This is a genomic window from Neptunomonas japonica JAMM 1380 (assembly GCF_016592555.1).
Classification (GTDB): domain Bacteria; phylum Pseudomonadota; class Gammaproteobacteria; order Pseudomonadales; family Balneatricaceae; genus Neptunomonas; species Neptunomonas japonica_A.
The window spans coordinates 1-230,686 of the sequence record NZ_AP014546.1; the positions used below are offsets into that span (position 1 = coordinate 1).

The 230,686-nt window shown below is 44.8% G+C and carries 204 protein-coding genes, 3 tRNA genes and 1 pseudogene (1 of these 208 cut by a window edge); 109 read left to right on the top strand and 99 right to left on the bottom strand.

All coding sequences use genetic code 11. The annotated features are described in order from the left end of the window. Positions 1 to 300 precede the first annotated feature (300 nt). The 4 genes from dnaA to gyrB are packed head-to-tail and all read left to right on the top strand — an operon-like array spanning position 301 to position 6,518. A complete protein-coding gene (gene dnaA / locus NEJAP_RS00005; RefSeq protein ID WP_201348705.1) occupies positions 301 to 1,812 on the top strand; it encodes a chromosomal replication initiator protein DnaA in 1,512 nt (503 codons plus the stop codon). Between the two features lie 28 nt (positions 1,813 to 1,840). Further along, positions 1,841 to 2,944: a DNA polymerase III subunit beta gene (dnaN, locus tag NEJAP_RS00010; protein WP_028468232.1), complete on the top strand. Its 1,104-nt coding sequence runs from the start codon at positions 1,841 to 1,843 to the stop codon at positions 2,942 to 2,944. Positions 2,945 to 2,991: 47 nt separating this feature from the next. Then, a complete protein-coding gene (gene recF, locus NEJAP_RS00015) occupies positions 2,992 to 4,083 on the top strand; it encodes a DNA replication/repair protein RecF (protein WP_201348706.1) in 1,092 nt (363 codons plus the stop codon). Positions 4,084 to 4,097: 14 nt separating this feature from the next. Beyond that, positions 4,098 to 6,518, top strand: coding sequence for a DNA topoisomerase (ATP-hydrolyzing) subunit B (gyrB, locus tag NEJAP_RS00020; RefSeq protein WP_201348707.1), 2,421 nt, complete (start codon positions 4,098 to 4,100; stop codon positions 6,516 to 6,518). 139 nt (positions 6,519 to 6,657) lie between these two features. Here the strand turns inward: gyrB and NEJAP_RS00025 are convergent, their stop codons facing one another. Further along, on the bottom strand, positions 6,658 to 7,668 hold the full coding sequence (locus tag NEJAP_RS00025; protein WP_236591004.1) for a GlxA family transcriptional regulator: 1,011 nt from the start codon (positions 7,666 to 7,668) through the stop codon (positions 6,658 to 6,660). Positions 7,669 to 7,751: 83 nt separating this feature from the next. Here NEJAP_RS00025 and NEJAP_RS00030 point away from each other — a divergent pair, with 83 nt between their 5' ends. Continuing rightward, positions 7,752 to 8,000, top strand: coding sequence for a DUF1272 domain-containing protein (locus NEJAP_RS00030; RefSeq protein ID WP_201348709.1), 249 nt, complete (start codon positions 7,752 to 7,754; stop codon positions 7,998 to 8,000). A gap of 62 nt (positions 8,001 to 8,062) precedes the next feature. Here NEJAP_RS00030 and nhaA read toward each other — a convergent pair whose 3' ends face one another. Beyond that, a complete protein-coding gene (gene nhaA / locus NEJAP_RS00035; protein WP_201348710.1) occupies positions 8,063 to 9,472 on the bottom strand; it encodes a Na+/H+ antiporter NhaA in 1,410 nt (469 codons plus the stop codon). A gap of 103 nt (positions 9,473 to 9,575) precedes the next feature. Beyond that, a complete protein-coding gene (locus NEJAP_RS00040; RefSeq protein ID WP_201348711.1) occupies positions 9,576 to 9,983 on the bottom strand; it encodes a Rap1a/Tai family immunity protein in 408 nt (135 codons plus the stop codon). 184 nt (positions 9,984 to 10,167) lie between these two features. Here NEJAP_RS00040 and NEJAP_RS00045 point away from each other — a divergent pair, with 184 nt between their 5' ends. Then, entirely contained in the window at positions 10,168 to 11,106 is a 939-nt protein-coding gene (locus NEJAP_RS00045) for a LysR family transcriptional regulator (RefSeq protein WP_201348712.1), read from the top strand. A gap of 42 nt (positions 11,107 to 11,148) precedes the next feature. Here the strand turns inward: NEJAP_RS00045 and lysA are convergent, their stop codons facing one another. Further along, positions 11,149 to 12,408 (bottom strand): diaminopimelate decarboxylase, encoded by a 1,260-nt coding sequence (lysA, locus tag NEJAP_RS00050; RefSeq protein WP_201348713.1) that lies wholly within the window; start codon positions 12,406 to 12,408, stop codon positions 11,149 to 11,151. Between the two features lie 207 nt (positions 12,409 to 12,615). Between lysA and NEJAP_RS00055 the strand changes: the two genes are divergently transcribed. Then, positions 12,616 to 13,035 carry an Lrp/AsnC family transcriptional regulator gene (locus tag NEJAP_RS00055; protein WP_201348714.1) on the top strand — a complete coding sequence of 140 codons (420 nt, stop codon included), beginning with the start codon at positions 12,616 to 12,618 and terminating at the stop codon, positions 13,033 to 13,035. Positions 13,036 to 13,539: 504 nt separating this feature from the next. On the opposite strand, the gene NEJAP_RS00060 is transcribed toward NEJAP_RS00055, so the two are convergent. Next, positions 13,540 to 14,469, bottom strand: coding sequence for an AraC family transcriptional regulator (locus NEJAP_RS00060; RefSeq protein ID WP_201348715.1), 930 nt, complete (start codon positions 14,467 to 14,469; stop codon positions 13,540 to 13,542). Positions 14,470 to 14,615: 146 nt separating this feature from the next. Between NEJAP_RS00060 and NEJAP_RS00065 the strand changes: the two genes are divergently transcribed. Next, on the top strand, positions 14,616 to 15,515 hold the full coding sequence (locus tag NEJAP_RS00065; protein WP_201348716.1) for a DMT family transporter: 900 nt from the start codon (positions 14,616 to 14,618) through the stop codon (positions 15,513 to 15,515). Positions 15,516 to 15,604: 89 nt separating this feature from the next. Here NEJAP_RS00065 and glyS read toward each other — a convergent pair whose 3' ends face one another. Both glyS and glyQ read right to left on the bottom strand, forming a co-directional pair. Then, complete coding sequence (glyS, locus tag NEJAP_RS00070; RefSeq protein ID WP_201348717.1) at positions 15,605 to 17,656, bottom strand: glycine--tRNA ligase subunit beta; 2,052 nt, start codon at positions 17,654 to 17,656, stop codon at positions 15,605 to 15,607. After that, the gene (gene glyQ, locus NEJAP_RS00075; protein ID WP_201350397.1) at positions 17,656 to 18,621 is read right to left on the bottom strand and encodes a glycine--tRNA ligase subunit alpha; all 966 of its coding nucleotides are present in this window, start codon (positions 18,619 to 18,621) and stop codon (positions 17,656 to 17,658) included. The genes glyS and glyQ overlap by 1 nt, the downstream gene beginning before the upstream one ends. A gap of 224 nt (positions 18,622 to 18,845) precedes the next feature. Here glyQ and NEJAP_RS00080 point away from each other — a divergent pair, with 224 nt between their 5' ends. Further along, positions 18,846 to 19,742 (top strand): lysophospholipid acyltransferase family protein, encoded by an 897-nt coding sequence (locus tag NEJAP_RS00080; RefSeq protein ID WP_201348718.1) that lies wholly within the window; start codon positions 18,846 to 18,848, stop codon positions 19,740 to 19,742. Between the two features lie 2 nt (positions 19,743 to 19,744). Here NEJAP_RS00080 and NEJAP_RS00085 read toward each other — a convergent pair whose 3' ends face one another. The 5 genes from NEJAP_RS00085 to def form a co-directional block, all read right to left on the bottom strand. Further along, complete coding sequence (locus NEJAP_RS00085; protein WP_201348719.1) at positions 19,745 to 21,193, bottom strand: TrkH family potassium uptake protein; 1,449 nt, start codon at positions 21,191 to 21,193, stop codon at positions 19,745 to 19,747. Positions 21,194 to 21,208: 15 nt separating this feature from the next. Further along, on the bottom strand, positions 21,209 to 22,585 hold the full coding sequence (trkA, locus tag NEJAP_RS00090) for a Trk system potassium transporter TrkA (protein ID WP_201348720.1): 1,377 nt from the start codon (positions 22,583 to 22,585) through the stop codon (positions 21,209 to 21,211). Between the two features lie 17 nt (positions 22,586 to 22,602). Continuing rightward, positions 22,603 to 23,901, bottom strand: a complete 1,299-nt coding sequence (rsmB, locus tag NEJAP_RS00095; RefSeq protein WP_201348721.1) for a 16S rRNA (cytosine(967)-C(5))-methyltransferase RsmB — start codon at positions 23,899 to 23,901, stop codon at positions 22,603 to 22,605. Beyond that, positions 23,898 to 24,857, bottom strand: a complete 960-nt coding sequence (gene fmt / locus NEJAP_RS00100) for a methionyl-tRNA formyltransferase (RefSeq protein ID WP_201348722.1) — start codon at positions 24,855 to 24,857, stop codon at positions 23,898 to 23,900. Before fmt ends, rsmB begins: the two co-directional genes overlap by 4 nt. Before the next feature lie 66 nt (positions 24,858 to 24,923). Next, entirely contained in the window at positions 24,924 to 25,436 is a 513-nt protein-coding gene (gene def, locus NEJAP_RS00105; protein WP_201348723.1) for a peptide deformylase, read from the bottom strand. Between the two features lie 159 nt (positions 25,437 to 25,595). Here def and NEJAP_RS00110 point away from each other — a divergent pair, with 159 nt between their 5' ends. From NEJAP_RS00110 to NEJAP_RS00135, 6 genes are all read left to right on the top strand, one after another. Next, the gene (locus NEJAP_RS00110; protein WP_201348724.1) at positions 25,596 to 26,633 is read left to right on the top strand and encodes a LysM peptidoglycan-binding domain-containing protein; all 1,038 of its coding nucleotides are present in this window, start codon (positions 25,596 to 25,598) and stop codon (positions 26,631 to 26,633) included. A gap of 36 nt (positions 26,634 to 26,669) precedes the next feature. Continuing rightward, positions 26,670 to 27,812: a DNA-processing protein DprA gene (dprA, locus tag NEJAP_RS00115; protein ID WP_201348725.1), complete on the top strand. Its 1,143-nt coding sequence runs from the start codon at positions 26,670 to 26,672 to the stop codon at positions 27,810 to 27,812. A gap of 72 nt (positions 27,813 to 27,884) precedes the next feature. Beyond that, positions 27,885 to 28,442, top strand: a complete 558-nt coding sequence (locus NEJAP_RS00120; RefSeq protein ID WP_201348726.1) for an L-threonylcarbamoyladenylate synthase — start codon at positions 27,885 to 27,887, stop codon at positions 28,440 to 28,442. A 29-nt stretch (positions 28,443 to 28,471) separates the two neighbouring features. Further along, complete coding sequence (hemF, locus tag NEJAP_RS00125; protein ID WP_201348727.1) at positions 28,472 to 29,386, top strand: oxygen-dependent coproporphyrinogen oxidase; 915 nt, start codon at positions 28,472 to 28,474, stop codon at positions 29,384 to 29,386. A gap of 2 nt (positions 29,387 to 29,388) precedes the next feature. Then, the gene (gene aroE / locus NEJAP_RS00130) at positions 29,389 to 30,213 is read left to right on the top strand and encodes a shikimate dehydrogenase (protein WP_201348728.1); all 825 of its coding nucleotides are present in this window, start codon (positions 29,389 to 29,391) and stop codon (positions 30,211 to 30,213) included. Between the two features lie 99 nt (positions 30,214 to 30,312). After that, positions 30,313 to 32,691 (top strand): Lon protease family protein, encoded by a 2,379-nt coding sequence (locus NEJAP_RS00135; protein WP_201348729.1) that lies wholly within the window; start codon positions 30,313 to 30,315, stop codon positions 32,689 to 32,691. Positions 32,692 to 32,745: 54 nt separating this feature from the next. Here NEJAP_RS00135 and NEJAP_RS00140 read toward each other — a convergent pair whose 3' ends face one another. Then, positions 32,746 to 33,129 carry a c-type cytochrome gene (locus tag NEJAP_RS00140; RefSeq protein ID WP_201348730.1) on the bottom strand — a complete coding sequence of 128 codons (384 nt, stop codon included), beginning with the start codon at positions 33,127 to 33,129 and terminating at the stop codon, positions 32,746 to 32,748. A 396-nt stretch (positions 33,130 to 33,525) separates the two neighbouring features. On the opposite strand from NEJAP_RS00140, the gene NEJAP_RS00145 reads away from it, so the two are divergent. The 3 genes from NEJAP_RS00145 to NEJAP_RS00155 all read left to right on the top strand — a co-directional run bounded on the left by NEJAP_RS00145 (position 33,526) and on the right by NEJAP_RS00155 (position 39,801). Then, a complete protein-coding gene (locus tag NEJAP_RS00145) occupies positions 33,526 to 38,250 on the top strand; it encodes an NAD-glutamate dehydrogenase (RefSeq protein ID WP_201348731.1) in 4,725 nt (1,574 codons plus the stop codon). Positions 38,251 to 38,439: 189 nt separating this feature from the next. After that, a complete protein-coding gene (locus NEJAP_RS00150; protein WP_201348732.1) occupies positions 38,440 to 39,315 on the top strand; it encodes a DUF2971 domain-containing protein in 876 nt (291 codons plus the stop codon). A gap of 42 nt (positions 39,316 to 39,357) precedes the next feature. Then, entirely contained in the window at positions 39,358 to 39,801 is a 444-nt protein-coding gene (locus NEJAP_RS00155; protein WP_236591005.1) for an Lrp/AsnC family transcriptional regulator, read from the top strand. Between the two features lie 46 nt (positions 39,802 to 39,847). Here the strand turns inward: NEJAP_RS00155 and NEJAP_RS00160 are convergent, their stop codons facing one another. From NEJAP_RS00160 to NEJAP_RS00180, 5 genes are all read right to left on the bottom strand, one after another. Continuing rightward, a complete protein-coding gene (locus NEJAP_RS00160) occupies positions 39,848 to 40,738 on the bottom strand; it encodes a DMT family transporter (protein WP_201348733.1) in 891 nt (296 codons plus the stop codon). A gap of 242 nt (positions 40,739 to 40,980) precedes the next feature. Beyond that, complete coding sequence (locus NEJAP_RS00165; protein ID WP_201348734.1) at positions 40,981 to 42,096, bottom strand: DUF1513 domain-containing protein; 1,116 nt, start codon at positions 42,094 to 42,096, stop codon at positions 40,981 to 40,983. Further along, on the bottom strand, positions 42,083 to 43,210 hold the full coding sequence (locus NEJAP_RS00170; protein WP_201348735.1) for an imelysin family protein: 1,128 nt from the start codon (positions 43,208 to 43,210) through the stop codon (positions 42,083 to 42,085). Before NEJAP_RS00170 ends, NEJAP_RS00165 begins: the two co-directional genes overlap by 14 nt. Next, a complete protein-coding gene (locus tag NEJAP_RS00175) occupies positions 43,210 to 44,694 on the bottom strand; it encodes a di-heme oxidoredictase family protein (protein ID WP_236591006.1) in 1,485 nt (494 codons plus the stop codon). The genes NEJAP_RS00170 and NEJAP_RS00175 overlap by 1 nt, the downstream gene beginning before the upstream one ends. A gap of 9 nt (positions 44,695 to 44,703) precedes the next feature. Further along, positions 44,704 to 45,975, bottom strand: a complete 1,272-nt coding sequence (locus NEJAP_RS00180; RefSeq protein WP_201348736.1) for an imelysin family protein — start codon at positions 45,973 to 45,975, stop codon at positions 44,704 to 44,706. A gap of 105 nt (positions 45,976 to 46,080) precedes the next feature. On the opposite strand from NEJAP_RS00180, the gene NEJAP_RS00185 reads away from it, so the two are divergent. Beyond that, a complete protein-coding gene (locus tag NEJAP_RS00185) occupies positions 46,081 to 47,220 on the top strand; it encodes a cytochrome-c peroxidase (RefSeq protein WP_201348737.1) in 1,140 nt (379 codons plus the stop codon). 184 nt (positions 47,221 to 47,404) lie between these two features. Continuing rightward, positions 47,405 to 47,692, top strand: coding sequence for a hypothetical protein (locus tag NEJAP_RS00190; RefSeq protein ID WP_201348738.1), 288 nt, complete (start codon positions 47,405 to 47,407; stop codon positions 47,690 to 47,692). A 141-nt stretch (positions 47,693 to 47,833) separates the two neighbouring features. Here the strand turns inward: NEJAP_RS00190 and NEJAP_RS00195 are convergent, their stop codons facing one another. The 4 genes from NEJAP_RS00195 to NEJAP_RS00210 are packed head-to-tail and all read right to left on the bottom strand — an operon-like array spanning position 47,834 to position 50,683. Beyond that, positions 47,834 to 48,874 carry an NAD(P)H-dependent flavin oxidoreductase gene (locus NEJAP_RS00195; RefSeq protein WP_201348739.1) on the bottom strand — a complete coding sequence of 347 codons (1,041 nt, stop codon included), beginning with the start codon at positions 48,872 to 48,874 and terminating at the stop codon, positions 47,834 to 47,836. 47 nt (positions 48,875 to 48,921) lie between these two features. Continuing rightward, a complete protein-coding gene (locus NEJAP_RS00200) occupies positions 48,922 to 49,263 on the bottom strand; it encodes a 5-carboxymethyl-2-hydroxymuconate Delta-isomerase (protein WP_201348740.1) in 342 nt (113 codons plus the stop codon). 16 nt (positions 49,264 to 49,279) lie between these two features. After that, positions 49,280 to 49,753, bottom strand: coding sequence for an HAD family hydrolase (locus NEJAP_RS00205; RefSeq protein WP_201348741.1), 474 nt, complete (start codon positions 49,751 to 49,753; stop codon positions 49,280 to 49,282). Positions 49,754 to 49,786: 33 nt separating this feature from the next. After that, a complete protein-coding gene (locus NEJAP_RS00210; protein ID WP_201348742.1) occupies positions 49,787 to 50,683 on the bottom strand; it encodes a tetratricopeptide repeat protein in 897 nt (298 codons plus the stop codon). Between the two features lie 348 nt (positions 50,684 to 51,031). Here NEJAP_RS00210 and NEJAP_RS00215 point away from each other — a divergent pair, with 348 nt between their 5' ends. Next, positions 51,032 to 51,319 (top strand): hypothetical protein, encoded by a 288-nt coding sequence (locus tag NEJAP_RS00215; RefSeq protein ID WP_201348743.1) that lies wholly within the window; start codon positions 51,032 to 51,034, stop codon positions 51,317 to 51,319. A 122-nt stretch (positions 51,320 to 51,441) separates the two neighbouring features. On the opposite strand, the gene NEJAP_RS00220 is transcribed toward NEJAP_RS00215, so the two are convergent. After that, a complete protein-coding gene (locus NEJAP_RS00220; RefSeq protein ID WP_201348744.1) occupies positions 51,442 to 51,678 on the bottom strand; it encodes a DUF1127 domain-containing protein in 237 nt (78 codons plus the stop codon). A 156-nt stretch (positions 51,679 to 51,834) separates the two neighbouring features. Here NEJAP_RS00220 and NEJAP_RS00225 point away from each other — a divergent pair, with 156 nt between their 5' ends. Together NEJAP_RS00225 and NEJAP_RS00230 are read left to right on the top strand one after the other, a co-directional pair. After that, positions 51,835 to 52,773, top strand: a complete 939-nt coding sequence (locus NEJAP_RS00225; RefSeq protein ID WP_201348745.1) for a LysR substrate-binding domain-containing protein — start codon at positions 51,835 to 51,837, stop codon at positions 52,771 to 52,773. A gap of 118 nt (positions 52,774 to 52,891) precedes the next feature. Beyond that, on the top strand, positions 52,892 to 53,179 hold the full coding sequence (locus NEJAP_RS00230) for a hypothetical protein (RefSeq protein WP_201348746.1): 288 nt from the start codon (positions 52,892 to 52,894) through the stop codon (positions 53,177 to 53,179). A 90-nt stretch (positions 53,180 to 53,269) separates the two neighbouring features. Here the strand turns inward: NEJAP_RS00230 and NEJAP_RS00235 are convergent, their stop codons facing one another. The 3 genes from NEJAP_RS00235 to NEJAP_RS00245 are packed head-to-tail and all read right to left on the bottom strand — an operon-like array spanning position 53,270 to position 55,736. After that, positions 53,270 to 54,364, bottom strand: a complete 1,095-nt coding sequence (locus NEJAP_RS00235) for an agmatine deiminase family protein (RefSeq protein ID WP_201348747.1) — start codon at positions 54,362 to 54,364, stop codon at positions 53,270 to 53,272. Between the two features lie 14 nt (positions 54,365 to 54,378). Next, positions 54,379 to 55,161, bottom strand: a complete 783-nt coding sequence (locus NEJAP_RS00240; protein ID WP_201348748.1) for a DUF4344 domain-containing metallopeptidase — start codon at positions 55,159 to 55,161, stop codon at positions 54,379 to 54,381. Positions 55,162 to 55,196: 35 nt separating this feature from the next. Continuing rightward, the gene (locus tag NEJAP_RS00245; RefSeq protein WP_201348749.1) at positions 55,197 to 55,736 is read right to left on the bottom strand and encodes a gamma carbonic anhydrase family protein; all 540 of its coding nucleotides are present in this window, start codon (positions 55,734 to 55,736) and stop codon (positions 55,197 to 55,199) included. A gap of 190 nt (positions 55,737 to 55,926) precedes the next feature. Here NEJAP_RS00245 and prlC point away from each other — a divergent pair, with 190 nt between their 5' ends. The 3 genes from prlC (at position 55,927) to NEJAP_RS00260 (ending at position 58,920) form a co-directional block, all read left to right on the top strand. Then, the gene (gene prlC, locus NEJAP_RS00250; protein WP_201348750.1) at positions 55,927 to 57,957 is read left to right on the top strand and encodes an oligopeptidase A; all 2,031 of its coding nucleotides are present in this window, start codon (positions 55,927 to 55,929) and stop codon (positions 57,955 to 57,957) included. A 20-nt stretch (positions 57,958 to 57,977) separates the two neighbouring features. Next, the gene (locus NEJAP_RS00255) at positions 57,978 to 58,256 is read left to right on the top strand and encodes a YheV family putative zinc ribbon protein (RefSeq protein ID WP_201348751.1); all 279 of its coding nucleotides are present in this window, start codon (positions 57,978 to 57,980) and stop codon (positions 58,254 to 58,256) included. 70 nt (positions 58,257 to 58,326) lie between these two features. Next, the gene (locus NEJAP_RS00260) at positions 58,327 to 58,920 is read left to right on the top strand and encodes a DNA-3-methyladenine glycosylase I (protein ID WP_201348752.1); all 594 of its coding nucleotides are present in this window, start codon (positions 58,327 to 58,329) and stop codon (positions 58,918 to 58,920) included. 16 nt (positions 58,921 to 58,936) lie between these two features. Here the strand turns inward: NEJAP_RS00260 and NEJAP_RS00265 are convergent, their stop codons facing one another. The 4 genes from NEJAP_RS00265 to NEJAP_RS00280 are packed head-to-tail and all read right to left on the bottom strand — an operon-like array spanning position 58,937 to position 62,378. Continuing rightward, a complete protein-coding gene (locus tag NEJAP_RS00265; protein WP_201348753.1) occupies positions 58,937 to 60,289 on the bottom strand; it encodes an MATE family efflux transporter in 1,353 nt (450 codons plus the stop codon). Continuing rightward, entirely contained in the window at positions 60,289 to 61,089 is an 801-nt protein-coding gene (gene znuB, locus NEJAP_RS00270; protein WP_201348754.1) for a zinc ABC transporter permease subunit ZnuB, read from the bottom strand. Before znuB ends, NEJAP_RS00265 begins: the two co-directional genes overlap by 1 nt. Then, positions 61,090 to 61,887 (bottom strand): zinc ABC transporter ATP-binding protein ZnuC, encoded by a 798-nt coding sequence (gene znuC / locus NEJAP_RS00275; protein ID WP_201348755.1) that lies wholly within the window; start codon positions 61,885 to 61,887, stop codon positions 61,090 to 61,092. Then, on the bottom strand, positions 61,884 to 62,378 hold the full coding sequence (locus NEJAP_RS00280; RefSeq protein WP_201348756.1) for a Fur family transcriptional regulator: 495 nt from the start codon (positions 62,376 to 62,378) through the stop codon (positions 61,884 to 61,886). The genes znuC and NEJAP_RS00280 overlap by 4 nt, the downstream gene beginning before the upstream one ends. A 96-nt stretch (positions 62,379 to 62,474) precedes the next feature. On the opposite strand from NEJAP_RS00280, the gene znuA reads away from it, so the two are divergent. The 3 genes from znuA (at position 62,475) to NEJAP_RS00295 (ending at position 63,778) form a co-directional block, all read left to right on the top strand. Next, a complete protein-coding gene (gene znuA, locus NEJAP_RS00285; protein ID WP_201348757.1) occupies positions 62,475 to 63,422 on the top strand; it encodes a zinc ABC transporter substrate-binding protein ZnuA in 948 nt (315 codons plus the stop codon). 98 nt (positions 63,423 to 63,520) lie between these two features. Then, positions 63,521 to 63,607: transfer RNA gene (locus NEJAP_RS00290), tRNA-Leu, on the top strand. Between the two features lie 84 nt (positions 63,608 to 63,691). Beyond that, a tRNA-Leu gene (locus NEJAP_RS00295) sits at positions 63,692 to 63,778 on the top strand. A gap of 210 nt (positions 63,779 to 63,988) precedes the next feature. Here the strand turns inward: NEJAP_RS00295 and NEJAP_RS19410 are convergent. Both NEJAP_RS19410 and NEJAP_RS00300 read right to left on the bottom strand, forming a co-directional pair. Next, on the bottom strand, positions 63,989 to 64,114 hold the full coding sequence (locus tag NEJAP_RS19410; RefSeq protein WP_268927822.1) for a hypothetical protein: 126 nt from the start codon (positions 64,112 to 64,114) through the stop codon (positions 63,989 to 63,991). A 528-nt stretch (positions 64,115 to 64,642) separates the two neighbouring features. Continuing rightward, complete coding sequence (locus NEJAP_RS00300) at positions 64,643 to 65,386, bottom strand: HAD family hydrolase (protein WP_201348758.1); 744 nt, start codon at positions 65,384 to 65,386, stop codon at positions 64,643 to 64,645. 206 nt (positions 65,387 to 65,592) lie between these two features. Between NEJAP_RS00300 and NEJAP_RS00305 the strand changes: the two genes are divergently transcribed. The 7 genes from NEJAP_RS00305 (at position 65,593) to NEJAP_RS00335 (ending at position 71,712) form a co-directional block, all read left to right on the top strand. After that, positions 65,593 to 66,312 (top strand): hypothetical protein, encoded by a 720-nt coding sequence (locus NEJAP_RS00305; RefSeq protein WP_236591007.1) that lies wholly within the window; start codon positions 65,593 to 65,595, stop codon positions 66,310 to 66,312. A 192-nt stretch (positions 66,313 to 66,504) separates the two neighbouring features. Then, positions 66,505 to 66,576 (top strand): pyrroloquinoline quinone precursor peptide PqqA, encoded by a 72-nt coding sequence (pqqA, locus tag NEJAP_RS00310; RefSeq protein ID WP_084332595.1) that lies wholly within the window; start codon positions 66,505 to 66,507, stop codon positions 66,574 to 66,576. A gap of 134 nt (positions 66,577 to 66,710) precedes the next feature. Continuing rightward, positions 66,711 to 67,643 carry a pyrroloquinoline quinone biosynthesis protein PqqB gene (gene pqqB, locus NEJAP_RS00315; RefSeq protein WP_201348760.1) on the top strand — a complete coding sequence of 311 codons (933 nt, stop codon included), beginning with the start codon at positions 66,711 to 66,713 and terminating at the stop codon, positions 67,641 to 67,643. A gap of 8 nt (positions 67,644 to 67,651) precedes the next feature. Further along, positions 67,652 to 68,425, top strand: coding sequence for a pyrroloquinoline-quinone synthase PqqC (gene pqqC / locus NEJAP_RS00320; protein WP_201348761.1), 774 nt, complete (start codon positions 67,652 to 67,654; stop codon positions 68,423 to 68,425). Beyond that, positions 68,422 to 68,697: a pyrroloquinoline quinone biosynthesis peptide chaperone PqqD gene (gene pqqD / locus NEJAP_RS00325; RefSeq protein WP_329610924.1), complete on the top strand. Its 276-nt coding sequence runs from the start codon at positions 68,422 to 68,424 to the stop codon at positions 68,695 to 68,697. The genes pqqC and pqqD overlap by 4 nt, the downstream gene beginning before the upstream one ends. Then, positions 68,694 to 69,851 carry a pyrroloquinoline quinone biosynthesis protein PqqE gene (gene pqqE, locus NEJAP_RS00330; protein ID WP_201348762.1) on the top strand — a complete coding sequence of 386 codons (1,158 nt, stop codon included), beginning with the start codon at positions 68,694 to 68,696 and terminating at the stop codon, positions 69,849 to 69,851. Before pqqD ends, pqqE begins: the two co-directional genes overlap by 4 nt. Continuing rightward, entirely contained in the window at positions 69,832 to 71,712 is a 1,881-nt protein-coding gene (locus NEJAP_RS00335; protein WP_201348763.1) for an alpha/beta hydrolase family protein, read from the top strand. Before pqqE ends, NEJAP_RS00335 begins: the two co-directional genes overlap by 20 nt. A 16-nt stretch (positions 71,713 to 71,728) precedes the next feature. Here NEJAP_RS00335 and NEJAP_RS00340 read toward each other — a convergent pair whose 3' ends face one another. Continuing rightward, positions 71,729 to 72,988: a peptidoglycan DD-metalloendopeptidase family protein gene (locus tag NEJAP_RS00340; RefSeq protein WP_201348764.1), complete on the bottom strand. Its 1,260-nt coding sequence runs from the start codon at positions 72,986 to 72,988 to the stop codon at positions 71,729 to 71,731. A gap of 179 nt (positions 72,989 to 73,167) precedes the next feature. Here NEJAP_RS00340 and NEJAP_RS00345 point away from each other — a divergent pair, with 179 nt between their 5' ends. Both NEJAP_RS00345 and NEJAP_RS00350 read left to right on the top strand, forming a co-directional pair. Continuing rightward, a complete protein-coding gene (locus NEJAP_RS00345) occupies positions 73,168 to 73,785 on the top strand; it encodes a gamma-glutamylcyclotransferase family protein (protein ID WP_201348765.1) in 618 nt (205 codons plus the stop codon). 281 nt (positions 73,786 to 74,066) lie between these two features. Continuing rightward, positions 74,067 to 75,014 carry a DUF808 domain-containing protein gene (locus tag NEJAP_RS00350; RefSeq protein ID WP_201348766.1) on the top strand — a complete coding sequence of 316 codons (948 nt, stop codon included), beginning with the start codon at positions 74,067 to 74,069 and terminating at the stop codon, positions 75,012 to 75,014. Between the two features lie 53 nt (positions 75,015 to 75,067). Here NEJAP_RS00350 and NEJAP_RS00355 read toward each other — a convergent pair whose 3' ends face one another. After that, entirely contained in the window at positions 75,068 to 76,192 is a 1,125-nt protein-coding gene (locus NEJAP_RS00355) for a porin (protein WP_201348767.1), read from the bottom strand. Between the two features lie 341 nt (positions 76,193 to 76,533). Here NEJAP_RS00355 and ercA point away from each other — a divergent pair, with 341 nt between their 5' ends. From ercA to NEJAP_RS00375, 4 genes are all read left to right on the top strand, one after another. Beyond that, entirely contained in the window at positions 76,534 to 77,697 is a 1,164-nt protein-coding gene (gene ercA / locus NEJAP_RS00360) for an alcohol dehydrogenase-like regulatory protein ErcA (RefSeq protein ID WP_201348768.1), read from the top strand. Continuing rightward, positions 77,681 to 79,417, top strand: a complete 1,737-nt coding sequence (locus NEJAP_RS00365) for a NahK/ErcS family hybrid sensor histidine kinase/response regulator (protein ID WP_201348769.1) — start codon at positions 77,681 to 77,683, stop codon at positions 79,415 to 79,417. Before ercA ends, NEJAP_RS00365 begins: the two co-directional genes overlap by 17 nt. Positions 79,418 to 79,523: 106 nt before the next feature. Next, positions 79,524 to 80,666 (top strand): nitric oxide-sensing protein NosP, encoded by a 1,143-nt coding sequence (gene nosP / locus NEJAP_RS00370; protein ID WP_201348770.1) that lies wholly within the window; start codon positions 79,524 to 79,526, stop codon positions 80,664 to 80,666. Continuing rightward, positions 80,659 to 83,220, top strand: a complete 2,562-nt coding sequence (locus NEJAP_RS00375; RefSeq protein ID WP_201350401.1) for a PAS domain-containing hybrid sensor histidine kinase/response regulator — start codon at positions 80,659 to 80,661, stop codon at positions 83,218 to 83,220. The genes nosP and NEJAP_RS00375 overlap by 8 nt, the downstream gene beginning before the upstream one ends. Here NEJAP_RS00375 and NEJAP_RS00380 read toward each other — a convergent pair. The 3 genes from NEJAP_RS00380 to NEJAP_RS00390 all read right to left on the bottom strand — a co-directional run bounded on the left by NEJAP_RS00380 (position 83,217) and on the right by NEJAP_RS00390 (position 85,284). Next, positions 83,217 to 83,885: a response regulator gene (locus NEJAP_RS00380; RefSeq protein WP_201348771.1), complete on the bottom strand. Its 669-nt coding sequence runs from the start codon at positions 83,883 to 83,885 to the stop codon at positions 83,217 to 83,219. The genes NEJAP_RS00375 and NEJAP_RS00380 overlap by 4 nt on opposite strands. A gap of 59 nt (positions 83,886 to 83,944) precedes the next feature. Then, positions 83,945 to 84,541, bottom strand: coding sequence for a rhodanese-like domain-containing protein (locus NEJAP_RS00385; protein ID WP_201348772.1), 597 nt, complete (start codon positions 84,539 to 84,541; stop codon positions 83,945 to 83,947). Positions 84,542 to 84,666: 125 nt separating this feature from the next. Next, the gene (locus NEJAP_RS00390) at positions 84,667 to 85,284 is read right to left on the bottom strand and encodes a LysE family translocator (RefSeq protein WP_201348773.1); all 618 of its coding nucleotides are present in this window, start codon (positions 85,282 to 85,284) and stop codon (positions 84,667 to 84,669) included. A 143-nt stretch (positions 85,285 to 85,427) separates the two neighbouring features. On the opposite strand from NEJAP_RS00390, the gene NEJAP_RS00395 reads away from it, so the two are divergent. From NEJAP_RS00395 to NEJAP_RS00410, 4 genes are all read left to right on the top strand, one after another. Then, on the top strand, positions 85,428 to 85,748 hold the full coding sequence (locus NEJAP_RS00395) for an antibiotic biosynthesis monooxygenase family protein (RefSeq protein ID WP_201348774.1): 321 nt from the start codon (positions 85,428 to 85,430) through the stop codon (positions 85,746 to 85,748). 52 nt (positions 85,749 to 85,800) lie between these two features. After that, positions 85,801 to 86,490, top strand: coding sequence for a helix-turn-helix transcriptional regulator (locus tag NEJAP_RS00400; RefSeq protein WP_201348775.1), 690 nt, complete (start codon positions 85,801 to 85,803; stop codon positions 86,488 to 86,490). An 87-nt stretch (positions 86,491 to 86,577) separates the two neighbouring features. Continuing rightward, positions 86,578 to 86,745: an oxidoreductase-like domain-containing protein gene (locus tag NEJAP_RS00405; protein ID WP_201348776.1), complete on the top strand. Its 168-nt coding sequence runs from the start codon at positions 86,578 to 86,580 to the stop codon at positions 86,743 to 86,745. Between the two features lie 76 nt (positions 86,746 to 86,821). Further along, entirely contained in the window at positions 86,822 to 88,303 is a 1,482-nt protein-coding gene (locus tag NEJAP_RS00410; protein ID WP_201348777.1) for an ArnT family glycosyltransferase, read from the top strand. A gap of 20 nt (positions 88,304 to 88,323) precedes the next feature. On the opposite strand, the gene NEJAP_RS00415 is transcribed toward NEJAP_RS00410, so the two are convergent. The 4 genes from NEJAP_RS00415 to NEJAP_RS00430 are packed head-to-tail and all read right to left on the bottom strand — an operon-like array spanning position 88,324 to position 92,064. Then, the gene (locus NEJAP_RS00415) at positions 88,324 to 89,121 is read right to left on the bottom strand and encodes an ABC transporter permease (protein WP_329610925.1); all 798 of its coding nucleotides are present in this window, start codon (positions 89,119 to 89,121) and stop codon (positions 88,324 to 88,326) included. Then, the gene (locus NEJAP_RS00420) at positions 89,118 to 89,852 is read right to left on the bottom strand and encodes an ABC transporter ATP-binding protein (RefSeq protein ID WP_201348778.1); all 735 of its coding nucleotides are present in this window, start codon (positions 89,850 to 89,852) and stop codon (positions 89,118 to 89,120) included. Before NEJAP_RS00420 ends, NEJAP_RS00415 begins: the two co-directional genes overlap by 4 nt. Next, on the bottom strand, positions 89,849 to 90,829 hold the full coding sequence (locus tag NEJAP_RS00425; RefSeq protein WP_201348779.1) for a YVTN family beta-propeller repeat protein: 981 nt from the start codon (positions 90,827 to 90,829) through the stop codon (positions 89,849 to 89,851). The genes NEJAP_RS00420 and NEJAP_RS00425 overlap by 4 nt, the downstream gene beginning before the upstream one ends. A gap of 14 nt (positions 90,830 to 90,843) precedes the next feature. Continuing rightward, positions 90,844 to 92,064 carry an ABC transporter substrate-binding protein gene (locus NEJAP_RS00430; RefSeq protein WP_201348780.1) on the bottom strand — a complete coding sequence of 407 codons (1,221 nt, stop codon included), beginning with the start codon at positions 92,062 to 92,064 and terminating at the stop codon, positions 90,844 to 90,846. 176 nt (positions 92,065 to 92,240) lie between these two features. Between NEJAP_RS00430 and NEJAP_RS00435 the strand changes: the two genes are divergently transcribed. The 6 genes from NEJAP_RS00435 to NEJAP_RS00460 all read left to right on the top strand — a co-directional run bounded on the left by NEJAP_RS00435 (position 92,241) and on the right by NEJAP_RS00460 (position 98,142). After that, a complete protein-coding gene (locus tag NEJAP_RS00435; RefSeq protein WP_201348781.1) occupies positions 92,241 to 92,678 on the top strand; it encodes a copper-binding protein in 438 nt (145 codons plus the stop codon). 355 nt (positions 92,679 to 93,033) lie between these two features. Beyond that, positions 93,034 to 93,477, top strand: a complete 444-nt coding sequence (gene pedF, locus NEJAP_RS00440) for a cytochrome c-550 PedF (RefSeq protein ID WP_201348782.1) — start codon at positions 93,034 to 93,036, stop codon at positions 93,475 to 93,477. Next, a complete protein-coding gene (locus NEJAP_RS00445; RefSeq protein ID WP_201348783.1) occupies positions 93,470 to 94,378 on the top strand; it encodes a substrate-binding periplasmic protein in 909 nt (302 codons plus the stop codon). The genes pedF and NEJAP_RS00445 overlap by 8 nt, the downstream gene beginning before the upstream one ends. Before the next feature lie 49 nt (positions 94,379 to 94,427). After that, positions 94,428 to 95,192, top strand: coding sequence for a quinoprotein dehydrogenase-associated SoxYZ-like carrier (locus NEJAP_RS00450; RefSeq protein ID WP_236591008.1), 765 nt, complete (start codon positions 94,428 to 94,430; stop codon positions 95,190 to 95,192). 9 nt (positions 95,193 to 95,201) lie between these two features. Continuing rightward, a complete protein-coding gene (locus NEJAP_RS00455) occupies positions 95,202 to 96,137 on the top strand; it encodes a quinoprotein relay system zinc metallohydrolase 1 (RefSeq protein ID WP_201348784.1) in 936 nt (311 codons plus the stop codon). Positions 96,138 to 96,351: 214 nt separating this feature from the next. Continuing rightward, complete coding sequence (locus NEJAP_RS00460; RefSeq protein WP_201348785.1) at positions 96,352 to 98,142, top strand: PQQ-dependent methanol/ethanol family dehydrogenase; 1,791 nt, start codon at positions 96,352 to 96,354, stop codon at positions 98,140 to 98,142. A gap of 82 nt (positions 98,143 to 98,224) precedes the next feature. Here NEJAP_RS00460 and NEJAP_RS00465 read toward each other — a convergent pair whose 3' ends face one another. Next, on the bottom strand, positions 98,225 to 99,121 hold the full coding sequence (locus NEJAP_RS00465) for a LysR family transcriptional regulator (RefSeq protein ID WP_201348786.1): 897 nt from the start codon (positions 99,119 to 99,121) through the stop codon (positions 98,225 to 98,227). A 488-nt stretch (positions 99,122 to 99,609) separates the two neighbouring features. Between NEJAP_RS00465 and NEJAP_RS00470 the strand changes: the two genes are divergently transcribed. Further along, entirely contained in the window at positions 99,610 to 101,130 is a 1,521-nt protein-coding gene (locus NEJAP_RS00470; protein ID WP_201348787.1) for an aldehyde dehydrogenase family protein, read from the top strand. 57 nt (positions 101,131 to 101,187) lie between these two features. Here the strand turns inward: NEJAP_RS00470 and NEJAP_RS00475 are convergent, their stop codons facing one another. The 13 genes from NEJAP_RS00475 to cydD form a co-directional block, all read right to left on the bottom strand. Next, positions 101,188 to 103,506, bottom strand: a complete 2,319-nt coding sequence (locus tag NEJAP_RS00475; RefSeq protein WP_201348788.1) for an ABC transporter substrate-binding protein — start codon at positions 103,504 to 103,506, stop codon at positions 101,188 to 101,190. A gap of 140 nt (positions 103,507 to 103,646) precedes the next feature. Further along, positions 103,647 to 107,831 carry an EAL domain-containing protein gene (locus tag NEJAP_RS00480; RefSeq protein WP_201348789.1) on the bottom strand — a complete coding sequence of 1,395 codons (4,185 nt, stop codon included), beginning with the start codon at positions 107,829 to 107,831 and terminating at the stop codon, positions 103,647 to 103,649. 122 nt (positions 107,832 to 107,953) lie between these two features. Next, positions 107,954 to 108,976: a TIGR01620 family protein gene (locus tag NEJAP_RS00485; RefSeq protein WP_201348790.1), complete on the bottom strand. Its 1,023-nt coding sequence runs from the start codon at positions 108,974 to 108,976 to the stop codon at positions 107,954 to 107,956. Further along, the gene (locus NEJAP_RS00490; protein ID WP_201348791.1) at positions 108,976 to 110,412 is read right to left on the bottom strand and encodes a YcjX family protein; all 1,437 of its coding nucleotides are present in this window, start codon (positions 110,410 to 110,412) and stop codon (positions 108,976 to 108,978) included. Before NEJAP_RS00490 ends, NEJAP_RS00485 begins: the two co-directional genes overlap by 1 nt. 108 nt (positions 110,413 to 110,520) lie before the next feature. Then, positions 110,521 to 110,934: a hypothetical protein gene (locus NEJAP_RS00495; RefSeq protein WP_201348792.1), complete on the bottom strand. Its 414-nt coding sequence runs from the start codon at positions 110,932 to 110,934 to the stop codon at positions 110,521 to 110,523. A 47-nt stretch (positions 110,935 to 110,981) separates the two neighbouring features. Then, entirely contained in the window at positions 110,982 to 111,485 is a 504-nt protein-coding gene (locus NEJAP_RS00500) for a DUF3087 family protein (RefSeq protein WP_201348793.1), read from the bottom strand. 133 nt (positions 111,486 to 111,618) lie between these two features. Then, positions 111,619 to 112,578 carry a sensor domain-containing diguanylate cyclase gene (locus NEJAP_RS00505; protein WP_201348794.1) on the bottom strand — a complete coding sequence of 320 codons (960 nt, stop codon included), beginning with the start codon at positions 112,576 to 112,578 and terminating at the stop codon, positions 111,619 to 111,621. Positions 112,579 to 112,581: 3 nt separating this feature from the next. Then, entirely contained in the window at positions 112,582 to 113,193 is a 612-nt protein-coding gene (locus tag NEJAP_RS00510; RefSeq protein WP_201348795.1) for a hypothetical protein, read from the bottom strand. Next, positions 113,186 to 113,557 carry a response regulator transcription factor gene (locus NEJAP_RS00515; protein WP_201348796.1) on the bottom strand — a complete coding sequence of 124 codons (372 nt, stop codon included), beginning with the start codon at positions 113,555 to 113,557 and terminating at the stop codon, positions 113,186 to 113,188. The genes NEJAP_RS00510 and NEJAP_RS00515 overlap by 8 nt, the downstream gene beginning before the upstream one ends. Before the next feature lie 163 nt (positions 113,558 to 113,720). Beyond that, a complete protein-coding gene (locus NEJAP_RS00520) occupies positions 113,721 to 115,259 on the bottom strand; it encodes a PAS domain-containing methyl-accepting chemotaxis protein (RefSeq protein ID WP_201348797.1) in 1,539 nt (512 codons plus the stop codon). Between the two features lie 271 nt (positions 115,260 to 115,530). Next, on the bottom strand, positions 115,531 to 118,026 hold the full coding sequence (locus tag NEJAP_RS00525; RefSeq protein WP_201348798.1) for a cache domain-containing protein: 2,496 nt from the start codon (positions 118,024 to 118,026) through the stop codon (positions 115,531 to 115,533). Positions 118,027 to 118,253: 227 nt separating this feature from the next. Further along, complete coding sequence (locus tag NEJAP_RS00530; protein WP_201348799.1) at positions 118,254 to 119,879, bottom strand: amino acid ABC transporter ATP-binding/permease protein; 1,626 nt, start codon at positions 119,877 to 119,879, stop codon at positions 118,254 to 118,256. Beyond that, on the bottom strand, positions 119,872 to 121,608 hold the full coding sequence (gene cydD / locus NEJAP_RS00535; protein ID WP_201348800.1) for a thiol reductant ABC exporter subunit CydD: 1,737 nt from the start codon (positions 121,606 to 121,608) through the stop codon (positions 119,872 to 119,874). The genes NEJAP_RS00530 and cydD overlap by 8 nt, the downstream gene beginning before the upstream one ends. A 150-nt stretch (positions 121,609 to 121,758) precedes the next feature. On the opposite strand from cydD, the gene NEJAP_RS00540 reads away from it, so the two are divergent. After that, entirely contained in the window at positions 121,759 to 123,093 is a 1,335-nt protein-coding gene (locus tag NEJAP_RS00540) for a sigma-54 interaction domain-containing protein (RefSeq protein WP_201348801.1), read from the top strand. Positions 123,094 to 123,133: 40 nt separating this feature from the next. Here NEJAP_RS00540 and cydX read toward each other — a convergent pair whose 3' ends face one another. From cydX to NEJAP_RS00585, 9 genes are all read right to left on the bottom strand, one after another. Then, positions 123,134 to 123,232, bottom strand: coding sequence for a cytochrome bd-I oxidase subunit CydX (gene cydX, locus NEJAP_RS00545; RefSeq protein ID WP_201348802.1), 99 nt, complete (start codon positions 123,230 to 123,232; stop codon positions 123,134 to 123,136). A gap of 12 nt (positions 123,233 to 123,244) precedes the next feature. Then, positions 123,245 to 124,381: a cytochrome d ubiquinol oxidase subunit II gene (gene cydB / locus NEJAP_RS00550; protein WP_201348803.1), complete on the bottom strand. Its 1,137-nt coding sequence runs from the start codon at positions 124,379 to 124,381 to the stop codon at positions 123,245 to 123,247. Next, positions 124,374 to 125,942, bottom strand: a complete 1,569-nt coding sequence (locus tag NEJAP_RS00555; protein ID WP_201348804.1) for a cytochrome ubiquinol oxidase subunit I — start codon at positions 125,940 to 125,942, stop codon at positions 124,374 to 124,376. The genes cydB and NEJAP_RS00555 overlap by 8 nt, the downstream gene beginning before the upstream one ends. 263 nt (positions 125,943 to 126,205) lie before the next feature. Further along, positions 126,206 to 127,516 carry an NAD(P)/FAD-dependent oxidoreductase gene (locus tag NEJAP_RS00560; protein ID WP_201348805.1) on the bottom strand — a complete coding sequence of 437 codons (1,311 nt, stop codon included), beginning with the start codon at positions 127,514 to 127,516 and terminating at the stop codon, positions 126,206 to 126,208. A gap of 283 nt (positions 127,517 to 127,799) precedes the next feature. Beyond that, positions 127,800 to 128,354 carry a rhodanese-like domain-containing protein gene (locus NEJAP_RS00565; protein WP_201348806.1) on the bottom strand — a complete coding sequence of 185 codons (555 nt, stop codon included), beginning with the start codon at positions 128,352 to 128,354 and terminating at the stop codon, positions 127,800 to 127,802. Positions 128,355 to 128,379: 25 nt separating this feature from the next. Further along, the gene (locus tag NEJAP_RS00570; protein ID WP_236591010.1) at positions 128,380 to 128,826 is read right to left on the bottom strand and encodes a hypothetical protein; all 447 of its coding nucleotides are present in this window, start codon (positions 128,824 to 128,826) and stop codon (positions 128,380 to 128,382) included. 249 nt (positions 128,827 to 129,075) lie between these two features. Next, positions 129,076 to 130,530, bottom strand: a complete 1,455-nt coding sequence (locus NEJAP_RS00575) for a biotin carboxylase (protein WP_201348807.1) — start codon at positions 130,528 to 130,530, stop codon at positions 129,076 to 129,078. 181 nt (positions 130,531 to 130,711) lie between these two features. Next, positions 130,712 to 131,683 carry a C45 family autoproteolytic acyltransferase/hydolase gene (locus NEJAP_RS00580; RefSeq protein WP_201348808.1) on the bottom strand — a complete coding sequence of 324 codons (972 nt, stop codon included), beginning with the start codon at positions 131,681 to 131,683 and terminating at the stop codon, positions 130,712 to 130,714. 71 nt (positions 131,684 to 131,754) lie between these two features. Then, on the bottom strand, positions 131,755 to 133,290 hold the full coding sequence (locus NEJAP_RS00585) for an amidase (protein ID WP_201348809.1): 1,536 nt from the start codon (positions 133,288 to 133,290) through the stop codon (positions 131,755 to 131,757). Between the two features lie 40 nt (positions 133,291 to 133,330). Between NEJAP_RS00585 and NEJAP_RS00590 the strand changes: the two genes are divergently transcribed. The 4 genes from NEJAP_RS00590 (at position 133,331) to NEJAP_RS00605 (ending at position 137,191) form a co-directional block, all read left to right on the top strand. Next, positions 133,331 to 133,714, top strand: a complete 384-nt coding sequence (locus tag NEJAP_RS00590; RefSeq protein ID WP_201348810.1) for a hypothetical protein — start codon at positions 133,331 to 133,333, stop codon at positions 133,712 to 133,714. A 467-nt stretch (positions 133,715 to 134,181) separates the two neighbouring features. Next, on the top strand, positions 134,182 to 135,198 hold the full coding sequence (dctP, locus tag NEJAP_RS00595; protein WP_201348811.1) for a TRAP transporter substrate-binding protein DctP: 1,017 nt from the start codon (positions 134,182 to 134,184) through the stop codon (positions 135,196 to 135,198). Continuing rightward, the gene (locus NEJAP_RS00600; RefSeq protein ID WP_201348812.1) at positions 135,198 to 135,719 is read left to right on the top strand and encodes a TRAP transporter small permease subunit; all 522 of its coding nucleotides are present in this window, start codon (positions 135,198 to 135,200) and stop codon (positions 135,717 to 135,719) included. The genes dctP (NEJAP_RS00595) and NEJAP_RS00600 overlap by 1 nt, the downstream gene beginning before the upstream one ends. 149 nt (positions 135,720 to 135,868) lie before the next feature. Further along, positions 135,869 to 137,191, top strand: a complete 1,323-nt coding sequence (locus NEJAP_RS00605; RefSeq protein ID WP_236591011.1) for a TRAP transporter large permease — start codon at positions 135,869 to 135,871, stop codon at positions 137,189 to 137,191. Positions 137,192 to 137,316: 125 nt separating this feature from the next. Here NEJAP_RS00605 and NEJAP_RS00610 read toward each other — a convergent pair whose 3' ends face one another. After that, positions 137,317 to 137,754 carry a porin gene (locus tag NEJAP_RS00610; RefSeq protein WP_201348813.1) on the bottom strand — a complete coding sequence of 146 codons (438 nt, stop codon included), beginning with the start codon at positions 137,752 to 137,754 and terminating at the stop codon, positions 137,317 to 137,319. A 202-nt stretch (positions 137,755 to 137,956) separates the two neighbouring features. Here NEJAP_RS00610 and NEJAP_RS00615 point away from each other — a divergent pair, with 202 nt between their 5' ends. After that, complete coding sequence (locus tag NEJAP_RS00615; protein WP_201348814.1) at positions 137,957 to 139,006, top strand: ethylbenzene dehydrogenase-related protein; 1,050 nt, start codon at positions 137,957 to 137,959, stop codon at positions 139,004 to 139,006. A 150-nt stretch (positions 139,007 to 139,156) separates the two neighbouring features. After that, entirely contained in the window at positions 139,157 to 140,764 is a 1,608-nt protein-coding gene (locus NEJAP_RS00620; protein WP_201348815.1) for an NADPH oxidase family protein, read from the top strand. Between the two features lie 191 nt (positions 140,765 to 140,955). On the opposite strand, the gene NEJAP_RS00625 is transcribed toward NEJAP_RS00620, so the two are convergent. Continuing rightward, positions 140,956 to 142,455, bottom strand: a complete 1,500-nt coding sequence (locus NEJAP_RS00625) for a CoA-acylating methylmalonate-semialdehyde dehydrogenase (RefSeq protein ID WP_201348816.1) — start codon at positions 142,453 to 142,455, stop codon at positions 140,956 to 140,958. A gap of 185 nt (positions 142,456 to 142,640) precedes the next feature. Here NEJAP_RS00625 and NEJAP_RS00630 point away from each other — a divergent pair, with 185 nt between their 5' ends. Beyond that, positions 142,641 to 143,534, top strand: coding sequence for a LysR family transcriptional regulator (locus tag NEJAP_RS00630; protein WP_201348817.1), 894 nt, complete (start codon positions 142,641 to 142,643; stop codon positions 143,532 to 143,534). Positions 143,535 to 143,600: 66 nt separating this feature from the next. Here NEJAP_RS00630 and NEJAP_RS00635 read toward each other — a convergent pair whose 3' ends face one another. The 3 genes and pseudogenes from NEJAP_RS00635 to NEJAP_RS19510 form a co-directional block, all read right to left on the bottom strand. Next, positions 143,601 to 145,265 (bottom strand): formate--tetrahydrofolate ligase, encoded by a 1,665-nt coding sequence (locus NEJAP_RS00635; protein ID WP_201348818.1) that lies wholly within the window; start codon positions 145,263 to 145,265, stop codon positions 143,601 to 143,603. Positions 145,266 to 145,478: 213 nt separating this feature from the next. Then, positions 145,479 to 145,856 (bottom strand): CZB domain-containing protein, encoded by a 378-nt coding sequence (locus tag NEJAP_RS19505; protein ID WP_419197855.1) that lies wholly within the window; start codon positions 145,854 to 145,856, stop codon positions 145,479 to 145,481. A 30-nt stretch (positions 145,857 to 145,886) separates the two neighbouring features. Further along, positions 145,887 to 146,567, bottom strand: a pseudogene (locus NEJAP_RS19510) (methyl-accepting chemotaxis protein); the annotation flags it as partial. 322 nt (positions 146,568 to 146,889) lie between these two features. Between NEJAP_RS19510 and NEJAP_RS00645 the strand changes: the two are divergent. The 4 genes from NEJAP_RS00645 (at position 146,890) to folD (ending at position 152,598) form a co-directional block, all read left to right on the top strand. Then, on the top strand, positions 146,890 to 147,573 hold the full coding sequence (locus tag NEJAP_RS00645; RefSeq protein WP_201348820.1) for a haloacid dehalogenase type II: 684 nt from the start codon (positions 146,890 to 146,892) through the stop codon (positions 147,571 to 147,573). 653 nt (positions 147,574 to 148,226) lie between these two features. After that, the gene (gene purU, locus NEJAP_RS00650) at positions 148,227 to 149,081 is read left to right on the top strand and encodes a formyltetrahydrofolate deformylase (protein WP_201348821.1); all 855 of its coding nucleotides are present in this window, start codon (positions 148,227 to 148,229) and stop codon (positions 149,079 to 149,081) included. Between the two features lie 56 nt (positions 149,082 to 149,137). Next, positions 149,138 to 151,588 carry a GcvT family protein gene (locus NEJAP_RS00655; RefSeq protein ID WP_201348822.1) on the top strand — a complete coding sequence of 817 codons (2,451 nt, stop codon included), beginning with the start codon at positions 149,138 to 149,140 and terminating at the stop codon, positions 151,586 to 151,588. A gap of 164 nt (positions 151,589 to 151,752) precedes the next feature. Further along, positions 151,753 to 152,598: a bifunctional methylenetetrahydrofolate dehydrogenase/methenyltetrahydrofolate cyclohydrolase FolD gene (gene folD, locus NEJAP_RS00660; RefSeq protein WP_201348823.1), complete on the top strand. Its 846-nt coding sequence runs from the start codon at positions 151,753 to 151,755 to the stop codon at positions 152,596 to 152,598. Positions 152,599 to 152,732: 134 nt separating this feature from the next. Here the strand turns inward: folD and NEJAP_RS00665 are convergent, their stop codons facing one another. Next, positions 152,733 to 153,632, bottom strand: a complete 900-nt coding sequence (locus tag NEJAP_RS00665) for a LysR family transcriptional regulator (RefSeq protein WP_201348824.1) — start codon at positions 153,630 to 153,632, stop codon at positions 152,733 to 152,735. Positions 153,633 to 153,847: 215 nt separating this feature from the next. On the opposite strand from NEJAP_RS00665, the gene NEJAP_RS00670 reads away from it, so the two are divergent. After that, positions 153,848 to 154,960 carry an efflux RND transporter periplasmic adaptor subunit gene (locus NEJAP_RS00670; RefSeq protein WP_201348825.1) on the top strand — a complete coding sequence of 371 codons (1,113 nt, stop codon included), beginning with the start codon at positions 153,848 to 153,850 and terminating at the stop codon, positions 154,958 to 154,960. Beyond that, positions 154,961 to 158,032 carry an efflux RND transporter permease subunit gene (locus NEJAP_RS00675; RefSeq protein WP_201348826.1) on the top strand — a complete coding sequence of 1,024 codons (3,072 nt, stop codon included), beginning with the start codon at positions 154,961 to 154,963 and terminating at the stop codon, positions 158,030 to 158,032. It abuts the gene before it with no gap. Positions 158,033 to 158,178: 146 nt separating this feature from the next. On the opposite strand, the gene NEJAP_RS00680 is transcribed toward NEJAP_RS00675, so the two are convergent. The 4 genes from NEJAP_RS00680 to dctP (NEJAP_RS00695) are packed head-to-tail and all read right to left on the bottom strand — an operon-like array spanning position 158,179 to position 161,840. Next, positions 158,179 to 158,928, bottom strand: a complete 750-nt coding sequence (locus tag NEJAP_RS00680; protein WP_201348827.1) for an alpha/beta fold hydrolase — start codon at positions 158,926 to 158,928, stop codon at positions 158,179 to 158,181. Positions 158,929 to 158,938: 10 nt separating this feature from the next. Continuing rightward, entirely contained in the window at positions 158,939 to 160,240 is a 1,302-nt protein-coding gene (locus tag NEJAP_RS00685) for a TRAP transporter large permease (RefSeq protein WP_201348828.1), read from the bottom strand. Then, positions 160,240 to 160,752 carry a TRAP transporter small permease gene (locus NEJAP_RS00690; RefSeq protein ID WP_201348829.1) on the bottom strand — a complete coding sequence of 171 codons (513 nt, stop codon included), beginning with the start codon at positions 160,750 to 160,752 and terminating at the stop codon, positions 160,240 to 160,242. The genes NEJAP_RS00685 and NEJAP_RS00690 overlap by 1 nt, the downstream gene beginning before the upstream one ends. A 29-nt stretch (positions 160,753 to 160,781) precedes the next feature. Further along, positions 160,782 to 161,840 carry a TRAP transporter substrate-binding protein DctP gene (gene dctP, locus NEJAP_RS00695; protein WP_236591012.1) on the bottom strand — a complete coding sequence of 353 codons (1,059 nt, stop codon included), beginning with the start codon at positions 161,838 to 161,840 and terminating at the stop codon, positions 160,782 to 160,784. A gap of 341 nt (positions 161,841 to 162,181) precedes the next feature. On the opposite strand from dctP (NEJAP_RS00695), the gene NEJAP_RS00700 reads away from it, so the two are divergent. After that, the gene (locus tag NEJAP_RS00700) at positions 162,182 to 163,108 is read left to right on the top strand and encodes a LysR family transcriptional regulator (RefSeq protein WP_201348830.1); all 927 of its coding nucleotides are present in this window, start codon (positions 162,182 to 162,184) and stop codon (positions 163,106 to 163,108) included. Between the two features lie 72 nt (positions 163,109 to 163,180). Here NEJAP_RS00700 and NEJAP_RS00705 read toward each other — a convergent pair whose 3' ends face one another. Continuing rightward, positions 163,181 to 164,080: a LysR substrate-binding domain-containing protein gene (locus NEJAP_RS00705; RefSeq protein WP_201348831.1), complete on the bottom strand. Its 900-nt coding sequence runs from the start codon at positions 164,078 to 164,080 to the stop codon at positions 163,181 to 163,183. A 215-nt stretch (positions 164,081 to 164,295) separates the two neighbouring features. Here NEJAP_RS00705 and NEJAP_RS00710 point away from each other — a divergent pair, with 215 nt between their 5' ends. Next, positions 164,296 to 165,306 (top strand): D-cysteine desulfhydrase, encoded by a 1,011-nt coding sequence (locus tag NEJAP_RS00710; protein WP_201348832.1) that lies wholly within the window; start codon positions 164,296 to 164,298, stop codon positions 165,304 to 165,306. A gap of 214 nt (positions 165,307 to 165,520) precedes the next feature. Here the strand turns inward: NEJAP_RS00710 and hemH are convergent, their stop codons facing one another. The 4 genes from hemH to NEJAP_RS00730 form a co-directional block, all read right to left on the bottom strand. After that, positions 165,521 to 166,540 (bottom strand): ferrochelatase, encoded by a 1,020-nt coding sequence (hemH, locus tag NEJAP_RS00715; protein ID WP_201348833.1) that lies wholly within the window; start codon positions 166,538 to 166,540, stop codon positions 165,521 to 165,523. 66 nt (positions 166,541 to 166,606) lie between these two features. Beyond that, entirely contained in the window at positions 166,607 to 167,941 is a 1,335-nt protein-coding gene (locus NEJAP_RS00720; protein WP_201348834.1) for an ABC1 kinase family protein, read from the bottom strand. Further along, positions 167,934 to 168,434 (bottom strand): glutathione peroxidase, encoded by a 501-nt coding sequence (locus NEJAP_RS00725; protein WP_419197856.1) that lies wholly within the window; start codon positions 168,432 to 168,434, stop codon positions 167,934 to 167,936. Before NEJAP_RS00725 ends, NEJAP_RS00720 begins: the two co-directional genes overlap by 8 nt. 285 nt (positions 168,435 to 168,719) lie before the next feature. Then, positions 168,720 to 169,514 carry an AraC family transcriptional regulator gene (locus tag NEJAP_RS00730; RefSeq protein WP_201348836.1) on the bottom strand — a complete coding sequence of 265 codons (795 nt, stop codon included), beginning with the start codon at positions 169,512 to 169,514 and terminating at the stop codon, positions 168,720 to 168,722. Between the two features lie 128 nt (positions 169,515 to 169,642). Between NEJAP_RS00730 and NEJAP_RS00735 the strand changes: the two genes are divergently transcribed. The 4 genes from NEJAP_RS00735 (at position 169,643) to NEJAP_RS00750 (ending at position 173,605) form a co-directional block, all read left to right on the top strand. Next, a complete protein-coding gene (locus NEJAP_RS00735) occupies positions 169,643 to 170,596 on the top strand; it encodes an ornithine cyclodeaminase family protein (protein ID WP_201348837.1) in 954 nt (317 codons plus the stop codon). Between the two features lie 99 nt (positions 170,597 to 170,695). Next, on the top strand, positions 170,696 to 171,973 hold the full coding sequence (locus tag NEJAP_RS00740) for an NAD(P)/FAD-dependent oxidoreductase (RefSeq protein WP_201348838.1): 1,278 nt from the start codon (positions 170,696 to 170,698) through the stop codon (positions 171,971 to 171,973). Positions 171,974 to 172,024: 51 nt separating this feature from the next. Further along, a complete protein-coding gene (locus NEJAP_RS00745) occupies positions 172,025 to 172,210 on the top strand; it encodes a hypothetical protein (RefSeq protein ID WP_201348839.1) in 186 nt (61 codons plus the stop codon). 249 nt (positions 172,211 to 172,459) lie between these two features. Next, positions 172,460 to 173,605, top strand: a complete 1,146-nt coding sequence (locus NEJAP_RS00750; protein ID WP_201348840.1) for an alpha-hydroxy acid oxidase — start codon at positions 172,460 to 172,462, stop codon at positions 173,603 to 173,605. A 6-nt stretch (positions 173,606 to 173,611) separates the two neighbouring features. Here NEJAP_RS00750 and NEJAP_RS00755 read toward each other — a convergent pair whose 3' ends face one another. Then, complete coding sequence (locus NEJAP_RS00755; RefSeq protein ID WP_201348841.1) at positions 173,612 to 174,634, bottom strand: LacI family DNA-binding transcriptional regulator; 1,023 nt, start codon at positions 174,632 to 174,634, stop codon at positions 173,612 to 173,614. A 378-nt stretch (positions 174,635 to 175,012) separates the two neighbouring features. Here NEJAP_RS00755 and NEJAP_RS00760 point away from each other — a divergent pair, with 378 nt between their 5' ends. From NEJAP_RS00760 to NEJAP_RS00790, 7 genes are all read left to right on the top strand, one after another. Continuing rightward, positions 175,013 to 176,158: a TRAP transporter substrate-binding protein gene (locus NEJAP_RS00760; protein WP_201348842.1), complete on the top strand. Its 1,146-nt coding sequence runs from the start codon at positions 175,013 to 175,015 to the stop codon at positions 176,156 to 176,158. A gap of 96 nt (positions 176,159 to 176,254) precedes the next feature. Further along, a complete protein-coding gene (locus NEJAP_RS00765; RefSeq protein WP_236591013.1) occupies positions 176,255 to 176,782 on the top strand; it encodes a TRAP transporter small permease in 528 nt (175 codons plus the stop codon). Positions 176,783 to 176,797: 15 nt separating this feature from the next. Beyond that, the gene (locus NEJAP_RS00770; RefSeq protein ID WP_201348843.1) at positions 176,798 to 178,120 is read left to right on the top strand and encodes a TRAP transporter large permease; all 1,323 of its coding nucleotides are present in this window, start codon (positions 176,798 to 176,800) and stop codon (positions 178,118 to 178,120) included. A 37-nt stretch (positions 178,121 to 178,157) separates the two neighbouring features. Continuing rightward, positions 178,158 to 179,465, top strand: a complete 1,308-nt coding sequence (hisD, locus tag NEJAP_RS00775; protein WP_201348844.1) for a histidinol dehydrogenase — start codon at positions 178,158 to 178,160, stop codon at positions 179,463 to 179,465. Continuing rightward, on the top strand, positions 179,462 to 180,220 hold the full coding sequence (locus NEJAP_RS00780; protein WP_201348845.1) for an SDR family NAD(P)-dependent oxidoreductase: 759 nt from the start codon (positions 179,462 to 179,464) through the stop codon (positions 180,218 to 180,220). The genes hisD and NEJAP_RS00780 overlap by 4 nt, the downstream gene beginning before the upstream one ends. Before the next feature lie 8 nt (positions 180,221 to 180,228). After that, positions 180,229 to 181,248: an alcohol dehydrogenase catalytic domain-containing protein gene (locus NEJAP_RS00785; protein WP_201348846.1), complete on the top strand. Its 1,020-nt coding sequence runs from the start codon at positions 180,229 to 180,231 to the stop codon at positions 181,246 to 181,248. Positions 181,249 to 181,381: 133 nt separating this feature from the next. Beyond that, positions 181,382 to 182,500, top strand: a complete 1,119-nt coding sequence (locus tag NEJAP_RS00790; protein ID WP_201348847.1) for a thiamine pyrophosphate-dependent enzyme — start codon at positions 181,382 to 181,384, stop codon at positions 182,498 to 182,500. 136 nt (positions 182,501 to 182,636) lie between these two features. Here the strand turns inward: NEJAP_RS00790 and NEJAP_RS00795 are convergent, their stop codons facing one another. The 5 genes from NEJAP_RS00795 to NEJAP_RS00815 form a co-directional block, all read right to left on the bottom strand. After that, complete coding sequence (locus NEJAP_RS00795) at positions 182,637 to 183,212, bottom strand: YdeI/OmpD-associated family protein (protein WP_201348848.1); 576 nt, start codon at positions 183,210 to 183,212, stop codon at positions 182,637 to 182,639. A 651-nt stretch (positions 183,213 to 183,863) separates the two neighbouring features. Then, positions 183,864 to 183,939: transfer RNA gene (locus NEJAP_RS00800), tRNA-Phe, on the bottom strand. A gap of 60 nt (positions 183,940 to 183,999) precedes the next feature. After that, positions 184,000 to 184,272 (bottom strand): oxidative damage protection protein, encoded by a 273-nt coding sequence (locus tag NEJAP_RS00805; RefSeq protein ID WP_028468446.1) that lies wholly within the window; start codon positions 184,270 to 184,272, stop codon positions 184,000 to 184,002. 14 nt (positions 184,273 to 184,286) lie between these two features. Beyond that, positions 184,287 to 185,339: an A/G-specific adenine glycosylase gene (gene mutY, locus NEJAP_RS00810; RefSeq protein ID WP_201348849.1), complete on the bottom strand. Its 1,053-nt coding sequence runs from the start codon at positions 185,337 to 185,339 to the stop codon at positions 184,287 to 184,289. Between the two features lie 2 nt (positions 185,340 to 185,341). After that, positions 185,342 to 187,498: an AsmA family protein gene (locus tag NEJAP_RS00815; RefSeq protein WP_201348850.1), complete on the bottom strand. Its 2,157-nt coding sequence runs from the start codon at positions 187,496 to 187,498 to the stop codon at positions 185,342 to 185,344. Between the two features lie 203 nt (positions 187,499 to 187,701). Between NEJAP_RS00815 and hisB the strand changes: the two genes are divergently transcribed. From hisB to NEJAP_RS00840, 5 genes are all read left to right on the top strand, one after another. Beyond that, positions 187,702 to 188,295 carry an imidazoleglycerol-phosphate dehydratase HisB gene (hisB, locus tag NEJAP_RS00820; RefSeq protein WP_201348851.1) on the top strand — a complete coding sequence of 198 codons (594 nt, stop codon included), beginning with the start codon at positions 187,702 to 187,704 and terminating at the stop codon, positions 188,293 to 188,295. Beyond that, positions 188,296 to 188,943: an imidazole glycerol phosphate synthase subunit HisH gene (gene hisH / locus NEJAP_RS00825; RefSeq protein ID WP_201348852.1), complete on the top strand. Its 648-nt coding sequence runs from the start codon at positions 188,296 to 188,298 to the stop codon at positions 188,941 to 188,943. It abuts the gene before it with no gap. 60 nt (positions 188,944 to 189,003) lie between these two features. Beyond that, the gene (hisF, locus tag NEJAP_RS00830) at positions 189,004 to 189,777 is read left to right on the top strand and encodes an imidazole glycerol phosphate synthase subunit HisF (protein ID WP_201348853.1); all 774 of its coding nucleotides are present in this window, start codon (positions 189,004 to 189,006) and stop codon (positions 189,775 to 189,777) included. A gap of 97 nt (positions 189,778 to 189,874) precedes the next feature. Beyond that, on the top strand, positions 189,875 to 190,975 hold the full coding sequence (locus tag NEJAP_RS00835) for an efflux RND transporter periplasmic adaptor subunit (RefSeq protein ID WP_201348854.1): 1,101 nt from the start codon (positions 189,875 to 189,877) through the stop codon (positions 190,973 to 190,975). Continuing rightward, positions 190,953 to 194,063, top strand: coding sequence for an efflux RND transporter permease subunit (locus NEJAP_RS00840; RefSeq protein ID WP_201348855.1), 3,111 nt, complete (start codon positions 190,953 to 190,955; stop codon positions 194,061 to 194,063). Before NEJAP_RS00835 ends, NEJAP_RS00840 begins: the two co-directional genes overlap by 23 nt. 115 nt (positions 194,064 to 194,178) lie before the next feature. Here NEJAP_RS00840 and NEJAP_RS00845 read toward each other — a convergent pair whose 3' ends face one another. From NEJAP_RS00845 to NEJAP_RS00855, 3 genes are all read right to left on the bottom strand, one after another. Next, positions 194,179 to 195,801 carry an EAL domain-containing protein gene (locus NEJAP_RS00845; protein ID WP_201348856.1) on the bottom strand — a complete coding sequence of 541 codons (1,623 nt, stop codon included), beginning with the start codon at positions 195,799 to 195,801 and terminating at the stop codon, positions 194,179 to 194,181. A gap of 160 nt (positions 195,802 to 195,961) precedes the next feature. Next, on the bottom strand, positions 195,962 to 196,573 hold the full coding sequence (locus tag NEJAP_RS00850; protein ID WP_201348857.1) for an indolepyruvate oxidoreductase subunit beta: 612 nt from the start codon (positions 196,571 to 196,573) through the stop codon (positions 195,962 to 195,964). Further along, entirely contained in the window at positions 196,573 to 198,435 is a 1,863-nt protein-coding gene (locus tag NEJAP_RS00855; RefSeq protein ID WP_201348858.1) for a thiamine pyrophosphate-dependent enzyme, read from the bottom strand. The genes NEJAP_RS00850 and NEJAP_RS00855 overlap by 1 nt, the downstream gene beginning before the upstream one ends. Positions 198,436 to 198,789: 354 nt before the next feature. Here NEJAP_RS00855 and NEJAP_RS00860 point away from each other — a divergent pair, with 354 nt between their 5' ends. Then, a complete protein-coding gene (locus tag NEJAP_RS00860; protein ID WP_201348859.1) occupies positions 198,790 to 199,686 on the top strand; it encodes a transferrin-binding protein-like solute binding protein in 897 nt (298 codons plus the stop codon). Between the two features lie 139 nt (positions 199,687 to 199,825). Here NEJAP_RS00860 and NEJAP_RS00865 read toward each other — a convergent pair whose 3' ends face one another. The 3 genes from NEJAP_RS00865 to elbB all read right to left on the bottom strand — a co-directional run bounded on the left by NEJAP_RS00865 (position 199,826) and on the right by elbB (position 203,263). Continuing rightward, positions 199,826 to 200,527, bottom strand: coding sequence for a hypothetical protein (locus NEJAP_RS00865; protein WP_201348860.1), 702 nt, complete (start codon positions 200,525 to 200,527; stop codon positions 199,826 to 199,828). Between the two features lie 176 nt (positions 200,528 to 200,703). Continuing rightward, positions 200,704 to 202,362 carry a GGDEF domain-containing protein gene (locus tag NEJAP_RS00870; protein WP_201348861.1) on the bottom strand — a complete coding sequence of 553 codons (1,659 nt, stop codon included), beginning with the start codon at positions 202,360 to 202,362 and terminating at the stop codon, positions 200,704 to 200,706. Between the two features lie 193 nt (positions 202,363 to 202,555). Then, entirely contained in the window at positions 202,556 to 203,263 is a 708-nt protein-coding gene (elbB, locus tag NEJAP_RS00875; protein ID WP_201348862.1) for an isoprenoid biosynthesis glyoxalase ElbB, read from the bottom strand. A 109-nt stretch (positions 203,264 to 203,372) separates the two neighbouring features. Between elbB and NEJAP_RS00880 the strand changes: the two genes are divergently transcribed. The 9 genes from NEJAP_RS00880 (at position 203,373) to NEJAP_RS00920 (ending at position 212,126) form a co-directional block, all read left to right on the top strand. Next, positions 203,373 to 204,140, top strand: coding sequence for an energy-coupling factor ABC transporter ATP-binding protein (locus NEJAP_RS00880; protein WP_201348863.1), 768 nt, complete (start codon positions 203,373 to 203,375; stop codon positions 204,138 to 204,140). After that, on the top strand, positions 204,137 to 204,766 hold the full coding sequence (locus NEJAP_RS00885) for an energy-coupling factor transporter transmembrane component T family protein (RefSeq protein ID WP_201348864.1): 630 nt from the start codon (positions 204,137 to 204,139) through the stop codon (positions 204,764 to 204,766). Before NEJAP_RS00880 ends, NEJAP_RS00885 begins: the two co-directional genes overlap by 4 nt. A gap of 6 nt (positions 204,767 to 204,772) precedes the next feature. Next, the gene (locus NEJAP_RS00890) at positions 204,773 to 205,333 is read left to right on the top strand and encodes a biotin transporter BioY (RefSeq protein ID WP_201348865.1); all 561 of its coding nucleotides are present in this window, start codon (positions 204,773 to 204,775) and stop codon (positions 205,331 to 205,333) included. Between the two features lie 236 nt (positions 205,334 to 205,569). Next, the gene (hemB, locus tag NEJAP_RS00895) at positions 205,570 to 206,580 is read left to right on the top strand and encodes a porphobilinogen synthase (RefSeq protein ID WP_201348866.1); all 1,011 of its coding nucleotides are present in this window, start codon (positions 205,570 to 205,572) and stop codon (positions 206,578 to 206,580) included. Between the two features lie 28 nt (positions 206,581 to 206,608). After that, entirely contained in the window at positions 206,609 to 208,810 is a 2,202-nt protein-coding gene (ppk1, locus tag NEJAP_RS00900) for a polyphosphate kinase 1 (RefSeq protein WP_419197838.1), read from the top strand. A 224-nt stretch (positions 208,811 to 209,034) separates the two neighbouring features. Further along, positions 209,035 to 209,808, top strand: coding sequence for an ABC transporter ATP-binding protein (locus NEJAP_RS00905; protein WP_201348867.1), 774 nt, complete (start codon positions 209,035 to 209,037; stop codon positions 209,806 to 209,808). A gap of 60 nt (positions 209,809 to 209,868) precedes the next feature. After that, positions 209,869 to 210,633, top strand: coding sequence for an ABC transporter substrate-binding protein (locus NEJAP_RS00910; RefSeq protein ID WP_156905140.1), 765 nt, complete (start codon positions 209,869 to 209,871; stop codon positions 210,631 to 210,633). An 84-nt stretch (positions 210,634 to 210,717) separates the two neighbouring features. Beyond that, on the top strand, positions 210,718 to 211,410 hold the full coding sequence (locus tag NEJAP_RS00915) for an ABC transporter permease (protein ID WP_201348868.1): 693 nt from the start codon (positions 210,718 to 210,720) through the stop codon (positions 211,408 to 211,410). Continuing rightward, positions 211,407 to 212,126, top strand: coding sequence for an ABC transporter permease (locus NEJAP_RS00920; protein ID WP_201348869.1), 720 nt, complete (start codon positions 211,407 to 211,409; stop codon positions 212,124 to 212,126). Before NEJAP_RS00915 ends, NEJAP_RS00920 begins: the two co-directional genes overlap by 4 nt. 80 nt (positions 212,127 to 212,206) lie before the next feature. Here NEJAP_RS00920 and NEJAP_RS00925 read toward each other — a convergent pair whose 3' ends face one another. Next, positions 212,207 to 212,929, bottom strand: coding sequence for an SDR family oxidoreductase (locus NEJAP_RS00925; protein WP_201348870.1), 723 nt, complete (start codon positions 212,927 to 212,929; stop codon positions 212,207 to 212,209). A gap of 117 nt (positions 212,930 to 213,046) precedes the next feature. Here NEJAP_RS00925 and NEJAP_RS00930 point away from each other — a divergent pair, with 117 nt between their 5' ends. From NEJAP_RS00930 to NEJAP_RS00945, 4 genes are all read left to right on the top strand, one after another. Further along, entirely contained in the window at positions 213,047 to 213,988 is a 942-nt protein-coding gene (locus tag NEJAP_RS00930; RefSeq protein WP_201348871.1) for a LysR family transcriptional regulator, read from the top strand. 858 nt (positions 213,989 to 214,846) lie between these two features. Continuing rightward, positions 214,847 to 215,134: a cupin domain-containing protein gene (locus NEJAP_RS00935; RefSeq protein ID WP_201348872.1), complete on the top strand. Its 288-nt coding sequence runs from the start codon at positions 214,847 to 214,849 to the stop codon at positions 215,132 to 215,134. A gap of 30 nt (positions 215,135 to 215,164) precedes the next feature. Further along, positions 215,165 to 215,470, top strand: a complete 306-nt coding sequence (locus NEJAP_RS00940) for a DUF2007 domain-containing protein (protein WP_201348873.1) — start codon at positions 215,165 to 215,167, stop codon at positions 215,468 to 215,470. A gap of 179 nt (positions 215,471 to 215,649) precedes the next feature. Continuing rightward, positions 215,650 to 215,904 carry a ribosomal protein L7/L12 gene (locus NEJAP_RS00945; protein ID WP_201348874.1) on the top strand — a complete coding sequence of 85 codons (255 nt, stop codon included), beginning with the start codon at positions 215,650 to 215,652 and terminating at the stop codon, positions 215,902 to 215,904. A 113-nt stretch (positions 215,905 to 216,017) separates the two neighbouring features. Here NEJAP_RS00945 and NEJAP_RS00950 read toward each other — a convergent pair whose 3' ends face one another. After that, entirely contained in the window at positions 216,018 to 216,461 is a 444-nt protein-coding gene (locus NEJAP_RS00950) for a YtoQ family protein (RefSeq protein ID WP_201348875.1), read from the bottom strand. 387 nt (positions 216,462 to 216,848) lie between these two features. Between NEJAP_RS00950 and NEJAP_RS00955 the strand changes: the two genes are divergently transcribed. Then, complete coding sequence (locus NEJAP_RS00955) at positions 216,849 to 217,733, top strand: DMT family transporter (protein ID WP_201348876.1); 885 nt, start codon at positions 216,849 to 216,851, stop codon at positions 217,731 to 217,733. A gap of 5 nt (positions 217,734 to 217,738) precedes the next feature. Here NEJAP_RS00955 and NEJAP_RS00960 read toward each other — a convergent pair whose 3' ends face one another. Further along, positions 217,739 to 218,524: a tetratricopeptide repeat protein gene (locus NEJAP_RS00960; RefSeq protein WP_201348877.1), complete on the bottom strand. Its 786-nt coding sequence runs from the start codon at positions 218,522 to 218,524 to the stop codon at positions 217,739 to 217,741. A 276-nt stretch (positions 218,525 to 218,800) separates the two neighbouring features. Between NEJAP_RS00960 and NEJAP_RS00965 the strand changes: the two genes are divergently transcribed. Together NEJAP_RS00965 and NEJAP_RS00970 are read left to right on the top strand one after the other, a co-directional pair. After that, positions 218,801 to 219,142 carry a hypothetical protein gene (locus tag NEJAP_RS00965; RefSeq protein ID WP_236591014.1) on the top strand — a complete coding sequence of 114 codons (342 nt, stop codon included), beginning with the start codon at positions 218,801 to 218,803 and terminating at the stop codon, positions 219,140 to 219,142. 100 nt (positions 219,143 to 219,242) lie between these two features. After that, entirely contained in the window at positions 219,243 to 219,482 is a 240-nt protein-coding gene (locus NEJAP_RS00970) for a GlsB/YeaQ/YmgE family stress response membrane protein (RefSeq protein ID WP_201348879.1), read from the top strand. 84 nt (positions 219,483 to 219,566) lie between these two features. Here NEJAP_RS00970 and NEJAP_RS00975 read toward each other — a convergent pair whose 3' ends face one another. Beyond that, complete coding sequence (locus tag NEJAP_RS00975; RefSeq protein ID WP_201348880.1) at positions 219,567 to 220,463, bottom strand: LysR family transcriptional regulator; 897 nt, start codon at positions 220,461 to 220,463, stop codon at positions 219,567 to 219,569. 156 nt (positions 220,464 to 220,619) lie between these two features. On the opposite strand from NEJAP_RS00975, the gene NEJAP_RS00980 reads away from it, so the two are divergent. Together NEJAP_RS00980 and NEJAP_RS00985 are read left to right on the top strand one after the other, a co-directional pair. After that, positions 220,620 to 221,165 (top strand): carboxymuconolactone decarboxylase family protein, encoded by a 546-nt coding sequence (locus NEJAP_RS00980; protein ID WP_201348881.1) that lies wholly within the window; start codon positions 220,620 to 220,622, stop codon positions 221,163 to 221,165. A gap of 45 nt (positions 221,166 to 221,210) precedes the next feature. Continuing rightward, positions 221,211 to 222,809, top strand: a complete 1,599-nt coding sequence (locus NEJAP_RS00985) for a pyridoxamine 5'-phosphate oxidase family protein (RefSeq protein ID WP_201348882.1) — start codon at positions 221,211 to 221,213, stop codon at positions 222,807 to 222,809. A 106-nt stretch (positions 222,810 to 222,915) separates the two neighbouring features. Here the strand turns inward: NEJAP_RS00985 and NEJAP_RS00990 are convergent, their stop codons facing one another. Further along, complete coding sequence (locus NEJAP_RS00990) at positions 222,916 to 223,749, bottom strand: SDR family oxidoreductase (RefSeq protein WP_201348883.1); 834 nt, start codon at positions 223,747 to 223,749, stop codon at positions 222,916 to 222,918. A gap of 48 nt (positions 223,750 to 223,797) precedes the next feature. Between NEJAP_RS00990 and NEJAP_RS00995 the strand changes: the two genes are divergently transcribed. The 3 genes from NEJAP_RS00995 to NEJAP_RS01005 all read left to right on the top strand — a co-directional run bounded on the left by NEJAP_RS00995 (position 223,798) and on the right by NEJAP_RS01005 (position 227,382). After that, on the top strand, positions 223,798 to 224,715 hold the full coding sequence (locus NEJAP_RS00995) for a hydrogen peroxide-inducible genes activator (RefSeq protein ID WP_201348884.1): 918 nt from the start codon (positions 223,798 to 223,800) through the stop codon (positions 224,713 to 224,715). Position 224,716: 1 nt separating this feature from the next. Beyond that, the gene (gene recG / locus NEJAP_RS01000; protein WP_201348885.1) at positions 224,717 to 226,807 is read left to right on the top strand and encodes an ATP-dependent DNA helicase RecG; all 2,091 of its coding nucleotides are present in this window, start codon (positions 224,717 to 224,719) and stop codon (positions 226,805 to 226,807) included. Positions 226,808 to 226,872: 65 nt separating this feature from the next. Continuing rightward, the gene (locus NEJAP_RS01005; RefSeq protein ID WP_201348886.1) at positions 226,873 to 227,382 is read left to right on the top strand and encodes a DUF501 domain-containing protein; all 510 of its coding nucleotides are present in this window, start codon (positions 226,873 to 226,875) and stop codon (positions 227,380 to 227,382) included. 102 nt (positions 227,383 to 227,484) lie between these two features. Here NEJAP_RS01005 and NEJAP_RS01010 read toward each other — a convergent pair whose 3' ends face one another. Beyond that, positions 227,485 to 228,342 carry a PA4780 family RIO1-like protein kinase gene (locus tag NEJAP_RS01010; protein WP_201348887.1) on the bottom strand — a complete coding sequence of 286 codons (858 nt, stop codon included), beginning with the start codon at positions 228,340 to 228,342 and terminating at the stop codon, positions 227,485 to 227,487. Positions 228,343 to 228,494: 152 nt separating this feature from the next. Between NEJAP_RS01010 and rluF the strand changes: the two genes are divergently transcribed. Then, positions 228,495 to 229,328, top strand: a complete 834-nt coding sequence (rluF, locus tag NEJAP_RS01015; protein ID WP_201348888.1) for a 23S rRNA pseudouridine(2604) synthase RluF — start codon at positions 228,495 to 228,497, stop codon at positions 229,326 to 229,328. An 88-nt stretch (positions 229,329 to 229,416) separates the two neighbouring features. Here rluF and NEJAP_RS01020 read toward each other — a convergent pair whose 3' ends face one another. Further along, entirely contained in the window at positions 229,417 to 229,662 is a 246-nt protein-coding gene (locus NEJAP_RS01020) for a YfhL family 4Fe-4S dicluster ferredoxin (RefSeq protein ID WP_201348889.1), read from the bottom strand. 17 nt (positions 229,663 to 229,679) lie between these two features. Next, positions 229,680 to 230,183 (bottom strand): pantetheine-phosphate adenylyltransferase, encoded by a 504-nt coding sequence (gene coaD, locus NEJAP_RS01025; protein ID WP_201348890.1) that lies wholly within the window; start codon positions 230,181 to 230,183, stop codon positions 229,680 to 229,682. A 180-nt stretch (positions 230,184 to 230,363) separates the two neighbouring features. Between coaD and NEJAP_RS01030 the strand changes: the two genes are divergently transcribed. Then, positions 230,364 to 230,686, top strand: partial view of a M48 family metallopeptidase gene (locus NEJAP_RS01030; RefSeq protein ID WP_201348891.1) — the beginning only. 946 nt of this gene lie beyond the right edge of the window; 323 of the gene's 1,269 nt are visible here — the first part of the coding sequence; its start codon is at positions 230,364 to 230,366; the stop codon falls past the right edge of the window.

Here is a 230,686-nt window from a genome sequence, read left to right on the forward strand (position 1 = left end):
TAGTCAGGAAACAAATAAAATTGTATAAAAATGTTCATAAGCTATTATTTCATTATATAACAACAAGTTATCCTGTTAATAAGTTATTATATATCATGTTGATTTGCTGTTTGTAAGTCATAAATAGTATAAAAAACATACAATTATTTGTATGTTGGTGTTCATATTATAATATTTACTTAAGTTATGAATATTTAGCATTGCTGTGTGGATAAGTGCTGTGGATCACTGTAGAATAGCGGCTATATAACAGTAACTTATGCTGTTTTCAGTGCGAATCATTATTTTTGCGGAGAGTTTATGTCGGGAGATTTGTGGGAACGTTGTTTGCCTAGCTTGCAAAGTGAGTTCCCTGCCCAGCAGTATAATACTTGGATTCGCCCATTAAGTGCCGATGAAAGCCAAGATTCTGTTGTGGTTCTTCTTGCTCCCAATCGATTCGTTCGTGATTGGGTTAATGATAAATTCCTCTCTCGTATTCGCCAAGTTGTCAGTGATGTATCCGGCGATATTAGTATTGATGTACGTGTTGATATTGCAGCGATATCTGCCGGCGCTTCTCAAGGACGGCGGATGCCTCCAAGGCCTCGCCCTACTTCGCCGCCACCCGTGTCAGCTTATGTGGAGCCTGCGCAAACAGAATATGAGCAAGCACCACCAATACCTCGTAAAGAAGTAAGCACTCACTCTGCTCCTGTTGCAGTTATACCAGCTCCGCAGCTTGAGTTGGACGTGGGTGTTTCTGAGCCGGGAAGAACGATCGATGTAAATGTTGAGGGTGGCTTGCGTCACCAATCAAACTTGAATAGAGCATTTACGTTTGAGTCCTTCGTTCAGGGTAAATCTAACCAGTTGGCATTAGCCGCCGCACAACAAGTCGCAGACAACCCAGGTGGTGCTTATAACCCACTCTTTATATATGGTGGTGTTGGTTTAGGTAAAACCCATTTAATGCATGCTGTTGGTATGGAGATGCTGCGTCAGAACCCTAACGCTCATATTGTTTATCTGCATTCTGAGCGCTTTGTTGCTGATATGGTTAAAGCATTGCAGCTAAACGCCATTAATGACTTTAAACGTTACTACCGTTCTGTTGATGCCTTGTTGATAGATGATATTCAGTTTTTTGCAGGCAAAGAGCGCTCCCAAGAAGAATTTTTCCACACCTTCAATGCGTTGCTTGAAGGTGGCCAGCAGATGATTCTGACTAGTGATCGTTACCCTAAAGAGATTAACGGTGTTGAAGAACGTTTAAAATCACGTTTTGGCTGGGGCTTAACAGTGGCTGTTGAACCACCGGAATTAGAAACACGCGCCGCTATCGTCATGAAGAAAGCGGCTGAGGCAAAAATTGTATTGCCAGATGATGCTGCTTTCTTCCTTGCACAGAAGATTCGTTCTAATGTTCGTGAGCTTGAAGGAGCGCTTAAACGTGTCATAGCGAACGCTCATTTTACAGGTAATGCAATAACTACGCCTTTCATTAAAGAATCATTGAAAGACTTACTGGCATTACAGGATAAACAAGTTAGTATTGACAATATTCAGCGTGTGGTCGCGGAGTATTATAAAATTAAGATATCCGATTTGTTATCTAAGCGCAGAAGCCGCTCGGTAGCACGTCCACGTCAGGTTGCGATGAGCATCTCTAAAGAACTCACTAATCACAGTTTACCTGAGATTGGGAATGCTTTTGGTGGTCGCGATCATACGACAGTGTTACACGCTTGCCGTAAAATCAAAGAGTTGCGGGAAAGCGAACCGGATATTAGAGAAGATTATCAGAACCTGCTACGTCATCTGACGGCGTAGTACCGGAGCGGAATAAAGGTAGATTGCCATGAAATTCGTTATTTCACGTGAAGCACTAATTAAACCGCTGCAATTGGTAGCGGGTGTGGTGGAGCGTCGTCAGACACTTCCAGTGTTGTCCAATATTTTATTGGTTGCTGAAGATCATAAACTGTCGATGACAGGGACCGATCTTGAAGTTGAGCTGGTTGGTTGTGTGATGCTTGATGAACCCGCAGAGCCGGGTTCTATCACCGTGCCAGCGCGTAAGCTTATGGATATTTGTAAATCACTTTCTGATGATGCACAGATTGAAATGACGCTTACTGGCCAAAAAATGATTATTAAATCTGGTCGCAGTCGCTTTACGCTGTCTACCTTGCCAGCTGTTGAGTTTCCAAATGTTGAAGATAGCCCGCAAACATTTGACCTGACTTTGTCACAAGGACAATTGCGTTACCTGATTGAGCAAACGGGTTTCTCGATGGCTCAACAGGATGTTCGTTACTACCTAAATGGTATGCTCTTGGAGATTGCTGACGGCTCATTACGTACGGTAGCTACTGATGGGCACCGTTTGGCAACGAGCGTTGCTAGTGTTGAAACGGATCAACAAACGGCTCAACAGATTATTGTTCCTCGTAAAGGGATTCTAGAATTGGCGCGTTTGCTTCAACATGGCGATGAGCCGCTTAAGTTAGTCGTGGGTGCTAATCATATTCGTGCTCATGTAGGTGATTTTATCTTCACCTCTAAGTTAGTTGATGGGAAGTTCCCAGACTACCAGCGTGTTATTCCTCGTAACGGGGATAAATACGTATTGGGTGATCGCCAAGCCTTGCGTAAAGTGTTTAGTCGTATCGCGATTCTCTCAAACGAGAAGTACCGTGGTGTTCGTTTGACGTTGACCAGTGGCTTCTTGCAAGTAATGGCCAATAACCCAGAGCAAGAGGAAGCAGAAGAAACTATCGCTATCGATTATGAAGGTGACTCTCTTGAGATCGGCTTCAATGTTAATTACTTGCTTGACGCGCTATCTATCCTAAATTCTGATGTGGTTCGTTTTACCCTGTCTGATTCTAATAGCAGTGCATTAATCGAAGGCTATGATGAAGAGGGTAACCTCTACGTTGTCATGCCGATGAGAATGTAAGATAGGATGACTTGTGTGGAGTCGGTTTCGGCTTCACGCTACACTTTATGCCAATCAGATCCCTTTCTGTTAAGAAGATACGTAATATCGATGCCGTATCTTTTGAGCCTTCAGAGCGTATAAATATCATTTATGGTGCTAACGGCAGTGGTAAAACCACTCTGCTTGAATCTGTGCACTTTCTTGGTCTCACGCGCTCTTTTCGAACGAATCAGTTTCGTTATTTGGTCACTTCTTCAGAGAGAGAGTCGCTGGTCTTTTCGAAAATAGATGCCGCGGGGAATGGTCAGCTAAAACCATTGGGTGTTAGCCGTGGTTTAGATGGTGATGTTGCCATACGTTTTAACGGCAATAGCATTGATTTATCTGAGCTTGCCTCCCTTGTTCCGCTTCAATTGATTAATACCGATACCTTTGAGTTACTGGAAGGTAGTCCGGGAACAAGACGTCAGTTTATAGATTGGGGAGTGTTTCATTCAGAGCCCGTGTTTATTCAACTGTGGCGTGCTTTTAAACGTGTATTACAACAGCGTAATTCTTTGCTGAAGTGTGGTAAAATTGATCCTGTTTTGCGGCAAGTATGGGATCAGGAATTTATTCAGTATGCTGAGCAGTTAACTAGCATGCGTGAACACTATATTGAGCAGTTAAAACCAGATTTTGAAGAGATTTTATTAAAGTTGGTCGGTGACTTATCGATCACACTTAAGTTTTCTGCTGGATGGGATCAAAAAAGGCCTCTGGATGAACTGTTAGCAGAAAATTTATCCAGAGATCTTAAGCAAGGATTCACCAGTATCGGCCCCCAGCGGGCGGATTTAAAAGTTAAATCTGAAGGTATTAGTGCTGCGGAACGTTTATCCCGTGGACAGAAGAAGCTCGTTGTCAGTGCACTAAAACTAGCACAGGGAGCGCTGTTTCATCGTTTAAGTAATAGAGCCTGTGTTTATCTGATTGATGACTTGCCGTCTGAATTGGATAAACACCATAGCCGTTTATTTTGTGAATTTTTAGAACAAACTAATAATCAATGTTTCATCACCTGTGTTGACCCAGAATCCTTAAGTCGATTTTGGGAGCCCGATACAGCAGTGGCCTACTTCAATATTGAAGCAGGCCAATTGGTACAAACACACTGAGTCAGGAGAATACCATGAGTGGCGAAGAGCAAAATTACGATTCCAACAGTATTAAGGTCCTTAAAGGGCTGGATGCGGTTCGTAAACGCCCTGGGATGTACATAGGTGACACAGATGATGGAAGCGGTCTGCACCACATGGTTTTCGAGATTGTAGATAACTCAATCGATGAAGCCCTTGCAGGCCACTGTAGCGAGATTAGCGTCATCATCCATCCAGATGGAAGTGTTTCTGTTTCAGATAACGGCCGTGGTATTCCTACGGGCATACACGATGAAGAAGGTGTCTCTGCAGCAGAAGTCATCATGACGGTTCTGCATGCCGGCGGTAAGTTTGATGACAACAGCTATAAAGTATCCGGTGGTTTGCACGGTGTAGGTGTATCTGTTGTAAACGCCCTATCCTCTGAGTTGAAACTAACAGTACGCCGTGATGGTAAAGTACACGAGCAGGTTTATGTTCATGGTGTACCGCAGGCGCCGCTTACTATTGTGGGTGAAACTGAGCAATCCGGTACAGAAGTACGATTTAAGCCGTCAGAAGAAACATTCACGAATGTTGAGTACCAGTTTGATCTCTTGGCTAAACGTTTACGAGAGCTATCTTTCCTTAACTCAGGCGTACGTATTGTTCTGACGGATGAGCGCAGTGCTCGCCAGGATATCTTCGAATATACAGGCGGCTTAAGCTCGTTTGTAGAATTTCTTAACCAGAACAAAACCGCTGTCAATAAAGTGGTTCACCTCACCGGTATGCATGAAAATGGTGTCGGCGTTGAAGTGGCTTTGCAGTGGAACGATAGCTATCAAGAAAGCCTGCATTGTTTCACGAATAACATTCCACAACGTGATGGCGGAACGCATCTTTCAGGTTTTCGTGCGGCATTAACACGCTCGCTTAACTCTTATATTGAGAGCGAAGGTTTAAACAAGGGAAGTAAGGTTAGCACTTCGGGTGATGATAGCCGTGAAGGCTTATGCGCTATTATTTCGGTGAAAGTCCCTGATCCTAAATTTTCTTCACAGACCAAAGACAAACTGGTCTCTTCAGAAGTTAAAACCGCCGTAGAGCAAATGTTTGCTCTGCACTTCTCGGATTATTTACAAGAAAATCCACAAGAGTCTAAATCAATCGTTAATAAAATGATTGAAGCGGCACGAGCACGTGAAGCGGCACGTAAAGCGCGTGATATGACACGCCGTAAAGGTGCTCTAGACATCGCAGGTTTGCCAGGCAAGCTAGCAGACTGCCAAGAAAAAGATCCAGCCCTTTCAGAACTTTACCTAGTAGAGGGTGATTCAGCGGGTGGTTCGGCTAAGCAAGGTCGTGACCGCCGTACACAAGCTATTTTGCCGTTGAAAGGTAAAATTCTAAACGTTGAAAAAGCACGTTTTGACAAGATGCTCTCTTCAGTAGAAGTGGGCACGCTGATTACTGCATTGGGTTGTGGTATTGGCCGTGATGAATACAATCCAGATAAGTTGCGCTACCACAGTGTCATTATTATGACCGATGCCGACGTCGATGGATCACACATTCGTACCTTGTTGTTGACCTTTTTCTTCCGTCAAATGCCAGAATTAATCGAGCGTGGTTACATTTATATTGCTCAACCGCCTTTGTATAAGATCAAAAAAGGTAAGCAAGAGCAGTACCTAAAAGATGACGAAGCACTAGAAAGCTACTTACTCCAAGGTGCACTTGATAATGCCAGTTTCCATGTGCATGAAGGGGCTCCAGCGATTACTGGTGCCGCGCTTGAGGCGCTGATTAACCAATACCGTGGTGTAGAGAAGCACATTGATCGTCTGTGTAAACTTTACCCACCAGCAGCCCTTACGCAAATGATTTATCAATCAGTGCTAAGTGTTGATGACCTAACTAACTCTGAACTTGTTGAGAGCTGGTTAAAAACGCTGGTAGAAGCATTAGAGAAGCAAGCTAGCGTCAGTGAGCGTTATGAGTCTGAATTAGTGTACGATAAAGAGCATAGTGTTTACTTACCTAAGATTGTGCATATCAATCACGGTGTAGATACTAGTTTTGTTTTTCGTAGGGACTTCTTCTCATCACGTGAATACGCATCAATTGCAGCGCTAGCGACTGAGCTACATGACCTACTAGAGCCTGGCTCGTTTGTTAAACGAGGCGAGAGAACTTTCCCTGTTACTTTCTTTAAAGAGGGTATCAATTGGCTACTAGAGCAATCTAAGCGTGGTAACTCTATACAGCGATACAAAGGATTAGGTGAAATGAACCCAGATCAGCTGTGGGAAACGACAATGGACCCTGATGCTCGTCGCATGCTACAGGTAACCATTGAAGACGCTATTTCAGCTGATCAATTGTTTACGACACTGATGGGTGATGAAGTGGAACCTAGACGAAATTTTATAGAATCCAATGCGTTACATGCTACGAATGTGGATGTTTAGCTTTAAAAACCTCTAGAGTTTAAATATTAAAAGCAGCCGATTGGCTGCTTTTTTACTTTCAGTAGCATTAGGCATTCTTCTGTCATACTCGTTTTCTTTCTGCTTCATATAGAGCTGGTTGACAATATTTGTCAGTCGGCTAAGACTCAACGGCGTTAAAAGGAAGGTATCTTACCTTAAAGCGCTTTTCATAGTCACTGGGTGTTACTTTTATCAACCGGACAAAGGATCGTCTCATCCCCTCTTCGTTGCCAAAACCACACTGCTTGGCGATAACTTTTATTGATATCTTCCCATTTTCTAACATAGTACGTGCTGCTTCTACGCGCATCGCTTCAACTGCTTTAGCTGGGGTTTGCTTTGTTTCAGCAACATACAGCCGCGCAAAGTTTCGAGCACTCATTAACGCTTGATTTGCTAAGGTTGAAACACGAAGGTCTTGATCAAGATTACAGCGCATCCATTGATGAAGACTATCGAAACGCCCGTTACCATCCGCAGTCTGTACTTTTAAAGCTTCGCTGAATTGTGATTGCCCTCCGGGTCGAACAACGTAGGTCACTAATGATCGTGCTAAATAGAGTGCAGCTGACCTACCTAAATCATCGCAGACCATAGCTAATGCCATATCAAGCCCGGCAGTAACACCTGCAGAGGTCCATACATTACGATCGTTAATAAAGATGGGTTCCGGCTCTACTTTTATATCGGGGTACGATGCGCCAAGCTCCTCACAAGATTCCCAATGAGTAACCGCGCGATAGCCTTTGAGTAAGCCACATGCCGCTAATACAAAGGCGCCGCTGCATATTGAGCCTATTCTTTTTGATTTAGACGCTAGTTCAGTGATACTTGCTAAAAGGTCAGTGTTTTGGCTAGCTATTCTCGCGCCTAAGCCCCCGACAACGATTAGAGTATCAATATGTTGCTCTGTCCACTCCAATATAGGCTCAGTGGACAGTGAAACAGGGGTGTCAGAATTAATCGAGTTGCCGTCTAGAGATAAAATAACGGTTTTATATACCGCAACACCTCTCTCATCCAAGGCGTCTGTAAAGACCTGTAGAGGGCCTGCAAGGTCAAGTAGCTTGATATTTGGATACACTATAAAGGCAATGATAGGCCGTTGTTTATTGTATTGAGATAGCATGGCAGTAAATGAGGTTATTGTGGCATTTTTGCCAAAAATAAAATTGCTATTCTAAACATCAAGTCACTGAATAGGAAACAGGAATGCTTATTTTAAAACCAAACTGCGAATGCTGTGATGTTGATCTGCCTCCGGAAAGCCTCAACGCTAGAATATGCAGCTTTGAGTGCACTTTTTGTAATGATTGTGCTGATGTAAAGTTTGACGGAGTATGCCCAAACTGCGGTGGTGGGTTTGTACCGCGGCCAATACGGCCGATTAGACACCTAGAGAAGCACCCAGCATCAAGGGTGCGTTTCAATAAAATTCATGCGGAATGTTTTAGCAAATAACGTATAAAAAAACCGCTCTTATTGAGCGGTTTTTTGTTTATTCTTAGATGTTACTTCAAGGCCTAATGATGAAGCGTTTCAGGCTCTAATTCTTGACCCTCATCTTCGGTGTGCGTTTTTTTAGACGTTAGATAAAGCCACGTAAATCCGACTAAGCCTGCGGTGAGTGAAGCAAATAGAATCCCCGTTTTAGCCATCAGTAAGTCTTGAGGGTGGTTTACAAAGCCCAATTCGGCGATAAAAATAGACATGGTGAATCCTATTCCGCCCATAAATGAAACACCAATAATATGGTTCATATTGAGGCCTTTAGGAAGCTCGCTTACTCCCAATTTTACAGCAGCCCAGGTGAAGCCAGCGATCCCGATTAGCTTCCCGAATACTAAGCCTAAGCCTATACCCATAGCTACGGGGTGAGATAAAACGCCACCAATATTGCCAAAGTCTATAGGTACGCCTGCATTGGCAAGCGCAAAAATAGGGATGACGAGATAGGCTGATGAAAGATGTAGTTTGAGCTCAAGGGTTTGAGCTGGTGCTTGTACTAGATTAACACCATTACCAAGCGCTCGGACACGTGAGCGTAGAGCATCATTAACGAGTATATTTTCATTCTTTTTAAAGGCTGATTTTATTTTCTCTACACCTTCCTGAATTTGAGAAAGGAAGCGCTTTGGATCATATTTGGGCTTCATGGGAATAGTAAAGGCCAATATAACCCCTGCTAATGTGGCATGAATACCGCTCTTTAGCATGGCTATCCACAGGATGATGCCTATGAGTATATAAGGTAGTAAGGTGCGCACGCCTCCTAAGTTGAAGCAGACTAAAATGAAAATTGAGAACCCAGCCAACATTAGTGCTGTTATGTTGAGGCTTTCGGTATAAAAAAGCGCAATGACTATTACCGCACCCAAGTCATCAACAATAGCTAGAGCGACAAGAAACATCAGAAGACTTTGCGGAACTCTATTGCCTAATAACGCTAAGGCTCCTAACGCAAATGCTATATCCGTGGCCATTGGGATGCCCCATCCATCGAGGGTATGGCCGCTTGGGTTGATGGATATATAAATCAAAGCGGGAACTAGCATTCCGCCAACAGCAGCAATAATTGGTAGCAATGCCTGTTTCACATTGGCAAGCTCGCCCACTAGAAGCTCACGTTTTAACTCCAGTCCTACTACAAGAAAAAATATGGCCATGAGGCCGTCATTGATCCAGTGGTGCAGTGATTTTGATAGCTGGAAATTTTCTAGCCCAATAGTGAAATAGAGCATAAAAAAGTCATGATAGTGATGAGCCATCGAACTGTTGGCAATGAACAGAGCGATAACAGCACAAAGCATCAGCAAAACACCACTGGTCGTTTGTCTGTGAATAAATTCATCTATGGGTGAGAGCACCTTGTCAAATGCTCGCTCCCAAGGCGCTATGTATTCTTTCCCTAAAAGCCTGCGCTTGCGCTTCATTATGATCTCCCTCTGAGATTTAGCTCAAACTGTATAAAACTCACAAAAGACGTATGTTTAATTATTTCGCGCAAGATTTCACCTATTTATTGCCAATTAGCACTTATGACTGCTGGCAAGGATAAAGATTTCGTAAAGCCAGATAAACAGAGCTGGCTTTTTGTAAGTCTTTGCTACTATTCGCGCTTTTAACTTCTTTAATAATAGCGCTTATTACCGTTTTTTCTGAAGTTTCTTTTGGGATACAAAAACCGGCATAGTATGTGGCTGGTACAGCGGCTTGGCGCTCACCTACACGAGTTTTGAATGCCCTTTTGAAAAAGTCTGATGGCTCATCGTTTTTAATATAAGTATTAAACCGTTTAATAATTACACGGTCGGTCAACTGCGCCCCAGCTAAAAAACCGGCAACATAGCTACTATCTATATCATCATTTTGTATATTTTCTGCAAGTAAAGCTGGGGAAAACAAACAAGCCAATATTGTGAAGATGTGTGCAAATTTTTTCATTATTTCACCTCAGGTGTTAAATGACGAGATTACTGACATTATCGTTGACTGCTTTTCTCTCAACTTGAAAAACTGGAATGCTAGAAAGAGCGATAGAATTATTATGTGGTGCTTTTTATATAGATAGAAATTGATATTAACTATGTTATAAATAGATAATAATCTATGTTTTGGGTCGCTTTTTATGGCTAAGTTACACTCCCGGATTGGAACATTCCGGCAATTAGAGATTTTACTGGCTGTCTACCAGACGGGATCAATCACCGCTGCTTCGAAAAAGTTGTTCTTAACGCAACCGACAGTGTCTATGCAGCTTAAAAAACTGTCTGATGCGGTAGGAGTACCTATCTACAATCATGTAGGGCGTAAGCTAGTATTTACACAGGCTGGCTTAGAAGTTATCAACAGTGCTCGTGATGTTTTAAATGGGATCGAGCGGCTCGAAATGAAGCTATCCGATATTCAAGGGTTGAAGGCGGGCACATTGCGTTTGGCGGTTGTTACTACTGCAAAATATTTTATACCGCACCTATTGGGGGAGTTTTTAAAGCTCTATCCTGATATTGATATAAATTTTAAAGTTGGTAACCGTCAGCAGATCATGGATCGGTTAGCGACAGGTGAGGATGACTTCTATGTTTTCAATCACCCACCTGAAAGTTCTACGCTGCATTTGCATGAATTTTTACCGAACCCTTTGGTAGCGATTGCTCAAAAGAATCATCCGCTTGCTAATGAAAAAAGTATTCCGTTAGAAATTTTTGCTGATCAGCCGTTTTTGATCCGCGAGGCAGGGTCTGGAACTCGCCATGCAATAGAGCAGCACTTTTCACAGCATGGGATTATACCAAATGTGAGGATGACCATAGAAAGCAATGAAGCCATCAAGCATGCGGTGATGTCTGGCCTCGGTGTTTCTATTCTCTCCAGCCATACGCTTGCGTTTGGCGGTAGTGGCGGCTTGGTTGTGCTGGACGTACAGCAATTACCTATTACAACTAAGTGGTATCTTGCAAACTTACAGGTTAAAAAGCTGTCTGTCGTTGCACATACATTTTTTGAGTATATAACAGCTTATGAAAGAGAGAGCATGCTCTCGCAGATGCAGGAAAAGTATAAGTAAAAGCAGCCCGGCGGCTGCTTGTTTATTAAGAGTGATGTAACCTTACTGCTCATATTCTATGAGTTGGGCTTGCGTGATCTCTTTACGAATAACCTGCATTTCAGTACCGCTAACCAGTAGCTCCGGTAGAATACTTCGGCTGTTATAAGCCGAACTCATCACAGCCCCATAAGCACCCGTGCAGAGAAAAGCAACGAGCTCTCCTGCTTTCAGTGATTTACTTAGTGGGTAGTTTCGCGTAAAGGTATCAGTGCTTTCGCAAATAGGGCCGACAATGTCATAGTGACGCATTGCAGAGTCGTTATTAGTGTCGGTTGATACAATCGGATGCGATGCTTGGTAGAGTGCCGGCCGCATTAAATCGTTCATAGCTGCATCAAGAATTAGGAATGGGTTGGGCTGTGCTTCTTTGATGTAGGTTATACGTGAAACCAACACACCCGCATTGGCGACTAAAGAGCGCCCTGGTTCAACGATAATACGGCCTTTAAAGCCGGCTGTAGAGCGCGCTATATCTTGCGCAACTGATGATAAATCTAAGTGTGCTCCATCTCCATAATCGACGCCGAATCCCCCTCCTAGATCAAGGCTGTTAATAGAAAAGCCCGCTTCTTCAAGTTTTGCTGTCAGAGCCATCAACTTATCAATTGCTTGGGAGTAAGGAGCAACGCTTTGGATTTGTGAGCCTATATGCATTGCTAACCCATTTAACTTTATCCAAGGGTGGTCTGCATAGCGCTGATAGAGAGATAAGGCCTGTTCTATTGTGATGCCGAATTTATTCCCTTTGCTACCTGTGGTTATGTTTTTATGAGTATCGACTGCTACATCAGGATTAACCCGAAGTGCCGCGTTAATTGGTCTCGCATGTTGTGTTGCCAACGTAGCGAGCATTTCCAGCTCCTCTACTGACTCAACATTGAACTGACCAACACCTGCATGAATAGCCAACGTGAATTCGGCTGCCGTTTTACCTACCCCAGAAAATATCATTGATTTCTCAGGTATACCGGCAGCTTGAGCACGCAGTAGTTCTCCGCTAGATACGAGGTCAACGCCTAACCCTTGGTCGGCTATTAGCCTTAAAATACTTAGATTGCTGTTAGCTTTCATCGCATAGTGGATATCAATACTATGGGGCTGGAACGCTGTTTGGCAGCGATGGATATTGGATAAGAGTTGGGCTTTAGAGTAGCAATAAAAAGGTGTATTAACCTTTGCCGCAATCGACTCGATACTACATGCTTCGATGTGCAGCTGGCCTTTAGTATAGATAATATGTTCAGTGAGTGGCGGTGTCATTATGAAGACCTATATGATGGTAAAAGACGTTGTCGATGTATTTATAAGATTACGAAAATAGGCCTTTGAGTACTGCTGCCAAATACGCCGAATTTGCTGTTAAAGTGACGTTATTTCAGTAAAAATGCCGTGAATAGAAGCAATTTATCAGTCGAGATGATTTGTGCTGTTCGTTTGTGAAAACATGAAAGTAATGAGAGAGCTGTAATGGATAAATTTGACAGCGCCATCCTTGATCTTCTTGCAAAAAATGCTCGGCAGCCATTGGCTGCAATAGGTGAAGCTATTGGCCTATCACGTACAGCGGTTAATGACCGTATTCGTAAGCTTGAGAGCCAAGGAGTGATCTGTCGTTACACGATTGAGAGAGGAGATACGCAAGAGCAGCAAAGCGTATGTGCTTATTTTGAGCTGACGTTTAGGCCTTTTGATCTCCCGACAGTTAAGAAGGAGATAAAAGCGATTGTAGAAGTCCGCCAAGCACACGCGTTGAGCGGAACAACGGATGTATTGGTGTTTGTAGAGGCACGATCAATGGAGCGTTTGACTCAGGTCCGCCAACAGCTAGCAGAATTACCGCAATTAGAAAAAATTGTTACTTCCACAGCGCTAGAACAATTAGTTTGAAACATAAACACGGCTCCATGGTTTCGTATTCTACTTAACAATATTAAAGTTAGAACGAGACTATAGCCTGTTAGCTGTATCAATAAGTGAATTACCCTAATATCGTGGCGCGGAACGCTATTTGGCTAATAATACATGCCAGTAGAAATGTATTATTTTTTATGTGCTAAGGAGAATGTTTAAGGGAGGGCTTGCCTCTCTTATGCACTATCACAATATTATAGTTGAGCTTCAGTTGATTCAGCTGGAGCGACTAAACCTGCCAGTGCAACTGTTATGCTATAAGCACTAACTAAGTTGTTATTACCCTTTCCCAAATGTGCTTGTACAGAAGAGCCCAAATCCGATAGTGGGCTATTGCACACCTCTCTAACCGTAACCGAGCCTCATTACTAAAAGTGGTAAGCTCTCTTCTAAGTGACAGGCTTGCTCGGTGAATTCATAAAACCCTAAGATGGAGAGTTTCGCTTGTTAAGGTGTTTTTTCTACTGGTATTACTATGAGTCACTCGCGTACTAGTTTGCGATATTGAGCGGGGGTTATACCAACATACTGCTTGAAGGTACGACCAAAATGGCTTTGGTTACTGAAGCCACATTGTAGCCCTATACCGCTTAAGGATGTCAGCTCCTCTTCATGCTGCGAACGGATCAGTAGCTCTTTAGCATGCTCAACTCTTCGCTGGGTAAGGTACTGGTGGGGAGTGCATGCCATGCTCATTCGGAACATTCTATTAAAATGAAAGGGGCTGAGTTGTGCTACGCCAGCAAGTTCTTCTAATGATACAGCCTCTCCTAATCTGCTGTGAATATATTCAACGATACGATTACGCACAGCTGTTGTTAAGCCCCCACGAAATAACTTAGGCGCAGTGCCTAGGCGCATGTGTTGTTTGAGTAAGTGCAGCATTATTGCTTCGCTACCCTGCTGCAACGCTAGGAAGTCACTACTGTCTTTCCAGTGCAGTGACAGCACTTCGTTATGCAGTATTTGTACTAGCTGCGGATCATTTACATAGGTTAAATCGGGCAACTCTATACAGCGTGGATCTAAGTCGAAAGCAGTGATGGCGAGCTTGCGAAGAGCATCGTCGCTGAAGTACAGGTGTATGAACTCGAGATGACTTTCAATTTCCCATTTTGAGTCATGTCCAACCGGGAAAAGGCAAACACTACCTGGCTCTCCTCTAAGTTGTGGAAGGTCGCATCGGCGCACCTGCGAGCCACCACCTTGCAGGTAAATACTGAGTGTATGATGATTAAGGTTTTGGTAGGTCACACGATCCCAGTCGTTAGCCCAGTGAGCAAAACTAAGACCCCCAGGTAGGTTGCAGATATTACGCTGTATAGCATTCGAAGCTGCTAGTGTGTCATCCACCCTTCTGGATGGCTGCTTATAGGGGCTATGTTCTCGTGCGGTTATTATCTGCGTCATGGTTTTAGTCTATCACCAGTGTTTGTCAGAGTATTTGCTAATTGAGGCGTTCCTGTCAGCTAACCGCAAGATAAGAACAAAATAGCAAGATCGTGATATCTGCTCTTAGGTATAAGTTTTAGCATGCCAGGTCTTAGGAGAAAGCCATGAATGCATTTTTATATTTAAACACGGTACTAATTTGGGGTTCGACGTGGATAGCTATCCATTGGCAGGCAGGTGATGTGCCGGTACTCGCGTCAGTATTTTATCGCTTTGCTATTGCGGGTGTAGTGCTGCTGCCGTTGCTCTACTTGCTCCGACGTGTACAAACCACAACGCGAGCGGATCACGGCTTTATGCTGCTGCAAGGTGTATGTTTGTTCTCAATGAACTTCGTCTGTTTTTACATAGCAAGTCATACTATTGCGAGTGGGCTGTTGTCAGTTATTTTCTCTGCTGCCACCTTGTTTAATGCAATGAATAGTCGTTTTTTTTGGGGAGAACGCCCCTCTTCTGAAGTTTTTTTCGCAGGCATTTTAGGCGTGTTTGGACTTTGCTTAATGTTTTGGCCTGAGCTTAGCCATAGTGGTTTTGACGTATCTGATTTGAAAGGAATTGGTTTGGGGCTATTGGGTACCTACCTTTTCTCATTAGGAAATATGATTTCCTTGAGGCACAGCAAGCGAGGACTGAAGCCGTTAACAAGTAATGGTTATGCAATGATCTATGGTGCACTCTTTCTTGCCGGCTTGATATGGATTACTGGTACGCCTTTGATATGGGATTCGAGTTCTCGTTATGTCTGGAGTCTGCTGTATTTGGCTATGATTGGGACGGTTGTAGGCTTTACTGCTTACTTGTCTTTAGTTGGCCGTATAGGCGCTAACAAAGCAGCCTATGCGACTGTCATGTTTCCTGTTGTCGCGCTTAGTCTTTCGACCGTTTTTGAAGGCTATGTGTGGAGCCTTGGCAGCGTGGTTGGCTTATTATTGGTTTTGTTAGGCAATGGTTTAATACTGGGTGTTCGTTTACCTAGTCTTGGTTTTTTAAATAATAGTGCTTAAGCCTAATGTTTCACGTGAAACACTGTAATAGCAGACAATAAAAAACCGGCCTAAGCCGGTTTTTTTATATACAGTAAACTAGGTATTGTTTAGCTGTTCAGTAATGAAATATCTGCAGTACGTAAGAACAAAGCACGAAGCTTGGCAAGAATCGCTATGCGATTATTACGAACATTAATATCTTCATCCATAACCATTACAGCATCGAAGAACGCATCAACATCAGTCTGAAGTGTAGCTAGCTCAGCAAGTGCCTGAGTATAGTTACCCGCTTCAAATAGTGGCTGTATACGATTTTGCAATGCATCAACACTGTTGTTTAGCGAGACCTCTTCGGCTTGAGTAAGCAGAGACGATTCGACAGACGCAGATTCGCTGGCTTCATTTTTTGCAAGAATGTTAGAAACACGTTTATTCGCAGCAGCCAGTGATGCGGCTTGTGGCAATGCCTTAAAGCTATTTACAGCGTTAACACGCTTATCAAAGTCTAAAGGTTGTGTTGGACGAACAGCAACAACGGCAAGGTAGCTATCAATAGAAACCCCTTTGTCTTCATACCATGCGCGTAAGCGTTCTAGCATAAAGTCCGTTACCTGCTTCGTTGCAGTATCTGCAGCGGGTAAATCTTTATGTAAAGACACTGCCTTAGCCACCACATCTGTTAGGTCGAGGTTTAATTCACGTTCAATGATAATGCGAAGGATACCTAGTGATGCGCGACGCAGTGCGAATGGATCTTTAGAGCCTGTAGGTGGCTGCTTGATACCAAACAAACCAGTCAATGTATCTAAACGATCCGCCAAAGCAACAGCAATACCGGCATTGCTTGCAGGTAGTTCGTCCCCAGCAAATTTTGGAAGATATTGCTCGTTGATAGCTGTAGCCACTTCGTTAGCTTCACCATCATTCAATGCGTAGTGATAACCCATGAGGCCTTGGAGGTCTGTGAATTCAAATACCATATCACTAAGTAAGTCACCTTTTGAAAGGTACCCTGCTCTTTTAGCATTATCTACATCAGTGTTCAGAAGCTCTGCTATATAGCCTGCCAGCTCAGAAATGCGCTTTGCTTTATCAAGTACAGTGCCTAATTGGTTTTGAAAAACTACGCTAGATAGCTTTTCCACACGTGACTCAAGTGTAGTCTTCTTATCTGTTTCAAAGAAGAATGCAGCATCAGCTAAGCGAGGACGAATAACTTTTTCGTTACCTGCGATTACCTGTTGTGGGTCTTTAGACTCAATGTTAGCAATCGTAATGAAGTAAGGCATCAGGCTGCCTTCACTGTCTACTGCATGAAAGTACTTCTGGTTTTCTTTCATGGATAGAATGAGTGCTTCAGGAGGAACATCAAGAAAGCGCTCTTCAAAGCGGCCTGTGAGTGCGACTGGCCACTCGTTGAGGGCCGTAACTTCATCAAGCAGTTCAGGGTCGATTTCTGCTGTTCCACCAATATCACTGCCTGCTTTAATGATCTGCGCTTCAATTTTAGCGCGTCGTTTTGCAAAATCAGTAATGACATAGCCTGGTGATAGTAGTTTTTCTTCATACTCGGAGGCTGCCATCAACTCAATTTCTTGGTTGTAATGGAAGCGATGGCCGCGTGTTTTACGTCCTGAAGTCACACCCAGAATTTCAGCTGGAACTACTTCATCTCCAAATAGTATTACTAACCATTTAGATGGTCTTACGAACTCAATGCGGCTCGCACCCCAACGCATACGCTTTGGAATGGGTAGTGCATTAATTGAATCTTGTATAAAGCTAGGCAACAACGAAATGGTTTCGCTACCCTTTTCTGTTGCGCGAAATACAAAGTAATCACCTTTGTTAGTCTCAAGAACCTCAAGCTCGCTAGCCTCAATACCACAAGAGCGAGCAAAACCATCTATGGCTTGCTGAGGTGCTTTACAAGATGGGCCTCGTTTCTCAACAGCGGTATCTGGTTGTTGGCTGCTCAATGCAGAAATTTTAACGGCTAAGCGGCGCGGAGCAGCAAATGAACTGACTTCTCCAAAGCTAATGTTAGCTTTAGTCAGGGCATCAGTAATACCTTTGGTAAAGGCATTAGACAGGTTTTTGAGGGCCTTCGGTGGCAACTCTTCAGTACCGAGTTCTACCAGGAAATCACGAGCTGTCATTACTTATCCTCCTGATGAGCGGCTAATATTTCGTTGCGCAATGCTTCAGGCGCTAACGGGAAACCAAGTTCTTTACGCGTGTTATAGTAGCCTTGTGCAACTCCGCGGGCTAAAGTTCTAACGCGTAATATATAACGCTGTCGTTCTGTCACTGAAATGGCATGACGAGCATCAAGCAGGTTAAATGTATGAGAAGCTTTTAGAACTTGCTCGTAAGCTGGTAGTGGTAAATTGACTTCAAGAAGCTTGTTACATTCTGCTTCGTAGTGATCAAAATTCTCAAAAAGCTTTGGAACATCGGCGTGTTCAAAGTTGTAGGTAGATTGCTCTACTTCGTTTTGGTGGAAAACATCGCCATAGGTCACCACGCTGCCGTCTGGGCTTTTTGCCCAAATGAGATCATAAACGCTATCGACGTTTTGCAAATACATGGCAATACGTTCAAGGCCATAAGTGATTTCACCTGTAACGGGATAACACTCTAGTCCGCCGGCTTGTTGAAAGTATGTGAATTGCGATACTTCCATTCCGTTAAGCCAGATTTCCCAGCCTAAACCCCACGCACCTAATGTTGGTGATTCCCAGTTATCTTCCACAAAGCGCACATCGTGAATCAGTGGATCAACACCAACACGTTGCAGCGATTCCAAATACAGCTCTTGAATATTATCTGGTGAAGGTTTCAGTGCAACTTGGAATTGATAATAATGTTGCAGGCGGTTTGGGTTCTCACCATAGCGGCCGTCTGTTGGACGACGGCTTGGTTGAACGTACGCTGAGCGCCATGTCTCTGGCCCTATTGCACGCAAGAATGTAGCAGGATGAAATGTCCCCGCGCCCACTTCCATATCCAGAGGCTGGATGATAACGCAGCCCTGTTCAGCCCAATAGGTTTGGAGTGCCAGGATCAATCCCTGGAACGTACTTACATCCGGAGTCACATTGTCCGTCACGGAAACCACCATTTTGAAATAGAATGAAAAATTTAGCGCTAAATTATACACCATTGACTCTGTTTTTCCTTTTCAAAAGACAGGTCGTCGGGCTGAAATCATCTAAGTCAGTGGTTTCTTATTAAATGTAAGCGTAGGTCATGTAGTAATCAGGACTAATTAATTATGAATTCCTCTTTTATTAAATTTTTTGAATAGGATTATATATAATGTCATTTTTGTTTTGAGGGCGTGCAATGAAGCACTTAAAAGCGATTCTCGCTATTTTAGTATTAGGGTTGATGTCATTACTTCCATTAAAGTGGGCCCAGTCATTAGGTGCTTTTATTGGTAAGCGCTCATCAAAAAATCATGACTCAAACTTGTATCGTATTACTAAGATTAATGTTGATCTGTGCTTTCCTGAATTGTCTCCTGAACAAAAAGAGAAGCTTATTGCTACCAGCCTTATTGAAACTGGTAAGACATTTTCAGAGATGGGTATGTCTTGGTTATGGCCTCCCGCACGCTCTCTTAAAACTATTAAGCAAGTTAATAATGAGTCACTTGTTGAAGAGAGCTTGTCGCATGGTAAGGGCGTTATTCTAATTGCTCCTCATCTGGGTAACTGGGAAATTCTTAATTTATATTTGTCTGGTCGTTATACTTTTACGGCTATGTATCGTCCCCCCAAACTAAAATTGATGGACGATATGATTAAAAAGATGCGTGCACGCCTAGGTACAAAGCTTGCTGCAGCTGATGCTTCAGGTGTCAGGATTGTTATGAAGGCACTTAAGCGAGGCGAAATGGTTGGAATATTACCTGATCAAGAACCGGCTATCGGTGGTGAGTACGCTTCGTTTTTTGGGAATTCTGCATACACTATGAAGCTGCTACCGCAACTCGCTAAACAAACAGGGGCTAAAGTTATCTGTGGTTATGCCGAGCGTTTGGGAAATGGAGAAGGTTTTAATCTTCATTTCATAGAGGCAGACCCGTCTATCTATGAGAAAGATCTGTCTGTCGCAATTGAGGGGATGAATCGCTCAGTAGAGCGCTGCGTTAGAGCGCTTCCTGAGCAATATCAGTGGGAGTATAAACGCTTCGATCATCAGCCTGACGGCGTATTAAGGCCCTATCGGAAGCGCTAAGACTAGCGCTTCCAGAATGCTGGGGTAAAGAGAACCAGCAGTGTAAATACTTCTAAGCGTCCTAGCAGCATGGCAAAGCAAAGGATCCATTTTGCTGTTTCGTTTAGGTTGCCATAGTAAACAGCAACGTCACCCAGGCCTGGCCCTAAGTTGTTAAGTGCAGCACCAACAGCAGACCATGCTGTGACTTGATCAAGCCCTGTTCCTAGTAGTGCAATCAGCATGATGATGAATACGATCAGGTAGACTGAGAAAAAACCCCATACTGCCTCTAGTACGCGATCAGAGATGGGCTTATTGCCAAGCTTTACGGGTATTACTGCATTGGGGTGTACTAAGCGCATGATCTCTCGGTAGCCTTGCTTAAGGATAAGCAGTACGCGAATTACCTTCATCCCACCGCCGGTAGAGCCTGCACAGCCTCCAGCAAATGCTGCAACAAACAACATAAATGGCAACATGACAGGCCAGTGCGCAAAGTCTGCTGTTGCAAAGCCTGTTGTTGTAGCTATCGAAACAACCATGAAAATAGACTTTCGCATAGAATCAATGGGTGCGTATGTTTCTGTGCTAACCAGTACGAGCATTGTGATTAATGTTACGGCAGCCAATATGCTGACATAAAATTGAAACTCAGGATCTTGGAAGTAATGTAGTATGGTTTTTTGACGCCATGCAAAGAAGTGCAAACTGAAATTTACGGCAGAAATCACCATAAAGAAGATGCAAATTGCTTCGATAACTGAGCTGTCAAAGTAACCAATACTCGCATCATGAGTTGAAAAGCCACCTATTGCTACCGTTGAGAAGCTATGGCCTATGGCATCAAACGGTGTCATGCCTGCGGCCCAGTACCCTAGAGCGCAGGCAATAGTGAGCGATAGGTAGATATACCAGAGTGCTTTTGCTGTTTCGGTGATGCGTGGTGTTAGCTTGCTGTCTTTTACCGGCCCTGGTGTTTCTGCTCGATATAGCTGCATGCCACCGATCCCTAACATCGGAAGTATTGCAACGGCGAGTACGATGATACCCATGCCGCCTAGCCATTGAAGTTGCTGGCGGTAGTAAAGTATTGATTTTGGGAGGGCATCGATGCCGGTTATGACGGTTGCCCCGGTGGTAGTTAAGCCTGAAAGCGACTCAAAAACTGCGTCAACAACCGTTAGGTGTGGGCTTTGTGACAGTATTAATGGGACGGCCCCAAACATACCTAGTACTACCCAAAAGAGTACTGTTATGAGAAACCCATCTCGTGTTCTTAAGTCTTGGCGTACACGATAAACCGGAAGCCATATGAGAAACCCGGTGGTTATGGTAATCGCAAAGGCGCCCACAAAGGCATAGTCATGGCCATCATCATAGAATAATGAAACGGCGATTGGCGGCAGCATAGTTATGCTGAATACCATTAAAAGTATGCCTAAAATTCTTAGTATAACGCGATAGTGCATAACGAGTTCTCAGGGTTAGAAGAATGCGAGGCCGACTTGGAATAGCCGCTCTACTTCGCTAATGCGTCGTTTATCAACTAAAAATAAGATGACATGATCCCCATTTTCAACGATAACATCATCATGTGCGATTAATACTTCATCGTTTCGCACGATAGCCCCAATGGTAGTTCCAGGAGGAAGGTCAATATCTTCAATTGCACGCCCCACTACTTTTGAGCTGCGCTTGTCACCATGAGCAACTGCTTCTAAAGCCTCAGCTGCACCACGGCGTAAAGAATGAACTGCAGCTACATCACCACGCCTTACGTGAGTAAGTAGAGCGCCAATGGTGGTTTGCTGTGGTGATATAGCAATATCGATGACACCGCCTTGAACAAGGTCGACATAAGCAGGGTTGTTGATGAGCGTCATGACGGTTCTTGCACCAAGGCGTTTAGCAAGCATTGAAGCCATTATGTTGGCCTCATCATCATTCGTTAATGCGCAGAATACATCGGTGTCTTCGATGTTCTCTTCCAGCAATAACTCTTTATCTGAGGCGCTGCCATTCAAAACAATCGTGTTGTTCAGTGTGCGTGCCAGTTGGTTGCAACGTTGCATGCTGCGTTCAATAATTTTGACTCGAAAATCAGACTCTATATTACTGGCCAAACGCGCCCCAATATTACCTCCGCCGGCAATAATGATTCGCTTGTAAGGGTTGTCTAAACGGCGTAGCTCACTCATCACTGCTCTGATATCTTTCTTGGCAGCAATAAAAAACACTTCATCATCAGCTTCGATAACAGTGTCACCTTGAGGAATAATTGGTTTACCTTGTCGAAAAATTGCGGCGACTCGGGTGTCGACTGCTGGCATGTGGGTGCGCAAGTAAGCTATTTCTCTCCCTACGAGAGGGCCTCCATAGTAGGCCTTAACGGCAACGAGTTGGGCTTTGCCATCAGCAAAGTCGAGCACCTGTAGTGCGCCGGGTTGCTGGATCAGTCGCTTAATATGTTGAGTTACTAGTTGTTCTGGGCTGATGAGTACATCAATAGGCATAGCCTCTTTATTGAAAAGTAGCTTGTCTTGTTCTAGATAATCATGAGCTCGTACGCGTGCTATCTTGGTTGGGATATTAAATAGAGTTTGCCCTATTTGGCACGCTACCATGTTTACTTCATCACTGTTGGTTACCGCAATCAGCATATCTGCATCTTGAGCTCCCGCTTGTGCTAAAGGGCCTGGGTAGGATGCGTTACCTTCCACGGTGCGGATGTCCAATCGGTCTTGTAGCTCACGAATTCGATTGATATCAGTATCGACAATCGTAATGTCATTGGCTTCGTTTGCTAGGTTTTCTGCAAGTGTGCCGCCAACCTGGCCTGCTCCTAGAATAACTATTTTCATCCGCTTTTCCGCTAAAGTTAATCGTCAGCTTTTTTTAGACTTGCGTAGAAGAATCCATCATGGCCATTTGGCTGAGGGAAAAGTTGTCTTCCGTATGGTCTTTCTACACCCCAGCTTGCATCAATAGGGAGGTGGCTAGCATCTTCGTGTTGTTTTAAGAAACGTTCGATGAGACGTTCGTTTTCTTGAGGGAAAATTGAACAGGTCGCATAAACTAACGTTCCGCCACTCTTTAGCATGTCCCATAAATTATTAAGAATTTTCAGCTGAAGGTTTGATATAGCTAAAATTTCTTCTGCTTTACGCAAGACTTTAATGTCGGGGTTTCTACGAATAACACCCGTTGCGCTGCATGGAGCGTCTACTAGAATCTTGTCGTACTGAGTAGCATCCCACCATTCATTCGTTGATGCGTCACCGATAATGAGTCTTGCATTAAGCCTAAGTCTTTCAAGGTTTTCATTAATTCTTTGGGCACGTTTTTCAGATATTTCTAACGCATCAACAGTAATGCCTTTTACTGACTCTAATAAATGGCATAATTTTCCGCCGGGAGCTGCACAGGCATCGAGGATATGTTCGCCCTCTTTTGCTGCTAATAACGATGTACTCAGCTGAGCAGCTTCGTCTTGTACGCTAACATTGCCCTCATCAAATCCTGGTAAATTTGACACATCGATGGGTACGGCAAGCGTGATACCGTGTTCAGAATAAATACATGGGCTTGCACTAATATCCATATCAGCCAAAATGGATAAGTATGTTTCACGTGAAACATGCTGCTGATTTACACGAATGGTCATTGGCGCTTGCTGATTATTTTGCGCCAGAATCTCTTGCCAAAAATGTGGCCAATTATGTTTAAGTTTTTCTATAAACCAACTCGGGTGATTAAATAAGAAAACTGGCTCGTCATATAAGGTCTCAATGATCTGATCTTTTTCTCTGTCAAAGCGTCTAAGTACGGCATTAAGAAGCCCTGTAACTCTCATTGCATCAAGCTGGTGCGCCGCTTCAACTGTTTCGCTAATGGCTGCATGTGCAGGGATTCGCATCTCTAGCAACTGATAAAGGCCCACGAGTAGTAATGCGCGAATGTGAGTGTCAGATTTACGAATCGGCCTTTCAAGCAACGCGTCAGCTATGAGCTGTAGTTTTGGGTAGTTTCTAGTGGTACCAAAGCATATTTGCCTAAGTAGTGACTTATCTTTTTCATCACACTGTTGCAGTGAATCAGCTAAGGACTGCTTTAATGAACCTCTTTCTTCAAGCAGAGGAGCTATGGCGAGAGCGGCTAAGCCACGAACGTTAATCATATGCCTAATTGTGCTCCTATAGAGAAGAGCTCTTTACGAGAGTTAAGTACATCTCTGGTCGCTAGAGGCTTGCCTCCCGGTAGTTGAAGGCGAGTTATACCTAGTGCAGTAGCGTTGCCACAAGCAATAATGATGCGGTCTTTGTGTGTTTCTATGATAGTGCCGGGTTGTGCGCTAACATTCTCTATTTCTGGTTGAGGAGTAGCGCTTAATATCCGCAAGTTGCCGTCACCTAGAGAAGTGTAAGCAATGGGCCAGGGTGAAAGCCCCCTCACCTGCTTATCGATTACCTTTGCAGAGTTTGACCAGTCGATCAGCCCTTCTTCTTTTGTTAGCTTGTGCGCATAACATGCATCAGCGTCATCTTGCTTAAGAGGCTTGAGTTGGTTTGCTTGAATCAACTGCAGTGTTTCAATTAAGGCGTTAGCGCCAAAGGTAGCTAAGCGGTCATGTAAGCTGCCACTGGTGTCATCTGCTAAGATGGGACAAGTGTTTTTGAATAACATGTCTCCGGTATCCAAACCTTCATCCATCTGCATAATTGTTATGCCGGTCTCTGTATCGCCTGCCAGAAGTGAGCGGTGAATAGGAGCTGCGCCGCGCCATCTTGGTAATAATGATGCATGCACATTAATGCACCCATGCTTGGGCGCTTCTAAGACAGCTAAAGGCAACAATAACCCATAAGCAACGACAACCATGAGGTCAGCATTAAGTGATGCTAGCTCCGCCTGTTCTATCTCCCCTTTAAGGCGTTGAGGCTGGTACACCGGAATATCATGCTCAAGCGCAAGTGATTTAACGGGACTGGCTTTAAGCTTACGGCCTCTACCTGCTGGGCGGTCGGGCTGAGTGTAAACGCCAATAACATCATGTTCGCTGTTAATCAGAGCCGCTAGGCTACTCGCTGCAAAGTCGGGTGTGCCAGCAAAGATTATTCTTAAAGGTGTTGTCATTAGGTGTCCATAAACAAAAACAGGCTTGCGTCTGGCAAACCTGTTGGTAATCAAAATCGAACAGCTTTAGTTAGTCTGTTCAAGTTTATGTATTTTTTCTAGCTTAGAGCGAATACGGCTTCGCTTTAAGTTAGATAGGTAGTCAACGAACAACTTACCATTAAGGTGATCTATCTCATGCTGTATGCAAACAGCCAGTAGATCGTGAGCTTCCATTTCAAATGATTCGCCATTGCGATCTAATGCTTTTACACGGATATGGTTGGGGCGTTTAATTTCTTCATAAAAGCCTGGGACAGATAAGCAGCCTTCTTGCATCTGCTCAAGTTCATCCGAGATAGTTTCAAATGAAGGGTTTATCAAAACCAAAGGCTCATCACTCTCTTCTGATATATCAATAGTGATGATTTGACGATGAATATTGACTTGTGTTGCCGCAAGACCAATACCAGGAGCGTCGTACATGGTTTCAAACATATCGTCGATCACTTGGCGTAATGCATCATCGACATGTTCAACGGGCTCTGCGATGGTGCGCAGTCGTGGATCAGGAAATTCTAGAACGGTTAACAGGGCCATAAATTCACATATTCTTCACAAAATTATTATAAGAGCCATATTCGGCACAAAATATCATTTAACCTATTATACTGATATGACGCTACGATGCATTTGTCGTTTACCATTGTTTATTATAGGTGCAATGGATCATTCCGGGCACTCAGCAAGGGAACTGAGATGAAAAGACTGTTTGGTATATGTTTGGCTTCATGGCTTGCTTTGTCAACGCCAATTCAAGTGCAAGCAAGAGCTGATCAAATACAGCTGCAAGAGAACCACCCTCAAGAGTATGTGGTTGTTAAAGGCGACACTCTGTGGGATATCTCTGGACACTTTTTGAAAAAACCTTGGCGCTGGCCTGAGCTGTGGGATGTGAATCCGCAGATTGATGACCCACATTGGATCTACCCTGGAGACATTCTTTATCTGACATGGGTTAATGGTCAGCCGAAATTGCGTTTGAAAAATGATCGGATGCAACCGCGAGCACGTGTTTCTAAACTGGATAGTGCTATTCCCGCTATTCCATTAAAAGACTTATTTGCCTTCCTCAGTGATAACGTTGTATTAGATGAAGAGTTACTGAAGAAAACACCTTATGTACTGGGGGGGCGTAACGAGCGAATTATTGCGGGTGCAGGTGACCGAATTTATGCGCGTGGTGAAATTGATCAAGGGCATATAGCACAAAATGTTTATCGTCCTGCCAAAAAGTACATCGATCCTAGCACTAAAGAGTTGCTAGGTTATGAGTTGCTAAAAGTAGCGGAAGCGAGAATTAGTGCTTTAAATGGTGATATTACGAGCTTGGAAATTATCAAATCTCGTGAAGAGGTTCGGGTGTTAGATAGGGTTATTCCCGCGCCTGAAGCACGTATACAGTCAGTCTTTTACCCCGTGGCGGCGCCGCTTGAATCTAGAGGTCAGATTCTGGCTGTTCTACGTGGTGTAACCAAAATTGGTCGTTATGATGCAGTGACTATTAACTTGGGTAAACGTGAAGGCTTAAAATCGGGGCATGTTTTTAAGGTATTCACACGGGGTGAAACGATTAAAGATCCGCTCACTAAAGAGAAAGTCACACTTCCCGCTGAAGAAGCCGGCACATTAATGGTTTTTAAAACCTATGACAAAGTCAGTTACGGTTTAATCATGACAGCAACAAATGTGTTGTCTATTGGAGATACGATTCGCTCCCCTGACGCGGATAATTAAGAAATAATATCAATGATATAAAAATGAGAGAGCAATATGCCAAGCGATCCAAAGGACTGGATCGCTATCAGCCAGTTGCCGGGTATAGGCCCTGCAACATTAGGTAAGTTATTCCGCGGTAAATGGACGCCTAAGAAGCTGATAGCAGATCAAGATAGCCAGTCGGCCACCTCAAGTAATACTCCTCGGTTAAACAAGCTACAAAAAGCTCAGCTGTACAATTATGTTATGCAAAGAGGGTCTTTGTGGGATTCAACACAGCAGTGTGTTGAGCAGCTACAGCGTATAAACGTTCAATGCTTGTTGGCAGATGACGATGCTTATCCTGCCCTTCTTCGAGAAGCACCCGATCATCCTGTGATGTTGTTCTTACAGGGCTCTATTGATGCCTTACACATGCCGATGGTCTCCGTTGTGGGTAGCCGTAATGCCAGCGCTGCGGGGTTGCGTCACGCTTACCAGTTCTCAAAAGCACTTTCGGCGGGAGGCTTTGTGGTTACCAGTGGTATGGCATTGGGTATTGATGGTGCTGCACATCAGGCTGCTGTAGATTTAGGTTTGCCTACGGTTGCTGTGATGGGCACAGGAAGTGACCAGGTTTATCCACGTCGTCACCAAAAATTATCAGAAAAAATCTTGGAAACAGGAGGGGCGCTGATGACTGAGCTACTACCTGGCGCAGGACCATTGGCTGCACATTTTCCTAGGCGCAATAGAATTATCAGTGGGCTTTCGACTGGGGTTCTGGTGGTCGAGGCGGCCGTGAAAAGTGGCTCTCTAATTACGGCACGAATGGCGCTTAATCAAGGACGAGAAGTGTTTGCATTACCCGGTTCTATTGATCACCCAGGAAGTCGAGGTTGCCATGCGCTTATTAGGGAAGGCGCAGTACTAGTTGAGTCTGTAGACCATATGTTGGATGAGCTATCGGCCATGCTGGGTTTGTTGCGGCGTGTGTCAGAAGATACAGAGGCAACGGGCAATCAGAATGAGCTTCAAAAAGGCTTATCGGATATTCAAAATATGGTATTGAATTCAGTCGATTTCTCGCAAACATTATTGGAAGAGATTATCATACGAACGGATAGTCTCGACTGCCAGTTGCAATCACACTTAGTAGAATTGGAGTTACTCGGCTGGATTGAAGCCACGGCAGGTGGCTATCAAAGGATACGTTGATGCACTCATGTAGAGTTGCAAGTAGGATGTGAAACAGGTAGTTTCCCGGCTTTAATACAAAGAGTTTTTGGTATGAATCAGTGGCATTTTTCTCAGGCCGCCAGAATATTGCACGGTGGTGGAGTTATCGCCTACCCCACAGAAGCAGTATGGGGTTTGGGATGCGATCCGTACAATGAAAAAGCAGTGCAAAGGTTATTAGTGCTGAAGAAACGCCCGGTGAATAAAGGGGTGATTCTGGTTGCCGCGAGTATGTTGCAGATACAGCCTTTGTTAAACCATCTAGATAACGAAAGTTTAGCTCGTCTCAAGAGTAGTTGGCCTGGTCCAAATACCTGGTTGATTCCTGACCCTACTAACATTATACCGTCTTGGATTAAAGGGCAGCACACATCCGTTGCCATTAGAGTGAGTGCTCATCCAGGTATTGTTGCAATGTGTAACGCATTTAATGGGCCTGTGGTGTCGACGTCAGCAAATCTTTCCGGAACAGATCCAGCAAAGACCTTATTGAGAGTGAGTACTTACTTCGGTCATGGTCTAGATTATTACCTTCCAGGGTCGCTGGGTGATTCAGCCCAACCAACCCGCATACAAGACCTGCGTGATAGTCGCGTAGTTCGTTCTTAATATTTGACAACATTGGAGAGTGGCTGATTATGTCTGCACCCGATATTGACGCAGTAAAAAGTTATTTATTAGACCTTCAAGATCGTATTTGCCAAGCGCTAGAAGAAGCCGATGGCCAGCAGAAATTTGTTGAAGATAGCTGGGAAAGGCCACAAGGTGGCGGCGGACGTACGCGTGTCATTGCTGATGGTGCTATCTTTGAAAAAGGTGGTGTTAACTTTTCGCATGTCTTTGGTGATGCCCTTCCCGCTTCGGCGTCTGCGCATCGGCCAGAACTTGCTGGGCGTAGTTTTGAAGCGATGGGCGTGTCATTAGTGATGCACCCTAAAAACCCCTACATTCCAACCTCACACGCCAATGTACGTTTCTTTGTTGCTGAGAAAGAAGGTGAAGAGCCTGTATGGTGGTTTGGTGGTGGCTTTGATATGACCCCTTATTATGGCAATGATCATGACTGTCGACATTGGCATATGACTGCTAAAGCTGCCTGTGATCCTTTTGGTGATGAGGTCTACCCTCGCTTTAAAACCTGGTGTGATGATTACTTTTATCTGAAGCATCGTGATGAGCCTCGTGGAATTGGTGGTTTATTCTTTGATGATTTGAATGAATTCGGATTTGAGAAGAGTTTTGCTTTGATGCAGTCTATTGGGGACGCGTATGTGCCTGCTTATGTACCCATTATTCAGCGTAGAAATGGTACGCCTTATGGTGAAAAGCAGCGTGATTTCCAGCTACATCGTCGTGGTCGCTATGTTGAATTCAACCTGGTCTATGATCGTGGCACTTTATTTGGTTTACAGTCAGGTGGGCGTACCGAATCAATTTTAATGTCGTTACCGCCTGAAGTACGCTGGGGCTACGACTGGAAGCCGGAAGAAGGTAGCGAAGAGGCTGAGTTGTATGAGCGTTATTTGCAGCCGCAAAACTGGTTGGAGGCGTAGTTGTGGATAAGTATGCCGTTTTTGGTAACCCAATATCACACTCAAAGTCTCCTGTTATACATGCGCAGTTTGCTCAACAAACCTCTCAGCTGCTGAGCTATGAAGCTATTTGTGCGCCTGTGGGTAAGTTTGAAGAAACGGTCCGGAGCTTTTTGGCTGAAGGAGGCAAAGGGCTTAATGTGACCGTTCCTTTTAAAGAAGAGGCATGGCAAGTAGCGAAAGTGCGTTCAGAACGCGCTGAGCTTGCGGGTGCCGTTAATACCTTGTATTTCAACGATGAAGGCTTATTGTGCGGCGAAAATACTGATGGTGTGGGTATGGTAAGAGATATCCAAGAAAACCACGGTTATTCGATAACGGGAAAAAAGGTCTTAGTGCTGGGTGCGGGGGGCGCTGTTCGTGGTGTTATGAAGCCTATATTGGAACAAAATCCGGGCGAAGTCGTGATTGCTAACCGGACCGTTTCAAAAGCACAAACCTTGGCCGAGCTATTTTCGCCGTTCGGACATGTTAGCGCTTCATCTTTGGATACACTGCGCGGCCCATTTGATCTTATTATCAATGGTACTGCTGCAAGCCTTCAAGGAGAGATGCCGGTATTGCCACAAGGGATGGTGCACTCCCAGTCATGGTGTTATGACATGATGTATAGTACTGAGCCTACCCCATTTAACCGGTGGGCGAGTAATGAAGGAGCCTGTCGGCAACTCGATGGTCTTGGCATGCTCGTTGAGCAGGCTGCCGAATCTTTCTATATTTGGAGGGGTGTGCGCCCCGATACCAGCTCACTAATTAGTCGTTTGCGTGAACAGATATTAAATCATTGATTTAGAAGCCTTAAACCTAGACTAATTTCATCTGTTTTCTTGCATACCTGCCGATCAGGGTTTATAAAGTTTATAAACCCTCCGGCTCAGGATGTACTGATGGAAAAGTTGAAATCCCTCCCTACCGAAGCCCTTTATAAAGTATGTGACACTGATATTTTGCCTTTTTTAACCACGGAAACCTTAGAGAACTTCAATGGTTTTTTTGGTCAGGAACGTGCTATTGAAGCAATGGGCTTCGGCGTGGGAATGCGCCGCCCCGGTTATAATCTTTTTGTTATGGGTAATCCGCATACTGGGCGTTTTTCATTCGCGATGGAAAGCTTAAAAGGCATTGCGAAAAAAGAAAAGAAGCCCAGCGACTGGTGTTATCTGAATAATTTATTGGATGACCGCTACCCTGTTGCGATGGAGCTGCAAGCAGGCAAAGCTTCACAGCTGCGCCGTGATAATAAGCGCATGATTGAAACGATCATGACAGAGTTGCCCGCCGTGTTTGAGAACCCTGCTTATCAGCGTAAGAAAAGTAAAATAGAGCGAGATTTTAATCGCCACTATGATCAAGCCATTGATAGTGTGGAAAAACGTGCGCGTGAAAATAGTATTGCAGTCTATCAAGAAGGTGGAACGGTAGGTTTTACTCCCGTTGCTGAAGGTCAGGCAATGGATGAGGCAATGTTTTCTCAGCTATCAGAAGAGGTGCGAGATACATTCTCGAAAAACATATCTGAGTTAGAAGATTATCTTACAGAGAGCCTGACTGAATTACCGCAATGGCGCCGTGAAGCCGCCGAAAAAATGAAAATACTCGACCGCGATACCGCACGCCAAACAGTATCTCCTCTGATTCAAACAGTGAAAGAGAAATATAATAATATTAGCGGTTTGGCTGATTACTTTAATCAGTTAGAAAGCCATATTGTTAAAAATAGCGCCGATTTGATTAATGATGAAAGACTAATTGAAGCACGCACAGAGAACGGCCGCCGCACATTACTGGATGACCAATTTGGTGTGAATCTGCTTGTGGATAACAGTAAAACCAAAGGATCGCCTGTTATTTTTGAAGCTCACCCTAGTTACGAGAACCTATTTGGTCGGGTTGAATACAATAATGATATGGGGGCAATGGTCACTAATTATCAAATGATTCGCCCGGGCGCATTACATAATGCGAACGGTGGATATCTTGTCTTAGAGGCTGAGAAACTGTTAGAGCAGCCCTTTGTATATGGGGCGCTAAAGCGTGCACTTAAAGCGCATGAGATTCGCATAGAAAACCCAATGAGCGAGTATTCGGGTATCAGTACCATTACACTCAGCCCTGCTCCTATGCCGTTGCATGTAAAAGTTGTATTAATTGGGGGACGCGATACGTACTACTTGCTGCAAGAGATGGATCAAGATTTCGAGAAGATGTTTCGTGTCGTTGTCGATTTTGACGAAGACGTGGAGCGAGCGCCAGCTACCATCCGTAATTATGCGCGCTTGATGAAAACCTTAGCGGCTGAAGAGAGCTTGGCGCCTCTAACACGTGATGCAGTGGCGCGTTTAGTTGAGCAAAGCTCACGTTTGTCTGGTGATCAGGATCTGTTATCGGCGCATATTGGTGAGTTGGTTGATCTGTTATGCGAAGCTGATTACAAACGAAAATCAGCAGGTGAAGACCTGATTAATGCCAAGCATGTTGAAATGGCGCTAGATGCTCAAGAGAAGCGTACCGGTCGGCTTGCACAGAAAATTTTGGAAAGCATCTTAAACGAAACCGTGCTGATCGATACTGATGGTAAGGCCATCGGGAAAAGTAACGGCCTAACGGTGTTACAGGTAGGTGATGTTTCGTTTGGTACACCTGCACGTATAACTGCGACAGTACACCCTGGTAGTCGTGGTATTGTCGATATCGAGCGTGAAGTACAGCTGGGCCAGTCGATACACTCGAAAGGCGTGTTAATACTCTCTGGCTATTTAGGGCATCAGTATGCTCAAGACTTTCCGTTAACCCTCTCTGCCAGTATCGCATTAGAACAATCTTATGGTTACATTGATGGTGATAGCGCCTCATTAGCTGAGATATGCACGCTTATTTCTGCCTTGACGCATATTCCTATTTTTCAACAATATGCTCTAACCGGTTCAATCAACCAGTACGGTGAAGTTCAAGCGATTGGTGGTGTGAACGAAAAAATTGAAGGCTTTTATAAACTATGCGAAACCCGTGGTTTAACGGGCCAGCAAGGGGTCATCATTCCTCGGGCAAATGTACGTAATCTGATGCTTAAAAAGACGGTAGTAGAGGCCGTTGAGCGTGGTGAGTTCAAAATTTATGCCGTTGCTACGGTTGATGAATGCTTAGAAATTTTAATGGGGCGCTCAGTGGGCAAACGTAAAGCTGATGGAAGCTTTACTCAACGCAGCATTAACCACCAAGTAGTTAAGCGTCTTAAAGAGTTACATAAAGCGACAACAGCGGGCTGAAGGTAATGAACCAGACGGGGCACCTGCCCCTCTGGTTGTTAAGGCTACGGATGCTTATTTCAGCGAGCGTAAGAAGCTTATGAGGTAGTCCTGTTCTGCTTTGTCTGTGATGGACACATGACGCATGCGAGTTCCAGGTACAAGGGCTTCGTTGTCAGAAATCCATTTTCGCAGGTTGTCTTCATCCCATGTAATGCCAGATTTTTTCATCGCTTCAGAATAAGCAAAGCGAGGCATTGACGCTGCTTTACGATTTACAACGCCGATCAGATTCGGGCCGAAGGAGTTTTTGCTCGGCTCAAGTGAATGGCAGGCGGTGCAATGGTGGTTAAAAATCTGCCGTCCGGCTTCAGTCATACCGCCCTCTTCTGCTTGTACCGATAACGGTGAAGCCAGTGCAGAGCATAAAATTAAAGACGATAGCAAGGTTGCTTTCATTAGGTATCCCCTCTCAATAACAGGTAAAGACAGTATATTGAGTAAGGCTTTTCTTAGGCTGTTCTACAAAAGCACCGGTTCTATAGGACTAAAGTACCTGAATTGGCCACCGGCTTAAGAGATGTCCTAGATATGCCGTATGGCGGTACTTGGCGGCGATAAAATTGCGCCACTAAATAGAGAAATTGCGTCATTCTCGTGAAGTTTTGCAGAAATCTATTAAAGAGTAGACTAAAGTTTGATGCGCACCTTTTCAGGGCATATCATACTGAAAACAGCTAGATCTGATAATTTAAGCGTTATGATTTTTCATTGATCCCATTTTATCCCGATAAGCAAACAGTGGAGCTCACACTAAATGGACAGCGAGATAGCTAATAAAAAAATAATAAAACCTTGATCAAATTAAAGGAATTGCTCCAAAAAAGACTAGGTGGCGATCAAGCCCCAAAAGTTGAGCAGTTTGCTGATCAGTTTTTCACTTACGCCCCTGAAGACGAAATTGCGCAACGACCGATAGAAGCTATTTATGGCGCTACTCTGTCTTCTTGGTCTTTCCTAAAACAGTTTGATGCCTCGTGTTCTAAAATTCAGGTGTTTAACCCTGACTTAGAACAGCATGGTTGGCATAGTAACCATACTGTTGTACAAATTCTGACCGTAGACTCCCCTTTTATTGTTGATTCAGTTCGTATGGAGTTGAATCGACAAGGTATAGGGATCCATGTGATTCAGAATGTTGTCTTATGGGTAGATCGTGAAGGCGAGGCTCTCAATGCGTTAACCAGTAACGGCGAGGGTGTTTCTGAGTCGTACATTTATCTAGAAGTTGATCGTCACACTGAACCAGAATTACTTAAAGACTTGCAATCAGAACTGATGCTTGCAATGTCTGCAGTATCTGTTTCTGTTAATGATTTCATTTCTATGAAAGACCGTGCCGCAGGATGCGCAACAGCATTGTCCGCAGCAGGCCATGAACAAGAGAATGCATTTACTGAATGGTTAATGGATGATCACTTTACTTTTTTAGCAAGCGATCAGGTTGAGTTTAACGGCACCGAAATGCTGGTGAAAAAGAATTCAGCACTAGGTCTGTTAACGCTACCTGAGTTGGTGCACCTGGGAAATACTGAGCGCTCTGAATTACCTTTGCGTGTTGAGCGTCACTGCGAGCGCTCCAGAGTACATCGCCCTGCGTATTTAGATTTAGTCATTATTAGTCACTTTAATGAAAAGAACGAATGTGTTGGTGCAACGCGCTTTCTTGGTTTGTATACCTCACCTGTTTATCGTGAAAGACCTAAGCGCATACCAATGATTCGCCAGAAAGTAGAGCGCGTATTGGCACACTCTGGCTTTAACCCTCACGGCCATAGTGGCAAGTCTCTAGAGCAAGTATTGATTGATCTTCCACGTGACGAGCTATTTTTAGCATCAGAAGAAGAGCTGTATCAGATAGCGCTTAAGATTTTCTATTTGCAAGAAAGGCGACGTGCCTGTTTGTTGGTACGTGAAGATAAGAGTGGTCAGTTCTTTTCATGCTTGTATTACGCACCACGTGATCTCTTTAGTACGGCACTGCGTTTGAATGTGCAGCACTTGCTAGAGAAAGTGTTTAATGCGCAGGATATTGAGTTTACCAACTCATTTAGTGAGTCAGTGTTGGCCCGTACACATTTTGTATTGCGTGTTAAGCCGGGCCAAGAAGCACCTGATCTTGAGCAGCTCGAAGCAGAAGTTCAAGAGTTGTCACGTTCATGGAACGATGACCTACAGAGCGCACTGATTGAAGCCTGTGGTGAAGAGCAAGGTACAACGCGCAGTAACCTGTATCGCGAGTCATTTCCTGTTGCCTATCGCGAACATTTTACGACGCTACATGCGGTACACGATATTGAAAAGATGGAACAGCTGGCTAAGCAGCCTCTAAGCATGAGTTTCTATCGCCTCCTTGAACAATCTCAGTCTGTATTGCGTTTTAAGTTATTTACTGAAGAAGAGCCGCTAATTCTATCTGACGTTATTCCTGTGTTAGAAAACTTAGGTTTACGCGTGGTGGGTGAGCACCCTTATGTCGTGAGCTGTGTGAACGGAAAAACCTATTGGATTCATGATTTCTCGTTATCACACCGTGGTGGCTCAGAGCCGATTGAATTAGATGAAGTTAAAGATATTTTCCAGCAATCTTATGCTGCTATTTGGCAGGGGTTGGCTGATAATGATGAATTTAACCGTTTAGTACTGGGCGCAGGTTTAAATTGGCGTGAAGTAGCGATGTTACGTGCTTATGCTCGTTACAATCAGCAGATCCGCTTTGGCTTTAGTCAGGCTTATATTGCTGAAACCTTGACGCGTCATACACAGGTTAGCCGTTTGCTGGTGGCTCTGTTCCGTGCACGTTTTGATCCAACTCGCCAGACTAAGGGTAAAGTACAAGCATTAGTCGGGCGTATTGAAAGCAGTATCCTTGATGCCTTGGATAAGGTTGATAACCTTAACGATGACAAAATTCTGAGACGTTTCCTGGAGCTGATCAAAGCGACGTTACGTACTAACTTTTTTCAGCTCAACGAGAACAATGAGCCTAAAGAATATCAATCCTTTAAGCTCGATCCGCATCTGATAGCGGATATACCTAAACCGTTACCCATGTTCGAAATGTTTGTCTACTCACCTCGTGTAGAGGGTGTACATCTACGTGGTGGTAAGGTTGCTCGTGGTGGCTTGCGTTGGTCAGACCGCCAGGAAGATTACCGTACTGAGGTTCTGGGTTTAGTTAAAGCTCAGCAAGTTAAAAATGCAGTCATTGTACCGGTGGGTGCAAAAGGTGGTTTTGTTGCTAAATGTCTACCGCAAGGTGGCACACGTGATGAAATACTGGCTGAAGGCATTGCCAGCTATAAAATCTTTATTCGTGGTTTACTTGATGTGGCTGATAACTTACAAAATGGCGAAGTTATCCCTCCTGTAAATGTGGTCCGCCATGATGAAGATGATCCTTACTTGGTGGTCGCCGCTGATAAAGGCACAGCTACATTCTCTGATATTGCCAATGAGATTGCCGAGACCTACGGCTTCTGGATGGGCGATGCATTCGCTTCGGGCGGAAGCCAAGGATATGACCATAAAGGCATGGGAATTACCGCCAAGGGCGCTTGGGAGTCCGTTAAACTACATTTTCGCGAAATGGGTATCAACACCCAAACAGACCCATTCACCGTTATCGCTGTGGGTGACATGGCAGGCGATGTGTTTGGTAATGGCATGTTGTTGTCGGATAAAATCCGCTTAGTGGCCGCATTTAACCATATGCATATCTTTATCGACCCAACGCCTGACGAAGCCAGTAGCTTTGTAGAACGCCAGCGCATGTTTGCATTGCCGCGTTCTGGCTGGGAAGACTATAACACCACACTAATTTCTAAAGGTGGTGGTGTTTTCCTACGCTCGGCTAAATCGATTACGTTGACACCCGAGATGAAGAAGCACTTCGATATTAAAGAAGACAAGCTTTCGCCGAATGATTTGATCTCAGCATTACTGAAAGCACCTATCGATCTTTTCTGGAACGGTGGTATTGGTACTTATGTGAAATCCAGTCAAGAAAGTCATTCAGATGTGGGAGATAAGGCGAATGACTCATTACGTGTAAACGGTAATGAACTGCGCTGTAAAGTACTCGGTGAAGGCGGTAACTTAGGCTTTACTCAATTAGGGCGTATTGAGTTCTGTCACAATGGCGGCGCTTGTAACACTGACTTTATCGATAATGCCGGTGGGGTTGATTGCTCCGACCATGAAGTAAATATCAAGATCTTGCTTAATAAATGTATTGCCGATGGTGACTTAACAGTTAAACAGCGTAATGATTTGTTGCGTGATATGACTGATGCTGTGGCGGTGCAAGTTCTGAAAAGTAATGACCGACAGGCAAGAGCACTCAGTTTAGCGCTTGAGCATGCCGGTAAATCTCAGGATGAATATGTGCGTTTGATGGATCGCCTTGAAGATGAAGGTCGTTTGGATCGTGCTTTGGAATTCTTACCTGATAACGAAGCACTACAACAGCGCCAGCAGGCCAAATTGCAGCTCACTAGACCTGAACTGTCGGTGCTGATCTCCTATACCAAGGCGGAGCTTAAAGAACAGCTAACGCATAGTTGGATTACTGACGACCCGTACGTCAAAAATGAGATTAAAGAAGCCTTTCCTGAGCAATTGGTTGAACGCTTCCCTGAGGCCGTGCAAGACCATCAGCTGAAGAAGGAGATCATTGCAACTCAGGTTGCTAATGCGATGGTGAACCATATGGGTATCACTTTCACCAACCGCATGATGGAAACCGCTGGCCAATCTGCCGATCAGGTAGCAGTTGCTTATCTGGTAGCGCGAGATGTGTTCGAGCTACGTGAGATCTGGGAACAGATTGAAGCATTAGATAACATAGTGCCAACAGGTGTGCAGCAGCGAATGATGGTTGACCTGTTGCGCTTGATGCGCCGTGCAAGCTATTGGTTGCTACGAAATGTCTGTAACCGAGGCTGCTTTAAAGTACAGGAAGTGATTAATCGCTTTAAGCCAGCAGTCGCAGAGATCAGGTCGTCGTTTACTGAGCTACTTTCAGGAGACTTGAAAACGCATTGGTTAGGTCAGTGCCAGAAGCTCATTGATGTAGGTATTCCTGAAGACCTTGCAGCGCGTATTACCTGTGCTGAGCGTTTGTATGCGGCACTGGCTATCAGTGACGTGTCTGATGAGGTTAACCAACCGATTCTCAACACCGCCGAAGTCGACTTCTGGTTGGGTGAACGCTTGCAGCTGGATTGGGTGAGTGAACGTATTCGCCAAATTGAGCCTGAAAACCATTGGCAGTTGTTGGCGAGGGAGGGATTTAATGAAGACCTGAACACGCAGCAAAGCCGCCTGACACGCTCTGTATTAATAAGTGATAGTGAGTTAAGTGGGCAAGCACTAGCGCAAAGTTGGCTTGAGAAAAACGAGCCAGGCTTGAAGCGTTGGGAGCGTGTATTAGGGGAGCTACGCTCTACCACTGATGCCGATAGTGCGACCTTTACGGTCGTTATTCGCGAACTAACAGAGCTGTCTAAAAAGCTATAAATAATAGCTGAGCTATATTAAAGGGGGTTCTCATACAGCGTATGAGGCCCCTTTTTTATGGATGTTTTTTCTAATCGCGGTATTTGTGCGTTGCTTAAGCATTGTCTTGCTGAGGTAGGCTGCCGCATAAAGTGTGCTAATGTTAGTTATGCGTTGGTATGTTTAATTTAAAAGGTAGTGGCTCTGGATATGGTTAGCGAAATTACTCAACAACTCTACTCCGATACACCCAGTGAAACGATTTACCACTATACATCTTTCTCGGGTTTGTTAGGTATTGTGGGCAGTGGCTCGCTATGGGCCAGTGATATTCGCTACATGAATGACTCCGCTGAATTGAATCATATGGTGACCTTGATACGTGAAGAGGTGAACGAGCGTATTACCCTGGGCCACCCGAATCCTAAGTTACTAAACCAGTTTGAAGACTGGATAGCCCGGCGGGTGACAAACGGGCATATGTTGTTTGCTGGTTCGTTCAGAGCTAATGGTAATTTATTGAGCCAATGGAGAGGTTATAGCGAGCTAGGTAAAGGCGTTAGTATTGGTTTTGACCCTAGGCAAATACTCTCGTGCGCGTGTCAGCAGTCGTTTATGGTGGGTAAGTGCATCTATGATCGCCAACGTCAACGGGCCCTGATCCATCAAATAGTAGACTTTGTGGAAGACCTTGCCGCGTTGTCGTGTGGTACGCATGGCTGTCGTGATGACTTAGTATTTGCCGAAGTGTTTGAACAAGTCGAGAGTGATTTGCTACGTATTGCTGCGGTACTTAAACATCCTTCTTTTCAGGAGGAAGAGGAATGGCGCATTGTTTCACCGGTCATTACTGATTTTAAAGACCCGTCAGTGCATTATCGTGAAGGTACCTCAATGCTAGTACCCTTCTTTGAGTTTTCGCTGGTGGCCCCCTCTGAAGAAAAGCTGCAGATTCAGCATATTTTCTTGGGGCCTACTCCCAATATTAACCTCTCAATGAACTCTTTATCTATGTACTTGGCTAAGGAAGGAGTAGCGCCAAAGCGCGGAATTGGCTATTGTCAGATTCCCTATCGACAGCGCTAATACCGCTGTTTTTAGTCGCTTTTAAGGAATGATTTTGTAGGTATGATTGATAATATAAACCGCCGTATTTTGAAAGCATTGCAGCATAACGCTCGTATCTCCTATGCAGAGCTTGGCAAGCAGGTCCACCTTTCAGCACCGGCAGTAGCTGAGCGCATCCGAAAATTAGAACAAGAAGGCGTTATCAGCGGCTATTGCGTATCAGTGGATATGGATAAGTTGGGGCTTCCGGTTGTAGCGATTGTGCAGTGTAAAGTGTTTCGCGCGATGGAGCGCCAGTTTAAAGAGTTGCTGCTAACAATACCGGACATTATTGAGTGTTATAACACCACTGGAGAGCAAGCGTTCGTCATTAAAATGGCCACCGTATCAATGGCCAGATTAGATGAAATATTGGAACTGTTTGGTGATATGAGTGACACCAACACCATGATGATTCTGTCAACACCTGTACATCGTACGCTGCCCGATACTTTTTTTGAGTAGGCGTTTTGAATAAGTTTTTTGTAAAAGCTGATTCTGTTAGTTGTCTCTAGGTGGCACTTTGCTCAATGGTCACTTTGCTTTTACGCTGAGGCCACTGGCTAATTAGCATTCCCAATAGCATTAACCCACACCCTGTCAGCTGGTTATTAGTGAGCTGCTCGTTGAGGAGTAACCATCCTCCAATGACAGCAAAAACAGCCTCTGTGGATAAAATAAGCGCCGTGACACTGGGCTCCACTTGGCGCTGAGCAATGATCTGAAGTGTGAAGGCGATACCACTAGAGGCGACACCAGCATAAAGCAAAGGCAAAAGTGCCAGTTCAAACTGTGCAAGTGTGGGTTCTTCAAAAATAAGCATGGCGACAGTGGCTAAAACTGTTGCTACCAGAAACTGTACGATCGTTAAGCTAATGGCATCTACTTTACTGCATAACCAGCCTAAAATAAGCACATGGGCTGTCCAGAACAGCGCTCCCACAAGCTCCAGAGCATCGCCTTTATTGACTGTTAAATCATCAGATACTGACAGTGCAAAAAGTCCAGCAAGTGCGAGTAAAACCCCACACCACGTTTTCATATTAGTCGCATGCCCTAGCGCAATACCTGCAATCGGAACCATAACAATATACATACCCGTAATAAAGCCGGCATTACCCGCGGTGGTGTATTGCAGCCCTATTTGCTGAAAACTAAACCCTGCAAACATGACTGTACCGGCGACTAAACCACCAATGAACAAGTCTTTGTTGAGCGTAAGTTTGTGCTTACCTAAAACGAGCCATAAAGGAACAAGAGAAAGCGCACCTAATAAAAATCGTGCAGCATTAAAGCTGTGTGGGCCAAGATGTTTCATTCCAGTGGTTTGTGCAACAAAGGCAAAACCCCAAATAGCGGCAACTAAAACGAGAAGTGCGTGAGATGGTTTCAGTGTGTTCATACATGTAGGGTCCAATAGAAGGTCTTGAATGGAGCTATTGTAAGGTGGGAATATACGTGGAAGGTAGAGACTAACTAACGAAAACAAAGCAACATGGTTTAATAAACAACGTTATTGGTTGTTTTTGCTTTGCTTTCGTAAGCCTGAGTGTTTTTTGACTGATAAGTGTTAAAAATTCTAGCTTTATTGGTTCAAGCTAACGAGAAATACTTGCAACAGCGGTGGTCGTTAAGGCGCGCAGGTTAAACCTGCGCGATTATGGATAGGTGGTTATCCCATTTGACCTTGAGTGTTGTTGGGATTGCAGTACGAGTCATTTTCTGACTATCCAATGTATACAAGCGTCCGGCTCCAGAGCTCACTATAAACTCTCCGGCATGTTTAGTTTTGGCGATACCACAGCCATCGTTTACCTTAATGGCGGCATGAAACTGTTGTGTTTTAATATTCCACAGCGTAATCAAGTTACCTCGAGGTGCAGACACCGCTGCAAAATCACCTGTGCTATCAAAGCAAGCACTGCCGCAATACTGATTAAGGCGTCCATTGATGTGTGCTGGGATCGCTAATGCTTGGATCGCTTCGCCTCGAGAATGCAGAGCGATAAGAGGCACTGAGTCGCCAGGGTTTCCTTGATACTGCATAGCGATAAGCACTTGGCCATTGGGTGAAATATCAAGATGTCGAATGCTGGATTGGTGATATTGAGCAGGCAAATATACTTGCTCTAGTAACTTACCGCTGTGGATATCTACATAAGTTAATGAGGGCTGCATTGATTCTAGGTTGATCTTTTCACGGCCTTTGGTTTGTATGCCTCCATTAGCAATTACCATGGTTCTTTGGTCCGCAAAGAGGCGTAACTCATGTGGACCAATACCGGCGGTGGAGTGATCCTTTGCTATTTTAAAATTTTGCTCGATATCACGAACAACTAAGCGTCCATCTTCGTGTGAGGGACTTTTTTCAGTGGTCAGTAGGTAGCGGCCATCGATAGTGATTTGAGCGTGCCCGTATAGGTGATAACCACGACTACAATTAAGACGTGCTACCAAGCTCCCTGTTTGATAATCGAAAATATCAATAGTGGTGCCGGGGCGGCGTGCTACCGCTAGTACCCATGGTTTAGTGGGATGGCTTACTATTTGGTGAGCACGGCTTGGTAATAAGTGTTTGGCAACCTCTTTGCCAAGACCATCAAATATGTTCAGGTAGAATAAGCCATCAGCGGCGTGGTTTGCTGAAGCAAAGCGCTGAGCAGGGAAGTTATCCACAACCGCTAGCGTTACGCGGCTGTGTAACAGAACGGGCGCGGCAGCAGCCCAACCAAGAAACGTGCGCCGATTAATCCCCGTCACGGCTGTTGAACCCCAGTTGAATATTGAGTGTCTGCATAGCCGCTGTTAGTTTACCCTGAAGGGCTTTTAACTGGTCGCTGGTGTGCATCAATGTTTGATGTGTTTCTGGTGTGACGTTTAACTGAGCAATGGCAGATACGCTGTTGAGGTCTTCACTGATCCGATTAAATTCTGCATCAATTGCTTGGGCATTTAGCGTATCACCCGCCGCTTCCAGTAGTGTTTTAACGCTGATTGGCTGTGTACCACTGTAGAGCTCATGTAAAGCAGCTAGATTCTGTTGGATATTATTAACGGACTGCTCGCTGCGCCATGATTCGCTTTTCTTCCAGCGGCTTTCTTCAGCAGAGGCGGCTAGTGGTTTTAGCAGCTTGTTGTCACGAATTGCTTCTACGGGTTCAACGAGCGACTTCATGAACTCTGTGGATGCTTCAGAAGGTGTTTCGTAAGCTTGGTAGGCAGCAGCATGGCTATCGCTGGGAAGTGCGTCTTGGCCTGCCAGTGAGATCTGTCGGGCTTCTTCTGCCCACTCGCTCTGGATCGACAGTGATGTTTCGTGAATATGCAGGGCGATTGCAGTAGCAAGGCTGCATTCAACGGCTTTGCTGTTTTGTATGCGCTTGTTTTTGGCAAACAGTAAGCGCTCTAGAGCAGGGAAACCTTTTAAGCTGATGCTAGCTGAGCGGAAAAACTCATCGTCAAATGCTTGATCAGTTGTCTTTAGAATAGACTTGAGTTGCTTTGCGCCTGTGTTTTTTTTGTCCGGCCAGTATTGTAGTGAGTGATTACGCATCAGCATGGTGACGGGGCCAAACTGTATATGCTGTACACCTTGCCAGCTTGCTTGAGCGGCATTAAAGCTTGTCTGGGCTGCGTTTAAGTTATCGCTGTTAGGGGTTGTACACAAACGCTTTAACTGTTGTGACATCACATCACTGTTGTCAGCTAAGCGCTGGTAACGCGGTAAGACATGTTGCTCGATAATGGCATTGTTTAATGTGTGCCATTGCTTCTCAGAAGGGGCTTGTGACGATGCCGCGTGAACAGCCCCTGCTCCTAATATACATAAAGTGACGCCGAGTAACACAGGTGTCAGCGAACCGGTAGGTAACATTAGAGAGACTCCAAAAAAGTGATCAGATTGTTTCTATCTTGTAGTGGTAATTGCATGAAACTAGCTTTACTCGCTTGTGCTTCCCCACCGTGCCAAAGAATGGCTTCGTATAAATTTCTCGCGCGCCCATCATGTAAAAATTGAGTATGCTGGCTAACGGCTTTTGTTAAGCCGACTCCCCATAGAGGCGGAGTGCGCCACTCACGGCCCGATGCCTGAAACTCTGGACGATGATCAGCCAGCGCTTCGCCCATATCATGCAGTAATAGATCTGTATAAGGCCAAATTACTTGGTTAGCTTGAGCTGTGGGCGCATTGCTAGGTGTTTCATAACGAGGTGTATGACAGCTATGACAGCCGATTTGTGCAAAGGTAATTTGTCCACTAAGGACTGCGGGCGTTTGGCTGTTTCTTCTTTTGGGAACAGCGAGGTTACGTGTGTAAAATTCAATTAAATCCACCATTTGAGCGGATGCTTCAGCATTATCCAAATGTACGCTATTCCCATTGGGAAATGATCGGCAGTCCGTTTGTTGTACGGTGCACTCCCCTGCCCCCAAAGGAAACATCGGTGATGAGATACCGATGTCAGAATGCAGGGCTGCATTATTTTGCTGTAGCAGCGTGGGGTTACCTGCTTTCCAACCAAAACGTCCTAGAGTGGTTTGTTGTTGCTGAATATTCCAGACGCGGTTGGCTCGCCCAGAAATACCATTCCCGTCTATGTCGTTGGGGTCTTCTTTGGCAAGAATATCTGCTTCGCTAATGGCTGCCAGTAAACCAAGGCCAATCATCATAGGGGCGATGCGCGGTGACATCTGTATATTGTTTGGCAGTGGGCCGTAGTTAAGCTGCTCTATTGTATATATTGGAGCACGCAACGAGATTACGCTTTGCTCTGTTGGGTTAGGAGCCTCTGTGGATAACTTAATCGGTATTTCTTTATAACGTATCGTCGCTTTTCCTTCACTAAGCAGCCCTTGCACCGAAAAATCTTGTAGCTGAGTACCATAGATTGGCTCGGGTATCACGCCAATGTGCCCTGCTGCTAGGTCTGCTTTATGTTGTTCTGTTTGTGCTGGGATACTAAGACGCATCATCATAGATGCTGCCATTAGGCTTGGTTTTTTGGGGCTCGTCGGCTGTCCACGGCCATTTCTAATATGGCAGCTTTGGCATGATCGAGCATTATAAAGTGGTCCAAGACCGTCGCTGGCTGTTGTTGACGACGGTGAAGATACCCATATCTTCTCAAATAAACTTTTCCCCAGAATAAATACGAGCTGCTCTTCTTGAGTCAGGTTGGCTTGGGGTAGTGAAAAAATATGTTTACTAACTGCAGGTGTGGAGTTGCTGGTGTTTTGAGTTGAGGGTACAGGGGCCGCAGCGTACGCTTTAGGAAACAAAGAAAGGCCAGACGCGATTGTTGCTGTAAAAGCAGCCATCGCGCCGAGAAGTGCCAAGATGAAAAATGATTTTTTCATGTGCCCGTATTAATTCGCTAGTACAGTACTTGGGTTATCTAGGCTATCAGAACCTTCTAGTTCAATATTTTCTAGCATTAATACACGCATCGCTTTTTCAATTGAGCGAGTTTGTGTTGTTAGAGCATCAACCGTTTTTTGTACGACAGCATTACCTGCTGGGTTACCACTGGCAATCAATACGTCAAAGGTATTACCCATGTTTGCTTGGTCAACCATCGCCTGCATAGCGGCTTCTGTAGCATTTAACTCTGCACGTAATTGCTGATCAACTTCAGATGACTGAGCACGTACCATCGAGGATAGGCTGGGCCCTTTAACAACGCTGCCATCAACGCGAGTGTATTCGCCTAGGTAAACGTTTTTAATCCCTTTGGCATCAAAATAGTGTGAGTTATGAGTGTTATCTGAAAAGCAATCATGTTCTTCTTCAGGATCGTGCAGCATTAGACCTAGCTTGATACGTTCCCCTGCGAGTTCGCCATAAGAGAGGCTACCCATACCGTTCAGAATAGTAGCGAGCGCTTGGTTATCACTTTTAGCTGCCAACTCTTTACGTGCCGCACCACCGTCTTTCCAGTTATTCGTCATCTCTTCTAGATCGGTAATTAGCAGTGTTGTAACAGCGCTTAGATATTCACGACGGCGCTCACAGCTGCCGCCAGTGCAGTCTGTTAGGCTGTAGTCAGTGACGGGCCGGGTACCTGCCCCTTTTTCTGTGCCATTAAGATCTTGGCCCCATAATAAAAACTCAATAGCATGGTAGCCAGTCGCAACATTTGCCTCGACATCATCAACTTCATGTAATGTCTCGGATAGCAATTGTGGAGTGATGTTACTTGCATCAATAGTGGTATTGCCGAGTTTCAGTATAGGGTTAGCAACGACGTTAGCGGTATATAGCAAGTTTTCGTCAGACTCTTCGCCATAACTACCGTTGTTAACGTAATCAATAAGCCCTTCATCCAAAGGCCATGCATTTACTTTGCCTTCCCACTCATCAACAATCGCGTTGCCAAAACGAAACGCCTCTGTTTGTTGGTAAGGTACGCGAGCATCAATCCATGCCTGCTTGGCTGCATTTAGGCTTGCCTGAGTAGGCGATGCTAACAGGGCATCAATTGATGCTTTGAGCGTTTTAGCTGTGGAAAGAGAGTCGCCATAAGTTGCTTCGGCAATATCAGCATATGTGTCGATAACAGAGGTGGCGTTGTTGGCTAGCACTGCACAGCTAGTGGTTCCAAGTGCAACGGTGAGTGCTAGTTTTGTCAATGTTTTCATTAGAAAAGCCCTGAGATGAAATTCTTGGATGAAAATATAAATGATAAGCGTTATCATTACAAATAGTGTTGTTGTTTTTTTATATGTATTTTCGGAGATGTTACCTTGAGAACGGCAAGCGTATTTTTGTTAGCTTCGGTTGCGCTATTAAATATTAGTGCTGTATATGCAGCTCAACCTCTTTCGCTGGAAAGTGCTCAAAAAGCAACACTAGGGCAGCAGTTGTTCTTTGATGTTAACTTGTCACAAAACCGAACACAGTCATGTGCGAGCTGTCATGCGCCTGATAAAGGCTTTTCGGACCATCGCGGTTTAAGTACTGCTTTAGCTGCATCGCTAGGTGATGATGGAAAATCGCTAGGCGATCGAAATGCGCCATCAGCCAGTTATGCGGCGTTTTCACCGCATTTTCAGAAAACATCAGAGGGTGTTTTTAAAGGAGGACAGTTCTGGGATGGGCGTGCTGACTCTTTAACGGAACAAGCCGGTGGGCCGCCGCTAAACCCTGGCGAAATGGGGCTAGCAAATAAAGCCAGTGCGGTTGACCGAATACAAGAAAACAGCCAGTACCAAGTGACGTTTAAAGACATTTATGGTGACGCTATTTTTGAGGATGCAGATAAGGCCTATGCTGCCATGAGCGATGCTATTGCAGCCTTTGAAGAAAGTGAATTTTTCTCCCCGTTTGATGCCAAATATGATCGTTATTTACGCGGTGAGTACCAATTAACACCGCAAGAGGATTTAGGGCGTACTCTTTTTTTCTCCCAGCAGTTTACCAACTGTAATCTTTGCCACCAGTTACGTACCTTGCCAGAACAACAAAAGGAAACATTTAGTAATTATGAGTTCCATAACATCGGTGTGCCTGCTAACACAGCTTTGCGAGCAATCAATGGTGCTACACAGGTTGATCAGGGTTTGCTTAACCATCCTGATGTAGAGGATTTAGCCCAGCGTGGCAAATTTAAAACACCAACATTGCGTAACGTTGCGGTGACTGGCCCCTATATGCATAACGGCGTTTTTACCGACTTACGCACCGTTGTTCTGTTTTATAACAAATACAACAGCCGTAGTGTTAAACGACAGATCAACCCTGAAACGGGCGAGCAATGGCGTGAGCCAGAAATTGCGCAAACCCTCTCTCGTAAAGAACTAGAAACAGGCCCTGCTTTGGATGATAAGCGTATTGATGCGTTGGTGGCTTTTTTAAAAACATTGACTGATAAGAAGTATGAATAACGATTAGCGTTTTGTTCTGAGTAAATAAGGCGTTATCGTCACGTTTAAGCTAAAAAATACAAGGATTACATATAACAAAAGATTTTTAAAATAAGTTTTCTTATTTCAGTTTCGTTTCAGCTACGGATTTTAAAGTAGCACCATCACAGTGCAACACGCTGAACCACTTTAAGGAAACGACATTATGAAAACGTTACTAACGACAGCTATTCTTTCTTCTGCTCTGTTCGCTTCACAGGCATTTGCCGGTGGTTTAAGCCATTTTGATACTCAGTCTGTTGAAGCTAACCTAGCTGCGGGCCATGTATCTACAGCGCAGGGGTTTGCCTCTGTTAGCAGCCCATTGTCTGATCTAGGCGTATCTGTAGAGGCTCACTTGGCCGGTAACAGCAACCTAGTTAGCACTTATAGCAACACCGTTGCACTGGTAGGTTTAGTTGTACCGGCTGGATCAACAGAAGCACAGCTTTAATTTTTTATTAGAGAGTTATGTGCTCTCTCAATTAACACAGGCCTTTTGCCGCTAATTATTCAAATTAATGTAGAACAATTCAGCGGCATTTTTGTAGGGCGCACATGCTCAGATCATTGTTTGAGTGAGCCTAAAACCCTGCTATAGCTGACCCTTGGCTAGCTGCTTTGTAAGCTCTGCTGCTGGTATCTCTTTACACCCTGTCGAGTTTTGCCCGCACCACAAGGGTGAAAAGTCACCGCTGCCATTGGCTTCGGCTTTTGAGCGCAGCGCCGTAATGGCTGTTGTCGCCAATGGAAATTCAGGTGTGCAGTTACTGATAGGGCCCATTTCCTTAATAACGCGGTTAACGATACTACGCGCCGGCCTACCTGAGAAAAGGTTAGTAAGAGCGGTGTGTTGTGCCGAGGGGCTTTTCAGTGCTGCGCGGTGAACCCCGCTTGTTTTTGTTTCTGGACAAAGTAAATAAGCAGTACCCACTTGTACTGCGGCTGCACCAAGAGACAAAGCTGCTGAAATACCTTTAGCGTCGGCAATACCGCCAGCGGCAATAACAGGAATATTCACGGCCTGGGCAATTTGAGGTAGTAACGAAAAAGTACCTATTTGTGTGGTGATATCATCAGATAAAAAGATTCCTCGATGCCCACCGGCTTCGAGCCCTTGCGCAATGATGGCATCGGCACCATTTGCTTCAAGCCATAGGGCCTCTTCAACCGTTGTTGCTGATGAGATTACCTTGGCGCCCCAGCTCTTAACGCGTGTGATTAAATCGGGTGAAGGCAAACCAAAATGAAAGCTAACTACAGGTGGTTGAAACTCTTCAATTATATCGGCAATTTCATGGGAAAACGGCGCGCGGCCAAGCGCAACAGGGATCTCGTCAGCATTGATTTTATACTCACGAAAGTAAGGTTGTAGTGCGTTGCGCCAAATACCTTCACGTTCTGTGTTTACCGAGGGGGGGGTATGACAAAAGAAATTTACATTAAAAGGTTTACGGGTTTTTGTAGTAATGGTGGTTAGTTCGCTACGAATCATGTCAGGTGTAAGCATGGCGCAAGGTAGTGAGCCTAATCCTCCGGCTTGAGATACCGCAATGGCCAGTTCGCTCCCTTGCACTCCAGCCATAGGTGCTTGAATAATAGGTAACTCAATGCCTAACAAATCCTTGATATTCATATTGCTTATTCGCCTTTAGCTATTATGTTTCCTGATGATTAACGCATTTACTGTACAGCTTTTGCGTAGGAATACTTTTCCATATTACAGACTTCCACTGTTAATGAGACATCTGATAATTCTATTACTTGAAGCCCTTTTAAGACCGCTTCAGATAGATCACTGCGTTGCTCAATGGTTCGGCCGGATAAAATCTTCAAAGTTACGTGAACAAATTCTTGTTGCTTCGAGCCCGTTTGATAGTGCTTATAGCAGAGCGCTCGGGTCTTAATGTCTGGCTCTGTAAACAATCCAGAAGAGAGTGCTCCTTGAAAAACGGCATTAATCAAATCAGCTGGGGCTGTTGATGCTTCTAAACCTTCAGAATATTCAATAATACAGTGTGGCATGAGGGGGCCTTAATAATTATGTTGCTGTGCATAACTCACTCAAACAGCGGATAGTTCTTACCTCTTGCGAGGGCGGCTGATTGTTATCTGGAGCAAACCAGACGGGTGTAATCCCTAAGCTAAGCGCTGGTTTTATATCCTTTGCATAGCTGTCGCCCACCATGATGACCTGTGAAGCGGGAATATCTAATTGCTGTAAAATTACTCTGAAAAAGTCAGGAGACTCTTTGGTTACACCCAAATTTTCTTTACAAAAGACACCAGTAATATACTGGTTTAACCCGACACGTTGAAAGGCTCTTTTGATATCTTGTTCAGATGAGTCAACCGCACCTGTCGCTAGATATATTGGCGCATCTTTAGAGAGCTGGGCCAATACTTCTTCTGCACCCGTAACCGCTTCTACATTGGCCCAGTCGCACATTTTTCCGTCAATATCAGGGAAATCTACCATCAAGGTATCTCCCCAGTCGAACAGGTAAGTAGTCACTAATGCCGCCTCCCGTTATTTTATGTAAATCCTTTACCAACCCGCTTGTTGCTTAACTGTTAAAGCAGGCCTAAAGTTTTGTGCTGCAGACTTTAAGGTTAGCTCTTTTGCTTTGCTCATATCTTTAGTAACCGCTTCACCCCGTAAATACATTTGGCCAAGCCAGAACTGTGCCGCCGCATGATTCTTTTTTGCTAAGGCCTGATAAATTTTCGCTGCTTTGCTTTTGTTTGGTTTAATGCCATAACCATTTGAAAGCATGTAAGCATATTCAAACTGAGCCGTTGTATTGCTTTTATCTGCAGCAACTTTAAAGTTGCCTAAAGCCCTCTTAAACCAGTAATGGGATTTTTTCTGGTTTTTTTCAATACCCTCACGGCCGTCTCTGTACCAGTAAGCAAGTTGCTTTTGAGCCATGGGGTTCTTGTCTTGTGCTGATTTAAGCATCCATTTTTCAGCTAAAAATACATCTTTAGCGACGCCCTCACCCCGCAACAACTGAATGGCATAGTCAAATTTTGCATGTTTATGCCCTACTTCAGCGGCCAGTCTAAATAACTCAGCGGCCTGTTTTATATCTTTCGCTACACCAGCGCCAGCAGCATAGTTGTGCCCGAGTGTATGCAAAGCATCAGGGTGTTTTTTATTAGCGGCTATAACTAGATATTCTTTCGCCTTACGGTGATCTACAGAAGTGCCAATTCCATTCGTATACAAAAGATAGAGTAAATATGATGAATGTATATGGCCTTTATCTGAGGCGATAACAAGGTGTTCAACAGCTTTTTGGGGGTGACGGTTTGCACGATCAAGGTAGCTAATACCTTTTTTATATAAAGAATCTGCAGATAATGAGGGGGCTATTTCTTTAGAGTTTACATGTAAGGGAATTAAACATAGAACGATAATAACAAAACGTAAGAGCTGCATAATATAACCCCTTTTGTTTTTAATCACTAAGCTAGAAACACAACGTGAGTGCTACTAAAAGCATATGTTCATACAAGTTATATAAAGACTATAAAAGCAGAAAATTATATTATCAATAAAAGCATTGAAGAACAGGGGTATAAAGAGCCTGAAAAATAATATTATTAAAACTATGCCTACGGTTTAATGTTATTAATTAAAGTACGGTTTTATTCGTGTTTTTTTGATTAGAAGCAATAATATAAAATATTTTATAATTGTTTTCTTATTTCACTTTGGTTTCAGCTAGTGGTTTTAAAGTAGCACCATCAACAGCGAAACACGCTGCACAACTTTAAGGAAACGACTATGAAAACTTTACTGACAACAGCTCTTCTTGCTTCTGCCCTTTTCACTTCACAGGCGTTTGCTGGTGGCCTAAGTGACTTTTCTGCACAGTCTGTTGAATCAAACTTAGCAGCAGTCAATCTGACTTCAGCACAAGGTTTTGTATCAGTTGATAGCCCGCTGTCTGACTTAGGTGCATCAGTGGAAGCGCAATTAAGTAACGATAGTCACCGTACTGTTAGTACTACAAGTTACAATTTTGTAGCGGGTTTGGATGTACCAGCTCAGTCACAAGAAGCTTTATTATAAGCGCCGAGTATTTAACGTAATTTTTTTAATACATTGCTTAACGGTAGTTGTTAAAAGATGGGAGGCTACCTCCCATGCTATTTCTATCGTCCAGCGTAATCTCCTTGTTCTACTTACCCTTATCAGTCCTTCCAAAAGGATTTATCCGCTTCTTGCTGTGCCTCCCCCGTGCTAATACCGATATCTTTTAATTGATAAGCACTGAGTTGGGATAACTGTCGGCGAGTTCTCCAGTTCATACGCCAATGTTGTAGGCGCTCCTTCCAGTGTTGTAGCGTCTGTTGTAACTGCGTTGTGAATTTAGCATTTTGGGTATCTCTAAATATAGTTTTTCTTAAGCATATATCGTTAGTGTTCATTGTCCTTCCTCATCAGTGTTCGGTTTTATCTACGTTATTAAAAAATAAAACGCCGTTTTTGCGGCTTATGAGGTTATTTTTATCGAACGGATGGCAGACGACAAACGAGTAATTCGTCAGTATGATTAAGAAAATCTAATCTATATGTGGGCATCTATGAACAGACTACCTTCATTAAAAGCGCTTCAGGCCTTCTATTACGCTGCGCAAGATCAGAGCTTTAAACAGGCTGCTGAGCGTTTGCATGTAACACAAGCTGCTATTAGCCAGCAGATTAAAACCTTGGAACAGCAGCTTGGAGTATCGTTGTTCAAGCGTATGACGCGTGAGGTGGTATTAACACCGGAGGGCATGCAGCTTTTGCCTTTTGTTAATAAGGCGTTTTCTTTGTTTGAGCAAGGAGTAGCTGAGCTAGGGCAGGATGCGCAGCCAAATAGATTAACGCTGAGTGTTCTACCGTCATTTGCTGGGCGCTGGTTAGTACCAAGGTTAGGTATATTTCAACAGCACTACCCTGAACTTATTATTCATTTGACGCCTAGCTTAAAGTTAGGTTCATTTGAGGCAAACGATTTGGACCTAGCGGTACGTTTTGGTAGAGGAAAATATCCCGGATTGAGTGCTCGATTACTGCAAAAAGAGTATTTACTACCGGTGTGCCATCCGTCGCTGCTTGATCATATGCAGCCGATTGCCGAGCAATTAGTAAAGCTACCGCTATTAGCTGATGATGCCCCTGATATGAAAGAGGTCTGGCCTCAGTTTGAGCAGGCGTTGGGTATGCCTTTACCGCAAAACACAACACGCTTGTATGTATCCGACTCTACCATGCTTGTAGAGGCATTATTAAGCGGCCAAGGTTTTGCGATGTTACGCTTTAGTTTGGCGTATGAACTATTACAACGTGGACAACTCATCTGCCCTTTGCCTATTTATATTAAGTCTATTTACGACTACTACTTAGTAGCGCCTGAGTCTTATTTTAAACGCCCTAAGGTTGTTCAATTTGAAGGATGGATACGGCAAGAGATTAAGGAAATAGATCACAGTTGGCAGCAGTTTACTAAGCTATCATCTGACGGTGACCATGCTTAATTACATATAACTAAAACAATATTAAAAAATGTTTTCTTATTTCAGTTTGGTTTCAGCTACAGGTTTTAAAGTAGCACCATCACAGCGAATCACGCTGAACAACTTTAAGGAAACGACCATGAAAACAATACTAACGACGGCTCTACTTTCTTCAGCTCTTTTCGCTTCACAGGCATTTGCCGGTGGTTTAAGTGATTTTTCTGCTCAGTCTATTGAAGCTAACTTAGCGGCAGGCCATGTTGTAACTGCGCAAGGCTTTGAGTCTGCTAGCAGCCCGCTGACTAACTTAGGCGCATCTACACAAGCGCATTTAGGTGATGGCAGTCACAGCAACGTAAATCAGGCACATAGTAACGCTGTAGTGAGCTTTGGTTTAGACGTTCCAGCACACTCTAGCGAAGTTTAGTATTAGGGGACTAGTCTTTAAAATAGTACGGACTTCTACAAGCAATAGGGGTATTGCTTATCTACATTAAAGCGCATTTTTTTGAACCGGCTAATTAGCCGGTTCTTGCTGTGTCGCGCAGTGAATGCTCCCTCCTCCACTGGCTATTCCATCAATAGAAATCTGTTCGATTTGGTGCTCAGGAAAGGCTTTGACTAGTTGGTTTTTAGCAGCGCTATCGGCTATTTTGTCACCAAATTTTTGCATAATAATGGCACCATTACAGGCGTAATAGCCGACATAGCCTGCCGCGAAGTCTCTAGTTCCGTATCTTGTATTGATATCCCAGGGAGTATCTAAAATAACCAGTTCAAGATTATTGCCCTGCGCATCGCTCGCTTTACTCAGAGTATTTATATTGTCGCGGGTGATTGTGTAATCGTAAGAGTCTTTGTCTGTATCGCGGCTAACCGCAACAACACCCGGCTTGATGAAGCGGGCATAAAAATCGGTATGGCCATCGGTAATGTCTTTGCCTTTAATGCCCTTCAGCCAGATGATTTTGGTTAATCCAAGTAGCTGCTTTAGCTCAGCTTCCACCTCTACTTTTGATTTTCCTGGGTTGCGATTCTTATTAAGAATGCAGCTTTCAGTCAAAATAGCGGTACCGTGACCATCTAACTCAAAGCAGCCCCCTTCCATTACCACGTTAGAAACAATGCTTTTCGCTCCTGCTTGCTGGGCAACAAAGTCAGCTACTTTTGCATCGTATTTATAGGCTTGATCTTCACCCCAGCCATTAAAGTTAAAGCTAACCGCTGCTTTTTCCCCTGCGCTATTGGTTATAAATGCTGGCCCAGTGTCTCTCATCCATAAATCATTTAAGGGGAACTCAATTAAGTCGATGGGATGATTGTGGTTGTCTAAGCCTCCCAGAAGCGCTAATGCCGTGTCGTAGTCTTGCTGGCGTACTAATAAGGAGACAGGTTCATATTTGGCAATAGTTTTAGCAATAGTCGCTAAGTTACGTTGAACTTCGGGTACTTGGTGCGCTTCCCAAATGTCGTAGCTAGCGATAAATGCCATCCAAGTACGTTTATGTGGGGCGCTTTCATCAGGCATGTGATTTTGCCCAAAAGCACGCTGCGCTAAAAAACCACCACTGAGAAGCGATAAGAGCTGCAAAAAGCGACGCCTACTGGGCATTGAGTAAACTCCGGTTACTTTTGCGAGACGTTCTCATCATATATATACGGCGCCAATAGAGTAAACCAGCTATGGCTGAGGCTGTTATATTCTTCTATACACAACTCCGCACGACCTTCTGAAAAGTCGGCATCTTCTGCGATATGGGCATATTTTTCTGGGTTACTGCCATAAACATGGCATAAGGTGCTGTAATAGCGCTGAACGTCTAGACTATGTTCATCCCAGAAATCATCCTCCTCAAAGGTTTCGCTGTCAGTGCTTTCGAAATCAAATAAATCGGCCGCACTAATGGCAATTTCTTGGCCTTCATTAAAGAACTCGATTAATAAAACCGAAGCCAGGCTGTCAGCAGCATCTTCTTCTTTACCTACAATGGGAAGCTCATGCATAAATATGAGTGCATGGGCCAGCTCATGAAACAAGGTGTGCATGACGGCATCCATTGTAGCTGCAGCGATACTGCGGCCTGAGTCATCATACTTGGCCGTAATAAAGCGTGACTCCACTTTTTTGATAAAGCTGTAGGGAATCAAGATCTGTAGAGAGTCTCCATCAAACAACGGGCCATCTTTACCGCCAAAGATGATCTGCAACGGTGCCTCTAAACGAAATGTATCGTTTATCAGGTCCAGCGTTTCTGGTATCTCGCTAGATGCTTTAAGCTGCTGTTCAATGCGGATTTCAATTTTATCCACAGGCGCTTGGTAGATAATACTGACTTGGCTTTGTGCGTGTGCAAGGCTTACTGCCAGTATACTAGAGAGTAAGAGAACAATTTTGTATGCTGCCCGCATCACTGTATTTCCTCTAACAAAAATGATAACTCGTGTTATACCCATTCTTCTTGGAGATGCTGGTCTTTGAGTTTTACGTAGTTACCGGCAGTATAGGTAAAATAGCTCATCTCTTTCTCTGTAAGCGCCCTCACCTGCTTGGCAGGCCTGCCAACATATAAAAAGCCACTGGCCAGTGTTTTGCCTGGAGGAACTAAGCTTCCTGCCCCTACAACAACATCTGACTCAACGACTGCGCCATCCATGATCATTGCACCCATACCTACTAAAACACGATCGCCAATTGAGCAACCGTGCAGCATTGCTTGGTGCCCAACAGTTACATGGTCGCCAATGACCAGAGGGTAGCCATCAGGGTTATAAGGGCCTGCATGTGTGATATGTAGAATGGATCCATCTTGTATGCTGCACGAGTGACCAATACGGATACGATGCATATCGCCACGAATCACAACAAGTGGCCAAACCGAGCTATCAGCACCGATTTTTACATCACCCAGTACCACCGCAGATGGATCCACAAAGACTTTATCGCCAAGTGTGGGTGTCATTCCTTGAAAAGATCGAATATTCATTAAACTCACTCGCTTGCATCGCCATAATCAGTCCCCATTGTATACTAATCACTATTTTCTGTTGTATTGACATAAGTACTGCATAAGCAGCTACCAAGCACTGGCATGAACAGTTACGAGAGTATTTACGGCTGTACTGACATGTATATGGCTGCGTGCAGACATACAAAAGCCCGATTTGGAGAAATCAATGAGCAACCCGTTATTGGAATCTACCCTGTTACCTCCTTTTAGCCTGATCAAACCGGCTGATATATCCCCAGCGGTTGATCAACTGTTACAACAAGGGCGTGAGCAAATTGCTAAATTAAATACTGACGTGAGCAGTGCAGACTGGGATAAAGTCATTGCGCCGTTAGATAGTATTAATGATGCGCTAAGTCAGGCGTGGTCACCGGTATCACACCTAAATAGCGTGTTGAACAGTGATGAACTGCGTGAGGCTTATAACGAGAATTTACCTAAGCTATCTGTCTATTGGACGGAGATGGGTCAAAATGAAGACTTATTCAATGCTTATCAGCGCGTTGCTGAACTGTCCTCAAACTTAGATGCGGCTCAGAAAACAGTCATAGCACATAACCTACGTGATTTTCGTTTATCAGGTATTGATCTGCCTGTGGATAAAAAACAGCGCTATGCTGATATTAGCCAACGCTTGTCTGAGTTGAGTACAAAGTTCTCTGAAAATGTGATGGATGCTACGCAAGGCTGGGAAAAGCTAATCGCTGATCCAGCATTGTTAAAAGGTATGCCAGAAATGTCGCTAGCGGCAGCAAAACAGGCCGCCGAAGAAAAAGGTAAAGAAGGCTACTTGCTCACGCTTGAATTCCCTTCTTACTTTCCGGTGATTACGCATTGTGATGACCAAGCATTACGCCGTGAAGTGTATGAAGCCTTTGCCACACGTGCTTCAGACCAAGGGCCAAATGCAGGCCAGTGGGATAACTCAGAGGTGATGACTGAAATCCTGACATTGCGCCAAGAGATGTCCGCGCTGTTGGGTTTTGATAGTTATGCTCATTACTCGCTAGCCACTAAGATGGCAGATACACCAGAGCAAGTGTTGCAGTTCTTATATGACCTTGCTGATAAAAGTGTGGATGTGGCTCGCCAGGAATACAAAGAACTCTGTGCGTTTGCCAAAGATGAGTTTGGCGCAGAGAGCGTTGAGTCGTGGGATGTGTCTTACTATTCTGAAAAGCTCAAACAAGCGCGCTATTCGTTATCGCAAGAAATGTTACGTCCTTACTTCCCATTTCCTAAAGTGCTAGAAGGAATGTTTGAAGTAGCAGGGCGCTTATTTAACATTGAAATTGAAGAAGTCTCCGAGGTTGATAGCTGGCATAGTGATGCACGTTTGTTTGTTGTTAAGCGCAACGCAGAAACCATCGCACGCTTTTATTTAGATCCTTATGCACGTGCTAATAAGCGTGGCGGAGCATGGATGGATGTGTGCCGTACCCGCCGACGTTTAGAAGATGGCTCGTTACAGCTGCCAACAGCTTACCTTGTGTGTAACTTTAACGGCCCGGTAGGTGATGATCCTGCGTTATTAACACATAACGAGGTGACTACCTTGTTCCATGAGTTTGGCCATGGTTTACATCACATGCTAACGCAAATGGAGTACGCTGATGTTAGTGGTATTAATGGCGTTGCCTGGGATGCTGTAGAGTTGCCGAGCCAGTTTATGGAAAACTGGTGTTGGGAGCCTGAAGCGCTAGAGATTATTTCTGGACACTACCAAACTGGCGAAACACTGCCTGCTGAGCTGCTAGATAAGATGCTAGCCGCTAAAAACTTCCAGTCTGCATTGATGATGGTTCGCCAGTTAGAGTTTTCTATTTTTGATTTTAAACTGCATCATGAGTTTGAAGCCGGTAAAACGGATATTCGCTCATTACTACAGGGTGTTCGCCAGCAAGTAGCTGCAATTACCCCGCCTGAGTTTAATCGTTTTCAACATAGTTTCAGCCATATATTTGGTGGCGGTTATGCGGCGGGCTACTATAGCTACAAATGGGCAGAAGTACTGTCTGCTGATGCCTTTTCTATGTTTGAAGAGCAGGGTGTGTTTAACCCAGAAGCAGGGCAGCGTTTCCGTGAAACCGTACTAGAACAAGGTGGCTCAAAAGAACCTATGGAGCTGTTTGTTGCTTTTCGTGGTCGTGAGCCCAAAGTTGATGCCTTGTTAAGACATTCCGGTATTAATGTTTAGATTTATAGTAAGGAATAGTTATGTCGGTTATTAAACGTTTTGTAGCGGGGGCTGTGTGCCCTCGTTGTGGTGAGATGGATACTATTCGTGTTTATCGCAATGAGATTCGCGAATACCGTGAGTGCGTTAAGTGTGATTACGTAGATGGGCAAAACCTAGATGGCTCACCTGAGGAAGCAGAGCTAGAAACACGCGTAAATAAGCAGCAGCCTAAGCAGGCAGAGCCTAAACCTGATCCTAACCCAGCAGCTCAACCGTTGATGTTTGTACCCAACCCGGGTCAAAAGAAAAAAGAGTAAGTGCTAATTAAGCCGCTCATTTAATCGATGTTGGTTTAAATGGGAGGCTAGCGCTAAAAAGGAGCTATTCATGTGTCAGCGATGTCATTGGGCAACCAATCAGACTTTGTTAGAGCAGGATTATCACGATAAAGAGTGGGGAATGCCGCAAACAGACGATAACGTACTGTTTGAGTTTCTTGTATTAGAAGCCGCTCAGGCAGGTTTGAGCTGGCGCACTGTCTTGGAAAAGAGAGAAGGTTATCGTCATCATTACCGCAATTTTGATCCGCTGGCCGTTGCGGCATTTGGCGACGCTGAGCAGCAAATAATGCTGGCTGATCCGGCCATTATTCGTAACAAGCTTAAAGTGGCATCATCCATCTCAAATGCGCGTGAGTTTTTACGCTTGCAGAAGGAGCATGGTAGCTTTGCGCGTTACTTGTGGCGCTTTGTAGATAATAAACCGATACAAAATAGCTGGAAAGACCACACCGAAGTACCAGCCGAAACGGATATCTCAATACAGCTTTCTAAAGCGCTCAAAAAAGAGGGGATGCGCTTTGTAGGTCCAACAATTATGTACGCTTATATGCAAGCCGTCGGCATGGTGAATGATCATGAAGTGAGCTGCTGCCGGTATCAGGCATGTTGTGATGCAGGTGCTGCCTTTTCTTTAACCTAAGGGCTTCTTAGCTAGTTTATTTGCGTTTAATTTGCCACTGTTGGTGGTGAGATAAACGCCAGAACACCCAACCACCACTGACTCCGCGCGCGAAAAATAACGTTAGAAATGCGATCCATAAACCGTGATTTTCTAATGGACGAAGTAACCACCAAATAGGCAGAAATACGCAAAACACTGAAAATAACATGGTGTTTTGCATCGCTTTAACTTGTGTCGCCCCAATAAAAATACCGTCCAGTAAGAAGCTCCATACACTGATAATGGGTAAAACAATAAGCCAGGGCAGGTAAATCATTGCTTGTTGCTGCACGTTCTCAAGTGATGTGAGTAAGCGGATGATTGTTCCACCGAACAGCCAGAAAAATAGTGTAAATAGAAGGGCAGCTATGAGTGACCAGATCGCGGCCGTGGTAATGGTGCGATAGAAGCCTTTTATGTCTTGTCGTCCGGTGCGCTTTCCTACTAAGGCTTCTGTCGCATGTGCAAAGCCATCGAGCCCATTTGATATTAATAATAGGAAATTCAGTAAGACTGCATTAGCTGAGAGAATATCAGTACCTTGGCGGGCGCCTTGAGCGGTAAAAAAAGCCAGTGAAAAGAGAATAGCGAGCGTTCGTACAAAGAGATAGCGGTTGACTTTGAATAGCTCAGTGTAGTGTTTAATTTGTGTTAGGGAGCTCCTTAATAACTGGCCTCCCATTGGTTTTAAGACGCGCCTGCAAAGATATAAACCCAGTAGTAAACTGCCATATTCTGCAATGACCGTTGCTAAAGCTACGCCGTCTGCAAACATGCCAAGTCCGTAGACCGCAATAATATCCATCACCATGTTTAGTAGGTTGGTTACTGTTAATAACAGCAGAGGGATTTTGGTATTTTGATTACCCACAAACCAGCCGAGTAATGCAAAATTACACAGCACTGCGGGTGCTCCGTAGATGCGTATAGACGCGTAGTTAAGCGCTTCCTCTGTTACCAGTGGTTCGGCAGCAATCCAGTGTAACGCTAACTGAATAATGGGACCTTGCAGCAAAATAATGCAGATACCAATGAAGGTTGCCATCACCAGCGATTGTGCCAATAAAGTGCGATTGGTGGTGTCGTCGTCTGCCCCAACAGCTTGAGCGGTTAAGCCGGTAGTACCCATGCGCAAGAAGCCAAATGCCCAATAGACAATCGAGAAAATCATGCTGCCAATGGCTACTGCTGCTAGATGCTGGCTTTCGGGTAGATGACCGATAACTGCTGTATCGACTAAGCCGACCAGCGGAACGGTAATATTGGAAAGAATCATTGGCCATGCGATTGACCAAACCTCTTTATGGTCGCGTTGAGTTGGCCAATAGGTTGGAAGTGTCTTAAACATCAGGTATTTGCTGAGTGCCTAGATGGCATCAGGTAAATAACCATGAATTCAAACAAAGCAGCTACCACAACCGATGGGCCTGCTGGTGTATCCCATGTCCATGAACCCCAGATACCGATTAATACCGCTACACAGCCCAGCATTGATGCGTAAACAGCCATCTGTTCTGGCGTGCTAGAGAGGCGCCTAGCGGCCGCAGCAGGGATTACTAATAAAGATGTAATGAGCAAGATACCAACGATCTTCATTGATACGGCAATTACAACAGCAATAAGCACCATCAAAATAAGACGAGTGCGGCTAACATGGATGCCTTCAACCTGCGCTAGCTCTTCGTTGATTGTTATGGCAAGTAATGGCTCCCAGAAGATGCGGATGGTAAGCAAGACAGCGGCACCACCTACTAGAATCCATGCAAGGTCAGCCGGGGCTATAGCGAGTAGGTCGCCAAATAGATAGTCCATCAAATCCAACCGAGCACCATCTATAAAAGAGATAGCGACCAAGCCTAATGAAAGGGTACTGTGGGCCATGATCCCAAGCAGGGTATCGGTCGCGATTAGCCGCTGTTTTTGAAGGGAAACCAATATGAGTGCTAAGAGAACGCAGCAGGCAATAACGGCAAGGTTGAGACTAATGTCGAGCAAAATCCCTAGCGCTACACCTAAAAGAGCCGAATGCGCCAAACTGTCGCCAAAATAGGCCATGCGACGCCACACAACAAAGGCGCCTAGTGGGCCTGCAACAGCGGCGACACCAAGACCGCCAATAATGGCGTAAATTAAAAAATCATAAGTCATTTAGTGATTACACTCGCTATGTGCTGTTGCGCTATGTTCATTGGGATGAGGGTGGTCCGCAATAACATCACCGTGGGTATCGTGGTTGTGATTATGATGGTGGCTATAGAGAGCTAGACTTTCAGCGCCTTGTTTGCCAAATAAATCAATAAAGGATGGATCTGTACTGACATGTTCTGGACGTCCAGAACAGCAGACATGGTGATTAAGGCATATCACATGATCAGTAGAAGACATCACCAGATGTAAGTCATGAGAGATCATTAAAACACCACAGCCACGTTGTTTACGGATGCTCGTGATTAGATTGTAAAGCTCAACCTGACCATTAATATCAACGCCTTGAACCGGCTCATCCAATACTAATAACTCCGGTTCGCGCAATAGTGCTCGTGCTAGCATAACACGCTGTGTTTCGCCGCCCGAAAGGTCATGCATGGAGTGTTCTAGAAGGTGCTCGGCACTCACATCTTTAAGCGCGCCATGCATTTTCGATAGCTCTTTTACGCGTGCGGTTTGTAAAAAACGCTTAACCGTTAATGGAAATGTGCGGTCAATGTGTAACTTTTGCGGCATATAACCCACACGTAAATTAGGTTGCAACCAGACCTGCCCGCTCGTTGGTTTGATCAAGCCTAAAACAATACGAACAAGTGTGGTCTTGCCTGCACCGTTTGGCCCTATCAGTGTGGTTATACAGTCTTTATGTAGCGTCAGGTTAACATCTTGCAGTACATGGCTATGCCCAAACTCAACATTAATATTATCGAGCCTAATTAAATCGACGGGGTGACTCATGGAGTGTTGTCTTCCTGTTGGCAGTTTGGGCATATACCTGCGACTTCTAACATTTCGCTTTCTACGTTAAATCCAACAGCTTTGGCAGAAGCCTTAATGGCTTTAGAGACGCTAGCAGATTCGAGTTCAACAGCGCTGTGGCAGCGAGTGCAAATCAAAAAGGTATTGTTGCACTGGTGTTCTGGGTGGCTACAGCCAATAAAAGCGTTGAGAGAAGCAATGCGGTGGACTAAACCTTGCTCTTGAAGAAAGTCTAGTGCTCGATAAACAGTAGGAGGCGCAGAGTTAAAACCTGCTTTAGCTAACGCCGGTAAAATATCATAAGCCCCCAGTGGCTTATGGCTTTGCCAAATGAGTTGTAGTACCAGTTCTCGAACAGGCGTTAAGCGCTGTTGACGGCTAGAGCAAAGTTCCGCTGCGTCTTTTAACGCCTGTGTAATGCAGCGGCTATGGTCATGTTCTGGTTGGAAAGCAATGTCTGAGTTATTCATAGGTAATGAGCCATGGGCAACAATTAAGCTTTGTTATATTGTAACAACTATATGAGCTTGTTATATTGTAACATCAAATTACGCTGGAAAAAGAGCATGCACCTACAAAGATTATTATCGTCATTATTACTTACTTTATTTATACCTGTTGCAGGGGCCGCAGAGTTAAAAGTTCTCACGAGTATCACGCCTGTACAGCTCATAGCGAGTGAAGTCCTAGCTGGTGTATCACAGCCCGAGGTGCTATTGCCCCCGGGTGCCTCACCGCATCAATACTCGTTACGCCCTTCGGATGTACGCAAAGTGAAACAAGCGGATCTGATTTTTTGGATTGGGCCTGAGTTGGAGCGTTTTTTAGAAAAAACGCTCAGTAAAACAGATGCGACAGTCTTGTCTTTTCTAGAAGAGGAGGAAGGGCATCAACACGAAGGTGAAGCGGCTCATGAAGATGAGCATGAGTCACCGCATCACGATAGCGATGAAAACCTTTTAGAAAGCAGCCAGGAACATGACGAGCATGACCACGGAGGTATTGACCCTCATCTTTGGCTTGACCCTGTGCATGCATTAGAAATGGCCGAAATAATTCGTGATGCAGCGATCAAAGTCGCTCCAAACAAGCAAGCGTTACTCGAACAAAACTATGCAGAATTTGCAGCCGCTTTATTAGAAAAAGACCAACTAATAATGTCTCAGCTGGCTCCTTTCAGTGATCGGGGTTTTGTTGTATTTCACGATGCATACAGCCGCTTTGTTAAGCATTACAACCTGAAACAACTAGGTGCGGTGACTATTAACCCGTCACGTAAAGCCGGGGCAAAGCACTTAAGCGAGTTACGTGAGGCGGTCATTCAAAGTAAAGCAGTCTGTATTTTTAGTGAGCCGCAATTTAGTGGGTCTATACTGAAAACAATTGCTTCTGGGACGAGTGTTCGTACTGCAGAGCTAGACCCTCTGGGGCAAAAAATAAAGCCTGAAAAAGGTGCGTATCTGGCATTTCTTACTGATTTTGCACAGGTCTTTGAGGAGTGTTTACAGGATTAAAAAAAGCCTAGCAGCTGTGGTTTATTGAAATAGCTAAATTACATTCTGAACGGCTTCCAAAAGACAAAGCTGGTCTATATAATACCGCCCACTTTCGAGCAGATGTGGTGGAATTGGTAGACACGCTAGCTTCAGGTGCTAGTGCCTTCACGGGCGTGGGAGTTCGAGTCTCCCCATCTGCACCAAACTCTGAGCTTTCAGGTTTGGTGCCCAAAGTAGAAAGTTAAGAGGTGTGTTTTCTGCATGCCTTCTTTAAAAGTAAGACCGATGCAGATGTGGTGGAATTGGTAGACACGCTAGCTTCAGGTGCTAGTGCCTTCACGGGCGTGGGAGTTCGAGTCTCCCCATCTGCACCAATCGGTTAATGCTTTGTTTATAGCATCCCTATTTTGTATCTCCCACCCTAACCTTGTTATGCCTATCAACTGTTATTTTTGCTGCTTTTTGCCTTGATAATTTTCGTGCGCATGGCTGTATTTATTCGAGCTTAGCTAAGGTGTGTTATTGATTTTTAGGCATGAAAAAGCCGGGACAAACCCGGCAAAAAGGTGAGTAGAAAAGTGGGCTTACTTAGCGAGAATAATAACCTGCATAATGGCGGGTAAAATAGCGATAGCTAACCCACCTAACACCATTAGGATAGAGGGAACTACACCAATTACTTCAACGCCTTCTTCATGTGTATGTGTCATTGTCGTATCTCCACGCATGTATGTTTAATTACCATAGATATTGCAATGACAATGCCAGTTTTGTGGTTTTAGCTATAAGTATCTGTTTCTAGATGATTTTATTAATTGGCGGTAATAAATACGCGGCAGTAAAGTGATGTGGGGTGATATAGCGATGGTCAAAAATGGCATTTGTTTGTCATATTTGTCTTTGTTTTTAGTGGCAAACAACTCTCTGTTCCGCGCATCCTTTAAGCGCTCATAACGTTCCCCATTAATAAAGAAAAAATAGCGATAACTCATTGATCTTTAAAGTGGAGAGGTTTATTCGTGAGCCTTACGATAGAGGCCAATATGATTAAGGTGAATACCACTCTCTAATTTAGAGTTAGAGATTGAGTGCACAGTGGAAGGGAGTTACGGTACAAAAAGTTCTAGGTTCACCAAGTATTCCGCTCTCCAGCTTAGCTAAAGCACTCGGTAGCGAGCGCCATAGAAGAGCCAAATTAACCTGTTTGCGCGCTTGATAGCGCGCATATAGGTGGTTTTTTACTGCTGATGTAACTTGTTGACCAGTGCGGGTATTTCAGAGGGATGTACGATCGTATGGCTTGGGTTGATACCCAGTTCTGCATCCAGTGGGCGCTGGTGTTGAATCCACACCGAAGTGATACCGCTGTTGTTAGCGCCAGCAATATCTGATGCCAGACTATCGCCTACATGGATAGCTTCATGGGCCTCGCAGTTGGCGAGTCTAAGGGCTTTTTCAAAGATGGAGGGGAAGGGTTTTTCCTCTGGCTCCTGGCCGCCGATAATCAGATGATCCACATGTTCGATCATATTCACTTGCTCGACCTTGGGGATCTGTGAAAACGCTGGCCCGTTGGTGATCACGACCAGTGTGAAAATCTTACGCGCCTGGGCTAGCCATTCTTTAATGCCGGGATAAAAATCAAAGGCGTCGATACGGTCCTGATCAAATTTGTTCTGCAGGCTTTGAATTGATTCGTCGCTCAGGTCATTCACGCCGTACTCGGCCATCAGGTCGCGAATGAGTTGTACGCGAAAAGCCTCTTCACTTTGTTGTTCAATAATCGGCATATAGCGCGATCGTTGTGCGCTGCTCCATTCACGGTAAATGCCTGTTACATAGGCGTCGGCAAACCCCTGTCCATTAAATTTGTTGCCATGCTGTGTTTGTAATGCCTGTGCCATTAATAACTTGGCCTTCTCATTAGCGCCAGGTGTATCGCAGAGGGTTTCATCCATATCGAGGAAGAGGGCTTTTAGCATGGGGGCTCCGTGAACTTTTAATAACGAAGTGCATGATAACTTAAGCAAGGGGAAGGGCCCAGTAGCAAGTGCTTGCTTTATTCATTGCTCATGTCACCTTGTAAGCGGGTATTAAGACAGGTTTTATTAGATACAGCAGGTGTTAGTCCAAAGCACAGTCTTGCTATGCTGCTAGGAGCCTTAGGGCATTAAAAGAGAATACAATATTGAAATCTTCTGTGGATAAGTCCGATATGGAAAATAGTCAGTTTTTTAAGCAGGTTTGGCGCATTAATGGCGTCATCATTATGGTGGCTGGTTTGTTGGCCATCGGTGTTTTGATGTTTGCTGCGTATCAGATTTTTAAAGAGACAATACGTGAACGTGGTGTTAGCGGTATTGTGAATATCGAAGCATCAGGTGAAGTTAAAGAGAAGTGGCAGTTGGGTTATCTCTCGTCAATACAGGGCACTTCTTTTGTGATGATTCCGTTAAGCTCGGATCAGCAGTATTCACAGTCATATTATGATAAATCGGCGTTATCCATACGTAATTACTTGTTTATCAACAAGCAGGAAAACCAGCAGCATTGGCTGTTAAGCAGTAATGATCATCTCATCATGAAAGCCGATGTGCTGTCTGATAGCGCAAGTTCTGGTCAACGATCTGCGGCACTGGCTATTCTCTTTACGGTGATAGCTTCAGATACAAACGGTGATGACAGGCTTACGGCGAAAGATGTTAAAAACGTAGCGTTATCGCAGCCAAGTGGCCAAGCCTATCGTGAAGTGTTGCAGGGTATCGATCGTGTGGTTGGTTACTCTTTAACGGGTAAAGAGTCATTACTGCTTGTGTATCAACGAGGAGATGTTGGCTACACAATGACTATAAATTTGACCGATTTCAGTACGTCTAATGAAGCAGTATTGCCAAAGATACAGAATTAAAGCGGGCGCTAAAACAGAAGAGCGCTAGTGGCTAATCAGGTTTAGCGTTGCATTACACTACAACCTTACGACCAAAACAGGTGATTTCTCGTTCCAAAGTACCATATAGGTATCTATTGACCTCTCATATGATTTAGTGAGTCTTCGGACATTTATCGATATCACTTAATAACAACAATAGAGGTACCTACTATGTGGACCAAACCAGCTTATCAAGATCTGCGTATCGGCTTCGAAGTAACAATGTACTTCGCAAACCGCTAAGTGTTGATGGTGTTCTGTGTTCAGAATTAAGAGCACAGAGTGCCTAGGTCAGCACCGGGTTCATGCTCACCGGTGCTGCGCTTCTAGCATTTTATAATAATAACGATTAAACGCTTCTGAGCCATGAGTCTTTTATGAAAATACAGGTGTTAGGTTCTGCCGCCGGTGGCGGTTTCCCGCAATGGAACTGTAATTGTCGTAACTGTAAGGGATTTCGTGATGGCACCTTAAATGCCAAAGCACGCACACAATCTTCTATTGCGGTGAGTATTGATGGTGTTGAGTGGATTTTGTTCAATACCTCGCCCGATATTCGCGAACAATTAGCCGCGTTTGCTCCCATGCAACCCGCCAGAACTATCCGCGATACGGGTATTGCCGCTATTGTCTATATGGACAGTCAGATAGACCACACCACGGGCTTGTTGATGCTACGTGAAGGTTGTCCGCATCAGGTGTGGTGTACCGATATGGTGTATCAGGATCTGACATCAGGCTTTCCGGTGTTCTCTATGTTGAAACACTGGAATGGTGGCATTGAGCGCCACACTATTCCTGTTAGTAGCGATAGCAATGTAGAGGGTAGTAGTTTTGTGGTGCCTCAAGTTCCGCAGCTAAAGCTAACGGCTATTCCTTTGCGTAGCAGTGCACCACCATATTCGCCACACCGAAATGATCCTCACCCTGGGGATAACATTGGTATTCTCATAGAAGATACACGCAGCGGAAAAACCCTGTTCTATGCACCGGGTTTAGGAAAAATAGAACCTCATTTGAACCCTCTTATGTCTAATGCTGACTGTTTACTTATGGACGGCACCTTGTGGCGTGAAGACGAGATGATAACAGCCGGTGTTGGCGATAAGTTAGGTGTCACCATGGGGCATTTACCGCAATCCGGAAAGGGTGGCATGATTGAGTATCTAGATACGCTTACTAAGCCGCGCAAGATACTTATCCACATCAATAATACTAACCCGATTCTGGATGAAGACTCTGCCGAGCGCAAAGAAGTGATAGCGCACGGTATTGAGATCTCATATGACGGGATGAGTATAGAATTGTAGGTGTTCCTATGAGCCATCAAGCAGATAAAATAGAAACATTGCCTATGACACGTAAAGAGTTTGAAATTGCTTTACGTGCTAAGGGGAATTTTTATCATACGCAGCATCCATACCAAATAGCGATGTATGAAGGGCGTTGTACGCCAGAACAAATTAAGGGCTGGGTAGCGAACCGTTTCTATTACCAAATCAGTATTCCGGTAAAAGATGCAGCGATTATGGCCAATTGCCCAGACCGTGATGCACGCCGCCAATGGGTGCAACGGATTTTGGATCATGATGGTTATGAAGGTGCTGAGGGCGGTATTGAAGCATGGTTGCGTTTAGGTGAGTCTGTCGGTTTAACGCGTGAAGAGATACTTTCTGAAGAGCACGTATTACCCGGTGTTCGCTTTGCCGTTGATGCATACATTAACTTTGCTCGCCGGGCTAATTGGAAAGAAGCTGCTAGCTCCTCATTAACGGAGCTATTTGCTCCCACGATTCACCAAAACCGCTTAGATACTTGGCCGACACACTATCCGTGGATAAAAGCGGAGGGTTATCAGTACTTTCGTAACCGTTTAACGGAAGCTCGCCGTGATGTTGAGCATGGATTAACCATTACATTGGATCACTACACAACGCGTGAACAACAAGATCGGATGCTAGAGATACTGCAGTTCAAACTTGACATTCTCTGGAGCATGTTAGATTCGATGACCATGGCCTACGAATTAAACCGGCCACCGTACCATACCGTCACGGATCAACGCGTTTACCATCGAGGGCTGTCTGTATGATGAGTATGGAGATGATCCCCGCATTGGAAAGTATGTTTCGTTTTCAGTGGGAAGAAGCCCAGCAGTGCTATGTGTTGCTCTATCCAGAGGGGATGGTGAAGCTAAATGGCCCGGCTGGTGAGATTTTGTCATTAGTCGATGGGAAGCGTAACTTAGTCGATATCATTGATCTGCTTGTTAATAAATATCCGCAGGCTGAAGATCTTGATAAAGATGTAGTGGCGTTTATTGATGACGCCCTAGAGCAAAATTGGATTAGAGGTGTGGTATGAGTGGAAGTTGCCAGGGGAAACCCTCTTCATTGCCTGAAACCCCTACTCATGGACAGCCATTATGGTTGTTAGCTGAGCTAACCTATAAATGCCCCTTACAGTGCCCGTATTGCTCTAATCCGAAAGACTTCGCCGACTTTTCTGAAGAATTAACGACACAAGAGTGGATAAAAGTATTTGAGGAAGGCCGTAAGCTGGGTGCAGTGCAGCTAGGCTTCTCTGGTGGCGAGCCTTTGGTGCGTCAAGACCTGAGCAGGCTAATTCATGAAGCACGCAAGCTAGGTTATTATACTAACTTGATCACCTCGGGTGTTGGTCTGAACGAGCGCAAAGTCGCGGAGTTTCGTGATGCGGGGCTCGATCATATCCAAGTAAGCTTCCAAGCCAGTGACGAAAGCGTTAACAATATGTTGGCAGGCTCACAAAAGGCTTTTCAACAGAAATTGAAAATGGCCCGCGAGGTAAAAGCGCAGGGTTATCCGATGGTGCTTAATTTTGTGACACATCGGCATAACATCGACCAAATTGACCGTATTATCGAGCTTTGTGTTGAGTTAGAGGCGGATTATGTTGAGTTAGCGACGTGCCAGTATTACGGCTGGGCGTATGAAAATCGCCAGCAATTGATGCCCACACGGGCTCAACTAGAACGCGCTGAGCGTATTACTAACGAATATCGCGCTAAGCTGGCCGCTGCGGGTAATCCAATTAAGCTAATTTTTGTTACTCCAGACTATTACGAAGAGCGCCCTAAGGGCTGTATGAATGGTTGGGGACAAGTGTTTTTGACAGTGACACCAGATGGGCAAGCCTTGCCGTGTCATAGCGCAAGAATGCTGCCTATCGAGTTTCCTAATGTACGTGAACACTCGCTTGATCATATCTGGAATGAATCATTTGGTTTTAATCACTTTCGTGGTTATGAGTGGATGAAAGAGCCGTGTCGCTCGTGTGATGAGAAAGAGAAAGACTTCGGCGGTTGTCGTTGTCAGGCGTATATGATGACAGGTGATGCGCATAATACTGACCCTGTGTGCAGTAAATCCCCGAATCACGACATCATCCTAAACGCCAGAGCTGAGGCCGAACAGCCCGCCGCTGAGCCGTTCTTATACCGTAATGAGCGTAATTCACGTGTCTTCTGTAAAGGCTAAAGCGCCATTAACACCACTGACTGCTAAGCAGGCCGTTGTCGGCCTTAAAGATTATGGGCAGCTAGCTTATGATGACGAAGGCGTTTTATTTTGGGTTGAGTACCGTCCAGAAGAGGCGGGACGAAATTGCCTCATTCGTTATGCAAATGGACACCAGCAGAACTTAACACCCCCTGAGTTTGATGTACGTAGTGCTGTGCATGAATACGGTGGTTTAAGTTGGTGTTTAATTGATTCACAGAGCTGGGTCTTTGTGAATAAGCAGGATCAACAGCTATACCTGCAAACACTTCTCACTGAGTTGCCTAAACAGATAACATTCCAGATGGAATCTCGATTTGGTGAGCCTCATTATGATGCGCAGCATCACCGTGTTATCATGCTTGAGGAACTACATTCCGATAAGAATGTGTTAAATCGAGTGGTGTCTTTGTGCTTGTCTAGTGGTAGGTTCACGGTATTGCACCAAGGCCACGATTTTTATAGCTCTATAGCACTTTCACAGGATGGCCGGCAGTGCCTATTTATTAGCTGGGATCACCCCCATCAGCCATGGGTAGCGACGCAGCTACATCACTGCTCATTTGATTCAACAGGCAATGTTATTGATGCTTGCGTCTTATCTGGGAACCGTGCTGTTGAGGAGTCTATTTTACAGCCGTCGTTTGATGAAGAAGGCAATATTTGGGCGATCACTGATCAGTCAGGGTGGTGGAACCTGAGTTGTTACGATCGTAAAGAGCAAGCACTCAAACCCTACTGGACAGTAGAAGCAGATTGCACCACCGCGCCTTGGCAGTTTGGTGGTTATCATTATGTGATTACGCAGCGCCAAGTCACACTGGTGCGTCTTCAGCAAGCTTCTGCGGCATTATTACAGTTGCACAAAGGTGAAGTGATTCGCCAGCTAGGCAGCGAGTACAGCCAGTTTAGAGCAGTCGTTGGCTCTGAGCATAAAATATATGCCGTTGCGAATTCTCCCTCGAGCTTGCCAGTGGTGATCGAAATTGATCAGTTAAGTGGTGAGGCGCTAGAGCTCACTGGCTCTGATGATAATGTTACTGTCGCTGAGCTTTCCTTACCACGGCATGTTAGTTTTCCCGTAAAAAACGCTGAAGCATTCGGTTTGTTTTATCTGCCAGTTGATGATTATCTTGCGCAGCAAGCGGATGATTTTTCACCGCCCTTAGTGTTATTTTTTCATGGAGGGCCTACGGCGTGCGCCTATCCTGTGCTTAACCCGCGTATTCAGTATTGGACACAGCGAGGTTATGCGGTAATGGATCTGAATTACCGTGGTAGCAGCGGTTATGGCCGTGCTTATCGGTTATTACTTCATAAGCAGTGGGGTATTAGTGATGTGGAAGATGCAGAGGCTGCCGTCGATTTTTTATCACAAAGAGGCTTAATCAACGTAAAGAAGGTATTTGTTCGCGGTAGCAGTGCGGGTGGTTTTACAGCGCTAGCGTCTTTAGCTTTTTCAAATCGCTTTACCGCAGGGGCCAGCTTGTATGGCGTTACAGATCCTTTAGCCCTTGCTAAGGCTACGCATAAGTTTGAATCGCATTATTTGGATTGGTTGATTGGTTCGCCTCTTACAGAGCAAGAGGTTTATCAGATTCGTTCTCCTTTAGCGCATGCTAAGCAGATTCAGGTGCCGGTTATTTTCTTTCAAGGGGAGCGAGATGCGGTGGTTGTACCAGAGCAGACAAGGGCTATGGTGCAGGCATTACAAGATCAATCGATACCCGTTGAAGCCTATTACTATGCACAAGAGGGGCATGGCTTTAGGTCGAGTGAGAACTTGGCTGACGCACTGGAAAAAGAGTATGATTTCTACCAGCGCATTGTTGACGCATGATTTGGGCTCTTCTGCTTTACCCCATTTTCTTTTTGTGAGCCGCTACCATCTTCTTAAAAGCAGTACGGTCTCTGCCTTCAATCTCGGTCATGATAGGAATATCTGAGCTCATAGCATTTACAGCACGGTTATTTTTATGTAGTTCGTAATGTAGATGGGCCCCTGTCGAGCGTCCTGAGTTACCTGATAAGGCAATTTTTTGGCCACGAGACACGCGCTGGCCTTTACGAACATAAGCCTTCTTTAGATGTAAATAGCGTGTTTTGTACTTCTGGCCATGCTTTATTTTGATGTAAAGGCCTGCATACGTGTGTTTCTTTACTTCAGTGACAATGCCATCTCCGGTTGATAATACCGGTGTACCAATCGGAGTGGCAAAATCGGTACCATTGTGTGGCCTAATTAAGCGAGTAATGGGATGGCGGCGTCTAGGGTTAAAGCCAGAAGTAATACGGAACTTTTTAACCAAAGGATAGCGTGAAAAAGCACGCTCTAGGCCCACACCCTTTTTATCGTAATAGCTGTCTTTATAGAGGTAAGCAGTGACTTCTTGTTTGCGATTAATGATACGGATGGCTTCAACACGTGTTTCGCCTGTCTCTTGGCCTTCCACCGCTTGCTTGGAGCGGATAATCTGAAACGTATCCCCCAGACGGAAACCTTTATTAAAATTGATTTTCTCTTTCAATAAAGAGGATATTTCCATTATGTCGCCAGCTTTAAGGCCTGCGCGCGATGCTGAGTTATAAAAACTGCCCTTAACATCACCAGCCAGTACTTCTTGCTTCCAGGTGCCTGGAATAATCAACTCTTGGTACTCAAATCCACCAGCAGCGACCTGTTGATAAACAACCCGGTGTGCCAAGCTGAACTCAATCTCTAATTTGTCTAGCTTGTGAGTTTCTGGGTTTAACCAGAAGTGTAATGTATTACCTGGCTTTAACGTGTCCAGTGCAAGAATGGCAAGGTCTGTTTCCAGAATGGCATACATGGTTGATTGCGGGATACGTAGCAGCTCAAAAATCGAGCTAAGAGAGTCTCCTTTGGAGATACTGTAGGCGTAATTTGCGGGATCTTTAGTGTCTGTTTTGTATTCAAAGTTGTTAAGGTCAACTTCTGAAGAAACAAGTTTTGGTAGTGTCAGAGTTTTACTGGAATCGCTTCCACCCAAAAACAGTATTAGAAATACTAATAGAGCAAGAAGCACAGATAGAAATTTGTGGAGCGAAGGTAAACGGGACCAAAAAAGATCCGCATTCATCATAACTTGGCGCATATAAGCGTAAAACCATACAAAAGATGAGATATATGGCCGTTAAAGTAGCTGATTAGGCCTTATATGCCAAGTCTGAAGGCCTATTTACGGGTGCAAAGAGTGGATTAATGGGCTTTTCATCGGGGAAGGCATCCCGCAGAATGTATTTAGTTTAAATATTATTAGAGAAGCACACGTCAATGAATACGCTAAATAAGCACTATATTTTTGGCTATGGCAGTTTAATCAATAGCCTTAGCCGAGCAGTAACAGGAGAGTCTGGTGCTGTATTACCTGTAAAAGTGATGGGATACGAAAGATCTTGGTCAGTGATGTCACCTGACTTTGGCATGAGTTCTGTTGCTGTGGTGCAGCGTGAAGGTGCTTTTTGTAATGGCGTGTTAGTCGAGGTGCCTGAGAGCGAAATTCCTCATTTTGATTTACGTGAGCAGGGTTACGAGCGTTCGAGAATCGAACCTCATCAAATAGAGGCTTATCAAGAGATTGTTTTGCCTGAAGGGATCTTGTGGATCTACCACGCCTGTGAAATCACTCCCCCTACCCAAGACTGCCCGATCGCTTTGAGTTATGCCGACGTAATTTTAGCGGGTTGTATTGAGCATGGTCACGAGTTTGCTTTGGAATTCATATCTCTAACAAAAGGCTGGGAGTTTCCGGCACTTAATGATCGCATCACTCCTCGCTACCCACGTGTGCAGCCGCAGCTCTGCACGCGCACAATTAACACGCTAGTGGCTGAGGCGATTAATTTAACGGATGAAGAGCTATCTGTGGCTTATAAAAAAGCTGAGAAGTAATTAAAGGCTCCCTTCTCGAATTAATACTAAAGCAGCAACTCGACAGTAGTAGCCTATTTGAGCTTTTGCAGAAGAGCGTTAAATCACAAGAAACCGCATAATGTACCTGTTGTTTCTTCAACTCATCCCTGTTTTTTTGTTGGTGTTCTACTGTTACCAACAGGTCTTTTTGCCCGCATTTAATGCGGGTTTTTTTATGCCTGAAGGCTTATAGAGTCAGACATTATTCATCGTAATCCGCTATGATTTAGCTCTTTGTGTTTCTTTAAGTAGGATGAAAGATGGCCGGTTCTAGCCTGTTAACCTTAATTGATGATATTGCGACGCTGCTTGATGATGTGGCGTTAATGACCAAGATCGCGGCTAAAAAAACAGCCGGGGTCTTAGGTGATGACCTTGCTCTTAATGCCGAGCAGGTCTCGGGTGTCAAAGCCGACCGTGAGTTACCCGTTGTTTGGGCTGTTGCCAAAGGCTCGTTACTTAATAAAGTTATATTGGTGCCCGGTGCTTTAGCGATTAGCTATTTTCTACCGTGGCTCATTATTCCTATGCTTATGCTAGGAGGGTTGTTTCTTTGTTACGAGGGCTTTGAGAAGGTCGCTCACAAGTATCTTCACAGTGCGGATGAAGATAAAGCGCACCATGCTGAGCTTGAAGCTGCAATCGATGACGCCAGTGTTGATATGGTGGCGTTTGAAGAAAAGAAAATCAAAGGTGCCATTCGTACCGATTTTATATTATCCGCAGAAATTATTGTGATCACTCTGGGAACGGTTGCAGGAGCGCCATTGGTGACTCAGTTGGCCGTGCTCATCGCAATAGCATTGGCGGTAACGGTTGGTGTTTATGGGATTGTTGCTGGCATCGTGAAATTAGACGATTTAGGTTTTTATCTGAACGCTAAAAAAGGCATGAGTGCTTGGGTTAGTTTTCAGAAAAAACTGGGGCACTGGATTATTATTGCAGCGCCTTACCTGATGAAAGGGTTAGCAACGGTAGGTACGATCGCTATGTTTCTTGTTGGTGGCGGTATTATTTCGCATGGAGTCCCTGTACTACATCACTTGATTGAAGGCGCTGAAACTAAAGCTGAAATGCTACCGGCAGTCGGTTCTATTTTAGGTGCTTTAACGCCGACGTTATTGAATTTTGGTATTGGTATAGTTGCCGGTGCTTTAACTGTTGGGGTTGTGAGCTTGGGACAGAAAATATTTAGTAAGGATAAGTAGTGTAAAAACCACAGAGTGAAGTGAAGGGGGGCCGCACTCTGTGGTAGGTATTTTTACCAGGTCAATACGGCACCCAATGCAACAGTGTCCGTTTCACGAGCGTCACTTTCGGTACGGTCGTATTCTGCGACTAGTTTGAGGTTGTTATTCACCGTATGGAACCAAGCAACGGCTGTATTTTGCGCATCTAGATCATTAGTGGCTGCCGTTGTGCCACCTGAGTTTTCTCCATAAGATGCTACTAGGCGCTCATTACCCATTGTATAAGAAGCCTGCACTAAATAGCCGTCTACATCAGCACTGTCAGAGGTGACTAAATTGGCTAAACCCGCAGTACCAACACCGTTAGCACTAAAGCCAGAAGCAGTTATAGAGATATCCGATACCTTAATATTGACACCATAAGCCACGCCGCTAGAGTCAACATCAGCTGAACCAGAGTCGGAGCTTTGTGCCATACCACTGACCCATGCTTTAAGGGGTACGTTCTCACTTAACTGTGTAGCAAAAGTTAGTTCTGCTTCTACTCGAGGTGCGCTTTCTTCTGAGCCTGCACTTGATTTACTTGGGTCCATTAAACCTATGGCCAGCTGGAAACCATTAGATGTAGGGGTACGGTAAGTAATCTGTGCATTAGGGAAAGGATATAAGTAACCTGTACCAATGTTACCAAATGATACGCCTTGTCCATCAACGAGACCATCAGTGCCTACTTGTCCGTAACCGAGTAATAGCTCATCACCCAGAATGTTGCTGCGGCCAAATAACGAGAAGTCTTTACCGATGAGTATTTGTCCCCACTCGCCGTCTACGGTGCCGTAAAATTGACGAACATCGATACCGGTAGAGGTAAGGTTGGTATTTGCATCATTCACAGAGACCCAAAAAGAAGAGCGGGCCCCCAGTTTAAGATCGTCTACCTGTTTTCCAAAGTTGAAACCAATATAGTTAGGTAAGAAACCCATTTTCACACGCGACTGGCTACGGTCTAGTGTGTTGTCGACATCATCAATTTGGCTATTCACGTAAAAAGTGTTGATGAGCCCATCGGTACTAAAAGTAGTTTCATCTTTATCATAAAGGTTAAGGCCTGCTGATGCTTGGCTGCAGAGGCCAACGGCCACCGCGCAGGTTAATAGCTTTAGATGTGACTTAAGGTGTGGCTTTTTATTTTTCATATTGTCCCCGAAAGTGTGTGTTTAGCTTAGCGCTGTGACGCACATATCATCAGGTTTAGCAGGCAATTGGCGAATGCCTCTTTGGCACTGGATGGCTCGGCTCTTAGCCGTGTTGTGCTCATGTCTTAAAGCTTATAACTCTTTGTAATATAGTGGCTTAGTGCCAAGGTCTTGGGTCTAGGTGTAATACTGTGAGGGGGCTTTTAGTGGTAGTTTATTGGGCAGGTGCAGCATAGCCTTAGATACCGGCTTGATTGTAAAAACTGTGTAAACTTCATATCCTCTCTAATACGTCAGGTTCATTGTGGCGTCTAAGATAATAAGAAAGTTGAGTACGGGTCATGAGCACTGATATTTCTAACTTACGTAAATTTGTATCACCGGAAATTATCTTCGGTGCAGGCGCACGCCACACGGTTGCAAATTATGTGCGAACCTTTGGAGCACGTAAGGTACTGATTGTTTCTGATCCTGGTGTGATGACAGCGGGATGGGTTGATGATGTTATCACCAGCTTGGAAGATCAACAGATCCCCTATGCTGTGTTTACAGGTGTCTCGCCAAATCCGCGTTGTGAAGAAGTGATGAACGGTGCCCAGTTTTATGAGCAGCAAGGCTGCGATGTTATTGTTGGTATTGGTGGTGGCAGTCCTATGGATTGTGCTAAGGGTATCGGTATTGTGAGCGCGCATGGCCGTCATATTTTAGAGTTTGAGGGTGTCGATACCATCGATGTGGCTATCCCTCCGCTTATCTTTATTCCCACCACCGCGGGCACCTCGGCAGATGTCTCCCAGTTTGCGATTATTTCTGATCAAAATGAGAAGGTGAAATTCTCGATTGTCAGCAAAGCAGTCGTGCCAGATGTATCGCTTATTGACCCTGAAACTACTTCGACAATGGATGGATTTTTGAGTGCCTGTACGGGTATTGATGCACTCGTTCATGCCATTGAGGCCTTTGTTTCTACGGGTGCAGGTCCATTAACGGATATGCATGCGCTGGATGCTATTCGCCTGATCAATATGAACATTGTTCCTTTAGTGGAAGACCCAAGTGATATGCATCTGCGTGAGCAGATTATGCTGGGTTCAATGAAAGCCGGTTTAGCCTTCTCTAATGCTATTTTGGGAGCCGTACATGCTATGTCTCATAGTTTGGGTGGTTTTTTAGATCTACCACATGGTTTATGCAATGCCATGCTGTTAGAGCATGTGATTGATTTTAACTACTCAGAAGCGACAGATCGCTTTAAAGTTGTTGCCCAAACGATGGGTATTGATACGCGTGGCTTAACTACTTCGCAGATAAAGCAACGCTTAATGCAGCATGTAATCTTACTCAAAGCCGATGTCGGGCTGACGCAAAAATTAGCCGCTCAAGGGGTGAGTCTCACGGATATACCCACCCTGTCGTCTAAGGCGATGCAGGACCCTTGTATCGTGACAAACCCGCGTAAATCAAACCAGAGAGATGTTGAAGCGGTCTATGAAGAAGCGCTCTGATGACAATAACCCCTCTTTTGAAGACCTGATTGGTCTTGGTGATCACTCTGCTCGTAAGAACTACTACCCTGAGCTTGCGCAGAAACTAGAGGAACTAGAAACTGAACGTAATCGTTACAAGTGGCTGTTTGAAAATGCTTTACACGGTATTTTTCAGGCAGATCTTAGCGGGCATTTTCGGGCGGCTAACCCAGCTATGGCAACCTTGTGTGGTTATCGCTCAGAAAGCCAATTGGTTCACCGTATTAGAGCGATTGATCAGCAGCTATTTGTTGAGCCACAGGACTACCAAATATTGCTGGAACGGTTGCGTCGCGACGGCAAAGTTTATCGTTTTGAAACGCGGTTACTTAAATCGAATGGTGAAGCGTTGCCGGTGTCGATGAATGTTTTGTTAAAACAGGAAGAGGGCGACATCACTATTGAGGCATTTGTACAGGATATTAGTGAACGTGTGCGTGACCAGGCACGTTTAAAAAACCTCAATGAAGAGCTTGAGCAACGTGTAGAAGATCGTACGAATGCATTGGCTGCGGTGAACTCGAAGCTCTGGGAAGAGATTCGCGAGCGAGAAGTCGCGCAGCAACAGCTGATTGTCGCTAAAGACCAAGCCGAAGCGGCCAATCACAGTAAAGATAAATATTTAGCGGCGGCAAGCCATGATTTATTACAGCCAATGAATGCCGCACGCTTGCTGGTTGCCGCGTTACGTGAGCGAGACATGGCAGCAAAAGATGGCCATTTGGTTGAACGTGTTCATGTTGCTCTAGAAGGTGCAGAGAGCTTGCTAACTGACCTACTTGATATCTCAAAGCTGGATCAAAATGCGGTGCAGTCTGACCCCTCTGCATTTTACTTGTCACAGCTAATGAGTACGCTTGAGAGTGAGTTTAAACCCGTCGCCGAGAGTGCGGGCTTGCGTTTGAAAATACGAACTACGACGTGCGTTGTTAACTCTGACGCACGTTTATTGATGCGAGTGCTTCGCAATTTTGCGAGCAATGCGTTGCGCTACACCAATAGTGGTGGCGTCTTGGTGGGTTGCCGAAAGCGGGGTGAGCATCTTGATATTCAGGTATGGGATAGTGGGGAAGGCATCCCAGACGGGTGCCTCGTGGATATCTTTCAAGAGTTCAACCAGTTGGCCCAACATCGTAATGGAATGCGCACAGGAGTCGGGCTTGGTTTAGCCATTGTTGAGCGTACCGCCCGGGTGCTTGAACATCCTATTTATGTTGAATCAAAAACCAATAAGGGGTCTGTATTTTCTATAAGAGTACCTTTGGCGGCAGCTAGTAATAGACCACCGTTGCCGATTTCTCATGTGCAGAGCAATAGCCATTTTAGCGATGAAGTAGTCTTGGTCGTCGATAATGATCGTGATATTTTGCTAAGCATGGGCACTTTACTAAAGCAGTGGGGGCTTAGGCCATATACCGTCACTGATGCTGCTAACGCTATTAAATTGTGCCAGCAATACAAGGTAGTCCCGCGCGTGCTATTGCTGGATTATCATCTAGATAATGATGAAACCGGTATCGATGTGTTGGAACAATTAGAGCAACACTTTGATGAAAGAATACCCGCAGCAATGCTAACAGCCGAGCGAGCAGATCAAAGTTTGAAGTTGTTTCGTGAACTTGGGTTACAAGTGTTAAATAAACCGGTTAAACCCGGAAAGTTGCGTGCGTTCATAACGCATGCGTTATCAGCACCTTGATAATTTCTGCAAGTGCGAAAATATTTAGGTCGCAAGTAGTATTTTCTCTAGCTAATAGTCTGCCTAGACTGAAGAAAGATCTCATCAGATAAGGATAGTCATATTTATGTCTGAACCAGCCGTGTCTTGTTTTTCCAATCAGAGCGACCCATTTTCTGCAGCAGCAGAGTTACGTCACCAACTATGTTTTGACGATTTGAGCTTCGTGTTGTTCTTCTGCTCGACAGAATATGATCTAGAACAGCTAGCGGAGGCGATGAATTTAGCATTTCCTGATATAGCATTAGCTGGGTGTACAACGGCAGGAGAGATTACTTCTGAAGGTTATGCTCAAGGGGCTATCAGTGCTATAGGTTTTAGCCGTGGTCACTTCACGGTAGAGACTTGCCTTATTGAGGCGATGGATAATTTCACCCTAACTCAAGCACAGTCGGTGGTTGAGTCTTTTATTAATAAAGGCCGGAAAAAGCAGTTAGCACCGATTAAAGGCAATAGCTTTGTATTAACACTCCTTGATGGCTTGTCGGTTCAGGAGGAGCAAGTATTAGCAACGTTGAGCTCTGCACTGGGAAACATCCCGCATTTTGGTGGATCTGCAGGTGACGATGTTCATTTGGCTCACACACATGTTTTCGCCCACGGCGCTTTTCACACTGGGGCCGCCGTTGTACTGCTCTTTAATACGGACTGTGAATTTGAAGTGTTTACCACGCATCATCTTGAATCACTCAGTGAAAAGTTGGTGGTGACGGCCGCAGAGCGTGATAACCGTCGAGTATTTGAGCTAAATGCTGAACCCGCAGCTCAAGAGTATGCCAACCTAATTGGTGTGCCCGTAGAAAAGTTAACCCCAGAAGTGTTCGCACTAAACCCTTTAGCGGTCAAAATTGGCGAAGTCTTTTATGTACGCTCCATTCAAAAGGTCAACTCGGACCTGAGCCTGACGTTTTACTGTGCTGTTGAGAATGGCATCGTACTCACGCGGATGCAGCGTGGCGATATGTTGAAAAACCTAACTACGCAACTGGAGCGTATCGAAGAGAAAGTCGGTTCACCACAGCTCATCATTGGTTGTGACTGTTTTTTACGTCGTCTTGAAATTGAGCATTTGGGTATATCTGCACAAGCTTCTAAGCTGTTACGTCAGCATAAAGTGGTTGGTTTTAATACCTATGGTGAACACCTAGAAGGTATGCATATCAACCAGACATTTACCGGTGTTGTCATAGGGAGGCCTTGTGATGACTGAGGTAGAGCAAGCACGCTTGGCTCAGTTAGAAAAGGAGAACTACAAACTCCAACGTATAAACCAAGCGCTGATTGAACGAGTGGAATCCAGTACTGCTCAAGGGGCCAACCCATATGCGGCGTTTGAGCACTCCGTTGTATTGGCCGATCAAGTACGTGAACGCACAGAAGCGTTAAACGAAGCATTATCAGAGCTTAAAATTAGCCACAGAGCTTTAAAAAATGCTAATCAAATAGCCGATCTTGCCAACCAGCGCTTGGTCGATGCGATTGAAAGCATTTCTGATGCTTTTGTGCTGTTTGATCGTGAGCGGCGTATTGTTCTGTTTAATAGTCAGTTTCAGTCTGTTTGGAAAAATACGGGACAGGTTATTGCCACCGGAACCACTATTCAGGATGTGCGTCGTTTAGCAGACGAACATGGCCTAATAGCAGAAGAGTATGGTGAAACCGGCGATGGCAATAAAGTGTTTCGCTTGTCTTCTGGGCAATGGGTACAGATGAGTGAACGCTCCACTGCGGATGGCGGTATGGTTGTTTTGTATACTGATATCAGCCAATTGAAGGCATCCGAAACACAGCGTAGGGAAGCGGCCTTAGCGCAAAAATCTGAATTGCTGCAGCGTACTGTGGATAACTTGTCACAAGGTGTGGCTTTGGTTAATGCCAGTGATCAGCTTGAGATTTGGAATGATCGTTTTTTGAAGCTAACTGGCGTTTCTCGCTCTGAAGCTGAATCTTATCCACCGTTTCGAGCGCTAAATGTTAGGCACTTTCATGATATGAAAGCCAAAGGCGGTCAATCGACTACCTCAAATGTGATGCACCATGATGAGCATATTATAGAAGTAAGGACTCACGCTATGCCTGATGGCTGGTATGTAAATACTTACACCGATATTACCGAGCGCTACCAATATGCAGAAACATTAAAAGAAAGTGAGCAATGGATACGTTTAATAACTGACCACGTACCTGCACTGATTGCATATATGGGTGATGATCTTTGTTATCGTTTTACCAATAAAGTATATGATGAATGGTATGGCTGGGAGAGAGGGGCTTTAGCAGGAGAAAGTATCACTCAGGTGCATGGAGAGCAAAGCTTTCTCGAGTTACTGCCTTATATCAAACAAGCGCTTTCTGGCGAAAATGTTACCTTTGATATTGCTGAACGTAATGGTGCCGGTGAGCAGCGTCACATGCTGAAATCCTATGTGCCCAATATAGGTTCGGATGGTAAAACGGTCGGTTTCTTTGTCATGATTCGAGATATCACTGATCGTCGTAGAGTGGCTTTAGAGCTTGAGGCTGCTTACCAAAATCTTGAGCAGCGTGTCGATGAGCGTACGTCAGAGCTGACCGCAGTGAATGAGCACTTACTTTCTGAAATAGAAGAGCGAACACAAGTAGAAGCACGGCTACGTGAAGCAAAAAAAGATGCAGAACAGGCGAATTTATCTAAGACTAAGTTTTTGGCGGCCGTTAGCCATGACTTGTTACAACCATTAAATGCGGCGCGCCTATTTACCGGAGCTCTTGCCGAAAAGCAGCTAAGTGAAGCGACTCGTCCTCTGGTTAACTCTGTGTCGCATGCTCTGAGCGATGTTGAATCATTACTTGGTACATTGGTGGATATCTCTAAGCTGGATGCCGGTGTTGTAACGCCGGATATCACAACATTTAGAGTGCGAGAGTTAATGGCGAATATCGCTAATGAATTTGGTCAATTTGCACAGCAAGCAGGACTAAAAATGTCCTATGTTCCATCATCTGCGGTGATATCCACTGATTCACAATTGTTGGCACGTATTATTAGGAACTTTCTTTCAAATGCCATTCGTTATACCTCTTCTGGCCGTATTTTGTTTGGCTGTCGGCGTAAGCAGCAGTCACTTGTTATTGAAGTGTGGGATACCGGTATGGGTATTCATGAGACGCAATTACAGGAGGTTTTTCAGGAGTTCAGGCGGCTTAACCCGCAAGACCAGGGGCAAGATAAAGGCCTGGGGTTGGGACTCGCTATTGTGGATAAGATTTCAAGAGTTTTGGGGCATGCTATTTCAGTTCAGTCTATCAAAGGCAAAGGCTCAGTTTTCTCTGTAGAGGTACCGTACGGTGAACTCGCGTTGTATTCTGCCATGCCTGTGCTAGGTCATGAGATTGCTCAGGATTGCCTGCGAGGCGCACATATATGGGTGATAGATAATGACCTAGCAATCTGTCAGGGTATGCAAACGTTACTGGAAGGTTGGGGTTGTTGTGTGACAACTGCTTTATCGTCAGAACATTTGTTGGCTACGGTTGACCCTGCTAGTGATCGTGTTGACCTGCTGATTGCAGATTATCACTTGGATAATGGTAAGAATGGCGTTGATGCGGCAGGTTCGATCTCACAACGAATGGCAGGAGAGCTGTCAGTATTAATGATTACGGCTAATTACAATAAGGACTTGAAACAAGAGATTCGTGAACGGGGCTACATTCTGATGAACAAGCCCGTTAAGCCGCTAAAACTAAAAACGACGCTATTGCACCTATTGAAAAATCGTTAGCGTTTTAGGTATTCACTAAAATTGATATTACCTGCTGATAAAACCGCCTGAATACGATTGTGTACGTTCAGCTTGCGCAAGATTGCAGATACATGGGCTTTTACGGTTGTCTCTGCAATATTGAGATTATAGGCAATCTGTTTATTTGATTCACCCGTGGACATTCTTTCTAAGACGAGTAGCTGACGACGGGTAAGTGATGATAAAGCTTCAGGTGCAATGCGGTTGTCATCGTGACGTGGCGCACGGCGTGTTTCAGGTGAGTTGCTGCGAATAATATCGGAAGGTAAATACACATTGCCTGCCAAAATTTGCTTCAACGCATCGGTCATCTGCTCGCGAGAAGATGACTTAGTAATAAAGCCTACAGCACCGTAAGTAATGGCTTGAAGTACGATCTGTTTATCTTCTTCTGCTGAAACAATCACGACAGGAATCGTTGGGGACTCGTTGCGTAAGGTAATAAGGCCATTCAAACCATTCATACCGGGCATATTTAAGTCTAATAGAATAAGGTCTAAATCGTCATGATCTAGTGTGGTCTCAAGTGCGCTTTCTAGGGTTTGGGTTTCAAGTAGCTCACACTCAGGAAAACTGGTATGAATGACATTGCTAATCGCTTCCCTAAACAGAGGGTGGTCATCCGCAATCAGTATTTTATACACAAGACTCTCCCGTACTTATTGTTATTATTGATCAGACAGCAAGAAATACAAGCTGAAGATCAGGGTGTAAATTTTTCTGGTTTTCCTTCTGCTGTTTCTAGGTCAGCTTCTTGCCAACCATCGGAACCATCCCGGTACCAGTAAAGATGAGAGTATCCCCATTGTGCCGCACGCTTGACTGCATTCCAAGACATCCAGCAATCTGCAGTGCAGTAAATCACAATAGGGTAGTCTTGTCGTCCTTGTGTTAAATCTTGTAAATACTGCAGAAAATAATCTGCCCATGCCTCTTCTAACTCGCCTTGCCCGACATTGGGTAGCCAATAACTACTAGGAATGTGTAAGCGAGGTTCTTTTTCTATAAAAAAACCACTCTTCCAGATCAGTGGCTGCACATCTAGTAATATCGGTGCGGGCAGTTGTTTTAATAAAGTGACCAGCTGTTGGGTAGAAACCGTTATTGCTTGGTCGTGCTGTTTAGGTGTTGGGCTGCGATAGCGAAAAAGCCGATAGCCTTCCATGGTGTAAAGCTCACTTTCATTTTCTAGTGAGCTTGGCCAGGGCGTTGTTTCACTATGAATAGCCTGTTGTTCTTGCGCCGTCAGTGCTTGAGGGCACGAGTACAGTAAACAAAACCAAGCGATCATTTTTTTCATGCAGCTGCACTCTTTCTAGCAGTCTGTATTACACCGCGCTACTGAGGGTGAGGTACATTCTGCATTGGAGTGAAAAAACCAGTACTAAAGTACTGGTTTTGAGCGTTTGGAATAAAAGATGGTGACTAGTGACGAGTAGCAAGATAGGTACCAGCACCTATCATAATAGACCCCGCTGAACGGTTTAGGTTACGCATGGACTTTTCTGACTTAAAGAAGCTTCTGGCTTTGGATGCCATATAAGCAACGATCATTAAGCCCAGCATGAGAGCGACAAGTTGCAGAGTGGAAGCCAAGACAATATCGGTGGCACTTAGTGCCGATAAGTCCATGAATGTAGGTAAGAAAGCAATATAAAATAGAATGACTTTAGGGTTTGATGCAGAGATCAAAAAGCCTTGTACAAAGCTCATGATGCCATGTCTAGGTTTGGCAACACAAGCGTCATCTGATAAGTCTATCGGTGTAGTCCAGAGCTTCCAGCCAAGGTAACAAAGGTAGGCAGCACCGGCAAAACGAATCACCGTAAATACGCCTCCCCAATGCTCAGCAATGGCGGCTAAACCAAAGCAGGCCAGCACTAGATAAATAATGTCACTGATGGTCATCCCTAAGGCGAGCGAAAAACATGAGCGGCTACCTTCAGTCATGGCTCGCGCTAGAATCGCGAAGATGCCAGGGCCTGGAGTAATACCAAAAATAAAAATGGCGATAAAGAATGTAATAGCACTTTCGAAAGACACGGGGTTAGCCTCGCTACTGGTCGCTGGAGTGAGTTGCCAGCAACATAATATGAATTTATAACATGTATCAAACACTACTGACACAACGCTGTCAGTAGCGGGGCAATATGCTGGGTACTTCAATTAGTTAAGGAGTAGACAGCATGACAACAGTCGTTGAGATGGTCACGTTTAAGTTAGCAGCAGGTATAAACGAAGCACAGGTGGCAGAAACTTATGAGGGTGTGAATAATATTTTGGTTGCCCAGCCAGGGTTTCACTATCGCTCTCAAAGTCATGATGGGAAAGGGAATTGGTTTGATGTGATTTATTGGGAAAATATGGAGATGGCTAAAGCAGGCTCTGCCGCCTTTATTGATAGCTCAGCTGGACAAGCATTGTGCGCTCTGATTGATGAAGAAAGCTGTAAAGTGCTTCATATGCCAGTTGCTACCAGTACCATGGGGTGTGATCCAGATAACTAATTAAAACTAAGCATAAACAGCTTCAATTCGAGGTTAGAGGTAATTAAATAAGATGAGAAAAGCGGAGCGTCTGTTTCAACTATTAACGATATTACGTAGCCGGCGAACAGTGGTTACTGCCTGCTATCTTGCTGAGCGTTTGCAGGTGTCGGAACGAACAATTTATCGTGATATACAGGCGTTATCGCTTTCTGGTGTGCCGATTGAAGGAGAGGCAGGAGTCGGATATCGATTACATCCTGGCTTTACTGTGCCTCCGATCATGTTTGATCAGGATGAATTGGAAGCACTACTACTAGGGGTGCGGATGGTTCAGGGGTGGAGTGATGAAGCGCTTGGCAAAGCAGCGGACAGTGCTTTTCAAAAAATTCGTGCAGTACTGTCTGAGCAACAATACCATGAACATACGATTAAACCTGAGTGGCTACTCGTGCCTGATATGCACCGTGAGCAAAGTGCTCCGTATAGTGACCAACTGCGTGCAGCGATTAAGCAACAGCAAATAATAGAACTTGATTACAGCCGAGAAGATAAAGCTTTATCAACGCGAGTAGTTTGGCCTTTAGGGCTAGTTTTTTGGGGGCGTGCGTGGACACTCGTTGCTTGGTGCGAGTTGCGACAAGCGTATCGGATGTTTCGATTGGATAGAATTGGCCGTTTACAGCTAGTTGCAAAAAATTTCGAGACAAGTGAAAGCATCAATTTGCAGCATTACCTTGAGCAGGTTAAATGTTCAGAGTAATTAAGAAAGTGGCTGCTTAAGGATAGTTGGTTATAGGTCTGTGTGTGGTAAAATAGCAATATACTTTATAAAGATGACGGAACAACGATGTTAGAAAAACCTACTCCTCCAGGGGATTATGAATGTTGCGAAAGCGCGTGTGAGCCATGCGTCTGGGATATCTATTACGAAGATATGCGTGAATGGAAAGAGGCTCAAGCGAAACTAAAAGCAACCGAAAGCGCTGATGAAAATAACGAGCCCGCACAAGCGTAGGTAGTACCTTCGAAAGTTTGATATTATTCTGCTCTTTTATTGAAAAGCAGTCTTTAGATAGAAGGGCGAATGCGTTATGGGAAGTGCGGCTGTGCTAGATAGGGAGAAGCATCACCTCTTTATTCTGCTTGGGTTAGTGTTTGTTTATTTCCTTGGTAACCAGGTAGCACAGTTTGTGTTTTCAGGTACTGCCGATTTAGATCAAGCTGAGCAGTTGATAGTCAGTCAAGACTTCAAGCTAGGCTACTCCGCACAGCCACCGTTATATACTTGGATAGTGCAACTTCTCTTCTCTATTACTGGCCCCAGCCTTGTATTATTACTCGTTTTAAAATCCATTATTTTAAGTATGCTGGCGGTTTCAATCGTTTTTATTGGCAGGCTATTTTCTTTTACGACCCAGCAACAAGTTATAGCGGTTATTTCTATCGCTTTTATTCCTCAGGTTATTTGGGAGTCGCAAAGAGACCTTACCCATTCGCCTCTAGCTACGGCCATGGCAGCCGTTACGCTACTCCAAGTTGTGATCCTACAAAGAGTGCCTTCTGTCGTAAATTACATAGTGGCAGGCTGCTTGGTAGGCTTGGGGTTACTCAGTAAATACAATTACTTTATTTTTTTGATGGCGCTTACGTTTGCTGTTTTACTGACACCTCAATATCGCTTTGTATTATTGAATAAGCGTGTTTTATTCGCTTTTATTCCGGTATTTTTGATTATTTCTCCGCATTATTATTGGGTGCTAAATCACCTCGATATTGTATCGGGCAGTGTCCATAAGCTGCAGTCTGAGGGTGGTGGTTTTTTCTCCGGTATCGGCCATGCGCTGCTGTCAGCGTTAGCGTTTTTATCTCCTTTATGGTTGTTCTCTCTTGTATTACTAGGGCGCAAGAATTCGGCTAGTAATGTCGAAATTCCTGATAAAAAAATGCTCATAAACCTACTGGTATTAGAGCTAGTTTTTGTCGCTATTTTTGTGTGGTTAACTGGCGCTCAAGAGATAAAAGACAGGTGGTTTCAGCCACTATTGTTTTTTATTCCGCTGGCGATTGCTGCTTTCTATAAGCCATCTAGGCGTGGGTTTAAAATTTTCTGTTTGTTAGGTGTGATATTCGCAGTTCTTGTGTCTGTAGCGCTGAGTGCGCGTATTATTTTATTTGATGACGTTAAACGTTCCAGCCGGCCTAACGTTCCTTATGAAAGTATCAATCAATCACTATCATCTTCGCTAGGTAGTCCCACTGTTATTTTTGCAGAATCAAGGTTGATCGGAGGTAATGCGCGTAATTACTTTAAAAAGGCGCGAGTCATTACCCCAGAATATGCTGAAGGTTTTCGCAAAGAAGAAAGCAGTCTTGGAGCAAAAAGTAAGCTTGTAGCAGTGCTGTTGTGTGAATCATTGGAATGCAATAAAGATGGTTTCTCTGAGCTGATGAAGCATAAATTTAATGTGGATATCGCTTCATTAGAGTTACATGCAATAGAGAGAAATTATTACTTCAGTGATGTTAAAAAGCACACCTTGTATTGGACACGAGTTGCGCCTGTTTTACAGTGAGCGTATCGCTAATTTGATGACTATTTTCCTTTTGCAGCACGTTGTGGATTAAATCCGTTAATAGCCAATAAAGAGAAAAGTAACGTAGTACCCAGAGTCACGCTTGCGGCGAGAAGATCAAACTTCATATACAGCGCATGTCTCACTAGCTCTACTGCATAGGTAAAAGGGTTGGTAGAACAGATCCAATAAAGCCACTCGCTTGCTTCTTGCATTTTCCATAATGGGTAAAGTGCTGATGAGAGAAAAAACATCGGGAAAATTACAAAGTTCATCACCCCCGCAAAATTTTCTAACTGTTTTATCCACGATGAAATAAACAGGCCAATAGCGCCGAGCATAACAGCGACCAGCAGAAGTGCGGGTAGAGCCGTAAGGTATCCCCACAAGGGCGGTTCAACATCGACTAACAGCGCTATGAGTAAGAAAGCATAGACTTGCAGTAAAGATACTAGCGCGATAGAAAGAAGCTTACAGACCAGCAGAAACCAGCGTGGTAGAGGGCTCATCAAAAGTACCCGCATACTACCCATCTCGCGATCATAGACCATAGATAGCGAACTTTGCATACCGTTAAATAGCAAGATCATGCAGCAAAGCCCGGGTGCAATATACACTTCATAAGTGATGTAGGTTTCGTAGGGCTCGATAATAGCAATGCCAAGTGCTGCGCGAAATCCTGCCGCAAATACCACAAGCCACAAAAGGGGGCGCACCAGCGCACTAAAAAAGCGTGTGCGCTGTTGTATAAAACGTAGGTATTCGCGTATCAGAATGCCTTTAAAGCAGTGCCAGTACTGTGCTGAAGTCATATTCATGCGGCGGCTACCGTGTGTTGTGTTAGATACTCAAAAGCATGAGCTAATTGCTTCTTACCACTGAGAGTGCATAAGTCCCCTCCTGTACCAGAGGAGAGCAAGCTTCCTTGATGTAGCAATAAAACCCGGTCTTGAGAGTGGATTTCGTCAATCAGGTGGGTGGCCCACAGCACGGTGAGTTGTTGGTCTTCACAGAGTTGGCGGACATGTTGGTTTAATATCTTTCTGGTTTGCGGATCGAGCCCAGACGTGGGTTCGTCCAATAACAGCACGCTGGGTTGATGTAGCAGTGCTCTGGCAATCTCAACGCGTCTTCGGTGACCTCCATTGAGTGCTCTCACTTTTTCATTGGCTCTGTCGGCCATCGACATTCGTTCAAGCTCTAGTGCTATACGTATGTTGGCTTCTGCGCTGCTAAATCCATGTAATGCCGCATGGTAGGCGAGATTCTGTTGCACGCTAAGATCAAGATCCAGCGTGCTTTGCTGAAAGACTACGCCTACTTGCTGCATGACTTGTGTGGGTGTTTTTTGTAGGTCTAAGCCTTGTAATTGGATGCTGCCACTTTGTAATGAGTAAAGGCGTGTTAGTAGAGCAAATAAGGTACTTTTTCCTGCACCGTTTGGGCCGAGCAACGCACTAAACTGGCCACTCTCTAATGTGAAGTTAAGAGTGTTTAGGGCCTTTTTTTTACCGTAATTAAAGCTTACTTGCTCAACGTTAATGCTCATTGTGATTTCACCACAATGCCCCAAGGGTAGCGGCCTACCTTGATGGATTTTATGGCTTTCATTTTAGCAACATCAACCACAGTCACATCGCCACTAATGCCGTTGGTAGTGAGTAGTAGTGACTGGTCTGCGTTAAACGCCATATGCCATACACGGCGCCCTACCAAAATGTATTCTAAGACTTCAAATGTTTTTGTATCGATGACAGCAATGTGGTTGGCGGGGCCTAGTGCAACAAAGGCATATTTCCCATCATCACTAAGCTTAATACCGACGGGTTGAACCTTATCGGGATGAACGCCGCGAATTTTGAATGAAACCTTGTGCGTGATTTGGCGACTGGCAACATCAATGATGGAGACATTCCCGCCAATCTCTGAGCTGGCCCATAGTACTTTGCTATCTTTTGAAAACTCTACATGACGAGGACGTTGATCAACCAGTGTGTTATCCACAAGCTGCATGGTTTCTGTATCGATCCAATGCACCATGTTAGTGGTTTCGCTGGTGTTGACTGCTATTTTTCCATCGGGGCTAACGGCCATGCCCTCAGGCTCAACACCGACATCTATTTGTGCCAGCACTTCACTCGTTTGTGTGTCCACAATGGTAGCGAGAGCATCATCTTCATTGGCAATATAGAGGTGACGGTCATTAGGGTGCAAAGCAAACTGCTCCGGATCTTCACCAGAGGGTAGTTCTTTAATGATCTGGTGTGTGGATAAGTCCATTACTTGAACGGTGTCAGAATCTGAAGCACAGATATACAGCTTACTTTGATCTTTGGAGAGGATAATGCCACGTGGGCGCTGCCCTACATCAATGGTAGCGGTAACTTCATAGGTATCAAGGTTGATAACAGATAGCGTGTCATCTTTCTCGTTAGACACATAAGCCGTTTGAGCAAGTGCTGTTTGCACACACAATAACAATACTGAGATAGAAAAAAATTGAGTGAGGCGCTGTGATGTTTTCATAGTTTTTCCTGTCGCTATAAGCGCTTTGCTAGACGGCATTGGCTCTCTGGTGCATCAAATCCCAACGTATCCAGTTCAGATATCGGGTGCAAAAAACCAGCCTGTGGTGATTGTGAGACAAGTGAGCGTGGATGGATCAGCGGTATTGGTTGGCGCAGCTGGCCATTCCACGCCCGAAAATTAAGCTTGCGGCCTTTAAAGCCTGCCAGCTCGAATTTATCTGAAATAATGTACTGCTTGAGTGTGCTTATGTCCGTGGTATTGGTGCGCGTGACCGCTTCAGCAATAGAGCGCACAGCCAGCCAGCTGGCATAATCTTGGCCGTTCATCCAGCGGCCAGTGAGCTTGTCAAAACGACTCTGCAATTGCGCTGCTCCCCACTGTTCAACAACGCGATGCCAAGCAACAGGGGTGAGGCCTTGAGTGCCTACGACAGGGCGTGGATACCAGGTGTTATACAAGACGTACTCACCAAAATCTCCTTGCTCATCGGCCACGACGACCACATCGTATTCCTCTGTTTGCGTGAACAGAGGCATCTCTTTTTGTGCTAGACGCCGCAGGTCTGTGTCAAAGCTCCATTGCTTCTCGGCGACTATCTTATGACCAAAGCGTTTTGCGGCTCTTTGCATTGATTGTGCATAAGCCTGATCACCCTCTGTACTGCCTTTAATCAGTAACCACTTATTCAAGCGCTTCTCTGTTAGCCATTGGGCGAGCGCGTCGGCTAACATGGCACGGCTAGGGATCGTGTGCAGTACATTGCTTATGCATTGATCAACGCGTAGGGCATTTTCTTTGGCGCGGGTGTTAAAAATGAGTACATCATCGGTTGGGCCAGAGTTAAGTGATGCTTTGTTAAGCCACGCTGAAGCCGCTTTTAGCGCCTCGATGGGCAGGTCGAAAACAAATAAGCGTATGCCTTGTGCGTAGCGAGACTGTATCTGTGTGAGGGTCTCTTCAAGAGTGTCGTTAATATCTACCTTTAGATGGAAAGACTGTTTAAGAAATCGTCCTGTGGTGTTGCTGTCTTGCAGGGCTAACTCAGCACCACGCAGACCCGCATCCCCCGGCTCAGGCAATATATTTGACAGCACCGGGCGGTGTTCTTGCTGTAGCTTTATATAGGCAATATCAACGTCGAGCTGCGCATGTGCAGAAGGCATAAAAAATAGCAGGCTACAGAGTAGAAAGCGCAACAGATACGAGCCTGGCCAACCTATGTAGTTATTCATGATGACTCATTCATATTTTTATTCGTAAAGTGGAATACCCAGCATAAGCAGGAAGCACAGAGGGGGGAATATGAAGAAAGTACAAAACTTTTAGTACTGAAGTAGTATTTTGTTGTCAGGTGGGCGCTTTAGCATGAATAAGAGAAAATTACAGATGCTATGCACGGGGTGATGAAATGCGATTGATTAATAAGTTACTTACACCGGCCATTTGTGCCGCTATGTTATTGTCAGGGCAGCAGGCGCTTGCCGAAGGAGACTTAACTCGCCGCCCTGTAAAGTTGCCAAATTTGGTACTTGGCACGGAAGATAATCGTTACTATCTATCGCAAACGCGTTATGAACTGGAGACAGGTAAGTCTTATAAATTGAAAATAATTTCTAGCGGCCAAACCGAATATGCAATAAAAGCACCCAGATTTTTCCAGTCTATATTTCTTCGAAAAGTAGAAGCAGGTGATATGGAAATTAAAGCAATGAGCTTAACTGAGCTGGAGTTTGAGCAGGAAGGTGAAGCTGAGATTTACTTCGTACCTATAAAAACGGGCGAGTTTGAGTTTTACTCAGCGGGTTTGGAAGTGAAAGGTATGAAAGGAATTTTTAGCGTGAAGTAGGGCGCCGTTCTCCCTTGCTGGCACAAATATCCACTTCCCCATGCCCTCGATGAATGTGCTCGCATTCATAGAGGGTATGTTGGTATCAAATGTCCCTCTCCAATACTCAAGCCCCGTTTGTTCTAGTTTCAATATTTACTTAAGTTACCTTTTGATAATTAATAAAAAACACTCAGCTACAAAGGTGCGTGTTGTCCGTGCATTGACGTTACAACCTAGTACCAAGGAACTAGTTTTTGCGCGCCAAAGTACACTTTTTGGATTGGCAGGCTTGCGTCATGATTTGATGAAGAGTGAAACACTGTCTACTTAAAATCGGCAGATGTGTCGTGAAAACAAAAAAGTGGTGAATCTGATGTTCCTGAAAAATAAACTATTACTATCGACGGCTGCACTAGTGTTTTGTGCGGGTCTTTCAACTCAAGCGATGGCACATGGAGATGTGACACCTCAAGGTGTTGATACACAGGGATTGGATCCACTTGGCGAAGAATGGCGTGAAGAGAACCCATACCGTCCTCCTTATGAAAAGAATGCACAGGCTATCAAGATTGGCTTCTCTGCCTATACGCAAAACTGCGCTCGTTGTCATGGTTTGGAAGGGATTTCTGGAGGTATCGCGCCTGATTTACGTATGCTTGAAGCCGGTCTTGAGGGTGATGAGTGGTATCAGTATCGTGTTGTCAACGGTGCGGTACGAGACGGTGCTGTTTACATGCCAAAAATGGCCGATTACCTGAGCCAGGAAGCGCTATGGGCGATCCGTACTTGGTTAGAGTCGGTGAGTGTTGATGAGTAAGCTCTGCGTACTGGCAATCAGTATCTGTCTGGTGTTATCCGGGCAGGTACAAGCGCGAGCCTACGATGACGTGATTGCCTCAAGGTATCTTACGGTAGGCGTTTATCATGATTTCCCCCCCTATTCTTACCTTGTTGATGGTCAGCCTAAGGGTGTTGATATCGAACTCGGTAAAGCAATAGCCGCCGCATTTGATCTTGAGCTGAAGTTACACTGGATTACGCCAGATGAAAATCTGGAAGATGATCTGCGTAATAATGTTTGGAAAGGTCATTATCTCGACAAGAATACAGAAAACCCATTGGCGATGAAAAAGCTCGCTGATGTAATGATGCGGGTTCCTTATGATCGCGAGTTTGCTTATCGACAAGATCCCCAGACCGGTGAAGTGGTGAATGAGCAGGTTGTTATGTTTGGGCCGTATCAGCGTGAGTCTTGGCGGGTCTCGTTTGATGCTGAAAAGATAGAAGCAGTAAAAACCATGGCTGTTTTTCAGTATTACCCCATTGGTGTTGAGATAGACAGCCTGCCTGATTTTTATCTGACATCGGGTTTTCGGGGACGTATGCGCAAAAATGTTCATCATTACGGCAACGCACGAAAAGCCTTTAGCGCCATGCAAGAGGGTAAGGTTGATGCAGTGATGGCGATGCGCTCAGAGATCGATCATCTGTTATTTGAAGCGAATAACCCGCGTTATCAGGTGGCTGAAAATGGTTTTCCGTCGATGGGTAAGCAGAAGTGGGATGTGGGTATGGCAGTAAAAAGTACATACCGACAGCTAGGCTATGCTATTGAAGAAGTCGTGGATGGCATGGTGCGTTCTGGTGAAATGGAAACACTGTTTAGCAAGTATGGATTAACGTACGAACTGCCGGGGCTGTATCAAGAAATACAATAGAGAAACGGAATAGCTGGCTACCCGCCGTGAGTGTTATTAGGAGGTTTAGATGCATTTTGCCAATGTGATTTTGTGTCGTGTCACTATGCTGCTCTGTTTTGTTGCTAGCCCGATTATTCACGCCTCTGATGACCCGCTTCAGTCTCCTATGTGGGACTATTTACGTAATGTGTTTTTAGGCGATACGCCTTATCAATTTGATGATCGTATTGTTGTTTCTGTGCCTCCTTTTGCTGAAGACCCAACGCAAGTGCCGGTGACGGTAGATGCCACTGCGCTGTCTGAGAAGATAGAAAAAATCGTGGTGTGGGCAGACTTAAATCCCATTCAGCATATCTATACTTATTATCCGCTTAAAGATGTAAAACCTAACGTTTCTTTACGTATCAAGGTACAACAGGCCACTCCTATACGTGCCGCGGTCTTAACAAAAAAAGGTCAGTGGCTGGTGGGTGGCATCTATCTGGATGCGGCGGGTGGCGGTTGTACAACACCCAGTGTAGCTAATGCTGCTCCATACTGGGAAAGCCACCTAGGTGAGATTAGCGCTAAGAAATTCCAACGAGAAACGTTTGGCCGTTATAAGTTCAAAGTGGTCCACCCTATGGATACTGGGCTGGTGGATGCTATTCCTGAGTTTTATCTGCAACAGCTTGAGCTACGCGATGCACAAGGCGCAGCCCTTGTGAAAATGGACCTGTCGCAACCTGTCAGTGAGAATCCGGTTTTTTCCTTTGATGTCACTCAACCAAGTGCGCAGCATAGCTTATGGCTGCGGGATAACAATGGTAATGAGTTTGAGCAGCCACTCTAGGAGAGATCAATGAAACAACTACAGTACTTGCTATTCTCTTTGTTGATGAGCCTTTCTTGTTCTGTATTTGCCGCCAAATTAAGCTATTCGCTTGAGCCTCAGAAAATTGCTGATGATACCTGGCTTTTACAAGGCAAGTTAGAGGATTTTACACGTAAAAATGGCGGCAATATTGTCAATACAGCCTTTATTGTCACTGAAGAGGGAGTAGTAGTTTTTGATACTGGGCCCTCTAAACGCTATGGCGAGGCAATGCGCCAAGCGATAGATTCCGTGACGGATAAAGCGATTATTCATGTGTTTAATAGCCACCATCACCCGGACCATTTTTTGGGAAATCAGGCTTTTAGTGACAGCAAAATCTGGGCGTTACCCGAAACCGGTAAGCTCATAGCGCAACAGGGTAATGCTTTCGCTGAAAACATGTATCGTTTGGTGGGAGACTGGATGCGCTCTACTGAGGTGCAGTTACCGACTGAGCCGCTGGATCTAGCCGCTACGCCGCTGATGGATGTGGGGAAACATCGTTTTCGGTTTATTCAAATGAAGGGGCACAGCGGTGCCGACCTTCTTATGTTAGATGAAACGACAGGCGTACTTTTTGCCTCCGATATTGTGTTTTTTAAACGCGCTTTAACGACACCACATACACCCAGCTTAAGTGCGTGGATAGAGAATTTAGAGCAACTTAAAAACTGGCAATACCATACGCTTGTACCAGGCCACGGTCCTATAGATACAACAGGGTTGGCGGTAGAGCAGATGGCCGACTATTTGCGTTGGCTGGATAAAACGTTAACTGCTGCAGCGTCACAAGGGCTTAGTATGAATGAGGTTATGGAATTACCTATCGATGCACGTTTTAGTGATATATCCCTGACAAGATTAGAGTTTGTGCGTTCGGTATTTCACCTTTATAGCCGCTACGAAGAAGCCTCTTTTTAAAGACATCATATGACAAAACATCTGCAAGACTTTTGGCGCCCTCGTGGCGTCTTTTTTTGTCTCTTTGGAGCAGGTAGTAGTACTAAGTAACGAGAAAAGTTGTTCTGGGGTGTAATTGTTGGAATCTACCAAAACTTCACAATGAGAGACATGATTCGGGGAAGCTTTCCCGGCTCACCCCACAATAAAAAACGATTCCGTAAAGGAGCTAGTGATGAACAAAACGACTTTAGGCACAGGTTTCGCGATTAGCACGCTCGCCGCAGCCATCTCGTTCTCTGCTGTTGTCTCGGCCGGTGTAACTGATAAAGATATTATGAATGACCAGGCAACAACGGGTGATGTTGTTTCCAATGGTATGGGTTTACGCGGGCAGCGCTATAGCTCATTGACGGCTGTAAACCCAGATACCGTAAAAGACCTTCGCCCAGTGTGGGCGTTCTCGTTTGGTGGTGAAAAACAACGTGGGCAAGAATCCCAACCTGTTGTTAAAGATGGTGTGATGTTTGTAACGGGTTCTTATTCACGTGTTTTTGCTATTGATGTTAAAACCGGTGATGAGTTGTGGCAGTATGATGCCCGCTTACCTGATGCCATCATGCCGTGCTGTGATGTCATCAACCGCGGTGTAGCTTTGTACGGTGATCTGGTTATTTTTGGTACGTTGGATGCCAAGCTAGTCGCACTGAACAAAGATACCGGTAAAGTGGTATGGAAAAAGAAAGTTGAAGATTACAAAGCGGGCTATTCATTAACCGCTGCTCCTATCATTGTTAAAGGTAAAGTCATTACCGGCGTTTCCGGTGGTGAGTTCGGTGTTGTCGGTAAAGTAGAAGCGTATGACGCTAAAACAGGACAGTTAGCCTGGACACGTCCTACGGTTGAAGGCCACATGGGTTATGTGTGGAAAGATGGTAAAAAAGTTGAAAACGGTATTTCCGGTGGCGAAGCGGGTAAAACCTGGCCTGGCGACTTATGGAAAACGGGTGGTGCTGCTACATGGCTAGGCGGCACCTATGATGCGGATGTAGATCTGCTCTTCTTTGGTACAGGTAACCCCGCACCATGGAACTCTCACTTGCGCCCTGGGGATAATCTATTCTCCTCTTCTCGTTTGGGGATTGACCCTGACGATGGAAAAATCGTATGGCATTTTCAGACTACGCCACATGATGGTTGGGATTATGATGGCGTAAACGAGTTAATCTCGTTTGACTACAAAGCTGACGGGAAAACCATTAAGGCGGCAGGTACTGCTGACCGTAACGGTTTTTTCTATGTCTTGAACCGTGAGAATGGCGGCTTTATCCGTGGATTCCCCTTTGTCGATAAAATGACATGGGCTAAAGGTCTGGATGAAAACGGGCGCCCAATTTATAACGAGGCATTTCGTCCAGGAAATCCGGCAGCATCTGCTGATGGTAAGCAGGGTAGCCCTGTGGCAGCAGCGCCTGCGTTCTTAGGTGGTAAAAATTGGATGCCGATGTCATATAGTAAAGACACGGGCTTGTTCTATGTGCCTTCTAATGAGTGGGAAATGGATATCTGGAATGAACCAGTATCGTACAAGAAAGGTGCAGCATATCTAGGTGCAGGCTTTACTATTAAAGCCGTTAATGAAGACTACATTGGTGTATTGCGTGCGATAGATCCTAAGACCGGTAAAGTGGTTTGGGATTACAAGAACTACTCACCACTGTGGGGTGGCACTATGGTTACTAAGGGTAACTTAGTGTTTATGGGTACGCCTGAAGGCTACCTGAAAGCCTTTAATGCTAAAACTGGCGAAGAGATGTACAAGTTCAACACAGGTTCTGGGATTGTTGGTACGCCAATTACCTGGGATATGGGTGGCGAACAGTATGTTTCCGTTGTTTCCGGTTGGGGTGGAGCGGTTCCATTGTGGGGCGGTGAAGTGGCTAAACGTATTAAAAACTTAAACCAAGGGGGCACGGTCTGGACGTTTAAGTTACCAAAGCAGAACGCTAACCTCGCAAATAACTAAGTGATTTAAGGACTAGCGCTTTAAATTTGATCCTTGAAATAGGAATGCTAAAAAGCCTGAACTCGTAAGAGCCAGGCTTTTTTTAACGCTTTAGTAATGCTCTACAGCGTTGGCGCAACATATCACGGAACATGATTACTGCGGGTGTGACCTGTTTTCTATTGGGGCAGACCAGCCATAAATTAGCTGCTTCTGTTGAGTACCCCTGCATTAATTCAACCACTCTCCCTGCTTGAAGATCTTCAGCCATATCTAGTCTAGATTTGAAAGCAATTCCTTGGCCTGATACGGCCCAACGGTGAACGAGGTCAGCATCATTGCAAATACGGTTGCCTTGTACCCTGATACGCATTAGCTCTTGGTCATCGCGAAAAGTCCACAAATCGTATGTGCGATCTCCTAACAAGTATAAAAGACAGTTGTGTTCGGTGAGATCGTTAGGGTGTCTTGGCTGGCCATGACGCTCAATGTATGTGGGTGATGCGCAGACCACTCGATCAGATTCGCAGATGGGAAAGGCAATCAGGGAAGAGTCTTCGGGTTTCCCGTAACGTAATGCGATATCCACTCGATCATGATAAAAGTCAGAGAGGCTATCGCTGGCATTTAGGCTTATCGAAAGTTGAGGATGTAGTTGCATAAAGTCATCTAGCCAAGGCAGTAAAACATTTCTTCCAAAATCGGAAGAAACAGATATGCGCAACGCACCATTGAGTTGCGTTTTGTCTTGTTCAATCGCTTGTTGAGCTTCTTTAAGTTCAGATAGTGCACGCCGACAGTGAGGAAGGTAGCGCTCTCCAGTCTCTGTTAAGCGTAGTTTGCGAGTGGAGCGGATAAACAAGCTGGTATCTAATTGTTGCTCTAAACGTTTCAGTGCGGCACTGGCAGTGGCGGGTGATATGTCTAGTTCTCGGGCTGCCGCTGTAATATTACCGCTATCGGCAGTGCGAACAAAAAGATCTAGATCAGATAGCTTCATGAAAAGATGATTCCATAAATATAATCAAAATTATTTTGATAAAAAAGCAAAAATTACCCTACTTATTTTATCCTTTTTTCAATAAAGGCACCTTAACTATTGAGCCCGCTTCCTTATTAGGAAATGTTTTTCGAGGTTTGAAAATATTCAGATAGAGGGATGAAAAGACTTTAAAGGTGGTTTTTTAGGGAAAAAAGAGAGCGCGATGATAAGTGACATAAAAATAAAACATGCGAAAAAAATAATAACTTTATTATTTATAAGTCTTTAATAGTTATAAGTATTTTAAAGTTTTTCTGGGTTTCTCTATATGATTTTACTGAGCTTCTGTAAGGCCCTTCTCTTATTATAAGCACTAAAGTAGTAGTTTTTCGCTTCCAAAGGGTGATACCTGACTTGGCTTCTGAATCGCTAATATCGAACTGTGATTAATTGAATGGCGCCTGCTGGTTGGGCAGGGCTGATATAACAAGAAAGAGGCCAATAAGATGATTTATGCACAGCCAGGAGCTGAAGGCTCAGTTGTTACTTTTCAAGAGCGCTATGGTAACTACATCGGTGGCGAATGGGTTGCACCGGTTAATGGACAATATTTTAAAAACGTATCACCTGTAGATGGTGAGTCTTTTTGTGAAATCCCTCGCTCAACAGAAGCCGATATTAATTTAGCACTGGATGCAGCACATGCAGCCAAAGATGCATGGGCGGCAACCTCTGTTACAGCACGTTCAAATATCTTACTCAAAATTGCTGACAGAATTGAAGCTAACCTCGAAAGGCTGGCTGTAGCAGAAACATGGGATAACGGTAAAGCCGTTCGTGAAACCCTAAATGCTGACGTCCCTTTATGTGTTGATCACTTCCGTTACTACGCGGGTTGTATTCGTGCACAAGAAGGTTCTATCGGTGAAATTGACGGCAACACTGTTGCTTACCATTTCCATGAGCCGTTGGGGGTTGTTGGTCAGATCATTCCTTGGAACTTCCCTCTATTGATGGCTGCTTGGAAACTTGCTCCAGCACTTGTTGCAGGTAACTGTGTTGTACTGAAACCAGCAGAGCAGACGCCAGCATCAATTCTTGTGCTTATGGAAGTCATTGGTGATTTACTGCCAGCGGGTGTGCTGAATGTTGTCAATGGTTACGGTGCAGAAGCCGGTCAAGCACTGGCGACTAGCAAGCGTATTGCCAAAATTGCTTTCACTGGATCAACGCCAGTTGGTTCGCATATTTTGAAATGTGCAGCAGAAAATATTATTCCTTCAACAGTAGAGCTAGGGGGTAAGTCTCCGAATATCTACTTCGAAGATATCATGAACTATGAAGACGAGTTCATTAGTAAGTGCGTAGAAGGAACGGTACTCGCATTCTTTAATCAGGGTGAAGTATGTACTTGCCCTTCACGCTTGTTGGTTCAGGAATCGATTTACGACAAGTTCATCGAGATGGTCATTCAGCGTATTGGCCAGATTAAACGTGGTAACCCTCTTGATACTGAAGTTATGGTGGGTGCTCAGGCTTCACAAGAACAGTTTGATAAGATCTTGAGCTACTTCGAAATTGGTCGTGATGAAGGAGCAGAGGTATTGATAGGTGGCGGTGCTGAAAGCTTAAGTGATGGTTTAAATAACGGTTACTATATTCAGCCAACGTTACTGAAAGGTAACAATAGTATGCGTGTATTCCAGGAAGAAATTTTTGGTCCTGTCGTGTCTGTGACAACCTTTAAAGATGAAGCAGAAGCGTTGGAAATTGCTAACGATACTGAGTTTGGTTTGGGTGCAGGCTTATGGACACGTGATATGAATCGTTCATACCGCATGGGTCGTGGTATTCAAGCGGGTCGTGTGTGGACTAACTGTTATCACCATTATCCAGCACATTCTGCATTCGGAGGTTACAAAAAATCGGGTGTTGGCCGTGAAACACATAAAATGATGTTGGACCACTATCAGCAGACCAAAAATATGTTGGTTAGCTACGATATTAATCCGATGGGCTTCTTCTAAGCTTACGCTCTACTTGGATCTTTTAGAGGGCTTAGGCCCTCTTTTTTTGCTTAAAAACTATGGTGTTAAGTCCATTCCTTTTTTTACGGACACTTTATCTCTATCTGCTTGCTTAGATTGGTAAAGGGCTTGGTCGACGTTATAGAGGGCTTCTTTAATCGTGATAGATGGTAAGAAGTTTGAAACCCCTGCGCTGGCGGTCATTTTTCCAATATGTTTGTAGGAATGTTCGCGTATTTTTGCCAGTAATTTTTCTGCTAGGTTTTTGCCTTCTTCAACATCGATATGAGGGCAGACAATAATAAACTCTTCTCCTCCCCATCGGCCGACATAATCGGTGCTACGAACGTTTTTTTGTAGAACGCTAGCAAATTCAACTAGGACGGCATCACCCATGGCATGTCCGTAGGTGTCGTTTACACGCTTAAAGAAATCTATATCGAGCAAGATGATAGAGGCATTAACGCTATAACGGTCAACCTCTGCTTTTTGTTCGATTAAAACATCATCCATTTTTACGCGGTTATAAAGCCCCGTTAACTTGTCGGTAACGGATAACTTTTTAAGGCGTTGATTAAGCCTTCTTAACTGATGGTAGTGATAGATAAAAGCGAGTGATAATAGACATATGCCAATGATAATCTTCCACATGAGAGAATAATCAAAGGAGACTTCTTGCTTAATAGGTACCCATTTATTGAATGTGGACTGTTTAAATTCTGGATCAATATTGTATATAAGTTTTTGAAATACCTCCTGCAGCAGAGGTTCATCATTTCGTGTGGCTATTGATAAGTTGATATCATCTTCTAGCCTAGATGATATTTTTAGGCTGCCAGTAAAGTCTTTCTGTATGGCTGTCGCAATCGTCATGAGGTTATCAATGTAGCCAAAGAGCTGGCCATTCTCTACTTGTTGTAACCCGTCATTTATAGATTTAACCTCTATAATATTGATCCCTGGTACTGCTTTACGCAGACTTTCTTCTACGGAATAGCCCTTTACCACGCCAATCTTTTTATCTTTGATGTCAGCAATGTCACTGATAAAAAACTTATCGGTGGTGGTTGCCATTACGACAGGAAAGGTCGTGTAGGATGTCGTGAAATCCATATAGAGTGAGCGTTCTGGTGTATGTGATGCCATTGAAAAAATATCACACTGCCTATTTTTTGCTTTTTTTATAGACTCTTGCCAGCTTTGAGTCGGTATCAAATGAATTGGTATAGGTAGTTGTTTAGCTAAGGAAGAAATTATATCGGCGGCAATGCCAACATGTTTGCCGTTTTGAATGCTTTCAAATGGCATCCAATCGGGATCTACACAAAGGTTAATGAATTTTTTATTTTGTAAGTACAGTTGCTGCTTTTCGTTAAAGATCACATTGTGGTTGTATGTTAATAGTAGGTCGTCAAATAGAAAGGTACCCAGTTCTTGAGTGGCGGGTAATAGGCCGCTGTGGTGTAACTGTTTTACTGTTCTAAGGCTTAAATCTGTATTAATTGCACCAATTTCAAAAAAATCTAATAGCATCATTTTTTTTGTGACGGCCACTTCGTAAGCAAGTGCGTCGATGGATTTTTTCTGGGAGTACTTTTTGTAGATGGTGGCAATAGTTTCTCGTGGATGCTTTAGGGCGTACGTCCAGCCTCGATTTGATGCATCGATAAATTTTCGCGTTCTTTCTGGGTGTTGCAATGCTTCAGTTTGTGATGTGAATAGATTAACAGCACTCATTAAGAAGCCGTAATCGGCAGGGTCAATAATATTGTATTCAATATTTTGTTTGTCGAGTTCAAATAACTGATTGGTTCTAAAAGCACTCATTGCATCTACTTCATGGTTAATAAAGTCTTCGATATTAAAAGAGTGCTCAATTAATTTTGAGTTGTTTTTGGTTATAAAAAAGTGGTCTAACATCAGTGCTAATGAACTGTATTTAAGTTCATCTTTGGTGCCCATAATAGTTTTACCTATTAGGTCCTTAGGGGTTTTTATCTCTTTAGAAGTGACAAATATAAGTGGCGACTGTTGGTAATAAGTCGCTAATAAAATGATGGGTTGTAGTTCTCCTTCGTGGATAATGACACTGGAGTTATGAATACCGTAATTATTTTCTTGAGAAAGCACTTTTTCAACGGTATCAAAGCCTGCTTGGTATTCTAGTAGCTCTACATCTAACCCTGCTTCTTGATAAAAACCTTTCTCCTTTGCCATGATGAAACCAGCAAACTCAAATTGAAATTTCCAGTCTAGCTGTAAAGAAATTTTTTCCAGTGCAAGTGCTTTAGTACTCATGATCAGCATTACAAAAAGAGTAATAAGAGGGAGTAAGTAAAGGCGATGTTTAATGTCTAGTAAATGCTGAGTTCGCATTGATAATCATATCCCTATGTTATTTACCATGCGGCTTCCTAACAGAGCAGAAAGAAAACGGCTTATGAAGTGTAAGCTAATTTAATATTAGCACAGGATCGATTTCACCGTTTTTAAATACGAAGAAGACTATAGTCATATTAAACTTCTTCGGAAGGCAGAGGGCGAGAATAGAGGTACCCTTGTGCAGAAAAACAGCCAAGCGATAGTAGTAGGTTTTTTTGCTCTTGTGTCTCAACGCCCTCAGCAATAACTTCTAAGCCAAGCGCTCGCCCCAGGGCAATCACGGTTTGCACAATCGCTCGGTCTTTATGTGAACCTGGCAGGTGTTGAATGAATGAACGATCAATTTTAAGCTTATCAATGGGTAGTTGTTTTAGATAGTTGAGTGATGAATAACCTGTTCCAAAGTCGTCAATAGCGATATGTATGCCCATGTTGCGTAAATGGCTGAGTACTCGGGTGGCTTCTAGCTCATTGCCCATCAAGAATGACTCAGTTATTTCTATCTCAAGCTTATTGGCTGGGAAGCCCGTTTCTGTGAGTGCTGTTTTTACTGAAGAGAGAAAGTCCCCTTTTTTTAGTTGCGGGACTGATACATTGATAGCGATGTAATCAAATGATTTGCCTGACTCGAGTAACTGCTTTCCTTTTCGACAGGCTTCGAAAAGTACCCATTCACCCAACGCTAAAATGATATTGCTCTCTTCTGCAATCGCAATAAATTTATCAGGCATCACTAGCCCTAAACTGGGATGTTCCCAGCGAATAAGTGCTTCATAACCGACGAGTTGCTCATCGGCTAAGCGAATTTGAGGCTGATAGTAGAGGGTAAAGTCGTTTGCTTGTAATGATTGTCTCATCATTGCTTCAAAGCTTAAGCGCTCGAAAGCCAGGCTGGTCATCTCTTTTGAATAGTACTGGTAAGTGTTACGTCCTTCCGCTTTTGCTTGAAACATGGCTGCATCAGCATTGCTAATAAGTTCATCATACGTTTCTTTATTTTTAGAGGTGAGGCTAATACCAATACTCACTGAAATATAAACTTCTTGGTCCACAATGGTGAAGGGAAGAGAGAACTGGTTAATGATTTTTTCGGCCATTACCGCTGATTCTTTTACTTGTCGTATATCTTCCATTACAAAGACAAATTCATCTCCGCCAAGCCTTGCTAGAGTATCATCCTTGCGAATACATTTTTGCAGTCTTTCTGTGACTGCGACTAATAGCGTGTCGCCAGCCACGTGACCGAGGCTATCATTAATATTTTTAAAGTGGTCAAGATCAAGAAATAAGATGGCAAACTGCCCGCCTGCACGTTGGAGGTGTTCTAGAAGGTGTAACACACGTGCTTCTAGTAGCAATTTGTTTGGCAACCCTGTTAGAGAGTCATAATGTGCCTGATGCTCTAACGCTTGCTGGGATGCCTTAAGCGCTGAAACATCTGAAAAAACCGCTACATAGTTTTGTACATCTCCTTGTTTATCCACAATGGCGGTGATAGTTAATAACTGCGGGTATATTTCACCATTTTTACGGCGGTTCCATACTTCGCCAGTCCATCTTCTGTTACGGCGGACTTCGGACCACATTGTATGATAAAAATCACTATTATGGCGGCCAGAGCGTAGAATGGCAGGCTTTTGGCCGAGAGCATCTTTCTCTGAATAGCCTGTAATACTTTCGAATGCTTTATTGATAGAAATGATGCGTGTGAAAGCGTCAGTAATAATCACGCCTTCCAAGCTGTTTTCAAATACTGCGGCAGATTGTTGTAATCGCTCCTCAGCATCAACTTGAAAACTCTGATCATGTAGCGTCGCAATTACCATTGTATGATTTTGAATATTAAGCTGTGTTGCTGATATTTCGACAGGTATACGTTGCCCCGAGCAAGAGACGCAATAGCCATGACCGCGATAATCTTTGCCTCCCTTACTAAAAGCCACCTGCATATTATCAAATACAGTATTTTTGAATGGGCTTAGCTCAGTAATAATGACTTTAGATTTGAACTGCCCATCTTTAGGTTGCTTGTTAGTCGATTGTTCTGTGTGCGAGGGGAAGCCAAACATCTGGGTTGCTTTTGGATTTACTTCAAAAATACTCCAATCTTTCGGGTTCAAAACAAGAATCGCGTCGTTAGAATCTTCAAAGAATGTTTGGTACTTATGCTCGCTGTCTTCTAGAGCCTTGAGCGCGGCTTTACTCGCCGTTATGTCTCTTTGAACACCAATAAAGTGTGTCAGTGTGCCTGAATCATTATAAACAGGAGATATGCTGATTCTTACCCACATCAGCTGGCCATTTTTTTTATAGTTTCGAAGCTCGACTGAGCAAGAGTCGCCTTTTTCTATGGCTTCTCTAATAGTGTCTAAAGAGGGCTGGTCTCGGTCTTCATTTTGCATGAACCGACAATTTCTTCCTAGCAACTCCTCTTGAGGGTAGCCCGTCATCTCTTCAATTGCCGGGTTAGCATAAATAATAGGTAAGTCGCCCTGTGCAGAAGTAATAAGAATGCCATCTTCTGTGGAACGAACGGCGCGATCCTTTATCAACAGCTCATGCTCAATAAGGTTCTGTTGGGTGATATCAGTTATTACCGAAAGAAAGCCTGTTAGACCTCCTTGCGGGTCATATTGATAAGACCAGTTAAGGCGAATATCAATCGGGCTTCCATCTTTATGGGCTTTGGTTGTTTCAATTGGAAAAGGGGCGGGTTGTTGCGCTAATATTTTACTGAAGAGTGCTTTGGTTTTTGTGCGCTCTTGTGTGTTGAAGGCTAGGTCCCATACATATTTACCGATGAGTTCCCCTGCGTTATACCCAAGTATTTTATGGTACGCAGGGTTGCTGAAGGTAATACGCCCATGAAGATCATGTTCCTGAATGCCGTGGGGCAATGTATTCAGAATTGCCTGCAGGTGCTGTTCAGTGGTTTCTCTTGTTTTAATATCTTGGGCTAAGCGTTCCTGTAAATACTGGCTCGTCATAGCTGAAGAGAAGTAGGCCGTAAATTCTTGCAGTAAACGCAGTTCTGATGAAGACGGTTGGCGTGTTTCCTTGCAAAAGTGCACAGATAGAAAAGCAGGGTTCGTTTGTGGGATCCGAAGAGGCGCATTAAAGAGTGTTTTTATTTTCCACTGTTGATAAATACTGTGCAGAGGTGAAGTAGGAGAGTCATGATCAATGAGAATACTCTGTTGTTTCAGTGTCTGCTGAACAGCCTCTCTCATTGCATCTGTAAAGGGCAATTGGTTTGACTGAGCAAGTGCACCAGGAAAGTCGGGAGAACAGCTTTCATAAAGAATGGTCGCCGATGAGAGCTCAATATCGTTTGCCAGTAATAGGCTTACGCGGTCTGCACAGAGCACTCTACATAGGTCTGTAATAGACTCTGATAAAAGAGTATTGATGTCTGTGGCACTTAGCATACGAGCCGCCACATGCTCTAAAGCTTGGGCAAAGTGACTTTCCTTTATCTCTTTTTCTGCAACTTCTAGCTGGTGATTTAATTTGAGAACTGATTCTTGTAACAGCGCTATATAGCGTGACTCTATGCCGCTGATTAACCCTTTTCGGGTAATTATACCGGCGGCAAAGCCATGTTCATCTGTTACGAGTAACTGGTGGCAACCTTGGGCAATCATTTGTGCCCGAGCGTCACTCAGTGGTGTGCCATAGCTAACTTGTAAAACAGGTGTACTCATTACCGTTTGGACAGTTGTGGTATCGAGATCTGTCTTTTCATCGAGTAAGCGTACAATATCTTTTTCGGTCAGTATGCCTTGTACGTTGCTACGTGAGCCAATGAGAAGGCAGTTCGCTTTGTTTTTTGAAAGTAGCTGGACTGTTTCTTTAAGGCTGGCATTGCTCGGAACAAATTGAAGCTTATGGTCGAAGACATTATCAACAAATTGTACATCCATCAGGTATTCAATACCCAGATGATGAATAAAGTTGGTCGGTGTGGCGATACCTATAGGCTGCGCTTCACTATTGACAACCACTAAGTGTCTAATGTCATGCTGAGTGAGCAAATGATAAGCTTCGTGATATAGCATATCTGAGGATGCAGAGATAACAGGGGATGTCATCACATCTGCGGCTAGTAGCGAACGAATATCTGTAGAGCTGGCCACATGGATAATATTACTTTCTGTCACTATACCGACTAGCTTTTCTGCTAAATCGAGCACAACCAAAGAACTTAGCCGCTGTTCTCTCATTATGCGGACAATGTCTGGCACTGAGGTATCTATGGTTATTGCTACTAATGAGCCAGAGCAAATAGATTGTAATGTGAGCCTGTGAAAGTTATCCATCCGGCCATTCAGTTTCCGTTCAGAAATTAAAGCTCCATATACTATATTAACAACCTAATCGCATAGTTGATGAGAGTCAATAACTTAGCATTTAACTAGGTTATTAGTGGTATCTACTTATCTTATTTGATATTACGGAGAATGGATTGCGTCACGGAGGCTAGTTGCAGTTGCTCACTCGGCTCTTGTGGAAGAGGGCGACACAGCTTTATGGCCTGTAAACCCGACCGAGCGGTGAACAAGCCCGCGCCTATTCCTTGTCCTGCTCTTGCCGAAATAGTGGAGGTTAGCGAGCTTCCTAATATGTGCGAACTGGCGTGTATCGTCATCTCACTCAAGCCAGCAAAAGCAATGTTATGTAATACTTTTTTTAGTAAACTCCACTGTGTTGTCGCTCCGGCTGAGATTCCATAAATATTTGTTATTTCGCGTAGCATCTTAAGGTTCCGCCAACCAACTAGCCACATATCAAATGTTGCGTAGGGACTTAGCGCTACCATGATGCCTGACTGTACGCTGTAGCGGTGAACGCATTGATGGGCAGCCTCATCTTGCTCTTGTAGCGCATGTTGGGAGATATAGCTGATAATTTCGCCATCATTGTAAGCGGAATCTACTTGTCGAACGGCCTCTTTAAAGGATTTATTAATCGGTGTGTTTTCGTAATATGCATCTAACTTCTTGAGTAAGGGCTGGGCTTGCCCATGAGTTTTTTGACCTCGCAAGGCTTCTGCTTGAGTATGTAACTCTTCGGTTTTTTTGAGTTGACGTAGTCCTTTCAAACCCTGCCATATCCAGAATAGACCACTGATAATGGTTACTCCGGTTAATGCGCTAAAGGTGATACCCAGTGCCGGGTGTATAACGAACCCCCAGTTAATAAGGCGATATATTTCACCAATAACACCTGCCGATAACAACAGGATAATGGATGCCGTAAAGACCGTTGTCCAGCGGCTGCGTTTTTTATCTGTACGGGGTTGCTTGTCAGTCTGCAGAGTGTCGTTGTTGTCTTCTGTTACCACTGATACTGATTGCAGAGGAATCTCTTGTGCCTTGGGTGTTTCCTGTTCTTTGTCTGTGTGACTTTGCAGTTTGTCTGGATCGATTAATACAGGCTCTTTCCATTCTGTTCGCTTGCTCATCAGAATATATCTCCTGTTAAGTACTCTAGTGCTTGGTCTAAACGGATATGGTGCGCAGGTTTTAAATCAGTTTGTGGGAGCTTTTGAGGGGCAAAGTCGAGAAAGCGGAAGCGGCTGCTATTCCAGTCGAGCTCAGTAGGTAGTTCAGTCGGTACTTCGCCAGGGAAAAGGGCTATTGTTTCACCTGTTTGTTTGTTGATTCCTTTCAAACAGGAAATGGTTTGGCCATCGAGTACGGCTTCAGCGGCTTCAGTTGAGCGGATCGATGCGAGCGCCATGCAGCGGGTATCTATACCTTCAAAGCGAATCTCACGTTGAGCATCTTGAATGATTAACTCAAGAAATTTGTCTAAATTATGGTGTTGATTTGATGTTACATGATCCGCTTTAGAGGAAGCAAAAAGGACTTTATCAATACGTGGGCTGAAGAGTCGACGTAAGAAGCCTGAGGATCCATAGTTGAAGCTTTGAAGTATATCGGTGAGTGCGAGTTTCATGTCATCGAAGCATGGCTTGCCATGATTTAATGCTTTGAGGCAATCCACGAGAACGACTTGTCGGTCAAAGCGAGAGAAGTGCTCGCGATAAAAACGTTTAACGATCTCCTCTCGATAAGCTTCGTAACGTTGCTCTAATAGCTGATACATCGACCCTTCGGGAATGCTCTCCAGGTCGCTTGGAGGGTGCAAGACCGGAAATAGCTGCAATAAGGGGCTAGATGCTAAATCACCTGGTAAAACGCAGCGCCCCGGCTGGATCATACTTAATGCGTTCTCATTATTGCGCAGTAGGTGCAAAAGCTTAGTGTACTCGTCACTCAAAACAGACAGCAGCTGCTTATCAGCAGGAGCGCACCAGTCGATCGTATTTTGTGCCGTTACCCAGTTTTTAGCCAGCGTTGCTCTAGGCTCCAGCAAGAATAGTTTTTGCTGCTTATTGCACCACTGCTCAAAGTTTAAGTGAAGTAATGGAAGGTCTAGTAACCACTCTCCGGGGTAATCAATAATGTCGAGATACAAGGTGGCCGTATCGTTTACTAAGCGTTTCAGGCGGCTAGCGGGTTTGTATTTTATAGCGAGCTTTACTTCAGATAAGCCTGTTGTCGATTCTGGCCAGCTGGGAGGTTCCTGCCCTAATGCTTGAATAGATTGTTCTAAAGGAAAAGGGCTATTTGATGAACTGCTGAGGTTTTTAACGCTGATAATTCGCTGTTCACTGGCGACGTCAAAAAAAGGTAAAGAGCGGCTTTGGCCCGCCTCCAATAAGTGATGAACCAACGAGGTAATAAAGACGGTCTTACCACTACGGCTAAGCCCTGTTACGGCAATTTTTAAATGCTTGTCTAGGCCTTGGGTGGCGACTTCTTTAAGTTGATGCTGGATATCATCCAGTAGTTCTTCACCAATAAGGTTTTTTAACTTGGAGCCCAAACCCATGCTTTATATCCCCAATAATAACGATACCCTAGTGTGACAGAATAAAGCTGAATCAGTGCCAACAAAAGTATCGGTGCTGAGTTTTTAAGGTTTCGGTTTCGCGCCTCTTTATATACAAAGGATCAAGCCAATCAACAGAATATAGGGAAAAGCGATAGTTGGGCGAACAGCGTGGCATAAGTACTCTTTTATAAGCCCAACAAATCCGGAACGTTTCGCTAACCACTCTGAATTAAGCTGGCAGGGCGGGAGGTTATTAGCCGAATTAGTCTCTTGTAATGCTGTTTCTACTTTAATTAGACGGTCAGAAATTCTTGCTTGAAAGGTTTTCCAGATAGCGTCTTGTAGCCATAAAATTGCAAGAATGATGACTATGTACAGGCTAGTTTTAGCTATTAGTAGAGCTGTGCTGGCTGTAATAGCAATGGCCAATAGCTTGATATAAAGTGAGTGCTTTTCATAAGAATCTGATTGGGTCTGTAGGGTGTTCCACTCATTGACCAGCGTATTAGATATATCCATATTGCTTTCCCTTTATGGCTTTTATGACAAGCAAAAAAACTCGATGATTAATATTCTTTAACCCATTCGGCTTGATAAGGTTCTAAATCTTCGATATTGAATTTCTGTTGCAATGTTAGCAAATCATTCTGATTTTTAGTGAGGTCATCGAGTGTGATGGTGTTGTTGTCTAATTCAAAAACATGCCTAGAGGCACGGTAACTGAAGTCTAAAATTGCCATGGCGCGAGCATCGCCTTCGGCTGCAGCGGCCTTAATTTGGCGCTGCTTTCGGTAGATTCGGTTTAGCTCAGCTTTTACTTTACGCATATACACCGCTTCGTAAAGAAACGGGTGCTGTTTATAAGTAATAAGTATTTTCGCAAGTAAAAGAGCTGCGATGACCACTCCCGCAATATTCCAATGCAGATTTTCGCCTTCAGGGCCTCCCCAAAAGTGGATGAATAAGGAAGATATTGTTAACGAGACGGCTAGCATGAAAATACAGATAGCAATAAATGTGATTTTTATATGCTTGTTATAGCGGGCCTTATTAATATCTTCCAGCTGCATTTGTTTATTAATTCCGGTTTGTGTATGGGTGAAGTGGACAGAGATAAAACAGGTAACGACGCTCTATCAGTATAAAGTAAAGTATTTATGCACAGGTATCTTTTTCAGCGTTCACAGTGTAATTGCCTGCTCCTCACGTAATAGGCGAGGGTGTTATCCAAGTATCATTGTAATGCCCTAAAACACTGTTGCGGCCTGACTGTTTCGCTCTGTACAGCGTACTATCAGCACGTAAAATAAAGCTGGAAGCACTCTCATTATTGAACTCATCCCAGCAGGCCGCACCAATGGTTATGGTGACACAAGAGGCGATCTCATTTTTGGGGTGAGGCATGTCTAATGCGTAGATTATTGCACGTAAGCTTTCTGCCGTATCTACTGCCGTTTGAATATTGGTATCAGGCAGAATAATACAAAATTCATCTCCACCATAGCGAGATATTTGATCACTGCCGCGGCGTATTCGTTGTAGTAACGTGTTGACGACGGTAATTAAGCAGTTGTCTCCTGCTAAATGCCCTAATGAGTCGTTATATGACTTAAAGAAATCAATATCTAAAAAAATAAGTGATAAGGGTTTTTTATCCCTGGTGGCAAGGTGGATCTCTTTATCCAGTGTAATATTAAATTGTCGGCGGTTAGCGATATTGGTGAGTTCATCGGTTAAAGCAAGGTTACTAAATCTTTTGGTGAGATTGCTCAGCGCTTTTTCTCGCTTCACCATGTTGCTAACATCTGTAATTTCAATCATGCAGCAGATTTGAGTCTCATCAAATGGAATGGGAAGAATGCGAATAAGTTGCTCTATGGGTTCTACCTTGTGTTGCCCTTTATAAAGAGGAAAAGGGCGGTGGTTCAGGCTGGGAGATAATAAAGAGGAAAGATGATTCACAAGGGCGTCAGCAATCGCAAAATGGAGCCGGCTATCATTGGTTTCAGGGAAGAGCTCAATAAATGATCGATCAAGAATATCCGTTGGCGACATCTTGAGTGCTTTCTTGAACCAGCGGTTCACAAAAACTATTGAAAGGTTTTGATCGACAACTAGCACGCCTGCATTGAGGTTTTCTAAGACTTCTTTGTACAGCTTCATCAATTAAGCCTCAACGTTAGAAAGAAATAACTTTATTGCTTTATGTAAGCTGGTTTGTGATTCATTCCCTAAAAGAAATGCCAGAAATCCTTCGATTTTATGGTTTTCTAGCCCAAGCCTGATTTGCAGGATTAGCACTTGTTTCTCTGACATTGAGGGCTTAAGAATATCCGAAATATATCCAGTCGAAAATGTTGGCAATTGGCATTTGAAACGCTCATTCAGCATTTCAGCGATGATTGCAAAGCAGGCATTAAGAATAATATTACCGACCTCACTCATCGCGTCTTGTTCTATTTCAGATAGTTGTTCTGCTGGTGCGTCGGAGCCAAGCATGAGGCGAACTACTTCTAAGCTGTTGATGCTGGGAAAGATCAATAAGGCTCGGCCAGAGAAGCTTCCATTGAAGTGCTGAGAAACACTCGTAAGGTTTTGGTCATGTCGGGGGTCTAAAAATTCAGCAGCTCGTTGAGGTGAAAGAATATGAATAACTGGTACTGACATAGAGACAGGTTCGTTGGTCAGCATACTTAGGCTGGCAGCGGCTCGGCCAACACCAACATTAAAAACCTCTTGTAAGGCGTCTAATTCTAGAGCATTCATCTCATCAGTCATGCTCGGCTCTCCAAAATGATAATGCTTGTTGTACAACGGCCTCAGTAATCGGTTTTTCAACGAAGTGGACGCCTAGGTCGTTAACTTTGGCTTTATTAGACGCTTGGATATCCGCTGTCAGAATGATGATGGTTGATGTCGCCATTTGTGGTTTCATTATTAATGCTGCCTCAAGTCCGTTTAGTACAGGCATATTAAGGTCCATGATGACTAATGATGGCTGGTGCTCAGAGGCTAAAGTAATGGCTTCCTGACCATTTGGTGCTTCGATAATAATCCAGTCTGATACCAGCGATTGGAACACTTTAGAAAGTATCATTCTTGAGACGCGGCTATCGTCTACAATCAGTAAAACGTTGCTCATGCACGATTATCCATATTCATTAGAAGTTTCTTAATTAAAAGGCAAACTATTCCCTTTGCAGTGATAGGGAATAGTTTGCTGTTTTAATGGGAAAAAGCCAAGAGAAGCAGATACCTTCTAATGTATTTATCCGCCTTAGAAGGTGCCATTTAGAGGAAGGTGTTTAGAACGCTTTGACAGTAGACTTGAGGTCCAATATGAGTTCATTTAAGTCTTTAGATGCGTCGGCAGTTTTACCCGCAGCAGATAGGTTATGAGACGAAATGTTTCTGATATTTTGAATATTTCGGCTGACTTCTTCTGAAACTGCGCTTTGTTCTTCTGAGGCAGCTGCAACTTGAGTGCTTCTATCAGTAATTTCGATCATGGCGAGGTTGGCTTTTTGAAAAGCATCACCAGCTTCTTCAGCGCATTGAATATTGGTAGCTGCATGCCGGTGACAGCGCTCCATTGCTTGTGCAGTAAGGTCTACTTTGTCTTGGATTGATTCAACGGTTTGTCTTATTTCACTTGTTGATTGTTGAGTGCGTTGTGCCAGTACACGAACTTCATCTGCGACAACAGAGAAGCCTCGTCCTTGCTCGCCTGCTCGTGCCGCTTCAATGGCGGCATTAAGTGCTAATAAATTGGTTTGGTCAGCAATGCCGTTAATGATGTTGACAACATCTTCAATTGAGATTGCTTCTTTCTTCAGTTCCAAAGATGCATGGCTAGCGTTCTGCACATCTTCTACAAGTAGTTGAATACCCGATACCATTTCTTCCACTTTGCTTTTTCCGGCTCTCGCCAGTGCTGCTGTTTTTTGAGTTGCTTCTGATGTTTGCGCTGTATTTTTGGCAACCTGATGAGCAGTTGACGACATCTGGTTGGCGGCCGTCGCTAGCATATCGCTTTCTTGATCTTGCTGTTGAATACCTGATGTTGTTTGGTCGATGGATTCATTAGTATGCTGCATGACATCTGCTAGCGTATTAATACTGTCTTCTACTCTTCCTATCACGGTTCTTAATCGGGCTCTCATCATTAATAGTGATAGCTCTACCGCTCCAGACTCATTCATATTGTCTGTCATTACCCATTGAGCAAGTTTATTGTTATACACTTCGTCGGTGAGGGATAATACTTTCCTGAAAGGTGCTGTTAGCCAAGTAATACTTGCGATTAATACTAATGCGAGAGCTATGATCAGAGAATGTTGTAAGAATGTAGCGATAGGCAAGAAGTGAGTAATGACTAATAGAGCTGCTAAGATACTTGTAACAATAGTGAGCTTATTAGCTGTATTGACGCGCTGTATTTTGATATTAGGATTGTTGTTTATTTTGGCATACACGCTTTCAGCGTGCGCAATCATCTCATCGCTTGGACGTGTGCGTACCGACTGATAACCAACTTTTTGACCGTTGATATCAAAAAGCGGCATGACGTAGGCTTGCACCCAATAATACTCTTTATTTTTACAAAGATTCTTAACCATGCCCATCCATGGCTGATCACTGTTTAGGTGGCTCCATAGATCTGAAAAAGCAGCAGGTGGCATATCTGGGTGTCTTACCATACTGTGGGGTTGGCCTATTAACTCTTCAGATGTGTAACCTGAAACGTTACAAAACTCGGGGTTGGCATAAATGATATTTCCACGTAAATCGGTTGTTGAAATTAACCTTACATCGTTGGAAAATTTACGTTCAATGCTAGCCATTTTCTCTGCTTCCTTTAGAGACTTTTTGTAGGTGTGCTGACTTATTTGAAATTCAGAACATTGTTGCTATGAGCGGTAGTTACTATACGCTATGTTGCGATGCAATAAATGCATTTTCCTTTACTTATGTATCTTAGCTGAACAATGTGCGTATTGTAGTCATTAATTGTTGGTTGTGTACTACATAACCAACAATTAAGGTACCTGAATACCAAGTGGTTACGAATCCACTTGGCTCAAATCTAGAAAAGAAAGGTGAAAAGCAGCTTTTTTAGCTACTTATCTTTGCGCTGTATTTGTGGGATAAATCTGTTAAAGATAGCGGCCTATCAAAATAGTATCCCTGAGCAATGTGGCAGTGATAATTGCTCAGTTGTGCCAGTTGCTCTGCTGTTTCCACACCTTCCGCTACCATAGTGAGACGGTATGATTCCCCAATAGCAATGATGGCTCTTACCAAGTTATCGCTCTCACTACTGGTTAATAATTTATCAACAAATGAACGATCTATTTTTATTTCATTTATAGGTAAGTTGCTTAAATAGCTCAGTGATGAATACCCGGTACCAAAATCATCGAGGGATAGGTTAAACCCATGGTCTCTTAACTGTTGCAATATTGGAGATGCATAGGTTAAGTCTTCAATGAGAAGGCTCTCTGTTATTTCTAAGGTAATCAGTTGGTTATCTAAGTCATGCTGGGATACAGTTGTAACGAGATTTTCCACGAATTGGGGGGCATTTAACTGTCGTGGAGACAGGTTTACAGAAAGTGCAATGGGGTGCTCTTGACTGGTATTGAAGTAACTTATATCTGCTAGAGACTGCTCTAACACGAACATGCCAATCTCGTGAATGAGTCCTGTATCTTCAGCAATACCAATAAAGTCTACGGGGGAAATCTGCCCTAGTTGCTCACTGTTCCAGCGAACGAGTGCTTCCACGCCATGTATTTTACCGCTTTGGATAAGAATTTGCGGTTGGTAAACTACGCTAATTTCGTTGTTTTTTAATGCTAACCGCAGCGCCGATTCTACTTGTAGGTCTTTATGTACTTGTTGGTTGATCTGCGTGTTAAAAAATAGAAAGCCTCCCTTTTGTCGTGCTTTAGACTTGTACAAGACGATATCGGATTTACTAATGAGTTTTTCTGGATCATCGCCGTCATCGGGGTACATGGTCACACCGATGCTACAACTGGAGTGAATGACTTTACCTGCGATAGAGAATGAGTTTCTAAAAATACTCTGAATGCGTTCTACTTTTTTCTCAGCGGCTCGCAAGTCTTGTAACTCAGGAAAGCAAAAAATAAACTCATCACCCCCAAATCGGATAATGCTGTCGCCTGCTTGTAAGACGTGTTCAAACTCATGACTTACCGCTTGGAGTAGTTCATCACCGGTGGAGTGCCCATAAAGGTCGTTAATTTTCTTGAAATCATCAAGATCAACAAACATTAGCGCGAACTGCGTACCACTATGTTTTGAGCGCTCTATGCCTTGTGTTATTCGTTCTTTCAATAATAGGCGGTTTGGTAATTGAGTAAGAGCGTCATGGTGGGCAACATGGTGAAGTTGATCTTTGGTGCGCTGCAATTCATCAATATTGCTGCTTATATGTTGTTGAAACCTTTCAAACCTTTTAGAAATACTGCGACTTAAATAGACTAATACGACTATCAGAATCAGAGTGGCTAAAAAACTGAGTAGTAATATTTTTTGTAGTTCATCTTTATTTTGGCCGCGAACAATGGCTTCTCGCTTCAATAAGTAGTTTTCGACTTCTTTTATATACACGCCAGTGCCAATAGCCCAATTCCAGTCTGTAATACCTTTTACATAACTTATTTTTTTTGCAGGTTGGCCTGTAGTAGGCATAACTGAACCGATGTATTGAACATAATCGCCACCTTGCTGAGCTGTTTGAATAATTTTTCTAACGAAGGGAAAGCCATTCGCACCTCTACCATCGAGGTTGTTTGTGCCTACAAGTGACTTTTTGAAATGTGAAAGATAGTTACCTTGGTAATCAATGACAAAAACATAGCCATTATCACCGTAGCGGATATTACTAATTCTTTTCAAGAGGCGTGACTTTATGTCGTTTTCAACATCAATCAGGTACTCACCTGTACCAATAAACCAGTCATAGGGAGCAAAGTACTTTCCAAAGCCAATCTTTTCGAATTCGTCATTCTTATTTTGGGGCTTAACAAACCACCAATGGTAAAAGCTTTCGCCATTGGTTTTGACTAATTCCCCCATCTCTCGGACGATATAACGGCCTCTTATATCTTTTAAATCCCACTTTGATGTGCCTTCCATTTGTGGAAGTAGCGGATGCATCACATTGATGCCATTGGTTTTATAGATAAAGAAGTAACCGCGGCCACCATTGAAGGATATTCGACGTAAGCTGTCGGTTATGAGCTGGGTTACTTCGGCTTCTGGCTTATCTTTATTTTGTTGGTAAATGTTTTTAGCAATCGCATAGGCTTCATGAACACGTTGCTTAATATCATTTTTAAGAGTGCTTTTAGTTTGGCTCTTTTCGAACTGAATATCTTGAAAAACTTGATTTACCTGGCTTTTAGCGACTGCTTTTTGAAGGTCCATAAAGTTATCGCGTAGCGAGGTGATATCACTTTTTGCTTTCGTATGATTATTGTAAATGGTGATAGTACTGAGCAATACGATAAAAATCCCAACGACCAGAACAGGAGCTACTTTGATAAGACGTATAAGTTTCTGATCGGATATTATTTTCATCGTTCTAATAGGGTTCCAGCATTACTCAATATTGTCTGCGCTACTAACACGCAAGGATGTATAACTAGTATTGATAAAAAGCATCCGCTGCTTCTTTGACTATAGACTAGGTTGCAAATATTTACATTGAGATAGCTAACACTATTTGCAGGTATTTATAGAAATACAGCTTTTTTAACAATGGGTTAGGGTTTTCCAGACCAGGTTCTGTCTACAGTTGTGTAGAATTAAAAGTTAAAAACTTTGTCCGAGTTGCTCATTAGTGATGAGTCATGGCTGTTGATGACGACAAGCTTTCCTGTCCAGTGCTGATGAAGTTTGTTGAGTATGCGTGCTGCGCGTGGCTGGTCAATACCTGCCGTAGGTTCGTCCAGCAATAATATACGGCTATCTTGGAGCAACAGTCGTGCAATGCCGAGCCGTTTTAATTCCCCTCCTGATAGCATGCGCTCGCCATGGCCAAGCCAGGTATTGAGCCCGTCAGGTAGCTGTTGTAGCCAATCATCTAATTCGACCAGCGTTAATACTTCAATAAGGGCTTCATCAGTATGTATTTGGTGCAAGCAGAGGTTATATCGTACAGTGCCACGTAGCAGGTCGATTTTCTGAGGCATGCTGTTGATTTGCTCGGCATGGCAGCCGTGAATACTTATATTCCCAGTGTGAGGCATGAGTTGGCCTGTTATCAAATGCTGCAATGTTGTTTTTCCATGTCCACTGGGTGCTGTTAGCCAGTACCAATGGGGAGCAGTTAAAGTGCCGCTGAACTGAGAAATGACTGCTGATGTTTGTTGAGGGTAGTAGTAACTTAGGTTAGATATTTTTACTGAAACCTCTTCGGTATCAACAGATTGTCTAGCCTTGTCTTCATTCTTAGGCTGGTTGTGAGAGGGCGAAAGGCTCTCAATTCTTTCTAATGCGGCGTACCCTAACCCAAAGTTTGCCAATGCACTGGTGCCGTTTAACATTATTTCTTGTGTGCCTAGTGTCAGTAACAGCAACATAAATAATTGCGAGCCTTCAATCTGATCTGCTGATAAAGCGAGCAGGCCTTGCCAGAGAACAACGAGCGAGAGAATGGCCAGTATTACTTGGTTGATTGAAAGTACGGTTTCTCGGGCAAGACTGGTTTGTTTTTCGGTAGCATCGGCAATACTTGCTTGATCCAATAGTGCAGTGCCAACCTTTTCAAGACGTTGATGTAGGGTGAGTAAGCGTAGGTTATTGAATATAGAGCTGGCAGTGCTCCATTGTTGGTTGCGCTCTCTATGGAGTTTGTCTTGCGGTGCCAGTACTTTACGCAGGTACAGCCAAGGCATGAATAAGATTGAGGTGAGTACTAATGGCACTAACCAAATGCCGCTATTAGGTAAAAAAATAGCCATGGTGAAAAGATACAACAGGCTACATAGAAGCATCACAAAGCCGGGAACGAGAGCTGATAAATACAGTGCCTCGGCATGTTTAATATCTTCTAATAAACGGCTGCTGGTATCGTGGCTATTGAGTGGGTTTTCTTGCCAGTTTTTACTGGCTATCGTCTTGAACAGCTCTGCTCTAAGCTTGGATATTACACGTAACGTTGCTTCGTGAGTCGTAACTCGTTCTCCATAACGGCCCACGGTACGTGTTATTGATAGCCCCCTAACGATAGCGCCTGGGGCAAAGTAGTTAAAGCTGTGTGCTCCTGCGATACTTAATCCTGCTAATGCTGTGGCGCTAATAAACCAACCGGATACTGCTAGCAGCGCAATTCCTGCGATAGCAGTGATAGCCGCTAGTAATAGTCCGATAACGGCCATTGAGCGTTCTTCCCACAATAAGCTGAAATAACGTGCGACTAACCTAGGCATTAGTGGCTTCCTCTTTACTATGTAGGGTAACTATTTGCTGGAAAAATGCCGTATCACTGGTGCGGTGGCTCGCCATAATTAGCATACCTCCTTGCTGGGTAAACTGTTGCAGCGCTTTTAAAAGTAGGCCTGCGGTATCGTTATCTAGGTTGGCTGTTGGTTCATCCAACAAGAGTAAATCGGGTTGATGCAAAAATATACGTGCCAGTGCAATACGTTGTGCCTGCCCACCTGATAAGTAACCGCCGCTGTCGCTGATGTGATAATCCAATTGTTTAGGAAGTTCTTTTACCAGAGCGTCAGCTTGTGCCGCCGCGAGTGCGGCAAAGAGCTGTTCATCAGTAAATGCTCTGCCCAGACAAAGGTTGTGACGAATACTGTCAAACAGCAATTCTGGTTGCTGTGCTATATAGCCAATCCTGCTTTGCCATGCCGTATGATTAAAAACGTCGATTGTCTGCTGGTTTATGAGTAGTTGCCCTGCTGCAATCGGTAAAAACCCTGCTAACGTATCCAGTAATGTGCTTTTCCCTATACCAGAAGAGCCGCGTAATAGGAGGCTTTGTCCGGGAGTTAGCGTTAGGTTTAGCGGTTTATTAAGAAGTTGGCCGTGTCGTGCTGTTTGTAGATCGCGAAACGTAATGGCGTTAATTTTTACGGGTAATCTTTTATGCTGGTTCTCTGTAGTTGGGTATCTGGCAGAGGTACTGTCGTTAGATGGATTGTTGCTAAATAAACGCAACAGGTGTTCGGCCACACTGATTGCATCTGCGCGTGCATGGTATAACGTGCCTAAGCGACGAAGTGGGAGGTAAAACTCGGGTGCTAGCATCAGTAAAAATATACCGTGCCCTAGCGAGATCTCGCCACTCCATGTACCAATTTGATACTTTCCAAGAAATAATAAACCTAGATAGACGGCGACTAAGGCGACGCTAATAGCGCTAAAAAACTCGAGTAGCGTCCCTGATAAGAACGCTAACCGGAGAACTTGCATAGTAGAGCGCCGGTAATTCTCGGACTGCGCATAGACACTCTCTGTTTCGTGAACAGTTGTCCTGGCTAACTGCAGAGCGTTGATTCCTTTTATGCGATCAGCGAGCAAGTTACCTAGACGATTTAATTGTGTCAGGTTTCGCTGGCTGGCCTCTGCTGCTTTATGGCCGGCGATGATCATAAATAATGGAACCAATGGCGCTGTCAGTGCAAAAATGAGCGGTACTAGCCAATTAATGCTGCTACAAGCAATGATAATGAGCAATGGAGCCAGTACGGCGAGTCGTTGCTGCGGGAGAAATTCTGCAAAGTAATCTCGAGTGCTATCAATTTCAGTACTGATTAAGCTGCTGAGTTCTGCCGCACTAAAGGATGGGTATAAGTGAATGTGATGGTGTTGGCAATGCTGAAATGTCGCAGTGCGTAAAGCATTGCGAATTTTGGCGCTGGCTTTATCGGCCAGCCGAGATTGAACTAATGGTAAAAGCGCTTTAATGCTGAGAACTAATGTTAACAGCCACCACCAGTGAGTTTGTTGCCAAATACTTTGTTGTAGGTAAACCGCATTATTAATGAGCAGTGCAATGGTGGCTGCAAAAACAATAGTCGATAAAGTTTGGACTATGCCAATGCCGGTGAGCCAATAGTTCTCTTGGCGCGCTATCTTGCCCGCGTTACGCAATAGCGTTTTAGCAGTGGGGCTGTCATATAAATGTGCTGTGCGGTTATTCATATAGAGTAACTCTTATGTAAGCCTTATGTTGGTGCGTTAGTACAGGCAAGTCTGTGCTGCTCCCTTGCCAGTCGGGACAAGGTTTCTGGCAGAGAATCAATTTTTTTGTCATTATCGTCATATACAAGACAATATTGACGGGACACGATTATGACCAATGCCAGCTGGTTGGAAACAATGCGCAATGTATTGGATAGCTATAACAACCCTGCCGTTTTGGTGGATGCTGACTACAACGTGGTGGCTACCAATAGTAACTATGATTTTCGCTTTGGCGAGTTGGATAGCCGTGGCCCTGCAAAATGTTATTACCTCTCGCATGGTTATCAACGCCCTTGCGACTTGGAAGGTGAGACATGCCCAATGCAAGAAGCGCGCGATACCGGTAAGCGTGCCAGTGTGTTGCATATTCATAATACACCTCAAGGTAAAGAGCATGTTGGGATAGAGACTATCCCGATTGTTGATGAGGAGCAGCGTGCTTATTTTATCGAAGTCATGAAACCGATTCTTGAGGTGAGTGCAGAGCCCATTGCCAATAAAATGATTGGGCGTAGTAAAGCTTTTAATAGGCTGGTTGATCTGATTCAGCGTGTGGGCAAAACCAATACCAATGTTCTTTTGATGGGGGCTTCGGGAACGGGTAAAGAGCTGGCTGCTCAAGCTATTCACTCGGTTAGTCCCAGAGCCAGCAAGCCATTTGTCACCGTTGAGTGTTCGGGGCTGACAGACACTTTGTTTGAAAGTGAGCTGTTTGGCCATATGAAGGGGGCTTTTACAGGCGCTACCTACACGCGGACAGGGCTGGTGAAGTCGGCTCATGGTGGTACCTTGTTTCTTGACGAGGTCGGTGATGTGCCTTTGCATCTTCAAGTTAAATTGCTGCGCTTGATTGAAACTAAAACTTTTCGTCCTGTCGGAGACAGTAAGCCGGCTGCTGCTGATTTTAGGTTGGTTTGTGCTACACATAAAGACTTGTTGGATATGGTGGAGAAAGGCGAATTTCGTGAAGATCTTTACCATCGAATCAGTACGTTCCCGATTCGTTTGCCTTCGTTGGCTGAACGAAGAGAGGATCTGCCGTTGCTGGTAAAAAGCATTTTGTTGCGTATCTCTGAGAACCAACCTTTGAGTCTGACCGAAACAGCGCAAGCGTTGCTTTCCCAGCAAGCGTTTAAGGGCAATATTCGGGAGCTGAAGAACATTCTTGAACGTGCGGTTGTGCTGCGTAATGACGATCAGATAGATGTTGAGGTTATACAGCAAAGTTTGCACCTGTTACCGGTAAACAAGGCTGCACATCATGATGCTCTAAGTGCAACGTCAGAAAGTGCTCTTCAGCTTTTAGCTGATAAGAAGCTGAACCTAGAGCAGTTGGAGCAAGCATACTTACACACACTGCTACAAACATACCCGGATAAAGGGCTGGTGGCCGACATTGCCGGATGCAGCTTGCGTACCTTGTATCGAAAACTGGAGCAGTAAACTGGAAAATGCCAGTTTACTGCTGCTCATGTATGCAGTTTTATTCTTCATCTTCCATCTGGTTTTCTAACCACATGGCGTTAATAATGCCAAAACTGCAGGCGAGTAAAACACCTAAGACCCAAGCGAAATACCACATGATGATCTCCTATTAATAAAATGAAATACTGTTACTTTCGATCGCTTCTGGTTCAACACGGCCCCACATTTTGTAATAACTCCAAACGGTATAGGCTAAGATTAGCGGCACGAAAAAGATCACCACCCATAGCATTATTTCTAGCGTAAGTTGGCTAGATGTTGCGTCCCACAGCGTTAAGCTACTCGCTAAGTCCAATGATGATGGCATTAAGAAGGGAAACAGCGTGGTGCCTGCCAGTAAAATAATGGCCGTTATTGAGAGCGCACTGCTTAGAAACGCCCAGCCGTAGAGCGCTAGTTTTGTCAGTAGGCTCGTTAATAAAGGTAAGGCCACAGCGAAAGCGGGTAGTAACCAGAGTTGTGGATAAGTCGCAAAATTTGCAAACCAGTCATCGGTACGAGTAACGGTTTTACTTAATGGGTTAGAGCTAGCGTCGCCTATAACAGCACTGCTAATTTCGTATCCGGGGATCGCCGTTACTAGCCAAGCACCTGCAAGAATAAGTAATAGGCTTAGCATGGGCGCAGTTAAGGCTGCAGCTGTTCTGGCGCGGTTTTGCACCTCGCCTCCTGCGCGCATTTGTAACCACGTAGCACCATGTGAAATAAGCATGACTACACTGGTTAAGCCACACAGCAGAGCAAATGGGTTGAGTAGTGCCCAAAAAGACCCGGTATAAGTTGGGCGGGTAAACTCATCAAAGCTAAAAGGCACACCTAAGAATAAATTCCCAAAGGCGACGCCAAACACTAATGCAGGCACAAATGAGCCTATGCACAGGCCTCGGTCCCAATGGTTTCGCCAGCGTTGACTCGGCATTTTACTGCGATATTCAAAGCCAATAGGGCGAAAGAACAGAGCAAACAATACCAGTAGCATCGCCCAGTAAAAGCCAGAAAATGCTGTGGCATATACGAGTGGCCAGGCGGCAAAGAGCGCCCCGCCGGCTGTCACAAACCAGACTTGGTTACCGTCCCAGTGTGGCGCTATGGTGTTAATAATGACACGGCGTTCAGTATCCGTTTTGCCGAGCAAAGGTAGCAACATAGCAGCACCAAGGTCAAAACCGTCGGTAATAGCAAAACCAATCAATAAAATGCCAACAAGTAACCACCACACTAGTCGCAGAGTTTCGTAATCAAACATGCTGCAGTCCTCCCTGTTGTTCGTTGTCGTAGCGGCCAGTTTCTAATGCACTTGGGCCTTTGCGGATATACTTCACCATTAAGTAAACTTCGATAACTAGAAATAGTGAGTAAAGGCTGACAAAGCCTGCAATGCTCATCCATAAATCAGTTTCAGTGAGGTTCGATGTGGCTACATAGGTGGGTAGGATTTCACCAATGGCCCAAGGTTGGCGGCCAAACTCTGCGATAAACCAGCCAGTTTCAATCGCAACCCACGGCAGAGGCAAACTGATTAGACAGAGCTTTAACAGCCATGGGGTCTTATGCTCACGGCGTCGTGCAGTGAAGTAAAAAGCTGCCGCGAAGGTTAGTAGCATGGTAAAGCCTGATGCCACCATAATACGGAAGGTCCAAAAAATGGGTGCCACCTGCGGAATAGTATCTCGGGCAGCCGCTTTGATCTGCGTCTCGCTTGCATCGACAACATTTTCGGTAAAACGCTTTAATAGTAACCCATAGCCGAGATCATCACTTACGGCACTAAATGCGGCACGGTTTTCAGCATTGTCTTCACCATTGCGTAGTTTCTGTAGTAAACCATAGGCGATCATCCCGTTACGAATGCGCACTTCACTGGCAGCAATTAAGTCTTTTATGCCAGTAACCTCTGTATCGGTGGAGCGGGTAGCTATCAAGCCCAGTAAATAGGGAATTCGCACCGCGTAATCTGTGGTTTGGTTTTCCTGATCAGGTAAGCCAACGAGAGTAAATGCGGCAGGCGCTGGGTGTGTTTCCCATTCAGATTCGATGGCCGCTAATTTTACTTTTTGCACATCGCCGACCTCATAGCCACTTTCATCGCCAAGAATGATGACCGATATAATAGAAGCTAGGCCAAAGGCTGAAGCAATTGCAAAGGAGCGCCGAGCAAAACCTACATCTTTATTACGTAACAGGTAGAGAGCACTGATCGACAGCACAAACATGGCGCCGGTGACATAGCCTGCTGATACGGTATGCACAAACTTGACTTGCGCAACCGGATTAAAAATCACTTCTGTAAAGCTCTCCATCTCCATACGCATGGTTTCAAAGTTGAAATAAGCGCCAACAGGGTTCTGCATCCAGCCATTAGCGATAAGAATCCACAGGGCAGAGAAATTGGAGCCGATGGCAACTAGCCAGGTGACTGAAAGATGCTGCACTCGAGAGAGGCGGTCCCAACCGAAGAAGAACAAACCAATAAAGGTGGATTCTAAAAAGAAAGCCATGAGGCCTTCTATGGCCAGTGGTGCACCAAAAACATCACCCACATAATGTGAATAGTAGGCCCAGTTAGTGCCAAATTGAAACTCCATGGTTAGGCCGGTAGTCACGCCTAGTGCGAAGTTGATACCAAAGAGTTTTCCCCAGAAACGGGTCATGTCTTTGTAGATTTGCTTGTTGGTCATCACGTAAACGGATTCCATGATAGCCAACATAAATGACAACCCTAAAGTTAGGGGGACAAATAAAAAGTGATACAACGCTGTTAGGGCAAACTGCCAGCGGGAAAGCTCCACAACTGTTTCGGAAACCATAAACAATGACCTTTTATCAAATGTAAATCTGGCTTATGCCGGAAGTAGTGAACAATGGCTGCTCAGCAATAAGCCGAGCATCTTACTCAAGTATTAGCATAAGCTGTGCCAGTTTCTTTACGTCTTCAAAAGTGCTTAAAAGCCTGCTAACCATGATGTATTTATAGCAGGAACGTAGGGTTTTGATAAGACGATGTCAATTCTGGCATTTCTTGCCTTAAAATTGACTAAAATGACAACTTAGTAGTGGTTTAAACAAACAGCTAAATAGGCGTATAGCCTTCAAGCATTACGTCGTAAACAGGCCTTATTAGTGATTTTTCCATTACCCAAGCCAGTTGGCTTTTCTTCAAAGGATCAACCACTTCAAAAGGTAGTGCGGTGACAGGTTGCATGCTGTAGTCGAACTCCCAAAGCATCGCGTGACCAACATCAAGAATCATTGGGCAAGAGGTGTAACCACTCCACCGGGCTGTCATGGGTTCTTCACGCATAAGTGATGTGAGGTTTTTAGCGACAACAGGGAGTTGTGCCTTTACTGACGCTGCTGTTTTTCCTATGGGTGTGCCAACCGTGTCACCTAGGCCGAAAATGTTTGGATAGCGTTTGTGCTGCAAGCTGTATTGGTCGACCTCAAGATAGCCTTTGAACTTGCTGTTGTCTGCCAGTACTGAATTGCGAACAACAGGAATGGCAGACATAGGAGGTACAATATGTATGAAGTCCCATGGTTGTGCTTGAGTGCCGTTGGGTGTTGCAAACCATGCTTGCTTACTCTGGCTGTCAATGGCTTTAAGCTCATGTAGGTAGTGCGCCGTTATTTGCCGCTCTTGCCAGATCTCTTGAAGACGATTATCGAATACTTCAACGGCAAATAGGCTGTTTTCGGCTGTCATGTAATTGATGTTAAACTGCTCTCTTTTACCTCCTTGGCGAACGAAATACTCTACCAAATTAGTTGCTTTCATCGGAGCGCCTGCACACTTCATTGCACCATGTGGGCGGGTAAAAACACCCTCTCCACCGTTGGATTGAGCAAATTTTAATGCTTGCTGGTGGCTGGCAATACCTGCCTCAGGGCTCAAGTAAATGCTGGCAACCCCATCTTTTCCTATCTGCTGGGTATCCAGACCTTCTATTAAATCGTAGCGTAACTCTAAGCCAGTAGCGACAATCAGGTAGTCGTAGTTAATAGTATCGTTTTGATTAGTGCGCACCCGGTTATGGTCAGGATCAAACTCACTAATTTCAGCGGTTACCCATTTTATATCAGTGTTTATGTATTGTTGGTTGCTACTTACTACATCTGCTTGGGTCTTATAAGCCCCGGCTAACAAGAGCGTTTGCCCAGGTTGATACCAATGATACGGACGAGGATCAACGACAGTGATGTGGGCGCCTTTTAAATACATTTGGAGTTTGTTGGCGATGCCTATGCCAGCAGCACCACCTCCGGCGATGAGTATGCGGGCTTTAGTTTCTAGTTTGCTTAGCTCCCAGCCTAAAATGCCTGCAGCTGAGGCGGCACCAAGTGAAGCACCTGTTATAAGAAGGTTACGTCGGCTAATGGACATAATTATTCACCCTTTTAGTTTGTTGCGATTAAATGGGGTGTGAGTTGTTAGATTATTCACCCTAACTAAAAGATAAAGCATGTGCTGTGCCACAAAATTTATTCTTTATAGCTTGTTGATAATAAAGGGTTACTTTATTTTTAATGAGCTTGCTGGTATTGATGCAGTAGAGGTGTGCTAAAAACGACACAATGAATGTCAGTTCTGACTAAGGAAGATAAGTGCTGCTTTCCGAGTGAGTCATTCAAAAAAGCGGGCTCTGTTAAGAAGAGCCCTTGAAGTATTATCTATCTGTTCTGTATATCTTGGTTGGGTTAGGCTTAGCTTTCCAAGGGAGGCCTGCGTTTTGCCAGCCGTTTTTAATCCGCAAGCCAGATTTCTCTCCCTCTTTTACTTTTGCACCCTGAAAACCATTAATCACATAGCGGGCATTTTTAAAGCCATTTTCTTGTAAGAACTGTGCACTGGGTAAGCCTCGCTCGCTTCCTGAACGACACATGGTAATGATAGTGGCACTTTCATCCAGCCCTTGCGCGGTTAATGCGGCTTTTATTTGGCTAATGAAGTCTGGATTTTTATAAAGGCGAAATCGCTTTTTCTTGGTGTCCCACTGGGAGCGGTCGACCATTAAATAAGGGATGTTAAGATCTACTTCATCGGTGAACCCAATGAACATGATCTCTACTGGATCACGAACATCAATGAAGAGAACATTCTCGCTTTGCTTTATCAGTGTTTGAGTGTCTTGTGGGCTAATGCCTATTTCATTGGCGTTAGCAGCGTATATGGGTAGCGCCAATGCTGTTGCAAGTAGGGTGCGAATAATTAGGTGTTTCATGACAAGTACTCACTATAGACATAAGTTAAAAGTTATAAACACGCACACTGCTTGATGACATCATGCTCGCCATTTGTGGTGGTGTAGCAACACTGACATCTTGGCGTAAGTCCTGTTTGCTATGAGTGCTATTGGGTAGGTAAAGCGCACAAACACTGACATTGCCGCCACTCTTTTGTAATTTAAGCATAAGTTGCTCTGGTGTCACATTACGTGGTTTTAATGTGGCGTTTGATGTGGTTTTCAGGGCCAAGTCACCAGCCGTATCGCATAAAAGTACGTCGACAGATACGCCTTTCGCTTGCATTGCATTACCTAAAACCATTGCCATACCCTGAGTTTGCAGCGATGCGCTAGTGAGGATAATGAGTGCTTGATTTGCTTGCGTGGCGCTATCTTCTGCTTGTACCGCTGCGATGGATAAAGAGCCAGCAACTAAGCATGCTGCAGCAATGTGTTTGATTGATTTCATATAAGTTCTCACTATAAAGGTAAAGGCATAAATTAGATATTATTAAATTAGATTTATCTAATATATTAAATTAAAATAGATCTGTAAAGAGCATAAGTAAGATGCTTATATTTATTGCTAATGGATTGGTGTGGGGCTTTTGTATTACAGCAAAGGGTATGACATGTACAAAAAAAGACCGCTCTCTGAGAAAGCGGCCAAAGGACTAGCTCTAAAGGACTGGTTGAAAAGAACCTGATTGGTCGATAGTTAGATCATTTTGCGAACGTTATCAGTTGGAATGTATGGGATTTCTAATTCATCCAGTGCTTTGTATTCAAACTCTGCGTTAATGGCTCTTACCCATTGATGAGCACGGGGTAGCAATTGACGGTCATCTGTTTGCATGCGTCCACGTGCAACTAAGATTCCCATGTCTGCTCCTAAGTAGGCATAATCACCGGCATTATAAACCCGTATATAAAAGGCATCCTGACCATCACTTACATTGTTCCAGTCGATGCTGTTACGAACAAAGGTGATATTGCCATCGTCGAGCATACGCCAGATACCTGATTGCGGCGCTTTTGTGATTGAACGTACTTCATCGGTAGTGTGCTTAAGTACAAGCTGTGTCCAACTACCAAAATCTGACCAGCGTTTTTGAATCTCATCTACATCAATTTCAAAGTCGACATCCATGAATTCAAGCAGATGAAACAGCATTAATGGGATGCCGCCATATTTTGAAGTGACTAAGTTTGTAAGCGGGCTGGCGCCACTGATGCGAGGGTTGATTTCCCCTAGGTACACTTCACCGTCATCGGTGTCGACGAGGTAATCAAAGCAGAAAGTGCCGCGATAACCTGTTTCGTAGAGCTTGTCCCCCATGGCCTTAACCATGCTGATAATTTTATCGCGCTGAGCGCCTTGTAGGATCTCAGGGAAAATATCATTACCACACCAACCGCCTTTATACGGTGTTAACTCTTGGTAACCGGTGATGTCTGTTTGTAGTGGCCCAACCATGGTACCGCAACGGGTAGCAACGGCTTCAACAGTGCCGGGGATGTGATTAATATATTTCATCACCTTGAGCGTTTCGCCAACCACTTTATCGGCTACTTTATCCCAATCAGCTTCATTGCTAATGAAATAGGTTGTTTTGCCGGAGTCGCCATATGGGGTTTGTACAACTAGTTTTTCTCCAAGCTTACTTTCAGCGGCTAAGGCACTTAGCTCTTGATAGCTGGAGGCTTTTACATCAACAATGTTAGGGGCGCTAGCGACGCCTGCTTCGTTAGCGAGTTGAGTGGTGACAATCTTAGAGTCTAGACGAGTGCGCAGCTCGGCAGGAGGCAGCGCAATATCAACACCGAGTTGCTTGGCAATCTCTTCGGTTTTTTCATCGAACATAACGGTCAGTATTTTGCCTTTACCGCCGTTTCTCTGGAATAAGTCGACAGATTCTTTATGGCTTAACAGGTAATTGACCATATCCTCCATCGACTGAAACTCTCTTTCAGTGTTTTGTTCTGGGTTGGTAACGCGGAAGTGGCCACCGTCAAACGAGTCGAAATGGGTAATATACTTAAAACCTTGTATCCATTGTCCTAAGCCAAGAATGTTGTAGGCCGTTGGCGAAACGAAGTAGATAGGCGTGGTGTTCTTACGGAAAAAACGATAAATGTCGGATAAACCGCGAAGCTTTTCTGGCGTACTCATAATTACGTCCTCATTATTATTATCTTTAACTAAAATTGTGTTTTCTTCCAGTTCTGTGCCCGCTTTCTGCGGGAAAATAGATCTGAAAATACGGGTCGGTAATGATGTTATTTTTATTATCAAAGAGGTCATGCAGCTCCGTCAGTGTTCTTTATTTTTTAAAAAGCAGAGGCTTATCTTGTTAGGCATACTTAATATCCAGTGTTTGTTCGGGAAAGTGGTCGAATGTTAGGTTTAAGATGTGTTGAGGCCAGATGTAGCTGACATGCCCTGTTGCTGGCTTATACACCGCTGTGTATAACGTCCCCGAAGCATTACTGTCGTGAGGGCGGTATAACGGTGTGTGTAAAAATTGTGTGACAGAGTGTGCTAAAGAGGTTTCATTGTTGGCATTAATCCAGTTAAGCGCTTCTAGTCTGGTGCCTGAGTCTTTAAGAAACAGAGGCTTGCCTGTTTCAATAGGATCTTGGTGGTTGGTGGATGTAGATTCTTGTGTAACCAGTGGATCTCTATCTGGAGCGATCATTACGGTGGCATGGTTTCCATGTTTGTCGAGTAAGGCGATATTGTAATCAAGATGCACAGGGACCCTGTTTAGTACGGCAATAGCATCCTCGACGCTAAGACATGTTTCCAATATGTATCTAACAACAAGTGTAATACCGAAACCTTTGCCTTCGACTAAGCGCCCTCCGTAATTAATGGAAATAGCTAGGCCGTCATCATTAATGCCATCCAACACTCCCCACACGCAATCTGCCATCGCAATGACATGTTTGTCGAGCCACTTGCTCCGTAAAATGGTGCCTTCGCATAAAAATGCAGGGAAGTCATAATTACGGATCAGTGCCGTTTGCTCTTTTTTATAGATCAGTTGAGAGCAGGCAGAATAAAAGGTTGGAGGGCAGTACAAGCTAAGAAACCTGGCTTGCAGATCATCACAGTTTAGTAGTTTTAAAATGTCTTGATAGAGTGGGTAAAGCTCTGGCATGTACGCTTGTAAAGCAGAAATACATTCCAAATAACTAGGACGTGCCTCTTCCCCTTCATCCAGATACCAAGCACGGTAAGCAGGCCAGTTTTTGTTAAATAACTGGCTAAATTTATCGCCTGGTGATACTTCATTTATCACGTCAAACTGCAGATTTCTCACTAAGGTACTGTCTCCGTACTTCTTGTTTGGCTGATTTAATACTCGGGTCATTGAGTATGAGTAGAGCGCGGTTATTTCGGCGGCTGCTCAGTCAGCTTCTCGTTCAAAGAGTCTTTTGGAGAGTTGTCCCAACCAATAATGTTTTCAAGCTGCTCGGCGATGTCGAGTACCGAGGCATCACTCCCAACGGGAGCGGCTATTTGAACTGATAAAGGAAGGTTTTCATCGCCGAGCCCCATAGGGATTACACATGCAGGCATCCCGGTGAGATTGGCATCATAGAGAAAAGACACCCAATCTAGCCAAGGGTTTGTGATCTTGGTTGAACCGACATATTTAGGGTAACGACGAGTGTGTTTAAATGCTTCAATGCCTAGTGCAGGAGTCATAAAAAATGAGGACGCATTCCTCTCGAACATAGCAGTGTAAGCGGTATGGATGACTTCACGATGGTCTTCGGCTGCGTTAAATTCATCTTCTGTCAGGCTTGCTCCAAAGTGGAGTGTATCCAAAGTGCCTTTTTCTAGGCCCTTTAGAGGGGACTCTTTCTTCTTTTGAAAGCTCCATGAGTCGTAATGAGCAGATGTTGCCCAAGCAATAACAGATGAAGGTAGGTGAGGATGGTCGTAAACGATTTCTGCACCGGCCTCTTCAAGCTTTCTTACTATCCCACGAAAGGTCAGGCGAACATCATCATCGATGGGCGCAAAACCTAAATCCTCAGAGATGATTATTTTTTGTCCAGCCAGTGCTAAGGGGTGAAGGGCATGAGCCGATAGGTCATCTAAATAGGCTTTATCTTCGTTGTTAGCAGCGACCACGGAGTACATTAAACGCGCATCTGCTACCGTGCGTGCCATTGGGCCGTAGGAAACAATGGTGCTCCATGACGGAAAGCAGGGCTCGCGAGGCACCGCCTTAAATGAAGGCTTAAAACCTACAATGCCGCAAAATGCTGCAGGGATACGAATCGATCCACCGCCATCACCGCCAAGCGATAACGTGCCCGCCCCTGCCGCCACGGCTGCACCAGCACCCCCTGAAGAACCTCCGCAGGTGCGTTCAGTATTCCATGGGTTAGAGGTAGTGCCGTATAGCTGTGATGAAGTTGTGCCTGTTAGGCAGAACTCTGGACATGTGGTTTTAGCGAAGATGACAGCACCGGCATCTTCCAGGCGCTGAACGGCCGCGCTGGTAGCATGAGGCACAAAGTCTTGTTGAGTACGTGAACCATTAGAGCAAGACACTCCTTCGAGCCACTGTGAGTCTTTGATGGTAATAGGTAGACCGCATAATGGGCCTCCTAAGCCTTCGGCTAGTAGCTCGTCTGCATGAGCGGCTGCTTTGCGTGCTCGCTCATAGAGCTTGATTGAAAATGGATTATAAGCTTGTGCGACATGCTCTGCATGCTGGATTGTCTCTTCGAGAAGTTCTTTCGCCGAAATACGGTGAGCGCGCAGATCTGCAACGAGTTCAACAGCTGTTTTATTGCCCAGTTTCATCAAGAGTCCTTCATTATACTTATTATTAATGGCTTCTGTGTAACCCGCTTGAAGTGCATAGATACTTCGTATTTGCTGGTTGTCGAGCCTTACAACATGCCTCATAATGTAAAATCATCTCTCTGAAAAAGCAACACTATGAATCATGATGTATGACAATGAGAGTCTGGAGACCTTCCTCCAAATAGCAGGAAAGATTACTCAAGCCGAACTTTCTTTTGTACGAGATCAAGGGCGACTGGGTGATTATGCAGTCGCTTATCGCGTCTATAGAAATAAACAGGGTGGTGGTTTCGGCGACCCTGATAAGCACCCGTTTGCTTGGGCCGCTATTGTTTATGTTGATGGTTTACCATTGCGCTTAAACAGCGCTCGTGGTGATTGTCGTGAGTGGTCAACATTAGATCGTGTAGCACAATGGATGCTGGATAACGGCTTTACCTATTGGTGGACACGAAATGATTTAGAAGTTGGCAATGTAGAGCCGCTTGATACCATCGCTGAGTCACTTGGCTACCCAGAAATGTAAGGTGCTCTTGAGAAGCTATGGATATCAGCCTAATCTTTGATGATAGCTAAAACATAATTGTCTTATGTTCGATATATTAAACATTGGTTGAGTGTGCGTTTTTCATCAAAGTAAGTGATAACAGCGAAATAGAAAGGTTTTAAAATAAATGCCTAGCATTATTTTTAGGCTTATTATTCAATATAAACAATGACTTGCATTAATTTATCCTCGTTGTTGCTTGCTTGGGTATGCTTGATTTTTTTTCATGGGATCGGGTTGAACGCATTAAATTTTACAAAGCAGCATGCAAACGTAGCTTTTAATTTACACCAAACGGTGTTAAAAATACTGCACAGCTACCCGGTAGTAGGTAGAGACGTTATCAGAGAGCTTCTGGTAGAGCATAGATAGAATTAGTTTAGACCGTTCCTAGTGCTCGAACCTAAACAAGCTATCAATATATATAAGAAAAAAGGAATCAGATAGTGAAAAGAAGAGACTTACTGAAAGCAGCTGCCACGGGTATCGCTGCTGCGCCATTGGCCCTTTCTGCGACGTCTGCTCAGGCAGGCGAAAAAGTTAATCTTAGAATGCAAACGCTATACGGAACAGAAACTGATGATCTGTATAAAGCTTTTGCAAACGATGTTAAAACAAGCTCTAACAAAAGCGTTCGTATCACGCGTTTCCGTGGTAGCGAGCTGGTAGCAAATGACCAGATGCTAGACGCCGTATCTAAAGGCACTTTGGATATGTGTCAGGGCTATGGCGGTTATTGGGCTGGTCAGCTAGATATCGCTAAAATTGAAAGTGGTATTCCAGGCGCCTGGACTAGCTATGATGAAGCTATGTACTTGCACCAAGCTAAAGGCCTGGGCGATCTGCTTTCAGAAGCTTATGCTGAAAAAGGCGTACATTATTTAGGCCCAGTATTTGGTGGTCCGTACGATCTACTAACAACTAAGCCAGTTAAAAGCTTAGACGACCTTAAAAACATGAAGATTCGCGCAACAGCTACTGTCGCTGCGATTCTTGAAAAGTTTGGTATTCCAACTGTATACCTACCAAGCCAAGAGCTCTATATTGCACTATCTACTGGCGCGATTGATGGTGTGATTTATGGCGGTTCTTTGGAATATAAAGCATTAAAACTGCACGAAGCAGCTAAACATTACACTTACCTAAACATGATCAACCCTGGTTATGCTGATGGTATGTTGATCAACAAGAAAAAGTGGGACTCTATGTCTCCTGATCAGCAAAAAGTTATTGAACTAGCTAGCGCTAAGCATTCAACTAACATGCATGCTTGGAATGTAAATGGCTGTCTTGATGTGAATGGCGAAGGCATCTTTGAGTTTGCTTCTTTACCTGCTGAAGACTCTAAAGCACTGACAGTTGCCGCTATGGATGTATGGAAAGAAGAAGCTAAGAAGTCTGAGCGTAACAGCAAAGCGATTGATGCGATCATTGCGACTGCCAAGGCTACTGGGAGAGCTTAATGTCAACACTTTCTCAATATCTTGCTTTTCAAGACAGGATATCTGAGTGGGTGGGCAAGGCCGTCTCCTGGATGTGTCTTGCCATGATTGCAGTGCTTGGCTATGAGGTGGCAGCGCGTTATTTGTTTAACAGCCCTACCTCATGGGCGCATGAAAGTACCACGATGTTATATGGTACTTTCTGCATACTGGCAGGTGTCTATACCCATAGACACCACAGCCATGTGAAAAGTGAAGTGATCTATAACCTGTTCTCAGTTCGCACCAGAGCTATCATGGATGTGATAACCGGCTCACTTGGCTTGGTTGTATTCGGCGTTTTCTTTGTGGTCACCTTTAATTATGCTGCGGAATCATGGGCAATTAAAGAGGTCTCTTCAAAGAGTACTTGGGGCCCCATTGTTTACCCTTTTAAATCCGTTCTCCCTCTGGCTATTGCCCTAATGATGTTGCAGAGCCTAGCAGGATTAATTCGCAGCCTGGTTGTTGCTCTAGGTATGCAGTTGGAAGAAGAAAGTTAGTTTGAAGTAGTCTGATACTTGGCTGATTTTTGGAAGGGTTGATAACTCTGTAAGTTTTTATATCTGTGATTTTTTTTCAGAGAACCTTGATTGTCTAAGATGCTGATAAGAATTGGGCAGATATATACTGTAAAAACGAAGGTGTATCCGTGTTAGATCTAGATCCTTTATTAGTTACCGCCGGCATGTTTTGCTCCATGCTGGTACTGTTGGCGATGGGGGCTCCGCTCACTTGGGCGTTGCTTACCGTAGGCACAGGTTCTGCTTATTTTCTTTGGGGGCCTGCTGGCCTCGAATTAATGGCTCACAGTGCTTTCGGAGCAATGGATAACTTCCTGCTAGTGGCACTCCCAATGTTTATTTTTATGGGATTAATGCTGCAGCGATCCGGTATCACCGATGACCTGTTTGAAATGATTAATAAGCTCATGGGTGGTGTTCCTGGGGGCTTGGGAATGGGCACTGTTATCGTCTGCGCGATTATCGCCGCGTTGGCTGGGGTATCAGGTGCTGCAACCGTTAGTTTAGGTATTATTGCATTACCTGCGATGCTGAAACGAGGCTACGACAAGAAGTTAGTTACCGGCACTATTATGGCAGGTGGCGCGCTAGGATTTTTAATTCCCCCTAGTGTGCTGATGATCGTTTATGCATTCTTAGCCCGAGAGTCGGTAGGTAAATTGTTTGCAGCAGGCTTGATGCCAGGCCTTATGTTGGCCGGCATCTACATGCTTTACATCTTCCTGTTTGCTGTTAAAAATCCAGAAAAAGCACCTTCAATTCCTTTGAAGGAGCGTGTCAGTGGCATAGGTAAGATCAAAGCGCTTAAAGCATTGATTTTACCAGGTATTTTAATCGGTACTGTATTAGGCTTTATTGTTGGTGGTGTGACATCTCCTTCAGAAGCATCAGCTGTTGGTGCGGCAGGCTCGCTTATATGTGCGGCAATCTATCGCACATTAAATATGAAAATGCTGAAAGAAGTGCTTATGAGTACGACGCAGCTAATGGGAATGCTGATCTGGATTACCGTAGCGGCAGTATTTTTCAGTAAAGTCTATATTGGTTTGGGAGCAGGCTCTTTGCTTACTGAGCTGGTAGAAGACTCGAACCTTTCGCCTTACTGGGTCATTATCGCGATGCTGGTAACGTACTTCGTGTTGGGTATGTTCCTAGATGATTTTGCGATTGTCTTTATTACCGTTCCTTTGTTTGTGCCTATTGTTCAGGAGCTAGGGTTTGATACGGTGTGGTTTGCAGTACTGTTTATTATTAGTATGCAAACGGCCTATCTCACGCCCCCCTTTGGGTACAACCTGTTTTACATGCGATCGGTGGCGCCTCCTTCAATAACCATATATGACCTGTATAAAGCGGTTATCCCGTTCATTATTTTGCAGGTTATCGGGTTGGCACTGGTGGTGGCATTTCCACAGATAGCGCTCTGGTTACCTGGAGTGATATTTGGATAGTTAGCATTAATAAATCGATGCTCTTTTATACACCCGCAGACTGTGTCAGTCGTGCGGGTGTTTTTTTATGTAGCTCTGAGAAACCTGAAGAGGAGGAGATCTTTCAAGGCTAGGTTTACATATTATTAAAACGTAAGCTGCATCCCTGACAAGTAACCAACGCTACTATCATCTTCATTCGTATCTCCTATCTCGGCAAACACGCCTACATTCTCCTGTTGAGGGAATTGATAGGTTACGTTTGCGTACCAGCCCGTCACGTCATCTCTGCTTTTATCTTCGTAATCAATGCTTTGAATATCAAGCGCTGCTTTTGTTGTGTTGGTTATCGGGAATGCACTTACTAGGTTATAAGCATTAGCGGTATCTGCCATTGAGCTGTAATCAGCTCCGAACGTGGCAAAGTCAGCATCATAGACTGCCTGCACACCCCAAGACATTACAGAGTCAGTAGCACCAGACGCTTGGAAGTTCTGCAGGGCTGCAGCCAGACTCAAGTTATCCACAGATGTTGATATAAACAGGTCTAAAGATTCGTTGTTGTAAGTGTTTGAGCAAGTCATTCTTTTGAGTAGCCGTTTTTGTAAATAAAGATAGTTGTGTAGATTTCGCCTCCTTTGCTGCTATGTGGATTACCCGTCGACTGCTCTTTTCTAAAAAGCTATGCCTAAAAACAAGAATGATAATTAATATTGTATTGTAAATGATATAGATTATCATTATTATTCGCTAAAATTAAACACTTGTATGGATTTGGCGAAAAACATGAAGAAGATAGCTGTTTTTTGGTGCATTGCATCGGTTGGATTTGTTCCTCACGTAGCTCAAGCTGCAAAAAATACACTGGAGTCGATTCGCATTGATCATCCCGTTGTTATTGATGGCTTACAAGAAACATTTTGGAACCAAGCAGCACCATTGACGGTGTCTTTGAATGAGCTTCCGTACGAGCCGAGTAACGGCTATGCGGGAATGAAGGAGGTCGAGGTAGATATGCGTTCAGCCTATGACGCTGAAAATATCTATTTTTTAATTCGTTGGGAAGATCCAACGATGAGTCTTGAGCGTTTTCCTTGGGTGAAACAGAAGGATGGTTCGTGGAAGCAGTTGATGAAGAAAGACCAAACAGGTCATGACAATACCTTCTATGAAGACAAATTTGCTTTGTTTTGGAATATTCATTCCAAAGGGTTTGTTAAGAAAGGCTGTGATAAGTCTTGTCATGTTGCAGAAGATGGTGAAATCGATGGTGTCAAAGATACCTCTTCAGGGCGTCATTATACGGCTAATGCGGGCGAAACAATCGACATGTGGCATTGGAAGGGCGCTAGATCAAACCCTGTAGGCCAAATTGATGATCAGTATATGAACTCTGACCGCCAGGAAAATAAAGGTTGGGGGCGACACAGTGATGACAAAACAGGAGGAGGCTATGCGAATAATCGTAATGCTGAGAAAACCGCTCCTGCTTGGATGAATCCTGTACCCAGTGAAGAGAGCCGCTATTGGGTAATGGACGCGACAAAGGTGCCTTTTTTAGACCGATTTAAGCCCGGAGATGTCGTTGGAGGTATCGTCGCGAACCCATCGACAGGTTCACGAGGCGATATCAGTGCGCTAGGTGTTTGGGAGAATGGTGTTTGGACCTTAGAAGTGAAGCGCAAATTAGTGACTGAGCATGAAAACTCTGCGACTCAGGATATTCAATTTAGTGACCTAGGTAAAAAGTATTATTTTGGAGTGACTGTGTTTGATAATAGCCAGACGAATCACCTTTATCATAAGAAATCACTGAAGCTAACGTTCTCTAAATGATATCTATGGACTGATATGAAGAGAATTCGTTTCCAACAGCAATGTTAACGTGCTGTTGGAAGCTGTTCGCTTATCAACAATAATATGAAATCGCTATCATCTACACTGCCTGATTCCCCTTCAAAGTACAGAGGGCCTGTAACTGGCCTTATGTGGTTTAAGCGTTATTCTACTTTACTGAAAGTGCTACCTTGGCTGAGCTTGTTCTTTGCTGTCGGCAGCTATCAGTTTTGGCTTGGCTTTGATTACAACTCGAACGATACCACTAATATTTATCTGAGATTAGCGCGTGGTAGTGCCTATCTGTTGTTGCTGATACTCGCAGTTATGTGGCTGCCGGTCATGCGAAAGAGCATAACGGTGCTACGCTGTTCTCGTTGGGGGAGATGTTTACCACTTGATCAGGCTAAAGTTTGTCATCGCTGGCTTGGTCATTTGTTGATAGTGGCAGCGCTGCTGCATGGTAGCCAATATTTACTTTATTACGATACGTTGGAGATACCTTTTAAAGAAGCATTGCTTGCTGAAGAGGCTGATTTGGTACGTTCCATGCGTACGAATATGTATGAATTTGTTAGTGAAGATGAGTCTATCGATGTGATGCAGGAGTGGATAGCAGCGGGCGCACAGCAAAATGAGTTTGAATCAAAAATTAAACCGATCCTTAAGGAAGATTGCACTAAATGCCATAACCGTACTTCAACGATGACATATGCCATCCCTAATATGCCATTGAGTCACTATGAAGATGTACTGGCTTTTGTCGATAAGGGGATTAGCTCTCGGCAATTTCGTATCAATATGAGTGGCTTGTCGATGTTATTCATCTTGTTGATTGTTTGGCTGAGTTCCCTCCAATGGGTAAGAATACATTTGTACCACCGGTTTCAGCAGCTGCACCGCTTAGGTTACGCATTAGCACTATTAGCATTGCTACATATCACGACGCTGCAATGGATCGTTTTTCCACTGCTGGTCTTGGTGATTGAGCTATATTGCTCCAGAGTACGCCAGCGGTACACCAATTGCGTGGCTCATGCTTTGAGAGTTAATGAGCAGGTCGTTTGTTTAACTATTGAACGCCCAAAGGCTTTGGCGCTACTTCCTGGGCATTATGTTCAGCTTCGTATTCCAGCATTATCTGCTCACGAGTGGCATTCCTTTTCATTGACAGGAATACGCAACGATCAACGTCGCTTGGTGCTTAAAATCAGTTGTGTGGGAGATTGGACAAAACGCCTACAACAGATGGTAACTAATGCCGAATCAACAAAGTTAGGCGTTGATGTGCGAGGGCCGTATGCCAGCCCGGCAGCTCATGCCCCTGCGTCCAACCATTGGTTATTAATAGCAGGGGGAATCGGCATTACGCCTTTTCTTAGCTTGCTGCGTGAATGTAAACGGGACCCTAATCGTAGAGGGATGTTGCACCTTGTATGGGTTATTCGTGAACCTGAGCTTTTACAGTGGCTACGCCCGTTAATAGAGAGGCTATTAGCGATAGCAGCGGTTGATTGTCATTGGCATATTTACCTAACAGCAGATACTGGTGACTTGTCTTTGTTACGAAAGAGCTTTAGCCGTGGAGCCTCATTACAAGTGCAGCATGGGCGACCCAATTGGCAGCAACTGACATCTGATATTGGCCGTAGTGGCTATCAACCACACTGTTTTATTTGTGGGCCAAAAGGGCTCTCAAAAGAGGCGGGTGATGCATGTCGTCGCATGGGGTGGCCGGTTCGAAAAGAAAGCTTTTGATAAGCTGTCAATGAGCCTTTTTCAGAAGTGTGCTTCGGTAGTGTTGGTAGGGCAGAAAGAGAATATAAAAATATTTAAGGTGGATCTTCGTCGTAAATATTAAGGGGCTTTGTAACGGTTATAAAAAGCGGAGGTTTCCCTCCGCTATTATGTCTTCTTACCAGCAATGTTTGTTGGCAAAAAGCTGCTGATTACTTCATAGAAATAGTAGTGTGGACTTTATTAGACGTTGTACCAGGCTCGAACCAGCGAGCTGATACTGTCTTTGTTTGCGTCCAGAACTGTACGGCTTGCTGGCCGTTAGGTCCTAAGTCACCTAATTTAGATGCACGTGAGCCAGTAAAGCTGAAATAAGCAACCGGTACAGCAATTGGGATGTTGATGCCCACTTGGCCTACATCGACGTTATTTTCGAACCAGCGTGCACTCCAGCCTGAGTTGGTGAAGATAGCAGTACCATTACCATTTTCGTTAGCGTTGATAATATCAACAGCACTCTCTAGATCATCAGCGCCCATCACACACATGACAGGACCGAAGATTTCCTGAGTGTAGATATCCATTTCAGTAGTGACGTCAGAAAACAAGGTAGGGCCGACGAAATTGCCTTGTGGGTAACCTTCAACAACGACACCACGACCGTCGAGTAATAAGGATGCGCCTTGCTGAACACCTGTTTCAATAAGTCCTTCAACACGTGCTTGTGCTTGTGGAGATACTAGCGGGCCTAAGTCTGCCTCGCGGTTAGTACCAGGGCCTATGATCATGCTTTTAGCACGCTCAACCATTTCTGGCAGCCACTCACGTGCTTCGCCAACTAAAATCACAATAGAGTTAGCCATGCAGCGTTGGCCTGCCGCACCAAAGCACGACCCCAGCATATGGTTAATGGCTTGGTCCTTATTGGCGTCAGGCATGATAACGGCGTGGTTTTTTGCACCCATCATGCACTGTGCGCGTTTACCTGTGCTGCTAGCGCGATTATAAAGAGATGTACCGACATGAGTAGAACCGATAAAAGACAGTGCTTTAACATCAGGGTGGTCTGCAAGACGGTTAGCAACATCAGCGCCACCGTGCACGACATTCAATACGCCAGCAGGAACGCCTGCTTGCATCGCCAGTTCAACTAAGCGCATAGTTGACGTAGGGTCTTGTTCAGAAGGCTTTAAAACAAATGTGTTACCGCATGCGATTGCTATCGGGAACATAAAGCAAGGCAGCATAATCGGGAAGTTAAATGCAGTAATACCCACACCAACACCTAGCGGTTTGTTGAGCGTATAGACATTAACGTCACCCGCAACATTGTCAGCTATCTCGCCCAATTGGAGTTTAGTGATTAGGCAGGCATTTTCGATGGCTTCTAGCCCACGGCCAACTTCACCTTCGGCATCAGGTAGTGTCTTACCGTGTTCTAAGCTTATTAGCTCAGCGATTTCTTTGATGTTGTCGCGTACCAATTGTTGGAATCGCAGCATAATTGCTTGGCGTTTGGCGACGGACACTTTGCGCCAGCTTTTGAAAGCTTCTTTTGCGCTAGCAACGGCAGTGTCGACTTCATCAAGTGTTGCAAACGGTACTTGGGCAACTACTTCTTGAGTGGCTGGATTAAGCACATCAGCCCAAATGCCGCTGGTGGTTTCAACTTTTTCGCCGTTAATAATCATTGATACTTGGGGAATGCTCATTATTACCTCCAGAGACATCGTTAATAGATATCTGGGTTATGTTGCACTGCATATAATGCTGCATTTATGCAAGCAGTGTATTTATCTTGATATCGAGGATAGCGGCAGGGTATCTTCTTAACAATAGACAGTTTGGCAATGCAGCCTTGCATAATTGCAAGGATATGATCACAAAGAGAATAGATATGAACTGGGATGACTTAAAGGTCTTTTTAGAAGTCGCGCGTACTGAGAAGCTATCACAAGCGGCTAAACGCTTAGGCATAGATGCGTCGACAGTATCGCGGCGCTTACACCGGCTAGAAGATCAGTTGGCTACCCAGTTGTTTGATCGCAGTACTGAAGGTCATAGCCTCACAGAGCATGGTCAGTTACTGTTACAAACTGCGCGTGATATGGACCAGCGGGCCCAAGCAGCTAATGATATTTTGCAGGGTAAAAATTTAGAGAATCAAGGTAAAGTGCGCCTTGGCGTTACTGAAGCGTTTGGCAATGACTTTATTGCACCTGAGCTGGCGCGTTTTTGCCAGCAGAACCCCCAGATCATTATTGATCTATTGCCTTTACAGCGCTTCGTTAAGTGGTCTCATCAGGAAGTAGAGATAGCTGTTACGATTGAAAAACCGCCAAATACCTCACTCGTGGTTTCTAAACTCTGTGATTACGGCCTTAGTATGTATGCTTCTCGTGATTATCTTGAGAACTCAGAAGCTATTAATGTGCCAGAGGATATTTATAACCATCCACTGATTGGTTATGTAGATGACTTGGTGTTTAGTGACCAGCTGTCCTATTTAGAACGCTTACTGCCCAATTCAAACCCATGCTTTCGTAGCACCAGTGTTGTTACTCAATCGGTAGCTGTGCGCGAAGGGCTAGGGCTTGCGATGCTGCCTCATTTTTTAGCACGAAGGCATGCAGATTTAATTCCGGTCTTGCCGCAGCAAACGAGCGTCGTGCGGACTTTTTGGATAGCCGTTCACCCTGAACAAAAAAAGCTAGCTCGTGTGAACAAGGTTTGGCAGCACTTAAAGCGCCATGCACAGGACAACGCGGCCATGCTAATGGAAGGAAACTAGCTTAATGTTGATAAGAAGCAGATAAGAGTGCTCTACATTAAGCTAGGGACAATACTTACAACACCGTTACTCTAGGCCTTCGATAATTCCACTTTTTAGTAACTTAATACTATTGGCTGCGGGTTTCTTGGGTAGCCCCGGCATACGCATGATTTTACCGGTTAGTATCACTAAAAATCCTGCGCCCGCATTAATCTGAATGGCGCTAACGGTGACCTCAAAGTCTCGTGGTCTGCCGTGTAAAGCAGGGTCGTCAGATAATGAGCTAGGTGCTTTTGCAATACAAACGGGAAGGTGCGTGAGCCCTAGTTTTTCGACCTGCTTAAGGTCTTTTTCCGCATCTTTTGAGAAGGCAACATCATCGGCCCCGTACATGGCTTTACATACGGCACGCACTTTTTCTAATACGCTAGCATCTAACTCATAGAGTGGTTTGAAAGGGCGGTTTTTTTCAACAGATGCCATCACGACTTTAGCCAACTCAATGGCGCCTTTGCCTCCCTCAGCGTGGTGGTTTGTTTCGGCAAAAGAAACACCATGCACCTCGCAACGCGCACGAATTAAGGCAATTTCTGCATCGGTGTCGGTGGCAAACCGATTCAGGGCAACGACTGGATGTTTATTAAATATCTCTACACTTTCTATATGCTTATCTAGGTTTTCTAGGCCCTGTTCAACAGCGATAAGGTCTTCATTTTCTAAGTCGTTTTTATTTTTGCCGCCGTGCATTTTCAAGGCACGTACCGTTGTGACCAGTACGACAGCGTCTGGGTCTAATTCGGCTACTCTGCATTTAATATCAAAAAATTTTTCGGCGCCTAAATCAAAACCAAACCCGGCTTCTGTAATTGCCCAGTCTGCATGATGCATCGCCATGCGTGTGGCAATCACACTGTTACAACCGTGAGCAATGTTTGCAAAAGGCCCGCCATGAACAAAGGCCGGCGTACCTTCAAAACTCTGCACTAAGTTAGGCTGTAACGCATCGCGAAGCAGCGCCATCATTGCACCAGTAATGCCTAACTGCTCTGCATAAACGGGATCGCCTTGGTAAGTGAAGCCAATTAAGGTTTGCTCTAAGCGTCGCTGTAAATCTTCAGCATCATTAGCTAGACAGAGCATGGCCATCACTTCGGAAGCCGCGGTAATATCAAAGCCTCCTTCACGAGGGATGCCCTGCATCTTGCCGCCAAGACCGAGTACAATTTTTCGCAGGCTCCGGTCATTCATATCCATGACGCGGCGCCATACAATTTGCCGAGGGTCGATGTTGAGCGCGTTACCCTGGTAGATATGATTGTCCAGTGCTGCAGAGAGTAAGTTGTTCGCACTGGTGATGGCATGAAAATCACCCGTAAAGTGCAGGTTGATTCGATCAGCAGGCATTATCTGGCTATAACCTCCGCCCGTTGCCCCGCCTTTCATACCTAAGCATGGCCCAAGAGAGGGTTCGCGTAGCGCCATACATACCGACTCATTCAGCTGAGTAAACGCTTGCCCAAGGCCAATCGTAGTCGTTGTTTTACCTTCACCTGATGGTGTGGGGGTGGTGGCTGAAACCAGAATTAACAGACCTTTTTTCTGGGTTGGTGTTGTGAGAGCTGTTAAGTCGACCTTTGCGATGTCACGGCCATAAGAGTAAAGGTATTGCTCCTCAATACCCAGTGCTTCACTGATGTGGGTAATAGGCTTTGGTGTAAACTGTTGAGCTATTTCTACATCTGTCGGCATGTGAGGCTCCTAGACTTTATTCACGTTTATCAGGCATCATATAGCTGATTTAACAATGAAAAATTGATGAGCAACAAGTAGTACACTTCTCTATTTTGATGCTAAATAATTGCAACAATGTTTATGCAAGGTAGCACTCTTTTGCGGAATTACATAAGTGCTTAAAGGATTCATCTACTTCAACAAAGTTTCCATGCTCTGCTAGCCGTAATGTTAAGATAGTTCTGCATTTAGTTGGGTGAGGTACTCAGCTACTGTGGAGCTAGCTTGCTCCATCTTCATAAGGTGATCGGCTGTCATCACCATATCGCCTATACGTGCCGCTTCAACTGCCGCTAGTCCTTGTTTATGTACATCCTCATGAGGAGAAGCTATGCGGCTATAGCTTGGTAAATGTTTATAGTCTTTGTGGCCATCTCCGGTGAAGTACCATTGACCCAAGCGACAGGAGGTATGATCAGATAGCGAGTTAACGTTATGCAGATCACCCGTAATAATGCGGTCATAGACCGCATTTTTCCATATGACATGATCTAGCTTTACGGTTTGAATAAAAGCATCGCTGGAACTGGATTGTATAACATGCTTCATGTGGCTTGATAAGCTGACAACTTGTGTGACACCGCACCTTATTTGTTCAGCAGAAGCGACCACTTCAGAGCTGGTGTTTTGCACATTTTGGATATCGTGCGATGCTTCTCCCGTTTTAATGGCAATTTGCTTCACTAAAGAGGCGATGTTATCACTAGCCTCACTTGCTTTTTTTGCTAGATTTCTTACTTCGTCGGCGACAACCGCAAAGCCTCTTCCTGCCTCCCCTGCACGAGCGGCTTCGATTGCTGCATTGAGTGCAAGTAAATTAGTTTGGTCAGATATACCACCAATAATGTCTACAAAATCTTCTATTTGTTTAGATACGCTGAGCAGATCTTCAATCTTGTCGTTACAAGTGTTCGAGCTGCTTTGAATTACTTCAACCTTCCTTAGAATGATATTAACAGCTTGTTCTGTCTGATCGAAAACACCCATAGACTCACTCAGAGCGCCTTTTTCTGAATGAAGGCTCTCAGCGGTTTTTGCGATTGTATCTCGTGCATTAGTGACTAGATTATTACCTTTGATCCAAGCCAAGCATAGCTGTTTTTGATCGTTTAAATCTGCCGAAGGTTTATCTGAAAACTCTGAAAGCAATTGTTTGAGTTCTCGGTTTTCTTGAAGAGCTGCTTCTTTTTCGTTATTAATTTTTAAAATTTCATTCTCGTAGTGAGATATTTGTGCGTGCAATTTCTTTGAAAAAAACATCTTTATAATTCCATGAGTATGCTTGTATAAATAACGGATTACTGCAGAGATATCAGATATATAGTTTAGTTCAGGATTCTTCTTTTTCTACCCGTATTGTTAGTAGATAAGGGGTTTTGGTAGTTCATGTGTCGTGTCATCCTCAGATTTAAGAACTCTTAAGTACTTATTTATCAGCATAATTGTATTAGGCTGATGTTCTTTGTATCTGTGAAAGTCGGTTAGCTTAGCTATTGTGTAAAAAATGTTAGCCGTGCTTGATGTTTATTTGCACTAAAATATTACGAGCAGGCAGTATCCAAATAATTTACCAGAGGTAATTATGGCGATCACATTAGCATTTGATGTATACGGAACCCTGATTAATACTCATGGATTGCTGACACAGCTTAAAGAGCTAATGGGTGATAGCGCACAGAGTTTTTCGGATACATGGCGTGAAAAACAGCTGGAGTATTCGTTTCGCAGAAGTTTAATGAGAAGCTATCTTCCCTTTTCTGAATGTACCCGCAGCGCACTTGAATATGCCTGTAAGTCACATCGGGTAGATGTGAGTGCTGAGCAGAAATTCCAGTTGCTGTCATTGTACGCCGAGCTACCCGCTTTTCAGGATACCCAGCATGGATTAGCGATGTTGAATCATGAGCAGTTTCGCCCTTACGCATTTTCTAACGGTACTGAAGCTGCCGTTAGAAAGTTACTTCAAGCTTCTGGAGCAGACCAGTACTTGCTCGATATTGTTAGTGTTGATGATATTAAAAGCTTCAAACCAGATCCTGCTGTATATGAGTACTTTTTACAACGCAGCGCTTCAGATAAAAAGCAAAGCTGGCTGATATCCAGTAATCCCTTCGATGTAATCGGTGCCTTAAACTTTGGGATGAAAGCGGCTTGGGTTAAACGCACTGACGCAGCATTGTTTGATGATTGGGAGGTTACACCCACACTTATTGTTGATTCTCTGGAACGAATTGGAGAACAAATCTTGCAAGAGTCCGGGGTCTAAGTAAGTACTGACTATTTAATAGTGAGTGTTGCTGGGATACTGATTTGTCATCTACGTCGCCAGAAATTTTTGTGCTGTGCCAAGTCGGTATGTGCACTCGCCAATACCGACTAAGGTAATTGGCATTTCTTTAAAATAATCTATTTCAACATCACCTTATTTCGTTCTTTTCGCATCCTCTGAGTGAAAGGCAGTCCATTTTTCAATTCAACATATTGCTTTGTTGTAGATTTTATCTGACAGCAAAAACTCCCTATAGGAAGTGGCTAAGAGTTGCGAAATAAAAACGACTTTTAAATTATTAAATCTCTCGTTAATAAATAGCTATCTAGTTGATAACTATAAAAGCATCACGCTTTCATGAAACGTATTGTTTTGAATGCATTGACATGAAATAAAAAATATATATAAATACATAAATGAAATAAATTAAAATAATTTCACATCCTGGTTTTTAAGCTACTCAAAAAAATGCAGGAGCACCGATTTTTGGTGTGTCTGCCCACGGCCTAGTGGCTGATTTGTTTGGGGCTTTACCTGAACTTGAAAAAGCATTGCATTAACTCTTTTTAAATATAGAAAGTGTCTAAAAATAACAAGGTAATGCAGGCGCGCAACAACTTCTGTGACTGCGTTATTAAAGGATATATATCATGAAACGTACTTTTCGTTTAATTCTGGATTGTCCGGACCAAGTTGGAATCGTTACTCGTGTTGGCGAGATGATCACCCGTCATGGTGGCTGGATATCTGAAGCTGCGCATCATTCTGATGAAGACAGCAATCGCTTTTTTTCCCGCATTGAGATTCTGGCTGACTCTTTATCGTTTGGAATTGAAGAACTACGCGAAAAGTTTGAACCGATGATCGACGAATACCAAATGAATCTTCGTCTCGTTGATAGTGCTACACCTAAAAAAGTCGTGTTGATGGCGAGTAAAGGTAGTCATTGTTTATCTGATCTTTTGGATCGCTGGAAAAGTGGCGATCTGGACTGTGAAATCAGCTGTGTTATTTCAAATCATACCGGTATGCAGGGGTTGGTTGAATGGTACGGTATTCCTTATCACCATGTGGTGATTGATAAAGAGAATAAAGCTCCAGGGTTTGCTCAGGTAGAAGGTTTAGTTGATGAATATGATGCGGACTGTGTTGTTTTAGCGCGTTATATGCAAATTCTGCCGCAGGCGTTGTGTGAAAAATATCGACATCGGGTAATCAATATCCATCACAGTTTTTTGCCCTCCTTTATTGGCGCTAAACCCTATCACCAAGCTTCGCGCCGTGGAGTGAAATTGATTGGTGCGACATGCCACTATGTAACGGAACAGTTGGATGAAGGTCCGATCATTGATCAAGATGTAGCACGTGTTACGCATAGCGATAAAGTAGAAGACCTAGTGCGTTTGGGTAAAGACGTTGAAAAGACGGTGCTCGCTCGTGGCTTACGCGACCATTTGGAAGATCGCATTTTAGTGCACGGCAATAAAACAGTGGTATTCAGCTAATAATAACTTTACCAACTTAATTCTGCGCCAGAGCCGTAGAATTTTGGAGAATAATAATGACTAAGCAACTACCTACTTCTGCACAGGTTGTCATCGTTGGCGGCGGTGTTATCGGCTGCAGCGTGGCTTACCACTTAACTAAACTCGGCTTTACCGATGTAGTGCTACTAGAGCGCCGCCAGCTAACGTGCGGAACTACATGGCATGCCGCTGGGCTTGTGCCAACGCTTCGTGCTACTTATAACATGTCGATGCTGGCGAATTATAGCGCCACTCTTTATGAGCAATTAGAAGCTGAAACTGGGCAGGCGACAGGTTTTGTTCGTAACGGTTCGTTGACTATCGCTACCAATAAAGAGCGATTAGCAGAATTGAAACGTGGTGCATCGATGGCCAAAGTTGCCGGTTTTCCTTGCGATGTGATTTCACCAGATCAGGCTAAAGAGCTGTGGCCGCTGATGAATGTTGATGATGTGTTAGGTGCTATTCATCTGCCAATGGATGGCATGACCAGCCCGGTTGATGTTACACAGGCTCTAGCTAAAGGTGCCCGACTCGGTGGAGCAAAAATCATTGAAGGCGTAAAAGTGCTGGATATGAAAACGCACGATGCTAAAGCCGTAGGTGTTATCACCGAACAAGGTGATATCGATGCAGAGTACGTAGTTAACTGTTCAGGTATGTGGGCTAGAGAGTTCGGTAAAAAAGCCGGCGTTAATGTACCGTTACATGCTGCTGAGCACTTTTATGTTGTTACTGAGAACATGCCGGATCTGACACGTGGTTTACCAACACTGCGTGATATGGACGGTTACTGCTATTACAAGGAAGATGCCGGCAAGTTGCTAGTCGGAATGTTCGAGCCGCATGCTAAACCATGGGGAATGAAAGGCATACCAGAAGACTTCTTCTTCGACGCGTTACCGGATGACTTTGAGCATCTAGAGCCATACCTGGAAGCGGCTATGCATCGTTTGCCGATTTTAGAGCGTACTGGCTTGCAGTTATTCTTTAATGGGCCTGAATCCTTCACACCAGATGATCGCTACCACTTGGGTGAGGCGCCAGAATTGCGTAATTATTTTGTGGCTGCTGGCTTTAACTCCGTAGGTATTCAGTCTGCAGGGGGGGCGGGTAAAATGCTAGCAGAGTGGATCCATAAAGGTCATGCGCCACAAGATTTATGGGATGTTGATATTCGTCGTAATCTGCCGTTCCAGGGGACGCAAAAATACTTGGAAGAGCGTACGACTGAATCATTGGGTTTGCTGTATGAAACACACTTTCCATTTAAACAGTATAAAACAGCCCGCGGTGTTCGCCGTTCCGTGTTGCATGAACAGCTAAAAGCACAAGGCGCTGTGTTTGGTTCAGAAAATGGTTGGGAGCGTGCTAACTGGTTCGCAAGAGCAGGGCAAAAGCCTGAGTATGAACTCTCTTTTGGTCGCCAGAACTGGTTTGATAATAACCGCGAAGAGCATGAAGCTGTACGTACCTCGGTGGGCGTTATTGATCAGAGCTCATTCTGTAAGTATCAGATTGAAGGCCCTGATGCTGAAATGCTGCTGAATCGGATCTGTAGTAACAATGTGTCAGTTGCCGTAGGTAAGATGGTGTATACCCAGTGGCTTAATGAGCGCGGTGGTATTGAAGCAGATGTTACCGTAACTCGCTTAGCTCAGGAGCGTTATTTGGTTGTTTCTGGGGTTGCTTGCCAAACGCGTGACATGGACTGGTTACGCAGAAATAAACCCGCTGATGCGATGGTTGTGTTTACCGATGTGACTTCTGCCTACGCTGTAGTGACGGTAATGGGACCGAAGTCTCGTGAAACATTGAGTAAACTAACAGGTGCTGACTTGTCTCATGAGAGCTTTGCCTTTGCTACATCTCAAGAAATTGAGATGGGGTATGCGGTGGTTCGTGCATCACGAATTACTTACGTAGGTGAGCTGGGATGGGAATTGTATATCCCAACTGAGTATGCACCGAGTGTTTATGATTTAGTAATGGAAGCCGGTGAAGAGTTTGCTATCAAGCCATACGGCTACCATACGATGAACTCGCTACGCATGGAGAAATGCTACCGTCATTGGGGGCATGATATTACAGACGATGATACCGCTTTGGAAGCGGGTTTAGGCTTTGCTTCTGATTTTGATAAAGAAGGTGGTTTTATTGGTAAGGAAGCTTTATTGGCACAGAAGGCTAAAGGCTCGTTAAAGAAACGTTTCATTGCGTTTCTATTCGAGAACCCAGAGCCTTTGTGTTACCACGAAGAACCTATCTATGCTAACGGCAAGATTGTTGGGCGTACCACCGCAGGTATGTTTGGTCATACGGTAGGTGCGACTGTGGCAATGGGTTATGTTGAGCACGTTGAAGGTGTGACAAAAGAATGGTTGGATAATACTAACTTTGAGATTGAAGTTGAGTGTGAGCGTTACTCAGTCAAACCATCTTTGCGTTCGTTCTATGACCCGGCCATGGAGAAAATTAAGTGTTAATAGGCCGTTACTGCTATTGCGCCTGAAAAGTTAGAAGCATTGTATAGTCCACTCGTTCATAAACCGGTGCTAGGTTGCTGCCGGTTTATTGGGGCCCTGAAAGCGGGCTATATGGTTGCTTTCTTATATGAAAATAACCCAAGAACAATGATGAGGTTTGATTGATGTCTGCATTAATTTTGGACGGGAAAGCACTGGCTAAGAGTCGTGAGCAACAACTGCAAGCCGCTGTTAAAAAGTTTCAGGATGGGGGTGGTTTACAACCTGTTTTGGCAACTATTTTAGTGGGTGATGATCCTTCCTCTGCAACTTATGTACAGATGAAAATTAATGCATGCGCTCGGGTGGGTATGGGCTCTCGTTTTATCCGTTTACCTGCGGCCACTACCACACAAGAGTTACTATCTAAGATTGATCAATTAAATAAAGATCCAGACGTATGCGGAATTCTGCTACAGCATCCGGTGCCGGAGCAAATTGATGAGCGCGCCTGTTTTGACGCTATAACCATCGAGAAAGATGTCGATGGTGTGACCACCCAGGGCTTTGGTCAAATGTCTATGGGTGAGCAGGCATTTGGCTCGGCAACACCGGCAGGCATTATGACTCTACTTAAGCACTACGATATCCCACTTTCAGGTAAGCATGCAGTAGTGTTAGGACGTAGTCCTATTTTAGGCAAGCCGATGGCGGCGATGTTACTCAATGCTAATGCGACAGTGACAATTTGTCACTCGCGTACCAATAACCTTGCTGCGCTGGTAGCTCAAGCGGATATTATCGTGGGTGCTGTAGGTAAACCAGAGCTAATTAAAGCCGCGTGGATTAAGGATGGCGCCGTTGTGGTAGATGCCGGTTACCATGCGGGCGGTATCGGTGATATTGAGAAAGCAGGCCTAGAAAATAGAGTGGCTGCACTAACACCCGTACCAGGCGGCGTGGGGCCAATGACTATTAATGCATTGATTAGTCAAACGTTAGAGTCAGCCGAAAAACTAGAAACATGCTAATGATGTCATCGTATTTTAAAGTTAATAACACTTTGAGTGGGTAGCGGCGCGCTGAAAATAGCAATACATTGTGTCCAGTTAGATATCATTACTTATGGGGCAGGAGAAGGTCTAGTTGAGTGTAAATGTATAGCTTAAGATAAGGGTAGTTTATTGTTAGCGGCAATGAAGCTTTCCCAAAGCATTGTGGCTACCGGGCCTAAGGTTTGTTCTTTACGGCGAATCAGGCGGATCTCACCATTAATAGTGTGCTCTATATCTTGTGGTTGCAGTGGAACTAGTACCCCTTGGCTTAGTTCGTCTTGCACCATATGTTCTGGAATGAAGCCCCAGCCTAGTCCCCCTAGTAGCATTTTTTTTAGCGTGTGTGCATCTTGAGTTTTCCACTGCCTCAGCCCTTTCATCATCATCAGGTTTTCTGAATCAAAGCTTAGGCCGCTTTCCTCAACGGTTAAGTGGCATTGAGGTTTGAGTTGGCCAGCACATGTAACTTCTCCAAGTTGAAATAGCTCGGGTGAGGCAACGAGTAAAACCTTGAAGTGATTGATAGCTACAGTATCTAAATCGCCTACACCATGTAATGTTGGCCACCATGGGCCAACCGCAAGATCTGCTTGGCTATTTTGTAATAGCTCTAATGCTCCAAAGCGAGACTTGCAGAGGACATGTATCTCGGTCTCAGGATATTGACGTTGGCATTGCTTTAATACGTTAAAAATAAGGGCATGCGGAGAAGCTAAGTCATAGGCAAAACGTATTAAAGGTTCATTACCTTTACCTAAATGCTTCCCCATAGATTGGAGCTGGTTTGCATTGAGTAAGAGTTCCTGCGCCTTACGGTAAAATAACGTGCCCTCTTGAGTCAGACTTAAGCGGTAGTTTTGACGGTTAAGAATTTGAAAACCGTACTCAGCCTCTAAATTTTTGATGGCCATTGATAGTGCCGGCTGGGTTTTATTCAGGCTTTCAGCAGCCAATTTTAGCGAGCCACATTCGACAATATGGTTGAGAGTGCGTAGTTGCTCTAGTGTCATAAAAATTCTTAACATCTTGACAATAAATAGTGAATATTATTTAAGCAGATTTGAGTATATTCTTCACTGGTTAATTACGTAGAGCGAAAATAGCCGTTAAACTGAATCTTAGTAGTGCTCGCTTTATTGGGAGGTGCCTACTCGAAGGCTTTCAATCTGACCTTTTCTCGGCACTCTATACTCGCTTCATCTATCCGAGCTAATAAGAGGTTTATATGCATATTTTGTCCCATGCTCCTTTGAATAAAAGGCTGATTTCAGTCGTTGTATTACTGTTAGTTGGTCTTGCCGGTTGTAGCGAGCAGACGGATGAACTGTCGGCCGTTAAAGTTGTTCGTCCTGCAAAAATTTTCCAAGTGATAGATCCTGCCAGTGAAACTTTTCGTAATTACCCAGCTGAAGTAGAAGCAAACGCTGATTCTAAGCTGGCATTTAGGGTGAGCGGTCAGCTTGTTGAGTTTCTGGTAAAGCCGGGGAGTGAAGTGAAAGAGGATCAGTTGCTGGCGCGGCTGGATCCTAAGGACTTTCAACTTAGCTTAGATGATCGTCGAGCTCGTTATGCGCTGGCTAAATCTCAGTTTAAACGTGCTCAAAAACTGCTGAAACGCAAATTATTAGCCCAGTCTGATTACGATAAGGCGAAAGCGGAATTGAATGTCGCTCTGTCTTCTCTAAACGTGGAGAAAGCAAACCTAGAGTACACATACTTGCGAGCACCTTTTACCGGCACTATTGCTAAAGTAATGGTAGAGCAACATGAGAATATTCAGGCCAAACAAACTGTTTTAATACTTCAAACTCGGGATCAGGTAGATGTATCAATTCAAATGCCCGAAAGTGTCGTCTCGCGTATTAAGAAAGAAACTAATTATCAACCAACGGTGATTTTTGATTCTCATCCGGGTAAAGAGTTCCTGGTTAGCGTGAAAGAGTGGGATACTCAGGCTGACCCTTCTACACTGACCTACAAAGTTGTCTTTTCTTTATCCTCGCCCGAGGCATTTACTGTGCTTCCGGGCATGTCTGCCAATATTCGAATTGACCTCGCTAAAGTGGCCGACGTCAGCAGCAATAACTTTATATTGCCTGTGAGCGCTGTATTTTCTGCAGAAGATGCTCCACTTGCTAGTCGCGTTCGTTACATCTGGAAGGTGAATCCAGAAACGATGAAAGTAAGTAGAGCAGAGGTAACCGTAGGAGAGATGCGAGATCAGGGTATTGAAATATTAAGCGGTATTGAACCAGGAGATCAGCTGGTTTCCGTTGGTGTGTATTTCCTGACTGAAGGTATGCAGGTTCGCCCCTGGAACAGGGAAGAGGGGTTGTAAATGAAATTGACTGAATATTCGATCAGAAACCCTGTTACTAGCTGGATGTTTGCTCTGATATTACTGCTAGGTGGCGTTGTTTCCTATAATGGTTTGGGGCGGCTAGAGGACCCAGAGTTTACCCTTAAAATGGCGATGGTAATGACGAGCTACCCTGGCGCTTCGCCGGCGCAGGTAGAAGAGGAAGTGACTTACCCTATTGAGAATGCTCTGCAACAACTACCTTATGTGGATTTTGTGACCTCTGTATCGTCTACTGGTTTGTCGCAAATCATTGTTGAAATGAAGGGGACTTACCGTAAAGATGACCTTAAACAGATCTGGGATGAGCTTAGGCGTAAGGTGAATGACCTTAGCCCACACTTACCTCCTGGCGTGATGACTCCTAATGTTATGGATGACTTTGGCGATGTCTATGGTGTTTTGTTGGCCATTAATGGTGAAGGCTACTCTTATGAGGAACTTAAGGATTATGCTGATTACTTGCGACGTGAATTAGTACTAATTCAAGGTGTCGGAAAAGTGACAATGGCGGGTGAGCAACAGGAACAAATCGTGGTTGAGGTTGCTCGAAGTAAGCTATCGTCTTTGGGTATTTCTCCAGATCGAATTTATCAGCTTTTGCAGACACAAAACCAAGTTTCTAATTCAGGTAGCATCAAGATAGGAAGCGAGTACATTCGTTTGCATCCAACGGGTGAGTTTCAAAGCGTTGAAGAGCTGGAAGGTTTACTAATTTCTAACCCTGGAGCTTCTGAGCTGATTTACCTTGGTGATGTTGCTAAGGTGAGTCGAACCTATGCTGAAGTACCGCAAAACATCACTAACTATAATAACCAGCAAGCTTTATTACTGGGAATCTCTTTTGCTAGTGGAGTTAATGTTGTAGATATTGGTGAGAGAATCGAAAAACGCATGGCCGAATTAGAGTATGTTCGTCCTATCGGTATGGAAGTATCTCATGTCTATAACCAGCCCGCTGAAGTAGATAATTCTATGCAAGGTTTTATGCTGAGCTTAGCGGAAGCTGTAGCAATTGTGATTGCAGTGCTATTGGTATTCATGGGCTTGAAAAGTGGCATCTTGATCGGTTTGATCCTGATGCTTACTGTCTTTGGTAGCTTTATATTTATGAAGCTCTTTGCTATTGATTTACAAAGAGTGTCATTGGGAGCACTCATCATTGCCTTAGGTATGTTGGTTGATAACGCTATTGTTATTACCGAAGGCATTTTGATAGGTATTAAGAAAGGCCAAACAAAGCTACAGGCCGCCTTAGATATTACACGCCAAACTAACCTACCATTGCTAGGAGCAACAGTGATAGCCATTACGGCTTTTGCTCCTATCGGCCTTTCTTCTGATTCTACGGGGGAGTTTGCCGGCAGCTTGTTTTGGGTGCTGTTGATATCCTTGCTGCTAAGTTGGGTTACGGCTATCACGCTAACACCCTTTTTTGCCGATTTAATGTTTAAAGAAAATGCAGGCAATAACATAAATGAAGAAGAGGATGAGTCGCTTTATAAAGGGGTGATATTTACTGTTTATAAGGCCCTATTGAGTTTTTGTATGCGCTTTCGCATATCCACTTTGTTGTTAATGGCGGTGCTCTTTGTTGCTGCCGTTGTGGGCTTTGGGCAAGTTAAGCAGTCGTTCTTCCCTCCTTCTAATACGCCGATGTTTTATCTAGACTATTGGCGTTTTCAGGGGTCAGACATTCGTGAAACGCAGAAAGATATCGAGGAAATTCAGACTTATCTTTTAACGCAGAAACCAGTAGAGCAAGTGACGACTACGGTCGGGCGTGGCGCTCCACGGTTTATGCTAACGTATGGTCAGGAAAAATCTTACGCAGCCTTTGGGCAGGTGATCATTAGAGTAGAGAATCGAGAGGCGCTGCGCCCTATGATGGCCAACCTTCGCGATTATATGGCAAATAACTACCCCCAAGCTGAGTTTAAAATTAAGCAGATGGAGATAGGTCCGTCGACGGACGCAAAGATTGAGGCTCGCTTTACAGGTCCCGACCCGGATCAGCTACGTAAGCTAGCAGGCCAAGCTATAGAGGTATTACAAGCTGACGCTGGTGCTCATAATATTCGCCATGACTGGCGGCAGCGAACCAAGGTCATTCGTCCGCAGTTTAACGAAGCGATGGGGCGTAGGGTCGGTATTAGTAAGCAGGATCTTGATCAGTTACTACTCTCTAGTTTCTCTGGCCAGCAAGTAGGGTTGTATCGTGAAGGTACCCAGTTGTTGCCAATCATTGCTAGGGCTCCGCAGTCGGAACGTCTAACCATTGATAGCTTACCCGAACTTCAAGTCTACAGTCAGGCTGCCAATGCATACGTGCCTATCGCCCAAGTAACCAATGGCTTTGAGACTGATTGGGAAGATTCATTGATTGTACGTCGTGATCGTAAACGCACACTTACCGTCATGGCCGACCACGATGTATTAGGTGATGAAACGGCCGCCACTCTGTTTAGCCGAGTTCGGCCGGGGATCGAGGCTATTGCTTTACCGCCGGGCTATAAAATGGAATGGGGGGGGGAGTATGAATCTGCTGGTGATGCACAGGCAGCACTATTTGGCGGCTTGCCATTAGGTTATCTAGGGATGTTTGTCATTACAGTACTTCTATTTAACTCGCTTCGAGCTCCATTGGTGATTTGGGCTACCGTTCCGTTGGCTATCATTGGTGTATCTGTTGGTTTGTTAGTTATGGGAGCGCCATTCAGCTTTATGGCGTTGTTAGGCTTACTAAGCTTGTCGGGAATGTTGCTAAAAAATGGGATAGTGCTGGTTGATCAAATCAATCTTGAACTTTCACAAGGTAAGGACCCTTACCTCGCCGTTTTCCACTCGGCGGTTAGTCGAGTAAGACCCGTAGCCATGGCGGCAATCACAACAATTCTTGGTATGATTCCACTGCTATTTGATGTCTTTTTTGAATCTATGGCGGTTACCATTATGTTTGGTTTAGGCTTTGCTACGGTACTGACATTGATTGTTGTACCTGTGTTATTTACATTGCTTTACCGAATTCCCTATCAACCGCAAGTTAAATAGAAACTGTTGTTTATTCTAATAAGGCCCCGCGAGCTTATAAAAGGCCCATTAGGGCCTTTTATAAGCATGAGTTATCATCCTCTATAGTGATAATTTTGTTGATGTAAGCTGTCAGCATTTAGTTAATGCTTTGCCTACTTGAGGTGTCATTCATGAGTTAGGAAGTCGTACAGCAGTTGGTTAAATAGCTGTGGGTTTTCCAAATGCGCATTGTGTGAACACAGTGGCATTACCGCCAGACTCGAGTTTTGTATCTCCTGCCACAGAGCGTAAGGCTGCTGCCATATATAGCTGCGGTCTATATCTCCCCATATCACCAAGGTGTGGGATTGGATCTGATCTAGTCGCCCAACGGCACTCCAGCCCGCCATCGCATTCAATCCATTAATATAGGTTTGCAGTGACACATCTTTGGCCAGTTCCATTCCGGGTTCAAAGTTCGCGTCTTGATCCCCTTGCTTAAACCAGCTAGCGACCGTGTAGTGCTTGGCTTCTTTAGTGCCATCCTTTTCCACTTTTTCCATGCTGACTTTTAGCGGCTCGAAACGACCAGGCAGCTCACCCATAGGCCCGGTTCCATACAGTACCAACCTATTAACTCTTTCTGGCGCCTGAAGGGCTATTTCTTGAGCAATCATACCGCCCATCGAATGCCCAACTAGGTGGAAGTTTTTTACGCCCAACTTATCCAGCTGTTCGAGTATCGTGCGGGCAAAACCAGCGACGGTATCAAGCCCGGTTTGTTGTGTTTCTCCGCCATAACCGGGCAGGTCCATGGCGATCACTTCAAAGCGTGTACTTAAGCTTTCAATCTGTTTATCCCAGTAAGAAAGCCCGCTTAAGAACCCGTGAACTAAGACCAACACGGGTCCCTTCCCGACTCTAATGCATCCCATAATCACTCTCCTAATCCATGATGCTCGGTAACCACAGTGCTATATCGGGAATCATGACCATTAAGCCCAATAAAACGATCAGTGCACCAATGAAAGGTAGACAGCCAATAATGACGTCGATGATGGTGATTTCCTTTCGGGCCAGGGCTTGTATGACATACAAGTTGAGCCCTACGGGGGGGGTGAGCACCGCCAACTCCATGGTGATGGTATAGATCACGCCAAACCAGATTAAATCGAAACCGGATGCGGCCACGAGTGGGTACATCGTTGGCAGAGTAATGAAGGTCATGGAGACCGGTTCAAGGAACATGCCAAGGATGACGTAAAACACGATGATGATCGCCAACACTAGGTAGGGAGACAGCTCCATCGCACTGAATATTTCAGTGAACTGTTGTGGCACGCGGTAGTAAGTCATCACAAAACCGAACAACACACCGGCCGATAGCAGTAGACCGAGATAGCCCATGGTTTGCATGGTGGCGCGTATCGCCCCAAGAAAACCATCCCAACGTAAGCCTCCAACTGTAAAGGCCATAATCATGGTGGCGACACAGGAGATGCCCGCCGCTTCAGTGGGTGTTGCTATACCGGTATAGATTGATACTGTGATAATCAGACCGATAAAGATAACCGGCAACACGGCGCACAGTGCCAATCCCCAAGGGATCGGATTGGTGTTATCACGTTCAGGTACATCGCTAGGGCGTAACCAGCCCCAGATAGCGACGATAATGATAAAGAACGAGACTAAAATAATGCCCGGAATAACACCGGCAATAAATAGATCACCAATGGATTGGTCCGTCACGATACCGTAAAACAGCAGAATCAGGCTGGGTGGAATCAATACGCTGAGCGTACCACCGGCCGCTAACACACCGCTGGATAAGCGCTTGCCATAACCCAGTTTCAACATTTCAGGAAGAGCAACGCCTCCAATGGTGAGTGATCCCACCATGCTAGAACCGCAGACCGCACCAAAACCGGCACAAGCACCGATACTCCCGTAGGCAGCCGAGCCTCTCACAGGAACTTTACTGTGCATAAACCAGTAGAGGTTGGGGCCAATCGACGACCGCCCAATGAGCTCTCCTAAGAGTACAAAGAGGGGGACCGCCAGCAGTATGTAATCAACCCATACTCCCCAGAGTTTTAACTCTGCTGTTATCAGTGATGTCGAGAGCGACTGAATACTGAGAAGAAACGGCACCGAAGCCGCTGCTAGCGCGAATGGGATTGGCAGACCAATCGAGATAAATAGAATGAGCAGACCCAGTAAACCTAGACCAACAGTGTACCATTCCATTAGGGAGCCTCCTGTACAGCATCTACCCGGCGCGATGGATGTTCGTAGTTAAGTAAACGAACAATCGCTAGCAGGGTAAAAATTAACAATGAAATAGCAACGGGAACCCAGAAATAGAACCGCGGCCAGAGTAAAATCTCTGAAGCGGCCCCCGAATGAAAGGCGCGATAAGCAGCCTCACACGCGGAGACACTGAAAAACATGCCAGTAAGCGTCATGATTAGCAGGTTGATTCTATCGATGATTCCTTGCACCTTGATAGGCAGTAAATCCCGCAGCAATGTGACCTTTGGATAGGCGTCGTTGCTAAGTGCATACGCCAGCCCAAAGAATGCAACAGGCACTAGCATCAATGCTGTTGCCTCAGTCACCATGCCGTCAGGGCTATCCAGTACATAGCGCATGAATACGCCATAACTGATCCAAACCGCCTGAATGAGGACGATTACACCACCGCAATACAGCAGCACCAGTGCTAATCGTTCTAGTAGTCGAGCCAATGCCTGTCGCATATTGACACCCTCTTATTGCAAAAAATTACTTAGTTAGCGTGCTTAGCAAATAAAGCCCTAACCTTGTTAGCAAGAGGTTTGCCGCAGGCCGCATCCACTTCACTATCCCATGAAGATTGTGCCTTTTCGATCATTGAGTGACGGGCTTCTTGAGAGACCGTGACAGCGGCACCGCCGCCTTTCATAACCGCGTTACCGACACGTTGATCGACCCAGTCTTCATAGCGAGGCTTTAACCAAGTCTCTGCTTCTGTTGCTGCTTCCAATAGTGCGGTTTGGTTGCTTTCGCTGAGTGACTCGAACTTGTTTTTATTCATCATGTACATGATGTTGCCGTAGAAAAGGTTGGCATTGACCATGTAGGGCATCACGCTCCACAGCTTCCATGAGCTGTAGGTTGCCACTCCCATATTGATGCCATCGACCACGCCACGTTCCGCTGACTGGAAGACTTCTTTGGGTGCAACAAACACAGGCTTACCACCCCAGGATTCAATCATGCTACTGACCAATGGGCCGATCGATCGAACCAGTTTTCCGTCCAAGTTATTCAGATCTTTAATCGGCTCTTCGAACCACCACTCTTGGTCGTAGGAGTAGTTAGAATTGATCAGCGGCACCAAGCCGACTTTGGCTGACTCGCTACGCATTAGCTCAGCATACTCAGCATCCAGTTCGACTTGGTTTTCAAGGCTTACGGCGGCAGGGTATAAGGATGTCACGCGATAACACGCAAGACGTTTATCGGCTGGAATCCAGCTAACATCAGACACACCGCCCTGTACGGCATCAACACCTTCACTCCAACCATGTAACGTAGACGATGGAAAAATCTGTATGTCTAAATCGCCATTAGATTTTTGGCTGGCCAACTCAGCAAACTTTTTAAAACCGTCATAACGAATATCTGACTCGTTAACGTAGGTGGATACACGAATCGTTTCTTTTGCCTGAACAGCGCTTGCTGTCATGCCCAGTACAACGGCACTGGCTAAAACTGTTCGTAAGAATGTAGTTTTCATCATTTGAATCACCATTATTTTTATTGTCGTCATAGTCATATGAGTTGGGTTTATGTTCTTACTCATGCTTTTAGTATTTCCATTTTTTTACATTATTGGCTAATGCTTATTCAGACTGACCCCATGCTAAAAATGACAAGCCCGCATGTTTACACGTCTTGCAACGCAGTTATTCAGCAGAAGATGTATGTGATGTTGTATGACGAAAGAGGCTTTGGAAGCAGAAAAATGGCTCTTGAAGCTATTCTGCTTGCACTATTTGACTCTGCTAGTGCATGCTGAAAAGAAGTTTGTTCTAGAATGTTTGTGTCACTGCTATTTTTTAGCATGTTGTCAGCGGACATCTTTAGGGTCGACTAATACAGTGATAATAATAACTAAAAGATCTTATTTGGAAGGAAGGGTTGGTGGATATAAAGCTACTCGAAGACTTTGTATGCCTTGCGAATTTACAAAATTTCACCGCTGCTGCTTTAGAGCGACATGTCACTCAGTCTGCTTTGAGCCGGCGTATCAAGGCGCTGGAAGAGTGGCTGGGTACAACACTTGTTAATCGTGATAGTACCTCGTTTGACCTTACTCCGCAGGGCGTGGCATTTGTTGCGGAGGCTGAAGTCATTTTGAGGCGTTTATATAATGCTCGTGAAGCTGTACGAGCATTGGGTTCAAGCGGTGAAAGTGAGATTAGGGTGGCGGCACAAAGCTCAATCGCCCAAACGCTGTTTCTTGATTGGACCAAACGATTTGAGAAGCGCTTAGACTCTGTGTATGTTCGCTTGATTTCGGAAAAAATCACTGATTGCATTGAGCTGCTTAATCAGGGCCATGTTGATTACATGCTCTGCTATGCAAATGAGAACGTAAGCTTGCCCATTGATGAAAATAAATTTTCGTATATGACGATAGGCAAGGATACATTGATTCCGGTGACCACACCGCTCCCGGGCAATAACACACAAGCGGCCGCCTTTACTTTGCCGGGCAGCCCTGAAAACCCGACTCCTTTTGTTGCTTACACCCATGACTCGTTGTTTGGTAAAACAGTCGATAAGCTGATACAGGACAAGGGGCGTAGATGTTATCTATCTCGACGTTATGAAAATGCATTTTCTCATGTGTTGAAGTCGATGGTTGTCGAACGGTTAGGTTTTGCATGGCTCCCTAAGTCCTCTATTCTTTCAGAGCTTAGAGATGGAAAGCTCTGCAGTGCTGGTGATAGCAGTTGGGATATTGAGTACGATATTCGCCTCTATTACCACCACTCTGTTAGCTCTGCCCGCGAACAGGTTATTATGGAAACCTCGCTTGAGATGGCGGCAGAGCTTATTAAGTAACAGTGATAGCACTGATAACTGCTCGTAACTGCTCGCCATTTTAAGACATCCCGGTAGCTGGAGAATGATAAATTAGTTCTTCAAATCTTTCAGATAATCCCAGATGAGCTCGACCTCTTTTAACCTTGGATCTTTTTTGCGATACAGCATTATTTTCAGCTCTGGTGCAGGAAGCTGTTCGTTAATTCGCACCAATAGGCCTCGTTTCAACTCCTGTTTAATGGCACTGGCAGGCAACCACGCCATACCGTTACCAGCCAGCGTTAGTGCTTTTAGTCCATCAACTAAGGCGTTCTCACATTGAATCTGAAATTTAATTTTGTTTTTCTTACGTGAAAAATAATCGCGTTGTAACAATCTCCCGAAAAAAGATTCATCGGGATAGTTCAAAAGCTTTAGAGGCTCATGCAAATGGGGGGTATGCAGGGGTGTTCCGTTTTCGTCAATGGCAGATACCGGAATCAACTCATCAGTTCCGACCTGTAGGCTCACTACATCGTCTCTCTCTAGTTGGGGGAATATCTCAGGAGAGTGGTAACTCAACAAAAAGTCACCTTGGTCGGATAACAGCGTATCAAGACAATCATGGAGGTTATAGGCATTGATCCGTACACAGGTATCATTAATCAATGGTTGTAACGATTTAACCCAATAGGGTATGAAAGAAACGGTCAGGGAGTGTTGGGCTACGAAAACAACCCGTTTTGTACTGGTGAGTCGCTCTCGCATCTGTGCACGAGTATTGTAGAACTGCTCCACCCATTGCTGGGCTTGTTCGACAAACTCTATCCCCATAGGAGTGAGAGCGGTAGGGTATTGCTGTCGGTCGACAAGCTCAACTCCCAACCAGTTTTCTAAGGCTCTGATACGGCGTCCGAAAGCAGGTTGTGTTACAAAGCGGGCGTCAGCACCTTTCGAAAAGCTGCTGTATTCTGCCAAAGCAAGATAGTCTTCCAGCCATTTTAGCTCCATTTCTTACCCCTGTTTTATCATTGATCATGCTTATATTTGGCCCTAGATGTGCCCGATAAGCTGCATTATATCTAGAGTATGCCAAAAAGTACCAAGCTGTACAGAAAACAGCATTGGTCAGTTGTTGTTGAGAAATCCTATGATAAATCACAGTTCAATAGCGTCACTTGAACAAAGCCTATGAGCTGCACAAGTATAATAACAGGAGCATTACGATGCATTTATCTCGCTTTCCCCGCTTACAATTTGCACATTTGGCAACACCACTTGAGCCCATGGAAAATCTTAGCAAGCTTCTTGGTGGGCCTAATCTTTGGATTAAACGGGATGACTGCACCGGCTTAGCTGGCGGCGGTAACAAGACCCGCAAGCTAGAGTTCCTGATGGGCGATGCCATTGCTCAGGGTGCTGATACCATTATTACTCAAGGTGCAACACAGTCTAACCATGCTCGCCAGACGGCGGCAATCGCGACCAAAATGGGTATGGAGTGTCATGTACTATTAGAAGACCGTACGGGCAGTAAAGATGTTGACTATAACTACAATGGTAACGTGCTACTGGACCAGCTGTTTGGTGCCTCTTTAAGCAAGTACCCCGCTGATACTGACATGAATCAAGCGATGGAAGAGGTTGCCGAAAAGCTACGTGCACAAGGTAAAACGCCTTATATTATTCCCGGTGGTGGATCTAACCCTATCGGTGCTTTGGGTTATGTGAATGCGGCTTTAGAGCTGCTCACACAGGCAAATGATATGGGGCTTAAGATCGATAGAGTCGTTCATGCTACCGGTAGTGCAGGCACACAGGCAGGCTTGGTCACAGGTTTAGTGGCTTCTAATAGCTTGATCCCTGTTTTAGGTATTGGTGTGCGTGCTCCCCGTGATCTGCAAGAGGGTAACGTCTTTCGTCTCGCAGAAAAAACCGCTGAACATCTGGGTATTCCTGGTGTGGTTAAGCGTGAAGATGTTGTGGCTAACTGTGACTACGTGGGTGAAGGCTACGGAATACCAACAGAAAGCGGTATCGAAGCGATCGAACTTTTTGCCCGCCAAGAATCCATCATGCTAGACCCTGTTTACTCTGCCAAAGGTGCAGCAGGCTTTATCGACCTGATCCGTAAAGGTCACTTTGATAAAGATGACAATATCGTCTTCTTGCATACCGGGGGTGCTCAGGCTCTATTTGGCTATCGCCAAGCCTTAGACTTTGAAGATTACTGCTAGTTACATCTAGCAACTACTGAGGTTGCTAGTGTTATATCACCTTCAGTCATGGGCAAGAGCAGGACGATGACAGTGCAGTCTGCCATTACTGAAGGAGTTTTTTGGTGTCCTCCAGCCATATTTTAGCGGCTGACCAACGGCTAAGGTCGTTGGGAGTCGCTTTTTTTGACTCTCTTGTTTTATCATAGCCTCAATAAATCTATTGCTGAGCTCGCTATGTCATATTCTGCTTAATTAGTTGGTGCATCATATCGATATGAGCGTGGCTGTCATTTAGGCAGGGGATGTAATCATAAGACTCGCCTCCGGCATTCATAAAGTAGTCCCTATTCTCAACCTCTATCTCTTCAATTGTTTCTAGGCAATCTGAGGAAAAACCAGGGCAGATAATCGCGACGCGTTTCACGCCTTGCTCAGCTAACGTTTTTAACGTGACATCTGTATAGGGTTGCAGCCATGTAGCCTTACCGAGACGAGATTGGAAACTGCTAATGACACGTTCTTTGTCTAGCCCGAGTGCCTCAATGACTAAGCGAGTAGTTTGTATACAAAAACAATAATAAGGATCACCTTGTTCTAGGTAGCGTTGTGGCGTGCCATGGTATGAAAATACTAACCGTTCGGGCATGCCGGACTGCGAGATATAGTGTGTTATCGACTGGCTAATAGCGGCTACATATTCAGACGTTTGATGATAACCGTTAATAAAGCGAATAGAAGGGACCCAGCGATAGCTTTGTAGTTCTTTGGCAATGGCGTCAAAAGTAGAGCCTGTTGTCGCTGCACAGTATTGTGGATACAGAGGTAGGACTGTTATATCACGGACATTTTGTTCAGTAAGTGACTTGAGCGCACTTTTAATAGAGGGGTTCCCATAGCGCATACCTACCACTACCGGTAATTGTCCTTCGCCATAATGGGTATCTAGCTGTTGCTGCAGTGCCGCTCCTTGGCGCTTAGTGATCGCTAATAAGGGAGAGCCTTCGTCTGTCCAAACGGATGCATATAATTTAGCTGAGCTTTTGGAGCGAAAGGGTAAGATAAATAGGTGCAAAATCATTAGCCATAGCAAGCGAGGGATCTCCACCACTCGATGATCGCTTAAAAACTCTTTAAGGTAGCGCCGCAGTGCACTTGGTTTAGGGGCATCGGGTGTGCCGAGATTAACCAGTAATATCCCTTTTTTAGGCTTAGGGCCTTTATGCTCATACTCTGTCTGGCCTTGAAAGCTCATGTGATTCTCTTCGCGAAGTTGGATAGTGATGATAAATAGTGAATAACTCCATGTTATCCACATGTGTTAGCTTTTCAGATACCGCGCAAACAAAGCTTGCACGTTGACAGAGGCATTTAATCTTGTCGCCATCAAATATAAACCGGCCATTTTACGATGTAAAAACAGCACATCCGGCGGCGGTGTATGCCAGGCATCTGGGTCGCTACTAACGCTTAAGCCGCGTGCTTGAATCCGTTTGGCCAGATCCGATTGCCCAAATGCATAGTCGCCGTTATAACGCAGTGGTTCTGCTGCCATCATAAAGATATCTAGTACCACTTCCCGGTTAGCTGCTTTCATACCGTTCTGGAAAAAACCTAAGTGCTGTAATGCGGCATCTAACGCTTCTTTATCTTCAGTAACGGCTGCACTCATCGCATCTTGGTACTTAGTGACGAAGTCTGGATTAAAGGCTCTCACGGCTCCAAAATCTAATAACACCAGTTTATGAGTGTCGGCCTGATAGAGGTAGTTCGCCAGATTTGGATCGGTCTGTACGCATTTAAAGTCAAATAATTCTGAAAAGAATAGGCTAAATATCAACGACATAATATCCGTTCGCTTTTCAGCGGACATTGAGCGCAGGGTATCCAGTGAATCACCTGCCACATAGCCCATCGTTAATATTTCAGGGGTAGACAGGTCTGCATGGTAAGCCGGTATCACTAAATCTGTTTTGCGCTCAAAGGCTTGTAAATGCAGTCGATAAGCATCTAGATGAGCGCCTTCCATCAGGTAATCTGCTTCTTGTTTTAATTGTTGGCGCGCTTCATCGAGTAACGGTTGTAGATCCAGTGACTTAGGAATAAGCCCCGTCATACGTAATAAGCTGTAAACGTTATCAATATCGCTGTCGATACTTTGGCGGACACCTGGGTACTGTACCTTGATGGCCAAATGACGGCCTTGCGTGCAGGTGGCTTCATGAACTTGGCCTATAGAGGCGGCAGCCAATGGTTCAAATGAGAAACGACTAAAGCGCTCATTCCAATCTTCACCCCAATGCCTTTCCAGTACCATTACCAGTTGCGACATAGGCATAGTTACCGCATCTGAGCGTAACCGTTCCAGTATGGATGATAGTTCATCAGGTAGTAAATTCCCTGAATCCATAGAGAGTAGTTGCCCCATTTTCATGGCTGCACCGCGCATGCTTGATAGCTTGTCGGCTACCTGATGAAGGTTGTTCGGTGTTAGTAACAGATCAGATATAATGGGCTTTTTGCCTTGCGCCAAATGCTTGCTGCCTTCTAACACGACATTACCGGCAATGCGCCCAGCTAATGACCCCATACGTGCCAGACGTGACATTCTTGATTGAGGTACCGGCGCACTCTTTCGGTTTTTGGGGTTATTCATAAGTGGCTACATTGGGTAAATGTTGCTCTATCATATTAATCACAACCTTATCATTCGGTTTGGTATGGCTCTTAAAGCTGGCAAGTATTTTTCCATCGGAACTAATCAAATATTTATGAAAGTTCCAACCCGGGTATTCACCAGATATTTTTGCTAGCCGTTTAAAAAAAGGAGACAGGTTTTCACCTCCCTTTTTCACGTGTACTTTTTCGAACATGGGAAAATTGACACCATAGGTTAGCTGGCAAAAATCTTTTATCTGCTTTTCTGTTCCAGGTTCTTGCCCAGCAAAATCATTTGAAGGAAAACCCAGCACAACGAACCCCTGCTCCTTGTAACGCGTATAGAGTGATTCCAGGCCATCATACTGAGGTGTAAAAGCGCATTTGCTCGCGGTATTTACGACCATAATTAATTTGTTGCCATAGGTCTCACACAAATTTAACTGTTGCTCATTACCGAGTAATGAAAAGCTATAGTTAAGTACTTGCATTGATTCATCTGCGCAACTGGTTCTTTTGGGGTTGGCTTCACTGTTAGCGGTGCTGTGGGGAGATAGGATTAACATGGCTAGTAAGAGCACTGCAGCTAAAGGCAGAGAATATTTCATGTAACCTCCGATCATATTGTTGAATCTTGGAGCAGTTATACGCACGTTATTGCAAATTAGATCGAAAAACTGTGTTTTTCATACCTAATTTAAGAAGAGAGGCTTATTTCTGTATTCAAGAGGTGTCTAGATCTTGAGATTTAGGGGCAGCAGAGTTACTGCCTTTGCTTAGAGACCTAGTAAACGTCGGGCATGGCTAGGTGTCTTATGATAATATTTTTTGTAAGAGCGGGAGAAACTAGAGGCGTCTGCAAAACCTAGTTCGGCTGCTAATATTGCTAACGTTATCTTGCTGTTAGTCAGTAGGAAATTTGCTCGCTGCATTCGCCGGCTCATAAGATATTGCTGTGGTGTCATACCAAGCTGACTCTGACAGAGGCAGTAAAAGTGACTCTCGCTTACGTAAAGTGCATTGGCTAATTCCGAATTGCTCGGAGGGTTGGAAAGCCGTTGGTCAATAAAGTCGTTGAGTCGGGCGATATCGAGCCGGTTGTGAGTTAAGGATAGAGTTAAGTTAGGAGCGGACATCTGACATAGCTGAGTCATGAACAGGGAGACGAGCTGACAGTTTAATTGAGGGTTTAGTTGATCCTTTGTGCTGAGTAATTGTTTTGCGGCAAAGTCTAGCAAGGGCAGTATCTCAGAGTTTAATGAGACAAACTCAGGTTGCTGAAACAAGGTGTCTTTGAATGAAGTATTACAGGCTTGTTCTAGTGCTTGAATATATGGATCAGACAAAGCCAAGTCGATAACTAATAATTCACAGTCATCATTTAAACCGCTGAACAGGTGAGCCGTATGCTCTGGAATTATTGCCACAGTGCCGTTCGAGAGTTGGCCTGATTCTTTATGAAACTCGCATTCCATTTGGCCACGCCAACCAAATAGTATCTGAGAATATTCATGACAGTGCTCACCGCTTTGACGCGCAATCAAGTTACGACGTGCTTTGCTAGTTACCACTGCAGCAGCCCGAAAAAAATTTTAGGGGCAATTCAAGAGTTTGAGTCAAAAGCATCATAGTTTGAGTCAATTATATCAATTTGCTAATCGTTATCATTGCTTAAAGACTAACAATAAGAGATTCCTTCATGCAACTTAACGCGACTCAAATTCAAAATGCACTTCCCTGGGATGCGCTGATTCTCGCATTGAATGATATCTTCGTTCGTGAGGTTTGCTCGCCGGTTCGCCATCATCATACGATTAATGTCCCTCAGGAGCCGGATGCAACGTTACTGTTGATGCCAGCATGGCTAGAAGGGGAGTTCCTTGGTGTTAAGCAGGTTAATGTATTTCCTGGTAATAATGCTCGTAATATCCCGGGTCTAAGTAGTTATTATATGCTGAGTTGCGGAAAGACCGGGCGGCCTTTGGCACAATTGGATGGTAATGAGCTTACCGCTCGTCGCACTGCCGCGGCTTCAGCACTGGCTTCGAGTTTCCTCTCACATGAAGATGCGAGCGAGATGCTGATGGTTGGGAGCGGCCGAATGGCCCGCCGATTGATTCCTGCGCATATGAGTGTGCGTTCCGTTAAAACTGTTCGGGTGTGGGATCGCAATGAGGAGGCCGCGCAAGCGCTGGTTGCAGAACTTCAGGCGGCAGATATAAATGCCGAAGTCTGTGCTAAAGATCGGCTGGAAGAAGTGGCTAGAAAATCCGATATTATTAGTTGCGCCACGATGGCAACTACACCTTTAGTTTTGGGGGACTGGCTAAAGCCGGGAGCGCATCTTGACTTGGTGGGAAGTTTTACCCCCTCAATGCGAGAGACTGATAATACTGCTATGCAGCGCAGTGCTGTATTTGTGGATACTCGAGCCGGAGCGTTAAGTGAAACCGGCGATCTAATTATCCCTATCCGGGAAGGCGTGATGACTGAAAGCAGCATTATTGCTGAGTTTTCAGAACTGTGTAGCGGTCAGCATCTCGGTCGAGCAGGTTTAGATGATGCCAGTAACGCTGTGACTATTTTTAAATCCGTTGGTGATTCAAGGGAAGATCTCGCCGCAGCCATTCTTGCTTACCAGCGATTAGTTTAGGTTTATTGTGACCTAACTTTGGGTCTTACTTCCGGTAAGGCTCTTTTTTACTCTTAATAATAAAATAATTGAGACGCATGACGTCTGATGGCATTTTTTATGAAACAAGGTGGCTTTAGCACGATAGCAGATGACTCATCTAAAGCTGTTGCGGTTGTAGGAGCTGGAGTTGTTGGTCTTTGTGCGGCGCTTGAGGCGCAGCGAAAAGGCTATCAAGTAACACTGATTGATAGAGATGAAGCAGGGCTGGGCGCCTCTTTTGGTAATGCCGGATATTTGGCTACGGAATTGATTGACCCATTGTCCACACCCAAAACACTCTTTTCAAGCTTTGCTATGTGGCTTAACCCTTACGGGCCCTTGTCTTTACCGCTAGGTTATTTGCACCGTATATTACCTTGGTTATTTCGTTTTATTTGTGCTGCTGCTCCCAAGACGACTAAAAAAGGGCGCTTGGCACTTAAGCAGCTAAACGTGGCATCGGTCCCGGCTTGGCGACGCTGCTTGGAAGATATCGGCGCACAAGAGCAGTTGGTTCAATCGGGGTATCTGCTGGTCTGGGAATCAGCAGGTAAGCTTGAAGAGGCCAAAAAACATGCCGCCTATATGCAAGACAATGGCATTAAAACTGAATTAGTGCAGGGTGAGCGCTTAGCATATCTGGAACCAGAATTGGCTGAAAACCTCAGTCATGCTCTGTATTTTCCTGAAGCCTGTCGTGTTAAAGAGCCTTACGAGCTCTGTAAAATTCTTTTATCTGCCTTTCAGGCACGCGGTGGAACATTCTTACAGCAAAGTGTTACTTTCTTACAGTCCGAAGGCAAAGGCGTATTGGTGCAAACTGAGAAGAGCTCATTAAAGTTCGATAACACTATTATTTGTGCCGGTGCATGGAGTAAACAGCTGCTAAGGGAGGTGGGTCTAGACGTACCGCTGGAAGCAGAGAGGGGATATCATCTCTCCATCGATGCAGAACATATTAAGCTCAATCATCCAATAGGGTCTGCAGAACGTCGTTTTGTTATGACTCCGCTAGATTCCGGCCTACGTGTGGTTGGCATTACTGAATTAGGGGGCTTAAAGTTAAAGCCTTTTAAGCAGCGTTTTGATTCGCTCCAACATCATAGTGGTCAGTTATTATCGCAGCTAAATAATCCAACTTTAGAGGTCAGTAAGTGGATGGGACACAGGCCCACGCTGCCTGACTCGCTTCCTGTGATTGATAGGCATCCCAAACACTCTCAGTTACTATTTGCTTTTGGAAATCAACATTTGGGGCTGACACAAGCGGCAATTAGTGCCGAGCTGGTAGTCGGGTTAATGTCAGGGGATTTGCCTACCATTAACTATGAGCCATTTCGCGTGGACCGGTTCTAGACAAATGCAGAGAATCGCAGTGAAATCATGGAGTAATCATAAGGAAGACTAATGGCAATTGTTTTGCATAACTACAACATTGTACGTGTGATTGATGACGGTAAAATTGTTAATTGTACCGTGATTAAAATGTGCCTTGACTATGCATTAATCAAATACAAAGGGTCTAAATATAAAGTCCCCTATGGTTTGATTGATAAGGTTATTGGCCATGAGCTTTTACTGCACGCAGAGTAGAAGGTTCTTCGCTATGATCGTTATTACCTTCCATGGCATGTGAGTATTTCTATCACTGATGAGAAGTTCTTAACCTGATATCAATATATACCTGTTGTTTAAAATAGACATTCAATTAAAAATGTAAGCGCTTGCAAAAAAGTATTAACTTATGTTCTCCTGTTTGTTGTGGGCTCAGTTGTATGTTCGGTCTTTGAGCAAAATAACGGTTCTGCATAACGATCAAACTATACTCTTAGGGAGCATATGATGTCAGAATCTTTGTTACATCGAGCGGCCTGCATAGAAGATATGAAAATCTTGACACGTAGGCGTATTCCTCGATTTGCTTTTGAGTATCTGGCAGGGGGCTGTAATGCAGAAAACACGCTGAGACAAAACCGTCAGGCTTTGGATCAGGTGTACCTGCACCCCAGCTACTTATCAACATCTGCAGGGGCTGACCTGAGCACAGAGGTTTTTGGTCAGCAGTATGCGGCGCCTTTTGGTGTGGCACCTCTGGGTTTGAGTGGGCTGATTTGGCCGAAGGCATCGGAGTTCCAAGCAAGTGCTGCGCGTACAGCAAATATCCCTTATGTCCTCAGTACTTTAGCTAGTACTTCGATAGAGCGAGCTGCTGAGTGTGCGGGAGATAATTTCTGGTTTCAGTTGTATCCACCTTCAGACTTAGAGATTCGAGCTGATTTGATGCGTCGTGCTGAAGCCGCTGGGTGTCGTCATCTGGTGGTCACCATTGACGTGCCAGCCGCAGGGAGGCGCCCACGTGATATTCGCAATGGTCTAGCTGTGCCACCTAAAATCAGTGTGGACAGTATCGCTCAGACGATACTGCGGCCTTCTTGGGCGATGGCAACGGCCTTGCAGGGAATGCCGCAATTCGCATCGATGATGCCTTATATGAAAAACATGACGAACCTGCGTGATATCGCCCATTATATTCGTACAACCCTTAAGGATGTCGTGGATTTTCCGATGTTGCAGCAGATCCGCCATGCTTGGTCGGGAAAGTTAATAGTTAAAGGCATTTTGAGCGTTTCCGATGCTAAACTAGCACTGGCAGCAGGTGCTGATGGCCTAATAGTATCTAATCATGGTGGCAGACAACTGGATGCCGCGTATCCTTCTATTTCAGCACTGAAAGAGATTGTTGCTGCGGTTGGTGACCGTACCGTGGTGATGGTTGATAGTGGAGTAGAGTCCGGCCCTGATATTGCACGATTCCTGGCTCAAGGGGCGCAGATGGTGTTTGCCGGTCGGGCCTTTATGTATGGCGTGGGTGCTTTTGGTGAGCCAGGAGCTGCGCATACTATTGAATTGTTGCGTAATGAGCTGCTCCAGGTAATGGAGCAGCTGCGATGTCCAACACCATATCAGTTGCCTCACTACCTGCTCTGAACTCTGTTATGTTGAGTGGACTGTGTTGGTGGTTTCTCGCACCTTTAAGTCTGCCGGTAATTGAACCCGAGTAATGTCACGGTTGCCAGTTTGGATGCAGTTTAATAAGTAGGTTGCGGCAAGTGTACCCATACGGCGCGCCGGTACATCAATGGTCGTCAGGCTAGGGGATAATGCTGCGATTATCTCAAGGTTATCAAAACCTGTGACAGCAAGTGCTTTAGGCACAGGTATTTCCAGTTGTCGCAAAGCGGACAGGGCGCCCAGTGCGAGTATATCGTTACCACAGATAACCGCGCTGAAGTGGTGACCAGCGGTGATGAGCTCGGTGAGTGCAAGGCTTGACTGCTCCGCACTATAGCGGCATTCGCGAACTAGTTCAGGCTTAAGTTCTAGGCCTTTTTCTTGGAGGTATTGCCTAACACCTTCGATGCGCTCCCTGGCTCGATCATTGTCGATCTGGATACCAGATATGACGGCAATATCTCTGTGCCCCATATTAACAAGGTGCTCAGCAATCTTGCGCCCAGCGGCTGCATTATCAAAGCCGATACAACTATGTAAAGACTGGTTGTTGTAAGTCCACAGATTGACCACCGGAACTTGGTGGCGATCGAGCATTTCGTATACTTCGGGGTGGTGTTCTTCACCGATCAGTACCATGCCGTCAATACCCCGGGTGATAAGGCTCCGCACTTCATGGAGTTCTTCATCAAGGGAATAATTGCTGCTGGCTAAAAGTAACGTAAAGTTAGCCTCTGATAAGCCCCGTTGCAGGTAGTGTATACCGTTAGCAAAGATGCCATTATCGATGGTAGGTATGACTGCACCTATCGTATGAGAGCGGCGCGAGGCGAGTGCTCGGGCTGCTCCATGAGGAGCATACCCGAGGCGATTTATAGCCTCATTGACCTTATCGCGTAATGTTTCTTTGACTTGCGCGGGTTGGTTTATACAGCGAGACACTGTTGCCGTCGAAACTCCGGCAGCCGTTGCAACGTCTTGTAATGTTGGTTTTGAACTACGCATATTTCTCCCTTTTTACAATCTGCATGATAGCAAAATTTCACACAAGTCCAGATAGTTATTTGCAATCAGGGTTGACAGTACAATCATTTAAAGTTTAATTTGTAAGCGCTTACAAATATTGTCTTCAGGGTATTCCAATGTTTACAGAAAGACTAATAAAACATGCTTATCGAATTGCTATTGTGCTGTTTTTGGTTTTTTTCACGAATGTAGTGGTGGGAAAAATATCGATGTGGCTGTTCGATCTTCAGCTACCTCTGGGGTTCAGTGGAGTGGTTGAGTTCTTGGTTCTGTGTGTTGCATGTATCTTTTTTGTGGTCGGAATACTTCGAAGTGAAAGCCTGAACCAAAAATAACTAGATCAATCAGGAGCAACCCATGAGCAAAGCAAATCAACCTGTCTGTCCGGAGCGTCGTCGCTTTATGGCGCTGACCAGTAAATTTGGTTTTACCGCAGTCACACTTGCTGCTGCATCAGGACTTATGATGTCAGACCAAGCCGTTGCAGCGATATCCAAAGAGGAAAAAGAACGCGAGGCGAAAGCAAAATATAAGATGGTGATTGCCACCGCTTATGTTCTGGGTTCATCGCGTAGCTATCCGATTATGCAGCTGGATTTTAAAGAAAATATCCAGAACTTAACGAACCGTGAGGTTTATGTGAAGCTAGCACCAGGTGGCCAATTAGGCGCAGGTGGCGCACTGGCTCAAAAAGTACAGCAGGGCACTATTCAGGCTGCTCAGCACTCGCTTTCAAATTTTGCTGCATTTGCACCGGTAGTTGATCTGATCAACATCCCTTACTGGTGTGGTGAAAACCAAAAATTCACTAACCTTGTGAGTTCTGATGCATGGCGTCGTGAGGTAAACCCGAAAGTAGAAGAAAGAGGTTTCCTACCGTTATGGTATGTCAACATAGATCCTCGTGTTGTTGCATTACGGCATGGAATTGATGGGCCTATCAAGACACCTGATCAAATGTCCGGAATTAAGTTTCGAGTACCGGGTTCGAAGATCTTGCAGCAGTTCTATCGCTTGTTAGGTGCTAACCCAACACCCGTGGCCTGGGGTGAAACACCTTCTGCTATTAAGCAAGGTGTTGCCGATGCGCTGGATCCTTCCGTTGAAGCGCTGAATGTTTTTGGCTTTCGTGATGTTATCTCCCATGTTTCCTTTATTCGTTCGGTTCCCGATGCCCAAGTCTATTCCTGCAACCTAGCCTGGTTTAAATCGTTACCTGCCAAAATTCAAGATGGCATTATGTTTGCCGCTGAAGTGACGGCGCAGCAGAACTTGGCGAAAGTGCCTGCAGCACGAGGGTTTGCAATGGCTGAATTAGCAACTGCCGGAGTTAAGTTCTACTCACCAACAACGGGTGAATTGCAACAATGGAAAGATGCTGCCGGACACCAGTTACCTGTGTGGGACGACACTAAAATTGAACTGGCTGGATCTCTGGATATATTTGATAGCTTACATGATGCAGCTAATACCCAAGGACGTCATTTCGTACATGATATTTAAGTTGATCTGCTAGAGCGAAGGCACTGAGCACCTATGCCCTGTGCCTAGTTTTCTGTAGCCGTAGTAGCGCTACTGTTCAATTTAGAGGTGTATGTTTTGAATACAGACAAGATAACAATCTGGCAAAAGCTGGATGAAAATGCTGAACGGTGGTTGCTGTTAGTTTTTTACGTCGTGATTGTTGTAACCGTCGGAGTGGAAGTAATACGCCGCTTCACGCTTTCTTATTCGTCAATTTGGGGAGAAGAGGTTGCTCGTTACGCCTTTATTTATCTCGCTTGGATTGGTGCCGCATCGGCTGTGAAAGATCGTGCTCATATTCGTATTGATGTGATTTTGAATTTTCTGCCTCGCAACGGCAAGTTACTCGTTTATATCTTAGGTGACGTGGTGATGATCGGCGTTTCGGGACTCGCTTTTTCATATTCGGTTGAAACGCTTTTGGTCTCTATTAAGTTTGGCTCGGTTACTCATGGTTTGGGCATTAGTCAGGCTTGGTTTATCGCTGCAGTTCCATTGGGCTTTTCTTTGATGCTATTTCGCCTGTGGCAGTCCTTGAGTCGTGATATTCGCGCACTCAGAAATGATTCGCCGATCTACACCGGAAAACGGTTGTTCGATTAGACAGGAAACCTTCCTATGTATAATTATTTGAATCCTGAAGTCACCCTAGATTGGGGGTGGGAGTTAGGTGGACCGTTATTGATTGGCGTGATTATGTTTGCGTTAGGTGTACCGGTTTGGGCTGTATTGGGCGTAATTTCCGTGTTGATTCTAGAACTTAGCGGAGCTTTGCCACTGTCGCTACTGGGTGAAGCATTATTTGATGGTATTGATGCTTTTGCTTTGATTGCCATACCTTTATTTATTCTTACCGGCGATGTGTTGGTGCGTACCGGGCTGTCGCGTAAGTTGCTGGATATAGCTGAAGCGCTGACGGGCGGAGCAAAATCAGGTTTTGGTACTGCAACGGTATTGGTCTGTGGTTTTTTTGCCTGTATCTCCGGTTCCGATGCTGCTGGTGCTGCTGGGGTTGGTCGTATGACCATTGATCGTCTGGTTGAGCAAGGCTACCCCAGACCATACGCTTGTGCACTGGTTGCTGCTGGAGCTTGTACTGGCATCCTGATTCCTCCGTCTATTGCCTACATTATCATTGGGTTGGTGTTGGGCATCTCCGCATCGACGCTGTTCTTGGCGGCCTTGGTGCCGGGCCTGTTGGTGATGGGCTGTATTATGGTGTGCAACATCATTCTTAATCTGACTCATGGTTTTGAGAACGCAGGAGGAGGCTTTTCTTTACGCCGCATCATTACTGCAATCTATGTGGGACGATATGCCCTGATTGTGCCGGTCATTATTTTAGGAGGTATCTACAGCGGTGTATTTACCCCAACTGAAGCGGCTGCCATTGCGGTCATCACAACGATCATTATCGGGTTGTGGCAAAAAACTATTAGCTTAAGTGAGTTCCCGGCCATGCTGGCCAGCTCCGCTAAAGTTAATGGAGTCATCCTGCCGATTATTGCGTTCTCTTTGCCGTTAGCTCAAGCGTTGGCTGCACTCGAGGTGCCGCAAGGGTTTGTATATATGGTGACGGATATCACTGATGATCCGACCATGATTATTTTACTGATGATCAGCATTCTTATCTTGGCGGGCTGTGTGATGGAAACTACACCAAATATCGTCATCCTTGCGCCGATTATGCTGCCCTTAGCACAAGAGATCGGTATGGCCGATATTCAGTTTTGCATCATGATGATCACCGCTCTTGGGGTGGGTTTTATTACCCCACCGTTGGGGCTCAATCTGTTTGTTGTTTCAGGCCTGACTGGCACGCCAATTTTAGGTATTGCACGCAATGCTGTGCCTTTCGTGCTGGCAATGCTCAGTGTTGTGCTGCTACTGGCATTTGTTCCTGAACTCTCTTTGTGGGCCCTGCCCAGCTATAGCTACTAGTTAGCCACTTTTTATGTCAATCAAGGAAAATAAAAATATGACAACTCAATATTTGAAAAAGGCACAAAAAAACGCTGCCACCGGCGAAGATAATACTCGCCACATCGTATCCTCGATGCTGTCTGAAATAGAAGCGGGTGGGGAAGATAAGTGCCGTGAATTTGCGCTAAAGCTGGATAGCTATGAGGGTAACATTGTTGTTACACCAGAAGAGATAGAAGCTGCCGGCAAATCTCTGTCGCAGCGAATGAAAGATGATATCCAGTTTGCTTATGATCGTGTGCACAACTTTGCGGTTAAGCAACGAGAATCATTGATCGACTTTGAAACCGAGCTTTCTCCAGGGCTATGGGCGGGGCAGCGCCAAATTCCTATGACGGCAGCCGGTTGCTATGTGCCTGGCGGGCGTTATTCCCATATTGCCTCGGCGGTAATGTCAGTGGCTACCGCCAAAGCGGCGGGTGTTGAACACGTTATTGCTTGTTCGCCACCCAAACCTGGTCAAGGTGTTAATCCTGCGATTATCTATACCGCCAATCTTGCGGGGGCGAATACTATTTTGGCATTGGGTGGAGTGCAGGGTATAGCGGCAATGGCGTTTGGTCTATTTACCGGAAAGCCAGCCGATATCTTAGTAGGGCCGGGAAACCGTTTTGTAGCTGAGGCTAAACGTATGCTGTATGGCCGTGTTGGTATTGATCTATTCGCAGGCCCTACTGAAATTGCCATTATTGCTGATAAAACCGCTGATCCACATTTGGTGGTTACTGATCTTGTTGGTCAAGCTGAGCATGGCCCAGACTCTCCTGCTTGGTTGTTCACAACTGATAGGGCTTTGGCAGAAAAGGTTATTGAGATGATGCCTTCCTACATTGAAAAGTTACCAGAAACTGCACGCTTAGCTGCAACCAATGCTTGGGACGAATATGGTGAGGTTGTGTTGTGTGATACCGATGAAGAAGTTGCCACTATTAGCGATAAATATGCAGCGGAGCATCTTGAAGTTATGTGTGACAACTTGGACTGGTGGGTACCGCGTTTACGCAACTACGGTTCTTTATTCGTTGGAGAAGAGACTACCGTCGCGTTTGGGGATAAGTGTTCTGGTACTAACCATATTTTGCCAACCAAAGGTGCGGCACGTTATACCGGTGGTTTGTCAGCAGGTAAATTTATTAAAACAGTGACCACGCAACGTATGACTCCAGAAGCAAACCGTGATGTTGCTGCTGTCACTGCACGTATTTCACGCATGGAGGGGATGGAAGCGCATGCTCGCACGGGTGACGTTCGCTTGGAAAAATACTTCCCTAATGAAACCTTTGATTTAAAGGCAGTGGAATGAACTGCTTCGACCTAACCGGTAAGGTGGCGTTGATTACTGGTGCTTCATCGGGGATAGGCGCTCAGCAAGCACGTGCATTAACCGCTGCCGGGGCTAGTGTTGTGCTATTGGGAAGACGCCAAAACCGGCTAGATGAGTTGCAACTGCAGCTACAGGCTAGTGGAGCGCATGCCACAACGCTAGCCGCTGATCTGGGAGATTTAGCACAGCTAGATGATATTGTTAGCCGCTGTATGGAGCCGTGGCAACGCATTGATATTCTGTGCAATACAGCAGGGGTGAACTTGCGTCAGCATGCTGATGAGGTGACACCCGAGAGCTGGGATCAGACGTTGGACTTAAATCTAAAAATTCCGTTTTTTCTAGCACAAAAACTCATACCTCAAATGGCCTTACGAGGATGGGGCAAGATCATCAATGTCGCATCCTTGCAGTCGGAACGGGCTTTTGCCAATGGGATTGCATACGGAGCCTCTAAAGGCGGAATTTTACAGCTGACTCGAGCGATGGCTCAAGCGTGGTCTTCCAAAGGTATTAGCTGTAATGCAATAGCGCCAGGTTTTTTTCCGACGGAGCTGACCGAGCCTGTGTTTGCTCAGGGCGATCTAAGTCAGCAGTTGGCTGATCAGACGGCTATCGGTCGTAATGGCCAGTTGTCTGATTTGGACGGACTGTGTGTTTTCTTAGCGAGTCATGGTTCAGATTACATTACTGGGCAGACCATCTATATCGATGGCGGTTTTACCGCAAAGTGAGGTACCAAATGAGCAGTAAATCAATGAATGCACTGGTCTATACCGATACGCAGGAGGTTACCTATCGCCGAGAGCCGCTGCCACAGCCACGCGAAGGTGATGTGCGGGTAGACATTACAGCAACGGCGATATGTGGGTCCGACATGCATGCTTACCATGGAAAGGATGCGCGTAGAGTACCGCCATTGATTCTGGGGCATGAGGTGAGCGGTATTGTGTTGGATGGTCGTTATGCGGGGCAACGCATGGTCATTAATCCGTTGATGACCTGTGGAGAATGTGAAGACTGTGTTGGTGGGCGCAGTAATCTGTGCCGCCACCGCGAACTCATTGGTATGTACCTGCCCGGCGCTTTTGCTGAGCAGGTAGCCATTGCAGAGCGAAATTTATTACCCATTCCTGCTGATATGAATCCTATTCACGCTTCCTTGGCCGAACCCACCGCGACAGGATTACATGCGGTGGCACTGGTGGAGAGGGTTTTACCACGGCCATTATCAGAAGCACATTGTTTAGTTATCGGCGGCGGTGCTATCGGGTTGCTCACGGCGCTCATCTTAAAAGCCAAAGGCTGTGTGTCGGTTGATCTGGCAGAAACTAACGCGTTGCGACGCAGCAGTATTGAGCAGCAGGATTGTGCTAATTGCTTTAACCCGCTAGAGGAGGCGTTACCGTCCCCTAATGGTTATGACGTGGTGTTTGATTGTGTAGGTTGCGGCGCTACAAGGCGAAGCGCTAGTGAAGCGGTACGCCCAGGCGGGATTATTTCTCATGTAGGTCTACAGGATGATGCAGAGGGGCTGGATACACGCAAGCTGACTCTGCAGGAAGTTATTTTTCTGGGTAACTACTGCTATACACGTGCTGATATGCAGGCATCGATCGATATGCTCTATCGCGGCCAGTTAGGGGACTTGTCTTGGATTGACGTTCGACCTTTATCAACAGGCGCTCAGGCCTTTACAGATCTACATAACGGTAAGGTAGCCGCCGCAAAAATAGTGCTGCAACCGGACACCCTACTGTGATCGGTTAGTCTTTTAAAAATCACTATAGGTACTTATTTATGCTTGTCGCTAAGGGCGACTGAGCAGGGTGAACTGTGATCTTAAGTAAGTGCCTACAAGTATATAAATATAATAATCAGAGGATGGTAAAACCATGAATAATAGCGAAATGATCTGGCATGCGTTGTCACAAAACCAGGTAGATAAAATTGCCTTTAACCCCTGTAATAAGCTCAATTTGGTGATGAAGTACGTGCCAAAAGAGATGGAAGTATGGGATATCACCAAGGAGTCTGCTGGCTTGGCCTTGTGCTTTGGGCGCAGCTTGGGTGGCAAACGTTCGGCTATGTTTATTCAAAATACCGGTATAGGTAACTTGATTACTGAGCTATATACGATGCAAAAGTTGTATCAGGAAGGCTTACCGATTTTTGCTTCTTTTCGAGGTTACTTCCAAGAACCGATCGAAGCTCAGATTATTTATGGCAGCAATATGGAGACCCTTCTAACAGCGATCGATGTTGAGTACCGAATTCTGGAAAGAACTGAAGACCTAGTTGATCTTGAAAAAGATGTAGCTAACTGCTTTGCTGAGAAAAAGGTCAAGGTGTATCTGTTATCTCCTGAACTGTGGGAAGAGAAAGTGGATGACTATCACGTGTTTGGTCAGCCTCGTTTCACTCCTGTCCGTGTGAGTACCGAAGCGTATGAAGGTAACCCTAGCCAGACTCGTGCTGAAGCCATTAAGGTGATTATGGATAACGTCAGTGCTGAGGATGTGGTCATGTCACAAATTGGCTTCCCTTCCAAAGAGGTATACAACGCGAACGATCGTGCTGAAAACTTTTACATGTTAGGGGCGCTGGGTTCTGCTACCGAGGTCGGCATTGGTCTGGCAGATACCATTCAGGGGCGTCATGTATACATCGTGGATGGTGATGGTTCATTCTTCTTTAACCCTAACCAGTTGGTCGACCTAGCGGCCTTAAAGCCGAAGAACTTAACTGTAATTTGCCTTGATAATGGTAGTTACGGCTCGACCGGTAATCAGCCAACGCTTAGCTCTAGCGGCATGAACCTGAGCTCTTGGGTGCAGACCATGGGCGTTGAGAGTTCGGTTATTACTGACCAGCCCGGCACTTTTTCTGAACTTATTAAAGAGCAGCCAACATTCATTCACTACCTGATCAAAGCCGGCAATGAAAAGTCGGGCGAAGAAATACCCCTCAAAGCGGTGCAAATAAAACAACGCTTTATGAGCGCTATCATTTGAGCCTCTGCGGCCCCATCAGATAATGATGAACAGTAAGGACAGAGAAGAGGCTTAGGCCTCTTCTCTATTTTTAGCACGTTTGTTTTGTGAGGGGAGAGGATACTTTCGGTAAGTGATTTGTTATAGCGAATACCATTTATTTGGGCTTTTCCTCATGAACAAGCATTTCCATGTATTTTGTAAATCGTCTTTGTCTGGTTTCGGGCTTCTTTGCACTGGTTAATCCGTAAGCGATAACATAACGACTCGATTTATTAAGTGTTTCAAAAAACTGTTTTACGCTCGGCTGACTTTCCAGTGCCGCTAAGAAATCTTCGGGCACTTCCATCTCGCTGACCACATAGGCGTTTTCCCAACGACCGTCAGCTTTTGCTGCTCGAACATGCACAAGGCCAGACTCCTTCATTCTATCTTCGCTTATCAAACGTTCCACATGCTCGGTGTTCCTCTTAGACCAGTTGCTTCGTGCTGTTCTGGGAGTTATGCGCTGAAGGTAGGCTTGATCATCTAGTGACTTTTTCACACCGTCAATCCAACCCCAGCATAAAATCTCTATCACTACATCATTCCAGGTAACGCTTTGAATCCCAGAATTTTTCTTAAATATCTGTACCCACAACTCACTTTCGGTTGCGTGGTTCACCTGAAGCCACTCGTCGAGAGCTTGCGGTGTTGCAAATGTCATGATTCTTAACGGATCTGCTTCAGGCATCTAATTAGATTCTCTTTGGAATAGCGTTTAAAGTGTGGAATTCAGGGTGAGCAACGGTGAAGTGCCCTGAACGACACTTGCTAGACGATTACTATTAATTCTATTTTTTCTTTGACCCTGAAGCTCCTTGTAAACATAAAAATATCCCGGCAACTCATGCTTTCTTTCGGAAGCATTTCTGCACCAATAAAATATGCATAACTTAAGTACATCGAAAATAGTTCCAGAGCTAAAACTACTGCACGAATAAGCTTCTTATATTTCACACGAACCTAACATTTGTATATACGGAGGCTGCATATCCATCTGTCTGATTTACCTATATTTTTAACTCAGCGCCTGAAGCAATACAAGCATTTGTCCCGTTACAATTGATGTGAAAACAGGATAAATATCGCCAGCTCATAAATACACTGTCTATTTGAAGAAGAATTACTCGATAGTTATTCTAGATTTCAGAGTGCTATTTGATAGCTGTATTTTGTGCGCGGAGGTCGTGAGCGATATCTACTGAAAAGTTTTCATTTACAGGGAGTTTGTGAAGTTGCGCGTAGAGTGTGCGCCCAAAAGGCCAAGGGTATGCACAAGAAGAAATATACCAAACGCCAGATACAACAAAGCCCCACATTTGACTGTGAGGCTTGTGTACTTTGGTGCCCGGACGCGGAATCGAACCACGGACACGAGGATTTTCAATCCTCTGCTCTACCGACTGAGCTATCCGGGCATCTCAAAGAGGCGCGTATTAAACCCTTAATCAGCTTGCCTGTCAACACCTTACTTTAAATTATTTAGAAGGAGGGACGTAACCTTCTGCTTTTTCGTAATCTCCACCGTCCATGAACTTTTCCATCTCTTCTTGTAGGAACTTGCGCGTAGCAGGGTCCATTAAGCTCATGTGCTTTTCATTGATAATCATCGTTTGGTGTGCGGTCCAGTCTGCCCAAGCTTTTTGGGAGATTGTCTCGTAAATTTCTTGTCCTTTGGGGCCAGGGTAAGGTGGCTTTTCAAGACCTGCTAGTTCCTCTTTGTATTTACGGCACATAACAGTACGGCTCATCTAACTCTCCAAATCTATTTACTAATGCGGGTATATTTTTGTAGCAGCCGCTTAACCGGTGCGGCTAACCCGATGTTCTGTGGTTGTTGTATGTTATACCAGAGAGTGGAGTCGCCTTCCATGACACAGTCTGTAAGGTTATTACAGGGGATGCGTACTGGTGTGATATCCAAATGGAAGTGGCTGAAGGTATGCCGTACAGGTTCCAAAGGTTCAGCTTTATTGATATCAAGAGAGAGCCCTGTGATGCTATTGGCATCCCGAAGGTCTGCAACTTCGGGTAAGCTCCAAAGCCCGCCCCATAAACCTGTTGGAGGGCGTTGCTGAAGCAGTGTTTGCTGCTGCTCGTCTTGCAGCAACAGCATAATAGTCTGTTTAACAGGGATCTTTTTTTTAGGCTTAGGGTGTGGGAACTCGCTGCTGCGGCCTAACTTAAGCGCTGTGCAGTGGCTTTGAAGTGGGCAGCTAGGACAGCTTGGCTTGCTTCGAGTGCACAGCGTTGCTCCCAGATCCATCATGGCTTGTGTGTATTCACCCACTCGCTTGTGAGGTGTGTTGCGCTCAGCATACTCCCAGAGTGTCTTTTGGTTGGCGGTAGAGCCGGTCCAGCCTTCTAACGCGTAGAAACGTGCCAGCACGCGTTTCACATTGCCGTCGAGTATAGCGGCGCGCTTACCCGTGGATATAGATAAGACGGCCCCCGCCGTGGAGCGGCCTATACCCGGCAGTTGTTCTAACGCCTCAACGGTTTGTGGAAACTCGCCATAGTAGTCTGTTGTAACGATTTGCGCCGTTTTGTGTAAGTTACGTGCACGAGCGTAATAGCCAAGCCCTGTCCATAGATGAAGTACTTCATCCTGCTCGGCGCTAGCGAGACTCTGAACATCCGGAAAGCGTTCAATAAATCGCTCAAAATAAGGAATGACAGTCGTTACTTGAGTCTGTTGTAGCATTATCTCAGAGACCCAGGTGAAGTATGCCGTTTTGTCTTGTTGCCAAGGTAGGTTGTGCCGGCCGTGCTGGTCGAACCAGTCCAGCACGGCAGTATTAAATTGCTGTGGAGTCATGTTTATTTAAAAAGCCCTTTTAATAACCCTTTTACTGCATCGTCGCCACCAAGTTTGTCTTTTAATTTATCTTGGACCTTAGTGCTCAGTTCATCTTTAATTTTGCTTGTGATAGCTTTTTTAAGGATGTTACGAATTGCTTTAGCGTCAGGCTTGCATAGCTGAGTGGGTTCAAGATCGAAGGAGCCTTTGCAACGCATAGGCCACTCGACACCCTCAAGGCGGTTGTTGACGGGGCATGTTTTCTTGAAGAGGTTCTCTTCTATGATGAGTGCTAATTGGTAGTCGATAAGTGCTTTGGGTAAATTAACGGCACCTTTGCCTTTGATGTTCATAGCATCAAGTCTTACGCCTAAATCTTTGTTGCTGATGACACCTTTTTTGATGTTGAAGTTGCCGCCCATTTTTGCAAACGGAGTTGATTGATCAACCGTTTTTGCAGGTTTCACAGAGCCCGCAGCAGAAAGGTTATTGATGGTCTGACAAAGTTCTTGTGCTACGTTAATCCCTTTTACTACACCGTTTAGAACCGTGATGTTAGCTGTACCGTTCATGCTGTTCACAATGCTGTGGACCGACTGGCCGTATGAGGTCACATTCGCTTTTGTGCTGAGTGTTCCTGTTAATTGAGCCTCACCTGCAAGATCTGTTAGAAGATCGCCTATCTGCAATCCACTGACTGATTTTTTGGTGGTGATTTTTAGTGGTTTTTTGCGAGCATCTAACGTCACACTATTACGAATTATCCCGCCATACATATCTACATTGATACGTTTAGCTTTAACAATACCGTTGTTGGCGTCTACGGCTAGGTCGATGTTGCTCATTTTGAATTTCTGGTAGGTGGCAGACTTCAAAGAGATAGCCGCATCTAAGTTCAGGCTTTGTAGCGGCTCAATCGGTATGATTTCTTCTTTTGAGTAGCGCTCCCCTGTTGCGCTAGAAGAGCTGTTAGCCACTTTTTCTGTCGTAGCCGTTTGTTCTTCTGCTGCAGGTAGGTAGCGATCCAAGTTGATACTGTTACCCGCGAGCTTGAGCGTGATTCGGCTCGTTTTGAGGTTAATACCCGCGTTGCCATCAAAACTCGTATCGTCGAGTTTGATAGTCAGAGAGGAGGTATTAATAGCATCGGCATTGCCACTAAACGTACTGATTAGACCAATGTTTTTAAGTACTGCTGAGTCTGATGTTTGTACTGGTGCTTGTCCAAGCGTCGCTAGCAGTGGATTAAGTGCGAAAGGAGCCGCTGTCACTGTACCGCTCATATCTAGAGTGTCTAGGTTAGCAATGGTGAGCTTGCCGTTAAGATGTAAGTTGGCAACTTCTGCATTCCAGTTATCCACAATGAGTTGGCGTGTGATTAAATCAATATTGGCATTGGTTTTAAACTGGACCTGCAGATTGGTACTGTTTTGGATGTTTAGCTCGCCGATAAAGTCTTTTAGCTGATACTGCTGCTTGTTTAGATCGAGAAGAATCTGCCCATCAAATTGCGTAGCTGCTTCCATAACCTGCTTGCCGTTTTGTAATTGTTTAGCATTCAGGCTCAGACTAAAGGGAAACAGTTCATTGTTAGTAATGCGACCGGTTTTAAGGTTGATATTGTTTAATTGAAACCTTTGCGCTGTTTGTTCATCGCTATAGTTCACTGTGCCGCTAATGACCTGTACGCTTTCAATATCTACCTTAAGGCTTGTGCCTGATGCGGTTGGTGCTGGTTTAGCTGGGTTACTTTCTTGCGTTACGCTACTTTTGGCTGCTTCACTATTGGCGCTGCTTTGCCAATTAACTTGCCCTGCTTTGTTTTTTGCCAAATCGAGGTTTAAGCCCTCGATAATAATGCTGTTCATCTGCACATTACCGGAGAGTAGTTCCATAACACGAACAGAAATTTGTGCTTGTTGCAGGTGAGCAAGAGAAGGTTGCTCAGGGAAACGCACGTCAATATTGTCTACCGCTAAGCTTAAGCGTGGAAACACGGACCAATTGATATCGCCACCGATCTTTAATTCAATGCCGCCTTGATCAAGAGCCGCTTGCTCAATTTCGGCCTTATAGTCATTTGGGTCAACAAACGCGCTTAATAGTGCACCGCCTGCTGCAATTAGTATGACGCATACCAGTAGCAGACCGAGAACGATCTTAATCAACTTACCCATAATGACCTATTTCCTTTTATGATTACTCAGACTCAGTACACAACTGACTCTCAGTGTAGCGAAAACTATTAACACTTGTACCTAATAGCATGCACGTATGACGTGAATACGACGTTAATCATCTACTGCGGTGCATCCTGAGGCTGGTAGTTATATAATGCTGGTTTTGTGTTTTGAATAAGCGTTGAACATCGGAGAGCAGCATGACTGAGCGTAAGGCTACAGTAAACCGGGAAACTCTGGAAACTCAGATCACCGTATCTATTAACCTTGATGGCACAGGTAAGTTTAGTGCCGATACGGGAGTGCCATTTTTAGAGCACATGATGGACCAGATTGCTCGTCATGGGCTAATTGATATTAATATTGAAGCTAATGGAGATATTTATATTGATGATCACCATACGGTGGAAGATATAGGTATTACGTTGGGGCAAGCATTTAAAGAAGCCGTCGGGGATAAAAAAGGCCTAACGCGCTATGGGCATTCTTATGTGCCGCTAGATGAAGCACTATCGCGCGTGGTTATCGATTTTTCTGGCCGCCCAGGTCTGAGTTTTAATTGTGAATTTACACGGGGCTCTATCGGTCGCTTGGATACTCAGCTGTTTTGGGAGTTTTTCCAAGGGTTTACTAATCATGCCGGTGTCACTTTACATATTGATAATATTAAAGGTTTTAATGCTCACCATCAGGCAGAAACCATTTTTAAAGCGTTTGGTCGTGCTTTACGTATGGCACTGACAGTTGATCAGCGTGCAGCTGAGATGATGCCATCTACTAAAGGTGTTTTATAAATGAGTACCATTGCCGTTATTGATTATGGCATGGGTAACCTGCACTCCGTTGCTAAGGCGTTAGAGCATGTGCAGCCCGGTGTTGAAGTGCTGGTAACCTCGGATCCTAAGCAAGTTGCCAATGCGGATCGTGTACTATTGCCGGGGGTCGGTGCAATTCGTGACTGTATGGCCGAGATCTACAAGCAAGGTGTTGATAAAGAGGTGGCCGAAGCGATTCGTTCGGGACGTCCTTTTTTAGGTATCTGTGTTGGATACCAGGCATTAATGCAGTCATCAGAAGAGAATGACGGTGTCGATTGCTTGGGTGAGTTTGAAGGCTCTGTTAACTATTTTGGTGATCACCATAAAGATGAACAAGGTGAGCGCTTAAAAGTACCGCACATGGGTTGGAATGAAGTGATGCAAAGTGGCGAACATCCGCTTTGGCAGGGAATAGAGAACGGAAGCCGTTTTTATTTTGTACACAGTTATTATGTGAAGGCCGCTCAGCGCCAGCAAGTAGCCGCCACGTGTAATTATGGCGTTGATTTTGATGTGGCGCTAGCGCATGACAATGTGTTCGCTGTGCAGTTTCACCCGGAAAAGAGTCATACGGCCGGGCTGCAGTTGCTGAAAAACTTTCTGAACTGGGATGGCAAGCCTTAAGCAAAGCCATTGGCACAAGCTTTAGGCCTTCTAACGTGAGCCTTTCTAAGGAGAACTAGCGTGGCATTAGCAAAACGAATTATCCCTTGTCTGGATGTTGAAAATGGACGCGTGGTTAAAGGTGTCCAGTTTTTGGATATCCGCGATGCAGGCGACCCAGTTGAAGTCGCCAAGCGTTATGATGAGCAAGGCGCAGACGAAATTACCTTTTTGGATATCACGGCTACACATGAAGGCCGTGAAACAATGGTACATACAGTTGAGCGTATGGCATCCCAAGTGTTTATCCCATTAACTGTGGGTGGTGGTATACGTACCTGTGACGATATCCGCACTATGTTAAATGCCGGTGCTGATAAAGTGTCTATCAACAGTGCCGCCGTGACCAATCCTGATTTTGTCCGCCAAGCGGCAGAGCGCTTTGGCTCGCAATGTATTGTAGTTGCGATTGATGCTAAAAAAGTCTCTGCTGAAAGTGAGCCTGATAAGTGGGAGATTTTTACTCATGGTGGCCGCAAGCCAACGGGTTTAGATGCGGTTGAATGGGCTAAAAAAATGGTCGACCTAGGTGCCGGTGAAATCTTACTAACCTCGATGGACCAAGATGGTGTTAAGAACGGCTATGACTTGGGCGTTACTCGTGCTATTTCGGATGCTGTGAACGTACCGATTATCGCCTCAGGTGGTGTGGGTAATCTTGAGCACTTGGTAGATGGTGTGATTCAGGGAAAAGCAGATGCTGTATTGGCCGCATCAATTTTTCACTTTAACGAATACTCAATACCCGAAGCAAAAGCCTATATGAGGGAACGAGGTATAGAAGTACGCTTGTAACTTGTTACTATGATAAACCCGGCTTTGGCTGGGTTTTTTGTATGTGCCAAACGGCTTGTCATCACACGAACCAAAGGATTTAAAAGGGTAAAGGGAAATGAATAAGAAGTACCGGATTATCACCTGCTTAGTCATGTTGCTAGGAGTGCAGAGTGTCTGGGCCGATACGACGCTGGTGAGAGTGAAACCGTTAGTAGAGGTTTTACAGCAAGTATCTTATTCAGCGCCAGCTGATGTGGTGAATGAGCAGCATGTCTCACTGAGTACGGAGCTTGCCGGTGTGCTGGAAGCTTTACATGTACAGGTCGGTGATTCTGTCCTTAAAGGGCAAGAGGTTGCAGCATTAGAGTGCCAAGATTATCGTTTATCACAAGCGCAGGCAAAGCAAGGTGTTAGTGCGTTAGCAAGCCAGGTGACACTTGCTCAACAACAATTTAAACGCACCCGTACACTGCAAAAATCAGGCAGTGCCTCTATTGAATTACTTAACCAGCGCCAAACAGAATTAAGCGCATTAACAGCGCAACTCAAAGGCCAAAAAATTCAAGTTCAACAAGCACAACGCAATACCAACCGTTGTGTGATTAAAGCGCCTTTTGATGGTGTTGTTACAGATGTTATGACAGCACAAGGTGCTTATTTACCAGTCGGTGCATCGCTCGTAAAGTTACTCAATGTAAAACAGGCCGAGGTGAGTGCTCGTTTATTACCAAAGCAGGTTGTAGCGCTGCAAACGGGGGCAAAAATATACTTAAAAGTTGCCGCTGAGAAATACCCGGTTTCTATCAGAGCTTCCATTCCGCTGATCAATCAAGCCGCTAGGACACAAGAAGTACGTCTTAATTTTACTAACCATACTGCTTTGAGTGGTGCTTCAGGTGAGCTTGTTTGGCAGTCTTCACTTTCCTCTATTCCTCCTGAATATTTGGTCAGAAGGGGCGGTTCTCTCGGTGTGATGTTGGCAGAAAAAGGCATCGCAAGATTTATTGTTTTAGCGAACGCTAAAGAAGGTCAAACAGTTGAGCTTGAAACAACGGCTGAATCCAGGCTGTCGTCTACTTCTGCAAATAATGTAATGCTCATTGTACAGGGGCAGCATGTGCTCGAAGAGGGAGACAAAATAGAAGTTGAAGTCGCAGGTATTAATAATGACTCAAAGGATGAGGTAAAGGCTGATGCTGGCGCGCCTGCTCAATAATCATGTACTGGCTAACCTGACCTTTGTTCTGGTGCTGCTAATCGGCACCATTGCTTACATGCTGCTACCTCGCCAGCAAGACCCTACGATCAATTTTAATTGGATTGCTGTCACTACTGCACTGCCTGGTGCATCTGCCCAGGATGTTGAGCTACGAGTTACTAATCCTTTGGAAGATGCGGTTCGCAATATAGCGGATATTCGTTTTGTTTCATCCAATAGCCGCGAAGGCATATCCAGTATGCTGATTCGCTTTGAGGATATTGATGAGCGAACATTTGATAAACATGTCAGCTCTATTCGTCGTGAGATTCAAAATGCAGAACGAGATCTACCCGCAGAAGCCACAGAACCCTATATTTTAGAGATTACCTCCTCCAACGCATTTCCTAGTGCTATGTTGGCGATTACAGCGGTATCTGACGATGATAATTTACGTCAACAAGCTGAAAATATTAGAAAAGACCTAGAGCGTATAAAAGGGGTTGACCGGATTGACCCTGTCGCCTTGGATGATCCGGAGCTTCAAGTAAACCTAGATTTGGATGAATTACAATCGCTAGGTTTGTCGCCGGTGCAGGTGTCGAATTCAGTTGCTCTGTGGTTTAAAGATGTTTCCGCCGGCAGCGTTAACGTAGGTGATCAAAGTTGGTTGGTACGTTTAGAAGGACGTAACGCAGCCCCAGACCAAGTAAAACAGATTCCTCTCGTTGGTAATGACGGCGATATCCGTCTAGATCGAATTGCAGAGGTTGTGAGTGGGCATGAGAAGCCAACGCAGTTAGCGCGTTTAAATGGTCGCCCGGCCGTGATGATGGCCATTTTAAAGAAAGAAAGTGCTAACACGCTTGAGCTCATTGAACGTGTTAAAGCGTACATGGCCGAGCGTAACGAACTTGAAGTACAAGCGGGTGTTCGGCTTGAGCTGATTGACGACCAAACAGTGCCGACCAGTGAAGCCATTACCTTAATGCAAAACAATGCCAGTATTGGCTTACTGTTTGTTCTATTGGTAGCCTGGTTGTTTCTGGGCCTGCGTATCGCCTTACTTACCGCGATTGGTATTCCCTTTATTCTTGCCGGTACTTTTTGGGTGCTCTGGGGAGCGGGAGAGACGCTCAATGTGGTTGCTTTATTAGGTGTAGTTATTGTACTTGGGATGTTGGTAGATGACGCCGTGGTGGTAGTGGAGGCGATCTATTATCGTTTGCAGCATGGTGACAGTCCAATGGATGCAACACTTAGCGCATTACGTGAAGTTGCCCAGCCGGTTTCAACAGCCGTACTGACAACCATGGCAGCGTTTTTACCCTTAATGTTACTACCGGGTATTCTCGGTGACTTTATGCGTGTCATCCCTATGGTGGTGACTATTGCATTGGCTATTTCCCTTTTTGAAGCGTTTTGGATGTTGCCTGCACATGTGCTGGTGGCAAAAATTTCTCTAGATAAGCCCTCGCGTACGCAGTTATTACGCCAATCCATGACAAGTAAAGTACAGCGTTTTTATATTCGTACTTTGTTGAAAACGTTACGCCGGCCCGTGATTACACTCGTTTCTATGGTGATGTTATTTGTAGGCTCGATTGGCTTGATTGCATCGGGGCAGATAAAAATGGACTTTTTTGCCGCTGACCCGTTACGGCTCTTTTATGTGAATATTCAAATGCCTCCCGAAGTGCCACTGGAGCGTACCTTGGAAAAGGTGTTGGAGGTTGAGAAAATAGTAAAAGCTCGCCTTAATCCGGAAGATGTTCGCGCAGTAGCCAGTTATGCTGGGCAGATGTTCACTGAAATGGAGCCTTTTTTTGGTGATCAATACGGGCAAATATTGGTTGGACTGCAGCCTAAGACAGAGCAAAACAGAAGCGTTGATGAAATCATGGATGCTATGCGTGCTGAGGTAATGCGCGTCGCAGGCCCTGTGCGCGTGTCTTTCTTACGTATGGCGGGTGGTCCACCGGTATCCAAACCTATTAGCGTTAAAGTACGCGGTAATGATTATGCAGAAATTAGCCAGGCAGCGAGGGATATGCAGCAAATGTTGCTGGGCTTACCTGGCGTAAAAGATATAGGTGATGATGCGGCAAATGGCCGTATGGCGATGACGCTTAAGCCAGATTATAGAGCGATTACTGGTGCAGGTATTAACCCCACTGAAGTGCTTCGTACACTACAGTTGTTGGTTGATGGCGAAGTGGTCGCCGATATGCAATCGCGTGGGAAAAAGCTCGAGGTTCGCGTGCGAGCTCAGTCTAAGCCGTATCAAAATATTGATGACTTGTTGGCATTTCGCCTTCCTGACGCTCAAGGGAATATGATTCCGCTCTCGTCATTGGTATATGCTGATTATCAAATGAGCATTGGTAATATACGCCACTATAATTTTCGCCGTGCGATCACTGTTGAAGCCGATATAGAAGAAGGTGGAATGGATACAGTACAAGCAAATGCTTGGTTGCTAAGTCATTGGGATGAAGAATATAAACCGCGTTATCCGAATATTAATTTGGATTTCTCGGGAGAACTGGATGATATCCAAGAAAGTATGGACGCAATAGCGCTGCTATTTTTGTTTGGTGCAGGCCTTATGTATCTTATTTTAGGTACGCAGTTTTCAAGTTACTGGCAGCCTTTTATGATCATGGCGACAGTACCCATGGCCTTTACCGGTGTGGTACTAGGTTTGTGGGTAACGCAAAACCCATTAAGCTTATTTACATTGTATGGTGTCGTGGCACTGGCAGGGATTGCTGTAAATGCTGCGATTGTGTTGATATCTGCTGCAAACCAGCGTTTAGAAAGTGGTATGAGTGTTTTGCATGCGACACTTTATGCATCGCGCCGACGAGTGATTCCTATTCTGATTACATCACTGACGACTATTGCCGGGTTGTTTTCACTGGCCACGGGGCTCGGTGGGCATTCATTGATATGGGGGCCAGTTGCTACTGCTATTGTGTGTGGATTAGCCTTCTCTACTGTCCTTACATTATTTGTTGTTCCACTACTGTATCGTCTGTTTATGGGCCGTTCTCCTAAAAATAAGAGGCGTAACCTAGTTGAACGGCCAATGGTTAAGGTCTAAACATGCTCGTTATTGATGCGGCAGAGGCGTGGAAAGCTTTCTCTTTTACAAGTTTTGTTGCTGTATTAAGAACGGGTTTTCCAAAGACTTGAGGGTTAAGCGATCGTTATATACCTTACTTACGCCTTGAGCCATCGTAATTGAATAGCTTCGCGAGAGCCTCTGCTGACATAGGCTTTCCGTGGAACCAACCTTGTTGTATGTCGACATCCATCTCTAGTAGCTGGGAGCACTGTGACTCGGTCTCGACTCCTTCAGAAACGGTCGCCAGCTTGAGTGTTTTGGCTAGTTTGATAATGGTTTGCAGAACATCTGCATTGACCGAATCAGTACCCATTGAGGCGATGAAGCTCTTATCAGCTTTTAAAATACTAACGGGTAAAGAGCGTAGATAACTCAGGCCACAATACCCCGTACCAAAGTCATCTATCGCAATGGGTATGTTAGCTTTGCTTAAGCGCTCTAATGCTTGACGTATTTGGTTTGATTCTAGTTCCAGCATGGTGCTTTCGGTAATTTCCAATACTAGGCCGGGTATCTGCTCACGAAATGAAATGAACTCATTGAGGCTATCTTCGTTCAGCAAGTGACAAGCCGCGATGTTGATATGTACCAGGCAATTTGGGCAATGTTTAATGAAGGGGGCAAGATCTTGAACGCCTTGTTTTAATTGCTGGCTGGTCATCTGCATTAACAGGCCGGATTGTTCTGCTTGTGGCAGGAACGTAAGCGGCATACGTAATCCTTCAACTGGGTGGTTCCAGCGGACTAAGGCTTCAACGCCAACCAGTTGCCGGGTGCGTGAGTCGACGAGAGGTTGGAATACGGAAAAGAATTCATTGTTGCGAATAGCTTTTTTGAGTTGAAGAGTAGGATTGGTGAGTTGTCGTTGAAAAAACGCACTACAAACATAAAGAAAGATAAACAGACTTAGCGCTTCCAAATACCAGGTATGAGGAATGTCATTAACTCCATGATAGAGGATCTCTTGATCTTCACTAATGGCAACACTCAGGTTAGGTAATGTTAATAAGGGTAGTAATATGATCGATTGTTTGCGGCCATTATCAAATACTCCTTCGATAAGACGAGACGATTGAATAGGAAATCTTGCTGGTGTTGGTTTAAGTGGCAGACTATAACGGCCATTTATTGCAATAGGTACGCCACTTGTACTATCGATGAGTGCCGTAAAGCCTTTCGTACTTGTGTGGTTGCGTAATTGATCTTTGAGCCAGCTTATACGAAATAGAGCATTTACCTCCCCTTTGTTTTCGGTTGTTCTCGCTAAAACAAAGGTAGGTTGTTGCATAAACTCGACGGTTAGCGGGCCTAGAAAGCGTAATCCGTAGGTATCTGGGGGCTTAGATACTTTTATGATGCCTCTGATTTTTTCCCAGCTAGTGCAGAGCAATGATCCATAATGGTCAACAAAGCCCATTTCTACGATTTGAGGTAGCGTAAACAACATACTGCGGATTCTGAAAAGAGTATCTTTATCACAGTGTCCATGGAAAGTTTCTAGTGAAAATAGGATATTATTGATTGAACTAAAGTTTTGGTCGAGCCAATCAGCAACTAGAACCGCTTCATCGCGTAGAGATTGACGGCGAGATTCTTTTTCATTTTCTATCTGTTCGACAATGAATGAGGAGCTGATTAAAACCGTTAGGGTTAAGCTAATGAGCAGAGGAACCAAGTAGGTTTTAAAAGTTGCCCAATTAGCCTGAATGTTCAAATTGGTAACCCGCCTGGTGTTAATGATTAGGAATGAGTGCGTCAGTATTTTAGGCATACTTTACGGACAGCATTAACGATAGTTAATAGGTTTGCAATAATCTGGCGTATTTTAAATGCTCACGGTTACTATCCGCTTATTTTGGCCATCTAATTACGTCTTACTTTGCCTGCCTGGGAGTAAGCTGAGAAGCCTGTTGTCCTGCTTTAAATGCAGTTTCGTTGAGTGCTAGTAATTTTTCCCCTTTGTCTTTGAAACGTGTCAGTAAAGCTGCTTTTAACACTTCAGGGCTAAAAGGTAATTGCTTAGCAATCGCTCCTAACATGATGGAGTTAACTAGCCGGCGGTCACCCAACTTTATAGATAGTGAGCCTGCATCAAAACTAATTAGCTCAATAGGGTGACTTTGTAACTGCGTTTCAGGTTGCTCTGGGTAGTCAAACAGGCCAATAGAGACAACAGGTGGCGCTTGTGGATACGTATTGACCATCACAGTGGCTTGGTCTTTTACATGTGTTACCCAGCGCAGGGCTTCGGCGGGCTCAAATGCCAGCATAAGGTCAGCAGTACCGGGAGGGATAGAAGGAGACAGTACTTTTTCACCAAAGCGTACATGTGAAGTAACAACACCGCCGCGTTGCGCCATGCCTGCTACTTCAGTTTTTTTAACGTCATGCCCTTCCATTATGGCTGCTTGGGAGATGATATCTGCAGCGGTCATGACACCTTGTCCACCGATGCCTACGACCATGATATTAGTGATCGGCTTCATTATTTGACCTCCATGGCATTAATGTAGTCGACATTGATGAGTGGGATGATTGCATCGGGTGCGCAAGTATTAATACACAAATTGCATCCTGTGCAGGCTGCGGTATCGATTTTAACAAAAGAGAGTTCTTTCTCTTTGCCATTAGGTTTTACTACTGTTTCTCGCTTTGTCACCAAAATAGCTGGGCAACCTACATCTAAACAGTTACTACATCCCGTGCATTTATCATCTTCAACAGTCAGGGGTGGTTGCTTGGCGTAGCGTTCAGTTAATACGCAAGGCTGGTTGGTGATGATAACCGAAGGTTCTTTAACTTTTACTTCTTCACGCAATGCTTTGAAGAGTGTAGGCAATTCATAGGGGTTGAGCTCATGAATGCGCTCTGACTTAACGCCTAATGCTTCGCAGAGCTTTCGAAAATCAACTTGAATAGTGGTTTCACCATGAATATCAATTCCAGAAGAGGGGGCGTTTTGCCCTCCTGTCATGCCCACCGCGCGGTTATCTAACAATAAAATAGTGATGTTGCCCTTGTTGTATGTGATGTCTAAAAGGCCCTGCATACCCATATGTAAAAAGGTTGAATCACCGATAACGGCGATCACATTCTTGTTGGCATCTTCTTCGCTACGTCCTTTATCGATTCCTTGTGCAACGCTCAGTGATGCGCCCATGCTGATGCATGTATCTAGCGCATTCCAAGGGTGGCCTGCCCCTAGTGTGTAGCAACCAATATCACCGGCGATAATAGTGTTTTTTACATGTGATAAGCAGTAGTAAATTCCTAAATGTGGGCATGCCACACACATGGTTGGTGGGCGAGGAAATACATCTGTCATGCCAATAGTGGCAATACTTTTTTCTTTACCGAGCAAACGCTCAATGGCAGGAGTGATAACGGTTGGTGTTAGCTCGCCAATACGGGGGACGATATCTTTACCAAATAGCTCAATACCGGCAGCCCTTAATTCTGTTTCCAATAGAGGTTCGACTTCTTCGATGACAACTAATTTATCAATGCTTTGAGAAAACTCTCTGATTAGTTCAATAGGAGCAGGGTGACTAAGCCCTAGCTTGATCAATGGCGCATCCGGAAATGCCTCTCGAACATGGCAGTATGCTGCGCCGGAAGTAATAAAACCGACGCTACGATTATCTCCTTGTTCAATTACATTGAGGGAGCAAGACTCAGAAAAATTTGCCAGTGTTTTATCTCGTTCAAGCATCAGTGGAATACGTTGTTTTGCATTGCCTGGAACCATCACAAAACGGCTAGCATCTTTATTGAACTTTTGACCTTCTTTGATTTGGGGTGTGGATAACTGCACTAACCCTTTTACATGGCAGATTCGAGTGGTTAAGCGCACAATGACAGGTACAGCGTATTGTTCAGACAGGCCAAAAGCAAAGCGGGTTATATCGTAAGTTTCTTGAGAGTCGGAAGGTTCTAACACCGGAAGGTGAGCAAAACGCCCCCAATAGCGGGAGTCTTGCTCATTTTGTGAAGAAGACAATCCCACATCATCTGCAACAACAATAACTAAGCCACCGACAGCACCAATTAATGTTTGTGTCATCAGTGCATCAGAAGCGACATTCATTCCGACGTGCTTCATCGCACATAATGCTCGGCTACCAGCCAGGGAAGCACCTATAGCGACCTCTAATGAAACCTTCTCATTGATTGACCATTCTGAGTACAGATTAGGGTAGGCAGAAATATATTCTAAAATTTCTGTAGAAGGCGTACCAGGGTAGGCAGATGCAACCCGGCATCCTGCATCTCGAGCGGCTAGAGCGACAGCCTCGTTACCAGAAATGAACATGCGTGGGTTGTTCTTAACCTGCTCGGCAGCCGACATAACATCACTCCAATACGATATGATAATTTTTATTAGTGTCTTTCTGGAAATATGAATCACTTTCGAGTGTAGCGGTGCTGATAAGGGAGAATACCGATCTAGATCAATAAAGCAGAATAGATTGGGCGAAGGTATAAGGGGGGTAGAGGGGAAAAAAGGTATGTTTAATGATGGCATTACCACGCAATAAGTAGGAATAATTCCTATATAAAGTACTTATAAACCCCTATAGTATGCATTCGTTTTGTCTACATTTGATTCATGCTTTCTGCATTATTAAGATGGATTCGTTGGTGATAGCATGCGGGTCGAGCAGGGAAGCAGGTTTTTGCATATTAAGGATAAATTGCAGCCATGGAAAAGTTATCAGCGACAATAGTATGTATCAGTACAGCATTACTGCTCACTGGATGTGGTGGCGGTGGAAGCTCCTCAGTAAAAGCAGGATATACATCGTTTTCTAGTATTCCTGCTAACACTAAGGTTGACGTTGTTGGCCGCTCAGTTGAGACTAGTTATGTTTCAGGAGCGGCTACTACAGACCCTGTCACTGGCGTGACAGATCTGGGCACAGACACAACAATGACAACCTCCCTCACATACGACTCTGCGGGGCAGCTCACCCGGCTTTCAATAGCAACGGATAATGGCACACTGACGTGGAATTCATCGGTGGATATGTTCATATCAGATCCGGGCGTTTCTCAAGTTTTTACAGCAGATAGAAATAATTATGCTTTCATCGCTCACGCTGTTGATCTTGGCTTTGACTATCAAACATTTGGTGTTTGGGTGACTGGCTTAGTGACTACCTCAGGGCGTGTTGGAGCTAGTTCGATTGGGATGCGCACTAATGGTGCTGCAGTGCCAACGTCGGGGGCTGCGTCATTTACAGGAGGGGCGGTAGGTTCTTATATTGATGCTTCTGGTGAACGTTTTGTTGTTGTTTCGGAGAGCCTAATTAATGCAGACTTTTCCAGCCGTAGTTTAATATTTACAACATCGAATAGTGAGGCGATCAGTTTGATCTCTGCTATAGATACGAGCCGTCCAGATCTAAACTTATCAGGTACTCTCGCTTACACTGCGGGCTCTAATAGCTTTTCAGGTTCGGTTAGTACAGTAAGTGCACTATCCGGTTCTGCAAGTGGCCACTTTTACGGTCCGGCGGCACAAGAGGCCGGTGGTGTTTTCGCCGTTACTGGTAGTGGTGTAGAAGGTTACCGTGGCTCATTCGGTACTGTGCGTTAAAAGACGGTTACTCTATACTCACATCACTCGCTATGTATCTCAATTAAGGCGAGTGATGACTACAACAAATTTTTGTAGCGCTTTAATGAAGCTCGCTGTAGCACTTTATCAACTAAGACGAATCTGAATAAGTTAATAGTCACATAGCTGATGATTGCCTTCTCTTTGTATTGTCTTCGCATCGTTTACGGTAGTAAAAAAACTGAATAATTATCCCTAACTTTAACAGCGCACTGATAGTGCCTAGCAATAATAATGGCCAGCCATCAGTAAACCCCAATACTAGTCCAAATGCCACATTAGCCAGATCTTTACACATGAAAACTGTATTCATTGGTAGAGAGAGTACACCGGTCGTTTTCTCTTTATGAATTTTGCGTATCTGCTGTATACCCCCCTGTAACATAACCAGTGTTGCGCCAAGAGCCAGAGCTATGGAAGTGGAGCGTCCGATGACCAGTACATCCTCACGATATAGAAAAGCTATACAGGCTATCGCCATACAGACTAGACCAGTGAAAAAGGGTACTTTCTGAGATATAGAGTCTCTGTCGATATAAATTTCATACAGAATGAACAGAGTCATTGAGGCGGCAAAAAAACGCGTTACTAACATATAGTATTCGACGTCATCGAGCATGATGGAATAAAGGAAAAATGCATAGAATGCGATGAAACTGGAGAAGAATGCATTAGCTGAAATGGACTGTGTAGCATAGCCAGAGACTGTTGATAACCCGTCGGTCTTACGTTTTTTGATCCGTCGTAGTTGGTCCACAAGACCAAAAAGGCAACCAATAAAGAATATGGAACTGAGCATACCTACTGCGTTATATAACATTACTAACCTTTAAAACGAAGAAAACTGGAGTCAATAAAGAGTCCCGTTATTAGAGTATTCAAGTATGAAATAGGCAGAGATTATAAACCTTATAACAAGTTAATATACGTCTGAAAACGGCATGGCAGGTCTGTCTTAGGTGTAAAGGGAGGGCTGATACAGGGTTGTATTCTCGATTAAATATGAGAAGTAATACCTTGATCTTCATGAGGATTCAGTAACGCTTTTTTACTGCGTTTATGCTTATACATTCGTTTGTCGGCTAGCGATAAACATTCTGATTGATTATTACCTTCTAGGCTGGTGGCGACTCCATAACTAATACCGGCGCTATACCAGCCTTGTTGACGTAATTCATGCTCACATTCGGCGATTAGAATGCTGGTTTTGCGTACCAGTGCGGCTAAATCATTTTTTTTGTGTACATCAAATAGCCACACAAATTCGTCTCCTCCGGTACGGAATACATCGCCTTTATCATGGATTTTTCTTTTCATGAGCGAAGCGCCTTCAATCAAAAATAGGTCGCCTTTTTCATGTCCAAGTTGGTCGTTAATCGATTTGATACCATCAAAATCAATAAATACTATAATGAAATTATTTTTAAGTTCGGCGAATTTTTCATTCATTAAATGGCGATTGCCAGTATTAGTTAGTGGATCAATACGGGCAAGATAGATTGAGCGGTTATAATTTTTTTGTTGGCTGTAAAGCCATTCCGCTAAGGAGAGTAATATGCAAATGCAGTCTATGGCCAGTGCAAATAAAACAATCAACTCTGGGTATGCAGATATTGTAATAATTTTGGCATGTAATAGAACATAAATTAGCAGAGCGGTGCCGTAACTTAAATTTCCAAAGAGGTAGTATTTAGCGCGAGGGAATTTGCTACGAAGCATTTTTGTGCCAATTGCCACGCTCGAAGTTATCCACACTAGCGCAATAATGTGTGAGATGGCAAAAGCTATAGAATAGTTAATCCACGGGAGCAACAAACCTATTACGATGCAAGCAAAAGCAAGGGTGTTAAGGTACCGCGCGAGTATGAAAGACTCTTGTTGACAGTTAAAGAGTAGTTTTGTGAATTGGCTGGCAAATGCGATGGCGAAAGGGAAAATTAAGATGCCGCCATAGCTTAAATTGACGCTGTTTATAGAGAAAATATCGTCAAGTAATCCAGCGGCAAGAGCCCAGCCAATGCCATGGAAGCCAATATATCCGGCGCAAGCGATCGTAATACTATTTTTTGTTCTAAAGAAAATAATCACCGCGATGAGCGCTAGTGTCAGCATCACAGTTATGGCCGCTATTGTTATAACGTTAACAATAAGTTGATTTTGATAAAATGCAGGGGCGTTATAGATCTTGATGGACAAGGGATTTGCATAGTGTTTGGCGTCTACGTATAGCCATAAATAGCCTTGTTCTTGCTTTTGTGTAATAAGCCTAATGGCTTGTGAATGCATTAATGGTGGCGTTCGGTCATCGTTTAATTGAGAGAACTCATCGAGTCTTTCTACGCTTCCGTCATCGCGTTGCCAGAAGGCGAGGCCAATGTCGACAAAGGTTAAGGTAGGATTTACAAACCAAGTTTGAGTGTGGGCGCTATTATTCTTTAGAGCGAGCCTTGTTACATAGCCACCTGAGTGTCCTACTAATGTTCCCTCAATCGGTTGAGCATGTGTTAGCCATTTTTCTATTGAGGAAAAGTCAGAGAGAGGCTCTTGTGAATCTACTTTATGCCAGACGCCTATCTCATTTATTTCGAGTGTACTCTTTCCGGCTAATCTGAAGAAATCCCCAGCCACCGCGTGGCTGCAAAAGAGTAAAACCATCAGTGATTTCAGAAGAAAAGTATATGGCATCCTGCACTTGGTTCTCTAAAGGGTTGATGAAGTACACGTTTTAAGCCTTATTTAAAAAATAGTCTCATTTTAGCGAAAACCAAACTTAGTACTCACTAAAAAATTTTAAACGATTCGTTTTTATGGATTGGAATCTCATATGGCCAACGAATACTTAGGGTGTTTAAGCTCGCTGCAGTACTTCATCCACTAGCTTATTAATACCGCTGGCCGCTTCGCTAATGGAACCCGCCAACATATAAGCAGGAGTGCTAATGATATTGCGTTCCTGATCGATGACTATTTCACTAACAGGACAGCTTTGGTGCGAGCCTCCCATCGTTTCGATTGTTCCGGCTATGTCGGTATCGGTACCAATGGTGCAAGTAGCCCCTTCGCCAAAGATTAAGGGTGTCATGGTAGGAGCAATACAGATAAGGCCAACAGGTTTGCCTGCATGATGCATTGCTTGAGCAAACAGTTTTACCTGATTGTTAATGGTGCTCTGTGCGCCATTAACAGCGAAATCCGACAGGTTTTTGGCAGCACCAAATCCGCCGGGAATAATCAACCCCGCATAATCATCTGAGTTTGCTTCAGCTAAATTAATAATGTCCCCTCGAGCTAAGCGCGCGGCTTCAACCAATACATTACGTGACTCACCTTCAACTACTTCACCATTGAGGTGATTTATCACATGAAGTTGTTCAATATCGGGTGCCATGCATTGATATTCACTTCCTTGTTGTTCAATCCGTAGCAGGGTTAAAACAGATTCGTAAATTTCTGATCCGTCGAATACTCCGCAGCCGGATAAAATAACCGCAATTTTTTCATGGATTACTTCTCTATGTTTGTTGGTTATCTTTTGTCTATCGTTAGAGAATAACATTGTGATATGTCGATTTATAAGCATTCAAATCATGGGCGGTTTACATTTTCATGCCCGACAAGTGCGGCTATACTTTCGGTCCTTTTTTAATCTTGTAGCGAATATCACCGTGTCTTGGTTTTCAGGAAAACAAAAAACTCCCGCGTTGACTCACGAAGCGCCACTATATCCATCGCTTGCGGGTAACATCTGCATTGAGCAGGTGGATCTTCAGCGTGCTGATACTCCTCTATTTCAGCAGTTATCATTAAGTTGGAATGAAACGCGTGTCGGATTGATTGGCAATAATGGCTCAGGTAAAAGCTCATTGGTGCGTTTACTTAATGGACTGATTACACCGGAGCAAGGGCGGGTGTCGGTGTTTGGTTATGATACGGTGAAGCAAGCAGCGCTGATGCCTGCGTTGGTTGGGTTTATTTTTCAGAACCCCGATCACCAAATGATCTTTCCAACGGTCGCAGAAGAGCTGGCATTTGGCTGTGAGCAATTAGGCCAGTCAACGCAAAAAGCCAGAGCTTCGGCGTTGGCTTTATTGGCCGAGCAGGGAATAGAGTCATGGGCTGATCGACCTGTAACCCAGTTGTCAGAGGGGCAGAAACAGCGCGTGTGCATTCTGTCTGTGTTGATTATGAAGCCTCGTTTACTGATATTAGATGAGCCGTTTTCGTCGCTCGACTTACCCACAAGGCGCTTGTTACTTGCGCTTATCCATAACACAGATACACATGTGCTCCTTATCAGTCATGATTTTAGCGTTTACGATGATTTTGACAGACTTATTTGGGTGGATGGTGGCCAGATTAAAGCAGATGGTTTGCCGGATGAAGTGATACGTTCATATATCGCCAGCGTTGATAATCTTTCAGTTTCTTTATGATTACTCTCTATTTAGCGCGCAGCAGTTGGCTTCATTGCTTGCCAGCGGGTTTTAAGCTCTGTTTACTAGCGGCCTCTAGCATGTTGATTTTGCCGGTTACTCAAATTGAGTTGATGCTTGCGTTTACGCTGGCGACGGCATTGATATACGGAACACTCGGTGACCGTGGCTGGCAGCATCTAAGTATGCTTAAACCACTGTTGCCATTTTTGGCTGTCATCATGTTGTTTCATTTTTGGGCAGGCTCTTCTTACGAGGGCAGCGTATCTGTGCTGAGGTTGGTGACTATGTTCTTGTTAGCTAACTTGATAACGCTAACGACCCGCATGACTGACATGATGGCTGCCTTGCAACCAGTATTTTTGCCTTTGCAATGGGTTGGTATTTCGCCCCGTTCGTTGGCGTTGGCTGTTGCATTAATGGTGCGTTTTGCTCCAGTGTTGGTGTTGGTTATGAACAACCTGGATGAAGCGTGGAAAGCCCGAGGAGGAAAAAAACAAAAATGGCGCTTAATAGTGCCGCTTATTATTCAGGCGATTCGCTTATCTGATCATGTCGCCGAAGCATTAACCGCACGGGGTGGCAGCAGTAAAATCTCTGTTCGTCCCATAGAAGTCAGGAGATAAACAAGTATGAACAAAGACAGAACTCTCGTGCAGATTGCACTCTATGCAGCAGTGATCGCCGCACTTGGACTGTTACCTAAATTTAATATCCCAGTGGCGGGCGGCGTTCCATTAACGGCTCAAACACTTGGCTTAATGTTAGCTGGTATCATGCTGGGACCCGTACGAGGTTTCTTATCGGTGGCACTGTTTATTTTGGTGGTTGCGTTGGGCGCGCCTTTATTGGCTGGTGGACGTGGTGGCTTGGGAGTGTTTGCAGGGCCTACCGTTGGATTTATTGTGGGTTTCCCGTTTGCCGCGCTGGTCACTGGCTTAATGATGCAGCAGCTTAAAAACATTAAGCTTTTTGCAGCTGCGCTTATATCGTCGATAGTCGGCGGTATTCTGGTGCTGTATGCATTTGGAATCCCAGGTATGGTGGCGATGACGTCGTTAGACTTTTCCGGTGCAGCAAAAGCCATTCTAGTATTCATCCCAGGAGATCTGGTTAAGGCGTTGATTGCTGCGTTGATTGCGCAGTCTGTGTTGCGAGCGATGCCTGGTATTATTGCTTCACGTCAGACTTAAAGAATAAGCGCGTTATACCTGAAAAAATAGGTATATACAGCCAGCGGTGCTGCCGGCTGTTTTTTGCATTAGACCTACCTACTGATGCCTGTCATATTCATTTTCATCCAGAATACGTTAAGATTAAAACCATGAAAAGTTGCCGAAAAGCAGCGTAGAATTAGATGAAACATGGCGTTTGTCATCAGTTTGTCATATAGATTTAGTAAATTTACTCAGATAAAAAGGATATAACCGTGGCCTTTAATGATAGCCAGCGCTTTTTTCCGGAAACACGTATGCGTCGCATGCGCGCAGATACTTTTTCGCGTCGTTTGATGCGAGAAAATCAGCTGACACCGAATGACCTTATCTACCCAGTATTCGTAATTGAAGGGAGCAATAGCACAGAAAGCGTTGCTTCTATGCCGGGTGTGCAACGTATGAGTATTGACCTGCTCGTTAAAGAGGCGAAAGAAGTTTCCGCGCTGGGTGTGCCTGCAATGGCGTTGTTTCCTGTGACGCCACTTTCTGCAAAGTCAGAGTTCGCAGAAGAAGCTTACAACCCAGACGGCTTGGCTCAAAGAGCAGTTAAAGCGATAAAAGATGCTTGCCCTGATTTAGGCATTATTACCGATGTGGCGTTAGATCCATTCACCACGCATGGGCAAGACGGCATCATTAATGATGCCGGTTATGTACTGAATGACCGCACCGTAGAGGCGCTTATTCAACAGGCGTTGTCACACGCAGAAGCAGGAGCTGATGTAGTGGCTCCAAGTGACATGATGGATGGCCGGATAGGTGGTATCCGTGAAATTTTAGAAGAAGGTGGGTATGTGAACACTCGCATCATGGCGTACTCTGCAAAGTATGCAAGTGCTTACTACGGACCTTTTCGTGATGCCGTTGGCTCTGCTGGCAACTTAGGTAAGAGCAATAAAAATAGTTACCAAATGGACCCTGCCAACAGTGACGAAGCGCTACACGAAGTAGGCTTAGACCTGGCAGAAGGTGCAGACATGGTTATGGTTAAACCGGGTATGCCTTATTTAGATATTGTGCGCCGGGTAAAAGATGAATTTAAAGTACCGACCTTCGTTTACCAAGTCAGTGGCGAATATGCGATGCATATGGCTGCTTTCCAGAACGGCTGGTTGGATGAGCGTAGTGTGATGATGGAATCGTTACTGGCATTTAAACGTGCTGGCGCTGATGGCATTTTGACTTACTTCGCGAAGCGAGCAGCCCAACAAATGAACGAATAGTCGGTCTCTCACTATACTGGAGACAGAGATGACTGAGCAGGTCACTGCGATTGATGAACAGGTATATACGATGAGTGAAGAAATGATGCAAAATCAGGCCGCGCAGGCACTGGTGGATAGTCGCGAAATTTTACCAACGGTAGATCACCCTGTTGAGGTTGAGCCGGTTGATCTTAAAGCGCCGGAACTCTATATCAATCGCGAGCTTAGCCAGTTGCAATTTAATGTTAGGGTACTGGAGCAAGCATTGGATGATCGTTATCCATTACTTGAACGCCTGATGTTCTTGCTTATCTTCTCCAGTAACTTAGATGAATTTTTCGAGATCCGCGTAGCGGAGCAACTACGTCAGCTCAAATATGGGCGTGAGACAGTGGGCCCGGATGCTATGCATCCGAAAAAGGTAATTGAGAAGATCCGCGAAATTTGCCAAGTTAACGTTGATCGCCAATACCGTATTCTTAATGAAATCATGTTTCCTGAAATGGAAAAGAGCGGCATTCACTTTTTACGCCGCCGTGATTGGTCTCCTGAACAGCTTGTTTGGATTAAAAACTTCTTTGAAGAGAAGGTTGTGCCGGTTATTAGTCCGATAGGTTTGGACCCTGCCCATCCTTTCCCTAAACTCGTTAATAAAAGCCTTAACTTTATTGTGCAGCTCGATGGCAAAGATGCCTTTGGCCGTGAAACTGGGTTGGCGATTATACCTGCACCGCGCTCCCTTCCTCGCTTGATTCGTTTGCCTGATGAGTTATGTGATGCTGGGGATAATTTGATTTTCTTGTCATCTGTTATTCATGAGTGCGCGGCTGAGTTGTTCCCTGGCATGACTGTGCTGGGTTGTTATCAGTTCCGTATTACTCGAAATGCCGATTTAACCTTCGATTTTGAAGAGATGGATGACTTAGCGCGAACCTTACGCGGTGAGTTACATTCGAGAAAGTACGGCGATGCGGTGCGACTAGAAATTGATGACCGCACACCAGAAGAACTCATCGACTTCTTGAAAATAGAATTCCACCTAGATGAAGAACAGGTTTATAAAGTCGATGGTCCCGTCAACCTTACACGTCTTATGACAGTTAGGGATTTAGCCGGACGCCAAGAACTTAAATGGCCGCCTTTCTCGCCGGGTGTACCGGGCAAGCTGAAAAAAGAGAAAGAGCCTAATGTATTTCAAGCGTTAAAAACGAGTGATCAGCTGTTAATGCATCCGTTCCAGTCCTTTACACCCGTCGTTGATCTGCTGATGAAAGCGGCCAAAGACCCAGATGTGATAGCGATAAAACAGACGCTATATCGTACGGGTGATAAGTCCGATATCGTCAATGCGCTGGTAGAAGCTGCGCGTGCGGGTAAAGAAGTGACCGTGATTATTGAGCTGCGCGCGCGTTTTGATGAAGAGAGTAACTTGCATCTGGCGAGCCGGCTGCAAGAAGCCGGTTGTTTGGTGGTGTATGGTGTTGTGGGCTATAAAACGCATGCAAAAGCGATGCTGATTGTACGCCGTGAAGGTACTAAACTCGTACGTTACTGCCACTTGGGTACAGGTAACTATCACTCGGGTACTGCACGTTTATACACTGATTACAGTTACCTTACCTCGAATGATGAAATTGGCGAAGATGTTCATAAGGTGTTTCAGCAATTAACAGGGATGGGTAAAATTCAGCGTCTCAAAAAGCTCTACAACGCGCCATTTACCCTACATGCCAAAATGCTGGAGCTAATTCAGCATGAGACAAAACTTGCCTCTAGCGGTAAGCCTGGGCATATCATCGTTAAAGTGAACGGCTTAACTGAGCCGAAGATGATTCGCGCTTTGTATGAAGCATCACAAGCAGGCGTTAAGGTTGAACTGATTATCCGTGGTATGTGTCGTTTACGCCCTGGGTTGCCGGGTATATCGGAAAACATAACAGTACGTTCTATTATTGGGCGCTTCTTGGAGCATACACGGGTTTATTACTTCGGGAATAACGGCAAGCCAGAAGTGCTCTGTGCCAGTGCAGACTGGATGGAGCGTAACATGCTTAACCGTGTGGAAACCTGTTTCCCCGTCACTGGCAAGCAAGGTGAGCGTGTTAAGAAAGAACTAGACTACTATTTAGCTGATAATACTCAGAGTTGGGAATTAAAAGCGGATGGTAGCTATACGCTGCTAAAACCTGGCGAAGGTGTAGAACCTTTTAGTGCGCAGCAGCAATTACTGAGAGATTTTGCCAGCTAAAGCAAATTAAACCGTTTTAAGGGCGCCTTTGGGCGCTCTTTTTCGTTGTGGCGACCTTATTTTAGTATTTTCAGACATCTCAGCATCAGAAATAGGCGCAATCGTTGCGTTTTTAATCTAAATCAGGAAAATAGACTTATAAGTCAAATGTTTCATATAAGAAATAAGATGGCGTATTATGGTCTTTTTACTGATCAACTATGCGCACAATAATGGAAAACACTATGTCTGATACCTCGATCGCGCTCGAATTGACCGATATACATAAATCCTATGGAAGTCTTGAAGTACTTAAGGGCGTTTCACTTAAGGCGAACGACGGGGATGTCATTTCGATTCTCGGTTCAAGTGGCTCAGGCAAAAGTACACTGCTTCGCTGTATTAATTTGCTTGAACAGCCCGCCAAAGGCCAAGTGATCATTGGTGGTGAAGAACTAAAGCTTAAGACCGGCAAATCCGGTGACCTTGAAGCAGAAAACCGCAAACAACTCGAAGATATGCGCTCGCGTATCGGGTTCGTATTTCAAAGCTTTAACCTCTGGCCTCACAAAACTATCCTTGGCAACATCATCGAAGCACCTATGAATGTTTTAAAGCAACCTCGTGAGCAGGCTGTTGAGCGTGCCGAAGGCTTGCTGAAAAAAGTAGGGCTTTACGAAAAGAAAGATGCTTACCCGGGCAATTTATCAGGTGGCCAGCAGCAGCGTGTTGCGATAGCGCGTGCGTTGGCGATGGACCCACAGGTGTTACTGTTTGATGAGCCCACTTCTGCATTGGATCCTGAACTAGTAAACGAAGTATTAAGCGTTATGCGCGAGTTGGCCGATGAGGGCCGAACTATGTTGATCGTCACGCATGAAATGCGTTTTGCGCGTGATGTATCAAGTCAGGTCGTATTTCTACATCAAGGACAGATAGAAGAGATAGGGCCACCAGAGCAAGTGTTTGAAAACCCGAAATCTCAACGTGTACGTGACTTTATGTCCAGCCACAACTGATTTTGGCGCCACACAAAAGAGACCCACTATAATAATTTTTATAATATAGAGAGAAACCTGATGAGTGTTCGTAAAATTATTGCAGCTGTTACGTTAGTCGCTGGCGCTTTTGCCGCAACCCAGGCTTTTGCAGGTGATAAGATCCGTATCGCTACTGAAGGGGCTTATGCGCCTTTCAATATGAAAAATGAACAAGGCGAGCTGATCGGCTTTGATGTCGAAATTGCTAAAGCGTTGTGTGCTGAAATGAAAGCTGACTGTACAATCGTTGAGCAAGACTGGGATGGAATGATCCCTGCGCTTAAAGGCCGTAAGTTTGATGCGATTGTTGCTTCTATGTCCATTACTGAAGAGCGTTTGCAGGCGGTTGACTTTACAGACCCGTACTACACCAATGCATTGGCGTTTGTTGGCCCTAAAGGTGCCGAGCTTAAAACAGATAAAGCCTCTCTTAAAGGTAAAACACTGGGTGCTCAGCGTGCCACTATCGCAGGCCAGTACCTAGAAGACGTATTGGGCGATGTCGTTTCTGTAAAGCTGTATGACACGCAAGATAATGCTTATCTAGATATGGCGACTGGCCGCTTAGACGGCCTAGTTTCTGATAAATTCCCTGCGTATGACTGGTTAAATACCGATGCAGGTCAGAAGTTTGAATTTAAAGGCGAAACCATTAAAACAGAATCTGTGGATAAAATTGGTATTGCCATTCGTCACGGTCAGGATGACCTGAAAGCGAAATTCAACAAAGCGTTAAAAGCAATTGTTGATAACGGCACTTATGCTGTCATCAATGCTAAATACTTCCCGTTCTCTATCTATTGATCGGATCAATGCGCGAGCGATGACAGCTCGCGCATTACTCATAATGGATAATTCACTAACGTCCCGCTGTAAGAGAATAATAACGTGATAGATCTGCATGGGTTTGGTCACCTGTTATTGGCTGGAACATGGGTCACCGTCAAGCTGGCATTAGTCAGTTTATCGTTAGGCCTAGTGTTTGGCTTGTTAGGTGCAGCCGCCAAGTTATCAGAATATAAAGTGCTTCGCGCAATAGCGACCGCTTATACCACGCTGATTCGTGGTATTCCTGAGTTGTTGATTGTATTCGCTATCTACTTTGGTGGTTCTGCCTTAGTGATGGCTGTTGCCAGCATGTTTGGTTACGATGAATACATCGAAGTGAACCCATTCATGGCCGGTGTGGCCGCATTGTCTATCGCCTTTGGTGCATACGCAACCGAGGTGTTTCGTATGGCGATTTTATCGATTCCGCAGGGACAATGGGAATCGGCCCAAGCGTTAGGTATGACGCGTAGCAACACCTTCTTTCGTATTATTCTTCCGCAAGTCTGGCGTGTAGCACTGCCTGGGTTAGGCAATTTATTCCAAGTATTGCTAAAAGATACCGCGCTAGTATCGGTTGTGGGTCTACAAGATATTATTCGTCAAGCGACTACAGCGATTAGCTCTACAAAAGAACCGTTCACATTTTATCTGGCGGCTGCTTGCATTTATCTAATACTGACGGCAATTGCTACTGCTGGCACACTTTGGATGGAACGAGCTTGTACTCCGCAAGCGAGGTACAAAGGATGAATTGGGATATTATCATTAAGTACTATCCAAAACTGTTGGATGGTGCTCTGTTAACCTTAGAACTCGTTGTTATTTCGGGTGTGATAGGCGTTATGCTGGCGGTGCCAATCGCACTGATGCGTGCTTCAAAAAAACCGTGGTTACGTTTGTTCCCGTTCTGCTTTATTTACTTCTTCCGTGGTACGCCACTGCTGATACAAATCTTCCTGATTTACTATGGCGCTTCTCAGTTTGAGGCGGTGCGTGAGTCGGCGCTATGGACCATACTGAAAGAGCCATACTGGTGTGCCATTATCGCCTTTACGTTAAATACAGCGGCTTACAGTGCTGAATTATTTCGCGGTGCAATTCAGGCCATACCTAATGGTGAGCTGGAAGCCGCTGATGCTTTTGGTATGAACTGGTTATTAAAAACTCGACGTATCGTTATTCCGCGTGCATTCGGTATTGCTTTACCTGCATACGGCAATGAAGTTGTGCTGATGCTCAAAAGTAGTGCGCTGGCTTCCACTATTACCTTGTTGGATCTCACTGGTATGGCGCGTACGATACAAGCACGTACCTATACACCGGTAGAGTTGTTTACTGCGGCGGGAGTTATTTATCTAATAATGGCAGCGGTCGTTATTGGGCTTTTCCGCTACATGGAAAGCCGTTTCAATCGCTATCAGTATTACAAGCCTAATGTTGATCAGATGGGCGTTGATAAACAGTAGTTCTTATCAGTAGCACATGAGCAAAATAAAATGTAACACTCAAAAAAAACGGCCAATGGGCCGTTTTTTATTGCTGTAATTTAAGGTTGCTGGCGAGTAGCAGTAATGACCACATCACGAATGTTAACGCCTTGTGGTTGTGCGTACATAAAGGCAGCGGTACGGGCGATATCATCGGCCGCTAATATACCACCCATCGACTCTTTCCAGTCTTCATAGCCCTCAATGATCTCCTGCGATGTGGTATGGCTTAGTAGTTCTGTTTCTACCGCACCTGGGCAAATACTCATAATACGTACATTACTGTCTGCGACCTCTTCACGAACGTTTTCGCTAATGGCGGATACGGCAAACTTGGTACCTACGTAAGCGGCATGATTAGGGAAAGATTTCTTACCAGCAATAGAGCTCACATTAATGATAGTGCCTGCATTTCTGATTTTCATATCTGCCAGCACCGCTTGCATGGCGTTAAGCAGTGCAAGAACGTTAATGTCGTACATTCGCTGCCATTCCATCGGGTCCTGAGTGTCTATCTGGCCGAGTAACATAAGGCCGGCATTATTAATGAGGCAATCCACCGGGCCGTGAGCCGCTTCGGCTTCTTTTACAGCAGCCTGAAAAGCAACTGCATCTGTCATGTCTACTTGGCGGCATAATGCATTTGGCAATTTAAGCGCTTGCAGCTTCTCAACGCGGCGAGCAACTAATAGCAAAGGATGGCCAGCCGCTGCAAAATGTTGTGCCATAGCGGCTCCAATACCGGAACTTGCGCCTGTGATAACTACCAGTGATTTAGTCATGTGGATATCTCTTATGTTGAATGCCATTAAAGCACTAAAGTAAATGGATATTGCACATGATAGGGATAGGCATTAATGTGATAAATACAGTTAATTAAAAAACATTGTTAGGCTTTTATGAACAATATATCTTGGCGAGGTATCCGTGCTTTTATTAGCGTGGCAGAACACGGTGGTTTTACAGCAGCGGCAGAGGTGTCGGGCTTTTCCAAAGCCAACCTTAGCCAGCTAGTAACGGAGCTAGAAGCCGCGTTGAGTGTGCAATTGTTGTATAGAACGACCCGGCAATTACGTTTAACAGAGATTGGTGAGGGTTACTATGAGCGTTGCAAACTGGCGATGCAGCAGTTGGATTCAGCCGCTGAGTGGGCGAGCCAATCTACGCATGAGCTTAAAGGCTTGATCCGCATGAATGCGGTGGGAGGCCCCTTGGGTGAAGACTTACTGGCTCCGCTGGTGATTGATTTTCAGCGTCGGCATCCAGGGATTAAAGTGGATTTAGATTTTTCCAGCATACGTGTGGACCTAATTGCTAGCCACTATGATCTTGTGATGCGCATGGGGGAGTTACCAGACTCAAGCCTGATCTCAAAAAGGTTACATACTGTAATAACCCGCTATGTAGCTAGCCCTGATTTCTTACGTAATAACCATCAAATTAAAACGCCGAATGACCTAAAAAACGTCCCACTTATCTGCGGGAGCGTTGATTATTGGGCCTTGAGTTGTAAAGCAGAGCGAGTAACGATTCATGTTGACGATGCTATTAAGGTCTCCAGCGGAAGAGTGATGCGCCAAGCGGCACTGGCTGGGTTAGGCGTCACTCGACTGCCCGATGTATATGTACAGGAGGATCTTAAAAATGGCAGGCTAGTAGAGGTGTTACCTGACTGGTCTGAAGAAACACAGCTCACACTGATATGCCCGCCATTGCGGCATCAGTTGCATAGAGTAAGAGTGCTAATGGAGTTCCTAAAAACGCACTTTGAAGCACGTTATCAATGCGCCTTGAGTAATGGGCCTAGTGAAGCTCTAAAATCTAATTCATATCTTTATTAATACCCTGATCAAACGGGTCAAGCTTCTTGCTGTCACTTCTTTACTAGCGCTTGCTACAGTGCATCGAAATAGCTATGTTATGTATACGTTATGCACTATAGGGAAATACTTATAACGTGGCCCAAGGACGCGTCATGTTAGCATCATCTATGGTTTGTGTAGCCCTGTCCTTTTTTAAGCGCTCGTATATGTGTATTTTCCAGTTTAATAAATGATGGGGGAAGACTCATTGTTTTTTATTTTATAAATCAAACCCTTATGTCTACTAACTTTTGGCATATGTACTTAATAGAGGGGAGCTCGATAATAATTATTATGAGGAAGGTTTTTCTCATAAACAGACTGTTATGAGTGTTGAGAAAGGTAGATGATTAAAGAATTGAAGAGCGCAGTTTCTGAAGCACTAAAACCTAAGGTTCAGTGTTGTTTTTGTGGCGACCAAATCAAGGATCAAACGCCCATTATGATAACCTTAGATCTTTGAGATGGTCATTTTCAGTCAATGTATGCTCATGGGGGGAATGTCTACAAGAAAGGCTTCACCCTTCAGTGCCTTTCGTTTCTCCAGAAGTGTTAAATAATTATTAGTGTTGTGAGCAGTTTCGCACATAACAAGGTCATCAAAAATCGCGCATTTCATGCGCTGGACTCGCAACAAGTTGCTCGCTCTTTACTGCGGCGTTAGCTTTCAGAGTTACCCATATTTAGTAGACACCTATATAGTTAGATTTGGATCTAGCAGGCCTCGTTACAGAAACATTCCTCAGAGTGTGATGCGAATAGATTCTTTGAAGCGTGTAAAACGAAAAATATAAAAGCCGATCAGATATAAACGATTAACAAATAAGAGAAATAATAATGATTGAACGTCCAACGTTTGTAATGACAGAGCAAATTGATAACCCACGGACTTGTGTTAATCACCTGCACTTTCCTGCAGGGAGTGAAACCCGTTGGCACCGCCACGAGAGAGACTATGTGATTGTGCCCATGCATAGTTGTGAGTTGCTTATAGATTCAGGGGAAGGGGCGAAGCCCGTTAAGCTAACCGCAGGGGAGTGTTATTACCGTGATGCTGGGGTTGAGCATAATGTGATTAATCCTTCAGAAATTGACATTACCTTAATTGAAGTAGAAATTAAGTAGTCTCAGTTTTAGCGTGATGGGGCTTCAGTGATGAAGATGGTTTATACCAGCGAGAATCAGTTCTTAGTGAACAATGCTAAAAACCTTATTGAGGCACAGGGTATTGGTACGTTTCTTAAGAATGAGTTTGCACAGGGGGCTGTCGGTGAGACATCAGCCTTTGATGCTTGGCCTGAAGTTTGGATCTTTAGTGATTCAGATTATGAGCAAGCTCTCAACATCATTGAAACATCCCTCAGTTGCAATAATGCTATTGAGTGGCTTTGTGAAAATTGCCATGAGAAAAACGACCCCTCTTTTGAGGTTTGCTGGAACTGTCAGCACAGCAATGTGTGAAGGTGTTTCGTTCAGTTTTGAATAATAATGGTGTTACGGTTTAGTCTATGAGCAAAGATTGACTATACTGAATGTATTCGTCTGTCACCCAGCAGTAGAGAGTTAAACCATGGCGACAGGTGACATGTTCTGAGTAACAGTAAGCTTACTGACGTAAGGTTTTAATAAAGGACTATAAATTGAGCCCACATGTTGAGTTTGAACCCGAAGTGTTAACGGCGTTAAATGCGGGTAGAAAAATCGATGCAATCAAAGCGCTGCGGTCATTACGTGGCATCGGCCTTAAAGAAGCCAAGGAGCTAATTGATAGCTACGCTGATGCGCATAAGCCGAAAGGTAAATCTATAGAGGTGGCTGAAAGTAACTTTAGCGTCGCTAAGCTGCTTTTTGTTGGGCTGATAATCTATCTGGCTTATAAGTTTTTCAATAGTTAAAAGCGAGTGCTAAAGATCATCTCGGCCTATTAAGCGGCTAACTCCCAAGAAAAACACTTTTCTCTTGAGAGTTGCAAGTTCACTCCGTAACAAGCAATTATTCGCTAAATCACTTATTTTTCTAAAATAACGTATCTCAGTATTTCAACTACTTGCGCAGGTGTTGTTGCCCATGCCATAGCAGATGCATCCACTTCTTTTAGAGGATGTATAATGTCATCAGCGTGTAGCGTGATGTAGGGCTTATCCAGTGCCGCACAGTAGCCTGCATCAAAGGCTGCGTTCCACTGCTTGTATTTATCTCCAAAACGAATAATAGCAATGTCACATTTAGCTATAAGGTTCTTGGTGCGGATACCATTAACCTTTGATGATTTGTGGTCACGCCAAAAGCTATTGTCTTCAGCGCCGAGTAAGTCTCCTGCTGCATCACTTGCTTCGTGGTTAGTGACTGCAGAGCTAAAGGTTACTGGCAAGTTATGCGCTTTTGCGCCATCGATAAGCTGCTGTCGCCAGTCAGTATGTATTTCGCCAGAGAGGTAGATATTCCAGTTCATAGGGCTTCCTATTTTTATGAATGCATTTAGCTGGGGCTGTAAGGGGGGATTCTACAGCATCATTCGTATGATTTTCTGTACAAATTATATATAGCTGAAAGTGGTTTCCATTAACGATTTGTTTGAAATAAGGTGACACGATAAGCGTGATGGGTATCGTGTCTAATGGCTGTGCTTATTATATGTGATTGCAATGTAATCTCTTGCTCATGCGAGTAAGATGTCTCTTCCAGTCTATTAAGCTAATACTGGATACTGCTTTTTTGATGCTTTTTTGATGCTTTTAACTCTACTGTCCGTATTTAATCATGTGAGCGCAGCAAGCTTATAACAAGAGCTTTTGGGCTTTTGATATGTGCGCCTAAGTAATCTCTTGAGATCCATGCTGTGATTCAATCAAATGCCGCTAAGTCGGACTTATTATTGGTAATGGTAACGCTACTTGCTGCGGCTGGGTGGATATTCTCTAAAGAGGCGCTTTCTGGCATACCGCCTCTGATGTTTATTGGTTTGCGGTTTTTAGTGGCCGGGCTGGTGTTGTCCCTATTTGGTTGGCAAGCATTGCGGGCACTGGATAGGCGAGGCGTCTTGCGCACGGTCTTGGTAGGTATGTCATTTGGTGTGGCTATGATTTTTTGGATCTTAGGGCTGCACCATGCGAATCATATAGGCGTGGGTGCGTTCTTGACCTGTCTAGGCGCTGTTTTCGTGCCGATTGTGGCTACTTTGTTTGGTGAACGAGCTAATCGTGCCGTGTGGTTCTCGCTCCCTCTGGCGGCTATTGGGCTTGCCAGCTTGTCACTGGATAGTCAGTTTATGATGGGTTGGGGTGAGCTCTCATTCTTGTGTGCTGCTGTTTTGTTCGCGTTTACCTTTGTTTTGAATAGCCGGGCGGCTGCTAAAACATCGCCTATTGCTTTAGCTGCAGTTCAGTTGGTGGTGGTTGGACTGGTGGCATTACCAGTCTCATTGCTGAGTGAGGTCTGGACGTTTGCTTGGCCTGCCTCAATTTGGATGTGGATGCTTGCCAGCATCTTTATTGCGACCAGCTTGCGGTTCTTTATGCAGACTTGGGCGCAAAGCTTATCTAGTGCAAGTAATGCGGCGGTGATCATGACATTAGAGCCGGTATGGACGGCTATGCTAGCAGCCGTTTGGTTTGGTGAGACAATGACCGCTATGCAGTTAGGAGGCTGCGCCCTAATTTTTAGTGCCTTACTGGTTAGCCGTTGGCACAGTGTACGAAATGCAGTGCGTATGTTGATTAAATAAGCGCATTACTCTTGCGCAAGTGCCTCTTTGGCGGGGCCGTAATTCTGCGTGGCAGCACGTTGTAACCACTCTTGTGCAGCTTCTAGGTTTTTGGCTTGCCCTTTGCCTGTGTGTAGCATTACAGCGAGTGCGTATTGTGCTTCGGCGTCGCCTTCTTGTGCTGATTGTTGAAAGAGCATGGCTGCTTTTTTAAGGTCGCGAGGCATACCTTGGCCGGCTTCGTGCATCCATGCGAGCCGCGTGCGAGAGCGGGTATCACCCATATTGCTAAGGCGCTTCCAGATAATCGCAGCTTTTTCATATTGCCTAGTAACCTGCAGGCTTTCTGCGCGGTAAAAGTCTTTGTCTCGCTGGCTTCTTACTGTGTTGTTACGTTGCTCAAGCAGTGCTACTGCATCCTCGTCGCCTTGCGCGGCAGCCGCACAGAGCCACTTATCTGCTTTAGCATCATTCCTAGGTGTTTTTATACCGTCAGAGTAAAGGAGCCCTAAGCGGTATTGTGCTTTACTGCTGCCTGCTATTGCTGCTCTTTCATAGTGTTCTATAGCGTGTTGGTTGTTTTGCGCAACGCCGAGCCCATCTTCATACAAGATACCTAAATTGAAACTGGCTTGTGCATTTCCTCTGTTTTCAAGTGCTTCCCAGATGGAGCGCGCGTTATCGTAGTGCCCCATTTTAAATTCGGCATAGCCTTTATAGTTACCTACAACGGGGTTGCGTACAATGTCATATAAGTCGAGCTCTTCAGTATTTGCCGTGCTAGCTGCATCAGCGTGAGCTGGGAGTGCCATAAAAGATAGAGCCGCTAAGCATAAAGCCACTGAGGATGATGTTATACAGGTGAATCTGAGAAGCTTAATTATTAGAGGTTTTAGCATGTTAAGCCCTCTTTAGATGACGGCGAGAAGGTATTCTGCTTTTAGGGTGCCCATAAGATATGTATACAGGAATGGGTTTGCGGTAAAAATTGAACTGAAGAACTAATTTCTAACTCTACAATAGGCTCAGGCTAATTTCAGTCTTGCTACAGAGCTCGTATTTTTGAAAAGGAGAAGCGTGTGCTTCCAATGGGAACAATTATGACGGGGTGCATGATGCTAGGGTTGCTCTTTGCGACTCGGTTACCGGTATTACGCACAGTGCAGAAATTGCCGGCATGGTTTAGAAAAACAATGGCGTTTGTGGTGTTTGCTGCCGGAAGCTGGAATGTGTTCTGGTATGCGATGCGTCATTTTGCTGAGTTTTGGGGGAGTGCAGCCTTGGTCTCTGGTTGTTTAATGCTACTTACCTCTGCTTATATATTTAATACCAAGTGCTTACCACGAGTCCTCCAAAAGATGCGCCCAGGTGTGCTGTTTCTGTTGCTATGTTGTGCTGTGTTATATGGTGTGACTATTTACCGGCTTTGAAGTCATAATTCATTCAGTTCAAAGGGCGTAGATTTATTTATAGAGCCTATTACGTGGGTATTGCTTGAATAAATTTGTTTAACAACACAAAGGTATGAATATGGGTATCATCATTTTTTTAGTCATTGGCGCCGTTGCAGGCTGGTTGGCTGGCACGTTAATGAAAGGTGGTGGCTTTGGACTGCTGGGTAATATTGTTGTTGGTATTGTCGGTTCTGTGGTCGGGGGCTTTGTTTTTAATTTGCTTGGCATTACTGCAGGTGGGATGGTGGGGTCAATCGTGACGGCAACGGCAGGAGCTGCATTGTTGCTCTTTATTATTAGTCTTATAAAGAAATAACTTTCAGTAAGACTTCTTGGTTTTGCTTTGAAAGCTTATTGCTTTTAACTTTGTTAAATAAAGCATCAGCTTTGTAGAGTTAACTTAGTTTAATGAGCTATCGGCGCGTAAGCGTTCTGCCATTAAATCTACAAATGTGCGAATCTTTGCGGAGGCATAACGGCCTTCGCGATGCACTATATGCACAGGCCAAGCGGCTGGCTCGTATGTTTCTATTAGTCTGACTAATTTCCCTGAAGCGATCTGCTGGCTGACTTGGTACGACAGTAACCGAGTAATGCCAAAACCTCCCAGTGCAGCTTCTAGCGCTGCATCATTCGTGTTAACGGTAAGCCTTGGTTTTATGCGTAAAGGTTTGCCGTCTGTCGTGTTTAAATGCCAATCAATTGAGCCTACAATGGCACTGGATGCAATGATCGAGTGCTCTAATAGGTCGTCAGGCTTATGCGGTATTTTATGCTGCTGCAAGTACTCAGGAGAGGCGCATATAATGCGTCGTACCGAACCTACTCTTAATGCCCGCATGCTTGAATCTGACAGCTCACCAATGCGTATGCCTACATCTAACCCTTCTTCAAGCAGGTTGACTACCCGATCAATAAATACGGCTGATACTTCGGTGTTTGGATAGCGTTGTAAATAATCAACAATGCCGGGCGTGATAAATTGTCGACCAAACAGAGCAGGCGCTGTTACAGCTAAGTGGCCTTGAGGTTCGGCGTTGATTCCGGCCGCTGCTTCATCTGCAGATTCCACTTCAGCCAATATCCGTCGAGCATCTTCAAGGTAGCGTTGTCCTGAATCACTGGTGCGTACATAGCGTGTTGTACGGTTGAGCAACTTAACATTTAGGTGCTCTTCCAAAGCAGTGATGGCGCGGGTAACTGACGGAGGAGACATGCGTAACCGTCTTGCTGCAGCTGCAAAGCCTTGTTCTTCGGCAACAGCAACAAAAACATTCATTAGGTGAAAACGGTCCATAGTATTTCCTGATGTAGTTGGCTTTCATAATTCCAATAAATGGAATTGTGAATTGTATTTTCTGGTTATTCTTATTCTAAATGGAATTCTGCATAGTGTCATCACAGCAACGCCGTTGTGAACTCAGCACTTAATGAGATTTCCAGGAGAAGTAACATGAGCCGTATTAACGTTATAGATACCCATAATGCCAACGCAGAACAACAAGAGCTGCTTGATGCTATCCAATCACAATTAGGCATGGTGCCTAATTTTCTTAAAATCTTTGCTAATTCACCCTCGGCACTACGCGCTTTTTTGGGGTTACACAGTATTGCCGGTGAGGGCAGTTTGGATGAGCAAACCCGAGAGCGTATTGCGTTAGCGCTTGCGCAGCAAAATGCTTGTCAGTATTGCGTTTCTGCCCATACGGCGATTGGGCGTAAAGTTGGATTATCTGATTCAGAGATTGACGCTAACCGTGCTGGTTCAAGTGAAGATGCTAAAGCAGCCGCGGCTGTTAAATTTGCGCAAGCATTAGCCGAGCACAGTGGAGATATCACAACAGCAGAATTGCTTGAGGTACGTGCAGCGGGTTATAGCGAATCTGATATTGTAGAGATTATTACGCATGTGGGAATGAACACATTAACCAATATTCTGGGTAAAGCGAGTCGTGTTGATATCGATTTTCCTAAGGTAGATCTACAGCTGGCTTTGTAAGTTTCACATAGCTAACTAAAAAATAAACCTCGGAGGGTTCACGTTATGGGACACAAATTTGCAGAGATCGCATTCACTGAATCTGTCCGGGATGTACAGCAGCAGCTGGGTAGCCGTGCAGGATATGCCAGTATGGATGAAGGAGAAGATCACAATAACTTGCTCAGCCAGCATGAAGCAGACTTTATCACTGCGCGTGATAGTTTTTATATGGCAAGTGTGAGCGAAACGGGTTGGCCTTATGTGCAGCATCGCGGTGGGCCAGCTGGTTTTATTAAGGTTATTGATGCACAAACGATAGGCTTCGCTGATTTTAGTGGTAATCGACAGTACGTAACTGTGGGTAACCTTCGTAAAGATGATCGCGTATCTTTGTTTCTTATGGACTATAAAAATCGTCGTCGTCTCAAAATTTTAGGGCGCGTACGCTTGGTCGAGCTTGAAGAGACAGAGCTGTTAGCAGCACTTGAGGTGGATGACTACCGAGCACGTGTAGAACGGGGCTTTGTGATTCATATTGAGGCATTTGATTGGAATTGTCCGCAGCATATTACGCCGCGATACACCGAAACTGAGGTGGAAGCGATGCTAGAGGCGAAGGATGCAGAAATAGCTGCCAAGAGAGCGGGGCAGGTTGAAGAAAATGTTGAACAAGCAACTCATACGCAGGCAAATACATTCTCAGTGCTTGGCCAAGGTGAGTTGTCGTTAGTGATATCGGGTGTGCGCCAGCTTACCCCGCGTGTGCGAGCGTATGAGTTGCGGACGCTTGATGGATCAGAATTACCTAAAGTAGAAGCCGGCTCACATTTACGTGTGCCAGTACGGCTTAAAAACGCAGAGTTATCAGAACGGCATTACTCTATCTGCTCTAACCCTACGCGCTGCGACATCTATGAAATTGCCGTATTGAAAGAAGCGCAGAGTACGGGTGGCTCCGAGGCGGTACATGAGAACTTTGACATCGGTTTGCAGTTAAATTGTGATCTTCCACAGAATAATTTTTCATTACATACCGATACGCGTCCTGCCGTGTTAATTGCGGGTGGTATTGGTATTACGCCCATTAAAGCGATGGCTCAGGCATTAGAGGTAAGAGGGTCTGAATTGCAGTTGCATTATGCGGGTCGAGGTGAAGCTGAAATGGCTTTTAGCGACCGCTTAGCACGAGAGTTTACTAAGCGTCTCAGCTTGTATCGCGCCACACATGCAGAGCACATGGATGTTGCTCATCTCCTCAGTACTTCGCCTGCGGATGCCGTTTTTTATGTGTGTGGCCCACATCGCTTAATTGATGATGTCGTCAAGCAGGCAGAGGCTCTGCAGATAAACCCAGAGCGCATAAGGTTTGAGCGTTTTTCTGCCGCACCTGCTGCCAATGCTCAACCGATTGAAGTGGAGTTGCGTCGTTCAGGTGTGCAGATTCAGGTTGGTCGTGATCAGAGTATTCTTGATGCCATGCTAGATGCCGGTGTCGATGCGCCCTTTAGCTGTAAAGCAGGTATTTGTAAGTCATGTGCTGTAACAGTGCTTGAAGGCGAGCTTGAACACCGTGATTCAGTGTTGACTCCTGCTGAGCAGCAAACCTCGATCTGCCCTTGTATATCGCGTGCTAAAGGTAAGCGCTTGGTGTTGGACATATAAAGTTGGATATATAAGTGGCTGGATATATAAAAAGTACGTTATAGAGAAGCATCAGCCTGTTTGATATTGGCTGATGTTATCTGAGGTTTACTAGCGGTTAGGTGTTCTAAGATTGCTCGTTTAGCGCGAGTGCAAACCCTGCTTTATAGTCGGGATACAAAAATTGATATCCTGACGCTTGTAAGCGTTGGCTATTACAGCGTTTGCTACCACCACGTCTAATTTCTACTGCTTGTGTTGTTTCTATGTTCAGTTGTTCTGCTAGCCACACGGTGATCTCGCGAATGGGTGTTGGGTTTAGGTCGCTGGCCAAATAGAGCGTATCTACCGGTTGATTTTCATTAACGCGCTGGATTAGGTGAGCAAGCACGCCGGCGCAATCGTCTCGGTGAATTCGGTTGCTGTAGTGCAAATCTTCTCGCGCAATGCTACCGCCTTTTACACGGTCAATTAGATGGTTTCTGCCCGGCCCATAAATACCGCTAAAGCGCACCACAGTGGCATTACCTTTTTCTAATACAGCGCGTTCTGCTTGTCGCATTATTTGCCCGGATACTTGCTCAGACTCGGTGGACGATTGCTCGTCGATCCATTCATGCTGGTGTTGGCCATATACACTGGTGCTGGATGTAAAGAATAGATGTTTTGGTTGTTTCGGTAGCGCATCGTAGATATTGTTGAAGCCGTCTATATACGCTTGTTGGTATGCCTTTTCGCTACGGCTGGTTGCTGCAGCGCAATAGATTAAGATATCAACATTTGGTAAGTCTGATAGTGTATCTTTATCAGAGAGATCCGCAGAAATAGCGTGAATGCAGTCAGGAAGCTGGTTTATAGTACGTCGTAAACCGAAGACGTGATGGCCTTGTGTTGCTAGCGTAACACCTAGAGCACTTCCTACGTCGCCACAGCCAGCAATAAGGATACGCAGTTTATTCATGGGGTTAGCTCCTGTTAAAAAGCTGCATCATAACAGAGGAGATGAGCAATGACGCTCACAGAGCTACGTTATATCGTCACTCTTGCTAAAGAGCAGCATTTTGGTCATGCCGCCGAAAAATGCTTTGTCAGCCAGCCTACTTTGTCTATTGCAGTTAAAAAATTGGAAGAAGAGTTAGGTGTTGCCTTATTCGAAAGAAGTAAAAACGCAGTACGGGTAACGGATGTCGGTAAAAGTGTGGTTGAACAGGCCGTGAAAGTGTTGCAGCAGGCTGATGTGGTAAAAGATTTAGCTCAGGTAGGTAAAGATCAGCTTCGCTCGCCATTGCGTGTCGGCGCTATTTATACGATTGGGCCTTACTTGTTTCCTCATCTTGTTCCTCAGGTGCAAGAGCTCGCGCCACATATGCCGTTGTACATCGAAGAAAATTTCACAGCGCGCTTACGTGAAAAGTTACGCAATGGTGAGCTGGATGCCATCATTATTGCTCTGCCTTTTGAAGAGCCTGATGTCGTCACACGCATGTTGTATGAAGAGCCTTTTGTAATGCTATTGCCTAAGCAGCACCCTTGGTGTGATCAAAAGACCATTGATGCGACTAACTTATCTAATACTGAGTTGTTGCTCCTGGGTGAAGGCCATTGCTTTCGGGATCAGGTATTGGAGTCTTGCCCTACATTGCAGCAAGCGATTCAAAATCAGCACGGTGTCACCGAGGGTAGTTCTCTAGAAACTATTCGGATGATGGTGGCCAGTGGCTTAGGTTCTAGCGTGTTGCCAATATCAGCGACTAACGGCTATTACCAGTCGGATATGGTGATCACTAAGCCCTTTAAAACACCGCAGCCAACCCGTGGTGTTGCCGTGGCCTGGCGAGCTAGTTTTCCGCGTTCTAAAGCGATTGATGTATTGGTGAATGCGGTGAATAATTGCCAGGTTAATATCCCTACCGAGACGGCATCATAACGTGAGTGTTTCATCGAGTTATGGTGCGGGCTCACCCGCGGTCACGGCGTTAAAAGGCGTCGGTGCTGCCTTGTCTGTGAAGCTTGAGCGGCTGGGTATCAGTACGATTCAGGATTTGTTGTTTCATCTGCCAACTCGTTACCAAGACCGCACCCGTATTGTTCCGATTGGCTCACTGCGCCCAGGGGATGAGTGTGTTATTCAAGGAACAATTCTGGCTTCGGATATCCAAATGGGGCGCCGGCGAAGCCTGCTGTGCCGAATACAAGATGGCACAGGCACACTCACGCTGCGTTTTTTCCATTTTTCAGCGGCTCAAAAAAATGCTTTAGCTGTTGGCAACGAGCTACGTTGTTTTAGCGAAGTGCGCCCCGGGCCTGCTGGACTAGAGATGGTCCACCCTGAATACCGCGCGAGTGCTGCAGATGGCTTAACGCCAGTTGAGGAAAGCCTTACGCCTATTTACCCCATGACCGAAGGGTTGCAGCAAGCAAGGGTACGTACCTTGGTGCAGCAGTCGCTTGCATGGCTTGAGACGGGCAGTGTATCGGAGTTGTTGCCCGAATCAGTCAGGCGGCAATGGCGCTTACCTGAGCTAAAAGACTCGCTGATCTATCTGCACGCTCCACCGGTTGATGCAGACCAGCATTTATTATTAGAAGGGCTGCATCCTGCACAGCGTCGTTTGGCGTTTGAAGAACTACTGGCTCACCATCTCACACTATTGCAATTACGTCATAAGGTGCAAGAGCATGGTGCACCCGTGTTGCCTCCTTCGCAGCAACTAACAGAGCCTTTTTTAGCGCAGTTGCCTTTTAGTTTAACCAATGCGCAGCAGCGCGTTAGCCAAGAGGTCTCTGCTGATCTTGAGAAAAGCATCCCTATGTTGCGTTTAGTACAGGGTGATGTTGGCTCGGGTAAAACCATGGTGGCAGCGTTAGCGGCCTTGCAAGCAGTAGAGAATGGTTTGCAAGCAGCCATTATGGCTCCCACCGAGATTTTAGCAGAACAGCACTTTATTAATTTTTCACAATGGATGGAGCCGCTGGGTATCAAGCTCGCTTGGCTCGCCGGTAAAGTGAAAGGTAAACAGCGCGTTACCCAGTTGGCTGCTATTGCTGACGGCTCAGCACAAATTGTGATTGGTACGCATGCGTTGTTTCAAGAGGAGGTGCGGTTTTATAACCTTGGCTTGGCAGTTATCGATGAACAGCATCGTTTTGGTGTACATCAGCGTTTGAGCTTGCGGGAAAAGGGGCAGGACGGGAAGCGTAGTCCGCATCAATTGATCATGACAGCTACGCCTATCCCGCGTACATTAACCATGAGTGCTTATGCTGATCTGGATTGTTCGATTATTGATGAACTGCCTCCGGGCAGAACACCAGTTAATACTGTGGTGATTGCTGATTCTCGCCGTGATCAAGTGGTCGATCGTGTGCGAGCGGCCTGCGCTGAAGGCCGGCAAGTGTATTGGGTTTGCACGTTAATAGAAGAGTCTGAAGCGTTACAATGCCAAGCTGCTGAAGTGGCAGAGACTATGCTGCAAGAGCTATTGCCTGAGCTACGGATTGCATTGGTACATGGGCGCATGAAGGCGAAAGAAAAATCTGAGGTGATGCAGCGTTTTAAAGCCGCCGAATTAGATTTGCTGGTGGCCACTACGGTGATTGAGGTAGGCGTGGATGTGCCTAACGCCAGCGTTATGATTATTGAAAACCCAGAGCGATTAGGATTGTCACAGTTGCATCAGCTACGTGGACGAGTAGGGCGTGGCTCAGTCGAAAGTTTCTGTGTTCTGATGTACCATGCGCCGCTTTCTAAACAAGGGCGTGAGCGTTTGGCTGTGGTGCGAGAAACGACAGATGGATTTCGTATTGCTGAGAAAGATTTGGAACTACGTGGCCCAGGGGAAATTCTAGGTACTCGCCAAACGGGTATGATGCAGTTTCGTATTGCGGACTTGCAGCGTGACTCTGATTTACTGAGTCGTGTGCAGCAGGTTGCCACGCAGCTAGCTGATCAGCCAGTAGTGATGGAAGCTGTGGTGCGCCGTTGGTTGGGGCATCATGATGAATATGGGCATGTGTAGATTCTTTATCAATACTTTTAAGAGTGTTGGCATATGTAATAAACAGAGCAGTAGATGAGGTTTATGTGAGCGTATCAGAACAACAGTTGGCCATAATAGCTGAGCAAATTGGTCGCGAGCCTAAAGGCTTAGTCGGCGTAACAGTTGCTACTGCAACAGGGGTTCCGTTGGTACTGCAGATGCGATCGTTAGTGGATAATGTACCTTTTCCGACGCTTTATTGGTTATCTTCCAAAGAGTTATGCAAAGCGATTGGGCGTATAGAAGGTAAGGGTTGGGTTAAAGAGATAGAAAGTCGTTTGCAAGAGGATGCTGAGCTTAAAGATGCCTTTTTACAGAATCAAAAAGCTTATGTGGCGCGTCGCTGGGAACTAATGTTACCGCAGGATAAGCAGCGTATTGAAGAGCTAGGTTTTACACAAATGTTTGAGCGCTATGGTATTGGCGGTATCTCTCAGTGGGATAAAGTGCGTTGCTTACATATGCAATATGCGCATCACTTGGCAGATGGGAATGTGATCGGTGCTTTGATGGATCAGGAGTTTGCGCTTAATGAGCGGGACTACTCGTTATGAAAGCAGCTGTGATATTTGTTGTAGCGTGTGATGTAACCTGATAACGACTAAAAGCACTTGTTGTGGATAAGTGCTTTTAGCCAGTGCGGGTTTTTGGTGGGGTTACGCCGACTCTTCGGCATCAAGCATACGCTCTTGTCGTTCTTGCTCTTCCAGCCATGCTGCTTTGATCTCTTGTAAGACGGTATCAACATCAGCGGCTTGCTCGCTTTCAACGAACTGCCCCGTGAGCTCTACTTCTGGCGTTAGGTCACCATTTTCAAATAGTGCCCAAATCTCTTTGGCGTAGCGAGTTTCCATCAGTTCAGGGGCGTACTGGGCATAATACGTTGTCATGTTATTCACATCGCGTGCTAACATTTTCTGGGCATTATTATTGGCTGCAGCATCTACTGCTTGAGGGAGGTCGATAATGACGGGGCCGTATGAATCTACCAGTACATTAAATTCTGACAGATCTCCGTGTACTAACCCGGCGCACAGCATCAATGAGACGTACTGCATAACGACAAGGTGATCTTCACGGGCCTGTTGAGGCGTTAGTGCAACATCATTTAGGCGTGGGGCTACATGACCATCGTTATCTGTGACCAGCTCCATCAATAATACGCCGTCAAAACAACCATAAGGCTGAGGTACGCGTACGCCGGCATCGGCGAGGCGATAGAGTGCATCTACCTCAGCGTTCTGCCAGGTTTCTTCTTGCTGGTGGCGGCCAAATTTAGAGCCTTTTTCCATTGCGCGAGCGCGGCGGCTATTACGTACTTTGCGGCCTTCCTGGTACTGGGCTGCTTGTTTAAAGCCGCGCTTGTTCGCTTCTTTGTATATTTTCGCGCAACGAACGTCGTCGCCGCAGCGAACGACAAAAACATCTGCTTCTTTACCGCTCATGAGCGGGCGCAGTACTTCGTCTATTAAGCCGTCTTCTATTAGGGGCTGTAATCGTTTTGGAGCTTTCATGGCACCCTTGTAACTTATACTTTCATGGTATGATTTGTGTCAGATAAAACTGCCAGTTAAAACTATAGCTGCTTTTTAATACAAAACCGCTATGGCGCTGTGCGTTATGCTTTAATTAACTCTGTCGAAAAGTAAAACAGTTGGAAAAAATTGTGAGTACCCTTCCAGAAAAACGCCTCAATAAATATATCAGCGAGTCAGGTTTTTGTTCCCGACGCGAAGCCGATAAGCTAATTGAGCAAAAGCGAGTCACGATCAACGGTAAACAGCCCGAACTTGGCACAAAAGTGACACCCTCGGATACCGTCTTCGTTGATGGAAAACGAATTAATGCCAGCGCGGAAAATAAATCCGATAGGATTTATATAGTTTATCATAAGCCGATAGGTATTACGTGTACCACTGAGCGCCACGTTAAAGGTAATATTATTGATGCAATCGGGCATAAGCAGCGCATCTTCCCTATTGGACGCCTGGATAAACCTTCTGAAGGCTTAATCTTCCTTACCAGTGATGGTGACATCGTAAATAAAATTCTGCGTGCAGAAAATGCTCACGATAAAGAATATGTAGTTACAGTAGATAAGCCGTTAAGCGAGCGCTTTGTTGATCGAATGTCTCGCGGTGTGCCTATTCTCGATACCGTTACTAAGCCTTGCCAAGTGACAATCCAGAGCCGTTTTGTGTTCAAGATCATATTAACTCAGGGGCTTAATCGACAAATTCGTCGTATGTGTGAGTATTTGGGTTATGACGTTAAGAAGCTAAAGCGTACACGTATTATGAATGTTCAGTTGGCAGGACTAAAGCCTGGTCAATGGCGTGATCTAACGCGTGATGAAATGGCGGAAATTAACGCTGCTGTAGTTACGTCAAATAAGACAGCAGTGGATAACCCCAAACCGAAACCTAAAGCGAAGATAAATCACGTTACAAGTAATACGCGAACACGCGTATCGAAAGAACGTAAAAAGCATCGCTCGTAACGCATGGCTTATGAGTGGGCATATGTTTTTAGGCAATAAAAAAAGCAGACAAGTGTCTGCTTTTTAGTGTGCTAAATTTGAGAATCGATTAGCTGGTCAGCTGGGTGTATTTTTCCATTAGCTGATCTTCAGTTTCAACGTGGTCCGGATCTTTCGGAATGCAGTCTACAGGACATACTTCAACACATTGTGGCGTGTCATAGTGGCCTACACACTCGGTGCATTTGTTATGATCGATCTCATAAATTTCTTCACCCGGAGCAATAGCTTCATTTGGGCATTCAGGTTCGCATACATCGCAGTTGATGCACTCGTCGGTAATAATTAATGCCATGTTGGCTACCTCTCTTGCTAAGAAGATTTTTTGCAGTCTTTTCTTACTGCAAGATGGTTCTTTAACGCTTTATTGACAGCAGGGTGTACAAATTTGCTCACATCGCCGTTTAGTAGTGCAATTTCCCTTATCAGCGTAGAAGAAATAAAGGAAAGGTGCTCCGCAGGTGTTAGAAAGAGACTTTCTGCCTGAGGGGCTAACTGTCGATTCATATTCGCCAGCTGAAATTCGTATTCAAAGTCAGATACCGCACGCAAGCCACGTAAAATGATATTAGCATTTTGTTGTGCTACGAAGTCTGCCAATAGGCAGTCAAAACCAATAACTTCAACATTATCAAGATGCGCAAAAACCTCTTTTGCAAGGGAAGTGCGCTTCTCTAATGGGAATAAGGGTTTCTTTGTCTGACTTGTTGCAACAGCCACAATTACTTTGTCAAACAAGCGAGAAGCACGTTGGACAAGGTCGGAATGACCATTTGTGATAGGATCAAATGTTCCCGGATAAATGGCAATGTTCATTGTCGATTCACTCTAACCCTGTTTTGCTGTGCTTATTGCCACTATTACAAGTGCGGCATATTATCGGAATTGGCGCAGTGGTACAAATATAATAATGGAATGTGTAAATCATTATTGGTTATAAAAAATAAATTTTATATTTCAAATTAGAATATAAAGGTGCGAAAACAGGTGTCAATTATGCTTTATAAGGTTCGAGCTAGTCTTATTAAAACCTCTTCGGCCCTCATATGTTTGCTATTACTCAGTGGTTGTGAGGCGTTACAAAGTGTAGACAGAGGGCTGTATAACGCTGCAGAGGCGGTGAGTGAGCGAGACAGAGTCACCGGCCGGCGAACATTAAGTATGGCAGGTAGAGGCCAGCAAATTGCTCAAGGAAACGCTGCAGTTGAGCAAATAATTGCTCAGCAGAAGAAAGCGGGCAAAAAAATTAACGCGGCATTAGACCGCAAGGCTTATCAGCGTTTGGTGAGAATCTTTGATCGTATTCATCGTGTCAGCCA

What these genes read in the sequence shown, in the direction of transcription:
- dnaA (WP_201348705.1), top strand. Translation starts at nt 301, where the DNA reads ATGTCGGGAGATTTGTGGGAACGTTGTTTGCCTAGCTTGCAAAGTGAG.
- dnaN (WP_028468232.1), top strand. Translation starts at nt 1,841, where the DNA reads ATGAAATTCGTTATTTCACGTGAAGCACTAATTAAACCGCTGCAATTG.
- recF (WP_201348706.1), top strand. Translation starts at nt 2,992, where the DNA reads ATGCCAATCAGATCCCTTTCTGTTAAGAAGATACGTAATATCGATGCC.
- gyrB (WP_201348707.1), top strand. Translation starts at nt 4,098, where the DNA reads ATGAGTGGCGAAGAGCAAAATTACGATTCCAACAGTATTAAGGTCCTT.
- NEJAP_RS00025 (WP_236591004.1), bottom strand. Translation starts at nt 7,668, where the DNA reads ATGCTATCTCAATACAATAAACAACGGCCTATCATTGCCTTTATAGTG.
- NEJAP_RS00030 (WP_201348709.1), top strand. Translation starts at nt 7,752, where the DNA reads ATGCTTATTTTAAAACCAAACTGCGAATGCTGTGATGTTGATCTGCCT.
- nhaA (WP_201348710.1), bottom strand. Translation starts at nt 9,472, where the DNA reads ATGAAGCGCAAGCGCAGGCTTTTAGGGAAAGAATACATAGCGCCTTGG.
- NEJAP_RS00040 (WP_201348711.1), bottom strand. Translation starts at nt 9,983, where the DNA reads ATGAAAAAATTTGCACACATCTTCACAATATTGGCTTGTTTGTTTTCC.
- NEJAP_RS00045 (WP_201348712.1), top strand. Translation starts at nt 10,168, where the DNA reads ATGGCTAAGTTACACTCCCGGATTGGAACATTCCGGCAATTAGAGATT.
- lysA (WP_201348713.1), bottom strand. Translation starts at nt 12,408, where the DNA reads ATGACACCGCCACTCACTGAACATATTATCTATACTAAAGGCCAGCTG.
- NEJAP_RS00055 (WP_201348714.1), top strand. Translation starts at nt 12,616, where the DNA reads ATGGATAAATTTGACAGCGCCATCCTTGATCTTCTTGCAAAAAATGCT.
- NEJAP_RS00060 (WP_201348715.1), bottom strand. Translation starts at nt 14,469, where the DNA reads ATGACGCAGATAATAACCGCACGAGAACATAGCCCCTATAAGCAGCCA.
- NEJAP_RS00065 (WP_201348716.1), top strand. Translation starts at nt 14,616, where the DNA reads ATGAATGCATTTTTATATTTAAACACGGTACTAATTTGGGGTTCGACG.
- glyS (WP_201348717.1), bottom strand. Translation starts at nt 17,656, where the DNA reads ATGACAGCTCGTGATTTCCTGGTAGAACTCGGTACTGAAGAGTTGCCA.
- glyQ (WP_201350397.1), bottom strand. Translation starts at nt 18,621, where the DNA reads ATGGTGGTTTCCGTGACGGACAATGTGACTCCGGATGTAAGTACGTTC.
- NEJAP_RS00080 (WP_201348718.1), top strand. Translation starts at nt 18,846, where the DNA reads ATGAAGCACTTAAAAGCGATTCTCGCTATTTTAGTATTAGGGTTGATG.
- NEJAP_RS00085 (WP_201348719.1), bottom strand. Translation starts at nt 21,193, where the DNA reads ATGCACTATCGCGTTATACTAAGAATTTTAGGCATACTTTTAATGGTA.
- trkA (WP_201348720.1), bottom strand. Translation starts at nt 22,585, where the DNA reads ATGAAAATAGTTATTCTAGGAGCAGGCCAGGTTGGCGGCACACTTGCA.
- rsmB (WP_201348721.1), bottom strand. Translation starts at nt 23,901, where the DNA reads ATGATTAACGTTCGTGGCTTAGCCGCTCTCGCCATAGCTCCTCTGCTT.
- fmt (WP_201348722.1), bottom strand. Translation starts at nt 24,857, where the DNA reads ATGACAACACCTTTAAGAATAATCTTTGCTGGCACACCCGACTTTGCA.
- def (WP_201348723.1), bottom strand. Translation starts at nt 25,436, where the DNA reads ATGGCCCTGTTAACCGTTCTAGAATTTCCTGATCCACGACTGCGCACC.
- NEJAP_RS00110 (WP_201348724.1), top strand. Translation starts at nt 25,596, where the DNA reads ATGAAAAGACTGTTTGGTATATGTTTGGCTTCATGGCTTGCTTTGTCA.
- dprA (WP_201348725.1), top strand. Translation starts at nt 26,670, where the DNA reads ATGCCAAGCGATCCAAAGGACTGGATCGCTATCAGCCAGTTGCCGGGT.
- NEJAP_RS00120 (WP_201348726.1), top strand. Translation starts at nt 27,885, where the DNA reads ATGAATCAGTGGCATTTTTCTCAGGCCGCCAGAATATTGCACGGTGGT.
- hemF (WP_201348727.1), top strand. Translation starts at nt 28,472, where the DNA reads ATGTCTGCACCCGATATTGACGCAGTAAAAAGTTATTTATTAGACCTT.
- NEJAP_RS00135 (WP_201348729.1), top strand. Translation starts at nt 30,313, where the DNA reads ATGGAAAAGTTGAAATCCCTCCCTACCGAAGCCCTTTATAAAGTATGT.
- NEJAP_RS00140 (WP_201348730.1), bottom strand. Translation starts at nt 33,129, where the DNA reads ATGAAAGCAACCTTGCTATCGTCTTTAATTTTATGCTCTGCACTGGCT.
- NEJAP_RS00150 (WP_201348732.1), top strand. Translation starts at nt 38,440, where the DNA reads ATGGTTAGCGAAATTACTCAACAACTCTACTCCGATACACCCAGTGAA.
- NEJAP_RS00155 (WP_236591005.1), top strand. Translation starts at nt 39,358, where the DNA reads ATGATTGATAATATAAACCGCCGTATTTTGAAAGCATTGCAGCATAAC.
- NEJAP_RS00160 (WP_201348733.1), bottom strand. Translation starts at nt 40,738, where the DNA reads ATGAACACACTGAAACCATCTCACGCACTTCTCGTTTTAGTTGCCGCT.
- NEJAP_RS00170 (WP_201348735.1), bottom strand. Translation starts at nt 43,210, where the DNA reads ATGTTACCTACCGGTTCGCTGACACCTGTGTTACTCGGCGTCACTTTA.
- NEJAP_RS00175 (WP_236591006.1), bottom strand. Translation starts at nt 44,694, where the DNA reads ATGAAAAAATCATTTTTCATCTTGGCACTTCTCGGCGCGATGGCTGCT.
- NEJAP_RS00180 (WP_201348736.1), bottom strand. Translation starts at nt 45,975, where the DNA reads ATGAAAACATTGACAAAACTAGCACTCACCGTTGCACTTGGAACCACT.
- NEJAP_RS00190 (WP_201348738.1), top strand. Translation starts at nt 47,405, where the DNA reads ATGAAAACGTTACTAACGACAGCTATTCTTTCTTCTGCTCTGTTCGCT.
- NEJAP_RS00195 (WP_201348739.1), bottom strand. Translation starts at nt 48,874, where the DNA reads ATGAATATCAAGGATTTGTTAGGCATTGAGTTACCTATTATTCAAGCA.
- NEJAP_RS00200 (WP_201348740.1), bottom strand. Translation starts at nt 49,263, where the DNA reads ATGCCACACTGTATTATTGAATATTCTGAAGGTTTAGAAGCATCAACA.
- NEJAP_RS00210 (WP_201348742.1), bottom strand. Translation starts at nt 50,683, where the DNA reads ATGCAGCTCTTACGTTTTGTTATTATCGTTCTATGTTTAATTCCCTTA.
- NEJAP_RS00215 (WP_201348743.1), top strand. Translation starts at nt 51,032, where the DNA reads ATGAAAACTTTACTGACAACAGCTCTTCTTGCTTCTGCCCTTTTCACT.
- NEJAP_RS00220 (WP_201348744.1), bottom strand. Translation starts at nt 51,678, where the DNA reads ATGAACACTAACGATATATGCTTAAGAAAAACTATATTTAGAGATACC.
- NEJAP_RS00225 (WP_201348745.1), top strand. Translation starts at nt 51,835, where the DNA reads ATGAACAGACTACCTTCATTAAAAGCGCTTCAGGCCTTCTATTACGCT.
- NEJAP_RS00230 (WP_201348746.1), top strand. Translation starts at nt 52,892, where the DNA reads ATGAAAACAATACTAACGACGGCTCTACTTTCTTCAGCTCTTTTCGCT.
- NEJAP_RS00235 (WP_201348747.1), bottom strand. Translation starts at nt 54,364, where the DNA reads ATGCCCAGTAGGCGTCGCTTTTTGCAGCTCTTATCGCTTCTCAGTGGT.
- NEJAP_RS00240 (WP_201348748.1), bottom strand. Translation starts at nt 55,161, where the DNA reads ATGCGGGCAGCATACAAAATTGTTCTCTTACTCTCTAGTATACTGGCA.
- NEJAP_RS00245 (WP_201348749.1), bottom strand. Translation starts at nt 55,736, where the DNA reads ATGAATATTCGATCTTTTCAAGGAATGACACCCACACTTGGCGATAAA.
- prlC (WP_201348750.1), top strand. Translation starts at nt 55,927, where the DNA reads ATGAGCAACCCGTTATTGGAATCTACCCTGTTACCTCCTTTTAGCCTG.
- NEJAP_RS00255 (WP_201348751.1), top strand. Translation starts at nt 57,978, where the DNA reads ATGTCGGTTATTAAACGTTTTGTAGCGGGGGCTGTGTGCCCTCGTTGT.
- NEJAP_RS00260 (WP_201348752.1), top strand. Translation starts at nt 58,327, where the DNA reads ATGTGTCAGCGATGTCATTGGGCAACCAATCAGACTTTGTTAGAGCAG.
- NEJAP_RS00265 (WP_201348753.1), bottom strand. Translation starts at nt 60,289, where the DNA reads ATGTTTAAGACACTTCCAACCTATTGGCCAACTCAACGCGACCATAAA.
- znuB (WP_201348754.1), bottom strand. Translation starts at nt 61,089, where the DNA reads ATGACTTATGATTTTTTAATTTACGCCATTATTGGCGGTCTTGGTGTC.
- znuC (WP_201348755.1), bottom strand. Translation starts at nt 61,887, where the DNA reads ATGAGTCACCCCGTCGATTTAATTAGGCTCGATAATATTAATGTTGAG.
- NEJAP_RS00280 (WP_201348756.1), bottom strand. Translation starts at nt 62,378, where the DNA reads ATGAATAACTCAGACATTGCTTTCCAACCAGAACATGACCATAGCCGC.
- znuA (WP_201348757.1), top strand. Translation starts at nt 62,475, where the DNA reads ATGCACCTACAAAGATTATTATCGTCATTATTACTTACTTTATTTATA.
- NEJAP_RS19410 (WP_268927822.1), bottom strand. Translation starts at nt 64,114, where the DNA reads ATGACACATACACATGAAGAAGGCGTTGAAGTAATTGGTGTAGTTCCC.
- NEJAP_RS00300 (WP_201348758.1), bottom strand. Translation starts at nt 65,386, where the DNA reads ATGCTAAAAGCCCTCTTCCTCGATATGGATGAAACCCTCTGCGATACA.
- pqqB (WP_201348760.1), top strand. Translation starts at nt 66,711, where the DNA reads ATGAAAATACAGGTGTTAGGTTCTGCCGCCGGTGGCGGTTTCCCGCAA.
- pqqC (WP_201348761.1), top strand. Translation starts at nt 67,652, where the DNA reads ATGAGCCATCAAGCAGATAAAATAGAAACATTGCCTATGACACGTAAA.
- pqqD (WP_329610924.1), top strand. Translation starts at nt 68,422, where the DNA reads ATGATGAGTATGGAGATGATCCCCGCATTGGAAAGTATGTTTCGTTTT.
- pqqE (WP_201348762.1), top strand. Translation starts at nt 68,694, where the DNA reads ATGAGTGGAAGTTGCCAGGGGAAACCCTCTTCATTGCCTGAAACCCCT.
- NEJAP_RS00340 (WP_201348764.1), bottom strand. Translation starts at nt 72,988, where the DNA reads ATGCGCCAAGTTATGATGAATGCGGATCTTTTTTGGTCCCGTTTACCT.
- NEJAP_RS00345 (WP_201348765.1), top strand. Translation starts at nt 73,168, where the DNA reads ATGAATACGCTAAATAAGCACTATATTTTTGGCTATGGCAGTTTAATC.
- NEJAP_RS00350 (WP_201348766.1), top strand. Translation starts at nt 74,067, where the DNA reads ATGGCCGGTTCTAGCCTGTTAACCTTAATTGATGATATTGCGACGCTG.
- NEJAP_RS00355 (WP_201348767.1), bottom strand. Translation starts at nt 76,192, where the DNA reads ATGAAAAATAAAAAGCCACACCTTAAGTCACATCTAAAGCTATTAACC.
- ercA (WP_201348768.1), top strand. Translation starts at nt 76,534, where the DNA reads ATGAGCACTGATATTTCTAACTTACGTAAATTTGTATCACCGGAAATT.
- NEJAP_RS00365 (WP_201348769.1), top strand. Translation starts at nt 77,681, where the DNA reads ATGAAGAAGCGCTCTGATGACAATAACCCCTCTTTTGAAGACCTGATT.
- nosP (WP_201348770.1), top strand. Translation starts at nt 79,524, where the DNA reads ATGTCTGAACCAGCCGTGTCTTGTTTTTCCAATCAGAGCGACCCATTT.
- NEJAP_RS00375 (WP_201350401.1), top strand. Translation starts at nt 80,659, where the DNA reads ATGACTGAGGTAGAGCAAGCACGCTTGGCTCAGTTAGAAAAGGAGAAC.
- NEJAP_RS00385 (WP_201348772.1), bottom strand. Translation starts at nt 84,541, where the DNA reads ATGAAAAAAATGATCGCTTGGTTTTGTTTACTGTACTCGTGCCCTCAA.
- NEJAP_RS00395 (WP_201348774.1), top strand. Translation starts at nt 85,428, where the DNA reads ATGACAACAGTCGTTGAGATGGTCACGTTTAAGTTAGCAGCAGGTATA.
- NEJAP_RS00400 (WP_201348775.1), top strand. Translation starts at nt 85,801, where the DNA reads ATGAGAAAAGCGGAGCGTCTGTTTCAACTATTAACGATATTACGTAGC.
- NEJAP_RS00405 (WP_201348776.1), top strand. Translation starts at nt 86,578, where the DNA reads ATGTTAGAAAAACCTACTCCTCCAGGGGATTATGAATGTTGCGAAAGC.
- NEJAP_RS00410 (WP_201348777.1), top strand. Translation starts at nt 86,822, where the DNA reads ATGGGAAGTGCGGCTGTGCTAGATAGGGAGAAGCATCACCTCTTTATT.
- NEJAP_RS00415 (WP_329610925.1), bottom strand. Translation starts at nt 89,121, where the DNA reads ATGAATATGACTTCAGCACAGTACTGGCACTGCTTTAAAGGCATTCTG.
- NEJAP_RS00420 (WP_201348778.1), bottom strand. Translation starts at nt 89,852, where the DNA reads ATGAGCATTAACGTTGAGCAAGTAAGCTTTAATTACGGTAAAAAAAAG.
- NEJAP_RS00425 (WP_201348779.1), bottom strand. Translation starts at nt 90,829, where the DNA reads ATGAAAACATCACAGCGCCTCACTCAATTTTTTTCTATCTCAGTATTG.
- NEJAP_RS00430 (WP_201348780.1), bottom strand. Translation starts at nt 92,064, where the DNA reads ATGAATAACTACATAGGTTGGCCAGGCTCGTATCTGTTGCGCTTTCTA.
- NEJAP_RS00435 (WP_201348781.1), top strand. Translation starts at nt 92,241, where the DNA reads ATGCGATTGATTAATAAGTTACTTACACCGGCCATTTGTGCCGCTATG.
- pedF (WP_201348782.1), top strand. Translation starts at nt 93,034, where the DNA reads ATGTTCCTGAAAAATAAACTATTACTATCGACGGCTGCACTAGTGTTT.
- NEJAP_RS00445 (WP_201348783.1), top strand. Translation starts at nt 93,470, where the DNA reads ATGAGTAAGCTCTGCGTACTGGCAATCAGTATCTGTCTGGTGTTATCC.
- NEJAP_RS00450 (WP_236591008.1), top strand. Translation starts at nt 94,428, where the DNA reads ATGCATTTTGCCAATGTGATTTTGTGTCGTGTCACTATGCTGCTCTGT.
- NEJAP_RS00455 (WP_201348784.1), top strand. Translation starts at nt 95,202, where the DNA reads ATGAAACAACTACAGTACTTGCTATTCTCTTTGTTGATGAGCCTTTCT.
- NEJAP_RS00460 (WP_201348785.1), top strand. Translation starts at nt 96,352, where the DNA reads ATGAACAAAACGACTTTAGGCACAGGTTTCGCGATTAGCACGCTCGCC.
- NEJAP_RS00465 (WP_201348786.1), bottom strand. Translation starts at nt 99,121, where the DNA reads ATGAAGCTATCTGATCTAGATCTTTTTGTTCGCACTGCCGATAGCGGT.
- NEJAP_RS00470 (WP_201348787.1), top strand. Translation starts at nt 99,610, where the DNA reads ATGATTTATGCACAGCCAGGAGCTGAAGGCTCAGTTGTTACTTTTCAA.
- NEJAP_RS00475 (WP_201348788.1), bottom strand. Translation starts at nt 103,506, where the DNA reads ATGCGAACTCAGCATTTACTAGACATTAAACATCGCCTTTACTTACTC.
- NEJAP_RS00480 (WP_201348789.1), bottom strand. Translation starts at nt 107,831, where the DNA reads ATGGATAACTTTCACAGGCTCACATTACAATCTATTTGCTCTGGCTCA.
- NEJAP_RS00485 (WP_201348790.1), bottom strand. Translation starts at nt 108,976, where the DNA reads ATGAGCAAGCGAACAGAATGGAAAGAGCCTGTATTAATCGATCCAGAC.
- NEJAP_RS00490 (WP_201348791.1), bottom strand. Translation starts at nt 110,412, where the DNA reads ATGGGTTTGGGCTCCAAGTTAAAAAACCTTATTGGTGAAGAACTACTG.
- NEJAP_RS00495 (WP_201348792.1), bottom strand. Translation starts at nt 110,934, where the DNA reads ATGGATATATCTAATACGCTGGTCAATGAGTGGAACACCCTACAGACC.
- NEJAP_RS00500 (WP_201348793.1), bottom strand. Translation starts at nt 111,485, where the DNA reads ATGCAGCTGGAAGATATTAATAAGGCCCGCTATAACAAGCATATAAAA.
- NEJAP_RS00505 (WP_201348794.1), bottom strand. Translation starts at nt 112,578, where the DNA reads ATGAAGCTGTACAAAGAAGTCTTAGAAAACCTCAATGCAGGCGTGCTA.
- NEJAP_RS00510 (WP_201348795.1), bottom strand. Translation starts at nt 113,193, where the DNA reads ATGACTGATGAGATGAATGCTCTAGAATTAGACGCCTTACAAGAGGTT.
- NEJAP_RS00515 (WP_201348796.1), bottom strand. Translation starts at nt 113,557, where the DNA reads ATGAGCAACGTTTTACTGATTGTAGACGATAGCCGCGTCTCAAGAATG.
- NEJAP_RS00520 (WP_201348797.1), bottom strand. Translation starts at nt 115,259, where the DNA reads ATGGCTAGCATTGAACGTAAATTTTCCAACGATGTAAGGTTAATTTCA.
- NEJAP_RS00525 (WP_201348798.1), bottom strand. Translation starts at nt 118,026, where the DNA reads ATGAAAATAATATCCGATCAGAAACTTATACGTCTTATCAAAGTAGCT.
- NEJAP_RS00530 (WP_201348799.1), bottom strand. Translation starts at nt 119,879, where the DNA reads ATGCCTAGGTTAGTCGCACGTTATTTCAGCTTATTGTGGGAAGAACGC.
- cydD (WP_201348800.1), bottom strand. Translation starts at nt 121,608, where the DNA reads ATGAATAACCGCACAGCACATTTATATGACAGCCCCACTGCTAAAACG.
- NEJAP_RS00540 (WP_201348801.1), top strand. Translation starts at nt 121,759, where the DNA reads ATGACCAATGCCAGCTGGTTGGAAACAATGCGCAATGTATTGGATAGC.
- cydX (WP_201348802.1), bottom strand. Translation starts at nt 123,232, where the DNA reads ATGTGGTATTTCGCTTGGGTCTTAGGTGTTTTACTCGCCTGCAGTTTT.
- cydB (WP_201348803.1), bottom strand. Translation starts at nt 124,381, where the DNA reads ATGTTTGATTACGAAACTCTGCGACTAGTGTGGTGGTTACTTGTTGGC.
- NEJAP_RS00555 (WP_201348804.1), bottom strand. Translation starts at nt 125,942, where the DNA reads ATGGTTTCCGAAACAGTTGTGGAGCTTTCCCGCTGGCAGTTTGCCCTA.
- NEJAP_RS00560 (WP_201348805.1), bottom strand. Translation starts at nt 127,516, where the DNA reads ATGTCCATTAGCCGACGTAACCTTCTTATAACAGGTGCTTCACTTGGT.
- NEJAP_RS00565 (WP_201348806.1), bottom strand. Translation starts at nt 128,354, where the DNA reads ATGAAACACCTAATTATTCGCACCCTACTTGCAACAGCATTGGCGCTA.
- NEJAP_RS00570 (WP_236591010.1), bottom strand. Translation starts at nt 128,826, where the DNA reads ATGAAATCAATCAAACACATTGCTGCAGCATGCTTAGTTGCTGGCTCT.
- NEJAP_RS00575 (WP_201348807.1), bottom strand. Translation starts at nt 130,530, where the DNA reads ATGAGTACGCCAGAAAAGCTTCGCGGTTTATCCGACATTTATCGTTTT.
- NEJAP_RS00585 (WP_201348809.1), bottom strand. Translation starts at nt 133,290, where the DNA reads ATGAGGCATGTTGTAAGGCTCGACAACCAGCAAATACGAAGTATCTAT.
- NEJAP_RS00590 (WP_201348810.1), top strand. Translation starts at nt 133,331, where the DNA reads ATGATGTATGACAATGAGAGTCTGGAGACCTTCCTCCAAATAGCAGGA.
- NEJAP_RS00600 (WP_201348812.1), top strand. Translation starts at nt 135,198, where the DNA reads ATGTCAACACTTTCTCAATATCTTGCTTTTCAAGACAGGATATCTGAG.
- NEJAP_RS00610 (WP_201348813.1), bottom strand. Translation starts at nt 137,754, where the DNA reads ATGACTTGCTCAAACACTTACAACAACGAATCTTTAGACCTGTTTATA.
- NEJAP_RS00615 (WP_201348814.1), top strand. Translation starts at nt 137,957, where the DNA reads ATGAAGAAGATAGCTGTTTTTTGGTGCATTGCATCGGTTGGATTTGTT.
- NEJAP_RS00620 (WP_201348815.1), top strand. Translation starts at nt 139,157, where the DNA reads ATGTGGTTTAAGCGTTATTCTACTTTACTGAAAGTGCTACCTTGGCTG.
- NEJAP_RS00625 (WP_201348816.1), bottom strand. Translation starts at nt 142,455, where the DNA reads ATGAGCATTCCCCAAGTATCAATGATTATTAACGGCGAAAAAGTTGAA.
- NEJAP_RS00630 (WP_201348817.1), top strand. Translation starts at nt 142,641, where the DNA reads ATGAACTGGGATGACTTAAAGGTCTTTTTAGAAGTCGCGCGTACTGAG.
- NEJAP_RS00635 (WP_201348818.1), bottom strand. Translation starts at nt 145,265, where the DNA reads ATGCCGACAGATGTAGAAATAGCTCAACAGTTTACACCAAAGCCTATT.
- NEJAP_RS19505 (WP_419197855.1), bottom strand. Translation starts at nt 145,856, where the DNA reads ATGAAGCATGTTATACAATCCAGTTCCAGCGATGCTTTTATTCAAACC.
- NEJAP_RS00645 (WP_201348820.1), top strand. Translation starts at nt 146,890, where the DNA reads ATGGCGATCACATTAGCATTTGATGTATACGGAACCCTGATTAATACT.
- purU (WP_201348821.1), top strand. Translation starts at nt 148,227, where the DNA reads ATGAAACGTACTTTTCGTTTAATTCTGGATTGTCCGGACCAAGTTGGA.
- NEJAP_RS00655 (WP_201348822.1), top strand. Translation starts at nt 149,138, where the DNA reads ATGACTAAGCAACTACCTACTTCTGCACAGGTTGTCATCGTTGGCGGC.
- folD (WP_201348823.1), top strand. Translation starts at nt 151,753, where the DNA reads ATGTCTGCATTAATTTTGGACGGGAAAGCACTGGCTAAGAGTCGTGAG.
- NEJAP_RS00665 (WP_201348824.1), bottom strand. Translation starts at nt 153,632, where the DNA reads ATGACACTAGAGCAACTACGCACTCTCAACCATATTGTCGAATGTGGC.
- NEJAP_RS00670 (WP_201348825.1), top strand. Translation starts at nt 153,848, where the DNA reads ATGCATATTTTGTCCCATGCTCCTTTGAATAAAAGGCTGATTTCAGTC.
- NEJAP_RS00675 (WP_201348826.1), top strand. Translation starts at nt 154,961, where the DNA reads ATGAAATTGACTGAATATTCGATCAGAAACCCTGTTACTAGCTGGATG.
- NEJAP_RS00680 (WP_201348827.1), bottom strand. Translation starts at nt 158,928, where the DNA reads ATGGGATGCATTAGAGTCGGGAAGGGACCCGTGTTGGTCTTAGTTCAC.
- NEJAP_RS00685 (WP_201348828.1), bottom strand. Translation starts at nt 160,240, where the DNA reads ATGGAATGGTACACTGTTGGTCTAGGTTTACTGGGTCTGCTCATTCTA.
- NEJAP_RS00690 (WP_201348829.1), bottom strand. Translation starts at nt 160,752, where the DNA reads ATGCGACAGGCATTGGCTCGACTACTAGAACGATTAGCACTGGTGCTG.
- dctP (WP_236591012.1), bottom strand. Translation starts at nt 161,840, where the DNA reads ATGAGTAAGAACATAAACCCAACTCATATGACTATGACGACAATAAAA.
- NEJAP_RS00705 (WP_201348831.1), bottom strand. Translation starts at nt 164,080, where the DNA reads ATGGAGCTAAAATGGCTGGAAGACTATCTTGCTTTGGCAGAATACAGC.
- NEJAP_RS00710 (WP_201348832.1), top strand. Translation starts at nt 164,296, where the DNA reads ATGCATTTATCTCGCTTTCCCCGCTTACAATTTGCACATTTGGCAACA.
- hemH (WP_201348833.1), bottom strand. Translation starts at nt 166,540, where the DNA reads ATGAGCTTTCAAGGCCAGACAGAGTATGAGCATAAAGGCCCTAAGCCT.
- NEJAP_RS00720 (WP_201348834.1), bottom strand. Translation starts at nt 167,941, where the DNA reads ATGAATAACCCCAAAAACCGAAAGAGTGCGCCGGTACCTCAATCAAGA.
- NEJAP_RS00725 (WP_419197856.1), bottom strand. Translation starts at nt 168,434, where the DNA reads ATGCAAGTACTTAACTATAGCTTTTCATTACTCGGTAATGAGCAACAG.
- NEJAP_RS00735 (WP_201348837.1), top strand. Translation starts at nt 169,643, where the DNA reads ATGCAACTTAACGCGACTCAAATTCAAAATGCACTTCCCTGGGATGCG.
- NEJAP_RS00740 (WP_201348838.1), top strand. Translation starts at nt 170,696, where the DNA reads ATGAAACAAGGTGGCTTTAGCACGATAGCAGATGACTCATCTAAAGCT.
- NEJAP_RS00745 (WP_201348839.1), top strand. Translation starts at nt 172,025, where the DNA reads ATGGCAATTGTTTTGCATAACTACAACATTGTACGTGTGATTGATGAC.
- NEJAP_RS00750 (WP_201348840.1), top strand. Translation starts at nt 172,460, where the DNA reads ATGTCAGAATCTTTGTTACATCGAGCGGCCTGCATAGAAGATATGAAA.
- NEJAP_RS00755 (WP_201348841.1), bottom strand. Translation starts at nt 174,634, where the DNA reads ATGCGTAGTTCAAAACCAACATTACAAGACGTTGCAACGGCTGCCGGA.
- NEJAP_RS00760 (WP_201348842.1), top strand. Translation starts at nt 175,013, where the DNA reads ATGAGCAAAGCAAATCAACCTGTCTGTCCGGAGCGTCGTCGCTTTATG.
- NEJAP_RS00770 (WP_201348843.1), top strand. Translation starts at nt 176,798, where the DNA reads ATGTATAATTATTTGAATCCTGAAGTCACCCTAGATTGGGGGTGGGAG.
- hisD (WP_201348844.1), top strand. Translation starts at nt 178,158, where the DNA reads ATGACAACTCAATATTTGAAAAAGGCACAAAAAAACGCTGCCACCGGC.
- NEJAP_RS00780 (WP_201348845.1), top strand. Translation starts at nt 179,462, where the DNA reads ATGAACTGCTTCGACCTAACCGGTAAGGTGGCGTTGATTACTGGTGCT.
- NEJAP_RS00785 (WP_201348846.1), top strand. Translation starts at nt 180,229, where the DNA reads ATGAGCAGTAAATCAATGAATGCACTGGTCTATACCGATACGCAGGAG.
- NEJAP_RS00790 (WP_201348847.1), top strand. Translation starts at nt 181,382, where the DNA reads ATGAATAATAGCGAAATGATCTGGCATGCGTTGTCACAAAACCAGGTA.
- NEJAP_RS00795 (WP_201348848.1), bottom strand. Translation starts at nt 183,212, where the DNA reads ATGCCTGAAGCAGATCCGTTAAGAATCATGACATTTGCAACACCGCAA.
- NEJAP_RS00805 (WP_028468446.1), bottom strand. Translation starts at nt 184,272, where the DNA reads ATGAGCCGTACTGTTATGTGCCGTAAATACAAAGAGGAACTAGCAGGT.
- mutY (WP_201348849.1), bottom strand. Translation starts at nt 185,339, where the DNA reads ATGACTCCACAGCAATTTAATACTGCCGTGCTGGACTGGTTCGACCAG.
- NEJAP_RS00815 (WP_201348850.1), bottom strand. Translation starts at nt 187,498, where the DNA reads ATGGGTAAGTTGATTAAGATCGTTCTCGGTCTGCTACTGGTATGCGTC.
- hisB (WP_201348851.1), top strand. Translation starts at nt 187,702, where the DNA reads ATGACTGAGCGTAAGGCTACAGTAAACCGGGAAACTCTGGAAACTCAG.
- hisH (WP_201348852.1), top strand. Translation starts at nt 188,296, where the DNA reads ATGAGTACCATTGCCGTTATTGATTATGGCATGGGTAACCTGCACTCC.
- NEJAP_RS00835 (WP_201348854.1), top strand. Translation starts at nt 189,875, where the DNA reads ATGAATAAGAAGTACCGGATTATCACCTGCTTAGTCATGTTGCTAGGA.
- NEJAP_RS00840 (WP_201348855.1), top strand. Translation starts at nt 190,953, where the DNA reads ATGCTGGCGCGCCTGCTCAATAATCATGTACTGGCTAACCTGACCTTT.
- NEJAP_RS00850 (WP_201348857.1), bottom strand. Translation starts at nt 196,573, where the DNA reads ATGAAGCCGATCACTAATATCATGGTCGTAGGCATCGGTGGACAAGGT.
- NEJAP_RS00855 (WP_201348858.1), bottom strand. Translation starts at nt 198,435, where the DNA reads ATGTCGGCTGCCGAGCAGGTTAAGAACAACCCACGCATGTTCATTTCT.
- NEJAP_RS00860 (WP_201348859.1), top strand. Translation starts at nt 198,790, where the DNA reads ATGGAAAAGTTATCAGCGACAATAGTATGTATCAGTACAGCATTACTG.
- NEJAP_RS00865 (WP_201348860.1), bottom strand. Translation starts at nt 200,527, where the DNA reads ATGTTATATAACGCAGTAGGTATGCTCAGTTCCATATTCTTTATTGGT.
- NEJAP_RS00870 (WP_201348861.1), bottom strand. Translation starts at nt 202,362, where the DNA reads ATGGTTTTACTCTTTTGCAGCCACGCGGTGGCTGGGGATTTCTTCAGA.
- elbB (WP_201348862.1), bottom strand. Translation starts at nt 203,263, where the DNA reads ATGTTATTCTCTAACGATAGACAAAAGATAACCAACAAACATAGAGAA.
- NEJAP_RS00885 (WP_201348864.1), top strand. Translation starts at nt 204,137, where the DNA reads ATGATTACTCTCTATTTAGCGCGCAGCAGTTGGCTTCATTGCTTGCCA.
- NEJAP_RS00890 (WP_201348865.1), top strand. Translation starts at nt 204,773, where the DNA reads ATGAACAAAGACAGAACTCTCGTGCAGATTGCACTCTATGCAGCAGTG.
- ppk1 (WP_419197838.1), top strand. Translation starts at nt 206,609, where the DNA reads ATGACTGAGCAGGTCACTGCGATTGATGAACAGGTATATACGATGAGT.
- NEJAP_RS00905 (WP_201348867.1), top strand. Translation starts at nt 209,035, where the DNA reads ATGTCTGATACCTCGATCGCGCTCGAATTGACCGATATACATAAATCC.
- NEJAP_RS00910 (WP_156905140.1), top strand. Translation starts at nt 209,869, where the DNA reads ATGAGTGTTCGTAAAATTATTGCAGCTGTTACGTTAGTCGCTGGCGCT.
- NEJAP_RS00920 (WP_201348869.1), top strand. Translation starts at nt 211,407, where the DNA reads ATGAATTGGGATATTATCATTAAGTACTATCCAAAACTGTTGGATGGT.
- NEJAP_RS00925 (WP_201348870.1), bottom strand. Translation starts at nt 212,929, where the DNA reads ATGACTAAATCACTGGTAGTTATCACAGGCGCAAGTTCCGGTATTGGA.
- NEJAP_RS00930 (WP_201348871.1), top strand. Translation starts at nt 213,047, where the DNA reads ATGAACAATATATCTTGGCGAGGTATCCGTGCTTTTATTAGCGTGGCA.
- NEJAP_RS00935 (WP_201348872.1), top strand. Translation starts at nt 214,847, where the DNA reads ATGATTGAACGTCCAACGTTTGTAATGACAGAGCAAATTGATAACCCA.
- NEJAP_RS00940 (WP_201348873.1), top strand. Translation starts at nt 215,165, where the DNA reads ATGAAGATGGTTTATACCAGCGAGAATCAGTTCTTAGTGAACAATGCT.
- NEJAP_RS00950 (WP_201348875.1), bottom strand. Translation starts at nt 216,461, where the DNA reads ATGAACTGGAATATCTACCTCTCTGGCGAAATACATACTGACTGGCGA.
- NEJAP_RS00960 (WP_201348877.1), bottom strand. Translation starts at nt 218,524, where the DNA reads ATGGCACTCCCAGCTCACGCTGATGCAGCTAGCACGGCAAATACTGAA.
- NEJAP_RS00965 (WP_236591014.1), top strand. Translation starts at nt 218,801, where the DNA reads ATGGGAACAATTATGACGGGGTGCATGATGCTAGGGTTGCTCTTTGCG.
- NEJAP_RS00970 (WP_201348879.1), top strand. Translation starts at nt 219,243, where the DNA reads ATGGGTATCATCATTTTTTTAGTCATTGGCGCCGTTGCAGGCTGGTTG.
- NEJAP_RS00975 (WP_201348880.1), bottom strand. Translation starts at nt 220,463, where the DNA reads ATGGACCGTTTTCACCTAATGAATGTTTTTGTTGCTGTTGCCGAAGAA.
- NEJAP_RS00980 (WP_201348881.1), top strand. Translation starts at nt 220,620, where the DNA reads ATGAGCCGTATTAACGTTATAGATACCCATAATGCCAACGCAGAACAA.
- NEJAP_RS00985 (WP_201348882.1), top strand. Translation starts at nt 221,211, where the DNA reads ATGGGACACAAATTTGCAGAGATCGCATTCACTGAATCTGTCCGGGAT.
- NEJAP_RS00990 (WP_201348883.1), bottom strand. Translation starts at nt 223,749, where the DNA reads ATGAATAAACTGCGTATCCTTATTGCTGGCTGTGGCGACGTAGGAAGT.
- NEJAP_RS00995 (WP_201348884.1), top strand. Translation starts at nt 223,798, where the DNA reads ATGACGCTCACAGAGCTACGTTATATCGTCACTCTTGCTAAAGAGCAG.
- NEJAP_RS01010 (WP_201348887.1), bottom strand. Translation starts at nt 228,342, where the DNA reads ATGAAAGCTCCAAAACGATTACAGCCCCTAATAGAAGACGGCTTAATA.
- NEJAP_RS01020 (WP_201348889.1), bottom strand. Translation starts at nt 229,662, where the DNA reads ATGGCATTAATTATTACCGACGAGTGCATCAACTGCGATGTATGCGAA.
- coaD (WP_201348890.1), bottom strand. Translation starts at nt 230,183, where the DNA reads ATGAACATTGCCATTTATCCGGGAACATTTGATCCTATCACAAATGGT.